Consider the following 230,686-nt stretch of genomic DNA (forward strand, 5'->3'; position numbering starts at 1 on the left):
TCTAAAACCTAAGCAGTAATCCGCCACCCCAGCCATAAAGGTTATTATAGTTGGCCTGTATGGAGAAGTTTTTGGACAAGATATAACTTACGCCAATAAGCCATTCAGTTTCTCCCTGGTATTCGCTAACGCCTTCGGTTTTGTTGATCCAACCAAAATCAGCCCGGTAATCATATTCTGCTTCAAGAAAAAGCCGTGGAAATAGTAGGAGTTCCCTATCTAGTCTAACCCTTGGCCTCAGTTGGTGATCAAGACTAAAATCCAGACTAAACATGTAGGGCATGAAATATCGCAGGCCAGCCAAAGCTACCGTATTAAATGGCTCAGAGGTACCTTCATTCTCGCTATTTACACCGGCATAGAGTCGTACCCAGTCATTCAGATAATAACTGTAATCGGCCTGTAACTCTACCTTGCCGCTGTAATCAGCTTCTGCCATTGCATTAAACTCATTTCGAATTGAGCTACTCGTTAAACGAATTTCATTAAAATTTGAGCCCAATCTGGCAGTCCCCCAGCTATAAAACCGGTCAGTTTCATGGATTAGATTTTTAACCGGGAAAGGCTTCATTCTATCATCTCTTTCAGTATCATAGCTAAAAACACGAGCCATACCGCCCATCATATGGTAGAGCACATGGCAATGAAAAAACCAGTCGCCATATTCTTCATTATAGAACTCAATGGTCACCTGTTTCATCGGAGGCACGTTTACCGTATGTTTTAAAGGAGAGTGGTCTCCCTGAGCATTGATAACCCTGAAATAATGACCGTGCAGGTGCATGGGGTGATGCATCATGGTCAGGTTATTCAGTGTAATTCTTGTCACTTCTCCACCTTTGATTTTGATCTTGTCCGCTTCTGATAAAGGCTTTCCATTGATACTCCAGATATACCGGTTCATGTTTCCGGTAAGATTGAGAAGCATTTCGTTAACCTTAATCCCAGGGTCAACCATGGTGCTGTCTTTGGCTGTAAGGAAGTCGTAGTTGAAATACGTTTTGCGTTGCTGATAGTCGAAAGATCCGCTATCCGTCTCCATTGACATTTCGTGATTCATCTCATGGCTTTTAGGGTTCATCGACATCTGAACTTTCATTCCATCATTCATCATCGCTTCCGGCTTCATGTTATCCTTCATTGACATACCGTATTTCTTTTTTAGAAATTCAGGTGTCTTCTTTAAAGGGTTTGAGATAATGGTGGGAGCACCCATTTTCATATCCATGGTACTCATTTGCTTCATCATCGCTATTTTATCCGGTCTGCTGATCACTTTTGCCGGTAGAAGATCGCCATGTCCCAGATGCATACTGGTATGTCCGGATCCATCCTGAGCCGTCGCTGTAATTTCCAAAGTACCTTCCTCCGGTACCGTCAGAATAATGTCGTATGTCTCTGCAATAGCAAAGAGAAAACGGTTTTTGTGAACCGGTTGAACGTCAACGCCATCGGAGGAAACAATCCTGGGATTTCCGCCACCAAAATCTACCCAGAAATAAGTTGAAGCAGAGGCATTGATCATCCTGAGCCGTACTTTTTCTCCAGGTGTGAGGTTTGGATGGCTATCAATTCTTTGACCATTGGTCAGAAAAGCGGGATAATAAATATCGGCGATATCAGCTCCTTCCATACGATCACGCCAAAATTTTAACTGTGCACCTAAAGCTCCGCGACCAATCACTCTATTCAGCGGAACAGCTGTTTTCTTTTTGACCTGATACCATTCATTGCCCCTTTTGAGGTTTTTCAAAACGTGTTCTGAACGTTCGCCGGTCCAATCAGAGAGTAAAAACACTATATCACGATCATAAACCAATGAGGGCTCCTTTTCTTTGATCACAATGGAACCATAAACGCCCTTTTGCTCCTGCAGCATGGTGTGCGAGTGATACCAATACGTACCCGACTGATTTAAAGGGATACGATATTCAAAGCTGCTATGAGGCTTTATAGGTGGAGTGGTGAGGTAAGGCACACCATCGTAGAAATTAGGAAGAATTAACCCATGCCAATGTACTGAGGTTTCTACATCCATTTTATTAAAGACAGTGATTACCGCCAAATCCCCTTCCGTAAATTCAAGTGTAGGGCCGGGTACGGAACCATTGACGGTCATACCGTGGCTGGTTACACCTGCCAAGGTGACTTTACCACTGGCTATGGTTAGTTCGTATCTTTTAACGGGACGCCCTTTTTCTAATCGGTCTTGACCATTGGTACCAACCTGAGCCAGAGAATTCCCGCTAAAAAGTAAGGTCAATCCGACGAGCAAAGTCAATTTTGACATACTTATTCTTCGAGTTTTTTGATCAAAGATTTCATTTCCTTTATTTCCTTAACCTGTGTTTCAATGATTCCATCCGCAAGTTCTCTTACTTCTGGGTCTTTTATATCTGCCCTTCCTGAGGTAAGAATGGCTATGGAATGATGTGGTATCATGGCTTTCATCCATTTGATATCGTTTATGGGCGTCTGAGTTCTGACCAAAAAAGTAGAAACTGCCATGACCAGCAGACTTCCCAACACTATCACCGTGTTTTTGACTTTATTGGTATACATCTGTCGCATAAATAAAAACATGACTAAAGCCATGCCCCCCATACCAATTAAGGTCATATATAAGCGTGTCCAGCTGAAATAGACATGATCCAACTCATAGGTATTAAAATACATGGTAAGGTACATGGAAATGGCTGAGCATAACAGCATCAGCAGAAATCTGCCGTAATTTGACTTTTTCATCTTCTTAATGTTTGGTTGACCGGTCTTTCACGTTTTGCCGGAAATAATTTGTGTTTTAAAAAGCTACGCATAAAAGCAATTATGGGTTTAGGAAGCCTGAGGGGCTACAGGATGTGATGCTTGGTAATGAAAGAGTTCCTTCGGCAGATGACCGTCCTTAATTTCGGAAAGACAAAGTGTATGGATTGACGGATGTAAGAAGTTCTTCCCGTTTGGTAATTGCCCGCTTGGCTGGAAGTGTGACCAGGCACTACCCCGTCAGCTGGACAGGCATGGCTCAGGAGCCCATTGGCAATCGTCGTTTGCCATACCATTTAGCAGCAACAAAACCCAAAATCTCCTATCTTTCAGAAAAGAAACTGACATGAAAAACATTTTTACCAAAGAAGTCACTGAGGAGGTAATCGGAAGAATTAAAAATCTGAACAATGAAACACAACCACTCTGGGGCAAGATGAGCGTTAGTCAAATGTTGGCTCATTGTTGTGTTACTTATGAAATGGCCTTTGAAGACAAGCATCCAAAGCCTAATTTTCTAATGCGATTGATGCTCAAAGCTTTCGTTAAACATACCGTTGTTGGTCCAAAACCGTACGCAAAGAATAGTCGTACTGCCCCTGCTTTTCTGATTACCGATCTCCGTGATTTTGAAACCGAAAAAGTCCGCCTGATCGCCTACCTGAAGAAAACTCAGGAACTTGGAGAAAGCCATTTTGATGGAAGAGAGAGTCTTTCTTTCGGCAAACTCAGTAGTAATCAATGGAACGCCATGTTCTACAAGCATCTTGATCATCATTTGACGCAGTTTGGGGTTTAGGGTTGGTTGATTGGGGTGGAAAATGAGGTCCTCATGCGGATGGCCGCCCCCTACGCTCGGACTGGCAGTGGGGTTGGCTTTGGTGCTAAAAAGAGGTCCTCGTGCGGATGGCCGCCCCCAACGCTCGGACTGACAGTGGAAAATGTCAGTCTGAGCGTCCGCAGGACTCTGTGAGGAGACGAGGACAGTCCCGCTTGCACCAATGTTAATCCAGTCCCTCTTGGCACAATTGCTCAAATTTTCTTTACTTTCAACTTAAATCTACCACTTACAACCATGCACAAAGAATACCACGTCTACATCTTACTTTGCTCAGATGGAACTTACTATACAGGTATGACGAGCTATTTGGAGCAACGAATGCAGCAACATCAGAAAGCTCATTTTCCTAAGGCTTACACCGCTCGCAGGCGACCTTTAGAACTTCAATTTCTGGCGACTTTTAGCTCAGTCTTTGATGCGATTGAATTTGAGAAGAAATTGAAAGGATGGTCCGGTCAAAAGAAAAAAGCTCTTATTGAGGGTGAAGAGGAAAAACTAAAGGAATTGGCCCGGTGTAGGAATTTGACACATTTTAAGTTTTTTGTCGGGGAGTGATTTGGTTGTAAGCGAGGTCCTTTTGAAGGTGGATTGGGTGCTAAAAAGAGGTCCTCGGCTACGCTCGGACTGACAATTGGCTTCGCTCGGACTGACAGTTAGTTACGCTCGGACTGACAGTGGGGAATCGGATAACTAGTTAAATGGTTGTAATTGTGCAGGGAAGAGATCCACGTGCGGATGGCCGCCCTCTACGCTCGGACTGGCAGTGGTTGGCTTTGGTGCTAAATGAGGTCCTCGAGCGGATGGCCGCCCCCTACGCTCGGACTGACATACACACTGTCAGTCCGAGCGAAGAGCCTGTCCTGAGCATCGTCGAAGGGAGGACAGTCTCACTCAGCACCAATCCTCTCTTCGACAGCACGAGGACAGTCTCACTTGGCACTTTGTCTACGCCGACTTGAAGTTTAACTGTGATGTAAATCCACCCTGTCCGTCGGGTATGCAGGCGGGCATCCTTCCAAAAACATTCTTTGTCACCCTCTTCAAACTTCCGACTTCAAACTCCTCACACTTCCATCTTCCCCCTCCATCCCCTATCTTGCGACAAATTCACAAAACACATGTATCTGGACACTAACGACATCCGACTTTTATACCTCTTAATGACAGGCACCAAGCGAACCAAAGAAATTTCCGACTTTCTGGAAGTCGATAAACGGAGCGTTCCGCGGCTACTGGATAAGCTTAGAAATTTGGGCTATAATATTGACAGCGAAAGACGGAAGGGCCATACCTTGCTGTGGGATCAACAGTACAGTCTTAAAAAATTCAATACCGAAGAATCACGCTTTCTTGCTGAGCTCGTTCAGATTTATGCCCCGGAGCACCCTCTGGCCAAAGGCGTCATGAGAAAACTGGATTACGACATCAGCACTGTGCCACTGGCTAAACATGTGCAGGAGGTGGTGAATAGTAAGAATTTTGAGAATCTCAAATGGGCCCTTAAACACCAGTGTCAGGTTATTTTAAAACCCTACCATTCCAATAACGAACTGAGCCCTCCTACTGACCGCACAGTCTTGCCCCTGCAGCTGTATCTTCGACATCGGCAGCTTTATGCTTATGAGCTGGAAAGTGGAAAATCAAAAACGTATAAGCTATCCCGTATAGGATTCGTGGAAGTCACTAATGAGAAGTTTAATGGAAGCCTGCCACCTTTAGAAAAACCCGACCCTTTTGGCTTTTATGCCACTACGGCCGATCATATTCATCTAAGCATGACCAAAGCCGCTGCTCAATTATTGGCTGAGGAATATCCGGAAGCAGAGGTTTACCTGAGCCCCGATGATGATTTGGGGATAAAATACAAAGGTCCTATGTGCAATCCTATGGGTATAGGCCGCTTTATTTTAGGGTTACCCGGCAAAATAAAAGTTCGAAGTAATCAAAAGCTGATGGATTTCCTTCATCAGCAGCAACTTGAAGACCTTCATAGCGACGAATAAAAACTTTCGCTTTTTTTTCTTTGGGGACAATTTGCGTCCCCTATCTCAAATAGTTTTGTTCTTAAGCTTTGTGAATTTCAGTACAAAGCAGGCCCGGGGAGCTGTCAATTGAGCCGGTAACCCGCAGCTGATTTGAAATGGGTCTGGCCTGAGCCGCACAGGGGAGTCTGTGCCGCTGGCCACCGCCGGATGGACGAAGAAAGAGGGCTCACTGCCGCTTAAATTCCACGATTTCAAAAACGAAATCGGCGAAATGAAAAACGAATTCCACGAATTGAAACGTGAAATCGTCGAAAACAAATTCAAATTCCCCGAATTTAAAAATGCACTAAGCGGTCAAATTGCCCTCTGAATCGCTCTGAAGGCCCTTAAAAACCCTTTTCTGATCGGGGCAGCCGGTCTGTGGGAATCCTGAAACCTGCATAACGGACGCAGTGTACTAATCACCCTAATGAGACAGAGGAAAAACAAATGCCACTGCCTCTCCGAAAAGCACATGAGGTGAAAATGAATCTATAACTCTTTAATTTTTACCAATTATGGCAAAAGCTAAAGTTACAATTCCGACGAACGTACAGGAATTACTCGAACTGGCCGATTTTATTCAGGCCAAACACAGCGAAGACGGCGAGAGCTCGGTCTTATCGGCGATGCCCGATAACACCATCGCTGACATGCAAACCAAGGCAGATACCTGCCTAAAGCACCATCTTCATGCTGAAGAGCTGAGAAGACAAATGGAGCTGGCCTACCGCGAACGCGATCTGCTGCTGGGCGTGCATCGTAAAAACCCGAAAAAACTGGGCGACTGGGGCTTTGTGGTCTCTGACCGTGCCGTGGCTAAAACCACCCGCACAGAACCCCTGGCTACTGTCAGCTAAACAGTAAGCCAAATTTATAAACCACCCCCAGTCCCTGCTCCTGCTTCGGAGGAGGTGGGTACGGGGTGGTTGTTTTTTGTTATGTGTTTGAGCTTTTGTGGTAAAAGGAGGTCCTGCCTTCGACTCCGCTCAAGGCAGGCTATCTTTCACTCGGACTGACAGTGAGTACGGGGTGGTTGTTTTTTTGTGTTGTGTTTGGCTTTTGTAGTAAAAAGAGGTCCTCGGCTCCGCTCGGACTGACATTGCGAGTGTCAGTCCGAGCGGAGACGAGGACAGTCACACTCGGCACAATTCCTCGTTCCCCAATGTCAGTCCGAGCGTAAACGAGGACAGTCACACTCGGCACAATTCCTCGTTCCCCAATGTCAGTCCGAGCGTAGACGAGGACAGTCCCCCTTTGCACCCAACTTCAACGGACAGTTCAATAGAAAAAAGTACAACAACAAATTAATCTAAGATGTAAATGCCAAACTGAAAATCAGGACTCCTCCAAAGAAAAATTATTACTTTCAAAATTATCTACAAAACTGAAATGTCTATAACAACGAAAATCAAAGAAGATAACGATTGGGCAAAAGATGCCAATCAGAATGAAATTCATATTTCATTTGCCGAAAGTGGACAGAAAGGCTATTTCTGTATTGGTTGCAATGCAGAGATGTCAGCTAAGAAAAGTAAGAATGAAGATCGTTACCGATCACACTTTGCACATGTAGCGACAAACGTTGAAATTGAGCGTAAATGCACTTTTAGTTCCGAAACACACAGGCATAAACTGGCTAAAGAGTTTCTTCAAGAGATGAAGAAAATTAAAGTTCCCCCAATAAAAGTCTTTAATGCGACAAAGGAGAATTACAAAGTACTGAGAGCCTCTCAATTTATCGAAGCTGCTTATGTCAGAAATGAATGCCCGGCTTTTGAAAATTCAAATGGTGAAATTGAACATCGGCACGTTTCGCCTGAGGAGAGATTTGATCTCTTCATAAAACCTGATGTAACTTTCTTTGATAAGCACGATAAGCCTATTCTCTTCATAGAATTAGTCGCCACCCACAAAATTGACAACCAGAAACTTTTTAAAATAAGAAGCCTCGGAATTGATACCGTTCAGGTATTGGTTCCTCGCGAGTCCGACATAGGAATTAGAAAAGCACTTCTCTCAACTTCAAACACCAAATGGGTTTTTAATAATGAGCAAGAATCTACAAAATATGACCACATACAGTCCGGAGTTAACTCAACAGTACTTAAAACTGATGAGTTTGAAAGAGACCTATCTCAAAGAAGCGAAACTTCAAAATGTAGGATATCGGAAATTAAAAACTTTATTCGACGAATTGGAAAAGAAGTGGGCTCAGAACAATTTAGAAACTCTGTCCAAAAAATTAGAGAACAAATACAGCGAGTTGAGGAAAATACAGAACGGGAAAGAAGAGAGATTGAAAAACGAATCGTCAAACTATCGGGAGAAATTTCAACGGAATTTAGAGACGAAGGAAGAAGAATTAACTCAGCTATTAGCGATGCAAGTATGGAATCGGGAAGAGTTGACCAATTGGTCGACGAAGCGAAAAAAGAATACTCAGATTTGGAAAGAAGATATCTTATCAAAAGAAACAAACTTGAAATTGAAGAAAGAAAACTGGGAGAAAGAAAAGATAACTATAAACCAGACTGCCAACCTGAGATTGAACGCATTGAAAACGAGCTTAGAGAATGTGGAGCGGAACAAAATACTTTGGAAGAATTGGAAAGAAGAATCAGCCGGGATAGAGAAGATAAGACAAGCTACTTTGAATCAGAACGCAGGCGACTTAAACGAGAAACAGAAGACACAGAAAAGTCTATTCAACGAATTTCGGAAGACCTCAGAGGACTACCAGATCAAATTGAAAAATCAGAAGTTCTACTTCGAGAAGATTTTGAAAGAAGACGAATTGAACTCGGAGAAAGATTTGAGGAACTTAGAGCAAGAACGATTGACGCAATTGAGAATGAAAATCCTGGAGAATTACCAGAACTTGTCAAGCACTTTGACAGCCTGCTTTCAGGAAGGAGAATACTCGATGATGAAGAAGATAGAAGCTCAGAATTTAAGCTACTTAGAAAAATTAAAGAATCAATTGAAAGAAAAAGTTACAAAAATTGGGTTTGACTGGGAAACTTACCTGAACCATATAATTGACAATAATCTTTAAATCAATATGCCAACAGATTTATCAAAATACCTTGTAGTCCGTGTTTCTTCCAGAGCACTTTTTAACTTTAAAAGATTATAAAATACCGATCAACTTTTAAATGGTGACAGTCAAAACATCCAAAACGATACATTTTCGAAAAAAAATTTGTTCACAACAACAAAAAACCCTGATTTTTCTTTTCTCCTTTAATGATATCTTAGATTTATTTTACCTCGCTTAATATGAGTGACTTCAAAGAAGTAATTGAAACCTTACGAAAATTTAGAGATGATAGAGATTGGAATCAGTTCCACAATCCAAAAGATTTAGCACTTGCCATAAATGTTGAAGCCAGTGAGTTACTTGAATTATTTCTTTGGAAAAATTGGGATGAAGCAAATAAGGATAAAGTAAAAGAAGAATTGGCTGACATATTTGCTTATGCATTTCTTCTTGCTGAAAAGTATGAATTTGATGTTAAAGAAATTGTATTCGAGAAAATTCAAATAAATACTGAAAAGTATCCAGTAGAAAAGGCCAAAGGAACAGCTAAAAAATACAATGAGTTATGACGGAACAGGTAATGATATATGAAGTAAAAAGTGCTGCTTCACCAAATGCAAAAGGGCTTTATAGTAATGATTCAAAATATTTTTACTGGAATGAAACTAAATTCAAAAAATTAAATTTTGGTGACTTCGTCTTTGTTGTTAACAGGACAGACCGTTGGGTTTTATTGAGCAAGCTTGACAAAATTGATATTCCTACATCTGAAAGAGAAGACAAAACAATATTCAGAGATTTAGGCAAAGATTTTACTGTTAATGGAAAGTGGAACAAATTTATCCGATTAGAAATCCTAAATAAATTATCAATTCCAAACGGCTGGATGTGGCAAAGTTTGGGCAGTAGTGAGACTACATATTTGAACGGTCCACGTATTGGTTTAAACAGTTCTGAAAATAGATTAAAGAACATTAGTCAACTAATGCAATTATCTGAAGACGAAACGATTTCTCAAATACTCGAAAATTGCAGACTTAATTTTAACGGAAGTACAATAAAGCCAACTCCAATCAAACCGATTCAAAAATCTAAAGAAACTAATCAGGATGAAATGAATATACTAACAGCCATAAAAACAAAACCTTTTATTCTTTTAGCAGGAATATCAGGAACTGGAAAATCAAGATTAGTTAGAACTCTTGCCTACAAAACTTGCAGTAAGGAAGAATTAAAAAAAGACCCTAAAAAACCTGGCAATTTTGAATTAATTCCTGTTAGACCTAATTGGCATGACTCTTCGGAATTGATGGGGTATGTTAGCAGAATCAATGGCGAAAAATATATCATTACGTCTTTTTTAAAATTCATAGCTAAAGCATGGAAGCATACAAATGTCCCATTTTTCCTTTGCCTTGATGAAATGAATCTGGCTCCTGTTGAGCAATACTTTGCAGAGTATTTGAGCATCATTGAAACAAGACAAGTAAAAGATGGGAAACTGATTACAGACTATATTATTTCTAAAGAAAGTTTTGAGAATCAAAATCTATATAATCAGTTATTAACCAATTTGGAACTTAGTGGAAACGAGTTCTCTGAAGGTATTAGTATTCCAAGCAATCTTGTTGTCATCGGAACTGTAAACATGGACGAAACAACACATTCGTTCAGCAGAAAAGTGCTTGATAGAGCTATGACTTTTGAAATGAACAATGTGGACCTAACTGCTGGCTTAGATTTTTCCACAAACGATTGGAGTTATCCTGAATCATATATTTCTAATGACGAAGTAATCGGAAAATATACTTCAGGTGCTGAAGTGTATTCACAGACTTTTAATCAGAAAGATGAAGTAATTGGTTTCCTTCAGAAAGTAAATAATGAACTTGATGGAACTCCCTTTAAAATTGCTTACCGAGTTAGAGATGAATTTTTGATTTATTGCTTCTATGCTAGTAAAAATCCAACGGCTAATTGGCTGACAAATGCTTTGGACGAAATGACAAGTATGAAGATTTTATCAAGAATCGAAGGAGATGAAACAAAAACAGGAAAGGTTCTTACTAATTTACAAAGAATAATAACATCCGACTTCAAAAAGTCAAATGCGAAGATCAAAGAAATGGAGTCACGACTTCAATCAAACGGTTACACCTCATTCTGGTCATAATGCAAATTTTAAGAGTAGACCATACAGACTTTACCTTGGTTATTGAATGCAATAACCTAGAATCTACTTTTAACAAAGCAAGTAAAAGGCAAACTCAAATTTTTAATGCTACCTCCTACTCAGTCAATGAAGGAGAATTATCAATTTATAATTTCGAATCTAGGCAACTTGAGAAACTAATAGATTGCAGAACCTATCCGTTAATCTTTGAGAACAAAGATTATTTTATTGGAATTACCTTCAAAGATAAAGCCGTAGTAAAATCACCTTACATTTATTCCAAACTCAAAGAAGTTGAAGAGAAATTTTTCTATCGTGAAGAACTTGGTTTTTTAGCGGGAACCATAAACTTCGGAAATGATCTTGGCAAAAGTCATCTGGAAATAAGATTTACAAATGACAATTTACTTCAAGAAATTAATCTTGAATTCGAAGTCTTCCCGACCAAACTCAACTACAGAAGCGATTATGAAAAAATTGTTTCAGACATAGAAAAAGAGTATCCCTACCTAGTTCTTGATTTCCTTAAAAAGACCTATAAATCATTTAAAACTGGTAACACACCAAACACAGACCTAATTTGGTGGCAAGTATTTGGCGGTCTTTATGCTGATTTCCTCCATTCATCAAAATTCATTTTAAACAAGCCGCATAGCCGAATAATTAGGCAAACCAAGTATTTAAAAGCTGACAGAATTCAAAAATGGACAAGTGCTTTAGAAGAAGAATATTCACAGTTCAAATCATTCCCAAATAAGAATTACCGGTCGGAGTATAAAACGTTAAGTTCAAACACTTCCGAAAACCGTTTTTTTAAACATGCAGTTTTTCAAACACTAAGGCGATATAAAAAGGTTAAATCATTTATAGAAAGACGTTTTTCAAATTCAATATCTGAGAACTTCAAATCTGAACTCTCCCAAATAGAAAAGCAACTTAAAATTATTTCAATAAATCCGTTCTTCAGAACTATAGACGATTTTCATGGCATAAAGCAAGAATCACTTGTTTTGCAAAAAGCTACAGGCTACAGCACTATCTATAAATCATGGATAATGCTGAACAGCGGACTGAAGTTTTTGGATGGTATTCAGAAAATAGAACTAAAAAATATCGCTGACTTATATCAAATTTGGTGCTTCCTAGAAATAAAGAATGTTTTACAAAATCTATTGGGTAAAGAAAATCCTGATGATGTTGATTTAGCAGAGATTCAAATTGATGATTTCGTTTTCAAAATTGAACGTGGTGTAAAGTCTAAAGTCTCTTTCTTCAATAAAGATGGAGAAAAAATCGACTTGTTTCATGACTTCTCGTATAATACTTCAGAATCGCAAAATGTCAAATCATTTACAGTAAATCAACGTCCCGATATTGTCCTAAGAATAACAAAGAATGATTTGAAGGAGAACTATGTTCTGACTTATTTGTATGATGCCAAATACCGACTTGCATCAGACGACAGAGAAGGCTCTCCTGATTTACCAACTGAAGACTCTATCAATCAAATGCACCGATATAGAGATGCTATATATTATGTAAACAAGGACAAAGTAAAACCTGAAAAAGAAGTAATTGGTGCTTATATACTTTTCCCTGGTTCAGGAGAGATTGAAACCATAAAAAAACTTGACTACTATAAATCAATTGAATCTGTAAATATTGGAGCATTTCCTTTAAGACCAAACGACTATTCAAACAGAGCTTTATTAGAAGACCATTTAAGAACAATAATTGGACTTGATACTGAGTCAATTTTGAATGATGTTTCACCACAAAAAGAAAGTGCCTACGAGTCTCCAAACCCATTTGTTTTAATCGGTTTTGTTCCGTCCGAAGATCACATGCTTTGTTTTACAAATAGCGAATCACCTTTTTACTATTCTGGAAAAAGTAAACCAACAAAATTTGGTTTTAAGAACTTGAAATACTTTGCTCCATATATCAAAGAAAAAGGAGTAAGAGAATATTACGAAATAGTTGATTATCAATTAATACCACGAAAAGATATTTTCAAATCCCCCCACCCATTATTTAAGAATGAGGAGGATGAACGACTTCTAATACGATTGGGTCAACGAGTTTTTATTGATAATGGAAAATACTTGAAGATTTCGGATGGAACTATCGGTCAAATTCCATACCGATATACCAATTTGTTGAACATTCGAACACCTCATAATGATAAAATTAAAGTGTTAAAAGTAAGCTAGGGCTGAATTTAATAAGCTTTGTTAAGTAGTAATATACCGACAAAGTTGAGATTTCGAATCCCAATTTGTTTACTTAAGTTTTAAAAAAATAAAGATATGATGGCTTTAAACCATCTGCTAAGATTCTACGTCAACTACCACGACAACGAAAAACCCTTGATTGATCTTATCAAACAAGAGAAATATAAGGAGGCTTTCCCATTATTTATCTCCTTTAAGAATAGCTACATGAGTGTTGGCCGAAACTTTAAAGGTGGAAATAATGAGAAAATCTGGGAGACATTGATAGCCTTTGAACCCAAGAATCAAGATGGCGTAGTTAAACTATCCGAAAAATTCTCTTCTGATGGGCTTCTGATCAAACAAAACGCTATTTCAGCCTGCTCTAAATTCATTTGGTTATTCGATCATGATGTCATCATTTTTGACAATAATGTTGCACAGGCTTTGAAGTATTATGGTACTGATTATAACGAGTACTGTGATAAATGGAACGCAAAATACAACGAATGCAGAGTAAGGATAACTGAAGGAATTGCCAAATTCAGATTGTCAGAACTTGATCCCATTTTCAATGAAGAATGGTTTGTAAAAAGGACTTATGACCAGATTTTGTGGAATGATAGAAAGGCTTTTGAAGGTATATGAATTATTTACTTTTTGGCTTTAATGAGTTCTTTTAAGTCTTGAATGGAATTTATGTTTGGATTTCGATGAAGCATGACATGGCAATTTGAGCACACCATAAGAAAATCATCGATTTTTGTATTTCTAATCCCCTCAAACTCACCCAAAGGAACAATATGATGAGCTTCAACGTATTGAACTTCAAAAGTCGTAACAAAAGAAAATCCACAAAGCTGGCAGTCCAGCGTAGGACATTTTTTTAGATACTTTTTCTTTGCCTGCTGAACAATTTTCTGATTTCGTTCAATTGTTTTGTGAGCTCTTAATTTTCTTCCTCCTTCTCTAATTGAGTATAATTCGTCAAAATCTTCATCTATAAAATCATTGTTTTTTTGTTGAAAGTCATTGCCTTGCCATGCTCCTATCCGTTCATCCAACAAAATAGAGTAGATATAAGATTGGCCATCAACTCCTTTGTAATACGAAGGCCTACCTAGATCACCCATATTCAAAGCTTTTTGAAAATTGTTATATCCTAATTGATGGGACTTCACAGTTTCGATTAGAACTATTCTATTGTTGACCGAGTAATAGAAAGGTACACCTGTTACAGTAATAAACCATTCTCCTTCAAACTTCAAAATTCGGTTCCAGATTTCTTCCACAGTTTCTATGACTTTGGTTTAAAATAATTAATCCTTAAAGGGGTCATTCCATTCTTAGGTCTAAACAACTGAACTAAGTCATTTCTTAATAATGGAGTAAAAGAACCTAGCTTTACCCCCCTAATTCTCCCTCCTTTCCTCGGCGGCATAAAAATCAAAGCGGTTATGTTCGGTGGGGGTGGCTAGTAGTACGGCCGGTTTTATTTTCCCTTTCACTGTTTCCTGGTAGGCATAAGACATCCAGGTTTGTTCATAAGGTCGCTCCCATTTGACATCCAGAAACAATTTGCGATTACCCTCTTTAGAAACCAGCTGCGGCCAGTTGCAGTAATACACTTCGCCGGTGGCATAGGCCAGTCCGTTCAGCGATTTTACGTTCTTAAAGTTTAGATCAGGAGCCTCGGTAGGGTCATCTGAGACCTTGGTCGGTTTTTCCTGAAATAATGCCGCTCTTACCTCCTGAGGCACATTATGCCAGCTCCACTGCAATTGATGGTCTCCATAAAACTCAGTAAAATTGAATTTTAGAAAATCAAAACCCTCTTTAAGCATGATCTCCAAAGATCGGTGGTATAAATCTTCTACCTTTCTTATGAAGCCATTTCTGCAGGTGGGCTGATCACCGGTATAAAAGAACATATCATCTTCAAAGAAAAAATAATAATCAAAGTCATTGGCCGCAGCATGCTCCGCTATCCATTGCCGGCCGCCACAGATGCCGATATTGTCTTTTTGTATATGTTCGATGCCAAATTGCTCGCAAATTTTTTCATAGGCCGGAGTGGTGGAGGCATCGGTAGAGTTATTCAGGAGTATCCGGTGTGGCTCGGTGATGAACCGCTCGTCATACTGTTTCATGGAGGCCAGGAGGGTTTCCAATTGACGTGGGCTGTTGTAGGTGAGCACATACAAAGCTACTTTATCATTGTTCGTGTTTTGAGGCCTGACTTTCAGTTCATTTAAAGGGATAGCCGTTTTGTTTTTGACATTTTCAAAAAAAGTAGCGAGGAGGCCATTTTCTTCAATGCCAAAGTATTGGTAACGCTGTGGGTATTTATACAGCAGAATGGTAAACAATGATTCTTCTGTGCCCATAAAGCCGTCCCGAAGGGTGCTTTCCAGCAGTTGGTAGTATTCGCCATTGAATTGGGGAATCTCGGCTACCGGTCCTCCAAAAAAGCCACCACGGCATACCTTATTTACCCGGGCACCGGCCAGCTCATTCAGCTTTGTATAGGTAAAGCCATGAATCTCATCGGCCGCGGCATAAGGAAAAGCAATGAAACTCAGTTTAGTCAAAAGACTTAGCCGGTCAACGACCAAATCATGGGTAAAATAACCCGGGTGTACGGTATTGGTGATGCCGGCATCTATCCAGTAGAGATGCGTGGAGTGAAAGCGATCAAGCAATTTAGCATCATGCAGCAAAAAGGGTTTTGACAGCACCAGTGGGTTATACATGGCTAAACGGGCCTGGGTAGATTCTGCCAGCCAAGCGGCCTGCGTGTACCAGCTTTGATCGGTTCTGATGGCCTGTATAGTATCATAGAACTCATTGATAAACCAGTCTTGAGTTCGTTCTATAAACTGCGTGTTGTGCTCTGATCTTACGTTAAAAACGAACTCCCGAAGATGTTGATCTCCAAAAACAATGAGGTTATTGGGGACATCTAACAGCTGTCTGAATTTTTCGAGATAGAAGTCATAGCTCCGGGACCAGCCTTCGCTGAGGGTGTCTCTCCTGATATCCCATAAGCCGGTCACCAGCGTGACTTTGCCGGCGTACAGTTCATGGTAGAGTTCAGCAGGTATTCCCACGATATCTTCGGCTTCAAGCCCGTAAACATATCCGACATCTTCCAATTGAAGGATGAGAGCTTCCTTCTCGAACTCATCAATAACAGACCACTCTACCCGAATGACTTTCGGCCGGTATTTTTTCAGGTCTATTTGTTTAAAAATACGATAGTCATACCCCTCAGCATCAATCTTTATAACATCAAAGCCTTTCAGGCTGTGCTTTTCCAACAAAGTTTTGAAGGTTATACAGGGTACGATCACATTTTGTCCGTAGTTCTCAACCACCTGCCGGTCCTGTTCACTTCCCAGTCCGTTTTTAGGCGGGTAAACAGCACTCATCCCGGAGAAAGCGGGATGCACCAGACCACGCCCAATGACGGAATGATCAATGGTCAGCATCTCAATTTCACCGTCGTATTCGGCAATGGCTGCATTTTCAAACAGGTGCCCCTCTTCAGAAAAGTTTTCGCGTAATTGTTCATAATGAACCCTGATGGGCTCAACGAATAAACCTTTGAAAGCATAGGATTTCAGATACCCCGCCATCTCGTCAAAGGTGATACCATCCATGGCTCCGATGTTCAGTACAAAAAGCTCTTCTCCTTTTCGGCCGAAATGGTGGAGGGCGTCATTGAAATAATCCGTTTTCGTAAGGTCTTTCATTTTGTGAAATAGTAGTCAGCAAGTACAAGGCGGTCCAGATGTGTTTGCTCAAATACAATAATGGCATCGGCGTAGCGACTCAGCAATGGTTTTCCGTTGATATTAAAAGAGGTGTTCAGCAGAACGCCAATACCGGAGTATTTTTCAAATTCGCCGAGCAACTGATAAAGCCAGGGATTTTGCTTTTGGGTGACGGTTTGCACCCTGGCGGTGTTATCCACATGCGTTATGGCTTGAAGACGTTCTCTCCATTCTTCTCTGACAGTTGGGCAAAAGCTCATCCAGCGGCTTTCACCGGAAAAATGGAAATACTTTTCGACGTCTTCAAGCCGGCACACCGGTGCAAAGGGCCTGAACCACTCTCGGTTTTTAACATTCGCATTCAGGACCTCTTTCATATCAGGGTGAGCCGGGTTACAGAGGATACTTCTGTTTCCGAGTGCTCTGGGGCCATGTTCTGAGGGCCCTCTCACCACGCCCACTATTTTGCCGTCTGAAAGATCTTTGGCCAGGGTTGTTAAATTGAGTTGATTTCCCCGTTTGTCTTCAACATAGGTCATCAGGGTGTTTTTATCCAATATTTCTATGCCGGCATAGGTGACATCCATGGCCTTTTCGGGTTTGATATGATTCAGGATCATCCCCGCAGCAATACCACAGTCATTGGGGTTTGGCGGAACAAAGACCGGGCGGTTCAGGGTTTCTTTCAGTCGGGTATTCAGCAGGATGTTCAAAGCACAGCCTCCAACTAGTATCAGCGGAAAATCAGGGTAATGGTCTAAAAAGGGTTGAACCATCTCTAAAAAGACATTTTCAAAGGCGATTTGAGAAGTTTTGGCAATATCCCATGCGACCTGCCCCACAAACCTGTTCTGTGGATCAAAAGTCAGATTTATCTTTTCGCCCAATTCTTCCAGCAATTTCCGGTAATTACTGCCGTCTGGTTTACAGCGGTAATAATGTTCAAAACGGGGCAGCCAATTTTCAATAAGCTTCCCGTAAGAACATAAACCCATAAGCTTGCCGGGGTAAACGAGGTTGCCAATGCTGAGAGCATGCTCTTTTTGAATGTCATTCAAATAGTCGCCGAAACTCATGTAAGGGAAACCCAGGTCCAGATCGAATTTCTCGAGCAAATCAATGCCGGAACGATCCCGAGCCAGGTAGATGTTAAAGTAACCGTCATTTCCCCCTCCGTCAAAAGAGACGATCAGGGCTTTTTCATAATCAGTTTGATAGAATCCGCAGGCCGCATGGCTAAGGTGATGTAAGCAGTTCACATATTTTTGGGCCGGGATGTACTCCTGATAATGAGTAAACTTGCCTTCATCATAGGCATCGGTATTTAAATAATAGCACGTTTCAAAAGCTAAAATGCCATGTTTCTCTTCTATATATTCGAGCAGATGCCTGATCAGAAAGGGGCGTGTGTAAGATGGCAGGTACTGAGTATATCCGGCATTTTTGATAGAGAGAAATCGCTCTATCTCTATCACCGTGATGAGATGACCGTCACTTTCCACTGCCACTGCAGCATTATGAGAACCGTAGAATGAGATATTAGCCATCGTATTATTATAAAGTACCCTCTATTCTATCGCACCAGCCTTTGGAAGCCGAATACGGCCACACCCGCCATTTGGCAGGTACCGGCCCTGTATATTTTCGCCAGATATTTAACCAGTCTTCACTGGTATTAAAAATAGTCTTCACTTCTTCCTTATCGGCATCTTTTCTGTACAGATCGGCTCCGCTTTCATCAAGGAAAGCAACAACCAGAAATTCATAATCCTGCTCTGGCAAAGCAGATTTATGAATATCAATGCAATGTTCAAAAATGGTAAAAAATGAATTATCATAATCCTCTACGCAGGGGTTTGGAGCCGGTTTACGATCAAGGGTGTGCCGCTGCACTCCCCGGTCTCTAAACCGAATACCGGCATACCGCTCATAATCAGAGAGGGTTCGTTGTGTTCCAAACCCGTACTTGCCGAAATCATTGGTGAAAGGTTCACCGTCAATACCCAGCAGCTGCTTTACCCTCTTATGCGTGTATTGATTAGCCACATGCCAGTTTTCCTTGTCATCCCAATGCTTGGTTCTTCCCTTTCGGGTATATTCATGCCAGGCCACCAGCCGATGCGGATGATACAGATCATACCCATGCGTATAAGCCCTTACGGCAATACTGATTTCTTCCCCGTGAAAATAGAAGGATGGGTCATGCTGAACTTCCTGGCTAAATGCCCCCAGTGTAAATGCAAAATGTGCCGAATAAAACCGGGCAGGGACCGGATGTGTTAGCGATTTGGAATCTTCAATAGTTGAAGGCAGGAAAAAGATAATCCCTTCGGGGGTGAAGCGGTCAAAATCCATTTTCCAGGGTTCCTGAATTCGTCCTTCAGGATCATTCTCAGGATCAAAAGAAGGAACATAGGCTGTTAACAGCGGTTTTGCGACCCCTTGTTCTCTCAAAGACTCTAACATGGTAATCAATAGCGTGTCCCATCCCTTCACAAACCTGTGATGCGAATCAAGCTGAAGTGTATACTTTTCACCCCGGTAGTGCTGCTGTACCCTATTTCTGGCCCAACATACACCCTGAGCCTCTTGAAAAGGAATTTTAAGGAACTGTATGTTCGTTTGGGAGAAATACTTGTCGGGTTTGTCCCAGGTATCTTCTTCTGAAGTTTGCCATGCGACGGTGATGTTCAGGTTTTGCGGCTTATCGGCCTTACCGAGTAAATCATCAAGGGTAGGCACAAGCTGCGGGTCTCTGTAACTGGCTATCTGGACAAAAATCGAATTCTTTTCAGTTTGTGGTTTGTTTGTAGGCATTCGGTCCGGATTAGGCTGTTTTCACTAAGACACTTTGGAAATCGAAAAATAGCTAAAATTTCAGGGACTTTTCAAAGTAGCTTTCTCAAGTCCATTGAATTTCAAAAAATAAGATTCAAAAGATCGGGCGGATGAGAAGACATGACATCTTTAAATTCCGAAATGGCCGTCGGTAGAAATAATTGTCTTAACTTTCCTGAGTCATATAGCTTCTACTCAAAACAGTATACATTCCGTGAAACACGACGACGAGAACAGTAAAAAAGGTTTAAACCGGCGATTGGCCTTAAGAGAGTTATTTTTAGGCTCTTCTATTGTCTTGGTAAATACACCGTTAGGCTTTTCAGCCTGGAGAAAGCAGGGCGGTCACTCTAAACTTCAATCGGAGACATTTACACCTGCGTTAACGCCTCCTTTTTCATTTGAAGAACCACCGTTTCCCTCTGTCACACCCTCGCAAACTCCTACGCCAACACCTACCTTGACGCCGTCAGCTTCTTCCGATCCTCCCCCATTTTCAGTAACGTCATCGCAAACGCCTACGCCCACACCGACGATTACGCCAAGTATGACACCGACGCCGACAATTACACCGAGTATGACCCCGTCTCTTACTCCATCACCTACCCCTACACTTTCGCCAACTTCCTCAAATACCCCGACCCCGACGCCGTCGTTAACACCGAGCAAGACGCCGGCACCAACACCGAGTTCATCGGTAACACCTACGGTGACACCGACCTTAACGCCAACACCATCGATAACGCCAAGCCATACTCCGACCCCAACACCTACTCCGATAAAGAATATCTGGATTGGACCGATTCATGGCGACTGGAACGGCAGTCCGGGATTCTGGAGCAAAAACTCCATTCCGGACGCAACAGATGAAGTGGTGATACCTGGCATTTCGAATCTGACCATCTTGACTGGAACAACGGCAGTATGTAAAAAAATTGATGTACAATACGGTGCAGTTTTTGATGTGCAGGCCGGAGCCATTTTGAGTGTCAAATTTCCTTAAATCAGACTCACCATCAAAGCATAGTTAACCTGTCAGACCTGGTTCTTCAATAATTGAAAAGGTGGCCTGAGAATTAAAATGAATAAAGTGAAAGGCAACGAAAAAATATTTGTATCAATCGCGGCTTATCTTGATCTGGATGTCAGAAACAGTATTTTGGATGGGATAAAAAAGGCGAAATATGCTGACAGGCTGGTGTTTGGCATCTGCTGGCAATATGAAGAAAAGATTAGCGTAACGGCCCATTATTTAGACGATCTCAAAGGAAAATGTGAGATCAGAATTCACAAATTCAATTACACGGAATCTCAGGGGCCTTCCTGGGCAAAGAAGAGGGCTGCAGAGATGTACACCAATGAAGAGTTCTTTCTGCAAACCGATGCTCATGTCCGGTTTGCACAAGACTGGGATAGCCTGCTCATTTCGGAGCTTACTGAATTAAAAACCAAATGCAGAAATCCACTGATTTCCTTCCTACCACCAACATTTACCAACGATGTTTTAGAATATACTGATCAGATAGATGTTATCAACTTTCCTGAAATTCTGGCGGTAACACCAGAGCATCTATTTGAATATCAGGAAAATAATGAGAAGAAAACGGGATTCCGGAATTTCCCCAGTCCAATACTTGAACCTGGTTTTATTTTCGGGGAAGGCAAATGGATGCGAGAGGATTTTCACCATGAATCCATTTATTACCTTGGAGAGGAAGTCTATCAAAGTGTAAAAGCCTATACCGAAGGCTATGACTTTTTCTTACCCAAGCAAATCGTTTCATGGCGAAGATCTTACTACCCTTCCAGAATAAAACATTATACCACACATCCCACCAGTGATCCAAAAGAAAAAATAAAAGAGAGTCTAATTTGCCTTCAGGATTTACTTCAACAAAAAGCAATTGAAATTAGTGAAAATGACCAAAGAAGTCTGGAAGATTATGAAGCGTACGCAGCTGTCCGATTCAATCTTGGCAAGTTGAATATAAATGCTGTTTAAGCAATAGTCTAACCTTTTTATCCGGGCTTTTGCTCCTCACTTTCTGCAAATTTTTGGAAGGCTTTTAAATATCCAAGCTGATTTTATTCGGGCCATACATGAATGGAAAGCAACTGGCTGTTAGGTGACAAATTTAATCTTTCCAAAAATTGATTTGCCTATGTTGACTACCTCTTTATTATTGATAATAATGAAAGGGGAGTTGGAGTAGTACTAAGCTAAGTTCTTGCCAGTTTTTGTACGAATGAGGTCCTCAACTACTCCGCCTGCCGGACGGGCGGGGCTCGGACTGACATTATGTTTGGCTTGGTGCTAAAAAGAGGTCCTCGTGCGGGTGGCCGCCCCCTACGCTCGGACTGACAATTGGATTGGCAATTGTCCTGAAAAGAGGTCCTCGTGCGGATGGCCGCCCCCTACGATCGGACTGACAGTAAGTACGCATGTCAGTCAGAGCGGCGACGAGGACTGTCTGGCTTGGCACGAGGTTTTCTTTTGGTGCAAGCCTATAGCTTCAACCCGCAGGGTTCTGTGAACGGGCTCAGCCTCCGGCAACATCTGTCCTCGGTCACCGGTCAAAAACCTCCAACTTCTGACTACAAACCCCCAACTCAAAAAAAGTCCTCAGTTCGTAGTAGCAGTTGGCAGTTTGTTGAGAGTAAACCTTTCTCCCTGTTCCTTTCTCCAAAATAACTCCAACTTCAAACTTCCCCCTAAAACTCCCGATGCTTCGCCTCATCGTAAAGACGTTCTTTGGAGAATTCTTTGAAATAAGCATAGGTTGTCTTCAGGCCTTCTGCCCTATCCACTTTTGGCTCCCACTTCAAAATTTCTTTAGCCCGGGTAATGTCTGGTTTCCGTTGTTTCGGGTCATCTTTTGGCAGGTCTTTATAGATTACTTTCTGGTCAGTTCCTGTTAACTTGATGATTTCTTCAGCGAAGTCTGCAATCGTGATTTCGTTCGGGTTACCGATGTTTACCGGCTGAGCGTAATCCGAGTGTAAAAGACGATAGATACCCTCAACAAGGTCATCAACATAACAGAATGAACGCGTTTGGCTACCATCACCGAAAATCGTCAGGTCTTCTCCACGAAGAGCCTGGCCAATGAAAGCGGGTAATACACGACCGTCGTTTAGTCGCATCCGTGGGCCATAGGTATTGAAAATACGAACGATACGCGTTTCAACGCCATGATAAGTATGGTAGGCCATAGTCATGGCTTCCTGGAAACGCTTGGCTTCATCATAAACTCCACGCGGCCCTACCGGGTTGACATTACCCCAATAGTCTTCCGTTTGCGGGTGCACCAGCGGATCACCATAAACTTCGGAAGTAGAGGCGATTAGCACTCTGGCTTTTTTGACTCTGGCAAGGCCCAGACAATTATGAATTCCCAAAGAGCCAACTTTCAGGGTCTGAATTGGAATTTTAAGATAGTCGATCGGGCTGGCCGGTGAGGCAAAGTGCAGGATATAATCCAATTCGCCGGGTACATGAATAAACTTAGAGACATCGTGGTGATAGAACTCAAAGTTCTCCAGCTTAAAAAGGTGTTCTATATTTCGGAGGTCTCCGGTGATCAGGTTATCCATGGCAATAACATGGTAACCTTCTTTGATAAATCTGTCGCAAAGGTGAGAACCAAGGAAACCGGCTCCACCAGTAATGAGTATTCTTTTCATTGATTAGGCTTTTATCGCTTTTCGTCCAATGGAATAATAGGTAAAACCTTTCTCTTCCATCTCGTCAAGAGCATAAAGGTTTCTTCCGTCAAAGATCACATTATTTTTCAGAGAAGACTTGATCTTATCAAAATCCGGTGTTCTGAAAGCAGGCCACTCGGTCATGATCATCAGGGCATCAGCACCTTCAAGGGCTTCGTACATGCTCTTGGCATATTTTACTTTGCGGCCTACTACACCTTTGACATTATCCATAGCTTCAGGGTCAAAAACAACCACCTTAGCTCCCGCTCTTCTCAATGATTTGATATTATATAAGGCCGGTGCTTCACGAATATCATCGGTATGTGGTTTAAAAGCCAATCCCCACAAAGCAATGGTTTTCCCTTTAAGATCGCCACCAAAGTATTCTTTGATCTGTGGCATCATCTTCGTCTTTTGCTTGTCGTTGACCTTCATCACCGACTTCAAAATCTTGAAGTCATAATCAAACTCACTGGCCGTTTTACCAAGAGCCTGAACGTCTTTCGGAAAACAGCTTCCACCGTAACCAATACCCGGAAATAGAAAACGTTTCCCGATGCGGCTATCCGTACCAATACCACGTCTTACGTTGTCAACGTCTGCACCTGCACGTTCACAAAGGTTTGCAATCTCGTTCATGAATGTAATTTTCATAGCCAGGAAAGAATTGGCGGCATATTTCGTCATTTCAGCGGAACGCTCGTCCATGAAGATTACCGGATTTCCCTGTCGAACCAGCGGAGCATACAATTTTTCCATAATTTTCATTGCTCTTTGTGACTGGGTTCCTACCACTACACGATCAGGTTTCATGAAGTCATCTACCGCTACCCCTTCTCTGAGGAATTCAGGGTTAGAAACCACATCAAAGTCAACCTTGGCGTTTTTCGCAATGGCAGCTGTCACTTTTTCGGCTGTTCCTACCGGTACGGTACTTTTATCAACGATTACGGCATAATCTTTAAGGATTTTACCTAAATCATCCGCCACACCGAGGATATATTTTAAGTCTGCAGAGCCGTCTTCACCGGGAGGAGTTGGCAAAGCCAAAAATATCACTTGTGCTCCTTCAATACCTTCTTCAAGAGAAGTGGTAAAGTTCAAACGACCTGCCTTTGTGTTTCTTTCAAACAAGACTTCAAGACCAGGTTCATAAATGGTGAGCTTGCCTTTCTTCAGGCTTTCCACCTTTTTCGGATCAATGTCTACACATGTCACCGTGTTTCCAGTTTCGGAGAAACAAGTCCCTGAGACCAGACCTACATATCCTGTTCCGACAACAGAAATTTTCATATTCTAAGATTTATGTGTTTCAAAAAGTTGAACAAATGTAAATGAAATCTGAACAATAACACTTGCCGCAAAGTAAAAAAGTCTACATTATTTTTATTCAATGCTGGACTTTTTAATCAAAATAACCCCCAAAGTCTGACATAGCTTAACAAAAAAGTAGACTTTAAATCTAAGACATCATTATACAGGAAAACCTAAATGCTCTGAATAACAGATTGTATTATTCTCATAAAACACCAAATGACAAGTTCAAAGGGCATTCTGAGACACTAATCGTTTGATCCTTCATTTAATATCAAAAGTCCTGAATTTGACCACTTTAACCGCTTAGCCTATTGGGTTCTAAGGTACTTTAGAAGCAAGAAATATGAATATTTGACGTTCATTTCTTGGCGGATAATACCAGATGAGGTAATTTCACCACCAAACTGAAAAAGTTCTTAGTAACCTATTTAAACAATTAATACATTGAATAGAAGAGACGCATTAAACAGAGTCGCTATTTTAATGGGTGGAGCTCTCTCCGCCCCTACGATGGCGGCCTTACTGGAAAGTTGTACTTCAAAAGAGTCGGCTTCGGCTCCTTTCTCCCTTTCAGCAGACTACCAGGAGATTGTCGCTCAGATTGCAGACATTATTATTCCGGCCACAGATACTCCCGGAGCTAAAGAAGTAGGCGTTGGGCCTTTCATCGAAATGATGATCAAAGACTGTTACTCTGATGCTCAGGGAGCTCACTTTAAGGAAGGTCTGAAGATGGTAGAAGACAAAGCCAAAGAAATGGGTGGCAGTTTTATGAGCCTGACCGGTGATCAGCAGATTGAAGTGGTGAAAGCCATGGAGGCTGAAGCCAAAACCGAAGAGCAAAAAGCGAAAGAAGCTCAGATTGACCCGGAAACAGGTAAAGTTAAAGAGGGTTCTGCCGCAGAGGAGCCGGTAACTCCGTTCTTTTTGATAATGAAAGAGCTGACACTGTTTGGCTACTTTACTTCTGAGGTAGGAATGAAAGAAGAACTGGATTATGTGCCAATTCCTGGTCGATATGAAGGCTGTATTCCATTAAAAGAAGGACAAAAAGCATATGCTTTAGGCTAAACTAACCAGAAAATACTGAAGACTTAAGAATAGAATGAATATACAAGGAAAAGCAAAAGAGCAGAATACTTTTGATGCCATCGTGGTGGGTTCCGGTGTTTCAGGTGGCTGGGCCGCTAAAGAATTGACCGAAAAAGGACTCAAAGTTTTAATGCTCGAAAGAGGAAATCATGTGGAACACGTTACGGGGTATCGTGACGCCATGAAAGAGAGCTGGGATTTCCCGCATAGAGGACGTATCGATAAACAAGCTGCTGAAGAATACTGGGCTGTAAAGCGTACAGGGTATGCGGCCAGTGAAGAGAACCGTTATCTTTTCGTAAAAGATACCGAGCATCCTTATAAGGAGAAAAGACGTTTCGACTGGATCAGAGGATACCATACCGGTGGTCGCTCATTGATGTGGGGTCGTCAGTCTTATCGCTGGAATCCCAAAGATTTCACCGCCAATCTGGAAGAAGGTGTTGGTACTGACTGGCCTATTCGTTATGATGACGTCGCTCCATGGTACGATTATGTAGAGCGTTTTGCCGGTATCAGTGGTAGCAGAGATGGCTACGATGTTTTGCCTGACGGGCAATTTCAACCAGCTATGGAACTCAACTGTGTTGAGCAGCATCTGAAAGAAGGAATTGAGAAAAACTTCCCGGGACGTCATCTAACCATCGGGCGTGTGGCTCACCTGACTGCACCTACCGACGAGCAGACTGCTCTTGGGCGTGCCAGTTGTCAATACCGGAATAAATGTATCAGAGGCTGTCCTTACGGTGCCTACTTCAGTACACAGTCAGCTACTTTGCCTGCAGCTCAGAGAACCGGTAATCTTACGCTGATCAATGATAAGATTGTTTTCCAGGTAATCATGGATGATGAAACCGGTAAGGCTACGGGTGTAAGGGCAATCGATCAGAATACAAAAGAAGAGGTAGAATACTTCTCAAAGATCATCTTCCTGAATGCTTCGGCACTTGCTTCAGCATGGATTATGATGCAGACCACCTCTGACCGTCATCCAAATGGCTTGGGTAACCAATCTGACCAATTAGGAAGAAATATCATGGACCATCACCTGGCTTCAGGTGCAGGTGGAATTGTGGAAGGTTTTACAGACAAATACTATTTTGGTAACCGACCAAACGGCGTTTACATTCCGAGGTTTACCAACTGGGGTTCTGACAAGAGAGACTTCACCAGAGGTTTTGGATATCAGGGAAGAGCTTCAAGATCAACGGGTGTTAATGTGGAAGCTACTTTCGGTGCAGATTTCAAAGAAGCAGCCAGCTTACCAGGCGTTTGGAATGTCGGTATCGGCGGTTTTGGTGAAACCTTGCCAGACCCGACTAACCGTATGACCCTTTCCGCCGATAAAGATAGCTGGGGGCTGCCGGTAATTGAGTTTGATGCCGCCTGGGGTGAAAACGAGCAGAAAATGCGTGTCGCCATGCGTGACGAAGCCGTTGCTATGCTTGAAGCTGCCGGTGTCAAAAATGTTTACGGATATAAGGATGAAGAAAAAGCCCCGGGTATCGGTATCCACGAAATGGGAACCGCCCGTATGGGAACTGACCCTTCAAACTCGGTATTGAACAAAAACAATCAGGTTTGGGGAGCAGAGAACGTTTTCGTTACTGACGGAGCGGCCTTTGCCTCATCTTCTTGTGTAAACCCTTCTTTAACCTACATGGCTTTAACAGCCAGAGCTGCTGATTTTGCAGTTTCAGAATTGAAGAAAGGTAATCTGTAATCAGCATAGTAAATGATGAATCAAAAAGCGGTTAGAGTCAAAATCTGACCGCTTTTATTTTAAACAACCCTTTTGAAAAAATGTATATCCAGGGAAAAGTAAAAGAACAAAATACCTTTGACGCACTGGTGGTGGGCTCAGGTGTTTCAGGTGGCTGGGCTGCCAAAGAATTGACCGAAAAAGGTCTGAAGGTTTTGCTCATTGAGCGTGGCCGGCACATTGAACATGTGACGGACTATGAAAACGCTTTGAAAAATCCCTGGGATTTTCCGCACCGTGGACGCCTTTCAAATCAAATGAAAAAAGACTATTGGGCCGGTAGCCGGGCAGGTTTTGCGAACGCAGAAGACATCCTCCCCCATTTTGTCAAAGACAGTGAATACCATTATGAAGAGAAAAGGAGTTTCGACTGGGTTCGTGGTTACCAAACCGGAGGCCGTTCGCTAACCTGGGGCAAACAAAGTTACCGCTGGAATGAAAAAGACTTTCTGGCCAACCTGGAAGATGGTCATGGGGTCGACTGGCCAATTCGTTATGCTGATCTGGCTCCCTGGTATTCGTACGTAGAGAAGTTTGCGGGGATTAGTGGTAGTCTGGAAGGACTGGACGTTTTGCCGGATGGTGAGTTTCAAACGGCTATGCCGCTCAATTGCGTGGAGAAGGATATCAAAGGCTCCATTGAAAAAGCTTTTCCTGGTCGTAAAATGATCATCGGCCGTGCCGCTCACCTTACGAATCCTACAGAGGAACAAATGGCTCTCGGAAGGGCTTCCTGTCAATATCGGAATATGTGTAAAAGGGGTTGCCCGTATGGAGCCTACTTCAGCTCACAAAGTGCGACCCTGCCTGCTGCCAGGAATACCGGTAACCTGACGCTTGTCAATGACAAGGTGGTTTATTCCACAATTTTTGACCCTGAAACGCAGAAAGTGCTGGGCGTCAAAGCGATTGATGAAACCACAGGCGATGAGCACGAGTATTATGGAAAAATCGTCTTCCTGAATGCTTCGGCCATGAATACGGCCTGGATCATGATGCAATCGACCTCTTCAAAACATGCCAACGGGCTGGGTAATGAAAGTGACCAGCTGGGCCGCAATATCATGGACCACCACCTGAACGTTTGGGCCAGAGGCGATGTGGAAGGCTACGAGGATGAATATTATTTCGGTCGCCGGCCAAATGGTATATATATTCCGCGTTTTGCGAATTATGGTGATGATAAAAGAACCGATTTCCTTCGCGGCTTTGGTTATCAGGGCAGTGCTTCACGAGCCATGGGACAACCGTCAGAGAGTAGTTTCGGAGCAGGTCTTAAAGAGGATGCCGGCAAACCAGGGCCATGGAGTTTTGGAATACGTGGATTTGGAGAAACCTTACCCGACCCCAACAACAGAATAACCTTAAGTGAGAACAAAGATAAGTGGGGTCTGCCATATATTGAGTTTGATACCGCCTGGGGACCAAATGAAATGGCCATGCGTAAAACAATCCTCAAAGAAGCCATGGATATGCTCGAAGCCGCTGGTCTGAAAAATGTAAGAGGTGGCGATGAGACACAGAAATCAATGGGTGTTGGAATTCATGAAATGGGAACTGCCCGGATGGGCCATGATTCCAAAACATCTGTTTTGAACAAATGGAATCAGGTTTGGGGAGCAGAGAATGTTTTTGTAACAGACGGTGCGGCCATGACTTCTTCTTCCTGTGTCAACCCATCGCTGACCTATATGGCTTTAACAGCCCGTGCGGCCAATTACGCGGTTGAAGAACTGAAAAAAGGCAATCTTGGGTGATGAATTCATTTGATGCCATTGTGGTGGGATCGGGAATTTCAGGTGGTTGGGCCGCCAAAGAATTAACCGAAAAGGGTTTGAATGTACTCATGCTTGAGCGTGGTAAAAACATTGAGCATGTGAAGGATTATCATACGGCCAATATGCATCCGTGGGAATTTGAGCACCATAATCTCAAGATCCCTTTGGAAGAAGCTAAAGATTATCCCGTACATATCCGCTCAGGAAATACCATCACGGAGGCATCAAAACACCATTTTGTCAAAGATACTGATCATCCATATCTGGAATCAAAACGCTTCGACTGGATTCGGAGCTTTCAATTAGGTGGAAAGTCCATCACCTGGGGCCGGGTAGCTTTACGCATGAGCGATCTTGATTTTGAAGCGAATGCCAAAGAGGGAATTGGAGTCGACTGGCCAATCCGATATAGAGACATCGAACCCTGGTATAATTATGTAGAGCGTTTTGCCGGGATATCCGGGAGTTATGAAGCTCTTCCCTATTTACCGGACAGTATCTTTCAAAAACCTTTTGATCTCACCTGTGTGGAGCAGCATATGCGAGAGAAGGTTTTGGAAAAATTTGGAGACCGATATGTGATACCGCCCCGTCAGGCCCATTTAACTGAACCCACTGAGGAACAAATGGCTCTGGGCCGGGCAAGTTGCCAGTCGAGAGCTATGTGCTGGCGTGGTTGCCCTTACGGGGCTTATTTTAGCACTCAAGCTGCCACATTGCCTGCTGCAAGACTAACCGAAAGACTGACGGTTAAAACAAATGCGATTGTTCATGAGGTGATTTATGATGATCAATTGCAAAAAGCAACGGGCGTACGGGTCATTGATCAACTAACCAAGGAAGAAACGGAGTTTTTTGCTCCAATTATTTTCCTCAATGCCTCAGCAATGGCCAGTACTTTCATTCTTTTAAATTCTAAATCCAAGCGTTTTCCGGAGGGTCTTGGGAATGACAGCGGCCAGCTTGGGCACAATTTAATGGATCACCATTTTGATGCCGGAGCACGTGCGGAAATGCCCGGCTTTGAAGACCAATATTATTACGGTCGACGACCGAACGGCTTTTACATTCCAAGATTCAGAAACGTAGACAGTGATAGACGGGATTACCTTCGTGGCTTTGGATATGAGGGTGAAAGTCGGAGAGTCCGGGGGGAGGAATCGCCGGAAACTATTGGAGCGGGGCTCAAAGAAGCCATCACTCGGCCGGGTCCATGGGAGGTCAATCTCACCGGTTTTGCCGAAACCCTACCCTATTATGAGAATAAGGTATGGATTGACGACAGCAAGAAAGATCAATGGGGTTTGCCGGTACTTCACTTTTCTGCCGAAATTGGCGAAAATGAACGTAAAATGCGAACTGATATGATGAATGACGCCGCCGAGATGCTGGAAGCTTCCGGGGCGAAAAACATTGAAACTTTTGATAACAAAAGAGGCTACGGTCGCTGCATTCATGAAATGGGTACTGCCAGAATGGGCCTTGACCCAAAAACCTCAGTGCTAAACGAGTGGAACCAGATTTACGGAGCTCAGAATGTTTTTGTGACCGACGGAGCATGCATGACATCCTCTTCCTGTGTTAACCCTTCGCTAACTTACATGGCCCTAACCGCCCGAGCGGCGGATTATGCAGTACATCAATTGAAGAAAGGAAGCCTCTGAAAGTAGTTGTAAAGAGTCCTTTGTATACTTCTCAAACAGCCATTTCTGTCTTGATTTGAAACGAAAGAAAGTCTTTCTTTTCTTGTAGTAATCTTAATTTTTCGTCTTCTCTTTCGGGGAATCTCTTTTCTTTAGAAAATAACCTCTTCCGAAAATCATTTCATAATCTATTTACTATAATATACTTATAAGAAAATAGCGACTTTTTTAAAGCTAAAAATGGCCTGCTCTTTTTTGAAAAAAAATGACTACATTTAGAAAACCCACTGAGTATAAGTAACCTCTGATCTAACTACTATAATGTCATGGAAAATTTCAACCGGTCAAGAACCGCTATGTTCGCTACGGGTAACACCACCCGTTTTTGTTTCTTTCTCAGAAAATTTTCAAACATACCCATTCCCCTCCTTCTTTTTCTTCTGATAAGCCAGACTCTGCAGGCACAAAACCCCTCGGCCGTTCAGAGAACCGAATCGGAGGAGATTCAGGCCGATTTTATTTTCGAAAAAAAAGGCCTGTTGATTCCAAGAATGAGTACCACAGACCGTTTGCTAATCTCATCACCCAGGGAAGGCCAACTGGTGTATGACCTTACCGCTCATCATTTTTACTTTTATAATGGAACCGAGTGGGTCGTGCAATCATCTGCATACAGTCAGGAGGAAGTCATCGGACTGATTGATTCTCTCAGTAGTGGCTATAATTCCGCCTTGATGAATGCTCAGAAATTTAATGAATCGATCCTGGCCTCGGGTATTTTCAATCTTCCTTCGGCAAATGCCGTCGCCGATGGCGAGCGAAAACCCATTCAGGGTAGTGTGTGGTCGCTTACCGGAAATAAGAACGCCCAAAGGCATGCCTCTCCACCAGTAATTGGTACCTCCGATTACACACCACTGGTTTTCATCACCAATAATGAAGAAAGGCTGCGAATCGACGAAAACGGAGCCTTGCACATGAGCGGAAGCCTGAATGTGGGTGAAGACGCCATCATTGGAAGAGATCTGGAAGTAAAAATGGATGTCTACCTCAACCAGGAGGGCGGCTCTACATCCATCTTTGGCTCTGCCACTCTTCATGATGATTTAACAGTAAAAAAGAACCTGACAGTAAATACTGAGGGTGGGATGACCCAAATCAAAGGGCCTTCTATTCTGGGCGGAGCTGCGGAAAACCCATCTATGTTTATGGGCCACGTTCAAATGAACAAAGATTTGGATGTCAATGGTAATACCCGGCTAAAAAATATTTTACAGGTGGATGGAGCTACTGACCTCAAGTCTGGTCTGGTGGTGGAAGGACCAGCCGATTTAAATTCAACACTTGAACTGGAAGGGTCTGCCCAACTAAATGGCCCCGTCACCATTGAAGGCAATACGCTTATTAACGACCGCCTGACTGTTTTCAAAGATGTACCAGATGGTCAGTTCGTTGCTACTTTTATCAATGGAAATAGTGGCGATGGAGACGGGATAAAAATCAAACTCGGAAAAAACCGAACGGTGTTCACACCTCCGGTCATTAACCTTCTGACCTCTGATCAGGTTCAAAAAATGAGGGATCTGATCGCCTGCACCACCGATCCGAATGTCAAAGTGAACTTGTTGAAAGATATTGTCATAGAAGGAACAATTGAGGACGTTCAGGTTTTGGCAGGTCTCACTGTAGGCGTAGGCAATTTTATCATTGACATGATAAATAAGACCTTTGATGGCTTCAATATCAATCCTTCAGTACCCCGGGTGGTAATTACGCCGGCTGTAGTGGTTGAAGGTGTGGAAATTACCCCTGAACTGGCTTTTGGGCCCGTTCCCATCCCTGCAATTGATCCAATCCCCACCCTTCCACATTTTGATCTTAACGATCTCAATTCTGTCATTGAGCCAGACATTCCTGCCATCAATATCGAAGATCCTGCCTTCTGGGGAATTCCGAATATTTGTACGGCCGATGTAGGAACTCCCCTGAACAATAGAAATGAGTTCATTCATTTTGCAGACGCTCAAAATCAAAAAATGGGCAGCATCCGGGCCGTTTCACTGACCGACTGGTCTGCCAATTATCTGGATCCTGTTTTTCTATTTTCTTTAAGAAATGCTCTGAAAAGTGCGACGGATAAAAAGCATGCGAAATACCACTTCAGCACACTTATTACCGGGGCACTGAAAGATTATGCGAAAATTGGTGTGGAATACAGCTCAGGAAATGGTGATTATGCCGAATGGCTCCAAAGAAAGAATCCCGGGGAGTTCATCAGCCCTGGCGATATCGTCGGAGTGATCGGAGGCGAAATCACAAAAGAACTTGAACACGCTGAGCAGGTGCTGGTTGTCTCTCACAACCCTATTGTTTTAGGAAATACTCCTCCGGAAGGTTTAGTAAATCTGGGCAATAATATCGCTTTCATGGGACAGGTTCCTGTCAAAATTACCGGACCTGTAAAAACCGGGGATTATATCGTGGCTGATCTGAAAATTCCCGGCTATGGATATGCCAAGGACATTGCAGAAATGACACCGGAAGATTTCAGAATCTGTGTTGGCCGATCTTGGGAAAACCGATCTGAAGACGGACCGAAACTAGTCAATACTGTCGTTGGAATTCACAATGGTGATTACTTCAAAATTCTGAAAAAATACGACGATAAATTCAGACAGAGTGAAGAGCGACTTGATCTGTTGGAGGCTAAAGTAGACGCCCTTTTGCAACAAAAGCCTCCGATCCGATGAATCTGAAGAGAAGAGTAATTAGGGGTTTCCTGATTTCTTGGTTCTGTTTTGGCTTCTCTGTTTGCCCTGCTCAGCAGAATGCTAAAGCCGGGCCGGAAGAGATGCTTCATTGGCTTTCAGAACTCTATGAGGCAGGGGTTTTTATGACCGAAGATTCGCTTCAGATCAATCAGGAGTCACTTGAATTGCTTCGAAATGAAGACTATAGAAACCTGATTTATCCGGAGATTTATAGCTGGGAGATTACCAAAAGGCTGATTGAGGCCAGGCGACTAAAACCAGCCTTTTGGTATATGATCAATTTATACCCTCAGAACGATCAGAATAAAGATCTCGTGGTGAAGGCCATGCTAACCTACGACTCTATTTTTCAAATGGACAAGGTATTGATCAGTACATTCTACACTTACTGTTACATGGATCCGGAAATTGGTCAGATTGTGGATGGAGACCCACGTATTGATGCCCCCCATATTTTAGAACAGAAGCTTCATTTTGTCAGAGAAATCATCTTCTACATGGAAGAATTTAAAAGGAATAATCAGCCTTCGGAATAATCATTTTTGACAAAGAATATTCGATTGAGAGAATACATTTAGTCGTTTCGTTTTAAAACTGTCAGATAATTATATCCCTCTGAGCAAGAACAACTTTCTTTAACCCTTTGGCAATCGGAAAATATCATTTGTTTGAAAACAATAAGCGTTTGAAGCACCAGAGCCAGACAGCTATGGAAAGTTAAACTTGCTCTTCTTCGTATCTTCCCTTTCTTATTGAAATAAAATGATGAAGAAAATAGCATTTCTCCTGTTATGCAGCCTTTCCCCTGTACTTCTGGTCGCCCAGCTTCAGGCTCCCAAAGACCTCAGAACTGAATATCTTACCGGAACTCCATTAATTGATATCGAACAACCTCGTCTGGGCTGGATCAATGAAGCTCAAGGAAATGAAAAAGGTCAAAAACAGACGGCCTATGAAATTCGGGTTTCAGAAACCCAAGAAAACTTGATGACAGGAAATGTCTGGTCAACCGGCAAAGTATTATCATCTCAAAATCAACGTGTTGAATACCGAGGAAAGACCTTAAAATCAACACAGCAATACTGGTGGCAGGTGAGAACATGGGACAAAAAAGATAAAGTCTCTGAATGGTCGGCACCAACCAGCTGGCGAATGGGTTTGCTCGAGCCAAACGAATGGAAAGCCGTCTGGATTGGTGCTCCCTGGCAGGGTGAAGATGCCATACCCAAACCACCTGGTGGCCCGCAGGAACGAACAAAGATTTTGCCACCACCGGCTCCCTATTTGAGAAAAGGTTTTGACGTCAACAAACCAATTCAATCTGCGGTGGTTTTTACCACCGGACTAGGCTATTTTGAATTTTATGTAAACGGAGAGCTTGTTAGTGACGATAAATTAGTGCCTAACCAAACCAATTATAGTAAAAGACCTGGTCTTGAAAAAAATTACATCGGCGTGCCGGATAAGTTTGAGGCCTATAAAGTTTTTTATCTGGCCTATGATCTAACGGATCATTTAAAAAGTGGGAAAAATGCCATTGGGGCCATTTTAGGCAATGGATTTTATAATGCTCCAAAATTTTGGACGCAATCCTACGGTTCTCCTCGTTTTATTGCTCAATTACAAATCACCTATGATGACGGTACGACGGAGACTATCATTTCTGATTCGAGTTGGAAAGCCGAAAAATCACCTATCCTTATGGATTTGGTCTATGATGGTGAGATTTATGACGCCCGAAAAGCCATTCCTGACTGGGCCTCTGCTGACTTTGATGACCGTCAATGGCAGAAAGTTATTGAGCGAAAAGCTCCTTTTGGTGAGCTCAGAGCCCACACGGCCGAGCCAGACAAAGTCACCAAAACTTATCAGCCCACGGCTATTGAAAAACTAGGCAATGGTCATTACAAAGTCCAATTTCCGGAAGAAATAAGCGGATGGGTAAGACTTAATAATGTGGAAGGGCCTGCTGGTCAAAAAGTGCACATTACCTTCAATGGCAATCTTTACTCCGGAGAAAACACCTATTATTTTGCCGGAAAAGGCAAAGAAAATTATGCCCCAAGGTTCAACTGGTTTGTATTTAGCGGAATTGAAATCACAGGTTGGCCAGGTGAGCTGAAACCTGAGATGCTAACAGCTGAAGCAGTCAACACGGATGTGAAGGAGAATGCCTTTTTTGAAACCTCCAACCCACTTTTTAATCAGATCAATGACATCTGGAAACGCTCTCAGATGGACAATATGCATGGGGGAATTGCCTCTGACTGTCCACACCGTGAGCGGTCAGGTTATACCGGTGACGGGCAGGTGGCCTGCCCTACCGTAATGCATAATTTCGATGCCCGGGCTTTTTACCAAAAATGGGTTTCAGACATGCGGGAAGCCCGTATTCCTGAAACGGGTTATGTACCTAATGGAGCACCATGGCAGCCCGGCTGTGGTGGTGGCGTAGCCTGGGGAGCAGCCATTAACATTATTCCATGGGAATATTACCTTCAATACGGAGACCATAGAATGCTAAGCGACAATTATGATGCGATGAAGGGTTACCTCGATTATATGGAGACGTGGATAACAAAGGAAGGAATCATGTATAGTCAGCGGGAAGGACAGGACGGAAAGCCTCTTAAATGGTGGAACCTGGGAGACTGGGCTGGTATTTGTACAGACTGCCTACCAGATGATGCTTTGGTGCATACCTTCTATTATTGGTATTCACTGGATATTACAGTAAAAGTAGCTTCCATTCTGGATCACCCAGAGGAAGCTCTAGAAATGAGAACAAGAGCCATTGAACTCAAAAATGCCTTTCATCGATATTTCTATGATGAAGAGACGATGTCTTATGGTGATTATGGGTCTAACATTTTCGCTTTAAAAATGGGCGTTCCGGCCGATCGATATTCAAAAGTAAAACAGGCTTTAATTGAGGAAATTGAGCGGAACAATGGGCACTTAAACACTGCCATTTTCGGTACGCGTTTCTTTTTTGAGGTTTTGGCAGAGAATGGCCTGAATCACCTGGCCTATGAAGCCATGAATAAGAGAACCGAGCCCGGCTTCGGTCATTGGATTGAACTTGGCGGTACCACTTCCCGGGAGCACTGGGACGAAAGCGGCAGTCATAACCATCCCATGTTTGGTGGTGGGCTCGTTTGGCTTTACCGAAATCTTGCTGGTTTAAACTTTGATGAATCAAAACCAGGCTATGAGCATTTAATTTTTAAACCTTTGCCTGCAGGTGATTTACAATATGCTCGCTATGAGACAGAGACCCCATTTGGTACTGCAGGAATTCACTGGGAGAAAGATGACAAAATTCTTAAAACAAAATTAACAATACCGGTGGGGAGTAACGCTACATTTTACCCGCCTGAAGGTGACTTTAATTCGATAAGTGTAGATGGACATAGAAGTGATCGATCTGAAGGGATTGAAATGAAAAATGGCACTTTTGAGTTGCAAAGTGGGGTTTACAACTTTTCTTTTAATCCATAGTTTATTGATATTTCTTTCCTGATGTAGAGACCAAAGGTTTGCTTCTTTTTGAGATTGAACTTATTATTGAAGTTTCTGACAAACCTTATAATCAAAAGAGTATGGCCAAATCTGATTTAAGCTCAATGACTCAGGAGGAACTTCACAAAAAAGAAAAAGGGCTCAAAATGCTTATTGCCTTTTTTATTCCGATCATCCTTCTCCTTTTTTTCTTTGTCTTAAAGGATTTCCTAGAAGGAAAAGAGATGGACTGGTCAATGCTTACCATTGCCATTTGTACTTTGGCAGGGCCTATCACAATTTACCCCCAATTTCAGGAAGTGCGGAAAGAGCTTTCATCAAAGAGAACGTAACAATGAATCTTGAAAAGGCATAAATTGGCTAAACGGCCACCCTCTTCCCTGACCTGGCAGCCTCATAAACGGCATCGATCACTCTAAGATCTTTCAAACCCTCCAAACCACAAATGTGATCAGGAAGTGTTTTTTTGTTTAACAGATATTTAGCCATTTCATCCATTTGAACCTGTTGCTGATTGGTTTGAGGAAAATCAAATTCATCGCTCCGGGTTCTTCCTTGGAAAGGACCATAGCTTATGGCCGGGCTTAACTCAAAGAAATTATTTTCAGCTGACGCAAAAAGCCGGTCGATTTGAAATGAAGAACTGGCAACGCATGAGGCTATCGTTCCATTAGCAAACTCCATACTCCAATGAATTGATTCTTCCACTTCTTTAAAAACATCAGGATACAACTTTTCGCCAAATCTAGCGGTTATAGCCACCGGCTCTAAACCAGTTACATAGCGAGCACCCTGAACGCAATAGACTCCAAGATTTTGAAGACAACCACCGCCGGAAAGCTCAGGATTCAAATGCCAGTCAGAAGGATCAATATTCGTAGAATTATAGCCCAAGCCCGCTTCAATATAGCGTACCTCACCATAAACTTTTTCTTGTCCCAGTTTCATCATGTGCTGATTGTACGGCTCAAAATGTAAACGATATCCCACGGCTAATTGAACTCCCGCTTTATGACATCCCTCTATCATTTCCTCGCATTCTGCAGCGGATATCGCCATTGGCTTTTCTACAATCACATGCTTCCCAGCCCGGGCTGCTCTAATGACATATTCTTTGTGCATACCATTGGGCAAAATCACGTATACAACGTCAATGTCTTTATTATCAGCTATCTGATCAAAAGTTTCATAATTATAAACGTTCTTCTCAGGGATGTTATATTTCTTTCGCCAAACCGGAATTTTAGATGGGGTTCCAGTCACAATGCCGTTAACTTTACAATATTTTGAGACCGCAATACCTTCGGCCATATAGTTGGCATAACGACCCAAACCCACAAGAGCCACGTTGAGTTTTTTATCTTCAAAAAAAGAGCTTGGTTTTATCAAAGGGACAGATATTACGCCGGTGGCCATTTTCTTTACAAAAGATCGTCTGTTTTCCATGTGCACTGCAATTTGATTCGGAAGATAAGAAAAGGAGTAGTACCATCTGTCCCTTATTTGATTAACGGCAAGTAATTTCGGAGTTTTCAAATTTCTCGATATTCCATAAACAGAGAATTACCCCTGCCAAGTCCTGCCCCAACCTACTCTCAGATCTGTTGAGTAGTCGAACCAATTGAATTCTTGATCTACTGGCCTTCAAGGAGACGGATTGGCCTACCTATTATTGTAGTCCAATATTATCAATTGAAAATGAATTTAAAACTTAGCATCGCGGCATTCTCGCTTGGCCTTATTTTCACGGGATGTACTTCAAATGCGGAAGAAGAGAAAATGGAAGTGGCTGAAAAAGCCTGGATTACACTTTTTGACGGTGCTTCTACCGATGCACTCCGAGGCTATGCCATTGATGAATTTCCTGTAGGTGTCTGGTACGTGGAAAACGGAACTCTTATTACAAACCCGGATACTTTAAACCGTGACCTGATAACCAAAGAACAGTTTGGCGACTTTGAACTGGAATATCAATGGGCCGTCGATACAGCAGCTAACTCGGGTGTGTTTATTCACGTCCAGGAAAAAGCTGCTATGGAAGCCGGAAACGGTAACAGCCCAAACTGGCTTGAAAACTGGGAGTTTCAGGTTCTTGATGATCTTCATTTCCCAGATACCGCTGTGGTCCGCTCAGCCGGCTCTTTATATGATCTGATTGTTCCGGAGAAGAAGGTTCTTAAACCAATTGGTGAATTTAATTCGGCCAAAATCATTCATAAAGATGGACATGTAGAACATTGGTTAAATGGAGCCAAGGTGGTACAATTCGAGATTGGAAGTGATGAGATGAATGAATTACTATCAAACAGTAAATTCTCTGAGAACAAAGCTTATGGAACAGATACTCTCGGTCATATCATGTTTCAGCATCATGGGCAAAAAGTATATTACAAAAACATAAGAGTTAGAGAAATTTAATTCCTCCACCCTTTTCACTCCTAAAGCCGTCATTCAAGTTTGTTTGACGGCTTTTTACTTATTATTCAAAGGTAAAATTATAGGCTAAAGAGACTATTGGTGCTCCGAAAACCGTCAATTTGTAAGGTTTAGTCACTAAGTCCTCTTTCCGGAAAAATACTGAATAGGCATTCTTACGACCATAGAGATTATACACGGTGAAGTTCCAGTTACCATTGAACCTTTTCTCTTTCATGCTGGGGCGATAAATATTCCATGAGAAATCAAGTCTGTGGTAATCCGGAATACGATCATTATTCCGAATCCCATAAAATGGAAAATTAGTCTCTGCAAATCGTATAAACCCTTGGGGAGTAGTAAATGGACGACCACTCGAGTACGTAAAATTGAAAGAGAAATCATGGTGATCTCCCTGATTGATGACGACTGTACCATTAAAGGTATGTGGCCTGTCATAATTGGCCGCGTACCAGTTACCAAAATTAACCTGCTGATTAAAAGAGGGCCCCTCATTCACTTGATTTAGGGAGCGGGAATAGGTATAATTGATCCAGCCGGCCAGCTCGCCTTTCTTCTTCTGAATCATCAGTTCTAATCCGTATGACTTATTAATACCCTGTAAAAGCTCCGTTTCTGGTGAAGACTGTAACAAAAAGCTAGCCCCGGGCTTGTAATCAATAATATTATCGGTATGACGGTAATAGGCTTCTGCTGAGAATTCATAAATCTGAGAACCGAAGTCCTGAAAATAACCTACAGTGTAAAGGCTACTCACCTGTGGTTTTATATAGATATCTGAGGTTTTCCAGCGGCTGGTGGGAATTGGCGTTGTAGTGTTAGAAATCACCTGCAAGTACTGCCGCAATAGATTATACCCAAACTTCAGAGAGGTTTTATTACTCAAGGCAACACGAAGCCCGATACGAGGCTCAAAACCTCCATATTGAGAAATGATCTCATTTTTGGCAAAAGAAACGGTGTCTACAAAGTTGATCTCATTTCTCTCCGTTCCTTCTTCAAAAAGTGGTCTTTTGGCCGGGCCAGTATTTCTGAAATCAGAATAACGGATACCGGCTGAAAGCGTCACTTTATCGTTAATTTCAAACTGGTCCTCAATGCCTATTCCTAATTCCAAACCATACTCCAAATCAGTTTCTACCGGATTGACCGAGGGACTGGTTCCAGGAATTAATTCGCCGGGATTTAATTGATATTGCGTAGCATCCGCCACAAACTCCAGGGTGTGTTTGCCGGCATAGTAATTCATATTGGCTTTCGCCTGTTTATATCGGATATTCTGAGCGATTTCCACGACATTTTCTGACTGAAACTCCGGTAATAGAATAGAAGGATCGTATTGAGAGGAAACCAGGGTCGTCTGCAGATTGAGTTTATCACTAAATGCAGTAAACCAGCTTCCGGTAAAGTTAAGCGTGGAGTAACGGTACTGACTGCTGGTGGCATTGATCTCCTGAATAGTACCTAAGGCCTCGGTTTGAAAGAAATCATAACTGTAATAAGCAGTTGCAGTTACCGTATTTTTGTCATTGATTTTGCCGAAGAGTTTCGCCGAGCTATCATAGAATTTTGCCTTTATGTCTTGCAACGATTTGGCAAAAATTGGGAAAGCCCAGTCGTTTAATGCCGCACGACCACTCACCATAACCCCTAAACGATCTTTAATGATGGGCACATCCATTTTGACTCGGTTAGAAACCATCGAAACTCCCCCTTTCAATTTGAATTTATTCAGATCGGGTTGAGCCAAAGTCACATCAAGTACCGCAGCGGCACGCCCACCATAGCGTGAGGGCACAGTTCCTTTGTAGAGGTCAAAATTTGAAACGGCCTCTGAAGGAAAAGCCGAGAACAGGCCAAACATATGAGTTGGGTTGAATATTGGCCCTCCATCAAGTAAAAGAAGGTTTTGATCTGTAGTACCACCACGAATGTTGACGCCATTTGAAGCCTCACCCACACTACTTACGCCTGGCAACATTTGTAATCCACGAAGGATATCAACTTCTCCCATGGCCGTGGGTATTTTTTCCAGCGTTTTTATGTTCAATGTAGAAACTCCGAGAAGTGGCCTTTTTAAATTATCAGATCGGTCAGTCTTGATGATCACCTCTTCCAACTGACTGGAGACCTTTTCCAACCGTATCACTCTTTCAGGCATGTCAGGCCCACCTTCAATGGAAAACCTTTTCGGTACATAACCAACATATCGAATGACAACAGCAATTCTTTGAGCCGGAACCAGAAAACTAAACCGACCGTCAAGGTCTGTTGAGCCGGCCATTTCTCCAAAATTCAAACTGACTGTAGCCCCGGGTAAAGGCTCATTATCAGCACTATCAAGCACAACCCCTTTAAAATTATACAGATTTTGAGCAATAGACTGAAGCGAAAAAACGAACAGAAGAGCAGTAAAAAAATATCTTTTCATGTGTTTAGTTTCTATTTATTTTCAACGGTCACATGCGACCCCTGCCAGCCGCAGGCAGGTTTGATGATTGAAATAATCATTCTCTTGTGTGATTAATGATTATTTCAATCATGTTGGTTTCATGATTTAATCGATCCAGTTGATAGGTTGAACAGAAGTGCGGTTTACGCTTTCATTACATGGGGCCAAAGGTGGCCGGGTAGTGTCTGCACCTGATGGCTCAGGATTAGATTCTCTTGCCTGGAAACCAACGGCTTTAACACCATTAATTACATCTGCCCTATCCAGAAAATAATGGACGGTATGAACTGAAGACACCACAAAATACCCTCCAACGCTCTCTGAGCGATTGGTCGAAGATGTCATATTGCCAATTAAAGCGGTTGAAGGTGTATCAGCCAGGCCACCACTATTTTGATTCTGATCAATCAAAAGCTTCAGGTATTTATAAGCTTTGTCATTGATTGCATGTTGTTTGATCTCAATAACAGCACCGTTTCTTGTGTAGAGTGGTACTTCAGCCACCTGCTTTCCTACCAGACTTCGGCCATCGATAAACGCGTCATTCATAGCATTAAGCGTGTTGGAGTAGATGATTTCCCAACAAGGCTTTTCACATTTATAATCATAGGTTACGTTATACCTGATCAATAACTGATCTGACACACAAACGCCTTCTGCCTCTCCGGGATTGCGGTAATATCGGCCTCCATAGCATTCTGTACAATAATTCTGTTTTTCGTACGATTTCCATGTCCAGTAATAGGCATCACCCTTACCTTCTGGCTCATCCATATCCAGATAAATTTTATGACCGGCTGCCGTGATATCCCGTACCCGTATACCATCAGAAACGAACTCCTGATACACCTTTTTTATCGGTGAGACCGTCTTTAGCACCTGAGCGTCTGATTGATAGCTATTTCCGTTTGAGAGGTCGAAGAATAATTGATATGATCGTCCGTTCTCAGCCTTGAAGCCCTCAGGGAAAGAATACGTTCCGGCGTCAAAATGACTTAAGTTTACCTTTTCAGAATCATCAACTAAAACCCAAACATTCGCATCTTTAATAGGCTCGAAAATACTTGAGGAGGAAGAGATACTGCTCGGTTTTGAGTTTCTAAGACTGACATAATTGCCAGTCTCCTGATCGGTAAGGTTACCATCTACCACAAGAATGGAATCTGTTAATCTGAAGGCCGTATCAAAAGGCTCGATACAAGAAAACATCCAGAGGAAAATAAACAGCCCGGGTAGAAGGCGGATTGATTTAATGCTTAACTTTTTCAGTGCAAAATGATTTAAGTGACGCAAATCACGGAAAATTATTATTTATACTTTAATTTTTGCCAATCTAAAAGTCAAATAAATCTACCGATTCGTAGAACTCGTAGATAGCCCAAACCCCAGCCTATGCAAATAGCCATCATTGGAAACGGAATCAGTGGAATTACAGCCGCCAGATACCTTAGAAAAGATTCAGATCATGAGATTACTGTTATTTCCTCCGAGACTGATTATTTCTTCTCGCGAACAGCCCTCATGTATATTTACATGGGTCATATGAACTATGAGCATACCAAGCCCTTTGAAGACTGGTTTTGGGAGAAAAACAAGATCAATTTACTCAACAGACATGTTGAAGAAGTTGATTTTGATCATAAGAACCTACGTTTTTCAAACGGAGAAACTTTTGCCTACGATAAACTCATTTTGGCCACGGGCTCTTCGCCGAATAAATTCGGCTGGCCGGGACAAGACCTTAGGCGGGTTCAGGGTCTTTATAGCTATCAGGATTTAGAGGCTCTTCAAAGTTACTCAGACGAAATAGAAACCGCAGTTATTGTAGGTGGGGGCCTAATTGGAATTGAACTCGCCGAAATGCTCAAATCAAAGGGTAAAGAGGTGATTTTCTTGGTACGGGAAGCCTCTTTTTGGAACATGGTGCTACCCAAAGAAGAATCCGAGATGATCAATCAACATATTCTTGAACACCATATTGACCTTAGGTTAGAAACCGAAATCGCTGAAATTCTGGATGATGGTCAGGGCAATGTCAAAGGGGTGAAACTCAAGGATGAAAGTATTATCGACTGTCAATTTGTAGGTCTTACAGTCGGTGTTCATCCTAATATTAGCTTTCTAAAAGACACAAAACTGGCTACGGAAAAGGGAATTTTAGTCAATGAGTTTCTCGAAACCAATATTCCTGATGTATACGCCTTAGGAGACTGTGTTCAGCATCAAAATCCGCCTCCTGGTAGAAGGCCGTTGGAGCAGATCTGGTATACTGGCAAAATCATGGGCGAAACCATTGCAAAGACAATTCTTGGTGATAAAACTACCTATCAACCAGGTGTTTTCTATAACTCTGCTAAGTTTTTGGATATTGAATACCAAACCTACGGAGCCGTACCGGCCACGCCTGAAGAAGGAACAGAAGACTTTTATTGGCAAAGCCCGGTGGAGCATAAATTGGTAAGAATTCATTTCAAAAAAGACACCAAGGCTGTGACCGGCGTAAACACTTTTGGCATTCGGATGCGTCAGGGAATCTGGCAAAACTGGATTGAAAAAGAAACGTCTGTTGAAGAAGTTTTAATTAATCTTGGTAAAGCTAATTTTGACCCGGAATTCTTCAAAAAACATGAACAGGATATCATTGAAGCCTATAATGAGCAATATGGGGCTTCACTAAAACTTAAAAATAAAAAGACTGGCCTGATGGCTATTTTTCAATAAGCAAAGACATGAAAAACACAGGCATATTTCTAATTCTAACGGCATTGGTGCTTTGGATAGCCCTCCTCTTCGGTAATACCTATAAACTGACTCCTGAAATTCTTTTAGAAACCGCTTCACAAGAACATGCCGATTTACTACGGCCAAAACTTGAAGACCTTTTTGACCAGGAACACTCAAATGTTTTCTCCTTCTCATCATCCATCAAAAATGCAATAACGGAGGTCAATAAGGAACTGGATGCTGAAGGGAAATCTGACCAGAAAATTTATGACACCTATGAGTTAAGTCTTACCAAGGCTGCGGGTGATGGTCTGGTTTCGAATAACAAAGGTTTACTTTTCGGCTTAGTTTTTTCTTTGCTTGTACTGGGTGCATTGATGTTCATTCTACCTGATTTAAACCTTTTGCCCGGCATTAAAAATGACGGTATTTTCCACCACCCCGGTACTTCGGTAAAATGGCTCGGTATTATTCTCGGTGCCTTATTGATTATCTTTTACATCCTGTTGTATTTCTTCCCGCATTTTATTGCGAACTGGATCATCGTTTTAGATCCTCTGAGCAATTTTATGAATGGCAATAAGGCCAGCCAATGGTTTTTATATGGCTTCCTGTATACGATTGCAGTGCTGGTGATGGGGATCAGAATGTTGGTTAAATACCGCCATAGCAAGTATCAGATGATCAGAACGGGCTCAGTGATGTTCTTCCAGCTCATTTTTGCATTCATGATTCCTGAGATATTGACGAAGTTGAATATGCCTTCGGCGGATTTAAAGAATATGTGGCCGCTGGATTACTCGTTTTTCTTTGATTACCGTATCGACCAGAAAATAGAAGCCGGCACACTTGGGATTTTCATGTTTGTTTGGGGTATTATTTTATTCGCTGTAGGAGTGCCCGTACTGACCTATTTCTATGGCAAAAGATGGTATTGCAGCTGGGTTTGCGGCTGTGGTGGGCTTGCAGAAACACTGGGCGATCCCTTCCGTCAGCTTTCTAATAAAAGCCTTAAGGCCTGGAAAATAGAACGTTGGATGATTCATGCTGTACTTGTTTTTGCTGTCATTATGACCATTGGCGTAATTTATACCTATATGAGTGGTAACTCGGCAATTTTCGGAGTGATTGATACCGGAACATTAAGATATTACTATGGTTTTGCCATTGGCTCCATTTTCTCAGGGGTTGTGGGTACCGGCTTCTATCCTTTAATGGGAAATCGTGTTTGGTGTCGTTTTGGTTGTCCTTTGGCAGCCTATTTGGGTATTGTGCAACGCTTTAAAAGTCGCTTTAGAATAACAACCAACGGTGGCCAATGCATTAGCTGTGGCAACTGTTCTACTTACTGTGAACAAGGTATTGATGTCAGATGGTATGCTCAGCGTGGTCAGGATATCGTGCGTTCTTCTTGTGTGGGTTGTGGTGTTTGCTCAGCTGTTTGTCCTCGTGGGGTTCTGAATCTCGAGAATGGGCCTGAGGCAAGTCGAAACATTTGAGATTATAACTTTCTAAACAATAAGTCAATTCTTAATAAAATGTCAAGCCTGTTTAAAAGTTAGCAGAATAGGACATCAAAAGGCTATTTTGCTCACTTTCAATTTAACCAGGCCCTCATGACAACTAAAAGTTTCAGATTTCAACCCTTTAGGTTTAGTGTAACTTTTATCGTACTTACCCTAATTATCTTTCCCTCCTTTGGCCAGGAAAAGTATTTAAGATGGGTTGGAGATAGTGAGTTTAACGCTGAAACGGACGACCCCAATTTTTCACCTTGCGGGCCTGAAGCGAAAGTCCTGCAATACTTCAATACCAATGCCGGACCGCAATATGCTGGCGAAAAACCGGCCTTGATCCGGCATTTTAACTCTAACTACAAAGCTCCAGAAAATAATCATCAATCCGGTATGGTAAGAATTCGGTTTGTGGTGAATTGCGAAGGTAAGGCCGGTCGATTCCGACTTTTAGAGGCTGATGAAAATTATGCTCCTTTCTCTTTCGATTCATCCATTACAGATCAACTTTTGAGACTGACCCGAGAAATCAAGAATTGGCACATCCTGCCGTATGGTGAAACAACTACAGATTATTATTTCTATTTGATTTTTAAGATTAAAGACGGCCAAATCATTGAAATACTTCCGTGATGAGATACATTTTAACTTTCCTTTTCATAGCCTTTTCAATTGAGGTGTTGGCTCAGATAAACTGTGAAGCATACCGTCATGAAGGAGATTCCCTTAAATACAAGGCTTGTTTAAAGGCGGAGGAAATCAGGCCGTATTATCAATTTAGCCGGGAGGCCCAGGCCGGTTTGGATGCCGCATTGGCCATTGATTCTACTTTTGATTATGCTTATAAGGTTAAATCCATAGCTTACCTGAAAAGTGGGGATTTTATAGAATGGAAACGCCTTATGGATAAGGCAGTTGGTCTTGATCCAAAAGCCAATTTAGGATACAGAGGATGGTGCCGGTTTCAGTTTTTCAGAGATTATGAGGGAGCAATTAAAGATATTGAAAGACTTGACAGCCTCTTAGTCAGTGATATTGGCTATTCTCAAAACGGCACTTATCATCTGAAAGTAGCTTTGGGCTTGTGCAACAAAATGTTGGGTAATACTGACAAGGCTATAAGCCTTATTTCTGAACAGATCAAAAAGAATGAGGAGATCAATTTCCTGGGAGAATATGACTATTTACACCTTGGTGTACTCTACTTTCAAAAGAGTGAATATGAAAAAGCTTTAGCCGCTTTTCAATCTCAATCAAAAGAATCTGAACTTGCTGAAAATCAATATTATTTGGCTTTAACGTACAAAGCTCTGCAACAAACAGAGAATTTTAGAAAGGCCATTTTAAAGGCACAGGAGCTCTATATTGCTAAGCAAAGAATGTTTGACCCCTATTCTAACCCTTTGGATAAGATTTATCTTTCAGATATTGAAAAGGAACTCGACGTTTCTACCGCCCGAAATTCTCAATATATTCGGGAGTAGCCGGATCACCGGCAAAGAATTCTCCCTTTTTGCCTGCCGAAAGAGCCCAGCGGTCAATCCATGAAATACCGTAGCGACCGAAAGCTGTGACAGGTGTTTTATAAGCTTCATCTTTCAATGCTTCTTCCATCCGTACAAACTTATAGCCGTGTTTCTGGTAAACTGCGGCCAATTTTTCGATATAATCTGCATTGAGAAGGCTGGCGTGAATAAGTAAGATCTGGCTGATCTGGCGATTAAATAAAGCATCCGACTGCTTCTCGTAGTAGAGCAACTTTTCCTCCATATAGTTGATATAGTCCTCCCCTATTTTATCCGCCAGTTTATCATCTCCTTTTCTGCGACTAATATGATAGGCCCTGGCGAAAAGATAGTCTGCGTTATCAATGGTCACAGGAGCTACGATATAATTATGCCTGATCAGAAACTTATCCAGACTATCCGCTCTACTTTCTCGTTCGCCAACATGTAAAAAGGGGTGTCTGAAATACATCATTTCTTTACCGTGCTTTTTGAGAAGAGCTTTGGTCACCTTTTCACCGAGCAGAATTTCCTCTGCATATTCATAAAAAGGCGTATTATTGAAGTCCTTATGTTTAAGGGTGTGATTTCCAAGGTCCATTCCTGCCTCCAGCCACAATTCCAGACATTGTTTCTGAAAACCAATCATCTCCTCATCTTTATCCCAAAGCTTCCCCTCATTAACAAATCCAATAGCCGGTACACTTTTGACTTTCAGTCCATCCATCAGCTTTTGAGTAACCTCCAAATGAAATTCTGGGCTTGGATTTCCATAATTGACGACCGGAAGATCATCAATACTAAAACAAACGGTTTTAGATTGAGCCAGGGTCAATTGAGAAATCAGGAAAAAGAATAAAAACAGTCTTTTGTGCATTATTTATCTTTTGGCGGAGCCTCAAAATAGGCTTCAATTTCTTCTTCAGAAGGTTTATTTAATGGTCGTACCAAACGGAAACCCAAAAACGGAGCATCCGTAAGCCACCAGTCAGATTTTGGAATCTGAGGGTCCTGTTGCTTTAATCTTGGAGTAGATGGTATGCGTGAAGCAGAACGAAGTCGATCAGGGTCGTCATCCCAATGCCCACCTTTGATCGTATGCGGGTACAACTTGTCAGGCTTTATCCAAGGGTTTTTCTCACCATCTTCCAAGCGTTCAAAATAATCTTCAAGGTATTGGTCAGAAGTCCACTCAGCTACATTGCCGTACATATCATAAAGTCCCCAGGAATTCGGTTTCTTTTCACCTACATGAGCATATTGCCCATTTGAGTTTTGGTAAAACCAACCATACTCCTGCAGCTGACTTTCGTCATCGCCAAAATACCAGGTGGACTTAGAACCGGCTCTTGCGGCATATTCCCATTCGGCCTCAGTAGGCAAACGGTAAAAAGTGCCGGTTTTCTGATAAAGCCATTTGCAAAACATTCTGGCCGCATACTGCGTCACATTACAAACCGGATAACCACCAAGCTTTCCTTGTCCAAAAGACATCTCCACATAAGGCTTTGTTGGTCTGGAAACCGCATCTACGGCAAGGTCTTTATCAATCTCCAATTCCTTGTTTTGATAAACCAGGTACATATCCCAGGTGACTTCATGGGCTGACATCCAAAAGGCATCTAACTCAACCCTTTTTTGAGGCCCTTCATCGGCCTCACTGTATACCTCACCTTCAGGACTCCCCATCAAAAAGCTTCCTTCAGGAATACCCACCATATCGAAAGAGACCTTTGTATTTGGTATTTCTTCGGTATAGTTTTCAGGCTTTTCAGCTACCGAAATAAAAAGTAAAAGTAAGAACCCTAAAGACCAGAAAAGCTGCATATTACATTGGTTTGAAGATTAAATCGCGATAATCTTCCATAGATTCTCTGATCACCTGACCAGCATGTTTTTTGCCATATTCATAGGCAATTTCACATTTCTTTGGCTCGTCAGGCAAGTTTTTATAGGTAAGGAAATAGTGCTTTAAACGCTCCACCACATCGCGGGGCATATCAGCCAAATCCTGATATTCTCCATAAATATGGTCGCCTACTAAAACAGCAATTATTTTATCATCTGCTTCCAAGTTATCCACCAAACAGAAACCTCCGATAGGCCGGGCCTGAAGTAAAATATCGCCATGAGGAATGTTGTGGGAAGAAAGCACACAAATATCAAGTGGATCCCCATCCCCAATTTTCACCTTGTCTGCACCGTTTTTCAGAGCAAGGTCAGCCACTCTACGTCCACAATAGGTTTGAGGAACAAACCCGTAAAGTGAAGGAACGATGTTAGAATATTTCTGGGGACGATCAATTTTCAGATAGCCCGTGTCTTTGTCAATTTCATATTTAATAGTATCTGAAGGAACAATCTCGATAAACGTATTAACAAATTCAGGAGCCTGGTCTCCGATGGAGATGCCATGCCACGGGTGAGCTTTATAAACGGGTTTCATTAATTTATGATCAATTTAATTTCAATGGTCAACATGATCCATTGAAGAACTTGTTTGAAGTCATAAAGGTACAAAGCACAAAGGAATGCTAGTTGGAACCTGTGAAAAAATCAGGATAAAAAGCTGCCCAGGCAAAAGCATATCCCATAAAATGCGTAGGAATTACCAATTGCTCGCCTTTCCGATCACCAGAAACAGCCGTGCCGAAGAAATCCCAGGCATTGCCTTGCGTATCCTCAAAGAGCAAACCCTCCCCTGTTCCAATTAGTGACTTTCGAAAACGAATGACGTCACCTTTAGTGGTTTTAGCCATATAGGCCAACATATAGTTGTCTTTTTCAGATCCAAAAACAAGGACTTCCTCCCCGCCGATCTCACGCACCAATTGTGAGTTTAACTGCCCAAAGGTTTTAAATTGAACATAACCTACTTCCTCTCCCACTTTGATACCTAGTATACGCTCTTTCTTAGGAATGTCTGAAAGATTATTGGCCACGTCAAAAAGTAAATTATCATTATTGGTTTTATAGTCTCCGTAAGGATAAACATCATAATCCGGCTGAACCTCAAGACCTTCAACACTCAGGACTTTTGTACCGGGGTACCAGCTACGCCAATTTCCCCAAGTAGTTTCCACCAATTGATGAAAACCATTTTCCGCTGTCATTTTAGAGCCGTTTATTGATTTCAAAAGCATTTGAGACCATAAAGACCCAGAGCCGCGATCGTATAAGATCAAATTTGAATTATAGAGTAGCCCGGAAACCCCGAACGTGGTCTCTAAGCCGTCTAATGATCGATCATGTAGAAGACCGGAGCCGGTCAAAGGGCAATAGGAAATTGAGAAGGCGAAATCATCAATTTTGTCATTGATAATTTCATGGTAATCCAGAATTTTTTGCGGGTATGCAATGACTGTTTCATTGTATTTAAAGCCCAAAATGAGATCATCATCATTCATAAAACTGGCTTGCTGGGCAGAAATATGGATAGGTTCATCGATACTTTTGATGCCATCTTTCCCTACTCCGCCATCTTTAACCTCACTTACCGGAATTAGCCATTGGTCTGCTTCCTCAATGGAAGGCAGCGAGATGGAATTGTCTGGCGTGGTTTCTTCTTTTTTACAGGAAAAGGCTGAAAGCATCAAGCAGACAAGCCAAAGTGATTTCTTCATGAATGAATGGTTTTTTTTTCTATTAAAACCGAAACAAGGCCAGTTTTAGTCTTTGAATCAATGAACAATTTGTTCAGCAACTCAAATACAAGAAAAGTGCCCGAATGTAGAATCAGGAGATAGAATTTAAGGTAAACTGTTAATCCAGTTTCTGATCAATTGAAGACTTTCTTCATGAACTGTTTTTCTACCAAGCTCAGGCATCATAACCCCGGGGTCTGTAGATGCCATTCGATGAACTAGAATAGATTCGTCTGCCTTTCCCGGTATAATGTCAAAACTAAAATCGGCCGAAGCCCTTCCTGTAGCTACGGGAGCTTTCATAATCCCCAAACTAACCGGATCATCATTATGAATACTCAAAAACAGGCCCGAGGAATTCGCAGGACCTTCTGGGCGATGACAATGTGCACAATTGATATCGAGCCAGGCCCGGGCCCGATCATTCAAAGACGCACTTTGGTCCTGCCAGTTAACAATTTTTGGAACATCTGATAAATCCGGCATACCCGTAATTAAACCTAGATCGTCAAGATTTTTGAGTTGATTTCCGGAGTGATATAAAGAAGTGGCTGAAGCAACCAAATAGTCCGAAATCTCTAGATCACTATTCAATTGACGTGCTGAAGGACCAATGGGGGACATTTTTTCATTACGATTATGACAACCTTTGCATTGATTGACATTAGGCACAGCATAAGCATGCTTTTTCTTTTTCCCGTTAAGATCGATGTATTTTACCTCTGTGCTTTCACCGGCTACTTCCAAATAGGCTTCTGTTTGCTCTTCATTCCAGACATATGGAAAAGCTTGCCAACCATTTTCTTCATGAACCAAAACCCGTGTCTCTATGAGTCTTCTTCCCTTTTGAGGTTTTCGAAAATCAATTGGATAGTAAAAGGTTTTTATCAACGCAGAACCCACTGGAAAATCAAGCACCTCTTTATCGTCATATTTTGCTTTTTGACCCGCAGGCAAATAAACGAAACGCAACTTTTCAGCGTAATCGGTAAAAAGAGGAGTTTGCAATGAATAAGGGTAGACCTGACCCGCCGGAATTTGCTCCGCTAAAACTCCTTGAAAAAAACCATAGTCAGACAATTTCGCCTTTGGTGTTGCCTCTGGTAAGGTCCAAAAAAGCGAAAGAAAAAACCATAAAGAAGAAATTGATACTGTCATGCCCAAATTTATTGATTTGAACGGATAAAATAATATTTTTTTGAGAGCAGGCTTTGAAGTCAAAAAGTCAATAACTCTTATTTATATCTTTGCCGCCCAAATAGCAAAATATGATTTCAGTCGATAGCGTAGGCGTAGATTTTAGTGGAAGTACCCTTTTCAGTGATATCACTTTCAATATCAATGAAAAAGACCGCATTGCCCTTATGGGTAAAAACGGAGCCGGTAAGTCGACCCTGCTCAAAATTATCGCGGGAGTAGATAAACCAACCCGTGGGAAAATATCAGCACCAAATGATGCTGTCATTGCCTATTTGCCGCAGCATTTACTCACCGAAGATGACAGCTCCCTTTTTGAGGAAACAGCAAAAGCATTTTCTGGAATTCAGCAACTCAAAACTGAAATGGATGAGCTGAATAAACAGCTTGAAACCCGTACAGATTATGACTCAGATGAGTACATGGCCATCATTGAGAAGGTTTCTGAACTTGGCGAACGCTACTATTCTATTGAAGAAGTCAATTACGACGAGGAAATTGAGAAAACTCTTTTGGGCCTTGGCTTTCTGAGAGCAGACTTTGATCGACCTACCGGAGAATTTAGTGGGGGCTGGCGGATGCGAATAGAACTGGCCAAAATTCTACTGAAAAAGCCCGATCTAATTCTGCTCGATGAGCCTACAAATCACTTGGATATTGAATCGATTCAGTGGCTTGAAGATTTTCTGATCAACAGTGCCAAATCGGTAATTGTTATTTCACACGATAGAGCCTTTGTTGATAATATCACCAATCGAACTATCGAGGTCACAATGGGTCGAATCTATGACTATAAAGTCAATTACTCTCATTATCTGCAGCTTCGGAAAGAACGATTAGAACAGCAGCAAAAGCAGTTCAATGACCAGCAAAAAATGATAGCTGAAACTCAGGAATTCATTGAGCGATTCAAAGGAACCTACTCCAAAACGCTTCAGGTGCAATCGAGAGTGAAAATGCTTGAAAAACTGGAGATAGTAGAAGTGGATGAAATTGACACTTCTCATATAAACATCAAATTCCCTCCGGCACCTCGTTCTGGTAACTACCCTGTCATAGCTGATCACGTAACTAAATATTATGACGACTATCTGGTATTTAAAGATGCTCAGTTCTCCATCGAAAGAGGGCAGAAAATAGCTTTTGTAGGTAGAAACGGAGAAGGTAAATCTACCATGGTGAAAGCCATCATGGGTGAAATCGATTTCGAAGGCGAATTACGGGTTGGTCACAACTGCCAAATCGGATATTTTGCTCAGAATCAGGCTTCTTTGCTGGATGGAGAAATTTCGGTTTTTGATACAGTCGATCAGATTGCCGAGGGTGAAATCAGAACAAAAATTAAGGATTTGCTTGGAGCCTTTCTTTTCAGAGGCGATGATTTGAATAAGAAAGTTAAAATGCTTTCCGGAGGAGAAAGAACCCGCCTAGCCATGATTAAACTTCTGCTTCAGCCCGTCAATCTCTTAATTCTAGATGAGCCCACAAACCATCTGGACCTGCGAACCAAAGATATTCTGAAAGACGCTTTAAAAGCTTTCGAAGGCACCATTATACTCATTTCTCACGACAGGGATTTCCTGGATGGTCTGGCCGAAAAAGTCTTTGAATTTGGAAATAAACGTGTCAAAGAGCACTTTGAAGACATCAACGGTTTCCTCCGAAACAAGCGAATGGAGAATTTGAGGGAGATTGAGAGGAAGTGAGTTTTTTGACCGATGACCGATGACTGAGGACGGGTGACCGATGTTTTTCGGGTTGGAAGTTGGAGGTCTGAGGCTTGAGGTTTTGATCAGGGACGGACGACGTTAGTTTTAGGTAAGGAGAACATCCTTATTCTCAACCCACTGCAAACTGCAACTGTCAACCGGTTACTTTCCCTCCGGCTCAAGTTTTTAACAAATTAACCAGTCAACCAATAGACCAGTTCGCCAATTTCAATAACCGGCCCCTGATCTTGTCGAAGGGCAATTAAAAAATCCCCGTGTCCACTCCATCAAAAGTCTTCAGATTCTTTTCTTGCCAGTAGTCTCGGATGCCTTCGCGGCCTTTATTATCAGACCATTTCGCCAATACTTGGCGATCTTCCTTGAAATCCATCAGTGGCACTGCGAAACCGCAAGAGGTTTGAACACGCTCTATGTTTACCTTGAAAATTTGCCGGGCACCGTTATCCGGTGGAAACATTGAATTATACTGTTCGAACTCCTTATCTCTTTCATGAAAAACCACAGCCGTTCCATAGCAACGCAGAATCATGGGTTTGCCCTCAAAAGCACACCACATCAGCGTTATTCGGTTTAATTCACGAACATGAGTGGCTGTTTCATTTCCGCTACCGGTCAGATTTCTCCAAACGATGGTCTTATCATCCAATACTCTCAAAGCATCCATCCCTTTTGGAGAGACATTCACAAGACCGTCTTTCATGGCCGTGCCGGTAAAGAATATATGTTGACTGTGAATGAAATCTTTGATTTCTTCCGTGATATGCGGGAGCAGTTTTGCCATTTTTCAGATTCTTTTTTTATCAATCCACCATGCCAGGCCTGCGAAAAACAAGTATGAAGCCAAGGCAGATATAGTTAGGTTCAGGAGGTTTTCTTCCTGAGGTAATACGTAAAAGTTGATATAATTGGCGAGAATCAAAAATAAAACGAAACCAATGGATGCGTATTTACCAAGAGTGTTTACCGCAACTGTTCTTTTGTTGTAGTAAATCAGGCTAAGAATCAGTAAGCCGGCTTCCGTAAAGAAAGTTGCTTCTTTATTGTACCAAAGTCCAAAACCAAGCTTAGGCTCTCCCGAAATGATCGGAAGGTCCGGCGTATGTGCAATTAAGTCCGCAAACCAATGAGAAAGCACTCCCACGGCCATGACAAGTCCAATTTTTTTGGCATTTAAGTCTCCCTTCTTGAGGAATAGTACATAAAGAAAATAACAAAGAACAGCCCAAATAACCGACCCCAATAAACCATGGGTAAAAGGCACATGGGCTAAATCTAAATTATTGACTTCAGAAATACCAGATTGAAAATTCAATTCTTCGATACCTAACAAAGCAAATGGAAAAAAAAGGATATCAACGAACTGGGTGGCTATAAAAAGGGCTCCGAGCGACGCTCCTTTCTCTTTTCCTTTCAGGGCAAAAGCCGCTGCATAGTGACCTACAAACATAGTTTCTACCGTTTTGGATTAGTTTTTGAAAGTAACAGTCCTACTCCTAAAATCAAAAGCGTCGAAATAATAATCACGAAGTTTGGATGTAAGCCAAAAGTTACTTTCAGATCAGGGAATAACGAATTCAAGCTAGAATAAATGATAAAAATCAGTCCACCGGCCACCGCTAACTTTGCGGCCTTATTGGAAGTTTTACCTGAAAATAGACCTAAAAGAATTAGGCCGAGAATACCACCACTGAAAATAGAAGCTAATGCCCACCAAATATCCAAAGCACTATTGACACCCATAAACATTAATCCAACAACAATACTCAAAAGGGCCATGATGCCCGAGGAAAGTCTTAAAAACCGAAGAGCATTCTGATCAGAAACTTCACGACTTCTTATGTAAAAATCTTCGAGCAAAACGGTGGCAGAGCTATTTACGCTGGTAGAAACGGTGCTCATTCCGGCCGATAAAATAGCGGCAATCAACAAACCCTTGATGCCAGAAGGTAGCTCGTTGACAATATAAAAGGGTAAGATCTGATCGGCCTGAAGATCAGTAGGTAACAAAGCAGAGTTTTGCTGGTAATAAATCCATAAAGCAGTACCAATCATGAAAAACAAGAGAGAAACCGGGATATAGAGCAAAGCACCCATCCATACCGAGAGGCGGGCACCTTCATCCGTTTTGGCACCGATATATCGCTGAATATAACTTTGATCAGCACCGAAATTCTGAAGATTAATGAAAAAGCCATAGAGCAAAATCAACCAAAAAGAGCTGTCTGAAAAGCTGAATTGGAACTGTCCCAAACTCATTTTTCCCGAATCCAGACCCATTGACAGAAAACCTGAGAAGCCATCTTCAATTTGCGAAAGCAACAGCACAAAACACAAAAGAGCTCCCGAAATAAGAATAAAACCCTGAATGGCATCAGTGTACACCACAGCCTTGATTCCTCCAATTGAAGCATAAACCATAACCATAAGACCGGTTATCACAATTATTGCCGAAACAGACCAGCCTGTTAACGAGTGAACTGGGAGTGATAATAAATACAGGATTGCTCCCATTCTTGCCAGCTGAGTTAATAAATAGCAGAAAGCAGCATAAGTTCGAGCCCACCGGCCAAAACGTTCTTCAAGAAAAGTGTATGCTGACTCCCGGTTAATCTTTCGGTAAAAAGGCACAAAAAAGCGAACAGCAATGACTGCCGCAAGCGGAATACTCAGACTAAAAACAAAACTGCTCCAATCGCCGGCAAAAGCATTTCCAGGTAAGGCCAGGAAGCTTATACTACTGACATAAGTGGCAAAAACAGACATACCCAAAGCCCAGGCCGGAAACTGCCCATCTCCCCGGGTAAAGCTTCCTGCTGTTTTATTTTTACTATAAAAACTATAGCCAAAGGCCAAAACGGCCAGGAGATAAATTAGAATTACAGCGAAATCAAGTTGATCAGCCATTAGAAATTTTTAAGAATTTGAGCGATTTGTTCCAATTGCTCCTCAGAATAAGCCTTTAATGGATTTGACAAGTGGTTTTGACAAAGCCCTTTTATCGCCATAGCAGCTTTGAGACCTTTCAAATAAGCGTTTTCATCATTAGTAAAAGCATAAACCTGATCTGAGAATTTAAGTATCTTTTGCTGAACAGTATCCACTTTTACCTTATCGCCGGCCTGATGAGCATGATAAAGCTCAATATACCATTCCGGGAAGATATTTGAACCTCCATTAACACCGCCGTTTGCTCCATTTTTAAGTGCTTCACGTAAGATCTCCTCAGGTCCCATAAATATCTCAAAATCGTTACCTGTAAACTGCTCTGTTATATTCTGGAAATACTCAAGATCACCGGAACTGTCTTTAAGACCTACTATCCCCGGGTTTTCAGAAAGTCTTAAAACCGTTTCTTTTTCAATGCTGACTTTGGTCAAAGACGGAATATTATAGAGGTATAAGGGAAGCTTAATTTCAGAGACCAACCAGGTATAATAGTCAAAAACCTCCTCCTGATTCATTTTCAAATAATAAGGCGGAGTAGCTACCACGAAATCTGCTCCCTGCGTCTTTGCAACTTTTCCCTGTTCTACAGAATCCAGCGGAATGGTAGAGCTAATTCCAGTCAAGACGGGTACTCTTCCTTTTACAATTTCAATCAAACTTTTCCCCAGGTTAACCTTGAAATCATAAGAAAGCGAAGAAAACTCTCCCGTTGTCCCCGAAACAAAAACTCCGGCAATACCGGCTGAAATCATTCGCTCAGTTATATTTCCTAAGGAGATTTGATCCAAAGAACCGTCCGCATTGAGTGGAGTAATTACAGGTGAAATTATGCCTCTCATAAGTTCTCAGGAGTTAAAACCACGTATCTCACTTTTGACCGTTTGTATGTATAAGTAATATGAATTTTCCCGTCAGAAGACTGGATCACAGCCGGATAAGAGTACTCTCCAGGCTCAGTTTCAAGGTCTAAGACCTTTTCCCAGTTTTCGCCATCTTTTGAAATGGCCACTGACAAAGGTGTTCGCGGCCCACCCCATTTGCCCTCATAACGTTCAGTGGGGTTATAAACCAATAATTGCCGACCATCTGAAAGACTAACTGCATCCGTTCCTGAATTGGGATTTGGAATATTGGTAATTTCAATTTCTGACCAGCTATTTCCCTGATCATTTGACCAGAAACTCATCAATCGGTTTTCTTTACTTCGGCCAAGCATTTGTAGTCGCCCGTCCGGATAAGTCAGAATACTCGGTTGAATGGCATTCGTCTTTACTCCGTCATTCAATGGCTTCGAAATTGTCCATGTTTTACCAAGATCACTCGTTTCTTCAATGAAAACCTGCCAATGATCAACTTCATCAACTTCAAATTCCTTACTACTCGGACACAAAAGGCGACCGTCTGAAGTAAGAATAGGTTTATTTTTCACTGGCCCTAATATGTCTTCAGGCAAACGTCTTGCTTCAGACCAGGTTAGTCCGCCATCTGTACTCTCTTTCATTTCTCCCCACCAGTTTCTTGGATCAGGACCTACCTTATAAAAGAGCAAAAGAGGTCCTTCAGGCATTTGGAATAAAACCGGGTTCCAGGTAGGGTACCGTTTTGAAGCATGTTGAATTCCATTGGCAACAGAAGCAGGGGATGTCCATCCACTTTCAAGTTTACGACTAAAGTAGATTTCTACATCCTTGTGTTTCTCATGTGTGCCACCGAACCAAGCCGCTGCTATTCCATAAGGCGTTTCAACGACTGTAGAAGCATGACAGCTTTTGAAAGGGGCCTCATCATAAATAAAACCTTTTGAGACCAGTGGAGATTGACCATAAGAGCTAAGGCAAATCAGCAATAAAAAGACTGGAATAAACTTTACGGCTTTAGTTATCATTGAATTTTAGAGTTAGGGTAATCTAAGCTACTGAATTTTCGACATCAACAAAAAAACTAAACATACATTGAACCGGTAGAATATCAGTATCGAACAAGATAGAATCAAAACAGCCGACCAATTGGCCGGCTGTTTCCACTTTAAAAGGATAAATAACTTATTCTGCCGCATCCAATCTGGCTTTATCTATACTGAAGGTAGCCACTTTCCGGCCCTGATCAGTACCGACGGTCGCATCAAAACTCCAGTGAATACCTCCGTATACTCGGGAAATAGCCGCTTCTTCAGCCCACCCACGCAAAACGGCAGCTCTGTCGGGGAAAAAGTAGGCTAAAACCTCAGAACCCGCCGCCGAGAAAACGCTATGACCCGAGGTATAACTTGGGAAATTCGGTGTCCCCGCTATTGTCTCAAAGCCCTCAATCATCTGAATAGGTCTGGGGTAATGATAGTAGTATTTGGCATCCCAGCAGCTGATACCACCATCCATGATGGCCATATTCATATAAGCATATACCCTGGCTGTTCTAATGGGGTTCAGCTTCTCTTCTACGATTATTTCCTTGGCTATTCTGTTCCAGTGGCCTGGTGGCGTGTAGGTACCGAGGCCATCCTGCCAGAAATTGGCAATGCGACGGTAATTTTCGTTCATATTTTTTGCGTAGTTTTTGAGCAGGACCACGTCATCTTCATACGCTTTTGACCCAATAGCAGGCGGTGGAATAGGCCTAACACTCTCTACATTATCAATGCTCCACATTTTTACTTTGCCAAAAAGAGGGGTTAATCCGACTGGTCTCACCGGAATCTCCAGATTATCCCAGGCCCAGCCAAATCGCTCCAGTGCCGCATTTTTGATGGAATCTGAAACGGCTTTGGGTGCCTGGGCATTTTTCATGCCATCTCCTGAAGCTCTGGTCAGGGCAATGGCTGCCACTTCTTTTCCTATTTTAACCCCGGCATCAATATCACTTTGAACTGCTGAACCCGCCATGTAAATTGAATTCAGGTGTTCTGCCGCTTTTTGCTCTAAATATTCTTTTTCTAGAGGAAACATTGCTGTTAAAATAGCTTTTGAGGCTTCTGCCACCACAGCACCTTCTGATGGGTAAGATGGAAGCGTACTTTTGACATAGGCTGAGGCGATATCTTCATCCACAGAATATGGAGCCGGGCGGTTATATCTGTATTTATATTTCCAAGCCAATACCTGACCATCATATTGTGCTACAGATAAATAAGCCAGTGCTCTACAGGCGTATGGCGGATGTGCAAAAGGAAAGGCCGGGGGCCCTTCAGGACTTGCAGGGTTCGGCAGTGTGTACGTTCCGTCATCATTCGGGCCTGGTATGATATTGTACTTAGCTATCAACTCCAAAGCAATCTCGTTCCATCGGTTCGTAGGATTGCTTGTCCAGTACGTTACACTTTTACGTTCCTCGCCACTTGTACTTTTCTGTCGGTCTTTCAATTGCTGCAATTCTTGCAAATAGGAAGAAGAACCAACTCCAGCGGGTACTTCTATCTGAATTTGAGAATCCGTAATGCCAAGAACAGTGTTCCATTCTCCGGCATTTTCATCCAGATCATTGAATTCATAACTTCTATAGTTCAGTAATTCAGGCAGTTCCTTTTCGCAGGAATTCAAGGCTAAAAAGCCTAGTAATAATAAGATTGAATATAATCGTTTCATTATGATGTTTTTAACCCCCAATAAATCATTAATAGCTTCAGACTTTCAGCTAAAAAATTTTAGGGAAGATTCTTTTAAATTAATTTCACTTTTCTTTTTTCAGAAAACCGAATTGGTAAGTAAGACCAATACTCGTACTGTTTAGCTTCCCGCTATTTCTACCTGATAGAGTTCTAATATGATTTACCACGAAACCCAGTCCTTTCAGGTTCTTTGGATAGTATTGACCTAAGATTCCTGCAGAGGTTGTCTCTACTTTATTGGTTGGCTGAGCAGCATTATAAGCCCTGATATCATCCCCTGAGAGACTTTGAAATCTGTTAAGGTTAGCTTCAAGTTTTATCCTGTTTCCAAATAGCCAGGAGCCCAGAACTCCATTGACAGCAAATGCATTCGGAACATCCATCCATGGAGTATAAAAACTGCCTCCGTTATAATAATAATCACGTTCGGCCTCGGTATAACCTCTCCATAAATAAGCACCGGATATTCTCAGATATGGTCCTTTTTTGAATCCATATTGGGCGATAGCGGAATAATTAAATTGGGGAGTTCCCAGCCCAAGGCTGTAGGGCATGTAATCAGAGAGATAGTTGCTCATAGGAGTTGAAAAGCCGATTGACGCCAGGGCTGAAAAGTTTCCTACCTTACTCTCTTTCTGAATGAGCTCATATTTTGCAGCCAGGCTTAGATCCTGTAAACCCGATGCTCCGGCAAAACGCCCCCCGTTCGGATTTGATGAAGAAGTCTGCACATAGGGAGTCGCTATATAAAAATTTAACCGCGGTATTACTCCAACGGCTATCATTGGCATCACTGTATTTCTGCTTACCGTGGCGATTGTCTCATTTACTCGGAGTCCTGAGCCCTCCCAGTAATGGTCAAATTGAGCATCAGAATAATTGAGCAAAACGCAAGCCTCGCCAGAGTTCATTAAAATAGCGTCATCCGGGGTTTGGGCTTTTGCCAGTTTAAAGCTCAGTAATGTTATCGTCAGAAGTAATATGAGACGATATAATTGATTTTTATAGAACACCTCATGGCCATATACGTACGCCTGAGGGCTCAACGAAATAATGTTCATTGTCCTGTTTTTTGTATGATTATGAAATAAGAGAATGATCCTGGTTTAAGATCATTATAAAATTCAGACAGTCATTATGCATACTCAGCCATAAAGCAAGCTTTTGAGCAACTAAAGCTGATTTCATACATTACTTAAACTGTCTATCACACAAAATCTGGTGGTGGAGTGAGAACTCCTAAGAAGTGGGAAGTATAAATACTATTTTCAGGCCTATACTTCACCAACTCTGCTTTTAAAGCATAAGAATCTGAAAACAAAACCTGATGATAATCTTGCGAAAAATAAGTATTCTGAAGCAGTTTGGCTAACCATTGACCTTGATCTTGAGGAGCCTCCGAGGGTTCTGGCGACTGCTCAAAATGATCAGAAAGCATGGTAAAAATATCCCTTGCATTACTGTTTTCAATGGCCGTTACATAAAGCGTATCACTTTGATATGTTTTACTTACAAGAGTATAAAATTTATCCCCGTGCTGGAAAAGTCCTTCTGACTCTCGAGGCTGCTCCCAATCTGTAGCATATGGGAGAGCAATAGGTATTTTTAATGTAATTTCTGAGCTTTCGGACAGAGGGCCCGGTGATATGGTTGAAGTATCCAACCGACTCTCTAAGTGAAGCTGAAAAACCAAATACAGCGGTAGCAATGTACTGATGCACATTGTCAAAAGTCCCAACAAGCCTGCAGTTAGTTTTTTCAATTTCCTGAATTTCGCAAACTAAGAGGATCAAAGATAGGGAACTGATTAATCAATTGTTACAGTTTTGATCAAAATGATTTTCGCAAGGCTAAAAAGACCCTCGGACAAGTATATGTTCCAGTCAAAATCATAAATACTTCAAAATCAGAGACTTGGAGTAATTATCGAGCGGACAGTAGCCTTTTTGGTGATTTTCCAGCTGTTTTAGGCAGTTTCTTTTTTATACCCAGTACATTCAGAAGTGCGGCAGCAATTTGATTCTGATAGATCGGCTTTTCATTTTCCATTTCTCCGGCTTTGATGACCGCAGGTCCAATGCCAGCCAACCATATGTTCTTACTACCAGAAACCAGCAATCCATGTTCACTCCATTTTTTTGAATAGCCTCTCCCATGATCGGTGGTAATCAAAAAGGTGGTTTTGTCTTTATAGTTCGAATCAGACTGGCAATATACCCACAGGCTCTCAATGTACGTATCTATTCTGTTGGCAGCTTCCAGGTAATTTCCGTATTCGGCTCTGTGAGCTTTCTCATCCGTCGCATCAAAGGAAATGTAAACAACCTTACTTTCGTTTTTCTTCAACGATGCTAAAGCTGAAACATAGGTTAAACTATCATTGGTAAACAATCCTTTTCTTTCTTTTCTCTTATGTTCATCTTGCTGAGACGAATAGACCTTGATCTTAGAGCGTTTGGCGTTGATAATATACGGCATGGCATCCCACGTACTGTGAACACTCACCTTACCCTTATACTGTTCCTCACTATTAATGACTTCTAAAACATTCCTGTTCGGGTTCCATTTTTTTCGGTTAGAGTGAATTCGAAGATCCCTTTTACCCGTCAAAAGTTCATTATAGCCAGGATAAGAAAATCCAAAGCGGTTTTGAACCCTGACTATGCTTCCACAATCCTGATTACCGGCAATAAAGCCTTCGCTCGCAATAACACCCCACATGAAAGGCATAAGCTTTTCACGATATCTGAATTTTTCTGAACTTGCCTTTTCATTCTCGGGCTCAGTAAGAATCAATTCTTCAGAAGCCCCTCTGAAGAGCTCCTGCCACCTGAATCCATCTAAAGTGATAAGCACGAGATTTTCAGAATTTTGTGCCTGAACACCCATTGAAAGAAAAAATAGAAAAATAAGAGATAGGAAAGCTTTCACTAAATTTATTGGATAAAATGCAATTTGCTTAAAAGTCGGTAATCAGGGAGTCAACGGAGATAAAAATATAAGCCGGAAATTCTAACGCTCACACTCTACCATCTCCCTGCTCACATTCTCAAAGTTATTTTCAGCGTCCAGATTAGCGAAAGTGGCATTTGTATTGTCTTCGACGCATAAAACCCAATCTTTATTGTCTTCGTCAGTTATTCCATCCCATTGAATAAAGGGAACATCTTTTCCAAATCTCAGGACAAAGCGATACATTTTCCCGAACCTTCCCTGTGAAGTGGCTTTCTGAGACTTCCGCTCAAAAACATTTTCTCGAATAGAGATATTGGTAGGATACGGATAATACTCCTTATCATTAATTGGGTTCTCAGTCAAATAATAAGAGATAACCCCCACCCCCATCGACCGATTGTCTTTGATTACATTTTTGTAAACTTCTACATCCGAGGTGGCCAGAATCAAAACGCCCGTTCCGGGTGGAACTTTGCCGACAATATTCCCTTTAGGAGCAAAGTTTTTGTAATTATTGGCCTCAATCACATTCTCATAAACTTTAACATTACCTCCTTTTTTTTGAACCAAATCAGGTAAGTCAAATACCAGAATTCCGCCAGTATTTCCTGTGGCAATATTATCATAGACCTCGGCATTTTGAGAATTCTCAATCTCAATTCCAGCCACATTCTCTTTTGCAATGCTCTCTTTGACTACAATATTTTTAGATTGTCCCACATAAATACCGGCATCTGAAGCCCCGCGGGCTATACAGCCCTGAATGAAAACATCTTTGCACATTACCGGGTAGAGTCCATAAGCTCCGTTTGAGGCCTTTGGTTTTCCCTCCCAGGCTGTTTCAACTCGGATGAATTTGACGCCTTTCACGTTCATAGCTTTAACCGCATCCCCGGCAGCATTTAATACGGAAAGATCCTGAAGTGTGACATCCTTTAGATTACTGAGGCGAATACCCTCCGCTCCATCGGTTTGGTTGGCAAAATCCAAAACTGTTTTACCTATTCCCTTTCCTTTAATAGTTATATTTTTTTTCCCCTCAAGAGACAACGTCGTATTGATTTCAAACCGACCTTCATCAAGCTCTATAGTGCTGCCGTCTTCGGCGAGGATAAACTGTGTCTGAATAGCCTTCTGAATTTCTTTTTGAGCCTGAATAGCGAATGATATTAAGAAAAAACAAAGGCAAAAGGAAAGGTTTCTGAGTTTCATAAAAAGGGTCGTTTGAAAGCAATCTATCAATTTTCTGAACAAAAAAGTGCCCTGATTGCCTAAAAAATCTGAAATTGGGCAAATACCTTAACCTTTGATGAAGACACCACTATTATTATTCTTGATTTTTCTGGCCTCTATGGCCAATGCTCAGCAGAGCATCAGGGGAATCATTTCGGATGCTGTTACTCAGGAGCCATTAAGTGGTGCTACAGTCATTTTGGATGGAAAGATGGACGGGAACGGTGGCCTTACGGATGAAAATGGCTTGTTTGAGCTCAAAGATATCCCGCCAGGAAGGCACTTCATTAGAATTACTTTTTTAGGTTATGAACCTACCGAAACGGAGAGTTTTCTGCACCAAAGCTCAAAAGAAACCTATCTGCAAATCGAACTCAGCCCCGGAAGTATTCAAGGCTCGGAAGTGGTGGTTACAGCGAATAAGAATGCGTTTGAGCCTTTAAATGAGCTTTCTGCAGTAAGCACACGCTCTTTTACCTCAGAAGAAACCGAACGGATTCCAGCAGGGATAAATGACCCAGGAAGGGTGGTTCTCTCCTACCCCGGCGTCACCATTGGAGCTGATGATAATGAAAATCAGATCGTTGTCCGCGGTAATTCTCCAGTCGGTATTCTTTGGCGTCTTGAGGGAATTGACATTCCAAACCCTAACCATTTTGCCGTAATTGGTTCATCCGGAGGGGGAATCACCGTTTTTTCTGCCCAGTTACTGGCCAAATCTGATTTCAATACCGGTGGCTTTGCGGCAGAATATGGAAACGCCTTGAGCGGAGCCTTTGACATCCATTTCAGGCCCGGTAATTTTTATAAAAGAGAGCACCGGGTAAAAATTGGCCTTCTCGGCCTTGACTTCGCCACAGAAGGCCCAATTAAAAACGAAAGATCTTCATATTTAATCAATTACCGATATTCTACTCTCGGCTTACTCTCAGCCATGGGCTTTAATTTCGTTGGAGAAAGGGTAACCAATGAATTTCAGGATTTAAGCTTCAACCTCACTTTTAACTCAAAAAACCAGAAATCTGTCACTACATTTTTTGGCTTAGGTGGATTGAGTGAAGAAAACTATCAGCCTGTTGAAAACCCCGAAGAACGTGATCTGGGTATTGCAAATCATTCAGAAGATCGGGTCAGACCTGCAAATATGGCTGCAATTGGTTTAACCAATACATACCGAATAAATCGCAGAGGTTATTTAAAGACGGTAGTAGCCCTAATGGGTAGTGATATCAAGGTAATGAATGATACCCTGAGTCTGAGTAATGAACGCTATAGATATGAAACTCAACAATACATTGACAAAAGAGTGGCCACCTCTTTTACTTTAAATCAGAAACTCACCGAAAGCTTTCTTTTTAAAAGTGGCCTGATTTTGAACTATATCAGTTTTGATTTCCTCAAAGAAAAAACGGCACGAAATAATATCTCGGACATTAATGAATTACAAACTGAGGTCGCTGTTAGCGGAGCGGGGCAAACAAGTACTTTTCAGCATTATTCACAATTCAGCTTTCTCAAAAACAGATGGCGAATAAACGGCGGCTACCACTTATTAAGGCTGGGACTGAATGGCAAAGGATCTTTGGAGCCCAGGGCTTCTATCCAGTTTACCCCGGTGGCAAATCAAAAGCTTAGTTTGAGCTATGGAATCCATAGCCAGATACCGCCAATGATGAACTATTTTTATCAGGCAGAAGGAGGAGAACTTGTCAATAATGATCTGGATCTAATGAAGGCTCGCCATGTCGTTCTCGCTTATCATCTTTACACAAAAAACCGAATGCGTTTTTCGCTCGAGGCTTATCATCAGCGATTGAGAAACATACCGACATCACCAGATGAGGACTCGAATTACTGGATGTTAAACTCCGGAGGTAATTACCCGGAATTTGCAGTAATAAGCGAGGGAAAAGGAGAAAATAAGGGAGTTGACCTCGCTTTAGAGAAAACCTTTAGTAATAGCTATTATTTTCTGTTAAACGCGTCCGTTTTTGATGCCAAATATACCATGCCTGATGGCCGAACCTTTAATTCAAGGTTTAATTCAAGATATAGCAGCACACTCACTTTGGGAAAGGAATTTTATTTCAAAAAAGGCCGTATTCTCCAGATTGGAGGCCGTTATTTGTATAAGGGAGGTTTCAGGTACACTCCACCAATCATTTCTGAAACCATAGAGAAAGGCTACTATGTCAACGATCTGGAGCGAACTTATTCAGGTCAAGTGCCCCCTTATCAGCGAATGGATGGCCGTATTTCTTACAGTTATAACGGTTCAAAGGTTTCGGGGAAAATAAACCTTGATATTCAAAATGTATTGAACAGGCAAAACCCAAGCAGCATTGGCTTTAATTTTAATACACAGCAAACCTATTTACTTTATCGAGGTGCCGGGTTTACCCCTGTATTGAGTTTTCAGTGGGATTTCTAATCTTTTAAATTCTTAGGAAACCTGAGTTTGCTGACGCCTTCCAATCGACCAATTACAAAGTATATTCAACCATTTACACTGATATAAAGGCCAGGCAAACAATTTAATGGTTTCATGCTCTCTTATTCTTTTCTTTTGGCGAATGCTCTCCGTTCAAGGAGTACTTTGTTGGCAAAAGCCATAAAATAAAACAATTTTCATTTCTGACCTTTTGTCTTAAAATGGAGCCTGAAAACTATCTGATTGTCATGAAAAAGAGCTTTAAACTACTTGCATCTGCTATTGTATTAAGTGTAATTGCCTGTAATAAATCGAACGACCCGAACCCACAAGCTAATGCTTTGAATATAGAATATCAGAGTGATGCAATTGTATTGGAGGAAGGATCTAACCCTGTAATTGCTATTGACACGGCCTCGCAGGTTTACACTTTTCAGGGAGATGCATTTAGCAAAGAACCTGAAGCCGGAGAAACTATTCTGGTTCCGGGTGAATACATGAGAAAGGTCGTCTCTGTGAGTAAATCCGGTGGAAACTATGAAATAAAAACAGCGGATGCTGCACTAACGGATGTCATAAAAGATGGTGAACTCAACTGGGAAATAACTCCTGAGTGGGATCAAGCCAGTGCCATCGTCATCGACGGACAATATGAAGTACCAATTGCTAATCTGAGAAGAAGAGGACCTATTGAGGTCCAATACAGCTCTGGCGGAATAGATCACCTCATTCAAATAGAACCACAGCTAGAAGGCGATAAAATCAATGCATGCAAATTCACCTTTAAAATGGCCAAGAAAGTGGGGGGATCAGCCACAGCTGCATTCACCGCTGAAGGCACCGTAAAACTACCAACCCAACAGACTCAAATAGGAATCTCAAGCGGTGAGTTGAAAACTTTCAAATCTGAGAATAAAGGCATCACTGCTGACCTTAAACTATCTTTGAGTGCAGCTGGTACCAAATCTGGTTCCCATAGCCTGAAACTTCCCGGTGTAGCTTTAAAAATTCCGATTCGGTTTATTCCTACTCCTTCAGGCCCTGTACCCCTACCAATCCCTGTTTCTATTGATATCGGTATTCAGTTTGTTACGCAGTTAACCATGCCTGATGTTAATTCTTCAGCTACAGCCAGTAGTAACATTGCTTTATCGGCAGACGCCGGATTTGAGTATAAGGGCTCTTCGGTGAGTACATCCGGTAGTATTGGTAATGACAAATTTACGGATGGCACTTTTGATTCGGGGGCTTTTATTGGTTCACCGGTAGATATTCAATTTGGTGTTGCGTTTCCGAGAGTCGGCCTAAACATTGCCGGTCAAGAGGTCGCCTACATTCACACCGGTTTTACCACAGGAAGCAGCTTACAGTGGGGGCCGGTTTGTAAAAAAGGATATGTAAAAATGGTAGTGGAAGGTGGATATGAACTAAAAGTTCTCGGTCAGACTCTGGCAGCTCAAAAAGAGACTTTCGCTGAAAGAAACAAAGAAGTTAAACAGGATGGCTGTCCTTAATATTCATTTGCAATGAGTAATTGAAAAACTGATTGAATTGAATTCAATTTAACCGGTTAACTCTCTGAATAATAGTTTTGGCCGGTACATTTTCAATAGGAACCGATTTTGAATAAAGAATAAAAACTTGGTTATTGAGTTGATTTCCTTGTGTGAATATTCCCAAAAAAATGTCGAAAGCTTTTGTTTTTTACATGGCTTTTGGTCTTAATTCGCACAGATATTTAACAAGGTGTTTTAAGAAAATTTCAAAATGACTCCAAACTCAAGCAAACCTCGGGTAATTAAAGATTTTGACAAGCTGGAAAACCATATTCAGGAACAGATAAAACTGTCTTATCCCTACGGTTTCTCTGACCACCTGATCAGATTTACCAATAAAGATGGCCTTTACGTTTCTGCGTTACCGTTTGAAACAGATGAAAAATATTATCTGGTTAGAATGACTGTTGAGAGAGCCGAAGAGATCATTGAAGATGATGATGATTTTGATGATGATGGTAATCTTAGAGATGATGTAAAAGAAGAATACTCTGACAAATACAGCGATCTCGACTATATCAACACCGACAGCGACGAGGAAGAAGAAGACTCTTATTCAAAAGATAAGCCTGTAGAAGAGGAAGATGATGACGAGGATTAATTCTGGCTTGGTAATTGTTTCTCTTAACATAAGAATAACACTGACGCAGCGTTCTTAGCAAACCAACAGACTGTTGGGAGCGTTGTATCTTTTGAATTGAACAAACCAACAATAATGAAGAAAACACTTGTACTTTCCTTACTGCTTTCGTTTTTCGCTTTCGGAAGCTTCGCCCAGCAGGGAATTTCTTTTGAACATGATGCCAATTGGGCCTCTGTGGTAGCCAAGGCTAAAAAAGAAAACAAACTTATTTTTATGGACGCCTATACCTCTTGGTGCGGCCCTTGTAAAATGTTACAGGCCAAAGTTTTCCCTGATAAGGAACTTGGTAAATATTTCAATCAGACATTTGTCAGTGCCAAATTTGATATGGAAAAAGGTGAAGGTCCTACGCTCGCTCAGAAGTTCGGTGTCAGAGCCTATCCAACACTTTATTTCATTGACCCTAACACGCAGAAAGTGGTTCATCAGGTTTTGGGATATCGTTCGGTAGACCAGCTCCTGGCAATTGGCAAAGTAGCTCAGACCAAAAAAGATGAGTCTTCATCGAGATAAAAGGTGTTGAGTAATAAAGTATTGAAAAAAAGCAGTCCATAGTGACTGCTTTTTTGTTGTTAAACCCGACCTCCAAACCTTTCTTTCCTCAACAAATACCTGCTTTTTTTGAAAAAAATCCCTTACTTCCGTAACCAACCCTTATCTCGTGCAAAAAGAACAAAGACCCTTTTACTCACATAGCCTCGGAAGAACCCTTCAATTGCATATTCATGGACATTGGGGCTATCCTATACTCGTGTTTCCACCAGCCGGCACTGATGGCCGTCAAATAGAAAATTTAGGTCTGACTCATTCAGTCTCTGATAAAATAGAACATGGTGAGATTAAAATCTACGCCATTGATAGCATTGATTTGGATAGTTTCTTTTCAACTGAGCTTTCTTCAAACAGTAAAATCTTTAATTATCAGCTGTACGCCCGTTTTTTAAAAGAAGAACTTGTACCGCTTCTTCAACGGGAGTGTAATGTTCACCGTGTTGGACTTGCCGGAATAGACTTTGGAGCGTATCATGCTCTGAATTTTGCTTTCAAATATCCCGATCTTACAAATTTTGTTATCTCGATGAGCGGGATGTTCGATATTCGACGCTTTCTTGATGACTACTTTGATGACAATGTCTATTTCAATAGTCCCTACGATTTTATTCCCGGTGCTGAGAGCTGGATTTTTAATCATCTGAAAATTGTACTAGGCACCTCAGATAGTGATAAAAACAGGGATGAAAGTCTTAAAATGTCAAAGCTTTTGGGTCAAAAACAAATTGATCACTGGTATGATGAAAAAAAGCAAATAGAGGCAGATTCAACTTTATGGAATACGGCTTTTCCTGAGTATCTTGAAGCGTTTTTATACTAGCTATTGCCTGAAAAATGGCTTTAAACCCTCTGAAATAAGACATGAAAAAAATCGGGATTCTTTTTGGGATGGAGAATACCTTCCCGTATGCTTTGATTGAACATATAAACGAACTTACCGGTAAAAAGGGGATCATTGCCGAGCCTGTACTAATAGGCAAGGTAAACCATTCAGATCCTACTGAATATGATGTTATTATTGACAGAATTTCGCATGAAGTACCTTTCTACAGAGCTTATCTAAAAAATGCGGCCTTGCATGGTACATCAGTTATTAATAATCCGTTCTGGTGGAGTGCAGATGAGAAATTTTTCAATAATTGTTTGGCCGCCAAACTAGGGATCCCTGTCCCTAAAACAGTTTTATTGCCCTCCAAAGAACGGCCTGACGACACATCAGAGACCACATTCAGAAACCTGAAATTTCCGATGGAGTGGGAAGAAATGTTTAGTCATATTGGTTTCCCGGCCTACATGAAACCACATGCGGGTGGTGGCTGGAGAAGTATTTACAGAGTGACTGGCATTGATGACCTTTGGGCAAAACATGAAAGCACCGGACAGCTGGTGATGATGCTTCAGGAAGAAATCGAGTTTACTGATTATTTCAGATGCTATTGCATAGATCAAAAGCATGTTCACATCATGCCCTACGAGCCAAGAAATCCAAGACATTTGAGATATGCTACCCAGCCAGCCAGCAGTGGACCATCATTAAAAAAACTACTAAAAAAAATAGAAGAATATACCCTCGCTATTAACAAGGCTTTAGGCTATGATTTTAATGCGGTGGAGTTTGCCGTAAAAGATGGAGTTCCGTACGCGATTGACCTATGTAACCCCTCTCCGGATGCTGACTCGTATTCAGTAGGATCAGAGAATTTCACCTGGGTGGTGGATCAAGTGGCAAAAATGGCTATTGAACGTGCAAAAAACGTTAAACCAGGTGTGAACAATTGTACCTGGGGTACTTTCCTTCAAAATTCCATCACCCCTTCAGATATTGCAAAAGTTGCTGGTAAAAAAGTCACTCCAAGAACCAAAACAGCGGCCTCAAAAAAGTAATATGAGCACCTTCACCCTCGGAATTGAAGAGGAATTTCAAATTATTGACCCTGTTACGCGGCAGTTAAAATCTCACATGTCGCAGTTGGTAGATGAAGGCAAAGTCATCCTTCAGGAACGTATCAAACAAGAGATGCATCAGGCTGTAGTGGAAACCGGAACAGGCATTTGCCGGAATATCCACGAAGCTCAGGAAGAAGTTCATTTTTTGAGGAATAAACTAATCGGTCTTGCTGCCGAAAAAGGTCTTGCAGTTGCTGCTGCAGGTACTCATCCTTTCTCAGACTGGGTGGATCAGCTCATCACACCTCATGAACATTATGATAATCTGATCAATGAAATGCGGGATGTAGCCCGTGGTAATCTCATTTTCGGCCTGCATGTGCATGTGGGTATAAATGACCGGAAGGATGCAATGAAAATCATGAATGAAGTAAGGTACTTTTTACCCCATATTCATGCTTTGAGCACAAACTCCCCTTTCTGGTGTGGCCGAAACACGGGTTTTAAATCATATCGGTCTAAAGTATTTGATAAATTTCCACGAACGGGAATTCCGGATCGCTTTTCGTCAATTGAAGAATATGACGAATATGTGGCCATTTTGATGAAAACTAACTGTATAGACAATCCAAAAAAAATCTGGTGGGATGTTAGAGTACATCCACACTACCCAACTATTGAATACCGCATTTGTGACATTCCAATGCGGGCTGAAGAGACTCTTTGCATAGCAGCTATTTGCCAGGCTCTTACGGCCAAACTATATAAACTGAGAAACGAAAAACCTCAATATAGTTCATACAGAAGGCTTTTGGTCGCTGAAAATAAGTGGCGGGCAGCCCGGGATGGAACTCAGGCCAGGCTGATAGACTTTATTAATGAGACTGAAAAGCCCTATGAAAAGTTGGTTACCGAACTACTAGATTTTATTGAGGATGTGGTAGATGAACTTGATTGTAGAAAAGAGGTCAACTATATTCATTGTATACTGAAAAATGGCACCGGGGCAGACCGACAGCTTCGAGTTTTTGAAGAAAAGAACGATCTCAATACCGTGGTAGACTATATGATTGAAGAAACAAAATTCGGTCTTTGAGGCTTTTTTTGTCAACTTTGTAGTACATCAATAAAACAGAATGAATCATCCATTTAGAATAGCCATTCTCGACTTTTATAATGATTACCCTAATGAAGGTATGCGATGTATTAAAACCCTCATTGAAAGATTCTTCCACACAGAAAATATTCAGGGATCTTATAAACTCTATGATGTCAGAGGAAAAGGGGAATTACCGACTTTGAGCGAATTTGATGCCTTTATTGGCACAGGTGGGCCCGGAAGCCCGATTTTTGAAGGGGAACAGTGGGAAGCCGATTACGGTGATTTTCTCGATGAAGTATTGGAGTGGAATAAAACGCAAGAACCCAAAAAACAAGGCTTGCTGATTTGCCATTCATATCAAATGATGGTGCAGCATTATCATTTGGCATTAGTTTGTTCCAGAAAGTCAACATCTTTTGGGGTTATGCCCGTTCATAAAACTGAAGAAGGGCTGAACGAGCCTCTATTTGAACATTTAGAAGACCCCTTCTGGGCGGTTGATTCTCGTGATTATCAGGTAATTCAGCCTCATGAAGAGGTCCTCAATGCTTTAGGTGCAAAAATTATCGCTCTTGAGAAAATAAGACCTCATGTTCCGCTGGAGCGGGCTATTATGGGTATTCGACTGTCAGATGAGATTGTAGGTTTACAGTTTCACCCTGAGGCTGATCCTGAAGGTATGAGACGCTATTTTATGAATGAAGACAAACGAATGGCTGTTATTACCGAACATGGTGAAGAAAAATTACAGATCATGCTGGAACAGCTGGAGGATGAAGACAAAATCAGAAAAACAGAATCTGTGATTATCCCGGACTTCTTGAAAATGGCTGCTCAACAAAATCTGGAAGCATGTTAAAAGAAGCCCGAAAGGCCTTTAATGAAAATTTTCAACAGGAGGCTCATGATAAACTTCTTTTTGAGATTGAAAATGAGTTTCCCGGTCAACTTGATTTCAGAGTTGCTGAAACACCGGTTTTTCTTGATCAGGGTTTCAAAACCAAGCTATTGATGGCCAGTAATTTGATAATTGATTTTATTAAAAGGCCTGACTTCAAAGAAATAACTGAAAAAGCTGTACCTGAAGCTTACAGGTTTAAAAACGAAGGTGAGCATTGTGAATTTCTTTGTGTTGATTTTGCTGTCTGTGAGAGTGATTCAGGAGAGTATGAGCCGCAATTAATTGAACTTCAAGGATTTCCGACACTATTTGCCTGGCAGCACTATCTTGCGGCTAAGTACCGAAAGCATCATAAAATAGACAAGAAACTCTCTCCTTTTTTCAACCGAATCAATGCCTTCAACTATTTAGAAGAGCTCTCAAAGGTTATTAAAGGCGAGTCTTCTGAAAATACCATTCTGCTCGAGGTTTACCCTGAAAAACAAAGGACAAGAATTGACTTTGAATTAAGCAAAGCTTATTTCGGTATTGAGGTCGTTTGTCTGAGTGAAATCTATACAAGAGACAGTAACCTTTTCTATCAAAAAGGTGGAACTGAAGTTAGAATTGATCGAATCTATAACCGTGTGATTTTCGATGAAGTAGAACGAAAGTATCCTGAATTAAAAGGGAAAATTACATTCTTGAAAAACGCTGAGGTTAAATGGATTGCGAACCCTTCATGGTTTTACAGAATCAGCAAATATTGTTTACCTTATTTGAAAGGCTCTTATCTCCCGGAGTCCTACTTCCTTTCTGATATAAAAAGGCCAGATGACCTGAAAAATTTTGTTCTTAAGCCAATTTTCTCTTTCGCTGGTGAAGGGGTAAATCTAAATCCTACAACTAAAGACCTTGAAGACATTTCAGATAGAGAAAATTATATTCTTCAAAGAAAAGTACAATACAGTCCTTTCATACCAGGCACTGATGGAGAGCACTCGAAAGGAGAAATCAGATTGATTTATATCTGGCCTGAAGGACTAAACCGGCCGAAACTAATCACTAGTCTTGCACGTCTAAGTAAAAGTAACATGCTTAATACGACTTCAGCGGATGGTGCTCAATGGACGGGCTCAAGCTCTGTATTTTCTGAATCTCACTAGACTATGGATCTAAGGCAAATCTTCCTAAATAATATAGCTCAAACCAGTGACAGCCCTCTGGCTCTTGAATTCGTGGATTCTGAGGGTATTTACCTGATTGACAAAAACGGCAAAAAGCATATCGACCTTATTTCAGGAATTGCGGTAAGCAATATGGGCCATTCTCACCCGGAGATTGTCAAAGCCATTCAGGTGCAGGCCGGAAAGTACCTTCATCAGATGGTTTATGGGGAATTTGTACAATCACCTCAGGTCAAACTAGCATCGGCTCTGATAGAAACATTAAAAGGCTTCCAGACAAGTTCAGGGCTCAGTCTTGACAACGTGTATTTCGTCAATTCAGGGACGGAAGCCGTCGAGGGAGCCTTAAAACTGGCAAAAAGATATACGGGTCGACCTGAAATTATTTCTTGTTTTAAAGCATATCACGGTAGCACCCATGGAGCTCTGTCTCTAGGAGATGAAGATTTTAAAAGAAATTTCAGGCCATTATTGCCAGAAATAAGGAAAATTGAGCGTGAGAATTTTGAGCATTTAGACCGGATCACCTCAAAAACTGCCGCTGTAATTATCGAAGTTATTGGTGGTGAGAGTGGCGTCAGAGTATCTACGAAAGAGTATCTGAAAGCTGTATCTGATAAGTGTAAGGACGTCGGGGCTTTGTTGATATTTGATGAAATACAAAGCGGAGCCGGACGGACAGGGAATTTCTGGGCCTTTGAAGACTATGGTGTAGTGCCTGATATTTTGCTTTCGGCAAAAGGACTCGGAGGTGGCATGCCAATCGGAGCTTTTATTGCTCCGCATGAGCTGATGAATGTTTTCAGAGATAATCCTATTCTTGGACATATAACTACTTTTGGCGGGCATCCGGCCAGCTGTGCAGCCGCTTTAGCAAGTCTTGAAGCCTGGAAAAAGGAAATAAGACCTGAAGAAATAAAAAGAAAGGGAGAGCTTTTTAAAGAACTTCTTTCAAAACACCCAAAAATCAAAGAAGTACGTGGCCAAGGTTTAATGCTGGCTGCTGAAATTGGAGATTTTGATTTTTTGCTTAAGGTAATTCAGAAAACCATCAAAAACGGAGTGATCGCGGACTGGTTCCTTTACTGCGATGATTCCATGCGTATTGCTCCGCCTTTGATTATCTCAGATTATGAAATCAGAAAAGCCTGTCAGGTTATCTTAAAAGCACTTGACTCGGTTAAGGAATAAAAAAGCCGTTTTCCTGACAGAAAACGGCTTTTTGGGGTTTCAATTCTATAATTACATAGCAGCCTCAAGCTTCTGAGTAAGAACATGCTTAGGAACCGCTCCAACGATTTTGTCAACCATTTCACCTTTCTTGAAAATCATCAAAGTAGGAATAGAACGGATTCCGAATTCCATTGGTGTGCTGCTGTTCGCATCCACGTCCATTTTACCAATTACGGCCTGCTCTTCGTATTCACCGGCGATTTCTTCGACGATTGGTCCGATCATTTTACAAGGACCACACCATTCAGCCCAAAAATCTACTAAAACTGGTTTATCTGAAGCGATTAATTCTTTGAAATTGCTATCAGTAACTTCGATTGCTTTACCTGCCATTTATTTAAGTCGTTTATTAAATTCAAAGGTTAAACATAACAGGGTACTTTCAAAGTTCCAATGGTTTCCACCCCACTAAAACTTTTGAGGTAAGAATTAGGCCCAAAATTGATATTTCACGAATAATCAAGATTCAATTTTTGATTTAAAAAGCACATCTGACCTAAATCATTGTTACTTCCTCAAGGATTGGCTAGATTTGGTTTAAACAAAGAAAACATCTCCATGTCCTCTGAAAAAAAAGCCATAAAGGCTCTGCTGAAAAGCTTCAAAAAGGTAAAGTCCATCAGCCTTATTGACAAGGTCAATAAAAAAGGGAAAACGATTAGTAAGTTTCTTTTCGCACTGGAAACTAAAGAAGGAAAGAAGTCTAAACTTGAAAAGTGGCTGAGAAAGCTTGAAGACATAGATAAAGACGATTTAAAGGAGAAGGATAAAAAGAAGAGTAAGGACAAAAAGAAGGTCAAACCGAAAAAGGTAAAAAACAAGGAAGAGTCCAAAGATAAAGAGCCAACCGACGAAAAACCTCAATCAAACAGTAACGCAGCAAAAACGACTGTAGAAAAGGTGGAACGGGAAAAAGAAAAGAAAGACAAAGGCATTATCCTTAAACCTCTTCCTGATTTAAAGGATAAAGTAAAAGCAGGAGAGGAAAAAGCTGAAAAAGCTAAACCAACCTCTAAAATCGCCCAAAAAACGAGAGCCCGAAAGCAGCCTGTTGATAATTTGAAAATTATAATTGGAATAGGCCCTGCCATTGAAAAATTCCTGAAAGAGGCTGAGATAGATACTTTTGAGAAACTTGCACAATCAAAAGTAGATGACCTGAAGAGTTTACTTGTAGAAAAAGGAGGAACCCGTTATAATGCCAATGATCCGTCGATGTGGCCGGCCCAGGCAGAATTAGCCGCCTCTGGAAAAAAAGAGGAATTGAAAGCTCTCCAATCAAAAATAAAGGAGGAGAACAAACTCAGCTAGAAAAAAGGCTCTGAATTTAATTCAGAGCCTTTTTTTTATGCATTAAGCGAAACTTACATTACCATCTCCACACAGCGACTGCAAATCTCTGAAAACGTTCTTGTTGATATCAATCTTGGTGTTACGACTAAAGAGTTGTAAGTCAAGCCGTTCGTCGGAATCGTATATATTAAAACGAAGCTCGAACTTACCGGGGTTATTATTGCTAACCTCCTGAATCTCGTAAATCATCTTTTCATTGATCTCTTTGAGCTCAAGTTTCAGGTTCACCTCTTTAAATCGCTTCTCCTTGACATCAGCCAATAGTTGCATTTCTATGGGTTTGAATTCAATATCGTTCCCGCTCCATCGTGTCTGTACTTTTCCCCGGATAAATAAAAACTGCCCCTCCATCAGATAATTACTAAAATTCACATGATCATTGCCGAAAAGAGCTATTTCCATTGAACCTTCATAATCTTCCATTTTGAAGATAGAAAAAGGCTTTCCACTTTTAGTTTGTCTCATCTGTACTGAGGTCAACATGCCACCGATGCTGAATTCGCGATCAATATGCTCGGGTTTCATCACTTCATTTAATGGCTTACAAAGACTCATTTCAATAGAGAATTGATCAAGCGGATGGCCGGAAATGTAAAAGCCGACAACATCTTTTTCGTATTTCAGTTTCTCAATATTCCCCCATGGCTCTACCTTTTCAGGCTGAGGAGCCGCCATGTCAGCTCCACCACTCACTCCACCACCAAAAAGTGAGGCCTGAGCGGACTCTTTTTCCTCCCGAATTTTATTTGCATACCGAATAAGCGTTTCAATAAAATTTGCTCCATTAGAGCCCTCAGCATAATACTGAGCTCTGTGAAAATCCTCAAAACAGTCAAACGCCCCTGCATAAACAAGAGATTCCAGAGTCTTTTTGTTGACCGTTCGAAGGTTAACCCTGGTCATAAAATCGTAGATATCTTTATAGGGTCCCCTTGCCTCCCTCTCTTCGATAATTGCGTCTACTGCGGCATCTCCCGTTCCTTTAATTCCTCCTAATCCAAATCTGATTTCACCATCCTTGTTTACACCAAATCGCTTTACCGATTCGTTGACATCAGGACCAAGCACAGGTAAACCGAGAGCCCGGCATTCTTCCATGAAGAAGGTAATCTTGTCAATATTACCGAGCTGCGATGTTAATACACCAGCCATGTACTCAGATGGGTAATGCGACTTCAAATAGGCCGTTTGATAAGCTACAAAGGCATAACAAGTGGAGTGGGATTTGTTAAATGCATATTGAGCGAAGGCCTCCCAATCTTTCCAGACTTTCTCTAGCACTTTCGCGTCGTGGCCATTCGACGTTCCGCCTTCCATGAATTTGGCTTTGAGTTTATTCAAAACCTCAATCTGCTTTTTACCCATGGCTTTTCTGAGCACATCGGCATCACCTTTGGTGAAATTGGCCAGCTTTTGCGAAAGCAACATCACTTGCTCCTGATAAACCGTTATACCATAGGTTTCGGCAAGGTATTCTTCCATCTCAGGCAAATCGTAAGTGATTTCCTGGAGACCGTGTTTCCGCTTAATAAAGTCAGGGATGTATGCCAATGGACCTGGCCGGTAGAGGGCGTTCATGGCAATGAGGTCGTCAAAGCGGTCAGGCTTTAACTCCTTCATGTACTTTTTCATGCCGTCAGATTCAAACTGAAAAACGGCGTTGGTCTCCCCTCTTTGAAACAGCTCAAAAGTCCCTGGATCGTCCAGAGGAATGTAATCTATACCCCCTTCAAGTAGCTCTAGTGTACGTTTCTGCTTATCCGTCGCATTCTCACGATCAATATTTTGTCCGTGATTTTCTTCAATCATTCTCAGGGCTTCCTTTAAAATCGTGAGATTTCGGAGACCCAGGAAGTCCATTTTAATAACACCGGCATCCTCAATAATTTTACCTTCATATTGAGTAACCAGAAGGTCAGCATCTTTAGCTGTACTTACCGGTACGATATCAGACAAATCATAGGGTGCAATGATAATACCAGCGGCATGAATTCCAGTGTTCCTTACCGTTCCTTCCAGTTTTTCAGCCTGATGGAGCACTTTCGCTTCCAGGCCTTTACCATGATAAAACTCCCGAACTTTTCTAACGTTTTCAATCTCTTCCGGGCTTAAGCCCAATTTATTGAGGTTTTTATCGCCACCGGTTTCGGGCATATGAATAAGCTTCTGAAAATTCATCCCATAGCCTGGCTTGTCAGGTATAAGCTTGGCTATGTAGTTTGCATCAGAAAGTGGCAGTTCCATTACACGAGCCACATCTTTGATGGATGATTTAGTAGCCATGGTACCATAGGTAATGATTTGGGCCACCTGATTCTTCCCGTATTTATCAACCACATAATCAATCACTTTTTGACGACCCTCGTCATCGAAATCTGTATCGATATCGGGCATTGACTTACGATCCGGGTTGAGAAAACGCTCAAAAAGCAAGTTGTACTTTATGGGATCAATATTCGTGATACCTATACAATAAGCCACTACTGAGCCGGCAGCAGACCCCCTACCCGGTCCTATCATTACGCCCAGATCTCGACCAGCCTGAATGAAATCCATCACAATGAGGAAATAGCCTGCAAAACCCATGGTTTTGATGGTAAAAAGCTCAAAATCTATCCTTTCTCTGACTTCTTCTGAAATTTCACCATATCGCTCTTTTGCCCCTTCATACGTCAGGTGTTTGAGAAATTCCCATTGGTTTTCCTTGTCATCTTTATGTACTTTAAACTCTTCAGGTATCGGGAAGTTCGGTAGCAAAATGTCTTGCTTGAGCTCCAGCGTCTCCACCTTACCAACGATATCATTTGTATTGTCAATGGCCTCAGGAATATCGCTGAACAGCTGCGACATCTCCTGTGTAGTCTTGAAATAAAACTGGTCATTAAAAAAAGCAAATCGACCGTTTTTTCCCTGCCCGCCCTCGTCATCATAGTCTTTCATTTTGGGCGTTGAGAGCTTCTCATTGGTGTTAACACACAATAGAATATCATGGGCTACCCAATCCTCCTGATCCACGTAATGCGAGTCATTAGAAGCAATTACTTTGACTCCATACTCTTTGGCCCATTTAAGCAAAACCGCGTTAACCTTGTTTTGGTCAGGAATGTCATGCCGCTGTATTTCTATATAGTAGTCGTCTCCAAAACGGTCAAGCCACCATTTGAACTCTTCCTCTCCTGCTTTTTCGCCATGTCTTAGAATTTCCTGAGGAACACGAGCACCGATGCAACAAGTCGTAGCAATCAAACCTTCTTTATATTGTTCAATCAGGTCTTTTGTAATCCTTGGATATTTCCCGTAAAGGCCGTCGATATAGCCGAGCGAACACAATTTAGTAAGGTTTTGATAGCCTTTTTTATCTTTTGCCAGAAGTAACTGGTGATATCGTTTATCCTTTTTGTCTTTGGTAAAACTCTTTATGGTATGATCTTCCACCACATAAAACTCACAACCTACTATGGGCTTGACACCGTATTTTGAAGCATTGGAGACAAAATCAAAAACACCGAACATGTTCCCGTGGTCTGTGATGGCCACGGCCGGCATGTTATCTTCTTTTGCCTTTTGGAAGAGCTTTTGAATGCTCGAGGCTCCGTCCAGAAGTGAAAATTGGGTATGGTTATGAAGGTGGGAAAACTGCATTTTCAGGGGTAAGAAGTATCACTCAAATTGTGTCACAAAAGTAGCCAATTTGACCTGCCCGAACCACTTGAAATCTGAACAAAATATCCACCATATTTCTCTTTGATCTTACCATTGGAAAATATCCAGAGAATAGCTACCTTTGCAGCCCAATTTACTTTTTTACATAAAAACTGTTTAAATCGATGCCAAAGCAAAAAACAAATTCTGGATCGAAGAAGCGTTTTAAAATTACTGGAACTGGAAAAATCAAGCGTAAGCATGCTTTCCATAGCCACATTTTAACGAAAAAGTCTAAGAAGCGTAAAAGCATCCTGGCTGGTTCAACTCTTGTTCATCCATCAGACGAAAAAAGAATTAAAGATCTTTTAGCTCTTTAATTTATTGGTTCAATTGTTTCACCCGACGAAAGGCTCAGAAAGAATCCGGTAGTGACCGGAACGCCCCAAGTCAAAAAACTAAATTATTATGCCACGTAGTGTCAATCATGTAGCGTCAAAAGCAAGACGCAAAAGAACGCTGAAACTAGCCAAAGGTTATTTCGGCAGAAGAAAAAACGTTTGGACGGTTGCTAAAAACGCCGTTGAAAAAGGTTTAGTTTACGCCTACCAGGGCCGTAAGCAAAAGAAAAGAAACTTCCGCAAATTGTGGATCGTTCGTATCAACGCAGGTGCAAGACAGCACGGTCTTTCTTACTCTGTGTTTATGAACAAACTATCTCAAGCCGGTATCGAGCTTAACAGAAAAGTTTTGGCTGACTTAGCGATGAATAATCCTGAGGCTTTCAAGGCTGTTGTAGACAAAGTTAAATAGGTGATCAGCAATGATCGAACAAATAAGGGGTTGCTCAGACGAGTAATCCCTTTTTTGTTTATTCGCTATTCAGATAACCATAGAATAAGAGATTGAATAAAAAAGAATTAAGCATCATTTAATTCGATATTTTTGTCCACCACTTGATTTGAGCTAATCTCAAATGACAATTTACGGAAGAAGCTTTTTAACAGTACGAATCTTAATAATGACGCAGTTTTCACTGATTTCCTTTCTATCGAAAGGTCAAATCGTGATAGACTTACCTGTCAACAATTCCGTTTTTCAACGAAATGCTTCAAATCAGGCTACTATCAATATTGCCGGAAACTATAGCAGTGGTGTGATTAGCTCGGTTCAGGCGAGATTGGTCAGTCCCGGAACGAACTCACCAATTTCGGGTTTTGACTGGTCAATTATTGATGTTGACCCATCTAAAGGACAGTTCTATGGTTCACTATCGAATGTTCCTGCAGGTTGGTATACTCTGGAAATCAGATCAGTAAAATCTGGAACTGTCATTCAATCTACAAGCGTTAACAGAGTTGGTGTTGGAGACGTATTTCTGGCTTTTGGACAATCCAATGCTCAAGGTTATCCTGGAATTTCAGGACTTCCTGTTTCATCGGAGAAAGTTATTTCACATAATTATATTGATTCCTGCTCTTTTGAAGTTCCGCATTTTCCGGTATTGGGGAAAACAACCTCATCCTCCAACATTGGACAGCACGGAATCACTTCGTGGTATTGGGGGAAATTAGGTGATAACTTGGTAAATAATAGCGGGACAGGTGCTACAGGTATTCCTGTAGCTTTTTTTAATGCCGCATCAGGTGGAGCCTCGGTTCAAAACTTTGTCGATAGCTTCTCGGGAGGAAGTACTATTAATCCTTTCACAGGACTTCAGTTTTGTAAAGGAATTAACCCTGACGACACAACAGGGGTCGGCACACCTTATATTACATTTTTAAAAACTATAAGATATTATAATTCGCTTTATGGAATTCGTGCTATTCTTTGGTTGCAAGGCGAGTCTGATACGCACCTGGGTACATCCCTTGCCAACTATCAAACAAGGTTATCTTCTATAATCGCCAGAACCCGGTCTGATTTCGGAGCGACTATTCCATGGGTAATTTCCCGTACATCCTGGTATCAAACAACAGGGTCAAGTAATGTCTTAAATGGCCAATCAAATCTATTGAATACAGGCAATCAAGTCTTTACAGGACCGGTCACCGATGACGTAAACAATACGAATCTCCCCTTCAGTGGTAGCAGAGATTCACCGAATGTTCATTTTCAGTCCGGAGGACTTTCAGAAATTGCAAATCGATGGTCTAATTCTTTAACATCGAATATTTACAACAACAGTACTCAATCATTTTATAATCTTTCGAATCCCGTAAATCCAAATACAGTTCCTGAGATGACTTACAGCGTGGCGGGAAATAATGTCACCGTTACTGCACCTGGCGGCTATGTTTCATATCGGTGGGTAACCACAAACAATTATGAAAGTACGGTTGTTTCCACATCACAGTCCCTGACCTCAAGCGGTAATAATACATACCGATGCTTTATGACTAAAGCTAATGGACAGATTGTAATGAGTCAAAAGGTGGATATTGGAAAGATTACGAATCAGCAAACAATTCCTTCAAGCTGCTCTGGGTCAGTATATCTTTCTGATTATACTCCTTACAGTTTACAAAATGATCCTTCTAACGGTCCCATTTCATTCGATCAGTCAAATGGAGGCCCTTCAGATGGAGATGGAACTCAATTAATGATCAATGGTTTAACCTATTCAAAAGGCCTAGGTGTTTATGGCAGTTCTGAAATCGTCTACAAGGTCACTCCCGGGCTTTACACAAACCTTAGAGCGTCAATAGGAGTAGATGATGATATCAGCACCGGAGGTTCAGTCATCTTTAAGGTTTATGGTGATAATAATTTATTGTACACCAGCAGCACATTAAGCTCCTCCAATAACGCGGTTGAAATCAATGTACCCCTATGTTCATACAGGACTATCAAGCTGGTAACAGAAAACTCCGGTGACGGATCAGTAAATGACATGGCTGACTGGGGTAATGTTAGGTTTACATGTGAATCAATCGGATCTCCCATTTCTTTATCAAACTTTAAGAAAGGTAGCAAATGTCTTGGTCTTGCCTGGTCTGCTCCTGCCTCAGGTAGTCCGGTTAGCTATGAAGTTTATCTTAATGGAAACCTTGTCACCACTTTAGGGTCAGGAACTCTTAGTTATATTTTTAGTGGTCTATCTCAAAGTACCACCTATACCATTGGCGTCAAAGCAGTGTCTTGTTCTGGTGCCAAATCGGCAACCGCGTCATTGTCAGTTCAAACGAATGGTATATTGATTTCTTACTCACCCAACTTCAATTTTATCTGTATCGGTGATAGTGTTACTCCTGTACTAGATAATCCCGGTGGTATTTTTACCATTACTTCAGGTTCTGAATATGTTAATCACTTTAATACAAGCACAGGGAAAATTGTTATCAACGGAAGTGGACCGGTCAATGTCAAATATATAATTGATCAGGGAACGGCCTGCTATGACAGTACAGGTACTACTATTTATGGCCAGGTGAAGCCATCGACACCGGTTATTTCTGCTAATATCAACCTGTTAAATACAAAAGATACCCTTGCGTTAACCTCCAACACAAATTGCTCACCCTATAATCTGGTTTGGTCAAATGACTCCACGAGCACATCTTTTAAGGTAAAACTGGCTGACACCACAAGCTTTTATGCCAGATGTAAAAACTCCTTTTGTTTCAGTAATAGCTCAAATATCATTCAGGCAAAGGTTATACCTGACTGCCCTAACACATTTACTTTAAGTAGTACAGTCTCAGACCTGAACTACGGTACCGAAAGCTTTGATTTTTTCGCCAAGAATACGATTTCCGCCGCTAACAAAGTATTCTCAGCCACCGGAGCAATTTTCAGAGCGGGTAAAAGCATTCAGCTGACTCCCGGCTTTGAGGCAAGGGCCGGTGCTGTCTTTTCGGCCACTATTCTGGGATGTCCATAGGCCATTGTCTGCCATTTATTTTCAGAAACTGACAAACTGTCACAATTATTCCAAGGTTTTGGCCTTGGCATATTCATTGATCATTTGCTAACAGATCATTTTTGAAAATAAAAACAACATACATAACATGGGAAAAATTATAGGAATTGACTTGGGAACCACCAACTCCTGTGTGGCTGTAATGGAGGGTAATGAGCCGGTAGTAATCGCCAACAGCGAGGGTGCCAGAACAACTCCTTCTATCGTGGCTTTTCTGGAGAATGGTGAGAAGAAAGTAGGTGCTCCGGCAAAACGCCAGGCTATTACAAACCCAAAAAATACAATCGCTTCAGTAAAGCGTTTTATGGGTAAAAAACACTCTGACTGTAGTTCAGAGCTAAAAACTATTGCCTACACTGTAGAAAAAGGTGCCAATGACACTCCACGTGTTAAAATTGGTGACAGACAATATACACCTCAGGAAATCTCAGCTTTCATTCTTCAAAAAATGAAGCAAACCGCTGAAGATTATCTGGGAACTGAAGTAACAGAAGCGGTTATTACCGTTCCTGCCTACTTTAACGATTCAGAGCGTCAGGCCACTAAAGAGGCTGGAACTATCGCCGGTCTTGATGTGAAAAGAATTATCAACGAGCCTACTGCTGCTGCTTTGGCCTATGGTCTTGACAAACAAGATAAAGATGCCACTGTGGCCGTATTTGACCTTGGTGGTGGTACATTTGACGTCTCTATTCTAGAGCTTGGTGACGGAGTTTTTGAAGTAAAATCAACTGATGGTGATACCCACCTTGGTGGTGATGATTTTGATCAGGTGATCATTGAGTGGTTGGCTGACGAGTTTAAGAAAGATGAGGGCGTTGACCTTCGCCACGATGCTATGGCTCTTCAACGTTTGAAGGAAGCTGCTGAGAAAGCGAAAATGGAGCTTTCAAGCTCTACGCAGGCCGAAATCAACCTTCCGTACATCTTCCCGGTAGATGGCGTGCCTAAGCACCTTGTTCGTAGCCTTTCGAGAGCGAAGTTTGAGCAGTTGGCTGATAGCCTGTTCACTCGAATGATGGAACCTTGTAAGCGTGCCATGAAAAATGCAGGCATCTCTAACAGCCAAATCAACGAGGTTATTCTGGTAGGTGGATCAACACGTATTCCAAGAGTACAGGAAGAAGTTGAGAAGTTCTTCGGTAAGAAACCATCAAAAAGCGTTAACCCGGATGAAGCTGTAGCAATTGGTGCTGCTATTCAGGGTGGTGTTTTGACTGGTGAAGTGAAGGATATTCTTCTTCTGGATGTTATTCCTCTTTCATTGGGTATTGAGACCATGGGTGGTGTATTCACCAAAATGATTGAGGCGAATACAACAATCCCGACAAATAAAGTGGAGACCTTCTCTACTGCGGCTGACAATCAACCTTCTGTGGAACTCCATGTTCTTCAAGGTGAGCGTCCGATGGCCAATCAGAACAAATCACTAGGTAGATTCCACCTGGATGGTATTCCGCCAGCTCCAAGAGGTGTACCTCAGATTGAAGTAACTTTCGATGTGGATGCTAACGGTATCCTGAATGTTACGGCCAAAGATAAAGGAACAGGAAAAGAGCAAAATATTCGCATTGAAGCATCCAGTGGACTTTCTGATGAAGAAATCCAAAGAATGCGTGACGAAGCCAAAGCCAATGAAGAGGCGGATAAACTTGCTAAAGAGAAAGTAGAGAAAGTAAATGCTGCAGACTCTATGATCTTCTCAACTGAGAAGCAATTGAAAGAGTATGGTGATAAACTTTCTGCTCCAAACAAAGAGGCCATTGAAGCTGCTCTTACCGAGCTAAAAGCCGCTCATGGTACTCAGGATTTAGCTGCTATTGATGCGGCTATGGAGAAAATCAACGCTGCATGGCAGGCTGCTTCTCAGGAGATATATGCTGCTCAGCAAGCCGCTGGTGGTGCTGACCCAATGGGTGGAGCCGCTGCAGGTGATGCTCAGGCAAATGCCGGTGCTCCTTCAGATGATGAAGGTGTTACCGACGTAAATTTTGAAGAAGTAAAATAAGTTTAAAACTTATTAGAAATAGAAGAGCCACTCCAAACAGGGGTGGCTCTTTGCTTTAGTCATTGTATCTTCACCGCTGCATAACCGCCATCTATGAAACTCAGCTACCTCATCGCTTTCTTATATCTTTTTGCATGTCAATACGCCAAGGCACAGTACCAGATCCACTCGCCGGACGGCAATTTGAAGCTAACAGTTCATTATGAATCTGACGGAAGTCTCACGTATGAAGTACATTCCTCAAAGACAGGCACAGAGCTTCAGCTTCTTAAAAAATCAAAGCTGGGTATCACCAGAAATGATTGTGATTTTTATGGTGGATTAAATGTGATCAGTGTTGATTCTACGCTTGAAAGTGAGAGCTACTCTTTGCAAAGCGGAAAGAAGAAGGAGCTATCCTTTGATTCAAAAACCATGACCATTCAAACCACTAAATGTGGGGTCAACTTTTGGGTCATTTTCAAAATACTTAATAACGGTGTAGCTTTCAGATACCATTTCCCTGATTCATCAGAAACTGAATATCAGATTGGAAGCGAATATTCAGAATTTGGATTGGCTAACACGAATGGAACGGTCTGGATGCAGGAAAACAGCAATAGCTATCCTGTTTACGAAGGTTTTTTCAATGAGGTTTATCCGGGTTCTTCTTCCTCACAAGCATCCGGATTTGTTTTCCCGGCCCTCATTTCAATTAATGATCATTGGCTTCTTTTAACCGAAACTGATCTGGATAGTAATTTCTACGCTTCTCATTTGTCTCAACATCCGACTGGTGGCTCCTATAAATTAAGCGGTCCCTACCCTTTTGATGGTGTTTCTCAGTTTGATCAGTTTGCTCATTTTAAAACTCCTATGAAAACACCCTGGCGGGTAGTTACGATTGGGAACGAGCTAAATGAGATTGTAGAAAGTAATCTCACCACTGATCTGGCTCAACCGTCGCTCATTTCTGATCAAAGTTATATTGAGACTGGAATTGCCACCTTTAGTTGGTGGTCCTCTTTTACGAGTTCAAGTTATATCGATTCGATGAGGCATTATGTAGATCTGGCTGCAGACCTCAATTGCCCCTTTTTCACAATAGATGCTGATTGGGATAAGATCAGTAATCTTGAAAGTGAACTTCCGCTGTTTGTGGATTATGCTACGTCAAAAGGTGTGAAGTTATGGACCTGGTATAATATGGGAGGGCCGCATAATGCCAGTAGTTATGCGAATAATATCACTCCACGAGACAGTATGCATATTGCCCAAACCCGTCGTGACCATCTTCAATGGATCAAAAATATGGGTATAGCCGGAATAAAGGTGGACTTTATGATGAGCGATAAACAGGGAATGATACAGTACTATTTAGACATATTAAAAGATGCCGCAGAGTTGGATCTGATGGTAAACTTTCATGGTGCCACAGCTCCAAGAGGCTGGCAAAGAACCTATCCGAACCTTATGACCGTGGAAGCTGTGGCTGGAGCTGAGGGTATCTTATTCAACACCAATTTCAGACAACGGTTGGCCAGTCATAATGTGACACTCGCGTTCACCCGAAACGTACTTGGGTCAATGGATTACACACCGGCTGTACTGGGTCATACTTATCATAATAATGGAGATAATATTGACCATAATTCCACTATTTCACATCAACTGGCTCTACTTACCTTATTTGAATCAGGAATGAGTCATTTTGCGGATCATTACTCCAGGTTTGAAAATTTGCCTGAAACGGCGAAGGAAATCATTCGTCAAACTCCCGGTGCATGGGATGATACAAAACTTCTCTCGGGATATCCAGATGAGGAAGTAGTGCTGGCACGTAAATACAAGCACAATTGGTTTATATCAGGCATAAATGGCGAAAATTTCGGCAAAACTGAAAGCATAGACCTCAGCTTTTTACCCCAGGGCCAATACCGTTTAAGAACAATTAAAGATGGATCATCAAAAGGATTGATAGTAACTGAAAATCAGATCTTTACTACTGGAGACAATCTAACTGTTGATATTCTGCCTTATGGGGGATTTACCTTGTTTTTTGAAGCTCTTTGTCTTGAAAATTTAACACTTCAGGATAAAGTAACGGAAAGTGCAAACGATCAATATCAGGCGGTAAATATTCAGTCTTTACAGGAGATTGAACAAAACTCCTCACTTAGTCTAAAGGCTGAAAACTCTATTCTTCTTGAACCCACCTTTTACTCAGAAGCTGGTTCAGTTTTCAAAGCGGAAATAGAAAATTGCGATAATTAAAAAACCGTTATCAGGCGGCATTTCGAGCATCAGCAAGTAGATAATTATTGAGAAAATTCAGGAGTGTCATCAAATCTTTCTCGTTGGTGATCATCCCAACGGATATCCTCACTGCCCCTCTCTTTCTTTTTAGCTGCTGTATTTTGGTCACATTATTGATTTCTATAGCATCAAGCAATTCTTTGACTTCAGGCCTTTTCAACTGATGATAACATTCGTCAGCACCGGGATTACAAAAACACCCGGTTCTCAGAGAAATATTGAACCTTAAAGCATCTTGTTCAATTTGTTCAAGATCAATTCTTTGTCCTAAAGAATCCAAAATATGAAAAGCGATCGTATTGCCACGAACCTCCATATCTGAGGGTCCAATGATTTTAATTAACGGACTTCCATTTTGATGTCTTATGTCACTCAAAGCCCCTGTAAACTGCCTGCTGTTTTTCTGAATTTGAAGCTGAATTCGGGGCATTCCGATAGATTCAAGGTATTCTAAACCGATCTTCAAAGCGGGAATCTGATTATAATTGATCGTACCGTCTTCAAATTTCTCATGGTTTTGATGCAAAGCATAGGTCTGATCATAGGTAGAAGCAACTTTGACTGTACCTCCGGCGAAATAATCTTTTTGCAGTTTACAGCAGGTTTCTTTTCTGACCAGCAAGCAGCCAATTCCGGTAGGATAACCAAACATTTTGTAGAAGCTAATGCATACAAAATCAGCTGGAACATCTTTGAGGTCTAAAAGATTTGATGGGGTAAAAGCAGCTGCATCCAGCAAAACATAAAATCCTTTTTCTTTGGCTTCTCTCACCATTTGAAGTGAATGCTTTACACCTGAATAATTACTTTGAGCCGGATAAGCTAAAAGCTTGGTGTCATAATGATCAACCTCCTCCAGAGCCTTTAAAAAATCACTTTTATCTATTTGCAGGTCTGGTGTCAGCTCCAGAAAATTGACCTTTGCCCCCTTCTTTTGAGCCTTTTCTTTGATACCCAAAACCGAGTTATGATTGTCTTTGCTGAGCACAAAAGCACTTTTTTCATCAAACGGAAAACACTCTCCTACAATTTTGAGGGCACCGCTGGCATTGGCTGTAAAAATGCAGTCGTACTCGTCAGTCGCATTGAAAAAAGACAAAACCTTCTCACGGGTTTCTTCAACCAAAGCTGTAGACAAAGAAGAAGTAGGGTTTATACTATGAGGATTCCCGAAAACGCTCTCACGTAATAACTTTTGATGCTTCTCAATTTGCGGAATGGCATAAAGACCACCACCCGTGTAGTCAAGATAGGTGTGAGCCTGTCGGTCTAATTGAGGAAAATCGCGTTTACGAATGATTTCAAAACTGACTCTGTGTCGTTGAGTTCGGAAAGTAAAAAAGTTTTCAAACATCATTTTTATGGCTATTTCTTCCCGAAAATGATATCAAACTCCGGCCTTTTCAAGTGAAATTGTGTGAATGGAGTAGTTTACTGTACGCATTGCAGTAATTCACGAATCATTCCAGCGTAATTTTACCTATGCTATCAAAGGACAAGATTATTCATTTGCAATCTTGCCTTGAGCTCTGCCATAGAGCCTTCATATTCCCAATAAATCCATCGGCCATAGCCGTAATCAGTGAGAATATACTTTTCGCTGATTGATTTGATGCGACCGACCTCGATCAATTTGGTAGAGAAAGAGCTGACCTTTACATCTTCAATAACCTCTTTATTCTCTTCATCAAAGCCATGTAGAATTTGATGACTTCCGACTGCTATTTCTATAAACATGAATTTTACTGTTGAATTTTGTGGTAAAAATGCATCATTTCCGTCGATCAGACTAAAGGAATGATGTTTTCCGGCATGAGAATAAAAAAAGTATCATGACAAATATCAAAGAAGCATACCCTACCCTATCGATTGCACTGGATGATCTTTATAAGCGAGGTTATACTACCGATTTTAATCTCTATCAGAAAAGTCATTCCACAAAGGCTTTCCGCGAATTGGAAAGTAATGAATTTGAAATTGTGGAACACCACCGTTTTGATGGAATGACAAATGTGGCCGACGAGTCCGTACTCTATGTGATTGAAACCAATAGCGGAATTAAAGGAACCTTAATTGATGCTTATGGAGTAGATGCCTCTCCTGAACTGGCACAAATTATTCGGGGGATGAATTTTGCCAGGCAGTAAATTTGAAAATTTTCAATTGGCACTTTGGGATGATTTTCTTTTAATTTCGGTTTATAAAAGAAAATCCGGAATTAATGAAAAAAGCGATCCTATTAACGTCAGCTCTGGTTTTCAGTTTCATTGCCTGTACTGAGAAGGAGGTGCCTTGTCAGGAAAAAACCTGGTACGCAGATATGGACGGTGATGGACTTGGAGATCCAAATAATACCTATCAAGGTTGTAGTGCCCCGACAGGGTATGTTGAAAACTCAGACGACGATGATGATAAAGGGAATCAATCGATTATTCCTGAGAATGGGTATTCTACCCCTGAAAGCTATGACAATCGTACATTGATATGGTCAGACGAATTTAGCGGAGACCAATTGGATGAAACATTTTGGAACTACGAACTCGGTAATAACGGAGGCTGGGGAAATAATGAGCTTCAAAACTATCAAAGAGGAAACACTGAAGTCAAAGATGGCTATTTAATCATTACCGCAAAAAGGGAAAATGGCTCTTACACCTCCTCCCGCCTTACTACAGAAGGCAAGTTTGATTTCAAATATGGAAGAGTGGATATCAGAGCAGCTTTACCGAGAAGTCAGGGAGTTTGGCCTGCACTCTGGATGCTAGGTGCCAACTTTAAACAAGTAGGCTGGCCTATGTGTGGCGAAATTGACATAATGGAACTCATCGGCGGAAGCGGAGACGGCCGCGATAATACTGTGCACGGCACTGTTCACTGGGACAACTTTGGGAGCTACGCCAATTATGGAGGCAGTTTCACAAAAAACTCGGGTCGATTTAACGGAGAGTTTCATGTGTTCTCTATTGAGTGGAATGAAAATGAAATTATATGGTATGTGGACGACCAACAATTTCACGTGATAGACACCACTCCTTCCGGGCTAGCTGAGTTTCAGGAAAATTTCTTTTTCATCTTTAACATTGCAGTAGGCGGAAACTGGCCGGGCGACCCTGACGGCAGTACCATTTTACCTCAATACATGATCGTGGATTATGTCAGGGTGTTTCAATAGGCTCTTAACTTATTGAATATTGCCCTCTAAAGCTTCCAGAAAAGCATATCTCAAAGCCACGTCTTTTAGATAGTCAAAACGGCCACTTGCACCACCATGGCCAAAATCCATATTGGTGTGTAAAAGCAATACGTTATTGTCAGTTTTCATGTCCCGCAGTTTGGCTACCCATTTGGCTGGTTCAAAATACTGCACCTGACTATCATGCAAACCGGTAGTCACCAGCATATTCGGATAGGCCTTCGCATCAATATTCTCGTAAGGTGAGTACGATTTCATGTAGAAATACGCCTCCTTTTCGTTCGGATTGCCCCACTCATCGTACTCGTTTGTGGTTAAAGGAATATTTTCATCCAGCATCGTATTGACGACATCCACAAATGGTACGTCTGCGATAATTCCCTTGTATTGCTCAGGAGCAATATTGGCTACCACACCCATCAAAAGTCCGCCGGCAGAGCCACCCTGAGCGTATAAATGTGCTGCACTTGTATAACCCTGGTCAATCAGAAATTTGCCACAATCCACAAAATCAGTGAAGGTGTTCATTTTCTTCATCAGCTTGCCATCCAGATACCACTGGCGACCCATCTCCTGCCCACCTCTGATATGGGCAATAGCAAATGCATAACCTCTATCAAGCAAACTCAATCGACTGCTGCTAAAAGTAGCGTCAATGCTGTATCCATAAGAACCATAGGCATATTCAAGCAGGGGAGATTTACCGTCTTTTTTGAATCCTTTTTTATAAACAATAGAGATGGGAATCATGACCCCATCTCTCGCAGGAGCCATCAGCCTCTCTGTCACGTAGTTGCTTTTGTCATAACCACCCAGCACTTCCTGCTGTTTCTTCAATGTTTTCTCCCGGCTTTTCATATCATAATCGTAAACCGATGGTGGTGTGATCATGGAGGTGTAGTTATACCTCAACTCCACAGTTTCGTAATCAGCGTTTTGACCAACAGAAACATCATAAGTGGCCTCTTCAAAAGCAATGCTATGCTCATCACCGGAGCTTAAATTCAACACAGAAAGCTGATTCAAGCCATTTTTTCTCTGTTCGGTTACCAAAAAGTTTTTGAAAGCATTTACACTCTCAATCAAAACATCCGGCTGGTGGGATTTAAATTCCTTCCAGTTCTCTACTCCCGTTTTGTCAAGCGGACACTCCATCAATTTGAAATTCTCGGATCCGTCGGCATTGGTTCTGATGATGAATCGGTCATCAAGGGCCACCACTTCATATAAAGTATCTTTAATGCGGGGTTGAAATGCCTTAAAATCATTCTGTGGGGTAGCCGCATCCAGATATCTTAACTCAGAGGAAAGCGTCCCTTGCGAATAAATCCATATCCACTTGCCATTCTTACTTTTGCCAACACCGATATAATTGGTCGGGTCTTCTTCACGGTAAACCAGCACATCTTTGGCGGAATCTATACCTAATTCATGACGGTAAATTCGCTCCGAAAGCAAAGTCACGGGATTCTTGGCGGTATAGTAAATGGTTTGATTATCGGCCGCCCAAACAGGGTCACCTTCGGTATTTTCAATTTTGTCCTTCAGAATTTCACCCGTACTCAGGTTTTTAAACTGGATGGTGTATTGCCTGCGGGAAACCTCATCCACACCAAAGGCAAGCATCTGATTATCAGGACTGATGGCAAGACCCGACACCGAATAGTACGGCTTCCCTTCAGCCATGGCGTCTACATCAAGGATCACCTCTTCCTCAGCCTCTAAACTCCCCTTTTTACGACAATATTTATAGTATTGCTCGCCCTCCTCTGTTCTAACGTAATAATAGTAGCCATTTTTCAGGTAAGGAACCGTCTCATCTTTTTGCTTGATACGCCCTTTCATTTCCTCAAAAAGCTCTCCCTGAAGCTTTTCCGTTCCAGCCATCATGGTTTTCAGGTAATCATTCTCCGCATTGAGGTATGAGATGACCTGTTGACTATCAGGCCCTTTTCCAAAGTAGTCGTACATCCAGTAATACGGATCATTGACAGACTCTCCATGGATGGTTCTGATGTGGTTTTTTTTCTCTGCAACAGGCGACAGGGCCTCAGGCCAGGTATAGGGCATTTATTTAGTTTTTGATGTACAGGCAATAATGCCCGCAAAAATAGCAAGGAAAGAGAGAAGGTTTTTCATGATTTGTAAACAATGGAGGTCAATTTGCAGAGCACTCAAGTTAATCATACACTGAGCTTAGATATTGATATCAAATTTGTCTACCTCTCAAGAGCCTGTTTAGATGACCTCTTGATCCAGATTTTTGACTATTCAAAAAGAAAGGCTGACACAAAACTTATCAAATAGGTTACTCAAGACTCCGGACAAATATTATCCTCAAAGCTATTTTTCCTGCAAGTTTTGATCAGCAAAAAAGATCATTGCATCTCTTAAAAATTCTGCAAAGAACGGTTGATTACTGCCATCGATGGTAGTGTATCTCTCATCTGAGACGTACATCTCTCCCAAACCTTTGTAGGCCTGCTGCTTATCCGCAGATCCGGAGGTACCCCAAAATGCACGAATGATAGCATAGTGCATTGCCACTAAATCCTGTACTTTGTGAGAAGAAACAGCTTCGTTTCTGAGTTCAAATAACTCCGCAGCATTCGCTTTTTGTCTTTCTTTCAAAGCCTCAAAATCTCTTTTCCCGAGTTCCATTAGGGCTTTTTCTGACCGTTCAATTTCTGTTTTTCCCCAATTTTCAATGGCCTGCTCCCGATATTCTTTTGGTAACCCTTCGTAAAGTTCTTCTGGTTTCATTGGTATTTTTTCGTTTAAATTTTTAATCGTTCTATCAATGGTTTTCACCAACACTTTTAGTCTCTTCTGACGTGTCTGCAATGCTTTTTTTTGTTCTGAAAGTGCCTCTATGTGATCAAAATTTGGGTCATCTAAGAGTCCTTTTATTTCCTTTAGCGAGAAATCAAGTTCACGGAAGAACAGTATTTGTTGTAAACGTAACAGTTCTCTTTCGCCGTAATAACGATATCGACTCTCTGAACGTGAGGCTGGTTTCAATAGACCAGTCTGATCATAAAGACGTAAGGTTCTTGCACTTACTCCTGCCAAATCCGTTATCTGCTTGATTGAATACTTCATGGTTTCTATAAATTCTTTTGCAAACATAAAGATTGACCTAAGGTCAGAGTCAAGTGATATTTTATAAAATTTCATAATGACAGTTTTGCTTCACCTATGAGAAGTTCAATGAAGGCCTGGGTATAACCTCTTTCACCTCCCAAAATCCCCCTTTTGCAGAAACTCTACCCTAAGAATGACAGTCAAATCTTTGATTTTGTCTAACTTCCGTCCAAACAAGAAAAACCCTAATGAATTCAACCAAAATGACGCTGGCGATTGCTTTCGCCTTATTCTGTGCGTTGCCCTTAGCAGCTCAGAAAACCAAAAAAGCCTTTAACGGCAAAAACTTCAAAGGCTGGGTAGTACCTCAACCCAATAATGACAACTGGACCATCGAAAATGGGATTTTGCATGTCAAAAGCTCAGAAGATCGCAAAGGAAAAATCCTGTGGACTGAGAAAGAATACACCGACTTCATTATTGAAGCAGAATACAAGAATGTCTCGGGCATTGTAGATACCGGCATTTTCCTTCGCTCCGAAACTGACCAGATCCAAATTGGCATCTCCGGCTCTTTGAAAAAAGATGTGACAGGTTCGCCTTATATTCCGGGTAAAGGATACCCGGTTTTCTCAACCATCGACGGCATTCTGAAAGAAAACGATTGGAATCATATCAAAGTCAAAGTAGTGGGTGATACCTACACCGTTTGGTTGAATGGCTCCGAAGTGATGACCTATACTTCGCCAGACATCCCTGAAAGCGGCCCGATAGGTTTGCAACTACACCCAGGCAATATCATGGCTGTAGATTATAAAAACATAAGAATCGCTGAATTATAAGACAATGCAAAAGTTAAAACTACTCTCCCTTGCGATCGGAATCGGCCTTTTTATCGGTTGTAATACGTCCGCAGAACAATCATCTACCGAAACAACAGAAATCCCTGAGGCAAAATATTCGCTGGCTCAATGGTCATTTAACCGTGATCTTTTTGCCGGAGATATGAGCACCATCGACTTTGTTTATGCTGCCGGCGAAATGGGTTTTGATGGGGTTGAATATGTCAATCAGTTTTTCATTGATAAAGCTGAAGATTTTGAATTTCTGGACTCACTTAATGCAGCCGCCGAAGAAGCTGGTGTTAAAAACCTGATGATTCAGCTGGATCGTACAGGTAACCTTTGTGCCTCAGATGAAGCTGAGCGAAATAAAGCGGTGGAAACAGCCATGAAATGGGTAGATGCTGCAAAATATCTTAATGCACCTGCAGTAAGAGTGAATGCTCATGGTGATGGCTCTGCTGAGGAAATGAAAACCCAATGCATGGATGGCATCGGCAAACTAGCAGAATACGCCAATACGCAGGGCGTTCAGGTGTTGATTGAAAATCATGGTGGCGTTTCCAGTCGCGGTGACTGGCTGGCCGATTTGGTGGGTAGTCTGTCCGACAAAGAAGTGGGTTCGCTAGCTGATTTTCATAACTGGTGTTACGAAACCGTGGATGGAGGACTCTGGGGTGAGTGTCGAAACGAATACGACTATTACAAAGGTTTTGCCGAGTTGATACCTTCGGCAAATGGTGTAAGTGTAAAGGCCATGCATTTTGATTCAACCGGCAATGAGCCCAACCTTAATTTCCCGAAGTTCTTCAAAATCATGAAGGATGGTGGATATGATGGATACCTCGGCGTAGAATATGAAGGAAACGACCTGCCCTCCCGAGAAGGAATCCTGAAAACCAAAGAACTGGCTGCCAAAACCTGGGAGGCTGTTTACAGTGCGAAATAACTTTTAGCATTAAGAGATTAAGGAGTTAAGAAGATTAAGGGATAAAACTTAATGTGCCTTAATGTTTAACCATAAACTATTTTCTAACATTAAGAAATGAAGGAGTTAAGAGTATTAAGCGATAAAACTTAATGACCCTTAATGCCTTAATGTTTAAACTTAAACTACTTTCGAACATTAAGAAATTAAGGAGTTAAGTGAATTAAGCACAATAAAACTTAATGTCCCTTAATGCCTTAATGTTTAATAAAACATCCATTAACGATTGAAATACCTATGAAAAGACTACTCATTTTTACACTGATTCTGATTTCACTGAATTCCTATGCTCAGACGAGTCAGGTTTTTGATGCTGAAACCGTGCATAGTGAAATCCTGAACATGGACAGAAAGTATGCCGTGTATCTGCCACCAAGTTACGAGACCTCGGCCCGCTCCTACCCGGTGCTATATCTACTGCATGGTGGTGGTGACGACCAAACAGGCTGGGTGCAGTTTGGCGAAGTCCAACGCATTGCTGACAAGGCTTTTGATGATATGATTGCTACGGAGATGATCATTATCATGCCGGATGCTGACACCGGAAAAAGAGGTTATTTCAACACGCCCGACAATACCTGGCGTTATGAAGATTTCTTCTTTGAAGAACTGGTGCCTTACGTAGAAAACAAGTACAGAATTAAATCTGAAAAGCGTTATCGTGCTGTGGCAGGCCTTTCTATGGGTGGGGGCGGCTCTTACTTTTATGCCATGCGTCACCCTGAGCTGTTCTCTTCTGCCTGTCCATTAAGTGCGTCGGTGAGAAATTACGATAAAGAAACACTCAAAAGCTGGCTTGACCGAACCAATACCACTTACACGGAAGCTCAGCTGAATACCTATCTGGAAAAACAAAGTTCTTTACGAATGCTCGAAAACGCTGATCTGGATGCAATTAAAAAAGTCAAATGGTATTTCAGCTGCGGCGATGATGATTTTCTCTACGAAGGCAACAGCTTAGTTCATATTGCCTTCCGTCAAAAAGAGATCGCCCACGAATTCAGAATTCAGGACGGAGCCCATAACTGGACCTACTGGAGAACCGAGCTACCCAATGTGCTGGAGTTTGTGAGTGATACGTTTCATCAGAAGTAAAGATCACTTCACTTTTTGACCGATTCCCACCCCTCTTTGAATTATTCCAATAATCCGAAGAGGGGTGTTTGTTTTTTGGGGCTTTCGTGCTTTTATTCAATCAGTTAAACCCTAAAATATGAAATCAATACTCCTCCTCTGCGGCCTGATCCTGACCGGCTTTTTATCAATTGCTCAGCATCCTGAACTTGAAAATATTGACCCGCATAAAATAGAAGGTCATATGCGTTTTTTGGCCGATGACCTGCTGAAAGGTCGGGCTGTGGGTTCTGAAGGTTTTGAAATCGCATCGGCTTACGTGCAGTCTCAGCTTATTTCCATCGGACTTCAGCCCGCGGCAGATGATGGCACTTTCATTCAACCCGTGCCTTTGAAAAGGGCAACTGTTTTACCCGAGAAAAGTTACCTCAGCATTGATCAAGAAAAGCTTAGCTGGGGTGATGAGTACATTCTCAGCCCCTATTTTGAAGCAAAAGTTACCGAGATAAACGCTCCGTTGGTCTTTGTTGGTTTTGGTGTTACTGCCCCTGAGTTTGATTATGATGACTATAAAGGAGTGGATGTCAAAGGCAAAATTGTGGTTTATATCAATGATGCCCCAGCTTCATTTCCATCCAATGAGAAGACCTATTATACCACTGGAACTGTAAAATATGAGACCGCCCTGAAAAACGGAGCCATAGGCGTAATTTCTTTTATGCACCCCGAGAATAACAGAAGACCTTGGGAAGGAACGGTTTCCAGAGCCAAAAACGGCCGTTTCTTATGGACTGATCCCTCAGGAAATAACCCCGCTTCTCACCCTGACCTAAAAGCTGTAGCCACATTCAATAGCGACAAACTTGAAAGCCTGTTCGGAGATCAGTACCCGAGTTTCAAATATAGCCTGGATGAATTAAGCAGCTCAAAACCAGCGTCTTTTGAAATGAATAAAACCGCTGAACTTCATATTGAAACGCAACATGAAAACGTCATGAGTAGTAATTTACTTGCCGAAATTGAAGGATCTGACCCCGATCTGAAAGACGAATATCTGGTCTATGCCGCTCATCTTGACCATCTGGGTATCGGACGGGCAGTCAATGGCGACTCTATCTATAACGGTGCACATGACAACGCCTCAGGGGTGGCTATCTTGCTCGAAATTGCCCGCACTTTTAAATCTCTGAATCCTGCTCCAAAAAGATCTGTTCTTTTTGCCATCGTTACTGCCGAAGAGTCCGGTTTGCTAGGTTCAGACTATCTGGCTCATTTTCCATCGAAGGGTAAAGAGCAAATGGTCGCCAATATCGCCATGGATATGCCATTTTTCTTTCATCCTATTCTGGACATTGTCCCCTACGGAGCCGCTCATTCCAGTCTTGGAGAAAACACTAAAAAAGCAACGGAGTACCTTGGACTTGGTATAAGCGACGACCCTTTCCCTGAGCAGGTTATCTTTATCAGGAGTGATCATTACAGCTTTATTAAAAAGGGGATTCCGGCCTTGTTTATCAAAAGTGGTTTTAAAACGGTACCATCAGATACCATAGACCGCAGTAAAAAAGATGTGGAATGGCGAAGAACCCATTACCACACCCCTCAGGATGATATGAATCAGCTCTTTGATTTTTCTGCTGCCGCAATGCACGTCAAAGTCAATTATTTAATAGGAAAGCAAGTGGTTAATGACAGCTCAAAACCGTCCTGGAATCTCGGCGATTTTTTCGGAAGTAAAATGGGTAAAAAGTAAATTATTAGTTTAAATTCGGTTCTAAAATAGACCGTTTAACAACTGTATTTCAAATATTTACAATATATCACTATATATTTAATAATATTTTTAGACTAACCTAAACTTAGTCCTTATCTTTGATGTTGTAAGATTGTAAAGAAGTATTCTGATCATGTACAACTATAATCCGTTTTGGGCTTTAACTATTTTTCTGGCCGTTGCCGTACTTGGTTTCTTTCTTTTCAGGCCTTCAAAAGGATGGTTTTGGGTCATCAACAAGGGAGCTAAAAAAGATAAAAAAGAGCTGATTGAAGATATTCTCAAACTGCTTTATCATAGTGAAAACGAGGATAAGCCGGTCAATGTCAATGATATAGCCCGAATACTCAATGATGATGAAAAAGAGGTGTTAGAATCGCTCAGTGAAATGGCTGAGGTAGACCTCATAAGTCTCTCCGGTAATCATGTAAAGTTAACCAAGGCCGGTAGCGACTATGCCTTGAGAATGGTAAGAGCTCACCGCCTTTGGGAGCGATTTCTGGCGGAAAAGACCGGATATGACGAGGCCGACTGGCACCATATTGCGGAGAAAAAAGAACACGAACTGTCGGCAGCCGAGACTGAACAGTTGGCAGCTAAACTGGGGAACCCGCAATTTGACCCGCATGGTGACCCTATTCCCACAAATACAGGAAAAGTGGCTCCCATTAATGGTGTCCTTTTATCTGAATTGGAAACAGACACCATCGCTCGCATCATTCATATCAAAGACAAACCGGATATCGTCTATAAGCAGATCGTGGCCGAAAATATTCACATCGGTTCGCATATCAGAGTGGTGGAAAAATCGCCGGAGCGAATTGTATTTCATGCTGAGGGCGAGGCTTTTGTCCTGGCTCCTATTGTGGCCGCTAATATCACGGTTTCTGTTTTGAAAAAAGATGTCCTGTTTGAAGAAAATATTGCCCGCCTGAGCATGCTTCAGGAGAACGAGACTGCAGAAATTATCGGAATTTCCCGTGAAATGAGGGGCGAAAGCAGACGCAGATTGCTCGACCTGGGTTTTGTCAAAGGGGCCGATGTGAAAATTGATTTACCAAATCCTCTGGGAGAACCCAAAGCTTTTCTAATTAAAGGAACCAGCATTGCACTGAGGGATAATCAGGCTTCAAAAATTTTGATAAAAAAGAGTTAAATCATGGAAGCAGCACCAAAATCAGCTTGCGAAACATGCCCGCAATATAACGCCGAAGGCTTAAAGAAATTAGGGGTTAACCTTAATGAGGCCGACTTCGTGGTCGCCTTGGCGGGAAACCCCAATACGGGAAAAAGTACCGTTTTCAATGCTCTCACAGGCTTGAAACAACATACCGGCAACTGGCCCGGAAAAACCGTTACCCGGGCAGAAGGAGCGTTTCAATACAACGATCAAAAATATAAACTGGTCGATTTACCAGGCACCTACTCTTTGCTTTCAACCTCTGAAGATGAGGAGGTTGCACGAAATTTTATTCTGTTTGGCAGGCCCTCAGTGACAATTATTGTTGCAGACGCCAGCCGATTAGAACGTAACCTCAATCTGGTGCTACAAGTACTGGAAATCACCGATAAGGCTGTGCTTTGCCTAAATCTGATGGATGAAGCCGAGCGAAACGATATTGAGGTGGATACCCGAACACTGGCAAGAGACCTGGGTATACCGGTAGTGGCCACCAGTGCCCGGTATTTGAGGGGTATTCCGGAGTTGATTCAGACGGTAAGCGATTTGGCCAATGGACGAATAGTATGTAAACCTCACCGCATCAAAAATATTCCACCAAATATCGAAAAGGCGGTCACCAAACTCAGCAATGAGATTCAGGCTGTTTACCCCGACATCCCAAACAGCAGATGGCTGGCTTTCAGACTATTAGAAGGTGATAATCACGTGATTGAATTACTGAGAAAAGGAGAATTTGTGAAATGAAAGAGACCAATGTAGAAAACCTGATAAGTCTCTCAAATGACCTGAGATGGCAGATTGGAGACGAATTTCATGATAATCTGGCGGAAGGAATTTACGCCGATGCTGCTGAGATTGTCAAAGGCTCAGTACGAAATAAGAAAGAAAAGGGTCATTTGCGTTTTGATGCCAAACTCGACCAAATCTTAACCAGCAAATACCTGGGCTTCCCGCTGATGTTTCTCATTCTGGCGGTAGTCTTATGGCTAACCATTGTGGGTGCTAATTATCCATCGGCTATGCTTGGTAGTCTTTTATTAGACACGGTTCACCCTTTTCTGAAAGATTTGGGAGTGACTGTCGGTCTGCCGGTTTGGCTCAATGGCTTTCTGATTGACGGTGTCTATCTGGCTGTGGCCTGGGTTATTGCCGTGATGTTGCCGCCTATGGCTATTTTCTTTCCTCTGTTTACACTTTTGGAGGATTTCGGTTATCTGCCCAGAGTGGCTTTTAACCTTGACAATCTTTTCAAAAGGGCCGGTGCTCATGGAAAACAGGCCCTCACCATGAGTATGGGTTTTGGCTGTAATGCCGCCGGAGTAGTGGCTACCCGTATTATCGATAGCCCTCGGGAGCGTCTGATTGCCATAATTACCAATAACTTTTCCCTTTGTAACGGTCGCTGGCCTACGCAAATATTGATTGCCACCATCTTCGTGGGAGCCGTTGTACCTAAAGCATGGTCTGGACTTGTTTCTTTAGCCGCCGTAATTGGCATCGCGGTTTTGGGTATGGGCTTTATGTTCTTTACCTCCTGGGCATTGTCAAAAACGGTACTGAAAGGTGAGGTTTCTACCTTTAGTCTAGAGCTTCCACCCTACCGCCCGCCTCGTTTCTGGAAAACTATTTATACCTCGCTGATAGACAGAACGTTGATCGTGTTGTGGAGAGCCATTGTTTTTGCGGCTCCGGCTGGTGCTGTGATCTGGCTCATTTCCAATGTTCATCTAGGTGACCTTTCCATAGCGGCATGGTCCATTGATTTTATGAACCCCTTCGGCTATTTGCTAGGGCTCAATGGTGTTATTCTACTGGCCTATATCGTGGCAATTCCAGCGAATGAAATTGTGATTCCTACCGTACTGATGCTAACTGTTTTGGTTACAGGTATTGGCGGAGGAGCAGGTGCCGGAGTCATGTTTGAACTGGACTCTGCCAACGCCACCGGTGATATTCTTAAAGCCGGTGGATGGACATTACTGACTGCAGTTAATCTTATGCTATTCAGCTTGTTGCACAACCCATGTAGTACCACTATTTATACCATTTACAAAGAAACCAAATCCCTCAAATGGACCGCTGTAGCGAGTATTTTACCGGTGATTATGGGTTTTGTGGTGACATTTTTGGTGGCTCAGGTTTGGAGGTTGCTTTCTTAAGTTTAAAGCTCTGGGGAGATTCTAAACCGGGTATTTTGTGAATATATTCAATAATTGTCCGGTTCTTTTTTGAATAGAATCAAATCATTAGGGCAAAATGCTGCTCATTTCTTTGTGCTCATTTAAAGTGCTTAGCTTAACCACCAGATACGACGTCGTGCCTGTAGACTTAATTAATTTAATCTAAACTGGCGGATTTGCAGGTCAGTTTCAATTTGGCAACTAGAGGCAAGTGTCATCATCCTTTGTCAGTGATTTGTATTTAACGGTTGTGCCTGTTCAATCGCATCAAATATCCTTCGAAATTGTAGGTATATTTTCTTTCCGTCAGATTCACCTCGCAAAATGCAGTATATCTTTAGAATGTTACTGCCATTGAATTTTGCAACATGTGTTGAATAGAATTCGATTAGAGAATATAAACCCACCTTTCCGAGTTGAAATTTTTGACCAATTAGGTGTTTGTTAACTCGTTTGAATTCAGCATACAACTCTTCTCTTATGTTCGAATGAATAAAATTCATTTGATCAAGTTGATCAATGGAGGTATCTATAACCGAGTAGGGAAAGTAGAAAATATTCAAATGAGCGACCAAGTCTGCACTTTGCTTGACATATTTTTTTTTAAATTCAGTTTTATCAATTTCACCCTGATCATATTTCTCCTGAAGTTCCTTGATTATTGAAATCAAACCATTTTCCCTAGTGGTTCTGAAAATTCGATCGATACGCCTTTCGAAGACTTGCTCATTTAAGAATGAAAATTCTTCCGATTTAGGTTGAGTAGGTGAGTTAAGAATTTTTTTAATATCGAATTTCAAATCGATAAGTGACTTGAAAATTTCTCCCGTTAATGCATCTTGATGGAATTGTTCATTTATTTCTTGCCCCTTATATTCGCTGCTTATGATTATTGCACAGCATAGAACGTTAAATAGTTCAAGATACCCGATGAGGTAATTGCCGATAGATTGTATCACTATTAGGTGTGATATTTCTTCGTCACCAAAAGTTCTGACCTCCTGATTAAAATTTAAGAAGAAGACATTATTTAAACTCTGATCAAGATCATGTACCCTTTTATAAAGTTCGGAGTAGCTAGTTATATCCTGAGCCTTCAGTGCTAAGAACTCCAGAATTATCTTGTTTACTAGCAATTTAATTTCCTGAGTTATTTGGAAATCTATTTCTAGTTGTAAAGGAGGATCGCTAATTAAAGGAGTTACTTCCAAATGGACTGGGATCTTCGTTTTGGTTATGACCTTTGAAGCATGTTTCTTAATTGTCTTTAGGACTTCCTTCGGATCACCACTAACCAATAGCTCGATTTTACCATCCGGATGTTCATTCAATTGGAAATTTGTTTTTACTTGTTTTGTATTTCCCTTTTGATCTTTAAGATACTTGTTGCCTTCTGGATCTTCAAAATGTAGTTTTCGGGCATTTTTTGCATCAAATATGTGTAAATGAACCTTAAAGAGTTCTGCCGCGGAAGGGTCAATTGTTTTACCGAATCGTTTACTGTTGCAGGAATAGCAAATTATCTCATTTGATGATAATCTGCCATTGAGCGATTCAGGAATGATATGTTCTTTTGAATTATCAAGAGGCTTATTACAGAAGATACATATGTTTGTCAAATTCTTACTTCTTTCAGTGAAAAAATCGCAAGCTTGCGGCTTAACGGCATGCCCTTTTCTTGGCTGTTTTGTGTAATTACATTAACCCCATTCCATGAGCAATATAGCCCATTATTCTGAATCAAATAGTAAAAGGATGAAGCTGAATGAAGCTGAATTTAATGAGCCCACCAACTAAACGAATAATCATACTTTTCAGAATAGAAGCTTTTTCATAACCGTAATTTATAAAAACAAAAAAGGCACAACAACTCTCAGATCATTGTGCCTCTATTCTTGTATTGAGCTTCTCCTACCCCATATGCGAAACCGTAAACCCTTCCTTATTCACGTTCACCTCCATCAGTTTTCCTCTGAAACCTACCCGGAAAGAGTAAGCATCCCAGCCGGCAGGTAGTTTGGGGTCAAAGGTGACTTCGCCGTTTTTGACACGCATGCCACCAAAACCTTTTACTACGGCCATCCAGGTACCAGCCATGGAGGTGATGTGCAGACCGTCTTCGGTATCGTTATTATAGTCGTCAATATCCAAACGGGCGGTACGCACATACATTTCGTAGGCTTTTTCCAGTCGGTCCAGCTTACAAGCCAAAATGGTGTGCACACAAGGCGATAGTGAACTTTCGTGCACAGTCATCGGCTCATAAAAGTCAAAATTGCGTTCAAGCTGCTCTATAGAGAAATCATCTTCATGGAAGTACATGCCTTGTAAAACATCAGCTTGTTTGATAAAACAGCTTCTCAGAATGCGGTCCCAGCTCCACTTTTGGTTGATCGGGCGGTGTTCAGTGATTTCATCAACCTCCATCAGTTCTTTATCCAGGAAGCCATCCTGCTGCAAGAACACCTCACGCATTTCATCATACGGCAGATAAATTTCCTCGATGATATGCTCCCATTTGTCTTCTTCTAAATCAGCGTTGAAGTTCAGCTGAGCGGCAATTTCTTTCCATCTTTCCGGTGATTGCGAACGCACATGTTCAATGGACTCCAACGTATATTTCAGCGTCCACTGAGCCATATAATTGGTGTACCAGTTGTTATTGACGTTGTTTTCGTACTCATTTGGGCCGGTCACGCCCAGCATCACATATTTACATTTGGCCTCCGACCAATTCACCCGCTGAGCCCAGAAACGGGAGATTCCGATCAACACATCCAGTCCGTATTCAGCCAGATAACTTTTGTCGCCGGTGTAATTGATATAATCATAAATGGCGTAGGCAATTGCCCCGTTTCGGTGAATTTCCTCAAAAGTGATTTCCCACTCATTATGGCATTCTTCCCCATTCATGGTCACCATCGGATACAAGGCTGCACCATCTTTAAACCCTAATAATTGAGCATTTTCAATGGCCTTTTGAAGGTGATTATGTCTGTAAACCAAAAGGTTACGGGCTACTTTTTGTTCGGCTGTGGCCAAATAGAACGGCAAACAATAAGCCTCTGTATCCCAGTAGGTTACACCACCGTATTTCTCACCCGTAAAACCTTTTGGTCCGATATTCAATCGGGCATCTTCACCGGTATACGTTTGCTGCAAATGGAAAATATTGAAGCGAATGCCCTGCTGGGCAGCAATATCACCTTTGATCTCAATATCGTTTCTCTCCCACTTTTTCTCCCATGCCATAGCATGATCACCATGCATCACCTCAAAACCCAAATGATAGATTTTGTTCAGGTAGTCTTTTGCCAGATCTAAATGCTTTTCTGGCTCATGGTTTTCTGAAGATAGATTAACCGCAAACTTTTGAATAATAGTCTGCTGATCAGTAATTAAGGGCAGCTCATAGGTAAAACCTACGTATTTCTCTTTCTTTACAGGCAAAGAAACCGGGTGCAGCTCTTTCTTTCCCTGAAAAAACTTCATTCGCATACCGGTGGTCACGGTAAATTGTGGTACAGTTTCCCACAGCGACTTTTTGGTTTTCATGGTCAGGTAAGCCTCGGAGCCTTTCAGGTTCTTGTCCACTTCCTCCCAGAACTTCTCCCCGTGGTTTGAGTCACGGTTACTTACATCACCATCCAGGTATGGGGTTATCTTTGCCTCTCCTTTAAAATTCAGGGGCTTTATGGCATAATTGATAACTCCGGCCTCATCATGAGCCATACTACAAAAACGCTCTGAGACGATTTCCAACTCATTCCCGTTTTCCATCTTAACATGGCAAATACGGCGAAGCGTACCGTTTTTCATGTTCAGAATACGCTGAAAACTTATAATCTCACATTTCGCTAAATCCAGCTCCACGCCGTTAATCTCAACGTCAATTCCTACCCAGTTGGTGGCATTGATCACCTTGGCGAAGTAATTCGGGTAACCGTTTTTCCACCAACCCACACGGGTTTTGTCAGGATACCAAACCCCGGCGATATAATTGCCCTGAAGGGTATGTCCACTGTATTTTTCCTCAAAATTGCCTCGCTGACCCATACGCCCATTGCCAAGGCTCATCAGCGACTCTGTAATTTCATTATGTTCGGGGTGAAATCCTTCTTCTATGATACACCACTCGTCATGTTTTATATAATCTTTCATTTGTAATCCAGTTTGTTTGATTGGTCATGATACTGACCTTAATGACGGAATAACGAATTCATTTCCGTCTCAAATATTGATAGATTCTAATCTTAAAGATATGGTTGTTAACTCTTTTAATAATCAAGTTAAGTCTTGATTTAGCTCAATTTTTGGTCTATTAAATCCTGAAGGTCAACGCCTTCAAAAGAAGTGAGAATTAAATCGGCATTGGGTAGGTTTTCAGTTGTGCCAATACCAATGGCTTTCATTCCGGCAGCATGAGCCGCTTCAATACCCGCAAAAGCATCTTCTACGACCACACACTCCTCATTTTTTAATTCCAGAGCCTCTGCACCTTTGATAAACACTTCAGGATCAGGCTTTGACTTTGAAACAGAATTGCCATCCACAACAGCATCAAAAAACGAAGCCAGTCCTATTCTATCTAATATTCTGGGAGCATTTTTACTGGCAGAGCCCAGTGCCATTTTCAGACCGTTTTCTTTAATTTGGGCAATCAAATCTGTAATGCCGGGCAAAATATTTTCCTCGGTCATTTGATCAATCATCTCCACATACCAGTCGTTTTTCAAGGTTGCCAACTCTAAAATCCTTTCTTCAGGCAATTCCATTTTACCATATTCCAAAATTCTGGCGATGGAATCCATCCGGCTGATTCCTTTCAGCGTTTCATTGAATTCTTCATCAATATCGAAACCCAGCTGGTTGGCCATTTTTTTCCAGGCGGCGTAATGGTAAACTGCTGTATCAACAATGACCCCGTCAAGGTCAAATAAAAATCCTTTAATCATGTAGTTTTAATAGTAAAGCCTCGTAGGCATTTAATTCAATAATTGATAAATCTGTCAGCTCCTCCCCTGTCATCAGATAAGTCGCTTTCTTCCTACCTTTTAAAACTTCTTCAAATCTTTTGGTTGAGAAGCTTTTTGAGCTGTTAACCGTATTCGTAGCCACCATGATCGTTTCATCACCAGCAGTTCTGAAATACACATAGACACCATCATCAAAAGGCATAAACTGGATAAAATCACCTTCGCCAATGGCCTTTTCGGTAGTTCTGATGGAGATCAATTTTTTGACAAAATCAAAGGTCTCATTCTCAATTTCTGTTCTGCCCTCTTTCTGAAACTTATTGACTTCATCATCAGGCCATCCGCCGGGAAAATCCTTTCTAACTTCCGCATCCGTAGGATTTTTAAAGTTTTTGGTCAGAATTTCTGTGCCATAATAAATCTCAGGAATACCTCTCAAGGTCATCAGCCAGGTTAAACCCAACTTAAATTTACGATAATCTTCACCCACCACAGAGAAAAAACGATGCTCGTCATGATTATCAAGATAGGTTACTAATTTTTCTGGGTTTTGGTACAAATAATCCTGTACCAGTGTCTCATAAAGCCTGTTGGCTCCTTCATGCCAGCCGTATCCTTCGCTGAGTGCTTTCAGCATATTCGAATGCACCTGATAATCGACCGTTGATTCCAAATTACAGGCAAAATCAAGCTCCATATTGTTTTTGACAAAGGCCGCTACGTTAGGTACCGGATTCGCCAGAGACTCGCCGAAAAGAAACAAGTCAGGATACTCAGCTTTCAAAGCAGCGTTACAGGCATTCATGAAGGCCATGTCGTTATACATGTACGTATCAATGCGGTAGGCATCAATTCCAAAATTCTGAACGGTCCAGAGGGCGTGTTGAATCAAATAATTGGCCACCAAAGGGTTCCGTTGATTCAAATCAGGCAAAAAAGGCATAAACCAGCCATCAGTCATTCTAAGACGGTCATATTGGGATGCATTTGGATCAAGAGCCGGCTGTTCCTTGTAACTGGTATTGGTGTATTCGTCCCATTGATTCAGCCACGATTTCATAGGCAAATCTTTGACCGTATAATGGTTGATTCCAACATGATTATAGACGGCATCCTGAATTACCTTAAATCCCTTTTCATGAGCCTTTTGAATAAATTCAGCATATTTCTTATTTCCGCCAAGACGACGATCAATGGCATAATGATCGGTAAAACCATAGCCATGATAGGCTGAACGCATATTCCCACCTTCATTGGTTTGCGGCTGGTCATTCTCTATCACCGGGTTTAACCAAAGTGCGGTTACACCCAATTCTTTGAGATAGTCTAAATGGTTAATTATTCCTTGTAAATCGCCTCCATGACGTAGCCAGGGATTATTTCGGTCAGATTCCGGATCTGCCATATCGGCAAATTTATCGTTAGAAAGGTCACCGTTTGAAAAGCGATCAGGCAGGATCAAATAAATAACATCTTTTTGAGAAAGACTTTGAATATCTACGTTTTGCTTTTGACGCAATTCATAAGTTCTGGCAATAGATTGTTCCCCATTTTGAAACTCAAACCTAAGTTTACCCGCTTTCGCCTTTGCTTTAATCTCAAGATCAATGAAGATGTAATTTGGATTTTCAACCCGGGTAATTCCGGTGAGCTTGACCCCATTGTACTTGTTCAACTTCACCTCAGCAGTCCCAATACTTTCGCCATGCACCATGAGCTGTAGTTTAGGGTTTTGCATACCTACCCACCAGCTTGTAGGGTCTACTCTCTCAATATCAATAGATTGTGCGGTTGACTTTATAGAAATAAGGAAGAAAAGCAGTAAAACCGCTTTTATTAATAAAGGTCTGGAAGTCATTAATTTAAAGTATTTTCTATGCAAAGAAAACGCTTAATACCTCATTCTCATAATCAAAAGCTATCTTTGGCTTGCAAAATTTTGGCCTAAAACATGAGAAGAATCTGTTTGCTGATAGGTTTTATTTTTAATTCAATTTTAAGTTTGAAAGCACAGAATATGTCTGAGAAAAAGAATGATAAGTTGGTAGTATATCAGGTTTTTACACGCGTTTTCAGTAACGAGAACCTGACCAATAAAACCTACGGCAGTTTAGAAGAGAATGGAACCGGGAAATTCAATGATATCAACAAAAAGGCTCTTAAAAGTCTCAAAGGTTTAGGGGTAAGTCATGTTTGGTACACCGGGGTTATTGAGCACGCCACCATGACAGACTATTCTGAATTTGGAATAAAGCCGGATAATCCGCTTGTGGTTAAAGGAAAAGCTGGTTCCCCGTATGCGGTAAAAGATTACTATGATGTTGATCCCGATCTGGCCGTTGATGTTAAAAACCGGATGGCCGAATTTGAGGCTTTGGTAGCAAGATCACACCAGGAAGATCTCAAAGTGTTGATCGATTTCATCCCCAACCATGTGGCCCGAGAGTATCATTCAGATGTAAAACCAAAAGGAGTGACAGATTTTGGTGAAGATGACGACCAAAGAAAGCCCTTTGATATCCACAATAACTTCTACTATCTGCCAGGACAAAGTTTTAAAGTACCGGCAGATGTGGTTTCTCCGGTCGAAGTCAAGCAACCATACCTTGAAAAGCCTGCCAAAGCAACGGGAAATGACGTTTTCTCGGCCGAGCCAGGCATCAATGATTGGTTTGAAACCATTAAACTAAATTTCGGTGTTGATTATCAAAACGGTCGTGCAAAACAATTTTACCCCATTCCGGACACCTGGAATAAAATGAGAGATATTCTGCTGTTTTGGGCTGCCAAAGGAGTGGATGGTTTCCGTTGTGATATGGCCGAAATGGTACCTGTGGAGTTCTGGGCATGGGTAACTGAGGAGGTCAAAAGGCAGTTTCCGGATATTATTTTTATTGCTGAAATCTATAATCCAAACGCCTATCACGAATACATTTTCAAGGGTGGCTTTGATTACCTGTATGATAAAGTCGGTCTTTATGACGCGTTGAGAAGATTGATAGAAGGCCATGGCAATGCCAATGATATCACGGGCGTATGGCAAAATGAGTCCGGTGAATTTGCCAATCATATGCTACGCTTTTTGGAAAACCATGATGAGCAAAGGATCGCTTCAGACGAGTTTGCGGGTGAAGCAGAAAAGGCACTACCGGCAATGGCCTTATCAGCGTTTCTGCATGATGGGCCAATAATGATTTACTATGGACAGGAGCTTGGCGTAAAACCTAAAGGAGCCGAAGGTTTTCAGGGTGACGATGGTCGTACTACCATATTTGACTATTGGGGAGTACCTGAAATGGCTGCCTGGAATAATGGTGGCAAATGGAATACTTCGAAATTAAGCCCTGAACAAAAGAATTTACGAAAAGCTTACCAGGAGATTATCAAATTTGCTCTCAAAAATGAGGCAGTAACAGAAGGAAAATTCTTTGACCTTCAATACGCCAATAATAATGGTCAAAGCCTTAATTATAATGATAGCAAGCTTTACTCCTTCTTGAGATACACTGAAAACCAAAAGTTACTCTTTGTTTTCAATTTTGATCAAAATGTATCTTATGAGTTTGAGCTGCACATTCCCGAATTAGCAGCAGGTATGATGGGCTTGAATAAAGACAAATTGACGCTAAAGGGTAAGAATTTCAAAGCCACAGGCAATGTTTCAGAGCCTTTTGATTTAAAAATTCACCCGAATTCATATTTGATTTTTGAGTTGAAATAGTTCAGCAGAAACATTAAGACATGAAGGAATTAAGGTCAGTAAGGCCTTATCGACCTTAACTTCTTAATGTTTAAATAATTACGACTTTTCTTCTATCATTGTGCTGAAAAGAATTTACACAAATATGACGAAAAGAGAAGTCACGCAGCTTTCTTATGAAATTGTTGGCCTAGCTATTAAGGTGCATAAAGTATTGGGGCCGGGCTTACTTGAAAGTGTCTATGAAAAATGCCTGAAGCATGAACTCATTCAAAATGGCTATTTTGTTCAGAGTCAACTATCTGTTCCTGTTAATTATGAAGGTTTAGAAATTGAGGCTGATTTAAGGTTAGACCTTCTGGTTAATGATATTATTGTGGTGGAAGTAAAAGCTGTCGAAAACTTGAATCCTGTCTACGAAGCTCAGGTTCTGACCTACATGAAATTGCTTCAAAAGCCACAGGGATTATTAATCAATTTCTTCTCGGAAAACATAACCAAGACTATGAAGCCTTTCGTCAATGAGATTTTCAAAGCATTGCCAGAAGAAGCATAGAAGTAAATGAGACCTTCATAAAAACATTAAAGCATGAAGGATTTAAGATTATTAAGTTCAAAACTTAATGCCCCTTAATTTCTTAATGTTTAAACATTTATCAATTGAAAAGAACTGAAGATCAACAATGTCATTTCTGGTTTGTCTACTTATTCAATCTGAAATATTTAACTTGACCACAAATACTTTGATCTTAACCTTAACCAATGAAGAAAAAACCAAACCTAAGCCTTGGGCAGATATGGAGCATGTCCATGGGCTTTCTGGGCATTCAAATGGGCTTTGCCCTACAGAACGGTAACGCCAGCCGTATTCTTCTCAATTTCGGAGCTAACGTGGAAGAACTATCCTGGTTTTGGATCGTAGCTCCTTTGACCGGACTCATTGTCCAACCAATTGTCGGGCATTTCTCTGATAATACCTGGACGAAACTTGGAAGAAGAAGGCCCTTCTTTTTGGCCGGAGCCCTAGTGGCTTCTATCGGCCTTCTACTCATGCCGAATGCCGACATTTTTATCAATTACCTCCCTGCCCTGTGGGTAGGTGCCGGTTTCCTGATGATCATGGATGCTTCTTTTAACGTTTCAATGGAACCCTTCAGGGCTTTAGTAGCTGACAAACTTAACTCTGAACAGCGTACCCAGGGATATGCCATTCAAACGGTGATTATCGGTGTTGGAGCCGTCATTGGCTCCTGGTTGCCCTATGCCCTTTCCAATTGGTTCGGAATCAATGGAAACTCAGCAGGAGGAGTAGCGTATAATGTTATTTGGTCGTTTGTGGTTGGAGCTATCGTCCTATTAATCACTATTTTATGGACAGTAGCAAAGACACCGGAATATAGCCCGGAAGAAATGGCACAATTCCAAGAAGACGAGCCAGAGCAGGAAGAAAACAGTTCTTTTGCTAATATCATTTCTGATATCCGCTCAATGCCGAAAACAATGAAGCAACTGGGTCTTGTCCAGTTTTTCTCCTGGTTCGGTCTTTTTTCCATGTGGGTTTTTGCCACGCCGGCCATTGCTCAGCATACTTACGGCCTGCCTATTGATGATAGAAACTCCCCTTTATTTAATGAAGCGGCCGACTGGGTTTCCGTACTTTTTGGAGTATATAATTTAATATCAGCAATTTACGCCTTTGCCCTTCCTAAAATTGCATCGCAATTCGGCCGAAAGAAAACGCATGCTTTCTCACTGGTTGTTGGTGCCATAGGACTTATTTCTATCTATTTTATTAAAGATCCCAACTGGCTAATTCTGTCTATGATCGGCGTTGGAGTAGCCTGGGCAAGCATTTTAGCCATGCCATATGCAATATTAGGAGGAGCCATTCCACCGAAAAAAATGGGGATTTACATGGGAATTTTCAATTTCTTTATCACCATTCCACAAATCATTAATGCTTTGATTGGAGGACCAATTGTTAAAGGGTTCTTTGATAATCAGGCCGTGTATAGTCTCATTTTAGGAGGGGTTTGTTTTCTATTAGCTGCCCTCTCTGTAAGCTTTGTTGAGGACAAAGATGAGGTAGTTGCTGCCGCCTAATCGAAACAATCTTTTGAATTCACCGGCTGTTCCCGAATGGGGACAGCTTTTTTTTTATCTAAACAGAACAGATTTGAAAATTTAGACAATATCGGAATAATTAAATCTGATTGGCGAATATTGATCCTATTTTGCTTAAACTTTTCAGAATTTTTATTGTATTATTCCAATATTTCAAATTTGAACTATTTTACTTAAAATACTGTATATTAAATACTTAAATATTTTAACAGAGAAATCATTTGGCATTTTTATTGCACTGGCATACAATAAAGCAGTATCTTTGTATCGTTAATGACACATTAAAAAAGTGCAACACACAACAAAAGACATTGCAGTTTAAACTGCCGAACCGTATAGTAACGTATATGCGGGGGTAAGATTAACCATCGTTTAATTTAATATGAGAATAGGACGTATCAGCGTTTTTATGATCAGTATTAGTTCTTTAATTTTTTGTACAAATGTTAACGCAGCTTCTTTCGAGAAATACGCACCCAAGTTGCTATTTTTTGAGGGAACAGGTTTCGGCATTCACAAGCCGATCTGGGGCGAGAAAGATTTCACAAAATCTGAGGCCCTAAGAATTCACCGTCAGCATTACTGGGATCGTTTCCATGGTGATTTATTCAAAAGTCAGGAGGTTGCTGAAGTTTTGATTGACCATCTCATCAATGCCGGTCCGGGTAGAAACGGAGCCAACATTAAGGCTTTCGAAGCTATCATAGGAGTAGAGCAAGACGGTGTACTAAGCGAAGACGACGTTAAACGGGCAAACAGCTTCTATTTTGCAGAGCAAATCGTGAATCCTTATGTGAAGTATCGCGTACTCTATTATAAGACCAGAAGCGGTGTTGCGGAAAATCCGGGATGGCTTACCAGAGCAAAATCATTTTTAATGCATAATGCTTACGGAACCATCGTTTTAACGGACGTCAGCTTACCAGATTCGATAGAAAGAAAATTTCGACATGTAAGACTGTAGAACAGTCAAAACCTTTTAAAAAGCCCGTCTCTCGTAGGAGTGATGGGCTTTTTGCGTTTTCGGGTGTAATTTTCTGAACATTAAGGCATGAAGAAGCATTATGCTAATGCTTCGAAATCTTAATTCTCTTGAAACCTTAATTTCATCATGTTAATATCAAACTGTGAAACGCAAAAAAGCCGCCCATTGCTGAGCGGCTTTTCCGTATCATAAAGACTTTGAGAATTACTTCTCTCTCACGCTTACCGCAATTCTACGGTTTTGTGTTCTGCCTTCTTCTGTATCATTTGAAGCAATTGGATGCTCTTCACCATACCCTTCAGCTTCCAGACGGTCTTCTGAAACACCAAGACCAATCAAGGCAGATTTTACTGCTGAAGCTCTGTCAGACGACAGCTTTAGGTTTGCCGCAGCGTCACCTGTGTTGTCAGTGTAACCTCCGATTTTGATTTTAACATTAGGGAACGCTCTCATAATCTCAGCGATATGAGCAACTTCACCCATGGTATTGGCATCGATTTTTGCACTTCCTGTTTCAAAGTTTAGCTCATTGAAATTAAACCAGTTGTCTTTCCCGGCTTCCATTTCCTCGTCTTCGATAAACATTATCATAGCTTCCTCAATGCCACCTTTCTCAAAATCAAGTGTTCTGCCGGCACCGAACATTGAAGTTCTGTTTACAGGAATTTCTTTGAACGTAGCAAGGCCCTCTTTTTCGACCACTGGCTTATCCACAGCAATATGCGGAGCGATTACCAAAGAAACAATGGACATCAATTTGATCAGGATGTTCATTGACGGACCAGACGTATCTTTGAAAGGATCCCCCACTGTGTCACCAGTTACTGCGGCTTTGTGAGGCTCAGAACCCTTATATTCCATTTTACCGTTAATCTCTACACCAGCCTCAAAAGACTTCTTGGCGTTATCCCAGGCACCACCCGCGTTATTCTGGAAAATACCCATCAAAACACCTGAAACTGTAACACCAGCTAGAAGACCACCCAAGACTTCTGGTCCAAACATAAAGCCTACCAATACCGGAACGATAATGGCGATCAAACCAGGAAGCATCATTTCTTTAATTGAAGCCTGGGTAGAGATAGCTACACATTTGTCGTATTCAGGTTTTGTTTTACCTTCCATAATCCCCGGAATCTCTCTGAACTGACGTCTAACTTCTTCCACCATTTTCATGGCAGCTCTACCAACAGCAGCAATAGCCAATGAAGAGAAAATGAAAGGAATCATTCCACCCACAAAAAGACCGGCAAGAACGTCCGCTTTGTAAATGTCTATCGATGAGATACCAGAGATACCAACGAAAGCAGCAAACAAAGCAAGAGCCGTCAAAGCAGCAGAAGCAATGGCAAAACCTTTACCTGTAGCGGCGGTAGTATTTCCCACGGCATCAAGAATATCAGTACGCTCACGTACCTCCTTCGGAAGCTCACTCATCTCAGCGATACCACCTGCGTTATCGGCAATAGGACCAAACGCATCAATCGCTAACTGCATGGCCGTAGTCGCCATCATACCGGCAGCAGCAATCGCCACACCGTATAAGCCTGCGAAAGTATATGAAAGATAAATACCTGCGGCAAGTACCAGAATCGGAATAACCGTTGATTCCATACCTACTGACAGACCACCAATAATGTTGGTCGCATGACCGGTAGAAGATTGCTGAACAATCGTATCAACAGGCTTTTTGCCCATTGCAGTGTAGTACTCAGTAATCCAGGACATGATAGCACCAACCACCAGACCAAGAATGATGGCGTAGAAAACATCCATGCTGGTGAAAGCTACTCCTCTGATCTCCATATTGTATGGAAGAATGTAGTTAACAATTGGAAAAGAAGCGATAGCTGTCAATACAATTGAACCCCAGTTACCAATGTTTAGAGCTTTTTGAACATCTCCCTGGTCATTTTTAACCGTCACAAAGAAGGTACTGATGGCAGAGAATACTAGTCCCGCACCAGCAATGATCATCGGTAATAAAATTGGAGCCCATCCTCCAAAATTATCATCTGAAGCGATCTCACGACCTAATACCATGGTGGCAAGGATAGTCGCTACATATGACCCGAAAAGGTCAGCACCCATACCGGCTACGTCACCCACATTATCACCTACGTTATCAGCGATAGTCGCCGGGTTACGAGGATCATCTTCAGGTATACCCGCTTCTACTTTACCTACCAGGTCAGCTCCTACGTCAGCCGCTTTGGTATAAATACCACCACCAACACGAGCGAAAAGAGCAATTGACTCAGCACCAAGAGAAAAACCTGCTAAAACTTCAAGAGCTTTCTCCATACCATGCACGTCTCCCTCTCCGCTTACAAAAGTGAAATAGAACCAAATGAAAAGTAAGCTAAGGAAAAGTACTGCAAGACCTGCAACACCAAGACCCATTACAGATCCACCGGTGAAAGATACTTTCAACGCTTCTTTCAAGCTTGTTCTTGCCGCTTGGGTCGTTCTCACGTTTGCTTTAGTGGCAATATTCATCCCCACATATCCGGCAAAGGCTGAAACCACAGCACCAATAACAAAGGCAACCCCTATGAGCCAGTGTGAATTTTCTACCAATGTGCCAGACCAGGCCAAAAGAAGTGCTACCACCACACCGAAAATTCCCAGAACACGCCACTCGGCTTTAAGAAAGGCCAAAGCACCGTCGGCGATGGCATTTGCAATGTCTTGCATTGTTTCGTTACCTGCATCTTGCTTGCTCACCCAGCTTGCTTTCACGATCATGAAAATCAAACCGATGGCACCCAGAGCTGGAACTAAATAAAATAGTGAATCCATACAATTAGGTTTATGAAAGGTTTTGTGTTATTAATTGGTTCTTAAAAAGTTCCGCAAATTTAGGGTTTCAGGCACAGAAAACAAACCCACAAAAAGAAGAGGAGAATTAGTTGGCACAGTCGCCGATTTCCGCACTAAAAATCGCCGTGTTTGATGCTTCAAAACCGGGCTGAAGAAGAATAGACGAAGGGGCTACATATTTGGTTTTTACTCCAGCTTCCAATAATTGAGAGGATTCAATTTTCTGACCATAGAAATCCTGAACCAGATTGACAGGTACAATTCCACCCAGAGTTAAATTCGTATTATTCTCAATGAAGTCAAATGGTATATTACTCAATGGAGCACAATCCCAACTCTGATTGCAAGTGGCTGTTAAAGCCAACGGCGTATTCTGGCCTTCGAGAATAAAACCTGTTCCACTTTCTCCATTACTCCAGGATATAGTACCATTACAACCCATCCCAAAAACTACAAAACTATTGGATTCACAAAGGCTTACCGGAGAAGTCATTGGGCCTTCATCAGAAACCTGATAAGAAAAAGACTGACCGGATGAATTGATACCAAAGAGCGTATAAATATTATTGTCTACAGAATAATCGAGACTCTGTGCATTCATAATCTCAACGGCCTGAGCAATCGTGATATCAAGTGTTTCCAGCGAATAAGCGAAAATCTCAGGAATAGGCCGTACTCTGACTTTAGTTTTCACCGGTTCGCTTGGACACATACCATCGCATTGTGCACGAGCCCAGTAAGTGGTTTCTCCAACCTGATTATTGACCACGCTTAGCGTTTGACCGTTGTGAATTGCCGCGGTAGATTCAGGACTTTCGTACCATTTTACGGCTGTAGGTAATAAAGGTTCATTTGTTTTCACAATCACCTCAAAACCGGATACACAAAGAGGGTCGATCAAGTAATTATCGTTTGCAATTAATGTCCATGTTCCTTGTGCAATTCTGTTCTGTAGCTGCCCTAAATCTCCAGCGGCCTTAAAATTACCCGAGACCGGATCTGATCCATCAGTTACAGGAGCACCATTTGTCGTAAAAACTGTGGTAACTACCCCGGAAGTAACTGTTCCGAAGGCATAGGTTCCTTCATTGAGCAATGGAATTGAAATACCTTCAGGCGAAAGGATGGAGAAGGAAACTTCATCATTCCAAGGCCGGGAACCTAAGTCCGGGCTTCCACAATAATTTACATCTCCCCCATCTAATTTCTGCCAGGTTATTGAAATACTGACAGAATCTATTAAACCACCCATGCCACTTACTTCAACTGTAGGGTAAGGATTACTTTTAGCATAGCCATCAAAACCCACTACAGGGCCATTATAAGTAAAAGTTTGTGGTCCGTAGGCATCACGACCAGCAGGTGTGGCGACTAATTCAGTATTCACCAGATCACAATAACTGACATCTAAAGCCGTCAACTCCGGTATTGGAGTTAAAGTCTTGTTGTAAATCAATTGAATGGGGTCAGAATTGATAGAACAAGTCCCCAATGTCCTTTTTAAAATCCAGGAACCTTCGTCTTTCCCAAAATAAGCGGAATTGGTACTTTTCAATTGTTCATCAACAAACCACTCGAAAGTCTCAGCTCCAATGGGATTAATACTCAACAACACCGAATCACCCTCGCAGAAAAAATTGATCGGCGAAAACACCGGTTCCTCTGCAAAAAGGTCAACATCTTTACAACTGACAGCCTTGAGAAGATTTATTCTACCTGAACCTAACTGGCCTAGATAATTTGGGTTTTGAGCATCAATATTATCAGCTGTTTTCTTCAAAATGTACTCAACACTATCTGGTGAAAGGCTCGGGAAACAAGAAAGCAGATACCCCGCACAAGAAGCCACAAGCGGAGTAGCCATTGAGGTACCACTAAAGGATGCGTAGTTATTTGTAGGTACTGTACTGAGAATAAACCGACCCGGTGCAGAAATGTCCACCCCTGTGCCATAGCTTGAGAAATAACTTCTTTGGTCGGTAGAATCAAGAGCAGCCACAGAAATTACATGATTATAGGAAGCTGGATATTGGGGCTCATCAGAGTCTTCGTTTCCTGCCGCTGCTATCACAAGGATACCGTTATTGTAGGCGTCGTCAATCACATCCTGCTCCAATTGAGAAAAGCCCGGACCTCCCCAAGACAAACTTATAATATTCGCATTATTGGCTGTAGCCCAGGCAATACCGTCAAAACCATTATAAATAAAGTTAGGGTCTGAACTATTTGGCGTAGCTTTTATGGGCATCACCTTTACTTTATTATTACCCGCTGATGCAATTCCGGTTACATTATTATTGACAGCCGAAACGATTCCGGCAACATGCGTTCCGTGCGAGAAGGAATTATTTGGTGGGTTGGGGTCATTATCATTATCAGCAACGTCTCTGCCTGCTACCATATTGAGAGCAAGGTCAGGGTGTGTAACCTGAATGGCATTATCGACCACGGCCACAACCACATCAGCCTGCCCCGGGTTTACATCCCAGGCCTCGCTTGCCTTAATTTTTTTCAGGTGCCAGAGATCATTATATAGGGTGTCATTTGGCACGGCGATGATCTTTCTGATTCTAACCCTTTCGGCGTATTCAATATCCGGATCTGCCTTTAATTCCTTAACTACTTTGTCAATGTCTTTCCCGTTCTCAAGCTTCAAACGATAAACATTTTGTAGTCCCACATTTTTCGAGCTGTAAAACGGTTGCTTAGCCTCTTTGACCTTGTTTTGGGCAACTTCCACTTTGCGTTGCAATCCCGGTATTTCCCGGTTTAAATTTACTGCGGGTGAGTTCTTTTTCTCTCCTTTTTTACCCTTTTGGACTTTAAGCTTTACATAAATTTCTCCTTCGACAAATTCATCGTTAATTTGCTGTGCCCAAAGCATAGAACTGCCGGGCATTAAACCTAACAGAACAACTATTAAAAAGCTATTCGCTATCAATCGCATAGGCGACAAAGTTATGAAACCGACATGTTATAAAAAATCGTTTCTTTTTAAGCGGAAATGATTTTGAATAACATTAATGGTCGCATGTGACGATTGAGAAAAACAGTAAACTTAACACATGAAAAAAGTCACCCTGAGCACTTTATTTTTTCTTTGCTGGACAGCCTCCTTTTCTCAATACAAACCTCACGGAACCGGGGACCTTTTGCAAGGTCTTGAAAAGCTCAAAGTTGTGGGTTCTGCAATGTACATTGCCGCCCACCCTGACGACGAGAACACCCTGATGATTACATGGCTGGCTAATGAAAAGAAAGTCCGAACTGCCTACATCGCCATGACAAGAGGTGATGGCGGTCAAAATCTTCTGGGAACAGAAAAAAATGAATTTGCCGGGTTACTTCGTACCAATGAACTTTTAGGAGCAAGAAGTATCGATGGAGGTGAACAATATTTTACCCGGGCTAATGACTTCGGGTATTGTAAATCGACGGAAGAAGCTTTAGCCACATGGAATGAGGAAAAGGTATTCTCTGATTTGGTTTACCGTATCAGAAAATTCAAACCCGACGTGATGATCACACGTTTTCCGCCGGATGAGAGAGCTGGCCATGGACATCACTCCGCATCTTCCTTACTGGCTGAAAAAGCATTTGATGCTGCCGCGGATCCTACGATTTTCCCTGAGCAAGTGGCTGAAACCGGCACCTGGCAAGCCAAAAGACTGGTTTGGAATTTTTACAACCGAGGCTTTACCAATACTCCCCCTGATGATGACAGCGAGTTTATAACTGTTGATATCGGAGGATACAACCCTTACTTGGGTGCCTCTTACGGGGAAATCGGTTCATCAGCCAGAAGTATGCATAAAAGCCAGGGGTTTGGAGCCCGTCTTTTCAGAGGGGAACGAATGGAAGTATTAAGACATACCAAAGGCGAACCGGCTAAAGAAGGGCTTTTTGACGGAATTAATACCACCTGGAGCAGAATCAAAGGTGGGGAAATTGTTGAGACCTATATCAACGATATCATCCGTGAATTTGACGCCACTATGCCCGAAAACTCTGTTTTAGCCCTTTTGCAATTGAGAAAATTCCTCGAAAGCCTACCTTCCGAGACTTTGGTTGAAAACAAGAAAAAAGAATTGGATGAGCTTATTCCTGACTTTGCTGGTATACACGTTGAGGTGATAGCCGATGATTTTGCTTACACCCCGGGAGATAGCCTTAAAGCCTCTGTTGAGATAACAAATCGGGGTACATTGAGTGCCTCGGTTAAAGAAGTAAACCTAGAAAATCCTTCTTTCCGCTTAAATGAAAAAGCTGAATTGGAAACTAATAAAAGTGTCAGCCTGCCGGTGGCCGTTTTATTGCCGACAGATTTTGATATTACTCAACCATACTGGCTCAAAGAAAAACACCCACTGGGATATTATACTCTCAGCGATGAGTCTTTGAGAAACCTACCTCATTCGCCTGATCCGGTAGTGGCCAAGGTGACATTTGACATTGAGGGACAAACCTTTACACAGCATTTTGATATCAAATACAAATATGTTGAGCCTAGTTTCGGAGAAATATACCGTCCGCTGGAAATAAGGCCTGAAATCACAGTAACATCTAACCTGAATTCCCTGGTTTTCAGCAGCATGACCCCTCAGGAGATTCTTGTAACAGCAAAAGCCGGTTCTGACAAGGTAAATGGTCGTGTTAGTCTAAAAGTACCCGAAGGCTGGACCTATTTCCCTAATTTTCAAAATGTTAGTCTTGAGAAAAAGTACGATGAGCAAATCCTGAGTTTTAATATTGTTCCTTCAAAAGAGGGTTCTAAAGGTATTATCACGATTGAAGCTGAAGTTGATGGAAAAACTTATGACAGATCATTGCATTCTATCCAATATCAACATGTTCCTGAAATAACTACTTTCCCAATGGCCGATATTTCCGCTTTGAAACTTGACCTCAAAAAGAAAGGCAAAAAAGTAGGTTATATCATGGGAGCTGGCGACGAAGTACCTACGGCTTTGGAGCAGATGGGCTATCAGGTGACTCTGCTTTCTGAAGATGATCTTAATAAATCGTTAAAAGGTTTCGATGCCATCTTGATAGGTGTTAGAGCCTACAACACGAAAGATTGGCTCCATTTCTATCACGATAAGCTCATGAAGTTTATTGAGGAAGGCGGAAATCTTATTTGTCAGTATCAGACCAGAGGTCGCTGGGCTGATTGGCAAAACAGCATTGCTCCTTACCCGCTTGAAATAGGACGCGACAGAGTTAGCCAGGAAGATGCAGAAGTACGATTTATTGACCCTGCGAGCCCAATTCTGAACAAACCTAACAAAATCACCAGTGAGGATTTTGAAGGATGGGTTCAGGAACGCGGGCTATATTTCGCTGAAAAATGGGGAGAACAGTTTAAGCCTGTTTTTGGCATGAATGACACAGGCGAAGATGAAAAACTGGGAAGCTTACTTTATGCTCCGTACGGCAAAGGAAATTACATTTTCACTGGTCTTTCTTTCTTTAGAGAATTACCAGCCGGTGTACCGGGAGCCTACAGACTAATGGCAAATTTGATTTCATTATAGAAAAATGAACTGGGCCAAATCCATTTCGGGGTATGAGATAGCTTTTGTGCTTGTTTTTCTCATCCTATATATTTGGTACCTCTGGAATGTACAGCGGGCGACAACATCGATTGGTAGGGCCTCAAGGCTCCGCTTTCTTAAGCTATTTTTAAGAGTCACTTATTTCGGCCTTTTTATAACCGCTCTGCTTGGACCAAGTTTTGGGAACGTGGAAACTGAGACTAAAAGCACGGCCAAAGACATTATTTTGGCGATTGACCTTTCAAAATCAATGGATGCCACGGATGTAAGCCCTAGCAGGTTGGATATGGTTAAACTCGGGCTGAATCAATTCATTGACGGACTTTCAGGTAACCGTTTTGGCTTGTTGGTTTTTAGTTCCGAAGCATACTGGCTGGTGCCTTTGACCTATGATCATGGTCTTGTTAAAGATTATATCAATAATCTCAGACCGGGTATTATGCCCGATCAGGGTACGAATTTGACGGCTGCACTAGAAAAAATAAGCCAGAAATTTGAAAGCAATAAAGACGAAGACCGATCAAAAGTGGCCATTCTGATCACAGATGGGGAAGACTTTGGTTATGTTAATTCGTCGCTGAAAGATAGTTTGAAGAAATACCAGGGAAATATCTTCTATCTCGGTGTAGGTACCGAAACGGGGGGATTATTAACCCGGAATGGTGAAATAATTACGGACGAAAGCGGGGTACAGGCACTTTCAAAGCTAAACAAGTCGAATCTACAAGAAATGGCAGCCTCTGTAACACAGGTTTTCTTTTTGGACAATGAGAGCAAGCCTTTCCCTGAAATTTCGCAACGTATCAGCAGTATTGGTCAACAGGTTATTGACGTGAGAAAAATTCTTGTTTTGAATAACAAATACACCAACTTCCTGCTAATCGCCTTAGTTTTGGCAGCTCTGGATGCTTTGGTTAAAATAAAACAATTCGAAATCTGATTGCTTCCCTTTATTCTCTATATCATCCGCTTTTTTATTGCAATGCAATGGCCGGCAGACCAGAGTGAAAAGTCCAACTGGAATGCTGCCATATTGGAATTGATAGAGCAGAATGACTGTAAAACAGCCATAGAAAGGTTTAAGTCAGACAGTACCATTCGGATTTTTCCTGAAACACGATTGAAAATCAGCCACTGCCTTTTAGAAGAAAACGAAAATGAGCTTTTTGAGCAGCAAATAACAAGACTAAAAAGATTTCAAAACCCTCAAATAGTTTCTCTGGCTATGAATCAGGAAAGTCTCTATCTAGCAAAAGAAGGAGACACACTCAAAGCAATAAACACGCTCAAAAGGGCTATTGAGATTGAAAACAATAATACCTTTGCAAAACATAATTTTGAGTTTCTCTCAAAAGTGTATAAGAATTCGCAGTCTTCTCCACCTCCATCGGGTTCCAGTCCTCAAAACAGACCGGAAAACACCGGAGGTACAATTGATAACCAAAAGCAAGGAGACAACGAACTTCAAAATTCAAACCCTCCGGAGATTGATCTGGCTCAGGCCATGCAGTTGCTTGACGCTATGAGAGCTGGTGAATTTGAAAATATTTTGCAGCTGAAGGCCGCAAAAACAGATAGTGTAGATTACGGAAAATGGTAAATAAATGAACGTACTAAAAGATTCAGAATTTGTTTTTAAAGGCCAGCAGGGCCATTATAAAGGTAAAGTAAGAGATGTTTTTGATTTCGGTGAGGAACTACTCATGATCGCGTCTGACCGCATATCTGCTTTCGATGTTATTTTGCCCGAGGCCATTCCTTGTAAAGGGCAGGTTTTAAATCAAATAGCAGAAAAATTTCTAAAGGCTACTGAAGATATTGTTCCTAACTGGCTACTGGCAGTGCCGGATCCAAACGCTTCCTATGGTCATAAATGTGAGACTTTCCCGGTGGAAATGGTGGTGAGAGGTTATTTAGCCGGTCATGCGTGGAGAACCTATCGCGATGGTGGTCGGGAGCTTTGCGGTGTCAGTTTACCAGAAGGTTTAAAAGAAAATGATAAACTGCCTCAGCCTATCATCACTCCAACGACCAAAGCTAAAGAAGGCCATGATGAAGATATCTCAAGAGAAGAAATTATCGCAAAAGGACTTGTGGAAAGGGGAAAATACGAAGAACTGGAGCGACTTACGCTGGCTCTTTTTCAAAGAGGAACTGAAATAGCGGCTAAACAAGGGTTGATTCTGGTAGACACTAAATACGAATTCGGGGAGAAGGATAGACAAATTATGTTAATCGATGAAATTCATACGCCCGATTCCTCAAGATACTTCTACCAAGATGTTTACGCTGAAAATCAGCAGAAAAATTTACCTCAGAAGCAATTGTCAAAAGAATTTGTAAGAGAATGGCTTATTGAGAATGGATTTCAGGGAAAAGACGGTCAAAAAGTACCGGAAATGACTCCTGAAAAATGTGAAGAAATTAGTCAGAGATATATTGAGCTCTATGAAAAAGTAACCGGAGAGGCCTTTGTTCCGGCAAATAATACGGATATTTACGCCAGAATAAAGGAAAACGTTGATCGTTTTCTGGAAAGGAAATCATAACAGGAAATGAATTATCTGAAAAGCGAACGCCTGAACAGGCTGTCATACGCTATACGAGGACCGATCTTTGACAAAGCTCAACAACTCGAAGCTCAAGGTCATAAAATCATCAATCTCAACATTGGTAATCCGGCTCCTTTCGGCTTTGATGTACCCGATGAAATCATGGAAGACATGATTCTCAATCTTAGAAATGCACAAGGTTATTGCCATCATTTGGGAATTTTTTCGGCTCGCAAAGCCATAATGCATTACACACAACAAGTAGGTATTAAGGATGTCAGAATTGAAGATATCTTTATCGGTAATGGCGTCAGCGAGTTGATCGTCATGACCATGCAGGCTCTTCTGAACCCGGGCGATGAAATCCTTATTCCTTCTCCAGATTATCCTTTGTGGACGACAGCAGTTGGTCTTTCAGGTGGAACACCGGTTCATTATATCTGTGACGAAGAGTCTGACTGGAATCCGGATGTAAATGATATTGCCAGGAAGATCACCTCAAGAACAAAGGGAATTGTACTAATCAATCCAAACAATCCAACAGGGGCTGTTTATGAGAAAGATGTTCTGGAACAAATTGTTAAGCTCGCAGCTGACAATAACCTGATGGTCTTCTCAGATGAAATTTATGACAAAATTTTATATGATGGGCACAAGCATACACCTACGGCTTCTTTAAGGGAAGATGTCTTTTTTATGACTTTTGGAGGACTCTCAAAAAACTATCGTGCAACAGGTTTCAGAGGGGGCTGGGTGATTGCCAGCGGAGCCAAAGAAAAGGCTAAAAGTTACCTTGAAGGACTAAACCTTCTGGCCAGCATGCGTTTGTGTGCCAATGTACCTACCCAGTACGCTATTCAAACGGCTCTTGGTGGTTACCAGAGTATTGATGATTTAGTTGGTGAAGAAGGTCGGTTAAGAAAACAGCGTGATCTTGTGCATTACAAATTGACCGATATTCCAGGGATTACATGCGTCAAGCCAAAAGGCTCCATGTATGTATTCCCGAAAATTGATTTAAAGAAATTCAATATTGAAAGTGATGAGCAATTCACTTTAGATTTACTCACCGAACATCACGTTCTGGTAGTACCGGGTTCCGGTTTCAATACTTTCGACAAATCTCACTTCCGTGTTGTATTCCTTCCAAATGCCGATACACTCAATAAGGCGATAGGAGAAATTGAAAATATGCTGGAGGAACGCAGACTTCCTGTTCCAGCTTTGGTTTAAGAAATGGATATAGCCCTGCTTGTCATATCAATCATTTGCCTGATTATAGGACTGGCAGGCTCTGTTTTACCTCTACCCGGCCCTCCATTGAGCTTTGCCGGAATTATCGCCCTGCACTACTCTAAATATGCTGATTTCAGCCAAGACCTTCTTTTCGGCCTTGGAGCGGCTACCGTTATCATTACCCTCCTTGATTATTATGTTCCTATCTGGGGCACCAAGAAATTCGGTGGTACCAAAGCCGGCATGCGAGGCTCCACGGCCGGTTTAATCATCGGTATGTTCTTCGGTCCCTTCGGCATCTTTATCGGGGCATTTCTGGGTGCTTTGTTGGGCGAATACCTCATGGGCGATAAGCAAAATGCCTTAAAGGCCGCCATCGGTAGCTTTGCAGGCTTTGCGGCGGGAATTGCCATGAAGCTGGTGCTTTGCGGGGTGATGATTTTTTATGCGGTGGACGCTATTTGGTAAGAGACTACCCGCACCTCTTGACTTAGTACATTTGAGGTACAAATTGTAGTACTCTTTTATACAAATCATTATCAAATTTGCTCTTACAAAGGCCTGGATTTAACCTTTAGCTATGAATACAAAAGAGAAAATAGTTTCTAAAAGCCTCTTTCTATTTAATAAATTCGGTTTCATCAACGTACGTTTGCAGCATATCGCTGACGAGTCTGAGATGAGTGTGGGTAACCTGGCCTATCACTTTAAAAATAAAGATGCCATTATGGAGCATCTGTTATCTCAGATCCAAAAAAAGCAAAATGAACTACTGGCAGAGCTTCGAATAGTCCCGATATTTGAAAACATCAACGAACATCTTAAAAGTACATATACGATTCAGAGAGAATACTCCTTCTTTTACACCGACACCTTGGAGATTCTTCGTTCATACCCCTTGCTCAAGCCCATATACAGGAACCATGCTTTTTGGTTTAGGGAACAGATCAGATTAATGATTACTTTCAACGTCGCCAGAGGAGCATTTAAAACGCTATCCCATGATATGGATGCAAAAATGCTATCAGATAGCTACTGGAAACAGCTTGAATTAAGTTTTTATAAGGCCCGTCTTCTTGGCCTTATGGATTATAGTGAAGCAGATTTTGTTAAAGAAGCCTGGTTTGTTCTAATTCCACATTTTACAGATGTTGGCGAAAAAGAATATTTCCAATTGCTCCGGAAAGGTAATTTAAATTGGTGACTACTTGATGTTTAGAAATATTTTTCTAATTTTTGTTTCTTAAATTATGAACAAAACTTCTTGTGCGGCCTTCTTTTCATATCGATCCTAAGTTGTACGACGAACTCCTCGAAAGTCTGAATGAAATGCACTTTACTGAAAGCAGAGGTAACATCACAGATTTTAATATTTACTTTGACGACTTGTGGCTTTCTGATACTGCTGTTGTCGAAAATTTAAGTCTGGTACAAGGGATGTGGGATATCCAGTTGCTTTTTGCTTTGTCAAATAATCCGCTTCGATTTATTAAAAGATCAATTGTAAGCTCCCCAGATAAAAAACGAGCGACACTCACGGCCAGCCTTATGAGACGACTGGCGGCCAAAGATCAAAGGGGAACCCTTTGCATCAGAATTGAAGATTTGAACCTGTCTGAAAACTAGTTTTACATGCAGAAAACCAAAGACAAAATTATTCTGGCCTCGCTCAAACTTTTCAATGAGCACGGCTTAGCCAATGTAAGGCTGCAACAAATCGCAGATCATATCGGAATCAGTGTTGGTAATTTAGCCTATCATTTTAAAACTAAGGAGCAGATTGTTTTAACAGTCTATGAAGAGATGTTTTCAAAATATGAGCACATTCTTCAAAATTACCTTAAGAATCCTCATTTGCTTGATTTTGACCTTCAGGTTTCACAATTCTTTGAGTTTTTTAATGATTACAGATTTTACATCGCTGATTTATTTACTAACGAACACCCTTTTCCTGAAGTACAGGAGAAATGGCAGGTACTAATTAATAAGCTGTGTATTCAGATCCGTAAACGTTTAGATTTTCATGTTAAAAAAGGTGATCTGATTGCGGCAGAACCGAAGGTCTACGATAATCTTTCACAAACGCTGCTCATGCAAATCTTGTTTTGGATACCTCAGCAGGAAATCATGAAGAAGGTAGTTACCGCTTCCCGATATAAGGAAACCCTTTGGAATAATATTCAGCCTTATCTTACTACACAAGGAAAAGGCGAATTCTCTAAAATCAGCTTTCCTGAGATCTACGATTAATCAGAAGCAGGTCTATCTGAAAATATTTAGAATATTTTTTCTAATTTTTTTTAGAAAATAATTTCTAATCAACCATATTGGGTTATATTTGTTCTAAGAAGAATACAATCATAACTCTTAAACCCAGATTCAGATGGCAAATGTCCTATGGTTACAAGGTGGTGCCTGTAGTGGAAACACCATGTCATTCCTAAATGCTGAGGAGCCCACAGTGGTCGACTTGGTTACAGATTTCGGTGTTAACATTCTATGGCACCCTTCGATTGGTCTTGAAATAGGCCATCAGGTCTCAGACTTACTTCATGATATCGTCTCAGGAAAAGTCACCTGTGATATTCTTGTTTATGAAGGGAGTATCATAGAGGGACCGAATGGAACAGGAACAATGAACTATTTCGCCGAGAGACCAATGAAAGACTGGATAAAAGAGCTTTCAGCAGTTTGTGGTTATGTGGTGGCTATTGGTGATTGTGCTACCTGGGGCGGTATTCCTGCTGTAGAGCCTAACCCTTCGGAGTCTACCGGAATGCAGTTCCTGAAAAAGAAAAAAGGCGGTTTTTTAGGAGCTGATTATGTTTCAAAAGGAGGCCTGCCGGTCATAAATATTCCTGGATGCCCGGCACACCCTGATTGGATTACTCAAATTCTTGTTGCCATTGCCACAGGTAGAATCGGTGATGTTAAAATTGATGAATACCACAGACCCAGCACATTCTTTACTGACTTCGTTCAAACAGGTTGTACGAATGTTGTGAACTTTGCAAATAAGATTGACGGTGGCTTTGGTAAACGGGGAAATGGCTGTTTATTCTATGAAGTAGGTTGCAGAGGGCCTATGACCAGAGCGAGCTGTAACAGAATTCTCTGGAACAGACAGAGCAGTAAAACAAGAGCTAATCACCCTTGTTTAGGTTGTACTGAACCTGGTTTCCCTCATCATGACCTTCAAAAGGGAAGCGTGTTTAAAACACTAAAATATCTCGGTTTCTTACCTCAGGATGTACCTGCCGGACAATCAAAGCTTGGTTATTATCTGAGGGCTGGTTTTGAAAAAACCATGCATACGGCCGAGGTAGCTTTGGGTGTTGAAAAATCTCACTCTGATAGTTCTATTTAATCATACTTAACCTAATCTCAGGGTTCTGCCCTGAAAGACATCTTAATAAAATGGCAATTTCAAAAGAATTAAATATATCTCCGGTCGGTCGTGTGGAAGGTGACCTTGACGTCAAAGTTTACATGGAAGACGGTGTAGTGACCCGTGCTCATACTCAGGCAGCCATGTTTCGCGGTTTTGAAAGAATTATGGCCGGTAAAGATCCTCAATCAGGCCTGATTGTGACTCCCCGTATTTGTGGAATTTGTGGTGGTTCACACTTATACAGTGCGTCTTCGGCTTTAGATACGGCCTGGGGTACCACGCTAACACCCAACGCCCTTCTCTTAAGAGCCTTGGGACAGGCCACAGAAACTATTCAGAGTATTCCAAGATGGTTTTATGCCATTTTTGCGACTGATTTGGCCAACAAAAAGTTTGCGAACAAACCCTTGTACTCAGAGGTAGTGAAAAGATGGGCGGCTTATGTCGGCACCTCATTTCAGTCAGGTGTGACAGCCTCGGCTCTGCCTGTTCAGGTATATGCCTTATTTGGTGGTCAATGGCCACATTCCAGTTATATGGTGCCTGGTGGGGTTATGTGTGCTCCTACACTTAAGGACATTACCAGAGCTCACTCCATTATGAATCAATTCAGAAAGGACTGGCTTGAGACTACTTTTCTGGGATGTAGCATTGAAAGATACCTGGAAATAAAGTCCTGGGATCAATTAATGGCCTGGGTCGAAGAAAATGAAAGTCATAGAAATTCTGACCTGGGACTCTTTTTAAGAGCCGGACAGGAGTTTGGCTTACATAAGTTCGGACAGGGAGTTGGTAAATTCCTGGCCTACGGAACATACATACACAAAGATTTATGGAATAAGCCAAAAATTGAAACCCGAAATCATGCCGTAATTTCTCCGTCTGGTTTCTGGGATGGAAGTTTCCATGAGTTTAATCACATGAACATTCAGGAGCATGTGAAACACTCCTGGTACGATGATGTACCGGCCGCACACCCATGGGATGAACCATTACCAAGCCCTCTTCCCTCTCAGAATTTGATTGATACCAACTTTAACGAAAAATATAGTTGGTCTAAAGCTCCAAGATACGCCAACAGCCCGGCAGAAGTAGGTCCATTAGCCAGAGTTATCATGGCGGGGAATCCGGCTAATGCCGCCCACCAATATCAGGACCCTCTTTTCCTTGACGTTATGGATAAGTTTGGTCCAAGCGTGTTTACCCGCAGTTTGGCTCGATTACATGAAGCTGCCAGATTGTATGTGAATATCAATGACTGGCTAAGCCAGATTGATCTTAATGGTGAGTTTTATATCAAACCTGAAGAGAGAGATGGCAAAGGCTTCGGCTGTACGGAGGCAGCTCGCGGAGCTCTTGCTCACTGGATCGAAATTAAGAATGGTGTTATTGAAAACTATCAGGTTATGGCCCCTACCACCTGGAATGTAGGGCCAAACGATGAGGCCGGCAATCCGGGACCTATTGAGGCGGCTCTGGAAGGTACCGAAATTGAGGATCCGCATGATCCTGTAGAGGTAGGTTTGGTCGCTCGTTCTTTTGACTCCTGCCTGGTTTGTACCGTGCACGCCCATGACGGCAAAGACGGTAAAGAACTTACAAAGTTTAAACTTTAAGACTGAGCTTCTGTCGTGTTTAAAGGTTGAAAGGTTTTTGGTACATTACTGGAGCTTTTCAACCTTTTTAATTTTGACCAAAACATGAGTAAAACAGCAATAATGGGTTTTGGTAACCCCTGTAGAAGTGATGATGGTATAGGCTGCTATGTTATTGACCGGCTTACCCAGGAAATATCAGACGAACGGGTGACTTTTTTTGATATGGGTACCTCGGCCTTTGAAGTACTTTTCAATCTAAAAAACCACAATAAAATTATCATTGTAGATGCTGTAATAAACAGCGGTGAGAAACCCGGAACGATCTACAAATTACCAGCTTCTGAAATAAATGCTTCGATTCAGGATGACCCTATGGTTTTTCTCCACAGTTTAAAATGGGATCAGGCACTTTCCTATGCAAAAAAAATCCTACAAGATGCTTACCCTGAAGATATTGTGGTCTATCTCATCTCTGTAGACAATACACGTCTTGAAATTGAACTATCTGCGGAAGTCAAAGAGGCAGGCGAAAAAGTTATTAAACTAATTAAGGAGGAGTTATTGCAAACCATCGAATGATTCAGCTCAAATCAGGACATCTTATTTTTGATCATAAACTTATCAAAGACGTTTTCTCTGAAGAAGACCAGGTCAATCATGTCTATTATCCTGAAAGAAAAAGCTTTCTGATTGCCCCGGCATCAAAAACTTTCTTCAAGAAAATGCATGAAACCAAATGGTCAAATCTGAAACTAAAAAATCTCCAAGGTGACAAATCTCTGTTTATAAGAGATTTAATCATAGATCATGAGATCAATGACGAGGATCGCGGTCTGACCTATGATTTAAAAAAAACAGGTTTCATTGAAATAGAACTTTATTAAATGAAGAAAATATCAATTTCAGCTCCGGCACAATTGCACGAGCGTCTTAACTCATACATTAAGACTGAAGACCGACTTAACGAGGTCGTTGAACTAACAACCCTGCAGGGAAACCTCCTTATTGAGAATGAAAAAATTCTGGTACAACCTGTCTGGACAAATGACGTCCCCCCTTTTCTATTCAATCAGGATATTGATCTAGACCAAAACAATTTTCTCTCTCTTGTTTTTACAAGACTTCAAAACTTCAAAAAAGCCTATCAATATGCTCAGAATTCAGTCGGGCTTTTGAAACAGATTGATATTCTAAACAGGCTTCAGCATGGCATTGGCATCAATCCGGACGAAGTCGAAGGTCAAAAACCTGAATATATTGCATTCCATAATCATGCGGTTATATCACATTACGGCGAAACCCCTTTTTTCATCAATGCTTATCAGGTTATAAACCAGTATCAAAAAGCGATGGACGCGGCTCCAAATGAGCTTTTACGAGCTTTCACTGGAAAGTATTTAGCCGAATTTCTTCTTGACTCCGGCGAAAATGTAAAAGCTCATCATCTGGTCAAAGAGTTAAGAGAGATAGAGTTACCTGAGAATGCAGAAATGGAATTCCTTAACCTGGAATGTGGTATTCTACTCAATAAACTAACAGTACCATACGATGAAATTTTACTTAAGGAACTTGAAAACAAGCTCGCCCAAACCATACAATACTTTGAAAGCAGTGGTGACCAGATTCAGTTAGCCCTCAGGCTTGTTGATGCTTCTTATATCAGTAATATATCTGAAAACTTTAGTGAGTCTCTCGGTTATATCAATAAGGCCATTTCTACTTTTGAGAATGAAGACGTTCCTGAATTGACAGCAAATGCTCAATATCGAAAAGGGGTACTGCTTTACACCTGGGCTCAAAATGGTAATCCACAGTTTTATAAGCCGGCAATGGAAGCCTATCAGGAAGCCCTCAAGATTTTCACGGAAACCAGCACACCCGAGGTTTATAATGAAATACAACATCACCTTGGTGTAATATACTCTGAGATTCCGTCCGATGTTAAAAAAAAGAGTATTTGGGCTGCTGTATCAATTAGTTCATTTAATCAGTCCCTTAGCTTTTTTACTCCTCAAACACACCCGTACGAGTACGCCATGATCTGTAACAGCTACGGTAATGCTTTCACAAAATACCCTGAGGCTGTTCAATCTGATAATTTTAAAAAAGCTTTGGAATACTATCGGAAAGCTCTGGCTATCAGAACTGCCGAAGAATATCCTACTGAAAGGGCTCTCACTCTCATGAACTTTCTCGAAGCTTCCTGGTATGTCGGAAATGAAAACGAGGACGACGAGAGAATTTTATTTGAAGAAATGACCCATTACGCTAAAGAAATAAAACAATTGACCAGTGAAGAGAGACTTCTTGCTGACGCAGAAAGACATCTTTCAAAAATAGAAACTCTGGCCGAAAATATGTTTTAGAAAATTATTTCTAAAACGACGTTTTAAGTTTGTTCCGCTTGAAAATAGCCCTACTTTTAGGTTAACAGATTTAATTGAATGCACGAGATTTCGCTGGTCAGAAACATTTTCAATACTCTTGAAGCTGAATTTCCTGATGACTTCGACAGAATAAAAACAATTCACCTGAAAGCTGGTATTTTATCCAATGTGCAGCCTATTTTAATGCAAAATGCTTTTGAAGCTGTTTTGGAAGACCAGCCTAAGTACCGTCACACCTCTCTTGAAGTGAATGTGGTGCCTGTAAAGATTTACTGTGATGATTGCCATAAAGAGACGGAAGTAATTCAGTATAAGTTTGTTTGTTCCTGCGGAAAACCCAGTAGAAATGTCATTCAGGGTGACGAGTTATTGATTTCAAAAGTAGATTTTACAGAATAAAAAGATATGGGAGTTAAAGCAAAATCAAACCAGATGCCCACGGGCTCAGTACAGTGTGATAATACCACAATGCATTTGCTGAAGGCTAATGACTTTGTCGCCAAGGCTATTAAAGATAAATTAGGTAACACACTTGTCATTAATGTCTGCTCCTCACCGGGCAGTGGCAAAACAACGCTGATGCAGGAGACCGGCAAAATATTAAAAGATAAGCTGAAAATGGCTGTGCTGGTCGGGGACTGTGAAACAGAACGCGATGCTGTACGCATCAGAGAAGCCGGAATAGAAAGCCTTCAAATAGTAACCGGAGGTATGTGCCACATTGAGGCTCAAATGGTCTATCAGGCTCTGGATTATATTGATATTAAAGGTCTTGACCTATTATTCATTGAAAATGTAGGCAACCTGGTTTGTCCTGCAGCTTTTGACCTTGGTGAAGATTTTCGTGTCACATTACTGGCCTGTACCGAAGGCGATGATAAACCCAAAAAATACCCAAGAATGTTTTTGACAAGTGAGTTAATGCTTGTTTCTAAATCAGACATCCTCCAATATTTACCTTTCTCGGTAGAAGCTGTAACTCAGGACGCCCGAGACATTAACCCCGATATTGAAGTCATTACAATCTCCAGTCTGAACGGCGAAGGAATACAGGAATGGTGCGATTGGCTACTCGCTAAAGTTGAAGAGAAGAAAGCCGTGGCAGTGGCATAAATGATTTCTTATCCACCTGAAATATTGACCAAAAATTGTACCGCATATGAACTCAACATCAGCGGAATGGTACAGGGCGTGGGCTTCAGGCCTTTTGTCTACAAATTGGCCTATGAGTGGGGGCTAACTGGCTACGTGAAAAACACGACCGAAGGAGTCTGCATCTATTTACAAACAGATCCGATAACCATTGACACGTTTATTGAGCAAATCAGGTTTCATTTTGGTGAACATATTTTTATCAGAGAGTTGGCAGTCACTAAGGTGAAGAACTTAAACCTAAACGACTTTTCAATTCATCATGACCTGAAATTGGCCCCTGCAAAAGTTTCTATTACCCCTGACTTAGCCACCTGTGAAGACTGCCTGCAAGAGTTATTTGACTCACAAAACAGAAGAAGCAATTACGGATATAATTCCTGTACACTATGCGGTCCAAGATACTCCATTTTAAACAGCCTTCCTTTTGATAGAGAAAACACCATGATGGCCGATTTTGGTCTCTGCCCTTCTTGTCAACAGGAATATGAAAACAGTAGAGACCGACGATTTTTTGCTCAAACCATTTCTTGTTCTGAATGCGGGATTAGGCATCAATTATTTGATCAGCACGACCAGGAAATAAATCTAACACAATCTGAAATCATCGGTTTTGCGGCAAAGAGAATTTCTGAAGGCAAAATTCTTTGTATTAAAGCAATCGGTGGTTTTCATTTGGTAGCCGACGCCACCAACCATAAGGCTATAAAAGAGCTAAGAGAAAGAAAAAACAGGCCATCCAGGCCCTTTGCTGTGATGTTTCGCAATTCAAGCCAAGTGCGGGAATATACCGAAGCTAGCCTTGCCGAACTTGAGGAATTGCAATCAGAAAAAGCCCCTATAGTCATTGTGAAACAAAAAAGCGGCACCAATCTCGCGAATGCAGTTGGGCCGGGTATAAATTCAGTCGGGGCTTTTCTGGCGTATAATCCTTTCTATCATTTACTACTTGACCAGTTGGCTCATCCGGTGGTCGCCACCAGTGCAAACTTGAGTGGAGAGCCTATTATCTATAAAAACGACAAGGCACAAGAAGACCTTAGAGGCATATATGATTATTTAGTGACTAATAATCGTCCAATTTCTATACCTCAGGACGACTCTGTTATAAGATTAAGTCCAAGACACAATAAGAAAATCATTCTAAGAAGAAGCCGGGGCTTCAGATTAGATGAAACCAGCCTTAAATTGAAAAAACCGGTGCTCTGTATGGGCTCAGATCTGAAATCCACTTTTACGCTGCAGACTGGCCATCAAACCTTTATCTCTCAATATTTAGGTGACCTTGAGAGCTTTCAAAGCCAAGAGAATTTTAATTTGGTTCTGACTCAATTCAGGAAACTTTTTATTCGTGACGGGCAGATTAAAAGTGTCTTAACTGATGCCCATCCTTTGTTTTACAGTAGCAGTTTGGGTAAAAGAATTGCGGATGATGAGCACCTGTCAATTATTCCAATTCAACATCATATAGCTCATTTTGCTGCCGTTTTTGGAGAACATTCTTCGTCATCTAGCCAACGCTCATTAGGTGTTGTGTGGGATGGTACAGGATACGGTGATGATGGGCAAATCTGGGGAGGTGAGTTTTTTCTATCTGATGGATCAAGTCTGAAGAGGGTTGCCCATTTGGAATATTTCAGAGTCATCTCCGGCAACAGGATGTCAAAAGAAACCAGACTTTCAGCATTATCGCTTACGGAGAGTAATGAGTTAAAGCCAAAATTTACAGAAAGGGAATGGAACAACTACAGAAAACTGAAGGCCGCCTCTCAAACTTGTACTAGCTCAATGGGCCGTGTTTTTGATGCTATCGCATCAATAATTGGCCTTACAGACCACCAAACATTTGAAGGAGAAGCTGCCATGCTTCTGGAGCAAAAGGCCCAGTCCTATTTTGATGTCAATGGTTATGCACCTTTACCCTACTACACTTTTGAAAAAGATGAAAAAATCGACGTCTATTCCATGGTAGAATCAATTTTTAAGGATCTGAACCTGGATATAAATCCGGAAGAAATTGCCGCCAGATTTCATGAAACTTTGGTTAAAATCATTGAAAAAATGGCCCAAAAGTATCATTCAGATGATATTTACTTCAGCGGAGGAGTTTTCCAAAATGCTCTTCTTGTTGACCTCATCATTGAAAGGTTATCAGGTTCGTACTCCCTTTATTTTCACGAAAAACTTTCTCCGAATGACGAGAACATCTCATTTGGACAGTTATCATACTTTAAAAACTTCAACCCATGTGTTTAGCAATTCCCGGAAAAATCAAGTCAATAGAACTACAGTACGATGGTGTGGTAAGAATGGCCAAAGTGCTTTTTGGAGGTATCACTAAAGAGGCCAGTTTGGAAATGCTGCCTGACGCCGAAGTTGGTGATTATGTTCTGGTACATGTTGGTGTAGCCATCTCAAAAATTGATGAAGAGGAAGCTCAGAAATCATTCAAATACCTCGAAGAAATCGGTGAAATAGATGAACTGGTAGAACATAGTCAGATAGATCGGAACGGCGGCCGGTGTCCGCTTTAGAAAAACAAAAATCCGAAGATATGAAATTTTTAAGCGAATACAGGAATCCTGAAATTGTACATCAGTATATTGATGAACTTCATAAAATAACCACCAAGGAATGGACTATCATGGAAGTTTGCGGAGGCCAAACCCATAGTCTGGTAAAAAATGGTATTCTCAATATTCTACCTGACAAAATAAATATGGTTCATGGGCCGGGTTGTCCGGTTTGTGTAACCCCTCTGAATCTAATTGACAAAGCTGTACACCTTGCAGAAGACAAAGGAGTCATTCTGTGTTCCTACGGCGATATGATTAGGGTGCCCGGCTCTAAAAAAAGCCTGCTCGAGGCTAAAGCCACCGGGGCTGATATCCGAATCATGTATTCACCACTTGAAGCCATTAAAATAGCCCGCGAAAACCCAGATAAGGAAGTCGTCTTTTTTGCTGTTGGCTTTGAGACCACTGCTCCGGCGAATGCTTTATCAATCATTCATGCAGAAAGAGAGGGTCTAACGAACTATTCGGTTCTCGCTTCACATGTGCTGGTACCACCTGCTATTGAAGCAGTTATGAATGATTCAGATACCCAAATTCAGGGTTTTCTGGCTGCGGGTCATGTGTGTACTATAATGGGTACCGGAGAATATGAACCGCTGGCACAGAAGTATAATATTCCAATAGTAGTGACTGGTTTTGAGCCCGTAGATCTACTTCAGGGAATTCTTATGACCGTCCGTCAACTGGAGAATGGCGAAGCCCGTCTGGAAAACCAATATGCAAGGGTAGTAAGACCAGAAGGTAATCCGGCCGCCATTGAAATGCTGAATCGGGTTTTCCAAATGGAAGATCGCGAGTGGCGGGGGTTGGGAACTATACCCAATAGCGGCTGGAATATCAGAACTGAACTGGAAGCTTATAATGCTGATATTAAGTTCAATGTCAATATTTTAAAAGTACCCGAATGTGCTGATTGCATTGCCGGACAGGTTTTAAAAGGAATAAAAAAGCCTTTTGAGTGCAGTCAGTTTGGCACAAACTGCACACCCGAAAAACCTCTGGGAGCCCCAATGGTCTCCTCTGAGGGTGCCTGTGCTGCCTACTATCATTACTCAAACGCCGGAGACGAAGTAAACGCCTGAAAATAAATGATTGCACTAGACTGCCCAATGCCTAAACTGGATTTTGACGTCATTACGCTGGGACATGGCTCTGGCGGTGTATTGACCAATAAGCTTCTGAAAAGTGGCGTTTTTGATTTACTCAAAAATCCATTGCTGGACACCCACCACGACGGAGCTGTTTTTGAGCTTAATGGCAAAACCGCTTTCAGTACTGACAGCTACGTTATTTCTCCAATCTTTTTCCCGGGGGGAAACATTGGCGAGCTGGCCATTAACGGTACTGTGAACGATCTGGCTATGTGCGGAGCCCAACCCAAATATCTTTCACTAAGCTTTATTATTGAAGAAGGTTTAAAAATGACCGAATTCTGGGAGGTCCTGGTCAGTATTAAAAAAGCAGCCGATACAGCCGGAGTTCAGATTGTTACCGGTGATACTAAAGTGGTAGAGAAAGGAAAAGGTGACAAACTTTTCATCAATACCGCTGGTGTGGGTCAACTAATGTCAAAGGCCAACATTGATATGAACCAAGTCAAACCCGGAGACAAAGTTATTGTCTCTGACAGTATTGCAAATCACGGAATTGCTGTAATGTCAATCCGGGAAGGTTTGGAATTTGAGACCTCAATCTTAAGCGACACCAGACCTCTTAATGGTATCGTAGGGAAGCTCATAGAAGAGTTTGGCTATGACATCCATTTACTGAGAGATGCCACAAGGGGCGGAGTGGCCTCAGTCCTGAATGAAATTGCTCAGGATGCTCAGGTCGGCATTGAAATTCTTCAAAAACATACTCCTGTAGACCCCGAAGTGGAGGGAGCATGTGAAATGTTAGGGCTGGATCCGCTTTATGTTGCCAATGAAGGAGTATTTATGATTATAGCTGATGCACAGATAGCTGATGACATTGTACAAATGCTCCGCACTTTTGAGGGGTCAAAAAAGGCTACAATTCTTGGTGAGATTGTCGAAGGGCATAAGCGACAGGTTATATTGCAAAGTGCAATTGGCGGTAAAAGAGTATTAAATATGCTGGTGGGCGAGCAGCTTCCCCGCATCTGCTAATGATAGATTTAAACATAGATATTAATCTCAAAGACCTATACCCCAGGCCTTTAAATATGCCTGAGGTGCCTCCTACTTTTTATAAGTCACTAGCCGGAGCGGATCCTCTCGTAAGCCAATATCAGATTTTTAAGGGCTCCAAACATTCTCCTTTCCTGGCTCCGAGGGGAGTTCTTCTTGACAAAAACTTACTTGCAGTCTCCGATACAGGGCAAAACAGGGTTTTCATCTGGAAGAAAGTCCCTAAAGAGGAATTTGCCGAACCTGATATAGTTTTAGGTCAAACTAATAGTGATAGCACAGGTAGAAATTCAGGATTATCCGTTACAGCCTGCACATTGCATTATCCATCTGGAATTTGGTCAGATGGTGAAAAGCTCATTGTAGCAGATGCCTGGAATCACCGGGTACTGATTTGGCATAGATTTCCTGAAATAAATGGACAGCCCGCTGATGTAGTTCTGGGCCAGCCCGGCTTTGAAACCAATGAGCCTAATGTTCATGGAATCGGTAGCCTTCCATCATCTCAATCTCTAAACTGGCCCTACGGAGTTTTTGTAAAAGACAACCAGCTCTTCATCGCCGATACAGGTAACCGTAGAATTCTCTATTTTAAGAGCATTCCTGAGAATAATTATGCCAAGGCTGACGGAGTTATTGGCAAAAAAGACTTTGAAACCCGTGATTATGAAAATAATGAACCTATTTGGCCCTATTCTTTACACATTAACGATCAGGGTAATTTGTCCGTAGCGGATACCCAGTTTTATCGTAATCTGATCTGGAAAAAATGGGAAGACGCCTTTGAAAAGGAAGCAGACCTCATTATAGGACAAAATGGCTTTAATGATGCAGGTCAAAATCAGTTTCACCTCTTCCCTAAAGAAAACACCATGAACTGGACCTACACCAGTCATTTTTATAAAAATGGGATATTCATAGCCGACACAGGTAATAGCAGGCTACTGTGGTTTTCAAAACTTCCGGATAGAAATAATTCCCCGGCTGACAACCTTATAGGCCACGATAATTTTAATACCGGAAGTGAAAATCAAAATACTAAATATGGTACAGAGAGCCAGCTTTACTGGCCATTTTCAATCTCATCTTATAAGAATAAATTAGCTATTGCCGATACAGGTAATCATCGTGTGGTTCTGACAGAATTAACCATTTAACCTATGACTGATTTAACATTTATCGCATTTTCTACCGCTATGGTTGGTTTTTTACATGCCTTTGAGGCGGATCACATAGTGGCCGTGAGTAATCTGGTAACAAGGAGATCTTCGACAAAACTGGCCATTAAAGACGGAGCTTTCTGGGGGCTCGGGCACAGCAGCATTATTCTTATAGTCGGTCTTATATTCTTGTTAGGTAAATTCCTGTTGGATGAAACTCTATTTGGATATTTTGAGGTTATTGTGGGGCTTATGCTCATTATTTTAGGCATAATAAGACTCCGCAAAGTGATTATTGATAACAATTCACCAACGCATCATCATGACCATAAGGTAGCGTATGGTGTGGGAGCAGTTCATGGTTTGGCCGGCAGTGGTGCCGTCATCATCGCGGCACTTTCAGAGACTAAATCTCCAAATGAGGGCATTATCTATCTTATTCTTTTCGGTATTGGTTCTATTTTGGGAATGATGCTGGCAGCCGGTGTTTTCAGTCTGCCTTTTTCTACTTTCTTTTTAAAAAACAAGAACATCACAAAAGCTCTTAGCTTGCTCTCCGCCCTTTTATGCATTGGGCTGGGAAGCTTCATCATATACGAGAACCTTATATGAGCGAGTACAATGAGGCAGACTTTGTAGCATATGCCCTAAGTCAAATGGATCTGGAAGTCATCACCAGAAATGGAAAATATTTCAACCTTAAAAATGGCTTCGACATAGAGGTTGAGAAAAAAGATCTCTATAGATTATCAAAGGAAGGTTGGGTAATTTCACCTTTTGACGATATTGGTCAACTCATTGAATTCATCAAAAAAAATGAGGGACATGCAGAAGATTGAAGTCAACGTCATCGCTCTAACAGAGAGTGTATCAAAACCTCAACATTATGTTCTGATACTTCAAGAGCCCAAATCTAAGAAGCGTATTCCTATTATTATTGGGATTCATGAGGCTAAATCTATAGCCATGTTTATGGAGAAACTAACGCCCTCAAGACCACAAACTCATGATCTTTTTATCTCCTTTTTTGATAAACTTCAATCAAAACTAAAAGAGGTCTTCATACATACACTAGATGATCAAACCTATTATAGTAAGGTTTTCTTTCATGATACTTACAAGGCCCTCCATGAAATAGATGCAAGACCGTCAGATGCTATTGCAATAGCTATTCGATGCGACTGCCCTATTTTTATCAGTGAGCTGATTCTCGAAACAACGGGATACCTCATTGACGAAAAAGGTAGAGAGAAAAAAGGCTCTTACGCAGAATACTCTATGCGGGAGCTGGAAGAACTTCTTGAAAAAGTCATTTTGAAAGAAGATTACGAAAGTGCAATTAGAATTAGAGAGGCTATAGAACGCCGAAAAAAAGCTCAATGATACTGGGTTAATCTCATGAAACAATTCAATCCAGGGACTCCCTGAAAACAAAATTAGCTCCAATCATCGATCGGAGCCAATCCGGCTACTGAGTGAATCTATACTACTTATTTTTATAACCTAATACGGTCTATATCTTAATTCTTATCTGAAGTTTTCACCGATGAATGCGGTTTTGAAAAGAATTGAACTGCCTGCTTGAATTTGTGAAAGCACGTATAAACAAATCACAAGCAGGCATTGAATGACATTTTTTGGTTGTCGGGTTCAATTTAGGTTTATCAAAAAAGCACGTAAATCCAACGGAAATAACTTAATCAAAAGGAGGTTTCAAGCTGTTTTTCTCTCGATTTCCCTATGACATTTCAAACATAATTTATTGAATTTATACTTCCAAAGAAAAAGTCTATAAATTTTAAAATTTCCATCTTTTCAGTAATTTTTGAAACTTTAGTATCAAAAAGAAGGCTCTTTTACAAGCCTTCCGTAGAAATTCTTCTTATTTATTCCACTTCTTAAAGGTGTTGATCAGACCGTTCGTTGAAGCGTCATGACTTGTAACCTCTGTGTCATCCTGCAATTCCGGATAAATATTTTTGGCCAATTCCTTTCCTAGCTCCACACCCCATTGATCAAAACTGAAAATGTTCCAGATGACACCCTGAACAAAAATTTTATGCTCATACATTGCCAAAAGGCTTCCCAGAACTTTAGGCGTTAGCTTCTTCATAAGAATAGAGTTTGTAGGCTTGTTCCCTTCAAAAACCTTGAACGGCTTAAGGAAAGCTATTTCTTCGGCAGAAAGGCCTGAAGTTTTCAATTCAGCCTCTACCTGATCTTCATCTTTACCATTCATTAAGGCCTCTGTTTGAGCAAAATAGTTCGCCAGAAGCATTCTGTGTTGATCCCCTACCGGATTGTGAGTATTTGCTGGTGCAATAAAATCACAGGGAATTAACTTTGTTCCCTGATGGATCAATTGATAAAAAGCATGCTGACCATTCGTACCAGGTTCACCCCAAATGATTGGGCCCGTTTGATAACTGACTACCTGACCCGAGCGATCCACATATTTTCCGTTTGATTCCATATCACCCTGCTGGAAATAAGCCGCAAAACGGTGCATGTATTGGTCATACGGAAGAATGGCATGAGACTCAGCACCATAAAAATTATTGTACCATATGCCAAGCAAACCTAACACTACAGGAACATTTCTTCCCAAAGGAGTTGATTTGAAGTGAATATCCATGACATGAGCTCCCTCCAGCAATTGAACATAATTCTTATAACCAATACTACAGGCAATTGATAAACCGATAGCACTCCAGAGGCTGTAACGACCACCAACCCAGTCCCAGAACTCAAACATGTTTTTGGTATCTATCCCAAAAGCCGAAACGCCTTTTTCGTTTGTTGAAAGAGCAACGAAATGTTTTTTCACATCTCCTTCTTCTGCCCCACTCCTGAGAAACCACTCTTTTGCGGCACCGGCGTTCGCCATGGTCTCCTGGGTAGTAAAGGTTTTGGAGGCAATCATGAAAAGCGTAGTTTCAGGATTGACCTTCTTCAAAGTTTCCGCAATGTGCGTTCCGTCAACATTAGAGACGAAATGAACATTTAATCCCTTTTTGGCGTACGGTTTCAAAGCCTCAGTCACCATCACGGGGCCCAAATCTGAACCTCCAATACCAATATTGACAATATCCTTTATTTTATTTCCGGTATAACCCTTCCATTCACCCGAACGAACTGACTCTGAGAAACTTTCCATTTGAGCCAACACGCGATTTACATCTGGCATGACATCTTTGCCATCTACCATTACAGGTGTATTTGAACGATTTCTTAGAGCTGTATGAAGCACAGCACGTCCCTCGGTCTGATTGATTTCATCTCCGGCAAACATTTTCGCAATAGCATCTTCAAGCTCACATTCTTCCGCCAATTTGACCAAATAGGCCATGGTACGACCGTTGATTCGGTTCTTTGAATAGTCAAGAAGAATATCCTGAAAACGAATGGTAAACTTCTTAAAACGTTTAGGATCCTCCTCAAAAAGTTCCTTGATCGTCTTCTTTGAAATTGTTTTTTGATGCGACTTAAGTGTTAAGAAAGCCTTGGTTTGCGTAAAGTCAATAGACTGCAACATAGGGAGAGTAATACTGTTAAATGAAGAAACAAATGTGTCTTAAAAAGACTTACTGACGAAAAGTAATTCTTTCGAAATCAAAATCATCCTTGAGGAATACATTAAAATCTACGTTAGATTCTATACCCGGCACCTGACCAATTGTACTGTATTGCCAGAAATAAACCTTGTCTAAATCAAAACCGGCGGGTTCAGGCACGTTATACTGAGAAATCCAGAGTGGATGTTCTTGAAAATACTCTTTCACATAGGTATCGTAGATGTACCTATTAGTATAAATTATGGGTTTTACACCGTAATGTTTTTCAATTATGTCGAGCCAAAGACTCACATTTCTAACAATATTTCTTTTTGACGCCCCCCGACCCAATACTTCCCAATCCAGGACTGGCACAAAATCTCCCTTCTCTGGCTTCACTGTCAAAATGTAATTCAAAGCCTGTAATTTGGGGTCTGTTTCGGGTCTGAAAAAGTGATAGGCCCCCCTCTTAATTTCATTATCCTTCAGACCTTTCCAATTCGCTTCAAATCTTTTATCTATCAGGTCTGTACCTTCAGTAGCTTTCAGAAAACAGAACTTTACGGCCGTATGATGCTGATTATGAGAAGAGACTTTCTCCCAGTCGATATCACCATTATGATGCGAAAGATCAACCCCATGTGTTTGATATTGAAGTGGAATTCGAAGATTAGGCTTCTCGGATGAAGGTCTGAGCATACCATCAGTTACCGAAGAAGGGTATGTGGCGAGAAAGAAAGTCAAAACCAAGGCATAAAGACTGTCAGGCCTAAAAATGAAGTTGAGCGTACGGTCAACCCAGGTGGTATGATTCTTTCTTCTTCTCACTCAAAAAATTTGAACAAAAATAGGTTGAAAATACCGCTTATTCAAAGAAAAAGGGCTGCCATTTTCATGACAACCCTTACTTCTATTCCGTTGATAATTACTTGTTTGGCTGAGGTGTATATCTCAGATATGGCTTTACCTCTTTCACGCCTTTAGGAAATTTCTTAATCGCGTCTTCAGTACTGATCGTTGGTATTACAATAGCATCATCCCCATCTTTCCAGTCAGCTGGTGTGGCCACCGAGTGATTCGCAGTAAGCTGAAGACTATCAATTACCCGAAGCAACTCTGTAAAATTTCTACCGGTTGAAGCCGGGTAGGTGAGCATTAATTTGATAGTCTTGTCAGGTCCAATGATAAAAACCGAACGTACTGTTGCTTTGGCAGATGCATTTGGATGAATCATATCATATAATTCAGCGACTTTACGATCTTCATCAGCAATAATTGGGAAATTCATGGTAACACCATTCACTTCTTCAATATCCGGGATCCATTTATTGTGAGATTCAAGATCGTCAACTGAAACCGCAATGGTTTTTACTCCTCTTTTCTCAAACTCACCTTTTAAAAGAGCTGTTTTACCTAATTCGGTTGTACAAACAGGAGTAAAGTCTGCGGGGTGAGAAAAAAGCATTCCCCAAGAGTCTCCAAGCCACTCATGAAAATTAATTTTGCCCTGTGTTGTGTCTGCTGTAAAATCCGGTGCAATATCACCTAATCGTAATGACATAGTTTTGTTACTTTTTTTGGTTGAAAATAGTTTTCAAAATTACATTTTTTAAGGCAACTATACCTGTGATAATTCTCATATTTTCTAGGCCAGTTAACCCAATTCATTAATTTTGTTTCATGGAAGATGTGCTCCGTTTAGAAAACCTGAAATTCTCCTATGGGGTTCATAAAACCTTTACTTTTCCTGATTTGATTCTAAAACAAAACGAGCAACTTCTGATCCTCGGAAACAGTGGAATTGGCAAGAGTACATTACTTCATTTAATGGCTATGCTCCTCAGGCCTGAATCAGGCAAAATCCTTCTAAATGGGAAAGACACAGCAGGCCTTACACAGAAAGAAACCGGACACATCAGAGCTCAGGAGGTAGGCATTGTTTTTCAGCAGCATCATTTTGTAAAATCCCTAAATGTTCTAGAAAATTTAACGTTGGCAAACTACTTCTCAAACCAGTCTCAAAATCTGAAAAAGGCGAAAGATTTGTCGCGAAGCCTTGAAATTGATCACTTATTAAAGCAACCTATTTATGAACTCAGTGGTGGCGAAAAGCAAAGGGTAGGCATAGCCCGGGCCTTAATGAATGACCCCTCATTAGTCCTTGCTGATGAACCTACCGCAAGCTTGGATGATAAAAACTGTGAGGCCGTATACCACCTTTTAACTGAAAGCTGTAAACGAAACAAATCTGCACTAGTAATAGTAACGCATGACCAAAGGTTGAAAAGTTTAATTCCAAACCAACTGATCTTAAGCTGATGTTCCTCAAAATCGTTTTGAAAAAAATCTGGCACAAAAAACTAAGTAGTTTGCTGTGCATTGTGCTCATGGGGATCGGTGTGGCGATTATTTCTTTGGTCGCCAACCTTGGTAAACAGCTTGAAAAAAGCTTTTCTGAAAATATTTCTGGAATCGACATGGTGGTGGGAGCTAAAGGCTCACCTTTGCAATTGATACTTTCTTCCGTTTTTCATATTGATGCCCCTACAGGCAATATTTCTTTGGAAGAAGCCAATAGGATTGTTCGGTCAAATCCACAGGTCAAAAGCTTCATTCCCCTTTCTTTTGGTGATAACTTTAAAGGGTATCGGATCGTTGGGAGTACCCCTGCCCTACTTGAAAAATATCAGGCGGTATTTCAGCAAGGACAGATCTTTGAAGAACCTATGCAGGTGGTTTTAGGAGCCAAAGTGGCTGAAGATTTAGAGTTGAAACTGGACAATACTTTTCAAAGTGCTCACGGACTCGATGCCGAGGGTGAAACACATGAGCAGAAACCTTACAATGTTTCAGGCATACTTCAACCTACCGGCTCGGTAATCGACAAATTGATTCTTTGTGATCTTTCAAGTATCTGGAATATTCACATTCATGAAGATGAAGTGCATGAGGAAGATCGGGAAATCACGGCGGCTTTAGTGAATTTCAGGTCACCAATGGGTCTGATGACCATGCCCAGAATTATTAATGAGAACAGTACAATGCAGGCCGCCTTACCATCCATTGAGATGAATCGACTGCTTTCTCTTTTTGGCTCCGCCATTGATATTTCAAAATACCTGGCTTACCTCATAGTGGTCATTTCAGGTTTAAGTGTCTTTATTTCGTTGTACAATTCTTTGAAAGAAGAACAGGAGGAAAAAGCTCTGATGATGACTTTGGGAGCAAGCAGAACAACAGTTTTCGGACTACTTTTGACTGAAGGTCTGCTTCTGAGTGCCTTGGGTTATATATTGGGCCTGGTTATCTCAAGACTTGTGATGTGGCTTATCAACCAATTCTTTGCAAAGGAATATCTCATGAATTTGAACCTTTGGGAAATAAGCACCTATGAAATTTATCTGTTAGCGATGGCGTTAGTTATTGGAATTATCTCGGCTGGCTTGCCTTCTATAGGGGTTTACCGCATAAATTTGTCGGAAACGCTTGCAAAGCACTAAGTGAATCGCATTAAAAAATGATCAAATACACCAAAATCTTCTTTTTCATTTTATCCAGCTTGTTGACTTTGAGTGTCTGGGCTGTTGATGAGCCACTCACGATTAGCTGGAAAACCCTTGGCGATGTTAATTTCAATAAGAAATGGAATCCTTCCGAAGGAATGTTTATTCTGGAGCCCGAGTTTGGCAATTCTGTTAAACAATTGAATGGGAAAATGGTTAAGATTACCGGCTATATGATCCCCATTGATATTGAAACCAACTATTATGTACTCTCCGCTAACCCGTATGCTGCCTGCTTTTTTTGCGGCGGTGCGGGGCCTGAATCTGTCCTGAGTATAAAATTTAAAAAGGTTACCCGTCGTTTTGATACTGACGAGCGACTCACAATTTCAGGTAAATTAGTGCTTAACAAAGACAACCTGGACGAATTGAATTACATCTTAACCGAAGCTGAAGTACACTAACAATATGAAGAAAACACTGATCATAATGGCTGTTTTAACCGCCATTGCTTTCCAATCAAATGCACAGTACGACAAAAACGTGGCTATCGGCATCAGAATTGGCGAGCCACTAGGATTGAACATCCGGAAATACTTTCAATATGGCGACAAGGCCTTTGATGTGAATTTCGGGACATACGGTTTTCTATATGGAACTACCCGAAAATACCGTAAAGGCGAATATCAGAAATCGGGACTGATGTTTCAGGGGCTTTACAGCTGGCATTATGCCATTGGGAAAAATCAGGCACTGAAGGCCTATTATGGTTTCGGTGGACAGATCAATTACCGTGATTATGCTTCCGAAGGAAATATCATCGGCACCCGCCAGGACGGCGAAAAGCATGTATCGCTCGGCCCTGCCGGAAACGCTGGTGTGGAATATGATCTTCCGGGTAATGATGTTGGTATATTCCTCGATGGCGGAGTTTACACCGAGCTGATTCCTGATCTACTCTTCCTTCACCCGCAGATTAATGCAGGTATAAGGGTTAATTTGGTGAGAAGGTAGATTCCATCAATAGGTGTAAATAAAAAAGGAGCTTCGAGGCTCCTTTTTTATTAATCCCTTGCTTATCTATCAGCTCCGAGTCAATGCTCCCCTAACTCTCGCAAAGCATTCCAAGCCATTAAGCCCATGCCGATTTCAATAGCACCTTCGTCAATATCAAAAGTTGGAGTATGCACTCCTGAAATAATGCCTTTTTCTTCGTTTCGGATACCCAAACGGTAAAAACAACTATCGATCACCTGTGAGTAGAAGGCAAAGTCTTCTCCAGCCATCCAAAGATCCAAGTCCACCACATTTTCAGCCCCCATAAATTCCGTGGCGTATGAACGCATTTTACGGGTTAGATCAGGGTTATTCTCCAGATAAGGATAACCATGGCCAATGTACACTTCGCAACTCCCTCCCATGGATTCCGCCATAGTTTTGGCCATTTTTTCAATGAGTTCAAGTCCTTTTGCTCTCCACTCTTCATTCATATTACGGAAAGTACCATCAATTTTAACCTCATTCGGAATCACGTTTGTGGCTCCCAGACCGACTATTTTACCGAAAGTCAACACAGAAGGGTTCGTTGGCTTTCTGTTTCTACTAACAATTTGCTGCAAAGCCACGATGATATGTGAGGCAATCAGAATCGGATCAATGCATTGATCAGGAGCTGCTCCATGCCCACCTTTTCCCTTGACTGTCAGGTAAATTTCATCGGTACTGGCCATATACATACCTTCTCTGAAACCGATTTTACCTACCGGTAAATTTGGAGCCACATGTTGCCCGATCATCCCGAAGGGTCTCGGGTTTTCAAGCACACCTTCTTTTATCATGAGTGAGGCTCCCCCGGGTACTTTTTCTTCTCCGGGTTGAAAAACAAGTTTAACCGTTCCTTCAAAATCATCTTTTAATTGAGATAAAATACGAGCTGTACCCAATAAAGAGGTCGTATGCACATCATGACCACAAGCATGCATTACACCCTCATTTTTTGACTTATAAGGTACTTCGTTGGCTTCCAGAATAGGTAAAGCATCCATATCCGCACGGAGGCCAATCACTTTTTTATCCGGATTTTTTCCTTTGACCATAGCCACAACCCCGGTACCGGCCACGCCTTCCTGAGGCTCAAGACCCATCTCCCTGAGTTTTTGAGCTACAAAAGCAGAGGTTTTGTATTCTTCAAAAGATAACTCCGGGTTAGCGTGCAAATGTCTCCGAATGGCCACTGAATCTGCAGAAAAGTCTTTTGCCAGACCTTTAACCTTCTCTAATAAATCCATATGATTTCCTTGTTTCACTGCAAATCTAGGCCTTTTCTCTACTTTGTGGAATCTCTCCCCGCTTTCTTGGCGAAAAAAGGATGCTTTTGCTTTCTTTGCCGAAATTCTAAGGAAATTCTATGATTCTATTCGTGATGGGTGTTTGCGGAAGTGGCAAAAGCACCATTGGCCAGTCGCTTGCAAAAGAACTCAAATATCCGTTTTTTGATGGCGATGATTTTCATCCGCAGGCTAATATTGACAAAATGAGCAAAGGTCAGCCTCTAAACGATGATGACAGACAAGGCTGGCTTCAGGCTTTGAATCAAAAGGCTAAAGAGGTTAAAGAAGGTGTTTTTGCTTGCTCAGCCCTGAAAGAAAGCTATCGCCAAATTCTTTTTGAAGGAATTCCTTGGGGGCAATTGGTTTATTTAAACGGGAGTTTTGAGTTGATAGACACCAGAATGAAAGCCCGGAAAGATCACTTTATGCCACCAGGTTTGCTTACTTCTCAATTCCAAACTTTAGAAGAGCCAGAGTATGGTTTGAATATCTCAATTGATCAGGAACCGGAAAAAATCGTTGAAGAAATTATGGAAAATTTATCACCTGGAAATCAGGAATTCGGTTTGATTGGTTTGGGAGTTATGGGCAAAAGCCTGGCCCGAAATCTGGCAGGCAAAGGTTTTAAACTCGCCTTATACAATCGTTTTGTGAAAAACTCTGAAGAGCAAGTGGCCGAGAAATTCATTGAGGAGTTTGATGAACTAAACGACTGCAAAGGTTTTGAGGATTTAGGAGCATTTGTCAATAGCCTTTCAACTCCCCGAAAAATATTTTTAATGGTAAATGCCGGGAAAGTGACCGATTTGGTGATTGAGGAATTAAAACCATTGCTTGATAAGGGTGATATTATTATTGACGGTGGTAACTCCCATTTTGCTGATACTCAAAGAAGAATGGAGGATTTGAAAGCAAACGGACTTCATTTTATCGGAACTGGCGTATCAGGGGGTGAAGAAGGGGCTTTAAAAGGCCCTTCAATCATGCCGGGAGGAGACAAAGAAGCTTATCAAAAGATAGCCCCTTATCTGGAAGCCATTGCGGCCCGCGATGCTCAGGGAAATGGCTGCTGCACTTACATTGGTAAAGGAGGGTCAGGTCATTTTGTAAAGATGATACATAATGGTATTGAATACGCCGAAATGCAGCTTCTGGCCGAGGTTTATGCTCTTTTGAGGTATGTCAACGGCTTATCACCCGAACAGATTTCTGATGAGCTGCAATCCTGGGAAACTAACGGTTTGAGCAGCTATTTGCTGGAAATCACTCATAAACTATTACTCAAGAAAGAGGGCGAAGCGTACCTGGTTGATTTGATTTTAGATAAAGCGGGTAATAAAGGTACGGGAAGCTGGACAACAATCTCAATGGCTGAACTGGGCATACCAGCCACCATGATTTCTTCAGCTCTTTTTGCTCGATATATTTCATCTTTTAAACAAAAGAGAGAACGGTATCAAAAGCAATTTGATCTTTCAACAACTAAGCAAAGTCAGGTTTCAACAAATGATTTGAGAAATGCCTACCAACTCGCTCGATTGGTGAATCATCAGCAAGGTTTTGAACTCATTAATGAAGCCTCAAAACAGTATCAATGGGAACTCAATTTACCCGAGCTGGCCCGTATCTGGACTAACGGCTGCATCATTCGCTCAGAATTGATGGAAGAACTGATTGGTCGCTTAAAATCTGGAACAGACTTCTTATTAACCTTAGAAAAAGAAGAATTAGCGATTAAACTCGAAGCATTAAAAGCCATAACCATAGCCGGAATTCAAACCGGAGTGTCTTTGCCAACTCATTTATCAGCAATGGATTATCTCAATACCCAACTGTTTGATTACCCAACAGCAAACATCATTCAGGCTCAGCGTGATTTTTTTGGTGCTCACACCTATAAAAGAGTGGATGATCCTGAGGGGCCGTCGCACCATACGGTTTGGGAGTAGAATTGGGGAGGGTCAATTTCTTGTACTATCCTTCAAGTTTTCAACCAGCTCAGGGTATTTCTTCAAATTCCGGATATTAATAGAGCTTTTCATTGACTTTACCTTTTGCTCAATTCTGATTGTATGAGAATAATCAATCGCTTCGATTTTAAGAAAAAGTCGCCAGTCATTGGCTTGCTTAGAAAAATGTTGCCCTCTATAAAAGCCGTTGTTATGTTTTTCGATTCTATCCTTCAAAGAAAACTGGCAAGCCCCTGTGTAAAACTTCATAAGCATGTCAGACCAGAGAATATAACAGCAGATATCACGCATAATGTATGTAGATTGTATGCCTTAAATGAAAAAGGAGTTACAACTATCGTCGTAACTCCTTGATTTTCAGTGGGCCCACCTGGGCTCGAACCAGGGACCACCTGATTATGAGTCAGGTGCTCTAACCAACTGAGCTATAGGCCCTGCTTAAAAGCGAGTGCAAAGATAATTGGTTTGTACTTCTTATCAAATCAAGTTTTGAGAGGATTTTTTGAAACTTTTCCTATGGCTATTAATCATCTTCTAATTAATACTTTACTTATTTTTCCAAAGGATTAGATTTCAGTTCAAGGAATATAAACCTCCCCTTTGCTTAAAATTCTAGCTGTTCGAATGACTCCAGCCTTGAGTATTTTAGGTTGCTTATTATTCTCTTCAATCTGTAATTGAACAGTCATTGCTCCGGTAGGGTGTTCTAATTTGAAAAGAGACTCGTTTGAGGAAATCTCAGCTATTTCATTTGCTACCGTTCCTTGGTAGACACAGGCCGTGGCTACCGAGACAGCGGCCAAAACTCCAATCGCTTCATGAACCCGGTGCGGAATAAACATTCGGGTATTGACTATTCCACCATTCAGTGGCGAAGAAATGAGACACATTTTAGGGATGGTCTTGTTTGAAACATCCCCCAGGTTCATAATCCTTCCAGCTTGTAATCTGATTGATTCAATTTCAGTTTTCAAATTCTCATTTGTTTCCAGCTCTTCTACTGATTCGTTACCAGAAAGCTTAAAGTCGGAAGCTTTTAGCAAAACAACCGGCATTCCGTTATCTATGCACGTAACCTCCTTTCCATCAATTATATCTGTTAATTTCCTGGTAGGAAAAAGCGATCCACAGGATGAACCTTCAATATCCAGATAATTACAAATAACAGGAGCCGAAGTGCCCGGAACACCATCAACCGCGACGTCACCTTTTTCGGCAAGAATTCCACCCGGAGTTTGAGCAGTAATTTCGCAAATTGCCCCGGTATTCATCATTTTTACCCGAACCGTAGTCTTTTCCAAACCCGGTTCAATAAGACCTGTTTCCAGAGCAAAATGAGGCACAGCGGCCAAAATATTTCCACAAGTTTGATTGGTAGAAACCCTACCCTCACCTACCACCACTTGAACAAAAAGGTAATCCAGATCGGCCTTGGGAGATGTGGAAGGAGTAATGATTGCCACTTTACTGGTTAAACTGGTTGCTCCTCCAAGTCCGTCAATTTGACGGGAATCACCTTCGAGAGTCCCCTCCATCGCTAAAAGAAGAAACTTATTTCTCTTGTCCTCATCTGCGGGAAGATCAGAAGCATTGAAGTAAAGCCCTTTGGAACTTCCTCCCCTTATCTGCATATATGGAATTTTTCTAGCCATTTATTTGCGTGATCTGTTCACCGATAAATTTGATTGAGTCAAACTTGTTTAATAACCAAATTCTTTGTCCCAGCCATAAATTTGAAGAGAAGTCTCACCTTTAAGAATCCTGGCCCTTGTGTTTGCCTCTTTTTCTTCCCGTTTTTTTGAGAATTCAATAGCTTCTTCAACTCTTCCTTTGGGCACAATGACTATGCCATCGCGATCACCCACCACAATATCACCCGGCTCAATAATTACATCTCCAATTTTTATAGCTTCGTTTAGAACTCCTCGAGGGTCTTTTCCGGTGCCTTTGATACATAAACCTCTGCAGAAGACCGGGAAACCCAGATTTTCAATTTCATCGGCATCTCTGACACAGGCATTAATAACCAAACCAGCCATGCCTTGTTTCATGGCTCCTGTGGTTAGTAGATCACCCCAATAGCCGGCATCATAGGCACCTGAACACTCAGCCACAAGAACGGAGCCCCGCGGAGCATAAGCATACGCCCGGTGAAGATTCACATTGCTGTAGGCAGCACATTCAATAGGATAAGCCGGCCCGCAAATTCGCATAGAAGGATTTAACCCTTTGATTTCATACGGCAAAGCTCCTGTTTTCCCGAGGGCCTCATGAATGGTAGCCGTTCCAAACTTTGAAAGTGCCAGCAATTGTTCTTTTGTTGTCATCTTAAAAAATGCTATCGGTTATTCTTGGAACCATACTTTGAAATGCCTCGGCATATTGAACTTGTTTCTGCCCGGAAATTCGCCTTGCGTGATTTCCACGTCTGCTTCCCAATTCAGTATAATAATCCACCAGATACTTCTGAGCACCCATACAATTCATGGCCTCTTTTTTCTTTTCAAAAACAGAACTTACGTCAATAAATGTATCGGGTTTAAACTCACAAATTTCAGGCTGGTGAGGCTCAAACGAATACCATGCCGGAGGGTTAATATTTTTAAAAGCACTCGCCACACCTGCTCCACAAGAAAGCAAACGGGCTCTTTCGGTGGCCTGAAAAGCCAAAGGATGATCAGGATTGAAGGGGTCTTTTGCCGTGTGAGTCAAAATGACTGAAGGTTCAAAATTTCCTATAATTTTGACCAACTGAGCTATTCTTTCATCTGAAATGAGCATGGGATAATCTCCCCAGTCCAGAAATTCGATAGGCGTCCCCAAAAAATCAGCTGCTTTTTCTGCCTGAGCTTTCCTTATAATTTTCACACTTTCTTCACTCCGGTTTGGATCTTCCTTCCACAATTCGCCAGACTCTCCACGTTCACCGTAAGACAAACAAACCACAAGAGTCTCCGCTCCTTCCTCCACAGATTTGGCCAGAACTCCACCAGCTCTCCAAACAAAGTCTGCACTATGTGCTGAAATCACTAATAACTTCTTCATATCCATATCTTTAACTTCTAAGAGTTGTGATTAAAGTAATTCATCTGGCATCGGGGTACCTCGGGTATGAAAACTCTCCACTGTTTTAAGGCCCCAAGCCTGGCCTTTTGATCGTTCTTCTTTGTTCCAGACGATAGTTTCATAATCAGGATCAAGAATAAGCCTGGCCGTTGGATTCGCAATTTCAACCCGGTTTCCTCCCGGCTCATACAAATAAAGGAAAAAGGTCTGCTGAATAGCATGTTTGTGAGGACCTGTCTCTATAAAAATATCATTTTCCAAGGCAATATCGGCCGCAATCAAGACCTCTTCCCTACTGTTAACCGCGTATGTAACATGATGGAAACGACCATTTAAACCAGAGTGATCTTCTGTTACGGCTAAATCGTAAGTCTTGGAGTTCACTGATACCCAAACCCCTTTGGGCCCATCTTCAAATTGGATTGTTTCAGTCATTCTACCACCCAGAGTACCGAACTGGAAATCCCGAAAACCAGCCAAATCTTTAGCTAAAAGATTTAGATGATCCAAACGCCTTACATTCATCCCTTTGCCAGGAAATTTGCTGGCCGTATTCTTTAAAGCTGACTTCGTTTCTTCGGTGGCCCTGTACTTATTTGAATCAAAATACAATTCACATAAATGACCATCTGGGTAACGGAATTGATAAGCCTTCCCATAATCACACTCATGGTCTGTCCAGCCAATTCCAAGTCCCATTTTCTCAATAGCCTCTACCCTACTTTGAAGTGACTCGGCAGAACGTGTTCTCCATGCAAAATGCCCCATTCCGGTATGTTTATGAGCCGTCAGCTTGAGTGTATGATGCTCATAGTCGTCATAAGCTCTTAGCCATGCCGAGTCTCCCTCCAGCTTGGTGACATACATACCCAATAATTCAGTAAAAAACCGGATACTCTGGTCGAGTTTTGGTGTGTACAATTCTACATGGGCAATATGGGCCAGCTCCCAGGTCAGGTTTTTCATTTTTTCAAATAATCTTGATTGAGAATTATGATTATGATCACAAATTTGAGATTATGAGTCCAGATTCATTGGATACAATTCTTACTTTTGAAGATACTTTTTAAACATCATCTTTGAAAAAGTCGGGAATAGCTCATTATGACGGCCTGTACGGTGACAGTCAGGCCAGAAGTGATTCATCATATCTCTTTCTTGAAGAAATAGTTACAAGAAGCGAGGAATTTGACTGGTCCATAAAACCTCATATTCACAGCGAATTAGTACAAATATTCATCATTGAAGAAGGTTCTCTTATATTTCAGCACAGTAGCGAATGGACTAACCTGTCACATCCATGCATTATTCTCATCCCCCCTTCTCAACAGCATGCATTAACCTATAACCCTCCTGTTAATGGTCAGATATTGTCATTTTCACGAAACATATTCAATGATATTTTTAAAACATTTCTTGATCCACCTCAAAACATCGAAATAATAAGAGAATTTGAGAAACAGGATTTTAAAAGCCTTCTTGAAATTCTGGGGAGGATAAGAGAAGAACTTTTTGGGGATCACTATGGCCGTGAAATACTACTGCGGGCACAGCTCTCCCAATTTGTTATTGAAATACTCCGATTAAGAAAGACCGAAAATGTTCTCCAAAACGAGGCCAACATAGGTTTACAACATTTTTTACGCTTTCAAAAGCTTCTTGACCAATCAAATTATAATCGAAATCTAGCTGATTACGCTGATGAGTTATGTATAAGCCAAGTGCATCTCAATAGAATTTGTAAAGCTCATAGTGGTAAAAAGGCCATTGAAATTGTTCAGGCTAAAATGGTTGATCAAGCCTGCAAATATCTACGGCATACTTCCTACTCAGTTTCTGAAATTGCTTATAAGCTCGGTTTTGAATACCCCAATTATTTTGCTCGATTCTTCAGAAAACAAACCGGTGTTAACCCATCTGAATTTAGGATGACGAAAGAAAGCTGACAATTATTTGATTTTCGTAAGTTTCTATTTGTCCTGAGTTCTTCAAAGTTATTGAAACTCCGTTCCTTTGCAGTTAAATTTTAGATCATAACAGTAATGAAACTTCAACCTGCGATTTTCGTCACTCTTTTGCTTTTTGGATTTAATGGTTTTACTCAAACCGGTGAAAAGGAACCCCTAAAAGCCTCTGCCAACGTTCAGGTAACCAATAATGGAGTATCTCTTTTCCCAAACCTCTCTTTGGGTAAACCGGCGGCTATTATCAACGTATCACTTGCCAAAAAGGGGATTTCATTTGAACCCGAGCTTCGTTGGGGATTGAACGGTAAACCATGGTCATACATCTTTTGGATGAGATATCGGTATAATTCGGATAAATTCTCGCTACGACTTGGAGCCCACCCTTCGTATGTCTTTGGAGAACAGACTGTTGAGATCAACAATCAGGAAGTGAGCCGATTCATCACAACACGCTATGCAGCGGGGGAGATCTCTCCGGGTTACCGATTCAGCCCTAAAGTCAATGTGAATTTTCATTACCTCCACGCTATTGGACTTGATGATTATGGTGTCAAATCCAGTAATTTTTATGCTCTACAGCCACAATTCACGGGTCTGGGAGTGGGTAAAGACTTTTATTTCAATTTCTTCCCACAGATTTTCTACTTAGAACTGGGCGATAACGCCGGATCCTATGTATCCGAAACATTGACTTTCAATAAAAAAGATTTCCCTATCTATCTTTCACATATGATGACGTATAAGTTAAAGTCTGATATTGCCGGAGATGATTTTGTCTGGAGTTTAGGGCTTAATGTTAAATTCTAGTTCATGGAAAAGTCAGAATCGCTCGAGGAGTTTTACAAAAGAAGATTTGAATGGATACCTGAAAGCCTTAGTAAAGACATCGGTCATTTTAATGTATTTAAGCTTCCTCATGCCTCTGACAAGCCTGTACCTTACCGCCGACGTGACTTCTTCAAGATCACTTTTTGCATTGGTCAGAGCCGGGTTCATTACGCCGACCAAGTCTATAAAATTGAGAAGCAGGCTCTGGTATTTTCCAACCCATTTATTCCGTACAAATGGGAACATCTGGAAGCCGTAGAGGGTGGCTTTTACCTCGTTTTTAATCAGGATTTCTTTCTTAACTATGGAGATCTCATTAAATACGATGTGTTTCAGCCACACGGCACTCATATTTTTGAATTGAGTGATGAACAGGCCCAAATTGTCTCAGGAATTTATGAAGATATTCTGCTTGAAATTGAGTCCGATTATGTGCACAAATACGATGTCTTGAAGCATAAAGTATATGAGCTTTTGCATTTTGCCCTGAAAACAAACCCTTCGGCGAAAATTGAGGAGCAACCCATCAACGCCTCTCAACGCATTCTTTGGTTGTTTCAGGAGCTCTTAGAACGGCAGTTTCCAATTGAGGAAAATAACCTATCTGTGAAACTGCGTTCCCCATCAGACTTTGCTTTTAACCTCAACGTCCATGTGAACCACCTTAATAGGGCTGTGAAAGAAATAGTGGGCAAGACCACTTCTCAGCTTATTGCAGAACGTCTGCTGCAAGAAGCCAAAATCCTCCTCAAACAAAGTACCTGGAACATCTCTGAAATCGCCTTTGCCCTTGGCTATAACGAAGTAACCCATTTCAATAATTTCTTTAAGAAGCAGACGGGGCTGAGCCCTTCTAAATTTAGAGCTACTTGATATGAGTAAGTTGTGGTTTGAATTCTATTAATGCCCTGATACTAGAATCGGCTAAATTTGAAATATAGAAAATGAAAGTATGAAAAACAGAAAATTAGGCACACAGGGACTTGAGGTTTCAGAAGTAGGGCTTGGATGCATGGGTATGACCTTTGGTTATGCTCCGTTTCCGCCAAAAGAGGATTCTATAAAATTGCTGCAAAAAGCCGTTGAAGAAGGAGTTACTTTTTTTGACACGGCAGAGGTTTACGGACCATTTAATAATGAAGAATTATTGGGTGATGCCTTGAAGCCTTTCAAAGGTAAAGTAACTATTGCCACCAAGTTCGGCTTTAACATTATCGACGGAAAAATGCAGGGTGTAAACAGCCGACCCGAGAATATCCGAAAAGTGGCAGAAGCTTCATTAAGAAGGCTTCAGGTTGATGAAATAGATTTGTTTTATCAACATCGGGTAGATCCAAATGTGCCCATTAAAGAAGTGGCGGGTACCGTTAAAGACTTAATCAAAGAAGGTAAAGTAAAGTATTTTGGACTCTCTGAAGCAGGAGCAAATACCATTAGAAAAGCTCATGCCGAGCAACCGGTCTCTGCTCTTCAAAGCGAGTACTCCCTTTGGTTCAGAAGGCATGAAAATGAAATCATTCCCACCATCAGAGAGCTGAAGATTGGCTTGGTACCGTATAGTCCACTGGGAAAGGGCTTTTTAACCGGAACCATAGACGAAAGCAGAAAATTTGAACCCGGCGATATTCGGGGGATTACGCCTCGCTTTCAGGAAGAATCTATAAAAGCAAACAAAGCACTTTTGGCTGTGCTGGAGGAGTTTGCTGCAAAGAAAGGTGCCACAAAAGCTCAGATTGCACTCGCATGGGTACTTGCACAGCACCCGATGATTGTCCCTATACCTGGCACAACCAAAACTCATCGTTTAAAGGAAAACCTTGGAGCTGTCGAGGTACAGTTTACATCAGAGGAACTTCGGGAATTGACTACGGCTTCTGAGGAAATCAAAATCGTTGGAGAGCGTTACCCGGAAGCAGCGGAAAAGGCAACGGGGCTTTAAAACTATTCGAACCTAGAATCCAAATCAAGCATTTGATTGTCAACAATTTGAATTTGAGACGCCTCAGAATGTAAAGGATTGATGATGTAATTATGCTCTTGCGGAAAAATGACGCTCTGCACTTTGGCATAAAGCAATTCATTCTCTTCCAAAAAGTTGTCGCCGGTAGTTTTATTGTCGTCGCCGAGATAGGATAAAGGAGTTTCGGCCTGCTCAGGAAGTTCAAGGCTAAGTAAGTGATACTCGTTCATTCTAACCAATTCGATCGGCATGTGAACCAAAAGCTCCAGTAAAGCCAATGATCGGTGGCCGGCGGCGTAGAGCATATATTTCCCTTTTGAATTCCAACGCCCACCGTGCAGAAACGCTCCTCTCCCACTCAAATCATTGGCGTATACTTTTTGGCAAATACGATAAACTATCATGCGTAAACGCCATGTTCTATTCTACCCAGAATATCATAAAGAATATTTAAGCCGAAGCTGGTATCAAGGTATTCAACGGGCTTATTATAGGATAAAGCAGGAAGAGAGCTTTGAAGCCAAATGCCTAAAGCCTCCTGAGAACCTAAAACCTCAACAGCCTTTTTGGCAAAAGCTGTGAGCTCAAGCAAGCGTTCTGACTTTGATTTATCTAATAACTCATCATCACTTTTCCGTTGGATATTTCTGAAACTGCTATGCAAAAAAGTACTGATGGTCTCCTGATTTAAACCCATAAAATCAGCTAAAATCTTGATACTTGATTTCTCTACACCGTTTCGGCTGTATTCCATAAAAAGCTGGTTACCCTTTGCTTCAGGGTAGCTATTTAAAAGAAGAGCTTTAAATGGCTTGTCGTAAGTATAAGCTACAGCTGGTTCATTCAAAATATTGCTCATGAGATTCCTTTTTACAATTCAAATATACGACATTTTGTTTAAATACAATCCATAATGTCGTATATCTTTTTATTAAGTTCCAAAACGCTGGCAAACAATGAATAATTTGGCTACTTGCGGCAGTTTTCAAGTTGAAATCACAAATGCAGAATAATAATCAGGTATTGCAGGGTAAAAAATCTGTCTTAATTCTCATTCTCGGTGTCTTATCAGCCATCGGTCCTTTTTCCATTGATACCTATTTAGCAGGTTTCCCGAAAATAGCTTCTGATTTTAAGGTCAGCATTGATTACGTTTCTTACTCACTGTCTAGTTTCTTTATTGGTATCTCAGTTGGTCAAATGCTCTATGGTCCTTTACTGGATCGCTTCGGACGCAAAACGCCTTTATTGATCGGTTTGGTGGTGTATTTATTGGCTTCTTTGGGCTGTGCGGTAGCCCCTTCTATCGAAATTCTTATTGGTTTACGCTTTGTCCAGGCCGTTGGTGGCTGTGTAGGTATGGTGGCTCCAAGAGCCATTGTTCGTGACTTATTTCCTCTTCATGAAAGTGCAAAAGTCTTCTCACTACTCATTCTGATTTTAGGTGTTTCCCCAATAATAGCTCCAAGCGTAGGTAGTTTTATGATTTCAGCCCTAGGCTGGCATTCTGTTTTCTTTTTGCAGGCAGCCATGGGTTTAACACTTTTCCTGTCTGTATTTTTTGTTCTACAGGAAAGCAAAGGGCCCGATGAATCAGTCTCTCTCAAACCGAGACCAATTACCCGAACCTTCTGGAAGGTTTTTACCAATACCCAATTCTTTACCTATGCTTTCGCCGGCTCTTTAGTGGCAGCCGGCTTATATGCCTATGTATCAGGATCGCCGCTGGTATTCATGGAAATACATGGACTTACAGAGCAGCAATATGGCTGGCTTTTCGGCTTTCTGGCTTCCGGCCTGATTTTGAGTAGTCAACTCAATAATCTGGCCCTGAAATGGTTTACATCCGAACAAATTGTCAAAGTCTCTATTCCATTGCAGGTTTTCTTTGGAATAACACTGGTGGTTTTGAGCCTGTTTGACCTCCATAGTATATACAGTATCGTGGCCTTGCTGTTTCTATTTTTCTGCTGCCAGGGCTTCAGTTTCCCGAATTCTTCTGCTCTATCCCTGGTACCTTTTGCCAAAGAAGCCGGAAGTGCCTCAGCACTGATGGGTGCCCTTCAAATGGGTTTTGGCGCTCTTTCCTCTGCTTTGGTGGGAGTATTTGCCAACGGGACGGAATTGCCGATGACCGGCATTATTGCCTCCTTCTCGACTTTGGGCCTCTTGGTTTTTGTCATTGGCAGAAGGAAAATTAAAATGACATCTGGTTCATAAGACGTTCCTGAATTCTCAAATCTGAGTGAGTCGATAACCATTTTCAGGCTATCGACCATTGAAACACTGAAACTGTTGGTTTTTAACCATTTTTCAATTGAAAATAATCTCTTAACAAGTGGCTTCTTGTATTTCTTTAGAAAGAACAAGGCTTAGTTTTTTTTTGCAAATTTCACAGACTAGACGAATTGCTTATCTCAATTTGATGTTCTGTCCCCGTTAAGGATTTTATCCAATGAAAGACAAGTCAATCATTCCTTTATCTGTACTGGAATTGGCCACCGTGCCGGAAGGAGGTAATCATAAAACAGCCATTGAAAATACAGTCTCGGTAGCTCAACATACAGAAAGTTTGGGCTACAAGCGGATCTGGATGGCTGAGCATCATAACATGGAGTATATTGCCAGTTCTGCCACCTCAGTTTTAATTGGACATGTGGCAGGTCAAACTTCAAAAATAAGAGTAGGCTCAGGCGGAATCATGCTTCCTAATCACAGCCCCCTTGTTATTGCCGAGCAGTTTGGTACTCTTGAAACCCTTTACCCGGGCCGTATTGATCTTGGTCTGGGCAGAGCACCGGGATCAGATCAGGAAACGGCCTATGCTCTTCGACGGAAAAACATGAACGCGGCTCAGGATTTCCCAACAGATGTCAGGCAGCTACAGTCTTACTTTAGTGCGGAGAACAAAGACGCCAAAGTCAGGGCTTTCCCTGCGGAGGGACTTGAAGTTCCGCTCTATATTTTAGGTTCAAGTACGGATAGTGCATATCTGGCCGCAGGTTTAGGCCTTCCATATGCTTTTGCGGCACATTTTGCTCCTGCTCAACTTTATGAGGCTATTCGCATTTACAAAACACATTTTAAGCCTTCAGCAGTCCTGCAAAATCCTTATATGATCGCTTGTGTAAATGTGATAGGAGCTGAAAGTGATAAAGAAGCTAATGAATTACAGAACAGTTTGATACGATTGATTATCGGAATCATCACAAATACCCGGAAACCCATAGGACCACCCAGAGATTTGCCAGATGTTTATCAGGTTCCTGAGGTGCAGCATATGGTTAACAAAATGCTGGCCTGCACATTTACCGGAAGTGAAAACACTTTGAGAAAAAGCCTCTTTAATTTCATTCAGGAATCCTGCGTTGATGAACTCATGGTAGCTTCTCATATTTTTGATATGAAGAAGAAGTTGGCCTCGTTCTCTATTTTAAAAAATGCACTAACGATTGATTGAGTAAGTTAATCATGATCATATTATGATCAGAAAATACACCTCAATTCCTTCATAAAATCCGCAAAAGCCTATCTTGCAACTTTAAAAGACCCTACCTATAAACCCTATACCGCTCTACTGAAATGAAAAAAGTGGATATTCAACCGCTGCTGGATAATGCTGTTTTAAGTTCTTTCCATAAAAAAATACTGTTCTGGACTGCCTTTATCATCGTTTTTGACGGATACGACCTGGTGATCTATGGCTCTGTTTTGCCCGTTTTAATGAAAGAATGGGACCTCTCCCCTGTTACCGCTGGTTCTCTAGCCAGTTATGCCTTATTCGGGATGATGCTTGGAGCCTTTTTCTTCGGATCATTCGGTAACCGAATTGGTTCAAAAAAAGCAATTATCCTATGTATACTCATCTTTAGTGTTTTCACTTTTTTGTGTGGCTTCACTAATTCTGTAGAGATGTTTGGAGCTTTCCGATTTTTAGCTGGCCTTGGAATTGGAGGAGTTATGCCAAATGCTGTTTCGTTAATGGCAGAATACGCTCCAAAAAAGATTCGTAATACACTTATCACTACTATGTTTAGCGGTATTGCTATTGGTGGAATACTATCCGTTTTGGTTGGTATGTTTTTGATAGAAGGTTTCGGTTGGCAAGCCGTATTTTTCTTCGGAATTATTCCGGTGCTTTTATTGCCTTTTATGATCAGAGATATTCCTGAATCCATGCACTTTTTAAGCAAAAAAGGGCTTCAGGAAAGAATGAAGAGTATTTTATCCAAAATTGCCCCGAATCAATCTTTTGAAACAGATTCTGTTTTAGAAATTCATACGGCAGAAACTGAAAAGGCCAACCTGACCGAATTATTTAAAAACAACCGCTTGCTCAGCACACTAATGTTTTGGGTGGCTTTCTTTTGCTGTTTGCTTGTGATTTATGGCATAAATTCGTGGTTACCAAAACTTATCATGGCTAAACCGGAGTATCAGGATAATCTAAGTTTAAGCCTGACCTTCCTGTTGGTGTTCAATATTGGTGCGGTTGTGGGTGCCATTTTGGGCGGTAGACTCGGTGACAAATATGATATCAAAAAAGTAGTCATTGGTTTCTTCGTTCTGGCTGCTTTATCTATTGCTCTTTTGGGTTATACGTCCTCGGCCCTACTCTATATTTTGATGTTCATTGCAGGAGCTACTACCTCCGGTAATCAAATCGTCTTAAATACGCTTGTGGCTCAGTACTACCCGCATACCCTGAGAGCAACGGGCTTTGGCTGGGCTCTCGGAATTGGTAGATTGGGAGCTATTATTGGTCCATCTCTGGTTGGTTTTCTGGTGGCTCTTCAATTGCCTTTTGAGCAAAACTTTTTCGCCTTTGCGGTGGCTGCCGCCATTGCCGCTGTAGCGATTTTCTTTGTTAATTATAAAAAGGATTGAGCTTCTCCATTTAGCCTTAATCGTTAATTTTAAACCTCCATTTAACCCGCGGTCGATGAATCAGACAAATGAGGAAAGAATAAAAAACCTTCTTGAAAACTTCAACAAGGAAAGCTTACAACCATTATGGACCCTGGAGCATGATATCATGCCCTTTAAGCCAAAACCGCAATCTGTAGCATGGCTTTGGAAATGGGACAAACTCTATGAGCTAGCTGAAGAAGCCGGAGAAGTTATTACTCTGGACCGTGGTGGCGACCGCAGAGCTATTGCTTTGGCAAATCCGGGATTGGGCGGAATGCCATTTGCCACAGAAACGCTTTGGATGGCCGTCCAATGGTTGAATGGGCATGAAGTGGCTCCCGCTCACCGGCATACACCACAAGCCATTCGGTTTATTGTGGATGGTGCGGGCAGCTACAGTACCGTAGAAGGTGACCGCGTCTATCTGGAAAAAGGTGATCTGGTACTCAATCCTCCCCTACTTTGGCATGACCATGGAAGTGATTCTGACGAACGAGCCATATGGATAGATGGACTTGATATTCCTCTGACAAAGTACCTGAACGCCAACTTCTTTGAACCTATGGGAAAGGATGTTCAGGAAGTGGATACCGTTAAGAATTTCTCTGTTCTGAAATACGGAGCGGGAACGATGAAACCGGCCTGGGAACGGGAAAAACCAAAATATCCACCCATGAGTACGTTCAAATGGTCAAGGACCGAACAAGCTCTGAATGATCTTGCTTCCAGTGGCGACAGCAGTCCGTATGATGATATTGCTCTGGAATATGTCAATCCTCTGACGGGCGACCCGGTAATGAAAACCTTTAGTTGTTGGATTCAGATGATCCGTCCTGGCGTACATACGAAGGCTCATCGGGAGGTTTGCAGTACGGTCTATTTTGTTTTTGAAGGTAGTGGTTATTCCATCATTGACGGCGTAAAATTTGAATGGCAGAAAGGAGATTTATTCATAATCCCGAACTGGAAATGTCACGAACATGTGAATCCAACAGGAGAACGAGCCATACTTTTCAGTATAAATGACCGACCTACTATGGATTTGCTGGATAAATACCGGGAAGAAGCTTACACCGAAAATGAAGGACATCAAAAAGTCAATGCTACCTTTGACCCGTCAAAAAAATAAAGAACTCATTATTAAAGAATTACATCTATGAAACTTGCCAATATTCAAGTCAATGGCAAAGCTACTTTGGCCATTCAAAAGGATGGCTATCTGATTGACACTCAAAAGCTGGGAGGCCCTATCTTCGATTCCATCAAAAGCTATATCCTGGCCTCAGATGATGAAAAGGCTCAGTTGAAAAGCCTGGTTGAAGCCGTAAAACCTGAAGAGCAAGGTCCTTTTAACTATCTTCCAGCCGTGACATCTCCGGAGAAAATCATTTGTGTAGGTTTAAATTATAAGACTCATATTTTGGAGATGAAGCGGGAACTACCTGCCTATCCGGTTATTTTTGCAAAGTACCCCAATGTTCTTGCGGCTCATAATGAAACTATTCCACTTCCGGCAGTTTCAGATCAAATGGACTACGAAGCAGAGTTAGCTTTTGTGATCGGCAAAAGAGCCAAAAATGTAACACGAGAACAAGCGATGGATTATGTGGCAGGCTTCACGATTGCTAACGACCTAAGCGTTAGAGATTATCAACGTAGAACCATTCAGTTTTTGCAGGGTAAATCATTTGACAAATGCGGCCCAATGGGACCTGTCATGGTGACTAGAGATGAGTTCGGCTCCTATGAAAATGAGCGAATGACCTTGAAATTAAACGGTAAAACGATGCAGGATACTCCCCTATCAGACATGGTCTTCCCGGTTGAAGTGCTGATTGAACAAATCTCTGAAATTATGACCCTGGAGCCGGGTGATGTCATTTTAAGCGGAACGCCGGGTGGTGTGGGAGCAGGATTTAACCCACCTATTTATCTCAAAGATGGCGATGAAGTAGAAATAGAGGTAAGCAACCTTGGAGTATTAAAAAACAAATTCAAAAAAGCCTGATGCATATATATCCCGAAAACCACGATATAAAAGACACATATAAAATTTTAACCGCAGCTGTAACTCCCCGCCCAATTGGTTGGGTATCTTCTGTCAATGCTGCAGGCGAGCGAAATTTGGCCCCATTCTCCTTTTTCAATGTGGTTGGTTACGATCCTCCTCATGTGATTTTTTCACCGATTAGTCCCAATGGCAAGAAAAAAGACACTTTGGCCAATATTCTGGAAACCGGTGAATTTGTGGTCAATTTGGTCACAGAAGAACTGGCCGAAAAAATGAACAAAACCTCAGCCCCGCTGCCATCGGGTATGGACGAGTTTGAGTTTGCTGGCCTGACCCCTGAGGATTCTGTCATAGTGAAGGCTCCAAGAGTGAAAGAAAGCCCTATTCAGTTTGAGTGTGAAATGGTGCATCATTACTCTTTTGTAGATCGTCAAAATGGCTCTACCGTAATTTTTGGTCGTGTAAAACTGATACATGTTGCCGATGAAATTATGTTGCCTGATTTCAAGATCAATACAGAGCTTTACAAAACCATAGGAAAAATGGAAGGTGGAATGTACTGCCGTACAAGAGATCAGTTTTTCATCTCCAGGGAGTTCGACCCGAAAGAGTGGTTGAAGGACTAGACGCTCAATAGTCCTTGTCGTAATTGGTCATATAATTCTCTATATACCATTTGCCGCCTACTTTCTTCCATTGAGCGAAATAGGAACCTTCAAATGATTGACCGTTATATCCGGTCCAGGTACCTGTTTCTATAGCTATGGAATCAGTGATTTGCAGCGAAGTAGTTTTGTCCGAAATCAGACGAAAACCCGAATCATAAACGGATTGATAATAGCTCATTATATCCTCACGCCCCTGAATGGTCTTGGCATCCACCGGCATCAAGGTAGCCGTGTTGAGATAAATCTCTCCAATTTGTTTCATATCTCCTGAATTAAAAGCAGAGATCATGTCAAAATCGGTTTTTTCTGTTCCCGCCCCGTTTTGCTGATAGATTTTCGTTTTGTGGTAATCAGAGATCCCTAGAAAAAGAAGACCGGCAGAGCCGAAAAGGATAGAAATGGCAATAATAATTCTCATTTTTTTTGAAGTTAGCATTGATGATTTAATGAAATCTGAGAATCTGCCTTTCTTACCGACACTATCGGGCTGACTTTCGAATGAATAATCTTCTCCCAAAACCTCAAAAACTTGCTTTACCGTGTAAGCTCTTGGTGTTACTTCAGCTCCTTCAATTCGTTGAACAGTCCGTAAACTGAGGTTGCACTTTTCCGAAAGTTCTGTTTGAGTAAGACCCTGAGCTTGTCGTAAAGCTGAAATTTTCTGACCGAGTTCCGGCTGCTTCATTGGCTGATTTCGATTTCGCTGCAATCCTAACTGCTTAAAAAAATGAAATCAAATTTACTCAAAGTATTTCATATGCCAGAGGTCCGTATTTGATACGTCACTTTACGTCAAATCGTCTTTAAAGCCACGAATGGACTAATTTCATTGGTGCTTCATTTGTGTTTTGGTGACTTATAAAAACCTCAATTCTCCCCCCGCCACTCCAGCGGACTCATTCCCACTTTCTATTTAAAAGGACCGGTCAAATGCTGGGGATATTTGAAGCCATAGTTATAAATGATAGCTCAATCCCACATTCCAGTTAAAAATGGATGCGTTTATAGTTGATTTTAAAGCAATGTTTTGAATGGTATTCACCGAAATAGGAAATCCTTCACGGGATATTTGAAGATAACTGTAAAAGTAGCTTCCCTGCTGCGGTGTATCGCCTACTTTCAGATAATAGAATTTTGGAGACCAGTCGATCCGTTGTTTCCCAAAATTTATCAGGCTGTTAAATGTGCCCTGAATACTTCCCAGATTATAATTGGAAGCTCCAGCCAGTCCTTTAGTATACATATAGTACAGGCTTATTTGACTGTTTTGGTTGAGTTGATAAGCTGGTATGATTTCTCCAATAAGAAATCGTGTTGTACCAACCATGTATTGATCAATACCATTCAATTGAACCAATTGTTCCTTGAAAACTATGGATGAAAAGGCACCCAATTGCATGGTAAATTTGCCTTGGTCTATCAGTCTATACCTTGACCAGAGGATAAAATTCCAGGGCTTTTGGTCCTGAAGATTGTACCTGAATTGAGGAATAAAACTCAGCCGTTTCTTTTTCAAACTCAGGTCAACAAGCATGGAAGGCTTACCCAAAGAAAATGTAGGGATCAGGGAAATGCCGTTATTATTAATATTAACCCAGCCGCTGACAGACATTTTCTCAGTCTTCAAAGAATCATTTTGGGCGATCGCAGTTAATTGGATAGAAATCAGGAGTATGTGAAAAAAGATCCTTCGCATTACCTTATAAACGGCTTAACCACAGCCCAAACCGCCTCAAAATTCTCATGAAAACACACATGACCCGTATTGGGTATGATCGATAATTGGGCATTGGGTATCATTTGATAAGCTGAAATCACTGTCATTAGCGGAGCGTTTCTATCCAGCTCACCTGAGAGAACCAAAACCGGGCATTGAATGGCATTAAAGAGCTCTTTGCTTGCAGTCATTCCATTATAAAACTCTTGCATAGCATTCCAGAAATCTTCTAATCGCTCAGGCTCTGGCATGAGTTCATTTTGCTGTTTCCAATAGGCTTTGTCTGACAATAACATTTGGTGGTCAAAGTTGATGGACCTTAGACCAGGAATCTGCTCACCGGCACCAATAGCTATCATTTTGCTAATTTTTTCAGGGTATTTAGCGGCCAGTTTGTAAGCAGAATAGGCACCATCACTAAAACCCAACACCATCACTTTTTGCGAAGTTACGGCATTTATCACTGCGGCAATATCATCCGCTTTTTTGTCATAGGTGATCGGAAATTGACCCATTTCTGATTTTCCATGTCCGCGTGTTGAAATTGCGATAACCTGATGGTCTTTTCTGAGACTATCAATAAAGGGTGCCATTTCTATAGTTGAACCTAAAATACCACCATGAAGAATGACGATAGGACTGCCTTTTCCGTAAACTTCGTAATAGATGTTGGCATCGCCGGCTTGTGCATATTTGCCGGCTGAAGGGTTATTACCGTAAGGTATTTTATTGACTACACCTTCGGGTTGAAAGGCCCGGCGGAGGGGTGGCTGTGCTGAAATTCCATAATTCCATAGAACGCCAGAAATGGCCATTAGCATTACTTTAAAACGTAAAAACTTATTCATTACTTTTTTATAACTTTTAAATCTTTAAAATAGCCTTCGGTCCAGTTTCCTACCCAAAGACCAATACTTCCAGAATTATTATTTCCCCATTTTAAATCGTTGACAACTAATGATGGATAGGTCGAATCATTGACAAAAAATCTAGCTTTTACACCATCAACTTCTATCCGAATGGTAATCCATTCATTTAGTCCCATGTCTGCAAAGGATTCATATTTTTCCGGATCACTTTTCCGTAAATAATCAAACCTAAAGTCAGGAAATGCAAAATATTGAATACTATGATTACGTTGAATTTGATTTTCAGATCTCCCATTGACCGGACGAATGTAAATACTTTCAAATTTTGAATTATCGTCTTTAATTCTGAAGGCTAAGCCAATAAACCCTCTTGCCCAAACAGGTGCATCCTCATGTAATTGGCTCAAAACTTTCACTTCAATGCTGCCATCCTTAAAGTTGATATTTTTTATTTTTGCAAAGGAGGCAATATCTGTGTCCTTAAATAAAGTATCAAATGCTACTTTTACTACTTCTTCATTTTCGATTGAAGTAAAGGAAATGTTCACTTGGTTTGCCACCAAGTTTTTTTTATTAAGTTGGATTGTTTGTGCAGAAAGCTGTACTCCTAGTAATAGAAATAGCACATTGATACTATATTTTTTCATTTGTATAAACTTTGTAATTTGTATATATTCAGTATTTTTTGTTCAAATTCAAGCCGATCATAACAATGGGTAGAGGCTTTGTTTATCGCCCGGTTTGCGTCGAAATCTTTGTCATGGACATTTCATACCAAGAATTTTAAATGTTGTTCATTTGAACAGTAGTCTGTGTTTTCTTGTAGGCTCTCTTGACTACCTTCAAATCTTTAAAATGGCCGATGGTTCCAATATCCACATAAAGTCCCACATAGCCCTTTTTATTCTTCCCAAGCATTTTATCGACAACAAATGACGAATACTTCATGTCATTGATGAACATCTCGGCACTTTCGCCATTGATTTCCAATCGCATGGTAATCCACTCATTAAGAGCTGTAGGAGCTGAGCCTTCATACCGGAACGGAGCAATTTTTCGAAGGGTGTCAAATTTATAATCCGGGTATGCAAAATATTGTACCGAATGATTTCTGGATAGCTGATTTTGACTTCTTCCTACTTTTGGCCTCACATATATACCCTGAAGTTCTGAATCATCTTCTTTCACATGGAAAAAGAGACCAATAAACCCTGCAATGCCTGAATACGGAGCAGGGACTTTTAACTGACTGTACATTTTGACTTGAATTGTCCCGTTTTCAAAGTCATCAAGACCCACCAGTCGGGCATAATGTGGTTCATCTACCGAGGCCTCCACATTTGTAGAATCAAAAGGAATAGCCGTTAAATCCCGCTCAATTCTAAGGACTTTATCACCTTGAAATTTAATCACTTCGCCGGTAACATTATGAAGTTCAAACGTCTGCTTTTTAAGCTTTAATGTTTTAAACTGGGCAAAGCTCTGACCTGCTGACACCAAAAGTGTCAGAATCAATAGTATTTTTCTCATTAACAATGATTTTTAAAAGGCCACCGGAGATTCCGGTGGCCTTTTATGTTTTAGAATAACTTCTCTTGCGGAGGTGTTGCACCACCCAATCTGATATACACCGTGGTTTGTCCTCTGTGGTGTGTTTGGTGCTCAAACAGTTTGTTCAGTGCCTCACCACGAGTCATTTCAAAACGACCGAAAAGCGTGATCTTTTCCTCCAACTGAGCAGCGGATAATTTACCTGCATTGGCAATTACAAAATCATAACCAGCCATTACGAGTTTAATCACATTTTCTTTTGATTGGTCTTCTGCTTTCTCGTTGGCTCCCATGCCCATCGGGCTTTCAGCTCCGGTGGCTGCCGCTGTAAAACCGTAATTGGCATCTGTAAGGTGAAGTAACTGCTGAGCAAACGTACGCATCTCAGGGGTTGGTTTCAGATCATACTTATCGACTGGCATAGTTTCCAGATACTCCAAGGTATAGGCTTTGGCTCTTTCCCAATCTTTGGCGGTTTGAGAATAAACCATTTGAATACTAAAAACAGTGAGTGCAAATACAGTAAGAATTCTTTTCATTTTTGATATAAGTTATTTGTAATAAAAGCTTTAAACGATAAAGTTTGATTAAACTAAAGAAAGTGCTTCTTCAGTGTCCACTGTTTTTCCAAGTGGTCCAAATTCATGCAAATCACCAAAAACCTCAATGCGAATGGATTGTGATATATCTCCAACACCAACAGGTGAAAAACCGGTATCCTCAATTAGCATTTCAATTTCTCTTTTGATCTTTTCGTCATCTAAAGCATAAAAAAGAACTTGCTTGTCAGGAGTAGAATTAGCCTTATGTTCTAATGAGGCTGCACCTAAAGTTCCAAGGGCTTTAACCAGCCGAGCTCCCGAGGGTAGGGCATTCGCATTAATAACACCAGCTGATTCATTTTCAGGAATGATTTTATCAAAACCACCTTTATCATTTGGAGCAATTGGGTTAGATGGATCCACAATTATTTTCCCCTTTAAAGAGTCAGCATTTTGCTCAAAAAAGTCGCCAAACGCGGAAAACCAAATAGCTGGAATAATAATATCAGAGTTCTGAATGGCTTCTTCAATAGACAACGGTTTGGCCAGATTGCCTAATTCTTTGGCAAACCCTTTACTTTTATTTAAATCTCTGTCCGAGACCATCACTTCTCTTCCATTTTTTACAAGGTTTTGAGCAAGTACTTTACCAATGGTACCCAAACCCACAATGGATACTTTTAAGTCAGATTTATTTTTCATGATTTTGCATCGTTAAATTTTCAACTATGCAAAATTGGGCAGACTCCGTGACTACGACCCTTAAACTATCTTAAGAAATCAGGCCTTGCCGGTTTCTTCCAGCATGATATCTTTCCTGACTTTACTCAAAAACTCAGGTGTTATGCCGAGATAACTGGCAATTTGAGCATTAGACAGTCGGTCCTTAATTTTTGGGTATTGCTCCAGAAAACTGAGGTATCTGGTTTGGGCGGTGGAGCTGAAATTCTGAACCAGATGTCGCTGTAGCTCCACATATTTGTTCTCTACCATGACCTTAAAGACACGATTGAGCTTAGTAATATTCTCGTAGAGATGATAGAGGTCTTTTTGTTCAATTTGAATGACCGAGCTGCTTTCAAGTGCCTTAATATTTAGCGTAGAGGGTTTCTCAGAATAAAAGCTTCCAATGTCCGCTATCCATTCGTTTTCGGCCGCGAACGAGATATTATGTTCCTTCCCTTTTTCGTCTACGGCATACATTCTGAAACAGCCCGAGACCACAAAGGTGTACCCTCGGCAAATGTCCCCCTCCCTTAGAAGCATCTGTCCTTTTTTGATTGAAGCAGTGGTGCAATACTGTGCGATAAGATCAATTTCTTCCTCTGTGAAAGGAAGCAGATTCAGTAGGTATGATTTGAGTGCCTGCACCTTTCAAAGGTAGTTCAATCCTCAGTAATCTGACGGAGAATTTTTCAGTTTACATTTTAGAAGCAAGTGTAGAATATGCTAGTCATAAGAGCGAATACATTGTAGGGTTCATATTTTGCTTCAGCCGCTAACCGATCATCTAAATTGTATCAATAGATTTCCTGGCGTGATTTTTAATTTCCTGTTCGGCTCTTTCAGCATTTCCGTCTTCAATCGCTTGAATGATGGCTAAATGCTCTTCCAGCGTTTCCTGAGGTGGTCTCACCAGTCCGAAAACATAAGACTGTCGTAAGAACTGCCCCATGTTATTCATTCGTATCAGCATCTGATTCTCCGAAAGCTCTACCAGCGTATTATGAAACACTTCATCGGCCTTTCGATAGGCCTTTTCATTGATATTTTCTTGTTCCAAAAAAACTTGAAATATTTTCTTCAAATCTTTGGCAATGGACTTATGAGCTGTATTTTGTGCCAAGGTTCTGGCTGCAAGACCATCCAATACTTCTCTGCATAGAAAGGCGTCCAATAAGCTTTTTTTGCTTTGTTCTCTTACGTAGAAACCCCTTCTGGGTTTTGCCTCCACCAGCATCTCATCCTGTAACATTTGAAATGCCTTATGCAGCGGCATCCTGCTTAGGCCCAGTCGCTCAGCTAATTTCTCCTGAACCAGCTTTTCTCCGGGTTTCAGCTTTCCGGTAATAATCTCTTCACGCAGTACTTCGTACGCCTGAAGACTTAGATCTTTATAGGTTATTTTAGCTACCATAATTGAATACTGTATACAATATTACAAATAATAAACTAACTTTGAAAATACTTTTTGACCTGGCAATTGCCTTTACAAACGATCTCATTATGCTTTTTAAAACTTCAAAGTCTGCTCTGTATATAGTTTTCATTTTTCTTTTGAGTAACGCAGTTGAGCTCTTTGCACAGTCCTATCAAACGCCTGTCAATAAACCTATTGACATAAAACTTCAATCAAAGTCTAAGGTTGATAAACCCTTTGAAGTGAGTGTGGGTGCTTTATTCAGCGATTCGAAAGGAATTGTTAGAAAAATCGATGGCTTTTATAATGGTAATGGCGAATATGTCATTCGTTTTCGGTCGGCGGAGGCGGGTCAATTCTCCTACACAACGTATTCCAGCGATCCAAAAATGGCTGGCATTGAAGGCGTGGTAGAGGTTAAAAGTCAACAAGAGAATCCTTTAAAGGGACAGATAGTCATTGACAAAAACAATCCGCAAAAACTCGCCTATGAAAACGGAGACCCGTATTTCGCTTTGGCTTTTGAGTTAGATTGGCTTTTTTCTTTGGACTATAAAAACGAAGTGGGAAAACTCCCGAAATCAAATCAAATCCTTGAGTCGGTTAAAGAAAGCGGCTTTAATCAGGTGGTGATGAATGTCTATGCCTACAATGTGGGCTGGCCTACGCAAGGCGAGGTGCTGGCGGAATATTCTTTCAAAAAACCTAACTACAGCGTTTTTGAAGGCACTAATGAGAATCCGGATTTTGATAAGCTCAACATTGACTTCTTTAAGCATCTGGATAAGGTAATGGAACTACTTCAGGAGAAAGGCATCGTTTCTCATCTCATGATTTATGTCTGGAACAAAAAGGTCAATTGGCCCGATATGTATTCTGAAGCCGATAATCGATTTTTTGACTATGTCATCAAACGCTATCAGGCCTATCCGAATCTGATCTGGGACGTCTCCAAAGAAGCACTGGATTACGGTAGATGTGATATTCCGTATATTAATGAGCGAATAGCTAGAATTCGTAAAAATGATGCTTACAATCACCTGGTTACAGTTCACGACTACGAATATTGCTCCCGTGAACCGCAACGTGTTGATATTATTTCTATTCAAAACTGGCGTAGCGACCTCTACTCACAGAGCACGGAAGCCTACCATTTATATCCCGACAAACCGGTGATGAATATTGAGCATGGAGGCTATGAAGAAGGACCATTTACCAATTTTCCCGGAAATTATACCGATCCAAAAGTATGTCTGGAACGAAACTACCAATGCGTTTTTGCGGGCGTTTATTCAACCTACTACTGGCAAAACACTTCCTGGGATGTGGTGATCTACGATGCTCTCAATAACGAAAAGTACCCAAAGCCACGATTCGATTATTATAAACCACTACAATCTTTATTTACAGAGATTGACTTCAACTCTCTTCAGGCTTATAAGCCTAAACTAACCACCAATAGTCGTCTGGGAAATGACAATATGGCCACCAGCGGTTACGCCCTCACTGATGACAATGGTTTGTATTTATATTATGTTCCCAAAGAAAATTCCCAGCTAAACGTGGTGGTACCGAAAGAACAGCAAGGAAAATACAAAGCCCGATGGTTTAATATTTTCACCGGTGAGTTTACTGAAGAAGTGATTTCAGACTATCAGCTATTCAAATCATATCAATCACCCTGGAAAGGGGAATCGGCGGTGCTGATATTGGAGTCGAGGTAAAAGCTCAATTCACCCCCCGCCATTCCAGCGGGCTCATGCCCACCTTCTGCTTAAAAAGACGAGTGAAATGCTGGGGATATTTAAAACCCAGATCGTAGGCGATTTCATTGACTGCTTTGTCTTCAAAGATTTTTTCTTTGGCGATGTCAATAGTCTTGATTTGGATGTACTCTTTAGCTGATTTACCCGTTTCTTTTTTGATTAAATCTCCGAAATAATTGGCCGATAGATTCAACTGATCTGCAAAATAAGCTACTGAAGGCAAGCCCAAAAGCTGCGGCTTTTCCGACAGAAAATATTCATTCAGTAGTTCTTCAAAATTGGCCAGTAAACCATGATTCACTTTTTCGCGAGTGATAAACTGCCGGTCGTAATAGCGTTCGCAGTAATTTAAAAAAAGCTCCAGATTGCTTACAATCAACTTCTTGCTATGTTTATCTACCCCTTGTTTCAGCTCCCGTTCAATTTTAGAGAAGCAATCCAACACCACCTGTCGTTCGTCCTCCGAAATGTGTAAGGCTTCGTTTGATTTATAATTAAAGAAACTGCATTCCTGAAGAGTTTTCCCAAGGGCCGTTCCATGAACCAGATCAGGATGAAACACCAAAGCATAACCCATCGGCTGATAAGGCTCAGCAGGCATATCATAATCCGCCACCTGACCCGGAGCAAAGAAAACCAGAGTACCCGCCTGATAATCATAATTTTCTCTGCCGTAACGAATATCTCCACACTTCACATCCTTTAAGAAAATCCCGTACATATCGTATTGAAAGCGAACAGTTTCTGCTCCCTTCCAATCTCTCAAAGGTGCTGTAGACATGTCAATCATCGTAATGAGAGGGTGCAGCGTTTTCTGACCCAAATCAGCATTGTAATGATTGATATTTTCGATTTTATAAACGGTTTGCATAGTCAAGTCTTTCAACAAAAGTAGGCAATTGCAAAGGACAGAATCATACCGGAAAACAAGAATCAGTAAAAATGGTAGATGAATCCGTAATTCATCTACTGCATAGTTATCAATCAATTAGGACCTTTGAATTGCAAAATTTCTGTATTGAACTCATGCAAAAAGTCAAACTAAATAACGGTATAGAAATGCCCATTATGGGCTTCGGGGTTTTCCAGATTCCCGATTTAAAAGAGTGTGAACAAGTCGTAAGCGATGCCCTGGAAGTGGGTTATCGTTCCATTGACACCGCTGCATCTTATATGAATGAAGAGGCCGTAAGAAATGCCATCAAAAACAGTGGTATAGCTCGTGAAGACCTGTTTGTCACCACCAAACTTTGGATTCAGAAAAACGGCTACGAAGATACCCTGAAAGCCTTTGATGCTTCCATGAAAAAGCTACAATTGAATTACCTGGATTTATACCTGATTCATCAGCCTTACGGGGATGTGTATGGCGAATGGCGGGCGATGGAGAAGCTTTATAAAGAAGGCCGAATCAGAGCCATTGGAGTCAGCAATTTTCATCCGGATCGGCTAATGGATTTGATGGTCAATAATGAAATCAAACCAGCCGTAAATCAGGTAGAAACGCATCCCTTTCAACAGCAGACAGACAATCAGAAATTTATGGCTGAAAACAGCATACAGATTGAATCCTGGGCACCCTTTGCCGAAGGCAAAAACGATATTTTCAGCAATGAGTTGTTAGCTGGTATTGGAGATAAATACGGTAAATCAATCGCTCAAGTAATACTAAGATGGTTGACCCAACGAGGCGTGTTGGTGATTCCAAAATCGGCCAGAAAAGAACGGATGGTTGAGAATTTCAATAGTCTGGATTTTCAATTGAGCGAAGATGAAATGCAAAGCATCAGCACTTTGGATACAAAAACGAGCTGCTTTTTTGATCACCGAGATCCTTCAATGGTGAAGTGGCTGGGAGAAAGAGAGTTAAAGGACAAATAAATTTTTAGTAACAAACGATTTAATGAAATGAAAAAAATAGCGGTAACAATTATTTTATTGGCACTGTGCACGGTAGGTTCTTTTGCACAAAACTCAAAGTTAGAGGCAGAAGTTCTAAAACTTTCAATGGACAAATGGAATTGGATGGCAGAAAAGAACGTGGATCAGCTGAAAGAGCTTTTTGACGATAAAGCCAAATTTGTACACATGAGCGGCACCTGGAAAACGCCGGAAGAATTAGAAATTATTGAATCCGGAAGTATTTGGTACAAAGAAGCCAAGGTTAAAGACACTGCCATAGAGATTTCAGGTAAAACCGCTATTGTCTGGAATCGAATTACTCTGGTGGCTCATGTAAGAGGAAATGATGTTTCTACTGAGTTTACAGTAACAGAAGTTTATCAAAAACAAAAGAAAAACTGGAAAATGATGGCACTTACTTTTAGTAGTGTAAGAGACACCCATGAGATTAGAAAATAAATTTAAAAACCACTGAATAAGTCACCTACAAGAAAGTGACTGACATAGGACAAAAAATTACACGAATGAAAAGATTGTTTTTACTTTCCGGTTTCCTGTTTATCTGTTCATTAACGGCTTTTACTCAAAATACAAAGGAGCAGATCAAACAACTCTCTAAGGACAAATGGCAGTGGATGGCCGACAAAGATGTAGAAAAACTAGATGCTCTTTTTTATGAGCAGGCCATGTTTGTACACATGGGTGGCAGCTGGGGAAAAGAGCGTGAGTTAAACATTATCAAATCAGGTTTTATCCATTACAAAAAGGCCGATATTCATGAGGTTTTAGAACCGATCGAAATTGGCAAGACCGTTATTTTATTGAATCGAATCACTCTTTTGGCCGTTGTCGGTAGTAATGAAGTCAGTAACCCCTTTATGGTGACTGAGGTTTACGTAAAAGTAGATAATGACTGGAAAATGGGTTCCCATTCATTTTCTCGTCTGATGACTCCCGGAGGGAATTAATTATTGGTTCTATGAATCGCCAGTCTGTTATTTATTTATTTCTCATTTTTTTGACTGGGTTTTCTTGTACCAAGGCACAGAAAACAGATGATGGTCAAATACTGATTGTCTATCTGTCAAGAACTCAAAACACAAAGACTTTGGCTGAAATTATCCAGAAAAGAGTGGGTGGAGATTTGGTGGCTTTGGAATTGGTCAATCCATATCCTGAGAATTATCAAGAGATTGTCAGTCAGGTGAGTGATGAATTGGATAAAGGCTTTTTACCTCCGCTCAAAACCAAAATAGATATTGATAAATATGATATCGTTTTCATAGGTTTTCCTACCTGGGCTATGCAGTTACCGCCGCCGGTTCAGAGTTTTTTGAGTCAATATCCAATGGAGGGCAAAACGTTGATTCCTTTCAATACCAATGCCGGTTATGGACTTGGCAGTACCATTGATACCATAAAGAAACTATGCCCTAAAGCCACCATCATGAAGGAATTCAGCATGGTGGGTGGAAAAGAAAGAGATGGTATTTTTCTAACCATAGAGGGTAAGAAAAAGACAGAAACAGAGCTAAAAGTAGAAAAATGGTTTGATTCGATCGAAATATTAGTGGAATCGGAATAAAAACTGGGCTTAGGAAGCCAATTGTTTGATTTTCATAAGTCTGCGGCACCCGAAATTGTCTAAATTAGTATTTGTATAATTCAAAACCAGAATGAAGGAAAAAGCATTAGACAGACGATCATTTTTAAAAGTTGGCTCGCTTGTGGGAGGAGGACTATTGCTCAATTTCTCCTGGCTTTCGGCTAAAGCCGTAAAAAATGAGGTAACCGGTCAAAATGAGTTTCTGGAGTTCAATGCCTTTGTCAAAATTACCCCGGATAACGTCATTCAGATCATGTCACCAAATCCGGAGGGTGGGCAGAATGTGAAAACTTCCATGCCTATGATCGTGGCAGATGAACTGGATGCGGACTGGTCACAGGTGGTGGTTCAACAAGCTGATCTGGACACCAAACATTACACCCGTCAGTTTATCGGCGGTTCTCAAGCAATTCGTCAGGGTTGGACTGTATTACGAACTGCCGGTGCTACTGCGAGACAGATGTTAAAAGAAGCTGCTGCACAAAAATGGCAGGTTCCCGTTTCTGAGGTGACGACTGAAAAAGGTATGCTGATGCATTCCAAATCGGGTAAAAAAGCAACATACGGCGAAATGGCTACGGCTGCCTCCGCACTGCCTGTACTTCAAGATGTTAAACTGAAAGACAGGTCAGATTTTCATATCATCGGCACTCCTGTAAAAAATGTGGAGGGGAAGAATATTGTTACCGGAAAGCCCCTCTTTGGTATCGACACCATAAAGGAGGGAATGAAAATTGCGATGATCGTTCACCCGCCAGCCTTTGGTTTGAAATTGAAATCATACGATGTCGCTTCTGTCAAAAAACTCAAAGGCATTATTGATGTTTTTGATATCAAAGTTTTCAATGAAGATTATGAACGTACATTCTTTGATACCACCACGTTTAACGAAGTAGTGGCCATTGTGGGAGAAGATACCTGGTCGGTCATGAAAGCAAAAAAAGCGTTAAAAGTGAGCTGGGAGCCTTTTGAATCGCATTCGTATAATCGAAATATGTTCGGTCGGAAATCCTCGGTTACCGTTCCGGCAGGTCTGGAAAGTACAAGCGAAAGTATGGCTCAAATGACAGGGTTGGTCTCAAAACCAGCAAATGTTAAAAGACAAGATGGAGATGTAGAAAAGGCCTTTGAGAATGCCTCCAAAATAGTAGAAGCTAAGTACTCCGCTCCGTTTCTGGCTCATAACTGCATGGAGCCGATGAATTTCTTTGCGGATGTGCGGGAGGATAAAATCGAGATGATTGGTCCGCTTCAAAAACCTGAATTGACTGAGCAGGCTTTATCGGCCAGATTAGGTGTTCCTCTGGAAAAAATAGACTTCAAAATGACCCGACTTGGCGGAGGTTACGGTCGCCGCTCTTATGCCCACTGGGCCATTGAAGCTGCCTTAATTTCTCAAAAAGTAAAGGCTCCTGTTAAGTTGGTGTACTCCCGTGAAGATGATATGACGGCAGGGGTTTACCGCTCTACTTATTACGCCAAATATCAAGCTGCACTTGATTCCAATAATAATTTAATTGGATTCAAGGTGAACATGGGAGGAAACCCGGAATCACCTATCCATGAGAATCGTTTCCCCGCAGGAGCAGTATCCAATTATCTGGCTGAAGACTGGGAGATACCTTCCAATATAACCACGGGTTCTTTCCGTGCTCCACGTTCCAATTTTAATGCGGCGGCGGAGCAGTCTTTTTTGGACGAAGTCGCTGAAGCCGCAGGAAAAGACCCAATCGATTTCAGATTGGATCTTCTGGAAAAGGCGAAGTCAAATCCGGTTGGTCAAAGAAATGATTATGACGCCGATCGCTTTGCCGGGGTCTTAAAGTTACTCAAAGAGAAAACTAAAAGTTCGCAGCTAAAGTATCCGGGAGTATCTGCATATTTCTGTCATAATACCTACGCCGCCATGGTGGTGGATATGGAAATTCAGGACGGAAGTCCGGTGGTCAATAAGGTGATCTGTGCCATGGATTGCGGCCTCATCATAAACCCGGATGGTGCAAAAAACCTGGCCGAAGGAGGAATTGTCGATGCTTTGGGCAACGCCCTTTTTGGAAAATTGACTTTTAATAATGGTGCTACGGATCAACAAAATTTTGATCAATATCGCATGATCAGAATGAATGAGGCTCCGAAAGCCATTGAAGTATATTTTGTGGAGAATGACTTTGAACCAACAGGAATGGGTGAACCGACCTTCCCTCCTGTTTTTGCTGCGGTGGCAAACTCGCTATATCGTGCAACGGGTAAACGTTTTTATCATCAACCGTTTATGAGTCAGTTGAGTTAGAACTGACATTGTTTGAATTGAATAAGTATCTATTTGAATCCAGTAAGGAATTGTTTCTGAATTAAATAAAATTGCAAGCTTAAATCGAAAATAAAATGGCCAAGTACAATCTTAAAATTAATGGAAAGACCCGCGAGGTTGATGTAGATGCCGGTACTCCTATTCTCTGGGTACTGAGAGATCACCTGAACCTTGTAGGCACAAAATACGGATGTGGTATTGCTCAATGCGGAGCCTGCACCATTCACTTGAACGGCATTGCCATGCGTTCCTGCATGTTGCCGGTTTCTTCTGTAGGAAATCAGGAAATTACGACGATCGAAGGTCTGTCTGAAAATGCAGATCATCCAGTTCAGGAGGCTTGGCTGGAGCATGATGTGGCTCAGTGCGGTTATTGCCAGGGAGGTCAGATTATGACCGCTGCAGCTCTGTTGAAAAACAATCCGAATCCTAGCGATGAAGATATTGAAGCAACCATGAGCGGGAATATTTGCCGCTGCGGAACCTATTTGAGGATCAAAGAAGCGATTAAAACAGCGGCAGCGAAGTAAACCTAAACCTATAGAAATATGAAAACGAAAAAAAAATCATTAGACAGAAGATCCTTTCTGAAGTCAAGTGCTCTGGCCGGTGGAGGTTTAATGCTAACATTCAATTGGTTTACTCAGGCGAAAGCCGCTGAAGCTATGGGCGAGAGCCTTGCCGAAACCTGGCATGAACTGACCGGCTATATCAAAATCACCCCGGATAATGTCATCAAAATTCTGAACCCTAACCCTGAGTTTGGTCAGAACGTGATGACTTCCCTCCCGATGATGGTTGCAGAAGAATTGGAAGTTGATTTTGAAAAAGTAGTGGTGGAAATGGGCCCTCATGATAATGCAAAACTGGGTCCTCAGTTTACCGGAGGAAGTAACTCCGTACGTATGTATTACAATATCCTGAGACAAGCCGGTGCTACTGCACGTCAAATGCTGACTGAAGCTGCTGCTCAGACCTGGGGTGTTTCAGCTGATCAGGTTATCGCTTCAAACGGGATGCTGACTTCGGGCAATAGAAAAGCAACTTACGGTGAAATGGCTTCTAAAGCTGCTTCAATGACTGCTCCGAAAGATGTACAATTGAAATCTCCTTCTGAGTTTAAGGTGATACGTACGGCTCAGAAAAATGTGGAAGGGAAGAAAGTGGTGACCGGAAAACCGCTATTTGGTTTGGATTACCAGGCAGAAGGTATGAAAATCGCCATGATTCTTCATCCGCCGGCTTTTGGTATGACGCTCAAATCTTTTGATGCCTCGCAGGCTTTAAGAATGCCGGGTATTAAAGATGTCTTCAGCTTCAAGTTATTTGATGAAGATTTTGCCATGGCTGGTTTTGATGTTCGCACTTTCAATGAGCAGATTGCGATCGTAGGTGACAGCACCTGGCAGGTCATGAATGCCCGTAAGAAAATAAGAGCCGAATGGACTGAAAGAGGTGATGCACGGGAAACCCGAATGGGCAGAGGTGGCTCGCAAACAGTAACTATTCCCGGCAAGTTGGAAAGCACTAACTACCATTTTGATGAAATGGAAGAAGGCAGAAAGACGGCCAAAGTTCAGCGTAGAGACGGTGACCCGGAAACAGCCTTTAAGAATGCAGCAGTAGTTATTGAGAAAACGTATAACGCTCCTTTCCTTGCTCATAACTGTATGGAGCCGATGAACGGTTTCGCCGATGTCAGGGAAGATAGTGCGATTATAGCTGGTCCACATCAGGCTCCGGGCTGGATAGAGCCCACTCTGTCAAAGGTCCTCGGAATAGCCCCAGATAAAATAGAAATGATCAGCACAAGAATGGGCGGAGGCTTTGGCCGAAGAGCTTATGGCCAATATTACGTAGAGGCCGCTCTTATTTCAAAGCAAGCGAAAGTACCGGTGAAATTAGTCTATAGTCGTGAAGACGACATGAGCTATGGTATTTACAGACCAATGTATACCGCAACCTACCGTGCTGCTCTGGATGAAAACAAGAATCTGATTGCCTTCCATGTGAGTGGTGGTGGTATTCCTGAAAGCCCGATTCATGCCAATCGTTTCCCGGCAGGTGCTTTAGATAATTATCTGGCCGAAAGCTGGGAAGTTCCTTCCAATATCACCATCGGTGCTTTCCGGGCACCAAGGTCAAACTTCAATGCAGCAGCCGAGCAGTCGTTTTTGGACGAAGTGGCTGAGGCAATGGGTAAAGACCCGATTCAAATGCGTTTGGATTTACTGAAACGTGCAAAAGAGAATCCGGTTGGGTCAAATAATGACTATGACGCTGATCGTTATGCCGGAGTTCTGGAGCTTGTCCGTGAGAAATCTGGCTGGGGCAAACCGGAAAATAATGGAAAACGAAGAGGTGTAGCCGCCTACTTCTGTCATAATTCTTACGCTGCTCATGTGGTGGATATGATCGAAAGGGACGGAGAACCATATGTAGAACAAGTGACTTCTGCACTTGACTGCGGAATTGTCATCAACCCGGAAGGAGCCGCAAATATGGTTCAGGGTGCTGTTACCGACGGTATCGGTCAATCTTTCTATGGAACTATGACCTTCAATAACGGGGTGACAGATCATAAGAATTTTGACACCTACCGTATGATTCGTCATAATGAGTCTCCGAAGAAGATTGATGTTCACTTTGTCGAAAATGACATCGCTCCTACCGGCCTTGGTGAACCACCGTTCCCGCCGGTATTTGGTGCGGTAGCTAATGCTCTCTATAAAACTACAGGTAAAAGGTATTATAATCAGCCATTTATGAATGCTGAGCAGCCGGAGAGTATTTAAGAGATTGAATTTTCGAAAGTAATGAAAGGTCTGACCACAACGGTCGGACCTTTTATTTTTATTGGTTGTCTACTTTTTGTCCTTCAGATATTTTGAATAGGGCCGGAATTACCTGTAGGTTCGTTAAAAATGATTTCATGAAGTCATGCAACAAAAGAAGATTCGTGACGATTTACTTTCTATCGGTAAAACGAAGAAGGAACTTCTGAAAAAGGTAGATCATGGATTGATAGATTTGAAGAAGGAAATCATAGCTTCAGTAGAACAACTGATTGAAAACAATCAGACGGTAATCAAAAAAAATCAACATACTTTATCTAACTTCCTCTATGACCCAAAAACCGCTTTCGGGTTATTAATCCTTCTTATTTCCTGCCTAAATTCTTTTGCTCAGCAAAAGGTTATTATTGACTCTCTTACTCAGGTATTTAATCATTCAAAAAATCTTTCCGATAGGATTGAAACAGGTTTTGAGATCATTTCTTATTGCAATCAAAACAATGATGATTCCTACAAAACATTTATTGAGCACGTTCGGCAGCCATATCATGGTTCAATTAAATTTTAATTACAACCACCGGTTTCGACCGAAAAAACGGTGCCTGAACCTGCTTCAAAGCCCGGATGGAGTTCAATATATTTTGCCCTATAACTTACTCTCGCTGTTCCCAGAACTTTATTGTTTGCCTGAATTTGCCCATTTATTGCCGAAGCCGTTTTAAGGCTGATACCGCTGGAAATATCATCAATACCAGCTTGTAATTGTATTTGAGAAGCACATGGAGATATACCACTAACTACGATTTCAATGCCGGAAGAGACCCCACTCTCGCAGCCGTTTTCGGTACAGGTAGCTGTATATGTGGTACTTAATGCCGGCGAAACAACTAAACTGATACCTGTAGCCGCTCCCGGAAACCAAGTTACGGTACCCCTACAGCCTGCTGCTGTAAGCATGGAGCTTCCTCCATAACCTATTTGCAGTGAACTAGCCGAGATCGTAGGTATAGGAGATGAGGTAAGTATTACTTCTACAAAAGCATATAGGCTGGTACAGCCATTTACTGTTTGAGTAACCCTATAATTCGGACTGCTGATTAGCAGATCGGTAGCTTGTTTTACTATCTTATTCTCTGTCCAGGTCAGGTCAGAGCCGGTAGCTTGCAGATCAGCGATGGTGGCACCTGCACAGAAACTCTGCACAGCATCAGCTGTAGGTGCTGGTGGGTTGGGATTGACGATAATTTCTGCTGCAAATACCCTCGTACTTTTCAAGTTGGCATTTTCGCAGGCAACATAATAAATAGTAGTAGCCCCAACGCTTGTTTGATAAGAAGAACCTTCCTGAAGCGGAGAACCGTCCGTCGCTACATTATACCAAACCGGGCTGAATCCTGTCTCACATGTAGCTGAAAGTGTAAAGGGTTTGTAAGTACATACTGTAGTTTGACTCGCAGATATAGCCGTAGGGCTCTGTATTTCAACGGTAAATTCATACGGTCCTAAATCGGGAATACCATTATATGCTCTCTGACTACCAAGGATATCTGTGCTGGTGAGGGCGTTAGTGATTCCTGCATCGATGGCCGGAGAGCCAATTAACAGGCTAAAACCATCATCCATTGTCCAGAAAATACCATCTGTACCAGCCGGGTTTGTTACATCGGTAAATAGCGGATTTACACCTACTTGAATGGCTGTGCCAGAAAAGGCATTTTGAAGGATGGAATATGAAATGCTGGCAGAGCCTCCTGCGAAATTATAGTTATCGCTGCCTCCAAAATTGGCAATGTTGTTTCTGAAAATACTATTGGTAATAGTTGAAATAGAGGAGGTTGCATTGAAAACACCGCCACCATAAAACCCGGCAGCATTGCCATAAAAAGTACTATATGTAATGATAGGAAAGGCATAATTATTGGCGACTCCACCACCAAATTGGGTAGCGGTATTGTTGGCAAAAACGCAATTGACAATTTTTGGAAGAGGAGCGGCACCTCCACCCGTTCCGTCAGTACCAAAACCCCCACCAGCGTAACTGGCTGTGTTTTGGAGGAAGAAACTATTTTGTACAATGGGACTTGAACCCAAGGCATTGCCCATTCCTCCTCCTTGTCTGCCGGAGTTGAGTTGGAATAAACACTTATCAATGTTGGGAGAGGAACTTGCATTAGCTATCCCACCTCCACCAAAACCGGCGGCTGAATTTTGGATAAATTTAGAATTTGATATTGTTGGATTTGAGCCAAGGTTATACAAACCACCACCAGTGCTGTCTGCAACATTATTCATAAAGAGACAATTGCTGATGGTTTGCCCCCCTGCCTGATTGAAGAAACCTGCACCGTATTTGGCCTTGTTGTTTTTAAAGGTAATATTCCTGATTTGAGCTCCGGAGTAGGCTGAAATCAAACCGCCACCATAACTTTGTTTAATGTAAACAGAACCAAGCGTATCGCTACTACCGCCATTGGCATTCCCATCTTGTATGGTGAAGCCATCTAAAATGGCAGAACTACCCTCCAAAGCTACCATGACCACGTGATAAGAATTGTCTGAAGCGTCTCCTTGAGTGCCTTGCTCACCACTTAAAATACTCGGATTTAAGGCAATAGTGGCTGTGTCTCTTTGAGAAAAAGCAGTTTCTGTACCGGCAAATCCTCCCATAATAACCTTTCCAGAGGGAAGGTGGAAAGTTCGTTGCCGTGACACTGATACAGAAGTATTGCCATTTAGATTTTTGCTGGGTATATACGTGCCTCCTGCCACCCAAATGGTGTCAAAACATCCGTAATCGAGAGCCGATTGAAAGTCTGTAAAGGCGTTTGTCCAGTTGGTTCCGTCGTTATTACCACTGGCATCTGCGTCTACATATAGTTTACTTTTATAGGGAAAAGCCGATACGGCAACGACTGAAAGTCTTTGAGTGCTGCAACTGCCTATGGAAACCGTAACGGTATAGGTACCAGACATAGCTTCTGTCGCATTAGCAATTTTTGGGTTTTGCTCAGTAGAGCTAAAGTCATTTGGGCCAGACCACGCATACGATTCTCCACCAGAAACATATAACTTTAATGTATCTCCACCACAAAAGGAAGTTAACACAGGTGAACTTACTGAAGCGAAATCTGCCACATCCATAGTTATGGTATTGGAATATATAAGGCAAGCATCGCTGACAGTCACACTAACGATATCACCATCATTAAGCGTACTTGTGCTGTATGTCTGATTCGTTCCGCTTTGTTTTTCCACACCATTTACAGAGAAAATGGTATAAGGATTTGCATAAAAATTATCGCCGATAGTGGCCTGAAAGCTTACGGTAGTTCCCGGACAAATCTGACCATTAGCACTTGAGCTTAATGTTACTGTGGGGTTTTGAACAGTAACCTGCAAAGAATCATAAGATTCACAAAAACCGTTTGATATCGTGAAATAGTAGGTTCCGGTAAGTATTGGCTGTGCATTCGGGAAAGTAAAAGTGCTATCACCGTTGTAGTTGGCACTAAAATTATTCGGACCGCTCCAGATGTAAGACGTACCTCCATTTGCTGTGAAAGTAAACGTTTGTCCCTGGCAGACCGTAAAATTATCTGTTGCTGTACTAACTGGATAGTCATTTGCTATCACCTTGATAGTATTAGACATGGCATCGCAAATACCGTATGTGATGTAAACATTTACGGAGTCATTATTATTCAAAGTGCTAATAATCAGGGTGGATGAGGTACCATTTTGAACGCTCACCCCATTGACTAGAAAATTATAAATTACACCTGCACCCACATTTTGAGCTGACCCTGTGAAGGTAAGCTCCGTTCCATAACAAACGGGCCCACTGTAATCTGAGCTAATGGTAACGCTTACCGGTAGTGGAGAGTGATTGGTTTCATAAGCCCCTATGTCTGCCTGACTCTGTAAGATGCGAGTTTCAGAATTAAAATCAAGGCTTGTTGTAATGGCGTTGGTTCCTGTATTTATAGTTGGGCTGCATATTTCGGGAATCAGGCCATCGTCCGTAGTTTGCAGAATGTCGTCTGACCCGGCTATTTGGTCAATATCCTTAAACAAAAGGGGTAAGTTGAAGAAGGTATTTGTAAATTGAAAACCTGATAGTCCCCCGTTTTGAGGATACACTCCTTCTGATAGCTCATGTTGTAGCAGAGAGTTTTCAACGAATAATTTACTACCACTGTTATCAAACATAACATCTTCCGGATAGTTATTGGCATTGGTAGACTTGATATTTTGGTTGAAAATGGTGTTTATAATTCTCACAGAATCTGTCTGTTGAATTTCAATAGCACTACCCCCGTATGAAGAGATGTTTTTCACAAAAGTGTTGTTTTCGATGAGTGATTTATTGTCATCGCCATCTATAATTCTCACCCCTCCGGCATACCAGGAGGCTGTATTTTGATAGATCAGGCTATTTCGTAAGATTACGGCACCTTGGCTACTCATCATTCCTCCGGCAAACTGGGAAGTATTGTTTGAAACTACAGATCTATCCACGGTTATTTTGGAACCCGAAAGTGCCAGAATTCCGCCGCCATAAGTTGCGGATGAATTCGAGTCAATTACACAGTCAATAAAGGTAATATCTGAATGATTTGAGATATAAACTCCCCCCGCATTATTACTTGCAGAATTATTACTTATGGTGCAGTAAGCGATGGTTGTGGCGGATGAATCAATACTAATACCAGCACCATTGTTTAGATAAATTAGTCTGTTATTGACACTCCGTGCACCAGTTGCGTCTCCATATCCATTGGTAATTGTGAATCCATCCAAACGTCCATTGGTGTCATCATTGCTAATAACCACCACGCTATAAGCATTGTCAGAAGCATCATTGATTATTCCCAGGTCGCCACTTAAAATACTCGGATTCGCCCTTATAACTGCTTTGGTTCTTTGGCTTAAATCAGTCTCGGTTCCGGCAAAGCCACCATATAGTTTTTTGCCAGGTCTTAACTTAAAAGTAAAGGCTCTGTGATTTCCGCTTGAAAAGCCGTCAGTTGTCTTGCTTGGGTAATAGGTGCCGCCTGCCACCCAAATTTCTGAATAGCACTGCACATCAAGGGCTGATTGTAAATCTGTGAAAGCGTCTGTCCAGCTTGTACCGTTATTTGTACCAGAAGCTGTAGCGTTCACATAAATTCGTAAATTTTGTTTGACTTCTATGTCAATACTATCTGTTGCATTGCAACCATTAGTGCCCTGAACATTGATGAAATATCTGCCCGCCACCGGATTTTCAGATACCAAAAAAGAATCCAAGCTGCTAGCAGGGCCAGACCAGGAATAGAATGTAGCCAGGGCCGAATAAGCGGAAAGGTATAAGGTCTCATTTTCGCAAATAGGAGATGTGCCCGAAATCGAAATTTGTGGCTCACTTTTAATTTCAAATGACGGAACAAAGGTCGTATCAGAGATGCAATCGTTTGATTTACAAACCACACTGTATGACGAATAAACCCCGCTGTTTTTGACAACAATTGAGTCTAGCTGGGAATAATCTGACCATAAAGGGCTCCCTGTGCTGCAGTTAGCCTTTATGATAATAGAATCCGGGGCACAAGTAAGAGTAGCACTAAGCTCGACGGTTGGGTTTGCAGGAGTTTCTCCAAGTGAATATTCATTTACCCAGGAGGTGGTATCAGAGTGACAAAAACCATCATCACATACAGCTGTGGGGATATATACCCCCGGAGTTTTAATTACCAGTGTATCCGTGGTATTATTAAACCATAAAACATTTCCCCCCCCAAAACAGCCGGCACTAAAATAAAGACTATCAGGAGTGCAAAGGTCTTGAGTAGAATGAAGACCTAAGGAAGGAGCCGCCGGACTCTGTTTTATTTCAAAATTTATCTCATCAGATGAATTGATACACCCGTTCAGGTCACATTGAACAGAGTAGGTATAGCTGTCTGCATTTTTTAGTATTACAGAATTTTTTGTAGTCAAATCTGACCATACGATAGTACCTGATGAACAGGATGTACTTAATACAACGGAGTCAGGGGCACAGGCATAGGTACTTGTGGAAGAAATGATTAGAGGTTTGGCCGGCAATTCTTTAATTTCTACCGTCACATGTGATGAGGTGTCTGAAATACAGCCATTATCAGAACAAGTGGCATAAACATCATAGATGCCTGCATCAGTGAAAACTAAACTGTCCAAAACAGAATTATCTGACCAGATGGTATTCCCACTTAAACAGCTTGACTTTAGAACTACTGAATTAGGTTGACAAACTACGAGGTTCTGAATACCGGTTATAATGTTGGCATAAATGGTTTCATTAATGATAACATCAATAGTATCGCTGGATATTGAAAAAAAGTCACCACTTTGACATACAGCATAGACCTGATGTTCACCCTGGTTCATTATGGTAATACTGTCTAAGGTGGAGTTATCAGACCAAACTATATGGCCTTGATTACAACTACCATAGATGGTTATGGAGTCTGGAGCACATGTAATCAAAGTTGCCGGGGTTGTAAGTGTGGGGCTGGCAGGCGGGTCTACTATAGAAACAGCAATAGTGGCTGTACTCGTACAGGAAGTTCCTGTAATAGTCACCGTGTACGTGCCAGAATTCGTAGTAGAAAGACTATTAATGGATGGGTTTTGAATACTTGATGTGAATGCATTCGGACCAGTCCATGAATTGGTAGTACCTTTAGAACTGTACAGTTCCAGTGTGTCTGAAGTAGTTAATGGAGCGTTTGAACTAAGTCCAATTTCATAGGCTCCCATATCCATAAGGCTATTGAAAATACGGTTAAAGCCTACTATATCAGCAGGCTGTGAGTTCAAGCTATTGTTTGCACTGTCTACTGCCGGGCTACATAACTGAACGGCCAAACCATCATCTGAAGTACCCCAAATACCGTCCGCTCCCAAAGGGCTGGCAGTATTGACAAATAATGGATCCGACCCTGAATTTCCAGTCCCTGTCAGGCCACCTTCAACAATGGAATAGCTTACCGCTGCTGTGATTGCTCCGTTATTTGACCAAAGGATAGAATTATTGACAGTGGCTGTGCTTCCGGTTGAATAAAATGGGCCGCCGAAGGTGCTCTGATTATTATAAAAAGTACAATTTGTCATCGAGCAGCTGCCGTACTGACTGCCAAAAACACTACCTGTGTAGGCTATATTCTCTAAAAAAACAGTATTTGAAATAATGCCCCCTGTAGAATTTACACTCCAAATAGCTCCTCCATTGCCACCCTCATTCTGATAAAAAACGCTATTGGAAAGAACAAAACCAGAAGAATTGTATCTAAGTGAAATACCTGCTCCGTTCCCGCCCTCATTGTTTGAGAAGATACATTGATCTATCAGCGGATACCCATAAGAAATGTAAATACCTCCGTATCCGGTGGATTTATTTAAAGTAATACTACAATTTTTAATCTTCAAAGCCGATTTTGTGCAGTTTATGGCTGGCCCGTCATTGGTACTTAATGTTTCATTTTCAAGGGTAATGCTCACTCCATTGAATTGATTCTGCCCTTTTGTGATTGTGAATCCATCAAGTAAGGTGTTGGCATCATCAGAAACCGAGATAATTACATGATATACATTGTCACTCATATCATTTAGAGTGCCAATATCTCCACTTAAAATGGAAGCGTTTAATCGCATGACCTTATTTGTTCTTTGCCCCAGGCTGAATTCTGTGCCCGCAAAACTCCCGAATACTTTCACCTGATTTTTCATTGTAAAGGCAAAGTCACGGTTTGTACTTCCACCACTACTGCCTGTAGGATAGGCATTTGGCTTATAAGTTCCGCCTTTCACCCAGACGCTGTCACCAGGGGCTGAGGCATCGATCATGGCCTGCAAATCGCCCGAGGCATCTGCCCAGGAAGTGCCGGTTCCGGTGCTGTTTTCAGCGACATAACGGATTTTACCCTGACTGCAAAAACTTATGATGAGAAAACAGGAAAGTAATGCCAGTTTGATTTCCAGTAAGAAAGGTACCTTTTTCATTTTACTTTTTGGTTAGTTCGTTTTCCCGTTATACTCTTTTTGAAATGCCTTCAGACGCCTTCTGGGGATGCGAATACGGCGATCGTTTTTTAGAACGGCAATGCCGTTGTCCTTGAGGAAATTAACTTCAGAAACAAACTCCCAGCTGACCAGCAGGGAGCGGTTCATTCGGAAAAACTGCTGTTCATCAAGGTACTGAACATGAAATTTTAAAGTATAGCCTGATACTAACCTTCTTCCGTTTGACAGATGAAAAACGGAATAATTCTGATCAGCTTCTATGAAGAGAATCTTTGCTATACCTGCGATTTGTTGAAGGACTTTTGGAGTTTTCATGGCCATTTGAAGTTCTTATTGATTTGAACTTAAGCAAAGACCAATTAGACCTAAAAAAAAAGGGCTGAAAGCCACTGTACCTGGGCTAAAATCCGATCTGTAGGAGATGACTAGAGGACCTCTATCCGTTTCATCAGGTCTTCTGAAAAGGTTTTGGAAATGGGAATTGCCGTATCCAGAATAAAAACTTCTGTGGGTTCTACCCGAGTGAGATATTCCAGATTTACAGCATATGATTTATGTGTACGGAAGAAATTTTTTCGATTAATTTTTTCGATGAATTGACCTAATGAACTTCTGATTAATTCTTTTCGCTCTGCCATGTGAATTTCTACATAATTGCCTTCCGCTTTGAGCCAAAGAATATCGCTCAGGGGCAGTTTGGTATAGCGGTATTTGTCTTTGATAAATAAGGCGTCTTTAATCACCAAATTATCTGATTCTTCAGGTCTGTGATCCTCTTCTTCGGCTACTTTTTTTGAGATTTTAAATAAGGCCAGCTCAATGGCTGTAAAGAGCTGTTCCTGTTTGAATGGCTTCACAAGATAGTTGGTTGGGTTTACCTTTTTTGCCCTTTCTATGGTAGGCCCATCCGAGTAGGAGGTGGTGAAAATGAAAGGAATCTGGTATTTTTCATTGATAGTTTCTGCCAGATCGATGCCATCTTTTTTACCGCCCAAATTGACATCCAGCAAGATCAGATCGGGCGTTTCATCAGCAAGCCTAATTAGGGCTTCTCCGTAATCCATAGCAGTTTCCAGCACTTCATAGCCCATTTTACCAAGCATATTTTCCATATCTGCAGCTATGATACCCTCATCTTCTATTAGTAGAATTTTAATCATATACCTTGATTTTGATAAGCCCTTAAATCTTTGAAAGATACTATAAACTCGGCTCCTTTATCAGAAACTGACCTTAAATTGCCACGAAGCTGCTTACTTAAAATTTTGACCAGTTTAAGTCCCAGTGACTTGGTTTTGGAGGGCTCAAAATCATCGGGTAAACCCCTGCCATTATCTTTCACATGGAGTTCGTAATCGGTGTCATTCAGAGGTTTTATAGATATTTCAATGTTGCCTTTTTTGTTCTCACTAAAGGCGTATTTGTAGGCGTTAGAAACCAACTCATTGACAATCAACCCCAAAGGGATAGCTGTGTCAATGTCGAATTGTAGCTTTTCGGCCTGCACCTCAATAGAAATCTCTTGCTGTGGCCCGGCAAACATGTTTGAAAGGTAGCTTACCAGTTCCTTCAGATAGTTTTCAATATCCACCTGATTGATATGCTCACTTTGATAAAGATTTTGGTGGATCAGGCCCATGGCCTGTACCCGGCTTTGACCTTCTTTGATAGAACTTAGTACCCCCGGATCTTCAATACTGTCAGATTGGATGTTGAGTAGACTTGAGATAATCTGCAGGTTATTTTTGACCCGATGATGAATTTCGCGAAGCAAGGTTTCTTTCTCTGTGAGAGAGGTCTGAATTACCTTACTTTGTTTAGCGATTTCGGTGTTTTTGGCCTGTAATTCTGCCTCACTTTTTTTCTTGAGCCTGAAACGATTAAAATATAACAAACTTAATAAACCCAGTAATACTGCAGCCCCGATAGCTGAATTTCGCTGTGTTTTTGATAGGGTTTGATCCTTCTTCAAAATTTCAATTTCAGTGTCCTTCTTGAAGCTTTGAAACTCCTGCTCAATGCTTGAAATCGTTTTATTTCGCTCTGTTTCCAGGAATTTTTCCTGAATCCGCCAGTAATTTTCAAATGCTTCCAGAGCCAATTTTTCATTGCCGATAGCTTTATGGGCTTCATAAAGATTCTTGTATGCACCCGCCGATATTCCTTCCAGATCAGCCTCTTTACCTAAGTCAATGGCTTCTTCGGCATACTTGATAGCTTCAGTGTATTTTTTCTGTAGAATGCGGAGGTCGGCAAGCGAAATGAGTGTGTAAATGCTTGTTCTGGGAACTTGAATTTTTGGCAATAATTGAACGGCCTTTTCCACATAAAAGGACGAAGAATCTAGTTTTCCGATCTCTTTGTACACATCGCCAATGTTCGACAAATTCCGAATGGTGGCTTCTGTGAGGCCCTCATTTTGGTTCACTTTTAGAGCATCTTTAAGAAGAACAATACATTGGTCAAATTCCTTTTTTTGATAATAACCGATAGCCATATTATTGCTTAGTGCAGCTATGGAGCGAGGATGATTAAAAGCTATGGCCAGAGCCAGTCCTTCTTTGCAAAAGTTAATGCATTTATCATTTAAACCCATTTTGGCAAATAGGCTCGAGAGCCCTTTGTAAGGGCTAATCCACCTCAGTGTATCGTTAATGCTCTGAGCCAGCCTAATGGTCTCAGTATAAAGCTGCATAGCGGTGCTGTCTTCATCGATATTGGCGTAGTAAACCGCCAGCAGATTGGTGGCGTCAGTTTGATGTGGCTTGTCTTTTAGTTTTTGATATAGAACCCGGCTTTCGGTAAGGAAAAATTTCGTTTTGGCATTGTCTCCCCAGTTTCGGTAGTTATAGCCCAGTTCAAAATACGCCTTGGCCTTCATACTGTCTACTTTCATGAATTCTTTTCGGGCCAAGAGGGCTTCGCCAAAAGCCATAGTAAGCTCCTTATCGGAATTGGCCAGCTTACGCTGAATGTCAATATGATCCTGAAAAGTTACGGAATTTATTCTTTCAGAATTCAGGATATTTCGGAGGCTGTCTAGGTCTGGCTCCTGACCAAATAGACCACCACAAACACCAAGAAAAAAGGAGAGAAATAGATGGAATATCCTCATAATATAGTGGTTTAAAAGAACTCATTGGGTAATACGTAAGTAACGTTAAGCATAATTCTTTAAAGTATGTACCTTCTGGCACCTATGCCTTAAAAAAACAAGTTCATGAACCAGAGTTACACTTTTGATTACTGCCGTAATTCAAAAATAAAAGCCCGCATTTACGGCATCATACTTTTAGCTAAACACCGCCGGCTATACTCAGTTGTTTGAAAAAACTGAGGATTTTAACGTAGATAGTATAATTGAATTTAAGGCCTATAAAATGCACTATAGAAGGCTTCAGGACCTTTTTTTCATTTGTCTACTTTTTTTCCCGTCTAATTTCTTCCTTCATTTCTGACCTAACTAGATTCGTATTGTTACCAAGGCAATCTTTACCATGAACCTCCCCAGAATCTTAACGGAAAATCCACCGGAACATATCACCCATTTTCAGGCGTCTTCTAATTATACTTTTCTGTTATTAGGTGATGGCAAACACCTGATTTCCGGTTATACCTTACAGTTTCTGGAGGCATGGATTGATAATGATATGTTTATTCGAATTGACCGCTCCAATCTGGTAAGAGGAACTATCTCTTTAAAATAGCAAACTGGTAATTCAACCGTAAGAACTACCTCTTCAGAAACCACCACAGGTTACACCAATGACGATGAAAATATGGGCGATTATATGACCGCCGATGTGAAGAAAGACCCCCAATATGGCACGCCGGTATTTGACCTTATAGCCATAGCTACCTCCTGCCCGAATGAAATCAATACCCATAAACGAGATAAAGTAATTCTGAAATCTGATGACCACAATATTACTGGAATTCCAGCTGGTGGCAGTCAATTATTTCGTCTTAAATTAACCAATGAAAGCGAAAGCTCTGAAGAGCGTACTTATTATCTGCGGTATGTGCCAGGGCAGAGTACCTCGGGTGCCGTCGTGAATATTGAAGGTCTAGGTGCCGGACCGTTTGATGCTCTGTTGGCCAATAATTCTTCTCATGAGTTCGCTACTAGCATAGGTCTGTTTGACCCTAATGTGACTAATTTCGAGCTCTTTTTTGAAGCCTTTGAGGAGTGTACAGCGGGCAATCCTTCAGGTGCAGATTTTAAAACCAAAGTCAAAGCCGAATTTGACGATGTCATTAGCCCGATAATTCTTTCTGCTCCCAAAGATGGCATTGCTTTGAACAGTAGAAATCCTTATTTGGGTATAAACTTTATTATTTGTGTTGCCGGACTTTTTCCACCAAGAGATTAATGAAATTATTTTGTGTATTAAAATAGGTCTGACCGAGATGGTCAGACCTTTTGGTTTTATTAACCCAGTTTCATGTGAATAGTGGTTAAGAACTCAATATTGATTTACTCTGTACAAGTCTTTATCTCCGCCTTAAAGACTACCGAACTTACGGTTTCAAAACCCGGGTCAAGCGTGATTGAATGACCTGCCCTAAAGTTTACATTTGGTTTTGGACTTACAGATGTGCTACCCACTTTTTTGTCAGAGGTTATGGTTTGAACAGCCTTCACGGTTTCGGTGCCAGTGTCAATATTATTTGCCACTGCTACAGTATTCTCAACCACCGAAATGGTTTTCTGAGCTGAACCACCGCTACTACAATTGACCTGATAGGTTGTGGTTACTGAAGGTACCACCGTTATTGAAGTTCCTGTATTGCTGGTACTGCTATAACTCCAGGTAGCCGTACCTGTAGTACAACCACTCACCGTAAGCGTTACCGACTCGCCAGGACAAACCAAAGTATCTGATGGGGTGACGGTAAGATTAGCACCACTTATCACCGGAGATAGCGTCTGAATCTCAGCAAAAGTCATACATCCATCATAGATACGAGCTTCCTCTATTTTGGCATCAAGCCATGGTTTACCCGGAAGTCTGCCACCTGGGAATTGATGACGCAACCCGAAGAATATCTCGGTATTGGCACCTGTGTCAAAAGTCTCCATTGTGCCTTTGATATATTCACCGATAAGCACATTATCACGGTACATTCGTACAAAAGCCTGATTAGTGATACCCGCCTGATAAGTGATTACGATTCGAACCATCTGATTTGGAGTCGTTTCTGAAAACCCAGGTGTCAGGCTTTGCGTTCTTTTATAATAATTACTGGCCAACTGCCATTTGTTTAATCCACCCTCACTAAAGCCAATGCCATCAAACCGGTCAACATTCACTTTATCGATGGTTAGGGCCGAACCTCCGATGCTGCTATTATTGAGCTGATCAAGAGAAACCCATGCCACCAAGGTTTTATTGATCAGACTTGGTCCGGCAAAATTTGACGTGGTTGCATATTGTTGAATCCCGACATCCAACTTGCCATTTGAAACCGTAGCTCCGTTAAGAGTCAGATCAGGGAAGTTACCCGTTAAATCTGTCAGTTCATTTCCCGGCTCAAAGGTCCAGTGGGCTACCAGGGTAGGATCACAGTCAAGTCCTTCATCAATAATTCCGTTGCCGTTATTATCAATGCCATCCAGAATTTCCACATTGCTCGGTGCAGGCAAGATGTCAAAGGTTGCTAAAGCAGTCGCTGAAATAGCCGGTGTACAAGCATCGGATGAGACAGCGTAAGTCAATGAAACCGGCCCGCTGTAGGTACTGTTTGGCGTAAAAGTATAGGTACCGTTATTGTTATTGACAATGGTTCCATGAGAGGGATTATCCACTACCATACCTGTGATTTGCATGTTTATGCCATTGATTAAAATGTCATTGGCCAGTAACTCGGCGGAAGAAATTACTACGGAAGTATTGAACGGATAGGTACCTAGCGGATTGTCAAAGGCCTGAAGGAACAATTTAGCCTCATTGGTCACCAAAGTTACCTCCACAGTACACTGACTTTGATTTACGCCATCTGTTGCAAACACGTCAATGTTATAAGTTCCTGTGCCATTGAAATTGTTTTGACTCAAGCTTAAGACTGGATTTGCAACGCAATTGTCTGTAGCCGTTACGTTCAAAAGTTCAGCAGTCAAAACGACATTGTCACAGATATCCAATTCTACTTCAGTGGACACCGGACAGTCAAGTACAGGGGCAGTCACGTCATTAGCCGCTTCTACCACTATGTTTTTCAATGACGAAGTACACTGTACATAATTGACATCGCGAACATAAACGGAATATGTGCCTGGGGGCAGATTGGCAAAAACGGCCGTGGTATTACTGAAATCAAGGCTGTCAAGTGAGTAACGGATGTCTGACGTTCCACCTGAACAGGGGCTACATGAGGCAGTTACCGTGATACTACCGTCATTTTCACCGGTACAACTTTCAGCGGTCGGAGTTGCTATATCAATATCAACACCACAAGGAGGAATAATAACTTCCAGGTTTGTCGTGGCAGTTGCTTCACAACCGCTGGCATTCGTGTAAGTGTAGCTAATTACATGCACTCCTTCACCAGCCACAGATGGGTCAAAATCAAAGGTTCCGCCCTGGTCTGTTACTCCTGCACCAGAGTAAATACCATTGTTTTGCGTATATGGGGCAGTCGAAACACTTCCTGATGCCGCTCTTGATGGTAATGCTCCGTTATGATCTTCTTTGCTATTTCCCTGAAGATTTCTTGTTACAGTAACTCCCGGTTGAATATTCTGAGAGAACTGAATGTAGAGCCTTCTGTTGGAAGTCGTGCTTACAATAGAAATTATATTCGGTCCGCCGCTGATCGTTGCAGTCGAATTTGCCTGATTATAAGTCAACGGTGGGAAATCAGTGGTATTTCCGCCAGAAACACTCACACTAAAATCGGGCGAAGTCTGCCCGCTTACAAAGGAATTGAATCTTACATATCCAGTAGCAGTACCTCCTCCGGCTAGGGTGACGTTATTGATGTTAATATTGTCTAATGTAGCCCCGCCCGCTGCCGGACTACCGCCGCTAAGACCAGTTTGAATACCATCGTACAATGAAAACTGAGTAGGGTTAAGTGTAAGCGAAACCGTAGGAAGCGGATTAACCCGTACTAAATTTGTGTCATAAACTGTACATCCACTGCCATCAGTGACTAAAACCAGCCATATTTCACTATCCGCGATATCCGCTGTTTTGTATGTATTGGAAGAATTATAGAATGAGACAGAATTAATGGTTGTCGGACTACTACCCCCTTTTTGCTGTTTGAAAAATGCGTAACCCAGATTGCTACCCATTGGCGTAGCCGTAAACGTGATGGAATCGCCTTCACATACCGGGCCGTTGTTTGTCAAGGAGACCGTCTGCTCAATGAAACTTACCTCAACATCGCAGCTGCTTTGGTTGGTACCGTCTGTTGCATAAACTGTTACCGTACTTGTACCCACTCCACTAAAAATGGTTTGACTTAGACTGAAAATTGGATTGGCTATACAGTTATCTGTAGCTGTCACATCCAGCATTTCCGTGGTCAATACCGTTTCACCACAGAAATTAAGAGCAATTTCCTTGGTAGCCGGGCAACTCAAAACAGGAGCGACATGGTCTATTCCTGGGGCCACTATCACGTCTGTTTGGCTGGAAGTACATCCGGCATCGCCGCTGTCTCTCACTTTGATTGTATAGGTACCATCAGGTAAATCACTGAAAACTCCTGTAGTATTGCTTGTCGCAAAGTCATCAATAGAGTATTCAATACTTGTGCAGGTGGTACAGGTCGCCAAAACCGTAATGGTACCGTCATCTGCTCCGGGGCAGTTCACATCGGTGGGCGTTGCTGAAGTAACAGCCAGGTCACAGGTCACTGTACCTGAGATATCAAACGTATAGGGATTTTCTTCAGCATCATCATTGGCGATACTTACAGTTGCCGTTGCTGTTCCTGCCGATGTCGGATTAAAGGTGATTTCAAAAGTCAGACTTCCCGCAGGTGAAATACTGGCAGCCGCTGGCTGAGCAGAAACTGAAAAATCTGAAGACCCCGACAAGGTAACAATAGGATTGCCTGATAAGGCCAAATCTGCTGTTCCGTTGTTTTCAATGGTAAATGTTTTTACCACATTGGCGGCACTTACATCATGAGAACCGAAATCGGTGTCATCCGCAGCGTCTGGCGTATTATCTCCATTGATAATTTCAACTGTGTTGCCGAATACATCCATTTCCGGTACACAGAGCGTAATGTCAACCATGAAGCTGTCCACATCATAACAGGCGGTGGTGGCATTGGCCACCATGACATACACTTTTTGGTCACTGGTAATCACTAACGAAGCCAGCTGATTTGTAAGGTCTGTGGCACTTGTGGGCTTTTGGCCGTGGAATGTAGTTATGGTTTCCGGTACACTGTTGTCATCCGTAATGCTCAAATTACCCAGATCAAAAACATTTGAAGGACAGGTATTGACCTGAGTTGTAATATCTGCAATTGACGGCTTCATCTGTACATTGATGGTGATATTGGCTATGGCAGTGAAGTTTGGTGTACAAGCTATGCCGCCATATTCTACCACATAGCCATTAATTCTGTCAGCCTGGTTTGTATAGCTTAGCAGCGGAAAGTCATTCCATTGCCCACTGGTACGCATGTGCAGGTAGCTCTCATTGTTATTCCAATTGTTTGGCTCCCCACTTATCCAGTTTTGATAAACTCCTGGAATAGCCACCCCACCGACGTTTCCATCCCAAAATTTGAGACCGTTGCCATTGTCTTCCAACGCTTCCGGACCTGTTACCCATCTCCAATCTCCTGAGTTTACACCACCTATTTCCTGACCTCCAAGCCACCCTTCACCTTGTAGTTTACTATAGACAAAACCATTTTCTTCGGCTGAAGTAATTGTTGCCAGATAACCCGTTTGACCAAAAAGTGTTCTTGCCTCAGCAGCAGCTTTAGCGTCTGTCCAACTAATTCCATCTGCAGCAATAAATTCATAATAATGCCCGTTGGGCTCAAAATATAAATCTTCACCAGCCACCTTTGCCAGATAAGTCAAAGCCACATTCCCTATTACCCCATTGGCAGGAGTGAAGGTGAAGTTGCCGTTTCCATCGTTTGTTAAAGTACCATCGGCCGGGTTTGTCAATGTCACTTCCTGAACTTCCAGTGTTGAACTGTTTGAGGTATTGTCATTGGCCAAAAGCGATGCTGCTGTGAAGGTAAAGCTTCCATCTACACAGGCATTGATATTGTCATCTGTCAATGAAATGGTGAAGAAATTTGGGTTTTCTTCGATGGTTACACTAACCAAACAGGTACTTGTCAAAGAAGCTCCGTCAGTTGCAGTCACAGTTACATCATAAGAGCCTGCTGAGCTGAAAGAATATTGACTTAAAGTAATGGTTGGTGTGCCACAATTGTCTGTGGCCGTAATTCCAAGGCTATCTGCATTGATGGTTATTTCATTACAGAGGTCTAATGTGAAAGAGGCAGTGGCCGGGCAACCGACGAGTATCGGAGGAATATTGTCAACACCGGCAGCTACAGTTACGTTGCTTTGGGTAGCAATACAGCCCGCATCTCCGCTGTCCCGCACCTTTAAAGTATAGATGCCATCTGACAGGCCCGTGAATGAGCCTGTGGTATTTGCTGTAGTGGCGAAATCATCGATGGAATATTCAATGCTTGTGCAAGTGTTACAGGTTGCCACTACGTTTATTTCACCGTCATTTGCTCCGGGACAGGTTTCGTCGGTTGGAGTTGCCGAGGTAATGGTGATGTCACAGGCCAAAACAGCGGAGCCTGATACCGTAAAAGTGTAGGTCGTTTCATCACAATCGTTGTTAGAAATACTTACGATAGCCGAGTGATTACCAGCCGTGGTTGGCGTGTATTTTACTACAAAGGTCAGGTCAGAGCCACCACTTAGTATCGCGGATGAAGATGGCTGGGTAAGTATCGTAAACTCACTATCACCGCTAATAGTCACCTGATTATTTTGGGATAATTCAAGAGTATCTGTTCCCAGGTTCTGAATGGTGTATGTCATTTCTACAGGCGTTGCTGTATCTGTATTACCAAAGTCCGTAGCATCTGTGGTGTTCGGTGTTATATCTCCATTAACTATATCTGTGGAATTTCCCTGAACGTTGATTTCCGGGTATATTACAGTCACCACTTGGGTACAATTGGCTGTATTTCCAGATGCATCTGTTGAAGTCCAGGTAACTGTTGTAGAACCTAACGGGAATGAAGCAGGGGCATCATTCGTAGTGGTCACGGTTGAAAGGCAATTGTCTGTTACCGTAGGGTCAGGAAGTTCTACTTTGGCTTCACATACAGGAACTGGAGCACCAATGGAGCCAACAATAACATTTCTTAAACACCCAATAAACCTTCCTCCACCTGCATCTCCTGAAAAGATATTTTTATTATTTCCATTTACTAAGGCAGGTAGGTTCTCTGTTTGAATCAATACTCCATCCAATTTCAATTCGGCAACTCCGTTAGTATAGCTTAACTCGGCAGTGTACCATTGATTTAGATTCAAATCTACATTTGAATACAAAACATTATTATTGTTGTACAATATTCCGATACGGCCATCTGCTTTACGAATATGAATTCCCAACCATCTGTATGATTGCCCAAAAGTGAGCACTGCTCCACTATTCCTGAAAGAAGGTGCAAATTGTGATGCATTAAAATCAACCTTGACAGCGACATTATTAAAATCAATACCAGGAACCTGAGCACTCATTTCTTCATATACCTCACCATTGAGGCATAATTGGCCTCCACTTGGAATGGAAATAGTGCTGCCGGAATAGCTGGTTAGAGTTACTGGAGAATTATTGCCAGTCTGGTCAATTAAATCGTTGGCCAAAGGATAATTTGCAATTGCATTAATGCCTAGAGATGTACCTGACTCTACTGTAATATCCACGGGACAAGTAATCACAGGTGAAATCGTATCCAACACAATAACCGTACAGTTCACTGCATCCGTATTGCCATTGCCGTCATCGGCCGTAAGGACTAAGGTATTGGCACCAAGATTTGCACAAGTGAAGCTAACCAATGGGTTTGTCTCGGTAACAGTTCCACAATTATCTGTACTGCTACCATCACCCAGGCTATTTGCGGCCAATGTTGCTGTTCCTACAGCATCCAGATATAAGGTATCTTGAACAGCTGGACAAACGGCAACAGGTGCTGTGTTGTCAACTCCTGCAGCCACTACCACATTGCTTTGCGTGTCATTGCAGTTGGCATCACCGCTGTCTCTTACTTTTACTGTGTACGTTCCATCAGCTAAACCTGTGAATGTTCCAGATGTATTGGCTGCTGTAGCAAAGTCATCAATTGAATACTCGATACTAGTACAGGTGGTACAGGTAGCCACTACGGTTATCGTTCCATCATTTGCTCCGGGGCAAGTTTCTGCTGTTGGCGTGGCGGAGGTGATGGCTATGTCACAAACAATTATACCATTACCCGTAATATCAAAGGTATATGGATTTTCATCTGCATCGTCATTGGCAATGCTCACAGTAGCATTAGCTATACCTGCGGTGCTTGGGTCAAAGGTGATTTGGAAAGTTAAATTTCCAGCTGGCGAAATGCTGGTGCTACTTGGTTGAGTCGAAACTGTAAAGGCTCCGGACCCTGAGAGAGCAACGATAGGATTACCCGAAAGTGCCAAATCAGCCGACCCATTATTTTCAATGGTAAAAGTTTTTACCACCGAGCCGGAGGCTATATCCTGATCGCCGAAATCGGTGTCATCATTTACATCAGGAGTAGTATCGCCTTCGGCAATATCCTGCCCGTTTCCTTTTACATTGATTTCAGGGATACCTACCACGGTCATATTTAGTATAACTGAACTTGAACCTCCGCTATTGGTACCTGTGACGGTGTAGTCAGCCGCAACTGAAGGAGTAGTTGGAGTTCCGCTAATAGTTGCAGTGGAAGGTTCAAATGTTAGTCCGGACGGTAATGAAATTGAAAGAGCAAAGCCATTGGGGTCAGCAGGTTCTATTTTTCTGATTTTATGATTTAAGCGATCACTCACATAAATGTTCTGATCACTATCGATTGCAAGATCCCAAGGAGAATTGAATTGAGCTGTTGAACCGGGACCTTCAGAATACCCACTTGTGCTTCCTGCAATAGTAGTAACCACACCTGAAGGAGTGATTTTTCGAATTTTACTGTTATTTACATCGACCACATAAATATTTCCAGAGCCATCCACTTCAAGACCAGTCGGAACGTTAAACTTTGCAGAAGTACCGATACCGTCTGCATAACCATATGAACTTCCAGCTATGGTACTTACGGAACCTGCTGGTGAAATTTTTCGAATTCTGCTAGTACCAAACTCCGCTACATAAAGGTTGCCAGAGGCATCAATTGTCAATCCTCGCATATCACTAAACTTTGCAGCCGAACCAACCCCATCTGCATGTCCTTGAATACTTCCGACAAGTGTACTTACTTCACCAGATGGGCTGATTTTCCTAATTTTATAGTTGCCATTATCTATTACATAAACATTACCCATATTATCTGCAGCAACATCTTGAGGACCTGAAAACTGTGCCGCATTTCCTACTCCATCTGCAAATCCCTGCGTGCTTCCAGCCAATGTTGTCACGACACCAAAAGGTGTAATTTTTCTGATTTTATGATTTGAAGCATCAGCTACATATACATTTCCGATTGCATCGGTACCTATACCATTTGGATTATAGAATCGAGCTGATGAACCGGTTCCATCAGCGTAACCTGCTGAACCACCTGCAAAAGTGGTTCGTATACCATTCGGATCTATTTTATAAATGATGCTTACTCCATTCGCCTTGTAGGTATAATAAACATTATTGTCGCTATCAGCGGCCACTGCAAACGGGTCGGCGGCTGATCTGAAAGTACTTACTGTAGCTTCAGAAGAGGCCAATACTCCTGGCACAATACCTCCGGTATTAGAAATTGTAATCGGTGTAATCGGTGTTCCCACCGAAAAGGTAAACGGACTGCCCGTAGAACTTAAAGAAGGAGCAGCGGCCGTAACTGTAACAACAGCCACACAATTTGAAGGGTTTCCATTGACGTCTGTAACGGTTACGGTAACATTATTGGTACCAATATCTGCAGAAGTGAAAGCTGTTTTGCTGAGCGTACTGGTGGCAATGCCACAGGCATCTGAAGAAGAAGCCAAAACATCATTAACGGTCAAAGTTCCATTACCTCCAACATCCAATACCAAAGTAAATGGCTGGCAACTGATGGTGGGCGGTGTGTTATCTACCCCAGCTACAACTATCACATTACTTGCCGTAGCATTACATCCAGCATCTCCGCTGTCTCTCACTTTTACGGTATATGTACCATCAGCCAATCCTGTGAATGTTCCGGTGGTATTTGCGGCTGTTACAAAATCATCAGTGGAATATTCAATACTTGTGCAAGTGGTACAAGTTGCTACAACGCTTATCTGACCGTCATTGCCTCCCGGGCAGGTTTCAGCTGTTGGTGTGGCGGAAGTGATGGCGATGTCGCAAGACGGTATTACCTCTATTTCGTCTGTAGCAGAATTAATGCATCCATTCGCATTTTCGAATGTATATGTGATAGTATGAGTGCCCAAACCAGCAGTAGCAGGATCAAAAAAGAAAGATCCACCTCTGTCTGTCAGTCCAGAACCAGAATATACACCAGTGGTGGCATAATATTGGCCAAAAGTAAAACTTCCTGTTGCCACTCTTGAAGGTGCAGTGCCATTAAAGTCTTCTTTAGCAGTAGGATGTAGATGTCTTGTGCCCAGACTCTGACCTGAAATCATATTGAAGGTTACAGGTAGATATAATCTTCTGTTGGTCGCTGTATGAATGATCGTTATAATGTTTGGTCCACCTGTAAGAGTAGCTGTGGCGTTTGTCTGATCGTAGGTGATTGAAGGGAAATTTGTAGTGTTTCCACCAGATACACTCACGCTGAAATCAGATGAGGTGGTAGATGAGTTACCTTGAAAAACATCAAAATCTATGTGACCTGTGGCTACTCCACCATCTGCAAAAGAGACATTATCAATTAAGATATCATCAGTGGTACTTTGTATTACTCCTGTTGGGCTACCACCTGAAATACCGGTTTGTACCCCGGCGTCCATGTCTATTTGAGATAAAGTAGAAGAGAATGTCACTGTTGGTAATGCATTAACGGTACCACTCACAGCCACCGTTTGGTCAGTGGCACCAGAAGTGCTGCAAGTTATATTTCCACTTGGTGTTCCAGTTGCATTTGCTGCCATTCGCACGTAAATCGTGGTGCTGCTTACACTACCACCACTTTGGGTTAGGCTTACTGATGTCCCAAAACCTGTACCGCTGCTGGTGCTTATTTCAAAGCCGGTGGGTGCGGTTATTGTAACATTGGCTGAGAGATTGGTGCCACTGATGGTGAAACTTTGCTCAGTAGAGGCTGAGCCTGTACAAGTTGAAAAGGCATTTAATGTTCCTGTTACAACTAAATTTGGCAAGGTTGGGCAACCAGGAGAAAGCCCAGCATCATCAATAGTCCAGCCCTTGACATTTATTAGGTTAGCCCGAACATCTCCAGCATTGCAATAATTGGTACTGGAAGTAGAGAAATATTTGCCGGTTAAATTTTGAGAATTGAAGGCTGTTAATAAGGCATCATAATTTGCTACACTTAAAACGGTTAGGTCTATAAACTGACCAAAAGTCACACTAGGATTAAAAGTTAAACTGGCTAAATTTTGGTTAAAGGACCAACAATTAAAAAACATGGAGTTCATATTGGTCACAGCTGCAGTGTTAAAACTGCTTGGAAGGGCTTTGTTATAATTATTGCAGTCAATAAACATGCTTTCCATATTGGTGACCGTAGATGTGTTAAAGCCTTCAGGCAAGGCTTGGTTAAAACTACTACAGTACGCAAACATGTAACTCATATTGGTCACACTAGCGAGATTAGGTACATCGGTGGCAGTAAGTGCCATGTTCCAACATCCCGAAAATGCATCGGCCATACTAACCCATACCACATCTCCCCATTGCTTTATTTGAGTGAGACGTCCTGCATCGCCTGAGAAACCCATATTGATTCTTTGAAAATTGGTTGGGCTAATACTTAGATCTATAATGCCATTGGCAGGCAATCCTGTGATTGACAATGTTGTGCCACTAAAAGTACCTGAGCCTGTGGCACCACTTCCACCGACTTGTTGCCAAGTATAGTTCGCTGATCCCGAAGTTTGTACTCCAAAGCTTAGACCTGTGCTACTGCTTCCTGATAAGCTTAGGTCCCAACGGGTAATGAATGGATCATTCTGGGCCTGCAGGCTGCCTGCTGTAAAAAAAAAGTATGATAGAATAAGAATGGTGAATCGCAAAGAACAGATCTTGCTAATTAATGATCGGAATGCGTTCTTTGAAGCAATGCTGGAGGCTGACATAGTCGAACTTTTAAGGGTGTTAGTTTAGCGTACTCAAATAACCTGGCCGTGATTTCAGATTTGAAAAGCATCAAAAACTGAATTCACAACCGAACCTAAAAAGATCAGATAATGGCTTCAAAAATCTGGGATAGATGCCTGATTTCTGGGATAGAAAATAAAAATGAGAAATGCCTGCTGTCAATGAAGGGCCATCTCAAGGGCGGCTATCAAATCGCTATTTTTGAAAGGTTTGGTGAGGTAGGTGGTGGGAGAAACGGCATAAGCCCTACTCAGAAAACGCTTATTTTCATAAGCAGAGAGGTAAATAAAAGGAATATGAAAACGACGGTAAATTTCCTGACTCAGCTCTATACCATCCATTTCCTTCTCTCCCAGGTTAATATCCAGAATAGTCAGGTCAATTTTAATATTCGCGAGGGTTTCAAGAGCGTTCTTTGCATTCTTGGCTTCAACAACCTGGTAGCCGTTTTCGTCCAAAACTTTCCGGGTCAATCGCCTGTTCAGGTAGTCATCTTCCACCAACAATATTGTTTTCTCACTCATCTACCTGTCTTTATATCTTCTTTATCCGAGGCATAAAATTGAAACCTTGACCCCTTGATAATGAAATTAAATAGTCTACTTCAGGAGCACTCTGCTTCGTCGGCTAATTCTAAGATTAGTACCATTTATTAGTGATACCGCTGACTCATCTGACTTGACATTGGTAACATGTTTCATGTTAACGATATAAGACCGATGAATCCTTTTAAAGGATGGTAAATCCTCTAACATTTTTTCAAATACCTGTAAATTATAGGATGAGACTTCGCGTTCTCCATTTCTATAATGAATAATGGTGTAATTGCTTGAAGCTTCTAAATACAGCAAACTGGAGTTAACACTCATTAAATGTATATTCTGCTTCAGTTCTTTAACTCTACCCATAGTAATATACGTAATATGATTAGAAATTGATCCTTGTTCTATAGAGGATTTTCAAGAACCAAACTATTTCAATAGGATAAAACGCCAAAAAATATGGGATAAAAGCCGTTTTTCAGGGATAGAAAAGAGTGTTTGGCTCAACGGAAAGCCATAGTAGCCTAAGTTTAAAGTTCGTTCTGGTACTTCTTGGAAAGAGGCAAAGCCTGTTTGTTCACGAATACGCTCTGACTGTTAAACTTCTCTATTTTGGTTCTGTTTACAATAAAAGCCCTGTGCACCTGAATAAAGGAATCTGAGGGTAAGGTTTCAAGAATTCGGGAAATGGTAGAGCGGCACCTAAAGGTTTTTTCATTAGTATGTACCAAAAGATAATTGCCTTCAGATTCAATGTAATTTATGGCTTTGATATCAAGATCTACCTTAAAATCTCCGTCCTTCACAAGTAAAGTAACTTCTTCTTCTTTAAATGAACCATTAAGCATGGCGATCTCCACAGCTGCAATCAAATCGCTGTTTTTAAAGGGTTTAGTCAAATAAGAATAAGGAGACGTTCTTATGGCTTCACCGATAATTTTTGGATTATCATAAGCCGTAAGATAAATAAATGGCACCTGAGATGTGCTTTGAATGTGTTTTCCTAAACTTATTCCGTTTTGTTCATTTTCTCCCAGATTAATATCCAAAATAGCCAGATCGAAAGGGTTATTCCTTAACAGATCGATAGCGATTTCAGCATTTTTAGCCTCAAAAACTTCATAACCCATTTCATTCAGGGTTTTTCTGGTCAGTCTGCGGTTTAGAAAATCATCTTCTACAATCAAGATGCTTTTGGGGTTCATGTAGTGGTTATTTAAAAGTGATGGTCAGATCAAAGCCATGGGTTGTGCTAGTTTCAATTTCGGCATCAAGCTGGTCAATTAGTCCTTTAGTGATTTCTACACCAAGCCCTTTTGTCTTTACATTTTCAAAATCAAAACCTTTTCCATTATCCTGATAACGCAATTTATTCAATCCGTTTTCATGATCATAGGAAATCGTTATTTCAATATTCCCTTCTTTTTTATTTCGGAAAGCATGTTTCATACTGTTGCTCAATAGCTCAACAATAATCAGCCCGACCGGCATCGCTTTGGTCAGTGGTAGAGTAGCCACTTCACAAGTAATGGATAAGTCGATGTGCTTGTCGGTTTGCTGGTAAGACTCCAGAACCAACTCTGATAGCTCCGTCACATATCTTTTCAATTCCACATCGTCTACGCTTTCGTCTACATTGAGCTTTTTATGCAATAAAGCGATAGAGTGTATCCGATTTTGATTGTTTCTGATCAGGTCCTCCATGGAACTGTAACCCACCGACTCTTTTTGTATTTCCAACAAACTAATAACGTATTGCAAGTTGTTTTTTACCCGGTGCTGTAATTCAGAAAGCAAGATTTCCTTTTGCTCCACCGTCTTTTTCAGTTCACTCAGTTGTCGACTGATGATCTTATTCTGGCCATTGATCAACCGGTTTTTCCTAATATAAATAATAGTTGCTATCAGGATAACCACCAAAAGTGTAAGAACTAAAATCAACTGCAGACGTTGATTTCGGATGGTTTCCTGGTGTTTATCATTTTGAAATTCTTCTTCCAGTTTTCTAATCTCAGCGTTGCTTTCATTATCCTGTAAACGAACCAACTCGCTAATAGCTTTCTCCAAATTGGCATAGGCTGAGTCAAGTTGATTAAGCTCTTTAAATAAGAACGCCCTGCTTTCATAAATGAAATATTTTTCAGGGGCGGTAACATAATCATAATAGACTAAAGCGGTGTCTGTGTAAGCCAAACTTATGTCTAATTGATTAAGGTCATAAGACTGATCAGAAACATTAATATACGTAAAAAAGAGCCCTTCATAGTCTTGAATTCTCTTATAAACAGGAATCTGTTTTAAGAAATATCCGATGGCTTCCTCATCTTTATTTTGCCGGTGTAAAATAGTGCCTATCAGGAAGTAAGAATCTGCTTCATCTTTGTATCTCCCGTACTTAATTGCGTAAGGAATTGCCCTTTTTGCAAAATTTAAAGTTGAGTCTTCACTAGCCTTGAAACCTAGTTTTTCCAGACTCCTGATTTGTTCCTGATCCTGAGTTTTCTTTCTGGCTAATATACGATGAAGAGATGCCATCCTTACCAAAATGGTGCTGTAAAGCTCATTAATTTCATGGCTTTTACACAGAAGCTCTGCTAAATGAATGTATTCATAGGCATGCTCATAGTCTGTATTAATTTCATGAATTAACGATATATAAATAGCTGATTCACAATTCAATGCAAAGAAATTCTTCTTCTCAGACTGCGAAAAAACATCTAATAAGATCGATAATGATTTTTGATGCTGATTCCCTCCCTGAAGGGCAATAGCCTTTTGCAAACGAACTTTGAGAGATATTTCGAAATTATCAGCTTTTTCAAGAATAAGGAACAAACTGTCAGATAGTTTTTCTGCTTCCAGAAACTTATTATAAACCAGAAGACTATCTATTGTTTGAATTCGGGATTGAATGCCTTTCAAATCCTGAGCTCCTGCCGAAAAAAAGGCCGAAATAAGGAGAAGGATTAAAACATTCCGGAATTGCATACTACAATAGTAATCAAACTATCGATTCAAAAATAATCGATGGCCCGATTAAAGGTAAGAAGACTACTGAAAGTCTGTGCAGAGTTCAGCCAATTCGAAATTTAAAAGGTTTAAACCTCAATCTGCAATAACAAGAATCAAGGCTTACCTTTCTTGTTCAACGTGAATACGCCGGCACCGAAGACAATCGCTGCGAAACCTAGCATGATGTAACCTTGCTGTTGTCCCCCTTTGTTTGAAGCATCTATGTCCAGCCCGAATAGCTCGACATTCGCTGTACTGTCAGATAGTTTGCCGTATCCGGCAATTCCAATAAATAAACCGGCAAGAATTAGAAGAACACTTATAATTGATTTCGTTTTCATGGTAATTAAGATTTAAAATTTAAGAATGAATTTCGTCCGTATCTCTTCTGGTTTTCAACATGGAAGTACCCGATAAGAAAAAAATTAAACCTCCTATGGAAAGAGCCCAAGGGCTTATATTAACCAGGTTTGTCCCAAAAACACCAGGTAAACCTAGAACGAGACCGATAACACCCAATACCAGTAATGCGATAGCTGTTGTCTTAATCATAATTTGAGTTTTTTTGAGGTTGACTCAAAAAACTCTGTTCCTGCATCGCCCTTGTCTCAATTTCTTCTGATTGAGGCGTAAAGTCTACAATTCATCAAAACAAAAAACACCCGCCCCAAACAGGGCAGGCGTTTCTGATTCTAGCTATTACTTATTTAACCTCTATTGCATTTGCATTCCCTCCATAGCACCAGGATTGCTGTTTCTTCTGAACATCTTCATATCCATCTGACCAAATCTCAATGAGAAGTTCAATCTGATCATCTGAGGGTTATTCAGACGGTAGTAAGTTTGAGAAAATCCTTCTCCGAATGATACCTGAGTATTTCCACGCGTTCTAAAAATATCGTTAGCAGAAAGTGTTAATGAACCTGCATTGTCTTTGAAGAAGCTCTTCTTAACTGCGATATCTACACCGTAGAAAGGCTCAATATATCCCTGAGATGAACTCTGTGCAGATGATGGAGGTCCAAATCCACGACCCTGAGAAACCGGTACGTTGGTCTTACCTTGATAATCACCTGACAATTGAATCACCCAGCTATTTTTCAGGTTAAAGTTGTTGTTCAACTTACCGAAGGCTGTCAATAGTGGTTCTGACTGAATACTACTTTCTATATTCTCTGTATTAATTCTGGAGTTATAGAAGTTAGCGTTAGCTGTAAAATCCCACCAGTTCGTCACTTTATTGGTAAAGGTTAGTTCCACACCATAGTTATCACTTGAGTTCGCATTGATAAAAGTATTGATAAGGTCTAGTCTGCCACTTATCGGGTTTACTTCCTGACCCAAATACTGTGTAATCAGGTTATTTGTATGCTTGAAGTAAGCTGATGCAAGGAATGTACCTGTACCAATAGTTTTACTGTAAGACAACTCGGCAGAAGTGGTAAATTCAGGAACCAAATCAGCATTTCCACGAGTGATGTTCAAGCTGTCGCTATAGTCCACAAACGGAATCAACTGGAAGAAGTTCGGTCTGTTTACTCTACGGGTTACGCTCATCTGCAACTGATCCGTATCTGTCAAATCTTTGCTCAGGAATATTGACGGGAATAAGCTGATCGGGAAACTATTGCTGAACGACTCATTTGTATTCAATAACTCACCGGTATAGAAAGAGCTTTCTGCACGAAGACCTGTTTTATAGTTGAAGGCATTACCTACTTTGCCGCTAACAGAAACGTAGGCTGCATAAACGCTGTTATCGCTATCAAAATTGATTGAAGCTGAAGTAACATCCTGATAAACATCTGAACCTACCGGCTTAAGAGTGTTATCATTCAAATTACTCAAGGTATTCAACTGAGCTCTTATACCAGTTTCAAACTGACCGTCATTTTTCAATGGCTTCACATAATCCGTCTGGAAGGTCATAAATCTGTTTGCTCCCTCTCCTATTTGCTTTTGAATCTGAGTTCCGGTAATTAAACCTCCATCAGTCAGATAGTTCGTAGTGTAAATTCCATCGTTTCCGTTAGTACCACCAAAGTAATTGAAGTCCATCGTCAGCTGCTCACCCTCTGTGGCAAAGTTCTGTCTGAAACCTAGCTGCAAACCTTTCGGTCTGAATTGTCTTGAACTTTCTGATAAACGATTACTCACTGAAGAAACTCCATTAATCGTGTTGGTAATCATGATATCTTCATAAGGATTGAAGTTTCCACCTCCCATTACGCCTCCAATACTAAAAGAAGTTTTACTGGAAAGGTCATAATCAATAGCCAGGCGACCAAAACCCATCATGCCTTTGGTTTCACTGGTGATATCCTGATAACTCATAGCATCAATACCTCCGATAGAGCTGGTTCTTTGGCTATATCCTGTAGTATTTCGGTTCATCAGATTACCCATACCCATCAGTGATACATTGAACTTACCTTGTCTAAGATTCAGACTGGTCATGGTATTGGCACCCATATAATTATCGGCACCGATATTTACCATTCCATTAAATCCGCTTTTACGGTTTTTCTTCAAAACCAGGTTAAGAATACCCGCCATACTGCCAGAAGCATCATATTTGGCTGAAGGGTTAGTAATTACCTCCACTTTCTCAATGGCATCGGCCGGGATCTGCTCCAATGTCAAGGTCGTTGGTCTGCCATCAATAAATAGCGTAGGAGCCGCATTTCTCAACTTCACATTTCCATCAATATCAACCTGAAGCGAAGGAATGTTTCTCATCACATCAACAGCCGTTCCACCCGCAGTCACGATATTCTTTTCAACATTGAAAATCTTCTTGTCAATGTCCATTTCCATTAAAGCCTTAGCAGCCTTTACCGTAACGCCATCAAGCATCTGGCTATCTGTTTCTAAAGTCAGTTCACCCAGATCTTTATTAAAGCCGGCCATAATTTTCTGAATCACAGCCATATCAGGAGCTTGCCCTGGTTTCATTCCGCTGAACAAGGAAGGATCTGGTCGGTCAAACTGTACCGGTACTTCAAGTTCTTTGAAACCAACCGAGCTGATTTTTAATTTAATCGGGCTCATGATTGGCAGGCCTTCAAAAGAGAACTTACCATCCATATCGGTCGTTTGTGCTTTCACTACCACTTCTTTTGTGGAATTCGCTGTACTATCAAATTCTGATTTTAATACAATTACTGTGGCAAACTCAGCTGGCTGACCTTCAGGGTTCATTACTTTGCCGCTCACCTGCCCTCTGTTAGGGTCTTGTCTTGGGCCGCCACCAAAGCCGCCACCGGGAAATTGAGCCATCCCGTTCAGGGTGATAAGGCTCAGAAAAAATAAAACTAATCTGCTTTTCATATCTGTAATTTTCTAGAGGTTCGGAGATATTTCCGTTTGTTTCTGAGACAAAAGTAGATTGGACTTTAAGGCCTTGCAACAAAGTGTATATCGATGGGATAAAAGTGTATACCGATTTCATCCTTAACTGGAAAAAGGACTCGAAATCAATCACTTAACAGAACCAAAAACGTCTACAACTTTAGATCTTCGGCGTAGCTTTTACCGATAGGAAGCTCTGTTTCGCCAATAAAAAGAGACGACTTATTGAAGCTTGTCACCTGTGATTTATTAACCAGATAGGAGTTGTGTATTCTTTCAAAAGCAGCTACAGAAAGCCGGTTTTCCATTCCTTTCAAATTACTTCTGGTCAGAACTGGATGAACCCGGTTTTTTAAATGGATTTTGACGTAATCTTTTAATCCTTCAATGTAGAGGATTTCATTGTAGAGTAGTTTGACTTTTTTATATTCCACCGTAATGGTAATGGAGTCCTCGGAGCTGGTAGTACCTTGACCGGCCATTAAATCCATTTGATTTTTAACTTTTTCTATGGCTTGAGCCAACCGCTCTTTGCGAATGGGCTTCATTAGGTAATCTATGGCATTCAGTTCAAAACCCTCCAAAGCATATTGTTGGTAAGCCGTGGTAAATATAAAGAGAGGGGGCTTTTTCAGATTTCTCAACAGGTCAGTCCCTAGCATTTCGGGCATTTGAATATCAGAGAAAATGAGATCAACTTGATTATCATGAAGAAAGTCTAAAGCTGTATGCGGATTGGTAAACTTACCCAAAACCTCCACTTCCTTAAAATCGAGAAGATCATCCTCAAGAATTTCAAGAGCAAAGGGCTCGTCGTCAATCAATATGCACTTAATTCTCATTGACCTCCAATTGCATGGCTACTTTGAAATAGCCGTCTTTTTCTTCAATCTCTAATTGATGACGACCCGGATAGAGCAGATCAAGTCTTCTTTTTACATTTTGAATACCCACGCCCTCATTTTCAAGAGAGTTACCGGGATTGAGAATCTTATTCTTACAGGTGAATAAAATACCATTGGCAGTCTTCTCAATTTGCATTTTTATTTCCGGGGTATTTTTACCGTCCACACCATACTTGAAGGCATTCTCTACAAAATGGATAAAGAGCAAGGGTGCTATATGAAGTGTTTCAGCTGACGGATCAACCTGAAATTCTACCTGAGCATCTGCCTGAATGCGAAGCGACTGCAGATTGATATAATTTTTCAAATGCTCCACTTCTTTTTTGATACTCACTTTTTCAGTATCAACATCATAAATGATGTACCTCAATACCTCCGAAAGCTTCATGATTGATTCCTCAGAGTCTTCTGATTTTTTCCGTACCAGCCAGCGAATGTTATTCAGTGTATTGAAAAGAAAATGAGGACTGATTTGAAGTTTTAACATACTGAGCTCGGCCTCCACCTTCTGAAACTCAATTTTGCGACTTATTTCTCTTTCTCTCCTTTTCTCATTCAGAAGATGAAGAATATTACTAATAAGGATGGTTAAAGAGTAAAAAAGCAAAGGAAAGACAAAACGAAACGTGTTTCTCCAGTCCTCATTCTCTCCGGGCCCCTGGCGATCTTCAAGCGGTATTTGAGGAATTACTACGAAGCGAAAAACCCCGATATTATAATTGTAATATAAAACAAAACCCAGAAGGACAACCAAAGTATATAGCCACCAAAAACGCCTGTTCAACAGCTTCGGGGCTACCCAAAGGAGATTGCCATAAAAGATACCACAAAGAAAAAGAGTAAAAAGAACCGGAATGAAGAGGAACACCTTATTGGTGCTTAGAAGCTCTTCCGGTTTGAAAATGAAATTGAGAAAAGGCAGACTAAAAATAAACAGCCATGAAATGACATGAATGAGGATAGTTCTGCTGTTTTTGGTGTTCATCGGGTTGATTGGTCTCAAAATATCGCCCGCAATTTAAGAGACTCTTTAAGATTTCAGCACTGCTCCACCAATTTTCAGCATCAGCTCATGTCAATTCAGGCTGTTTCTACTCACTACCCCACTATGATAAGGCGGCATTACCCTCATATCTTCTGATGATACTCTTGGATAGGTCTGCAAGAAAAAGTCGGGAGAGCTCGACTGATGAGCCGGCTCTCTCTACAACTTCTTCGTTCTTGAATGAAACCACATTCACCTCAACACCCGCTCTTTTAATCAGTTTTATCAGATCAAAGCTGTCTTTGTGTTTGAAATTCATACCCAACCCTTCAGGAATATAAATTTCGTCAATCTGATTAACCTCCAGGTAAGTTTTCAAAACATGACTCCTCATCGATGTGAGAATGTCTGTTTTCATGGTTATAACCCGCGAATCATACTTGCTTCTGAAGAGATCGCAGGCTTTAAGATAGTCTTCATTCTGAAGTTCGTGGATTACCCTTTTCTTATTGTAGAACAAAAGGTCCATTATGGAATTCGGCGTGAAAATGCCATGGAGAAGAACAATTTGAAACTTCTCATCTTCATTCTCTTCAAAGATTTTCTTTAAAAGAAGAATCGGATTTACGCTGAAGTCGTTCGGAACCAATATTTTTTTCATCTGTAACTGTTGTTAATTGATTCAACAATATTCATCAGATGAAATTAGACGGACTTTAAACTGAGATTAAAAGACCGTTAGATAATTAACCGGAAAATTAGAATGGTATTAGAGTTTATAATTTCCTACCGGCAGGTTAATCTGTACTGTAGTTCCTTTATTGAGCTCAGATTTTATCTGTAGGGAGCCGTTATGAATTCTAACAATATTACGGCTTAAAGGTAGGCCAATACCGTAACCTTCATAGCTGGCGGCGTTGGATGCTCTGAAATATGGGTCGTAAATATATTGGAGCTCGTTTTCAGGAATACCAATACCTGAATCTTTAATCACGATATGGACTTCGTCTTCCGTGGCTCCCAAAGCAATGTAAACCTGATTATTATTTGAGTATTTACAGGCATTGATGACAATATTGGAGAGTGCAAGGTGCAGCAGCTCTTCATTACCTTTGATTTTAAGCTTTTCAGGGTTTTCAGGCAAAAGGCTGAAATCAATACTGATTTTGAAAGTGTGATTAAACTCCAATAGATTTTCCTGTACGTCAAGAATAAGCTGGTCAATCCTTACCTTTTCCAGACGCTGAGATTTGCCGTCAAAACCCGTTCTGGCCAAATAAAGTAGAGCTTTGGTTTTTTTATCCAGCTTCTCAGCCTCGTTGAGAATTTTGCTCAGCGACTTTTTGTATTGCTCCACTTCCCTTTCTTTTGAAAGAACCAAATCAGCTTCTCCAATGATGGAGGTCAAAGGCGTATTTAGTTCATGAGAGGCGTTACTAATAAAGTTTTTCTGAGTCTCAAAAGACGTCTCCAAACGATTCAGCATGTCATTAAAAGTGATTCTCAAGTCACTCAAAGGATCGTCAATAGCCGGAATCCCTAAACGGTGGTGAAGGTTTTCTGTCCCTATTTTCTTTACCTCCGTCACTACATTTTTGATAGGTCTGATCAACGATTTAGAAATGACGAAGGACAGGAAAACGATCAAAAGAATTCCAATAATCAAAGATGCCAACAAAAGATTCCTCAAGTAGGCAATGTGATGGGTATAGAAATAGTTTTCAGCCGAAACCACTACTACAAATCTCTTGTTCTGTTGGGTTTCATATAGAATCCCGGAATAAAAGGTATTTCCATTTCTGGCTTTTCCGGCTCCGTTACTAACTACCTCAGGCACCAGTTCTTTAGGAAGTGTATTAATAAGGCTATCGTTTTCAGCTGACTGGCCATCTACCGGTACAATGTACTCAATCTGATTCGGTAGAATTTCAAGGTACTCCTGCCCTACTTCTTTTATTGAATTGACATCATTGGGATCATCCAGTTTCACCTTAGCCATTACTGCCGCCCTGATCTCCAAACGTTTATAGAAGTCCGTTAAAGAAAACTGAGAGATAGAATAATAAATAAAACCACTCGACAGCACAGAATAGAGCACAAACGCCGTAATAAGAATGTATATAATTCTGTACCGTATATTCATTATTCCTGCTTTAAGACGTAACCCATACCTATCACGGTGTGTATTAACTTTTCAGAGCCGTGTTTATCTAATTTCTTTCGCAAATAATTGACGTAAACATCAACCACGTTAGTCCCCATATCAAAGTTGATTCCCCAGACTTCATCCAACAGTTCTGTTCTTGAGAGTACTTTTCTTGGGTTTTTAATGAACATCAGAATCAACCTGTACTCGGTAGAGGTCAGGGAAATCTCCTTTCCTCTCCTCGTGAGTGTCTTGCTGTCGTCGTTGAGTTCCAGATCAGCGAAAGTATACGTATTCTCTGTTTCGACGTTATTGTTGCCTTTATAGTCTGAACGCCTCAATAAGGTACGTATTCTAGCTTTCAGCTCAATCAGTTTGAAGGGCTTTGCCAGATAATCATCCGCTCCGCTATCAAGACCTAAAACCACATTTTCAGGACTTCCCAAGGCTGTTAGCATCAATACCGGGAGTTCTTTGAAGCCTTCCTCTCTTATTTTTTTACAGACTTCCAGACCGTTCATCTCTGGTAAAAGAATATCGAGTAATACCACATCAACCGTGTTTTTTTTGAGATGTTCTATCCCGATCAGCCCATTGATGGTATGCTCTACACGGTAACCCTCTTCTTCTAAGCCGGTTTTGATAAAATCAGCGACTCCCTTTTCGTCTTCTATGAGTAATATGGTATGCATAGAGCTGTTTAAATTGACTAAAAGTAAACCAATTTGAGAAAATTAAACTTCCAATGAGATTAGAATTGGATTAGAATACCTTTCTAGATAATAATTTCTCCTACGTGTCTTTTGATATTCGAAGCAATTTTCTCAATAGGCAGATCATCAGAATCTATCCCGAAAGGTTCTTCAATTGATTCAGCGATCAACTCTAAAGAAGCCAGCACGTAAAAGATAAAAGGTACTGCGGCGGCCACAAAATATCCTATGGAAAAGACATAGCCTACGGGTAGTGAAGCCACATAAACCACAATAAACTTTTTTAGAAAGGCACTGTAAGATCTCGGAATAGGCGTATTCTTTATTCGCTCACAAGCTCCGCAAACATCGGTAAACGTTCTGATTTCATGGTCGAGAATACGGTACTCCTCAGGGCTAATTTCACCGGCCTTAAACATGTCCTGTACATTTCTGAACATCATGGAAGCCACCTGATTAGGCCCGTGCTTTTGGGTGTCCATGCTAAGTTCAGGATGCTCCACCTCATCAAGCATGTAAGTGGTATAATCAGATCGGAGATGATGAAAAAGGGAAAGTGCATATAAAGGGATAGCTTCCTTAAAGAAAGACCTTCTTCGATGATCGTCCTCGGCTACCATGGCGTTGATTTTTATGGCAAAACTCCGACTTATGTTAACCAACGTGCCCCATTGCTTACGGGCCTCCCACCAGCGATCATAAGCTGTATTGGTTCTGAAAACGAGCAATAAAGAAAGTGCGAAACCTAGCAAACTGTGGACTACAGTAATGTTTCTTACCCAACTTTTTTCAGATAAATTGAGGTATTCCAGCTCGTAGTACGCCACAGCCAAGGATAAAATCGTAGCCAGTATCAAATATGGAAACAGTTTTCTGACGGTATCAGAGCGGTGTAAATAAAATACCGCCTTAAACCACTCCTTTGAATTGTAAATTTCCATAGCTCTTTCTGAATTTTGTCAAAGATGCATACTCCTTTGAATTCAAGCAAAAGAGACCTTACCAATTTATCTTAAAAGGTCTTTTCTTTCTGTTCAGATCAATTCAGGTAATATCATCCACATTCAGAGCATTGATCATCCCTTTGAAAATAAATCCATGAAATGGCAGAACAGAATACCAGTATAGCCTTCCCAGCAAACCAAGAGGACGGAAAGTTGCGTTTTGAATCAATTGCCCATCTTCCACTCTGAACTCAAGCCAGGCCTCGCCGGGTAGTTTCATTTCAGCCAACAACAGCAAACGGCCTTCCGTTTTGTTGGCATATAAAACCCGCCAGAAGTCGAGAGCGTCTCCGGCATAAATGGTAATGGGTGATGTTCTACCCCGCCTTAATCCCACTCCTCCGGCTGCTTTATCCATAAAACCACGGAGTTTCCAGAGCCAATTGCCATAATACCAGCCATTTTCACCACCTATAGCCCAGATTTTTTCTATACACTTTGCCCTGTTTTTAACCGGCACTTTTCGTTTATCGGTGTAGCATCCGAAAGTTGGTACATTTACAAATTCAGAAATATCACTTTCAAAACCACTGCTGGTGTAAGCGTCTTTCCAGCTGGAAACCACCGAGTTACTTTCAATTTTCCGGAAAGCTCTTTCCAAGGCTTTCTCATAACCCATAGGTTCAATATTAAGGATTTCATTGATACGATTATCACGACAAACCACCTCCACTTTCATACTATCCACCAAGGCTTTAGCGAGCATATATGACGTGGAAGTCACGAAATATAGCCAGTATGAAGACAGCCGGGGCGTCATAACGGGTACAGTGAGAATATACCTTTTCAATCGCCGCTGCCGTGCAAACCGGAGCAGCATTTCCTTATAGGTTAATATGTCCGGTCCACCGATATCAAAATTCTGGTCAAAGGTTTTTGACTCAAAAAGAGATTGAGATAAAAACTGAATCACATCATAAATGCCGATAGGCTGGCATCTCGTTTTAAGCCACTTCGGAGTAATCATGACAGGCAACTTCTCAACCAAATCCCGAATAATCTCGAATGAAGCACTACCAGAGCCGATAATAATACCTGCTCTAAGAGCCGTAAAATGGTAAGAACCTTTTGAGAGCTCCTCCTCCACATTTTTGCGTGATGATAAATGTTTTGAGAGGCTGTCCTCATTGACAATGCCCCCGAGATAAATTACATGTTTAACAGCCGTTTGGCTAAGCGTTTTTTGAAAATTCTCAGCCGACTTTTGTTCAAGATCGGTGTACTCATCTGATGAAGACATGGAATGAATGAGATAATATGCCCCGTCAATATCCTGCGGGATCGCTGAAAGCGTTTCTTCTTCCAGAAAATCAACCTCTACTACCTCAATACTTTTTAAAAGCGACTTTTGCGGATTAAAACGATCTTTATCCCGAACACAGCAAACCACTTGATGGCCCTGATCTACTAAAACGGGCAGAAGGCGTTTCCCGATATAACCGGTAGCACCTGTGAGAAGTATCTTCATGATGAAGTAATTCCTGCAAAGACAATTAGGTTCAGATTCCCATCAAAAAGGCTGGTAAGACATCCAATCGACTTCCAGCTCATAAGGCTCTTTCGGTTTTTCAATCGAATTTGGGTTGGTTTCTACCGACCAGTTATCGGTATGCCAGAAATTCATCCGGTATTTAGAAGGATGCTGCGGAATACCTGTTGTGGAGCCACCGTAATGCCATAAATCGAGTGTATCTGAGCTTGTGGGGTGAATCATCCACCACCGCATTTCGTCTGCTTTCCAGTCAAAACCATACGTATAGAAGCGTTTAGAGGCGTCGTAGTCGGGTATGGCTTCAATTTTTTCAGGTATATTTTGGCGACCGGTGAGATGGGTACGTTCGCCACCATAACCAACCTTTGAGATGGTTTCCAGAATTTCACCGTCGGCCAGGTTAATGATACGACCTATGCGTTGCAAATTGGGCGAAAACCCGGTCCAGGTTCCGATGTAAATAATCTTAGGGTCTGCAATGAGCCATTCATAATCAATTTCACTCAGACCCAGATCTTTATCACGCTGATAGGTAAAATAACCAACCACCGCTCCTACATTCGGCTGAATATCTTTTACATCAGGAACTTTCAAGCGAGCGGAGTATCGGCCAAAATGGGTTTCATCTTTTGAGATGATTTCAGGCCCTTTGCCAGCCCCGGCTTTTTCATTCGGGTCTATTTTGAAGGATAAAATCCGCGTTCCTTTCTCTGTGGAAGATTTCTTCCCCATTTTGTATTTGAATTTGGCTTTTGTGCCGGTAGAGCCATATCTGAAAAAAGAAGATTCGGGTTTATTAAAGTCTTCTTTAAAACCAGAATCATTTTTAAGAAACCAGGTCAAAAAAAGCAATCCACTAAGTGAAAATAATTTCAACATACAGGAAACTACAAATAGCTATGGATTATCGAAATGAGGAATAGACACAAGCTCTTTTTCCAGAGTCAATTGACTGATTTTTGCCCTGATGGAATTCAGTTGATCCTTTGTCAACTCTTTGTTTTTTGAGATGACATCATAGCCCTCCGGCGTAAATAATGTTTTTTCAAAATAGATCAATGCCCAGTTTTCTTTGCGATGGTTTTCAATGATTTCCCAACGGCTTCTCAATAGATGCAAAAGGCCTTTTCCACGCCATTCAAAACGTCTGTTGCACTCATCTAGTGAAGTATCAAAGCCAGTAATTGTCTTTTTCTTACCTTTTTTGATATACTGCACTCTATCCAAAAGTCGATCACTCTCAATGGTATAATTAAACCGGGGGGAGGTTTTATTTCCTTTCAGCCACATCGGAAAATTGGAATATTGAATATACCATTGACCTTCTAAATCCTTTAATTTTAGTGGATTCTGACACCCCTGCCCATTGGCGATAAAAACATTAAAAAGGATAATCAGAAGAAAACTATATGTTGCCTTAGGACCAATCACTAATTTGATGCTTGATTCTGACGAAGGGTGAGGCCGAGAAAAGTTCTTGGTTTAAACCCTTTCATCAATCCTTTTTCATCTGGTGCGGCAAAATAACTTTGTGTGTCAACTCCTTTGAGTTTCCAATCCAGAAAGGCGGTGATAAAGTGTTGATTGATGTTATTAATTCTTCGCTGATCCCAATTAGGCTCGGCATAGCGGTAATATTCATCAAAATGTAAGCCCGGTTGCATTGCCTCTGCGGGCGGCGGGTTTGGAGCTATATTATGACGGGCATTCGCATACGTCAACAAAAATCGCTCTGTAAAAACCGCCTCCTCATAAATAGCTTTAATTCCCTTTTCATATCCTGAGATATCGTCTTGATCTCCCGCAATAAAGAATGTGGGTACTTTTAGCCCTCTCAGGCTTTCGGCACTCCATACCATCCGTTCTTTTCCCCAGGGAGCCATAGCCACTACGGCCTTTAAACCTTCCGGTACTGGTTTGAACTCCGGATTATCCTCAACCAAAGGTGAGAGTAAATCAGAACCGCCTGAAAATTGTTTAAATCCTTGATTGAAAGCTTTGCTATAAGCACCTCCTGCCACATTCAAAACCCCATAACCACCCATAGAATAACCAATAATCGCCATGTTATCCGCATCTAAACTTCCTTTTAAAAAAGCAGCATCACCCTCTGATGACCTCATGCTTTCCAGCACAAAACGAATATCAGGCGAGCGGTTGATTAACGTACTGGTAAAGTTGGCGGCATCTCTGAAAGTTGATTCTTTGTGATCGATAGCTGCCACGATGTAGCCTTTAGAAGCAAGATTTTCTGTCAGATAAGTCATTAAATATCTGGAACCCACGTAGCCATGTGAAACTACCACAAGTGGATAGGACTCATTTGAAGATTTTATTCGGGCGTTTCTGGTGGCTCTTCCTTTAAAAGTGAAAGGAATTAACGGTCTCGTGGTATCACCGGCTGTACCCATGACTTCATTATAAGTGATAAGGTCTGTGTCGTTTGGATCTATTTCTGCAGGGTACCAGACTTCTACCGTCAAATCTCTGTCATATAGCGGAGCCTTTCCGTCTTTGGCATTCAGAATATCAGGCTGGTTTTTGTGAATAAACTGAAGCGTTCTCACTCCTACTTTATGCTGCCCTCTGACGGCCAATTCGGGGGCATCTGGCAGGGCGTCGCCATAAACAAACTCCTGAGCGTTTGCCACGCTGGCAAGCAGTATAATTAGAAAAGTAAATAGCTTGTTTAAGGTTTTCATAGGGTTTTAAAGTATTTGATTGGTAAGCCTTAAAACTAAAGAAAAAAGTATGGACTTGGCATATGATTTTCAATTGAAAGGGAACCAGGACCTTATTTTAACCGGCTTGCCGAAACCAGGAGCAATACCTAAGTTTACTACATGCTTAAAACGACTCTATTCCTACTACTGACTTGTTTGTCATTAACTGCACAGCAGAAGCCTAACATCATCTATATTCTGGCAGACGACCTTGGCTATGGAGAAATCGGCGTAAACGGTCAAAGGTCAATCGAGACACCGAATATTGACGCTCTGGCAGCCAATGGCATGAACTTTACTCAGCATTATGCCGGAGCTCCGGTATGTGCTCCTTCACGCTGTGTTTTACTTACCGGAAAACATTTAGGTAATGCCTATATCAGAGGTAATGACGAATGGGCAGAACGAGGTGAAGTCTGGAACCTGAAAGCCATGAATGAAAACCCGGCTTTGGAAGGTCAACGACCAATGCCTGACAGTATTCTGACAGTCGCCGAAATACTACAGGAAAATGGATACAAAACGGCTCTCGTTGGCAAATGGGGCCTGGGAGCACCTTTAACAGAAAGTACAGCCAATAAACAAGGCTTTGACTATTTCTTCGGCTACAATTGTCAAAGACAGGCCCATACACTTTTCCCTACGCACTTATGGGAAAACGAGGAAAGGTATTCTTTAAATAACAAGTTTGTAGATCTACACCAAAAATTACCGGAAGGTCTCGACCCTTACGACCCTGCTTCTTATTCCGATTATCAACTTACCGACTACGCACCGGAAATTATGCACCAAAAAGCTCTGGACTTCCTAAATTCAACGGATGACGAGCCCTTTTTTCTTTACTACGCTTCACCACTGCCTCATGTTCCGCTTCAAGCTCCTGATCGATGGGTTCTTTATTATCAGGAAAAATTTGGTTTAGAAGAACCTTACTCTGGCAATTACTACCCAAACCGCACGCCAAGAGCCACATATGCTGCAATGGTTTCTTATCTGGACGAACAAGTGGGTGACCTAGTATCAGCCCTAAATGCCAAAGGCCAATTAGAAAATACCCTGATCATTTTCAGCAGCGATAACGGCCCCAGCTATGCCGGTGGAGCTCAGCCAGAGTTTTTCAATTCAGCAGGTAGATTTCAGGAAAAATACGGACGTGGGAAAGGTTTTGTGTTCGAAGGGGGTATACGTGTCCCAATGATTGCCTCATGGCCGGGTCAAATTCGTGCGGGCAGTACCAGCGAGCACATCAGTAGCTTCTACGATTTTCTCCCGACTGTTTGCGAGCTCTTGAAAACATCCACTCCTGAAACTGATGGTATCAGCTTTTTACCGGAATTGCTGGGCGAAGAACAAAAAGTACATGAATATCTTTATTGGGAATTCCCGGAATATAAAGGTCAGCAAGCGATTCGAATGGGTGACTGGAAGGCTATTCGTCAAAATATTCAGGAAGGAAATCTAGAAATTGAGTTATATAATCTTAAAAAAGACCCTGAAGAGCTCTATAATCTGGCAAAAGAGGAACCTGAATTAGTGAGACAAATGGAAGAACTCTTTCGCCAAAACCATCATCAATCTGACCTCACCAAATTCAGGATGAAAGCTTTGGGTGACGATCTTTGATCTTTTTACCTAATTACACGATGCCCTTGCCTTTACGGGTTCACTAAATTTGTCATTTAAAACCTAACCTAAAAAGATCATGAAACTAAGGTTTACCTTTTTTGCAGTATTGCTATGTCAAATAGCAGCGGCACAGATCACATTTTCACCTGAAGAGGAAAAGATTGGGGTTAATAAAACGGCTGGCGTCAACACCTCGGGTAATAAGCCTTTTTGGCTTGGCACCGGCAATTATCCTCTTATCCATCTGGATTCCAGTCAAAATCATAAAGTGGGTATCGGGGTTGGTTATAAATCAGGGCCCGGAATCACTTCTCCCTATACTTTTTCTGAGCATGCCAAGCTACATATTCGTCATGAAGGTGGACCAGGGAGCAGCTCGCAAAGCCAAAAAGGCCCTCACTTGTTATTGGATGAAGCCACAGCCAATGGAGCGGCCTCCATCCGCTTCAGACAGTCCACCTTGGAAACCTCAGGGCCTGCAGGTGGGGAAACGCTAGTTCCCGGAAGCCGATACTGGGATTTGAGAGGTTTTGCCAATGGAGCTCTAATCTGGGACGACGAGTTCAGATTAATAAATTCCGCCGTAAGTAACGACTTGTTGAGGGTTGGTGGTAATGGCAAATTCACCTTCAGTGGAGATGGCATCACTACATTAGAGATCAAATCAAAAGCAGACAATCTGACTTCTGTAATATCCTTTGGATCAGTCGATTCACTCAATACAGGCAATATAAGACACTTCAATACAGAAGGCGTTACTCAATTTGAAACCAAAGGAAAAGTCGCTTTAGCTCTTGACAATGGTTTTGCCAAGATTGGAAGTGATCCGTTGGCTCCGAAAGTTAAAACGTGGTTGGGAACAGGCGAAATAGCTGATGCCTCTGGTAACCTGATCAATTTTACTGGCTTACCGGTAGATGCCACCAAAATTCTTGATATCTCTGTCATGCTTTCACGCTCAATAACTATTGAAGGTATCGGGACATTTGAACAGACATACAAACTTTACAATGTATCTATTCTTAATAACATCGTAACCGTTGGCCCAGCAGGCAATGACGAAATCGGCGAACAAGTAAGAGTTTTTGTGGTTTATATGGAGTAGTTAGCTAGTGATTTTCTTGAACCGATCAAATTACATTTCTAAATTTCCAAGGAATTTGAAAAACCTGACCTTTGAATGTTTTCTTTAAGAAAATCCGCACTGCTGCTTATACTTCTTTCTTTATTATTTAATTCCTGCGAAATATGGGAAGGTATTCCTGAAGAAGTCAGAGATTTTGCTCTTGAAGTAGAAGGTCATTATGAAGCCCGTCAGATCAAATTTTCTCAAGGCCTGGTTAGAGAACTTTTGCCAAGCGACAAAAATGAATATTTCCACTTTATCAATATGGATATCAATCGAATAGATACCAACTTTGTTGAAGTTCAGCTCTTCTTTGATGAGTTTTCTGGAAAGGAGAATTCAATAGATACTCTGGAAATCATTCGAAAAAGAAATATTGATGTTCTACAATTTTTCGGAAATCAGGACTATCAACTTGAACTGTATTTCCAATATTCCATGTCTACTATGGAACTGGCTTTCTATCACCCTTCCTATTTCTTTCCTTCAGATGTCGTCATAGCTGAAATGAATAAGAAATAACCTGATGAACATATGTTATAGTAAGCAGGGAACAAATGACTGTTTGAGTGAAATTTATAGTCAATATCAAACCCGCTTAAGCCTCTGGCAAAGGTCTGCTTTTTAACAGACTGTTCTCTACTCCGCTCGAACTGACAGTCGAAAACTCAAGGCGTTTTTTGGTAAAATGTCAGGTTGCAGAAGAAAAATACTCTCGAATTAATAAATACACATTTCACCTTTTATGATAAAATTGAAATGTTTCAAAGACCAATATAATATGCACAGTTCTTCTGTAATGGAATTATTCTGTAAGGGTACTTGCTGTAAAGTTTGTAAATTCTTAAAGCCGTCATCAAATAATTTCTAATTGCCCCAATTGTCATGGGCATGGAACAGGAGATGATGAAAATTGACCTGAATCATTAATGATTGTTTTGAAACAGTTTCCTCCCGCTGATTTCAT

General features: G+C 41.5%; 190 protein-coding genes and 1 tRNA gene (1 of these 191 cut by a window edge). 107 read left to right on the top strand and 84 right to left on the bottom strand.

Translation table 11 applies throughout. The features are described 5' to 3' along the window. Position 1: 1 nt before the first annotated feature. Positions 2-2,290, bottom strand: coding sequence for a multicopper oxidase domain-containing protein (locus tag AFM12_RS03370; RefSeq protein WP_055143900.1), 2,289 nt, complete (start codon positions 2,288-2,290; stop codon positions 2-4). 2 nt (positions 2,291-2,292) lie between these two features. After that, entirely contained in the window at positions 2,293-2,745 is a 453-nt protein-coding gene (locus tag AFM12_RS03375) for a DUF305 domain-containing protein (RefSeq protein WP_055143902.1), read from the bottom strand. A 364-nt stretch (positions 2,746-3,109) separates the two neighbouring features. Between AFM12_RS03375 and AFM12_RS03385 the strand changes: the two genes are divergently transcribed. The 9 genes from AFM12_RS03385 to AFM12_RS03430 all read left to right on the top strand — a co-directional run bounded on the left by AFM12_RS03385 (position 3,110) and on the right by AFM12_RS03430 (position 13,705). Then, positions 3,110-3,562 carry a DUF1569 domain-containing protein gene (locus AFM12_RS03385; RefSeq protein ID WP_055143906.1) on the top strand — a complete coding sequence of 151 codons (453 nt, stop codon included), beginning with the start codon at positions 3,110-3,112 and terminating at the stop codon, positions 3,560-3,562. A gap of 276 nt (positions 3,563-3,838) precedes the next feature. Beyond that, positions 3,839-4,159 (top strand): GIY-YIG nuclease family protein, encoded by a 321-nt coding sequence (locus tag AFM12_RS03390; RefSeq protein WP_055143908.1) that lies wholly within the window; start codon positions 3,839-3,841, stop codon positions 4,157-4,159. Between the two features lie 563 nt (positions 4,160-4,722). After that, positions 4,723-5,607, top strand: a complete 885-nt coding sequence (locus tag AFM12_RS03395; RefSeq protein WP_082391174.1) for a helix-turn-helix transcriptional regulator — start codon at positions 4,723-4,725, stop codon at positions 5,605-5,607. Positions 5,608-6,146: 539 nt separating this feature from the next. Continuing rightward, the gene (locus tag AFM12_RS03405) at positions 6,147-6,488 is read left to right on the top strand and encodes a hypothetical protein (protein ID WP_055143914.1); all 342 of its coding nucleotides are present in this window, start codon (positions 6,147-6,149) and stop codon (positions 6,486-6,488) included. A gap of 799 nt (positions 6,489-7,287) precedes the next feature. Then, complete coding sequence (locus AFM12_RS03410; RefSeq protein ID WP_131458164.1) at positions 7,288-8,643, top strand: hypothetical protein; 1,356 nt, start codon at positions 7,288-7,290, stop codon at positions 8,641-8,643. A 267-nt stretch (positions 8,644-8,910) separates the two neighbouring features. Continuing rightward, positions 8,911-9,240, top strand: a complete 330-nt coding sequence (locus tag AFM12_RS03415) for a nucleotide pyrophosphohydrolase (protein WP_055143918.1) — start codon at positions 8,911-8,913, stop codon at positions 9,238-9,240. After that, positions 9,237-10,844: an McrB family protein gene (locus tag AFM12_RS03420; RefSeq protein ID WP_055143920.1), complete on the top strand. Its 1,608-nt coding sequence runs from the start codon at positions 9,237-9,239 to the stop codon at positions 10,842-10,844. The genes AFM12_RS03415 and AFM12_RS03420 overlap by 4 nt, the downstream gene beginning before the upstream one ends. Next, entirely contained in the window at positions 10,844-13,057 is a 2,214-nt protein-coding gene (locus AFM12_RS03425; RefSeq protein ID WP_055143922.1) for a DUF2357 domain-containing protein, read from the top strand. Before AFM12_RS03420 ends, AFM12_RS03425 begins: the two co-directional genes overlap by 1 nt. Before the next feature lie 96 nt (positions 13,058-13,153). Further along, positions 13,154-13,705: a hypothetical protein gene (locus tag AFM12_RS03430; RefSeq protein WP_055143924.1), complete on the top strand. Its 552-nt coding sequence runs from the start codon at positions 13,154-13,156 to the stop codon at positions 13,703-13,705. 5 nt (positions 13,706-13,710) lie between these two features. On the opposite strand, the gene AFM12_RS03435 is transcribed toward AFM12_RS03430, so the two are convergent. From AFM12_RS03435 to AFM12_RS03455, 5 genes are all read right to left on the bottom strand, one after another. After that, entirely contained in the window at positions 13,711-14,325 is a 615-nt protein-coding gene (locus AFM12_RS03435) for an HNH endonuclease (protein WP_131458166.1), read from the bottom strand. Between the two features lie 144 nt (positions 14,326-14,469). Beyond that, positions 14,470-16,812, bottom strand: a complete 2,343-nt coding sequence (locus tag AFM12_RS03440; RefSeq protein ID WP_055143928.1) for a WlaTC/HtrL family glycosyltransferase — start codon at positions 16,810-16,812, stop codon at positions 14,470-14,472. Continuing rightward, positions 16,809-18,380 carry a carbamoyltransferase C-terminal domain-containing protein gene (locus AFM12_RS03445; protein ID WP_055143930.1) on the bottom strand — a complete coding sequence of 524 codons (1,572 nt, stop codon included), beginning with the start codon at positions 18,378-18,380 and terminating at the stop codon, positions 16,809-16,811. The genes AFM12_RS03440 and AFM12_RS03445 overlap by 4 nt, the downstream gene beginning before the upstream one ends. A gap of 7 nt (positions 18,381-18,387) precedes the next feature. Continuing rightward, positions 18,388-19,650 carry a GlcNAc-transferase family protein gene (locus AFM12_RS03450; protein WP_055143932.1) on the bottom strand — a complete coding sequence of 421 codons (1,263 nt, stop codon included), beginning with the start codon at positions 19,648-19,650 and terminating at the stop codon, positions 18,388-18,390. 378 nt (positions 19,651-20,028) lie between these two features. Then, positions 20,029-20,340: a hypothetical protein gene (locus tag AFM12_RS03455; protein ID WP_082391175.1), complete on the bottom strand. Its 312-nt coding sequence runs from the start codon at positions 20,338-20,340 to the stop codon at positions 20,029-20,031. Positions 20,341-20,380: 40 nt separating this feature from the next. Here AFM12_RS03455 and AFM12_RS19660 point away from each other — a divergent pair, with 40 nt between their 5' ends. Both AFM12_RS19660 and AFM12_RS03460 read left to right on the top strand, forming a co-directional pair. Next, on the top strand, positions 20,381-20,674 hold the full coding sequence (locus AFM12_RS19660; protein ID WP_131458167.1) for a hypothetical protein: 294 nt from the start codon (positions 20,381-20,383) through the stop codon (positions 20,672-20,674). Positions 20,675-20,752: 78 nt separating this feature from the next. After that, positions 20,753-21,673, top strand: a complete 921-nt coding sequence (locus AFM12_RS03460; RefSeq protein WP_055143936.1) for a GlcNAc-transferase family protein — start codon at positions 20,753-20,755, stop codon at positions 21,671-21,673. A 710-nt stretch (positions 21,674-22,383) separates the two neighbouring features. Here the strand turns inward: AFM12_RS03460 and AFM12_RS03465 are convergent. After that, positions 22,384-23,355, bottom strand: coding sequence for a UDP-glucuronic acid decarboxylase family protein (locus AFM12_RS03465; protein WP_055143938.1), 972 nt, complete (start codon positions 23,353-23,355; stop codon positions 22,384-22,386). 3 nt (positions 23,356-23,358) lie between these two features. Next, positions 23,359-24,672 carry a UDP-glucose dehydrogenase family protein gene (locus AFM12_RS03470; RefSeq protein WP_055143939.1) on the bottom strand — a complete coding sequence of 438 codons (1,314 nt, stop codon included), beginning with the start codon at positions 24,670-24,672 and terminating at the stop codon, positions 23,359-23,361. Positions 24,673-25,140: 468 nt separating this feature from the next. Here AFM12_RS03470 and AFM12_RS03475 point away from each other — a divergent pair, with 468 nt between their 5' ends. The 8 genes from AFM12_RS03475 to AFM12_RS03510 all read left to right on the top strand — a co-directional run bounded on the left by AFM12_RS03475 (position 25,141) and on the right by AFM12_RS03510 (position 37,596). Further along, a complete protein-coding gene (locus AFM12_RS03475) occupies positions 25,141-25,767 on the top strand; it encodes a gluconate 2-dehydrogenase subunit 3 family protein (RefSeq protein ID WP_055143941.1) in 627 nt (208 codons plus the stop codon). A gap of 34 nt (positions 25,768-25,801) precedes the next feature. Further along, a complete protein-coding gene (locus AFM12_RS03480) occupies positions 25,802-27,511 on the top strand; it encodes a GMC oxidoreductase (RefSeq protein ID WP_055143944.1) in 1,710 nt (569 codons plus the stop codon). 80 nt (positions 27,512-27,591) lie between these two features. Beyond that, positions 27,592-29,307, top strand: coding sequence for a GMC oxidoreductase (locus tag AFM12_RS03485; protein ID WP_055143946.1), 1,716 nt, complete (start codon positions 27,592-27,594; stop codon positions 29,305-29,307). After that, positions 29,307-30,992 carry a GMC oxidoreductase gene (locus AFM12_RS03490; RefSeq protein ID WP_055143948.1) on the top strand — a complete coding sequence of 562 codons (1,686 nt, stop codon included), beginning with the start codon at positions 29,307-29,309 and terminating at the stop codon, positions 30,990-30,992. The genes AFM12_RS03485 and AFM12_RS03490 overlap by 1 nt, the downstream gene beginning before the upstream one ends. Positions 30,993-31,297: 305 nt before the next feature. Then, positions 31,298-33,721, top strand: coding sequence for a phage tail-like protein (locus AFM12_RS03495; RefSeq protein WP_055143950.1), 2,424 nt, complete (start codon positions 31,298-31,300; stop codon positions 33,719-33,721). Beyond that, positions 33,718-34,278 (top strand): hypothetical protein, encoded by a 561-nt coding sequence (locus tag AFM12_RS03500; protein ID WP_055143952.1) that lies wholly within the window; start codon positions 33,718-33,720, stop codon positions 34,276-34,278. The genes AFM12_RS03495 and AFM12_RS03500 overlap by 4 nt, the downstream gene beginning before the upstream one ends. A gap of 226 nt (positions 34,279-34,504) precedes the next feature. Further along, positions 34,505-37,243, top strand: a complete 2,739-nt coding sequence (locus AFM12_RS03505; RefSeq protein WP_055143954.1) for a family 78 glycoside hydrolase catalytic domain — start codon at positions 34,505-34,507, stop codon at positions 37,241-37,243. A 101-nt stretch (positions 37,244-37,344) separates the two neighbouring features. Then, a complete protein-coding gene (locus AFM12_RS03510) occupies positions 37,345-37,596 on the top strand; it encodes a hypothetical protein (protein WP_157687277.1) in 252 nt (83 codons plus the stop codon). Between the two features lie 28 nt (positions 37,597-37,624). Here the strand turns inward: AFM12_RS03510 and AFM12_RS03515 are convergent, their stop codons facing one another. Beyond that, entirely contained in the window at positions 37,625-38,710 is a 1,086-nt protein-coding gene (locus AFM12_RS03515; protein ID WP_055143957.1) for a Gfo/Idh/MocA family protein, read from the bottom strand. 252 nt (positions 38,711-38,962) lie between these two features. Between AFM12_RS03515 and AFM12_RS03520 the strand changes: the two genes are divergently transcribed. Further along, entirely contained in the window at positions 38,963-39,682 is a 720-nt protein-coding gene (locus AFM12_RS03520) for a 3-keto-disaccharide hydrolase (protein WP_055143959.1), read from the top strand. A gap of 61 nt (positions 39,683-39,743) precedes the next feature. Here the strand turns inward: AFM12_RS03520 and AFM12_RS03525 are convergent, their stop codons facing one another. Continuing rightward, positions 39,744-42,131 carry a TonB-dependent receptor gene (locus tag AFM12_RS03525; RefSeq protein ID WP_055143961.1) on the bottom strand — a complete coding sequence of 796 codons (2,388 nt, stop codon included), beginning with the start codon at positions 42,129-42,131 and terminating at the stop codon, positions 39,744-39,746. Positions 42,132-42,257: 126 nt separating this feature from the next. Beyond that, positions 42,258-43,445 carry a DUF4249 family protein gene (locus tag AFM12_RS03530; RefSeq protein WP_131458169.1) on the bottom strand — a complete coding sequence of 396 codons (1,188 nt, stop codon included), beginning with the start codon at positions 43,443-43,445 and terminating at the stop codon, positions 42,258-42,260. A gap of 99 nt (positions 43,446-43,544) precedes the next feature. Here AFM12_RS03530 and AFM12_RS03535 point away from each other — a divergent pair, with 99 nt between their 5' ends. From AFM12_RS03535 to AFM12_RS03550, 4 genes are all read left to right on the top strand, one after another. Continuing rightward, on the top strand, positions 43,545-44,873 hold the full coding sequence (locus tag AFM12_RS03535) for an NAD(P)/FAD-dependent oxidoreductase (protein ID WP_055143965.1): 1,329 nt from the start codon (positions 43,545-43,547) through the stop codon (positions 44,871-44,873). 8 nt (positions 44,874-44,881) lie between these two features. Then, positions 44,882-46,375, top strand: a complete 1,494-nt coding sequence (locus AFM12_RS03540) for a 4Fe-4S binding protein (RefSeq protein ID WP_055143967.1) — start codon at positions 44,882-44,884, stop codon at positions 46,373-46,375. Positions 46,376-46,492: 117 nt separating this feature from the next. Next, a complete protein-coding gene (locus tag AFM12_RS03545) occupies positions 46,493-47,023 on the top strand; it encodes a hypothetical protein (RefSeq protein WP_055143969.1) in 531 nt (176 codons plus the stop codon). Next, the gene (locus AFM12_RS03550; RefSeq protein WP_055143971.1) at positions 47,023-47,874 is read left to right on the top strand and encodes a tetratricopeptide repeat protein; all 852 of its coding nucleotides are present in this window, start codon (positions 47,023-47,025) and stop codon (positions 47,872-47,874) included. Before AFM12_RS03545 ends, AFM12_RS03550 begins: the two co-directional genes overlap by 1 nt. Here AFM12_RS03550 and AFM12_RS03555 read toward each other — a convergent pair. The 5 genes from AFM12_RS03555 to AFM12_RS03575 all read right to left on the bottom strand — a co-directional run bounded on the left by AFM12_RS03555 (position 47,840) and on the right by AFM12_RS03575 (position 52,697). Next, positions 47,840-48,772 carry a polysaccharide deacetylase family protein gene (locus AFM12_RS03555; protein WP_055143973.1) on the bottom strand — a complete coding sequence of 311 codons (933 nt, stop codon included), beginning with the start codon at positions 48,770-48,772 and terminating at the stop codon, positions 47,840-47,842. The genes AFM12_RS03550 and AFM12_RS03555 overlap by 35 nt on opposite strands. Continuing rightward, positions 48,772-49,722 (bottom strand): formylglycine-generating enzyme family protein, encoded by a 951-nt coding sequence (locus tag AFM12_RS03560; protein ID WP_055143975.1) that lies wholly within the window; start codon positions 49,720-49,722, stop codon positions 48,772-48,774. The genes AFM12_RS03555 and AFM12_RS03560 overlap by 1 nt, the downstream gene beginning before the upstream one ends. A gap of 1 nt (position 49,723) precedes the next feature. Further along, positions 49,724-50,341, bottom strand: a complete 618-nt coding sequence (locus tag AFM12_RS03565; protein WP_055143977.1) for an inorganic pyrophosphatase — start codon at positions 50,339-50,341, stop codon at positions 49,724-49,726. Positions 50,342-50,429: 88 nt separating this feature from the next. After that, positions 50,430-51,518: a DUF3179 domain-containing protein gene (locus AFM12_RS03570; protein ID WP_082391176.1), complete on the bottom strand. Its 1,089-nt coding sequence runs from the start codon at positions 51,516-51,518 to the stop codon at positions 50,430-50,432. A gap of 126 nt (positions 51,519-51,644) precedes the next feature. After that, the gene (locus tag AFM12_RS03575; RefSeq protein ID WP_055145111.1) at positions 51,645-52,697 is read right to left on the bottom strand and encodes an SO2930 family diheme c-type cytochrome; all 1,053 of its coding nucleotides are present in this window, start codon (positions 52,695-52,697) and stop codon (positions 51,645-51,647) included. Positions 52,698-52,807: 110 nt separating this feature from the next. On the opposite strand from AFM12_RS03575, the gene AFM12_RS03580 reads away from it, so the two are divergent. Then, a complete protein-coding gene (locus AFM12_RS03580) occupies positions 52,808-54,442 on the top strand; it encodes an ABC-F family ATP-binding cassette domain-containing protein (RefSeq protein WP_055143981.1) in 1,635 nt (544 codons plus the stop codon). A gap of 265 nt (positions 54,443-54,707) precedes the next feature. Here the strand turns inward: AFM12_RS03580 and AFM12_RS03585 are convergent, their stop codons facing one another. From AFM12_RS03585 to AFM12_RS03630, 10 genes are all read right to left on the bottom strand, one after another. Continuing rightward, complete coding sequence (locus AFM12_RS03585; protein WP_055143983.1) at positions 54,708-55,247, bottom strand: pyridoxamine 5'-phosphate oxidase family protein; 540 nt, start codon at positions 55,245-55,247, stop codon at positions 54,708-54,710. A 3-nt stretch (positions 55,248-55,250) separates the two neighbouring features. After that, complete coding sequence (locus AFM12_RS03590) at positions 55,251-55,913, bottom strand: hypothetical protein (protein WP_055143984.1); 663 nt, start codon at positions 55,911-55,913, stop codon at positions 55,251-55,253. Positions 55,914-55,918: 5 nt separating this feature from the next. Beyond that, positions 55,919-57,370 carry a sodium:solute symporter family protein gene (locus AFM12_RS03595; protein WP_055143986.1) on the bottom strand — a complete coding sequence of 484 codons (1,452 nt, stop codon included), beginning with the start codon at positions 57,368-57,370 and terminating at the stop codon, positions 55,919-55,921. Next, positions 57,370-58,251, bottom strand: coding sequence for a dihydrodipicolinate synthase family protein (locus tag AFM12_RS03600; protein WP_055143988.1), 882 nt, complete (start codon positions 58,249-58,251; stop codon positions 57,370-57,372). The genes AFM12_RS03595 and AFM12_RS03600 overlap by 1 nt, the downstream gene beginning before the upstream one ends. After that, positions 58,248-59,297, bottom strand: coding sequence for a sialidase family protein (locus AFM12_RS03605; RefSeq protein ID WP_055143990.1), 1,050 nt, complete (start codon positions 59,295-59,297; stop codon positions 58,248-58,250). Before AFM12_RS03605 ends, AFM12_RS03600 begins: the two co-directional genes overlap by 4 nt. Before the next feature lie 157 nt (positions 59,298-59,454). Then, on the bottom strand, positions 59,455-60,990 hold the full coding sequence (locus AFM12_RS03610) for a vanadium-dependent haloperoxidase (RefSeq protein WP_055145114.1): 1,536 nt from the start codon (positions 60,988-60,990) through the stop codon (positions 59,455-59,457). An 85-nt stretch (positions 60,991-61,075) separates the two neighbouring features. Beyond that, positions 61,076-62,074, bottom strand: a complete 999-nt coding sequence (locus AFM12_RS03615) for a transporter (protein WP_055143992.1) — start codon at positions 62,072-62,074, stop codon at positions 61,076-61,078. A 146-nt stretch (positions 62,075-62,220) separates the two neighbouring features. Continuing rightward, complete coding sequence (locus AFM12_RS03620; RefSeq protein ID WP_131458171.1) at positions 62,221-62,775, bottom strand: hypothetical protein; 555 nt, start codon at positions 62,773-62,775, stop codon at positions 62,221-62,223. 161 nt (positions 62,776-62,936) lie between these two features. Next, positions 62,937-63,869 carry an alkaline phosphatase family protein gene (locus AFM12_RS03625; protein WP_157687279.1) on the bottom strand — a complete coding sequence of 311 codons (933 nt, stop codon included), beginning with the start codon at positions 63,867-63,869 and terminating at the stop codon, positions 62,937-62,939. A gap of 156 nt (positions 63,870-64,025) precedes the next feature. Beyond that, positions 64,026-65,180 (bottom strand): parallel beta-helix domain-containing protein, encoded by a 1,155-nt coding sequence (locus AFM12_RS03630; protein ID WP_055143999.1) that lies wholly within the window; start codon positions 65,178-65,180, stop codon positions 64,026-64,028. A 97-nt stretch (positions 65,181-65,277) separates the two neighbouring features. Between AFM12_RS03630 and AFM12_RS03635 the strand changes: the two genes are divergently transcribed. From AFM12_RS03635 to AFM12_RS03680, 10 genes are all read left to right on the top strand, one after another. Next, a complete protein-coding gene (locus AFM12_RS03635; RefSeq protein ID WP_082391177.1) occupies positions 65,278-67,632 on the top strand; it encodes a TonB-dependent receptor in 2,355 nt (784 codons plus the stop codon). A gap of 248 nt (positions 67,633-67,880) precedes the next feature. Continuing rightward, positions 67,881-69,146 (top strand): hypothetical protein, encoded by a 1,266-nt coding sequence (locus AFM12_RS03640; RefSeq protein WP_131458175.1) that lies wholly within the window; start codon positions 67,881-67,883, stop codon positions 69,144-69,146. Between the two features lie 253 nt (positions 69,147-69,399). Further along, entirely contained in the window at positions 69,400-69,789 is a 390-nt protein-coding gene (locus tag AFM12_RS03645) for a hypothetical protein (RefSeq protein WP_055144006.1), read from the top strand. A gap of 114 nt (positions 69,790-69,903) precedes the next feature. After that, the gene (locus AFM12_RS03650; protein ID WP_055144008.1) at positions 69,904-70,344 is read left to right on the top strand and encodes a thioredoxin family protein; all 441 of its coding nucleotides are present in this window, start codon (positions 69,904-69,906) and stop codon (positions 70,342-70,344) included. Positions 70,345-70,492: 148 nt separating this feature from the next. Beyond that, positions 70,493-71,203, top strand: a complete 711-nt coding sequence (locus AFM12_RS03655) for an alpha/beta hydrolase-fold protein (RefSeq protein ID WP_055144010.1) — start codon at positions 70,493-70,495, stop codon at positions 71,201-71,203. A 41-nt stretch (positions 71,204-71,244) separates the two neighbouring features. Beyond that, positions 71,245-72,267, top strand: a complete 1,023-nt coding sequence (locus AFM12_RS03660; protein WP_055144012.1) for an ATP-grasp domain-containing protein — start codon at positions 71,245-71,247, stop codon at positions 72,265-72,267. A 1-nt stretch (position 72,268) separates the two neighbouring features. Further along, positions 72,269-73,366, top strand: a complete 1,098-nt coding sequence (locus AFM12_RS03665; protein ID WP_055145117.1) for a carboxylate-amine ligase — start codon at positions 72,269-72,271, stop codon at positions 73,364-73,366. Between the two features lie 40 nt (positions 73,367-73,406). Next, positions 73,407-74,231 carry a type 1 glutamine amidotransferase gene (locus AFM12_RS03670; protein WP_055144014.1) on the top strand — a complete coding sequence of 275 codons (825 nt, stop codon included), beginning with the start codon at positions 73,407-73,409 and terminating at the stop codon, positions 74,229-74,231. Next, positions 74,225-75,418, top strand: a complete 1,194-nt coding sequence (locus tag AFM12_RS03675; RefSeq protein WP_055144016.1) for an ATP-grasp domain-containing protein — start codon at positions 74,225-74,227, stop codon at positions 75,416-75,418. The genes AFM12_RS03670 and AFM12_RS03675 overlap by 7 nt, the downstream gene beginning before the upstream one ends. Before the next feature lie 3 nt (positions 75,419-75,421). After that, complete coding sequence (locus AFM12_RS03680) at positions 75,422-76,630, top strand: aspartate aminotransferase family protein (protein WP_055144018.1); 1,209 nt, start codon at positions 75,422-75,424, stop codon at positions 76,628-76,630. Positions 76,631-76,681: 51 nt separating this feature from the next. Here the strand turns inward: AFM12_RS03680 and trxA are convergent, their stop codons facing one another. Then, positions 76,682-77,005 (bottom strand): thioredoxin, encoded by a 324-nt coding sequence (gene trxA, locus AFM12_RS03685; protein ID WP_055144020.1) that lies wholly within the window; start codon positions 77,003-77,005, stop codon positions 76,682-76,684. A 225-nt stretch (positions 77,006-77,230) separates the two neighbouring features. On the opposite strand from trxA, the gene AFM12_RS03690 reads away from it, so the two are divergent. Beyond that, the gene (locus AFM12_RS03690; protein WP_131458177.1) at positions 77,231-77,983 is read left to right on the top strand and encodes a hypothetical protein; all 753 of its coding nucleotides are present in this window, start codon (positions 77,231-77,233) and stop codon (positions 77,981-77,983) included. 42 nt (positions 77,984-78,025) lie between these two features. Here AFM12_RS03690 and dnaE read toward each other — a convergent pair whose 3' ends face one another. Beyond that, positions 78,026-81,667 carry a DNA polymerase III subunit alpha gene (gene dnaE / locus AFM12_RS03695; protein ID WP_055144024.1) on the bottom strand — a complete coding sequence of 1,214 codons (3,642 nt, stop codon included), beginning with the start codon at positions 81,665-81,667 and terminating at the stop codon, positions 78,026-78,028. Between the two features lie 185 nt (positions 81,668-81,852). Between dnaE and rpmI the strand changes: the two genes are divergently transcribed. The 5 genes from rpmI to AFM12_RS03720 all read left to right on the top strand — a co-directional run bounded on the left by rpmI (position 81,853) and on the right by AFM12_RS03720 (position 89,850). Further along, entirely contained in the window at positions 81,853-82,047 is a 195-nt protein-coding gene (gene rpmI, locus AFM12_RS19440; RefSeq protein ID WP_082391178.1) for a 50S ribosomal protein L35, read from the top strand. Positions 82,048-82,135: 88 nt separating this feature from the next. Then, positions 82,136-82,480 carry a 50S ribosomal protein L20 gene (gene rplT / locus AFM12_RS03705; RefSeq protein ID WP_055144028.1) on the top strand — a complete coding sequence of 115 codons (345 nt, stop codon included), beginning with the start codon at positions 82,136-82,138 and terminating at the stop codon, positions 82,478-82,480. A 208-nt stretch (positions 82,481-82,688) separates the two neighbouring features. After that, positions 82,689-85,550, top strand: coding sequence for an NPCBM/NEW2 domain-containing protein (locus tag AFM12_RS03710; RefSeq protein ID WP_055144030.1), 2,862 nt, complete (start codon positions 82,689-82,691; stop codon positions 85,548-85,550). A 127-nt stretch (positions 85,551-85,677) separates the two neighbouring features. Continuing rightward, positions 85,678-87,597, top strand: a complete 1,920-nt coding sequence (gene dnaK / locus AFM12_RS03715) for a molecular chaperone DnaK (protein ID WP_055144032.1) — start codon at positions 85,678-85,680, stop codon at positions 87,595-87,597. Between the two features lie 93 nt (positions 87,598-87,690). Next, positions 87,691-89,850 carry a glycoside hydrolase family 97 protein gene (locus AFM12_RS03720; RefSeq protein ID WP_055144034.1) on the top strand — a complete coding sequence of 720 codons (2,160 nt, stop codon included), beginning with the start codon at positions 87,691-87,693 and terminating at the stop codon, positions 89,848-89,850. A gap of 10 nt (positions 89,851-89,860) precedes the next feature. Here the strand turns inward: AFM12_RS03720 and AFM12_RS03725 are convergent, their stop codons facing one another. Then, complete coding sequence (locus tag AFM12_RS03725) at positions 89,861-91,249, bottom strand: aminotransferase class V-fold PLP-dependent enzyme (protein ID WP_082391180.1); 1,389 nt, start codon at positions 91,247-91,249, stop codon at positions 89,861-89,863. A gap of 131 nt (positions 91,250-91,380) precedes the next feature. Further along, on the bottom strand, positions 91,381-91,629 hold the full coding sequence (locus tag AFM12_RS03730; protein ID WP_055144037.1) for a hypothetical protein: 249 nt from the start codon (positions 91,627-91,629) through the stop codon (positions 91,381-91,383). 95 nt (positions 91,630-91,724) lie between these two features. Between AFM12_RS03730 and AFM12_RS03735 the strand changes: the two genes are divergently transcribed. Together AFM12_RS03735 and AFM12_RS03740 are read left to right on the top strand one after the other, a co-directional pair. Further along, complete coding sequence (locus AFM12_RS03735) at positions 91,725-92,039, top strand: hypothetical protein (protein ID WP_055144039.1); 315 nt, start codon at positions 91,725-91,727, stop codon at positions 92,037-92,039. Positions 92,040-92,113: 74 nt separating this feature from the next. Further along, positions 92,114-93,064 (top strand): glycoside hydrolase family 16 protein, encoded by a 951-nt coding sequence (locus AFM12_RS03740; protein ID WP_055144041.1) that lies wholly within the window; start codon positions 92,114-92,116, stop codon positions 93,062-93,064. Positions 93,065-93,073: 9 nt separating this feature from the next. On the opposite strand, the gene AFM12_RS03745 is transcribed toward AFM12_RS03740, so the two are convergent. Both AFM12_RS03745 and AFM12_RS03750 read right to left on the bottom strand, forming a co-directional pair. Then, positions 93,074-95,155, bottom strand: coding sequence for a S9 family peptidase (locus AFM12_RS03745; RefSeq protein WP_055144043.1), 2,082 nt, complete (start codon positions 95,153-95,155; stop codon positions 93,074-93,076). Positions 95,156-95,428: 273 nt separating this feature from the next. Then, a complete protein-coding gene (locus tag AFM12_RS03750; protein ID WP_229308452.1) occupies positions 95,429-96,262 on the bottom strand; it encodes a MerR family transcriptional regulator in 834 nt (277 codons plus the stop codon). 155 nt (positions 96,263-96,417) lie between these two features. Between AFM12_RS03750 and AFM12_RS03755 the strand changes: the two genes are divergently transcribed. From AFM12_RS03755 to AFM12_RS03785, 7 genes are all read left to right on the top strand, one after another. Beyond that, positions 96,418-97,011 carry a 3-keto-disaccharide hydrolase gene (locus AFM12_RS03755; protein ID WP_082391181.1) on the top strand — a complete coding sequence of 198 codons (594 nt, stop codon included), beginning with the start codon at positions 96,418-96,420 and terminating at the stop codon, positions 97,009-97,011. A 4-nt stretch (positions 97,012-97,015) separates the two neighbouring features. After that, the gene (locus AFM12_RS03760) at positions 97,016-97,960 is read left to right on the top strand and encodes a sugar phosphate isomerase/epimerase family protein (protein WP_082391182.1); all 945 of its coding nucleotides are present in this window, start codon (positions 97,016-97,018) and stop codon (positions 97,958-97,960) included. Positions 97,961-98,236: 276 nt separating this feature from the next. Beyond that, positions 98,237-99,094, top strand: a complete 858-nt coding sequence (locus AFM12_RS03765) for an alpha/beta hydrolase (RefSeq protein WP_055144045.1) — start codon at positions 98,237-98,239, stop codon at positions 99,092-99,094. 118 nt (positions 99,095-99,212) lie between these two features. Beyond that, the gene (locus AFM12_RS03770) at positions 99,213-100,826 is read left to right on the top strand and encodes a M28 family metallopeptidase (RefSeq protein ID WP_082391183.1); all 1,614 of its coding nucleotides are present in this window, start codon (positions 99,213-99,215) and stop codon (positions 100,824-100,826) included. Between the two features lie 154 nt (positions 100,827-100,980). Then, a complete protein-coding gene (locus AFM12_RS03775) occupies positions 100,981-102,003 on the top strand; it encodes a metal-dependent transcriptional regulator (RefSeq protein WP_055144047.1) in 1,023 nt (340 codons plus the stop codon). A gap of 3 nt (positions 102,004-102,006) precedes the next feature. Then, the gene (locus AFM12_RS19665) at positions 102,007-102,774 is read left to right on the top strand and encodes a FeoB small GTPase domain-containing protein (RefSeq protein WP_055144049.1); all 768 of its coding nucleotides are present in this window, start codon (positions 102,007-102,009) and stop codon (positions 102,772-102,774) included. Further along, a complete protein-coding gene (locus AFM12_RS03785) occupies positions 102,771-104,189 on the top strand; it encodes a nucleoside recognition domain-containing protein (RefSeq protein WP_055144051.1) in 1,419 nt (472 codons plus the stop codon). Before AFM12_RS19665 ends, AFM12_RS03785 begins: the two co-directional genes overlap by 4 nt. Positions 104,190-104,437: 248 nt before the next feature. Here AFM12_RS03785 and AFM12_RS03790 read toward each other — a convergent pair whose 3' ends face one another. From AFM12_RS03790 to AFM12_RS03805, 4 genes are all read right to left on the bottom strand, one after another. After that, positions 104,438-105,829, bottom strand: coding sequence for an HNH endonuclease (locus tag AFM12_RS03790; RefSeq protein WP_055144053.1), 1,392 nt, complete (start codon positions 105,827-105,829; stop codon positions 104,438-104,440). A 292-nt stretch (positions 105,830-106,121) separates the two neighbouring features. Next, on the bottom strand, positions 106,122-108,371 hold the full coding sequence (locus tag AFM12_RS03795) for a family 65 glycosyl hydrolase domain-containing protein (RefSeq protein WP_082391184.1): 2,250 nt from the start codon (positions 108,369-108,371) through the stop codon (positions 106,122-106,124). Between the two features lie 140 nt (positions 108,372-108,511). Beyond that, a complete protein-coding gene (pgmB, locus tag AFM12_RS03800; RefSeq protein WP_055144055.1) occupies positions 108,512-109,165 on the bottom strand; it encodes a beta-phosphoglucomutase in 654 nt (217 codons plus the stop codon). Beyond that, on the bottom strand, positions 109,158-111,044 hold the full coding sequence (locus AFM12_RS03805; protein ID WP_055144057.1) for an alpha-amylase family glycosyl hydrolase: 1,887 nt from the start codon (positions 111,042-111,044) through the stop codon (positions 109,158-109,160). The genes pgmB and AFM12_RS03805 overlap by 8 nt, the downstream gene beginning before the upstream one ends. 159 nt (positions 111,045-111,203) lie before the next feature. Between AFM12_RS03805 and AFM12_RS03810 the strand changes: the two genes are divergently transcribed. From AFM12_RS03810 to AFM12_RS03825, 4 genes are all read left to right on the top strand, one after another. After that, complete coding sequence (locus AFM12_RS03810; RefSeq protein ID WP_082391215.1) at positions 111,204-112,907, top strand: alpha-amylase family protein; 1,704 nt, start codon at positions 111,204-111,206, stop codon at positions 112,905-112,907. 124 nt (positions 112,908-113,031) lie between these two features. Then, entirely contained in the window at positions 113,032-113,442 is a 411-nt protein-coding gene (locus AFM12_RS03815) for a GxxExxY protein (protein ID WP_055144061.1), read from the top strand. Between the two features lie 206 nt (positions 113,443-113,648). Continuing rightward, positions 113,649-114,989, top strand: a complete 1,341-nt coding sequence (locus AFM12_RS03820) for an MFS transporter (RefSeq protein WP_055144063.1) — start codon at positions 113,649-113,651, stop codon at positions 114,987-114,989. A 403-nt stretch (positions 114,990-115,392) separates the two neighbouring features. Further along, positions 115,393-115,974, top strand: a complete 582-nt coding sequence (locus tag AFM12_RS03825; protein WP_055144065.1) for a glycosyl hydrolase 108 family protein — start codon at positions 115,393-115,395, stop codon at positions 115,972-115,974. A 225-nt stretch (positions 115,975-116,199) separates the two neighbouring features. Here AFM12_RS03825 and AFM12_RS03830 read toward each other — a convergent pair whose 3' ends face one another. Together AFM12_RS03830 and AFM12_RS03835 are read right to left on the bottom strand one after the other, a co-directional pair. After that, on the bottom strand, positions 116,200-118,797 hold the full coding sequence (locus tag AFM12_RS03830; protein ID WP_055144067.1) for a sodium-translocating pyrophosphatase: 2,598 nt from the start codon (positions 118,795-118,797) through the stop codon (positions 116,200-116,202). Between the two features lie 106 nt (positions 118,798-118,903). Further along, on the bottom strand, positions 118,904-121,765 hold the full coding sequence (locus AFM12_RS03835; RefSeq protein WP_082391185.1) for a S8 family serine peptidase: 2,862 nt from the start codon (positions 121,763-121,765) through the stop codon (positions 118,904-118,906). A gap of 118 nt (positions 121,766-121,883) precedes the next feature. On the opposite strand from AFM12_RS03835, the gene AFM12_RS03840 reads away from it, so the two are divergent. The 24 genes from AFM12_RS03840 to AFM12_RS03955 all read left to right on the top strand — a co-directional run bounded on the left by AFM12_RS03840 (position 121,884) and on the right by AFM12_RS03955 (position 143,958). After that, a complete protein-coding gene (locus AFM12_RS03840) occupies positions 121,884-124,352 on the top strand; it encodes a PIG-L family deacetylase (protein ID WP_055144071.1) in 2,469 nt (822 codons plus the stop codon). Between the two features lie 4 nt (positions 124,353-124,356). Next, a complete protein-coding gene (locus AFM12_RS03845; protein WP_055144073.1) occupies positions 124,357-125,313 on the top strand; it encodes a vWA domain-containing protein in 957 nt (318 codons plus the stop codon). Continuing rightward, positions 125,314-125,973, top strand: a complete 660-nt coding sequence (locus tag AFM12_RS03850) for a hypothetical protein (RefSeq protein WP_055144075.1) — start codon at positions 125,314-125,316, stop codon at positions 125,971-125,973. Between the two features lie 4 nt (positions 125,974-125,977). Continuing rightward, positions 125,978-126,922: a phosphoribosylaminoimidazolesuccinocarboxamide synthase gene (locus tag AFM12_RS03855; protein ID WP_055144077.1), complete on the top strand. Its 945-nt coding sequence runs from the start codon at positions 125,978-125,980 to the stop codon at positions 126,920-126,922. 6 nt (positions 126,923-126,928) lie between these two features. Continuing rightward, positions 126,929-128,158: a pyridoxal phosphate-dependent aminotransferase gene (locus AFM12_RS03860; protein ID WP_055144079.1), complete on the top strand. Its 1,230-nt coding sequence runs from the start codon at positions 126,929-126,931 to the stop codon at positions 128,156-128,158. A 3-nt stretch (positions 128,159-128,161) separates the two neighbouring features. After that, complete coding sequence (locus tag AFM12_RS03865) at positions 128,162-128,629, top strand: DUF456 domain-containing protein (RefSeq protein WP_055144081.1); 468 nt, start codon at positions 128,162-128,164, stop codon at positions 128,627-128,629. A 112-nt stretch (positions 128,630-128,741) separates the two neighbouring features. Beyond that, complete coding sequence (locus tag AFM12_RS03870; protein WP_055144083.1) at positions 128,742-129,365, top strand: TetR/AcrR family transcriptional regulator; 624 nt, start codon at positions 128,742-128,744, stop codon at positions 129,363-129,365. 62 nt (positions 129,366-129,427) lie between these two features. Then, the gene (locus AFM12_RS03875) at positions 129,428-129,787 is read left to right on the top strand and encodes a hypothetical protein (protein ID WP_055144085.1); all 360 of its coding nucleotides are present in this window, start codon (positions 129,428-129,430) and stop codon (positions 129,785-129,787) included. A 6-nt stretch (positions 129,788-129,793) separates the two neighbouring features. Next, positions 129,794-130,411, top strand: coding sequence for a TetR/AcrR family transcriptional regulator (locus AFM12_RS03880; protein ID WP_055144087.1), 618 nt, complete (start codon positions 129,794-129,796; stop codon positions 130,409-130,411). A gap of 133 nt (positions 130,412-130,544) precedes the next feature. Continuing rightward, entirely contained in the window at positions 130,545-131,528 is a 984-nt protein-coding gene (locus tag AFM12_RS03885; RefSeq protein ID WP_055144089.1) for an NADH-quinone oxidoreductase subunit B family protein, read from the top strand. A 50-nt stretch (positions 131,529-131,578) separates the two neighbouring features. Continuing rightward, the gene (locus AFM12_RS03890; RefSeq protein ID WP_055144091.1) at positions 131,579-133,168 is read left to right on the top strand and encodes a nickel-dependent hydrogenase large subunit; all 1,590 of its coding nucleotides are present in this window, start codon (positions 131,579-131,581) and stop codon (positions 133,166-133,168) included. 84 nt (positions 133,169-133,252) lie between these two features. Next, positions 133,253-133,729, top strand: a complete 477-nt coding sequence (locus AFM12_RS03895) for a hydrogenase maturation protease (RefSeq protein ID WP_055144093.1) — start codon at positions 133,253-133,255, stop codon at positions 133,727-133,729. Continuing rightward, positions 133,726-134,034 carry a hypothetical protein gene (locus AFM12_RS03900; protein WP_055144095.1) on the top strand — a complete coding sequence of 103 codons (309 nt, stop codon included), beginning with the start codon at positions 133,726-133,728 and terminating at the stop codon, positions 134,032-134,034. The genes AFM12_RS03895 and AFM12_RS03900 overlap by 4 nt, the downstream gene beginning before the upstream one ends. Continuing rightward, a complete protein-coding gene (locus AFM12_RS03905; protein WP_229308453.1) occupies positions 134,035-135,516 on the top strand; it encodes a hypothetical protein in 1,482 nt (493 codons plus the stop codon). It abuts the gene before it with no gap. A 78-nt stretch (positions 135,517-135,594) separates the two neighbouring features. After that, complete coding sequence (locus AFM12_RS03910; RefSeq protein WP_055144097.1) at positions 135,595-135,936, top strand: hydrogenase maturation nickel metallochaperone HypA/HybF; 342 nt, start codon at positions 135,595-135,597, stop codon at positions 135,934-135,936. Positions 135,937-135,942: 6 nt separating this feature from the next. Continuing rightward, positions 135,943-136,650: a hydrogenase nickel incorporation protein HypB gene (gene hypB, locus AFM12_RS03915; RefSeq protein WP_055144100.1), complete on the top strand. Its 708-nt coding sequence runs from the start codon at positions 135,943-135,945 to the stop codon at positions 136,648-136,650. 24 nt (positions 136,651-136,674) lie between these two features. Next, a complete protein-coding gene (hypF, locus tag AFM12_RS03920) occupies positions 136,675-138,945 on the top strand; it encodes a carbamoyltransferase HypF (RefSeq protein WP_157687282.1) in 2,271 nt (756 codons plus the stop codon). Further along, positions 138,936-139,223 carry a HypC/HybG/HupF family hydrogenase formation chaperone gene (locus AFM12_RS03925; RefSeq protein WP_055144104.1) on the top strand — a complete coding sequence of 96 codons (288 nt, stop codon included), beginning with the start codon at positions 138,936-138,938 and terminating at the stop codon, positions 139,221-139,223. Before hypF ends, AFM12_RS03925 begins: the two co-directional genes overlap by 10 nt. Before the next feature lie 20 nt (positions 139,224-139,243). Then, positions 139,244-140,347: a hydrogenase formation protein HypD gene (gene hypD, locus AFM12_RS03930; RefSeq protein ID WP_055144106.1), complete on the top strand. Its 1,104-nt coding sequence runs from the start codon at positions 139,244-139,246 to the stop codon at positions 140,345-140,347. Between the two features lie 6 nt (positions 140,348-140,353). Further along, complete coding sequence (gene hypE / locus AFM12_RS03935) at positions 140,354-141,394, top strand: hydrogenase expression/formation protein HypE (protein ID WP_229308454.1); 1,041 nt, start codon at positions 140,354-140,356, stop codon at positions 141,392-141,394. Further along, the gene (locus tag AFM12_RS03940; protein WP_229308455.1) at positions 141,394-142,572 is read left to right on the top strand and encodes an NHL repeat-containing protein; all 1,179 of its coding nucleotides are present in this window, start codon (positions 141,394-141,396) and stop codon (positions 142,570-142,572) included. Before hypE ends, AFM12_RS03940 begins: the two co-directional genes overlap by 1 nt. A gap of 3 nt (positions 142,573-142,575) precedes the next feature. Next, positions 142,576-143,187: an urease accessory protein gene (locus AFM12_RS03945; RefSeq protein WP_055144110.1), complete on the top strand. Its 612-nt coding sequence runs from the start codon at positions 142,576-142,578 to the stop codon at positions 143,185-143,187. Next, positions 143,184-143,414 (top strand): hypothetical protein, encoded by a 231-nt coding sequence (locus AFM12_RS03950; RefSeq protein ID WP_055144112.1) that lies wholly within the window; start codon positions 143,184-143,186, stop codon positions 143,412-143,414. The genes AFM12_RS03945 and AFM12_RS03950 overlap by 4 nt, the downstream gene beginning before the upstream one ends. Next, positions 143,401-143,958 carry a bifunctional nuclease family protein gene (locus tag AFM12_RS03955; RefSeq protein ID WP_055144114.1) on the top strand — a complete coding sequence of 186 codons (558 nt, stop codon included), beginning with the start codon at positions 143,401-143,403 and terminating at the stop codon, positions 143,956-143,958. Before AFM12_RS03950 ends, AFM12_RS03955 begins: the two co-directional genes overlap by 14 nt. A 499-nt stretch (positions 143,959-144,457) precedes the next feature. Here the strand turns inward: AFM12_RS03955 and pgi are convergent, their stop codons facing one another. The 3 genes from pgi to AFM12_RS03970 form a co-directional block, all read right to left on the bottom strand. Then, positions 144,458-146,110, bottom strand: a complete 1,653-nt coding sequence (pgi, locus tag AFM12_RS03960) for a glucose-6-phosphate isomerase (protein WP_055144116.1) — start codon at positions 146,108-146,110, stop codon at positions 144,458-144,460. A 49-nt stretch (positions 146,111-146,159) separates the two neighbouring features. Continuing rightward, entirely contained in the window at positions 146,160-146,957 is a 798-nt protein-coding gene (locus AFM12_RS03965) for a glycoside hydrolase family 25 protein (protein WP_055144118.1), read from the bottom strand. A gap of 97 nt (positions 146,958-147,054) precedes the next feature. Further along, positions 147,055-147,690: a peroxiredoxin gene (locus tag AFM12_RS03970; RefSeq protein ID WP_055144120.1), complete on the bottom strand. Its 636-nt coding sequence runs from the start codon at positions 147,688-147,690 to the stop codon at positions 147,055-147,057. A gap of 119 nt (positions 147,691-147,809) precedes the next feature. Here AFM12_RS03970 and AFM12_RS03975 point away from each other — a divergent pair, with 119 nt between their 5' ends. Genes AFM12_RS03975 through AFM12_RS03990 form a run of 4 tightly spaced genes read left to right on the top strand, consistent with a single transcriptional unit; the run spans position 147,810 to position 150,646 of the window. Beyond that, positions 147,810-148,448: an ABC transporter ATP-binding protein gene (locus AFM12_RS03975; RefSeq protein ID WP_082391186.1), complete on the top strand. Its 639-nt coding sequence runs from the start codon at positions 147,810-147,812 to the stop codon at positions 148,446-148,448. Further along, a complete protein-coding gene (locus AFM12_RS03980) occupies positions 148,448-149,629 on the top strand; it encodes an ABC transporter permease (protein ID WP_055144122.1) in 1,182 nt (393 codons plus the stop codon). The genes AFM12_RS03975 and AFM12_RS03980 overlap by 1 nt, the downstream gene beginning before the upstream one ends. Before the next feature lie 17 nt (positions 149,630-149,646). Further along, complete coding sequence (locus AFM12_RS03985) at positions 149,647-150,096, top strand: DUF3299 domain-containing protein (protein WP_055144124.1); 450 nt, start codon at positions 149,647-149,649, stop codon at positions 150,094-150,096. A gap of 4 nt (positions 150,097-150,100) precedes the next feature. Continuing rightward, complete coding sequence (locus tag AFM12_RS03990) at positions 150,101-150,646, top strand: hypothetical protein (RefSeq protein ID WP_055144126.1); 546 nt, start codon at positions 150,101-150,103, stop codon at positions 150,644-150,646. Positions 150,647-150,726: 80 nt separating this feature from the next. On the opposite strand, the gene AFM12_RS03995 is transcribed toward AFM12_RS03990, so the two are convergent. Further along, on the bottom strand, positions 150,727-151,920 hold the full coding sequence (locus AFM12_RS03995) for a M20 metallopeptidase family protein (protein ID WP_055144128.1): 1,194 nt from the start codon (positions 151,918-151,920) through the stop codon (positions 150,727-150,729). Positions 151,921-152,039: 119 nt separating this feature from the next. Between AFM12_RS03995 and gnd the strand changes: the two genes are divergently transcribed. Continuing rightward, a complete protein-coding gene (gene gnd, locus AFM12_RS04000) occupies positions 152,040-153,911 on the top strand; it encodes an NADP-dependent phosphogluconate dehydrogenase (RefSeq protein ID WP_229308456.1) in 1,872 nt (623 codons plus the stop codon). A 12-nt stretch (positions 153,912-153,923) separates the two neighbouring features. Here gnd and AFM12_RS04005 read toward each other — a convergent pair whose 3' ends face one another. The 6 genes from AFM12_RS04005 to AFM12_RS04030 form a co-directional block, all read right to left on the bottom strand. Next, positions 153,924-154,223, bottom strand: a complete 300-nt coding sequence (locus AFM12_RS04005; protein WP_055144130.1) for a GIY-YIG nuclease family protein — start codon at positions 154,221-154,223, stop codon at positions 153,924-153,926. A 70-nt stretch (positions 154,224-154,293) separates the two neighbouring features. After that, positions 154,294-154,367, bottom strand: a tRNA-Ile gene (locus AFM12_RS04010). Positions 154,368-154,510: 143 nt separating this feature from the next. Next, complete coding sequence (locus tag AFM12_RS04015; protein WP_055144133.1) at positions 154,511-155,584, bottom strand: 4-oxalomesaconate tautomerase; 1,074 nt, start codon at positions 155,582-155,584, stop codon at positions 154,511-154,513. A 48-nt stretch (positions 155,585-155,632) separates the two neighbouring features. Next, on the bottom strand, positions 155,633-156,259 hold the full coding sequence (locus tag AFM12_RS04020) for an RraA family protein (RefSeq protein ID WP_055144135.1): 627 nt from the start codon (positions 156,257-156,259) through the stop codon (positions 155,633-155,635). Between the two features lies 1 nt (position 156,260). After that, on the bottom strand, positions 156,261-156,977 hold the full coding sequence (locus tag AFM12_RS04025) for a PIG-L deacetylase family protein (RefSeq protein WP_055145138.1): 717 nt from the start codon (positions 156,975-156,977) through the stop codon (positions 156,261-156,263). 30 nt (positions 156,978-157,007) lie between these two features. Then, positions 157,008-157,964 (bottom strand): VOC family protein, encoded by a 957-nt coding sequence (locus AFM12_RS04030; RefSeq protein ID WP_055144137.1) that lies wholly within the window; start codon positions 157,962-157,964, stop codon positions 157,008-157,010. A gap of 113 nt (positions 157,965-158,077) precedes the next feature. Between AFM12_RS04030 and AFM12_RS04035 the strand changes: the two genes are divergently transcribed. From AFM12_RS04035 to AFM12_RS04050, 4 genes are all read left to right on the top strand, one after another. Next, a complete protein-coding gene (locus AFM12_RS04035) occupies positions 158,078-158,944 on the top strand; it encodes a helix-turn-helix domain-containing protein (protein ID WP_055144139.1) in 867 nt (288 codons plus the stop codon). Between the two features lie 96 nt (positions 158,945-159,040). Beyond that, the gene (locus tag AFM12_RS04040) at positions 159,041-159,772 is read left to right on the top strand and encodes a hypothetical protein (protein WP_055144141.1); all 732 of its coding nucleotides are present in this window, start codon (positions 159,041-159,043) and stop codon (positions 159,770-159,772) included. A gap of 3 nt (positions 159,773-159,775) precedes the next feature. After that, entirely contained in the window at positions 159,776-160,666 is an 891-nt protein-coding gene (locus AFM12_RS04045) for a helix-turn-helix domain-containing protein (RefSeq protein ID WP_055144143.1), read from the top strand. 79 nt (positions 160,667-160,745) lie between these two features. After that, entirely contained in the window at positions 160,746-161,732 is a 987-nt protein-coding gene (locus AFM12_RS04050) for an aldo/keto reductase (RefSeq protein ID WP_055144145.1), read from the top strand. A gap of 2 nt (positions 161,733-161,734) precedes the next feature. Here the strand turns inward: AFM12_RS04050 and AFM12_RS04055 are convergent, their stop codons facing one another. Both AFM12_RS04055 and AFM12_RS04060 read right to left on the bottom strand, forming a co-directional pair. Further along, on the bottom strand, positions 161,735-162,157 hold the full coding sequence (locus AFM12_RS04055; RefSeq protein ID WP_055144147.1) for an RES family NAD+ phosphorylase: 423 nt from the start codon (positions 162,155-162,157) through the stop codon (positions 161,735-161,737). After that, positions 162,154-162,612 carry an Xre family toxin-antitoxin system antitoxin gene (locus tag AFM12_RS04060; protein WP_055144148.1) on the bottom strand — a complete coding sequence of 153 codons (459 nt, stop codon included), beginning with the start codon at positions 162,610-162,612 and terminating at the stop codon, positions 162,154-162,156. The genes AFM12_RS04055 and AFM12_RS04060 overlap by 4 nt, the downstream gene beginning before the upstream one ends. A gap of 143 nt (positions 162,613-162,755) precedes the next feature. On the opposite strand from AFM12_RS04060, the gene AFM12_RS04065 reads away from it, so the two are divergent. From AFM12_RS04065 to AFM12_RS04090, 6 genes are all read left to right on the top strand, one after another. Continuing rightward, positions 162,756-163,973, top strand: a complete 1,218-nt coding sequence (locus AFM12_RS04065) for a multidrug effflux MFS transporter (protein WP_055144150.1) — start codon at positions 162,756-162,758, stop codon at positions 163,971-163,973. Between the two features lie 235 nt (positions 163,974-164,208). After that, the gene (locus AFM12_RS04070; protein WP_055144152.1) at positions 164,209-165,213 is read left to right on the top strand and encodes an LLM class flavin-dependent oxidoreductase; all 1,005 of its coding nucleotides are present in this window, start codon (positions 164,209-164,211) and stop codon (positions 165,211-165,213) included. 122 nt (positions 165,214-165,335) lie between these two features. Further along, positions 165,336-166,640: an MFS transporter gene (locus tag AFM12_RS04075; protein ID WP_055144154.1), complete on the top strand. Its 1,305-nt coding sequence runs from the start codon at positions 165,336-165,338 to the stop codon at positions 166,638-166,640. Positions 166,641-166,695: 55 nt separating this feature from the next. Next, the gene (locus AFM12_RS04080) at positions 166,696-167,793 is read left to right on the top strand and encodes a cupin domain-containing protein (RefSeq protein WP_055144156.1); all 1,098 of its coding nucleotides are present in this window, start codon (positions 166,696-166,698) and stop codon (positions 167,791-167,793) included. A gap of 27 nt (positions 167,794-167,820) precedes the next feature. Next, on the top strand, positions 167,821-168,672 hold the full coding sequence (locus AFM12_RS04085; RefSeq protein ID WP_055144158.1) for a fumarylacetoacetate hydrolase family protein: 852 nt from the start codon (positions 167,821-167,823) through the stop codon (positions 168,670-168,672). Then, the gene (locus tag AFM12_RS04090) at positions 168,672-169,301 is read left to right on the top strand and encodes a flavin reductase family protein (protein WP_055144160.1); all 630 of its coding nucleotides are present in this window, start codon (positions 168,672-168,674) and stop codon (positions 169,299-169,301) included. The genes AFM12_RS04085 and AFM12_RS04090 overlap by 1 nt, the downstream gene beginning before the upstream one ends. A gap of 4 nt (positions 169,302-169,305) precedes the next feature. Here the strand turns inward: AFM12_RS04090 and AFM12_RS04095 are convergent, their stop codons facing one another. From AFM12_RS04095 to AFM12_RS04135, 9 genes are all read right to left on the bottom strand, one after another. Next, on the bottom strand, positions 169,306-170,028 hold the full coding sequence (locus AFM12_RS04095; protein WP_131458179.1) for a DUF4440 domain-containing protein: 723 nt from the start codon (positions 170,026-170,028) through the stop codon (positions 169,306-169,308). Between the two features lie 270 nt (positions 170,029-170,298). Next, positions 170,299-171,039 carry a hypothetical protein gene (locus AFM12_RS04100; RefSeq protein ID WP_131458181.1) on the bottom strand — a complete coding sequence of 247 codons (741 nt, stop codon included), beginning with the start codon at positions 171,037-171,039 and terminating at the stop codon, positions 170,299-170,301. Next, on the bottom strand, positions 171,039-171,908 hold the full coding sequence (locus AFM12_RS04105; RefSeq protein WP_055144167.1) for an alpha/beta fold hydrolase: 870 nt from the start codon (positions 171,906-171,908) through the stop codon (positions 171,039-171,041). Before AFM12_RS04105 ends, AFM12_RS04100 begins: the two co-directional genes overlap by 1 nt. Next, positions 171,908-172,576 (bottom strand): hypothetical protein, encoded by a 669-nt coding sequence (locus AFM12_RS04110; protein ID WP_055144169.1) that lies wholly within the window; start codon positions 172,574-172,576, stop codon positions 171,908-171,910. Before AFM12_RS04110 ends, AFM12_RS04105 begins: the two co-directional genes overlap by 1 nt. Positions 172,577-172,712: 136 nt before the next feature. Further along, positions 172,713-173,459, bottom strand: a complete 747-nt coding sequence (locus AFM12_RS04115; RefSeq protein ID WP_055144171.1) for a LamG domain-containing protein — start codon at positions 173,457-173,459, stop codon at positions 172,713-172,715. Between the two features lie 50 nt (positions 173,460-173,509). Further along, on the bottom strand, positions 173,510-174,019 hold the full coding sequence (locus AFM12_RS04120; RefSeq protein ID WP_055144173.1) for a DinB family protein: 510 nt from the start codon (positions 174,017-174,019) through the stop codon (positions 173,510-173,512). A 48-nt stretch (positions 174,020-174,067) separates the two neighbouring features. Beyond that, a complete protein-coding gene (locus tag AFM12_RS04125; protein WP_055144175.1) occupies positions 174,068-174,724 on the bottom strand; it encodes an NADPH-dependent F420 reductase in 657 nt (218 codons plus the stop codon). Between the two features lie 78 nt (positions 174,725-174,802). Then, a complete protein-coding gene (locus AFM12_RS04130; RefSeq protein WP_055144177.1) occupies positions 174,803-175,393 on the bottom strand; it encodes a Crp/Fnr family transcriptional regulator in 591 nt (196 codons plus the stop codon). Positions 175,394-175,532: 139 nt separating this feature from the next. Further along, positions 175,533-176,159, bottom strand: a complete 627-nt coding sequence (locus AFM12_RS04135; RefSeq protein WP_055144178.1) for a GntR family transcriptional regulator — start codon at positions 176,157-176,159, stop codon at positions 175,533-175,535. A gap of 41 nt (positions 176,160-176,200) precedes the next feature. Between AFM12_RS04135 and AFM12_RS04140 the strand changes: the two genes are divergently transcribed. Further along, on the top strand, positions 176,201-177,886 hold the full coding sequence (locus tag AFM12_RS04140; protein ID WP_157687284.1) for a DUF5060 domain-containing protein: 1,686 nt from the start codon (positions 176,201-176,203) through the stop codon (positions 177,884-177,886). 4 nt (positions 177,887-177,890) lie between these two features. On the opposite strand, the gene AFM12_RS04145 is transcribed toward AFM12_RS04140, so the two are convergent. Continuing rightward, complete coding sequence (locus tag AFM12_RS04145) at positions 177,891-178,799, bottom strand: helix-turn-helix domain-containing protein (protein ID WP_055144180.1); 909 nt, start codon at positions 178,797-178,799, stop codon at positions 177,891-177,893. 155 nt (positions 178,800-178,954) lie between these two features. On the opposite strand from AFM12_RS04145, the gene AFM12_RS04150 reads away from it, so the two are divergent. The 8 genes from AFM12_RS04150 to AFM12_RS04185 all read left to right on the top strand — a co-directional run bounded on the left by AFM12_RS04150 (position 178,955) and on the right by AFM12_RS04185 (position 187,110). After that, a complete protein-coding gene (locus AFM12_RS04150) occupies positions 178,955-179,809 on the top strand; it encodes an aldo/keto reductase (protein ID WP_055144182.1) in 855 nt (284 codons plus the stop codon). 27 nt (positions 179,810-179,836) lie between these two features. After that, on the top strand, positions 179,837-180,289 hold the full coding sequence (locus AFM12_RS04155; RefSeq protein ID WP_055144184.1) for a nuclear transport factor 2 family protein: 453 nt from the start codon (positions 179,837-179,839) through the stop codon (positions 180,287-180,289). A 65-nt stretch (positions 180,290-180,354) separates the two neighbouring features. Then, a complete protein-coding gene (locus tag AFM12_RS04160) occupies positions 180,355-180,798 on the top strand; it encodes a nuclear transport factor 2 family protein (protein WP_055144186.1) in 444 nt (147 codons plus the stop codon). A 50-nt stretch (positions 180,799-180,848) separates the two neighbouring features. Then, positions 180,849-181,415, top strand: coding sequence for a flavodoxin (locus tag AFM12_RS04165; protein ID WP_374754264.1), 567 nt, complete (start codon positions 180,849-180,851; stop codon positions 181,413-181,415). A 91-nt stretch (positions 181,416-181,506) separates the two neighbouring features. Further along, positions 181,507-183,726, top strand: coding sequence for a xanthine dehydrogenase family protein molybdopterin-binding subunit (locus AFM12_RS04170; protein WP_055144190.1), 2,220 nt, complete (start codon positions 181,507-181,509; stop codon positions 183,724-183,726). Between the two features lie 95 nt (positions 183,727-183,821). Then, complete coding sequence (locus AFM12_RS04175; protein ID WP_055144192.1) at positions 183,822-184,277, top strand: (2Fe-2S)-binding protein; 456 nt, start codon at positions 183,822-183,824, stop codon at positions 184,275-184,277. Positions 184,278-184,295: 18 nt separating this feature from the next. Then, the gene (locus AFM12_RS04180; protein ID WP_055144194.1) at positions 184,296-186,542 is read left to right on the top strand and encodes a xanthine dehydrogenase family protein molybdopterin-binding subunit; all 2,247 of its coding nucleotides are present in this window, start codon (positions 184,296-184,298) and stop codon (positions 186,540-186,542) included. A gap of 145 nt (positions 186,543-186,687) precedes the next feature. Continuing rightward, complete coding sequence (locus tag AFM12_RS04185) at positions 186,688-187,110, top strand: hypothetical protein (RefSeq protein ID WP_055144196.1); 423 nt, start codon at positions 186,688-186,690, stop codon at positions 187,108-187,110. Here AFM12_RS04185 and AFM12_RS04190 read toward each other — a convergent pair. From AFM12_RS04190 to AFM12_RS04205, 4 genes are all read right to left on the bottom strand, one after another. Beyond that, positions 187,107-194,564, bottom strand: coding sequence for a choice-of-anchor Q domain-containing protein (locus AFM12_RS04190; RefSeq protein ID WP_055144197.1), 7,458 nt, complete (start codon positions 194,562-194,564; stop codon positions 187,107-187,109). The genes AFM12_RS04185 and AFM12_RS04190 overlap by 4 nt on opposite strands. A gap of 12 nt (positions 194,565-194,576) precedes the next feature. Then, entirely contained in the window at positions 194,577-194,900 is a 324-nt protein-coding gene (locus AFM12_RS04195) for a LytTR family DNA-binding domain-containing protein (protein ID WP_157687286.1), read from the bottom strand. A 110-nt stretch (positions 194,901-195,010) separates the two neighbouring features. Continuing rightward, the gene (locus AFM12_RS04200) at positions 195,011-195,745 is read right to left on the bottom strand and encodes a LytR/AlgR family response regulator transcription factor (RefSeq protein ID WP_055144200.1); all 735 of its coding nucleotides are present in this window, start codon (positions 195,743-195,745) and stop codon (positions 195,011-195,013) included. Continuing rightward, a complete protein-coding gene (locus AFM12_RS04205; RefSeq protein WP_055144202.1) occupies positions 195,742-197,700 on the bottom strand; it encodes a tetratricopeptide repeat-containing sensor histidine kinase in 1,959 nt (652 codons plus the stop codon). The genes AFM12_RS04200 and AFM12_RS04205 overlap by 4 nt, the downstream gene beginning before the upstream one ends. Before the next feature lie 382 nt (positions 197,701-198,082). On the opposite strand from AFM12_RS04205, the gene AFM12_RS04210 reads away from it, so the two are divergent. Together AFM12_RS04210 and AFM12_RS04215 are read left to right on the top strand one after the other, a co-directional pair. Further along, complete coding sequence (locus tag AFM12_RS04210) at positions 198,083-198,292, top strand: LytTR family transcriptional regulator DNA-binding domain-containing protein (RefSeq protein WP_055144204.1); 210 nt, start codon at positions 198,083-198,085, stop codon at positions 198,290-198,292. A gap of 72 nt (positions 198,293-198,364) precedes the next feature. Next, a complete protein-coding gene (locus AFM12_RS04215) occupies positions 198,365-198,958 on the top strand; it encodes a hypothetical protein (RefSeq protein ID WP_055144206.1) in 594 nt (197 codons plus the stop codon). Between the two features lie 104 nt (positions 198,959-199,062). On the opposite strand, the gene AFM12_RS04220 is transcribed toward AFM12_RS04215, so the two are convergent. From AFM12_RS04220 to AFM12_RS04300, 18 genes are all read right to left on the bottom strand, one after another. Continuing rightward, the gene (locus AFM12_RS04220) at positions 199,063-210,072 is read right to left on the bottom strand and encodes a choice-of-anchor D domain-containing protein (protein ID WP_055144207.1); all 11,010 of its coding nucleotides are present in this window, start codon (positions 210,070-210,072) and stop codon (positions 199,063-199,065) included. A gap of 180 nt (positions 210,073-210,252) precedes the next feature. After that, positions 210,253-210,618 carry a response regulator gene (locus AFM12_RS04225; RefSeq protein ID WP_055144209.1) on the bottom strand — a complete coding sequence of 122 codons (366 nt, stop codon included), beginning with the start codon at positions 210,616-210,618 and terminating at the stop codon, positions 210,253-210,255. A 75-nt stretch (positions 210,619-210,693) separates the two neighbouring features. Then, positions 210,694-211,002, bottom strand: a complete 309-nt coding sequence (locus AFM12_RS20035; protein ID WP_082391188.1) for a LytR/AlgR family response regulator transcription factor — start codon at positions 211,000-211,002, stop codon at positions 210,694-210,696. Positions 211,003-211,166: 164 nt separating this feature from the next. Then, on the bottom strand, positions 211,167-211,841 hold the full coding sequence (locus AFM12_RS04230; protein WP_055144211.1) for a LytR/AlgR family response regulator transcription factor: 675 nt from the start codon (positions 211,839-211,841) through the stop codon (positions 211,167-211,169). A 7-nt stretch (positions 211,842-211,848) separates the two neighbouring features. Then, entirely contained in the window at positions 211,849-213,624 is a 1,776-nt protein-coding gene (locus AFM12_RS04235) for a sensor histidine kinase (RefSeq protein ID WP_055144213.1), read from the bottom strand. A 137-nt stretch (positions 213,625-213,761) separates the two neighbouring features. After that, positions 213,762-213,989 (bottom strand): hypothetical protein, encoded by a 228-nt coding sequence (locus AFM12_RS04240; protein ID WP_055144215.1) that lies wholly within the window; start codon positions 213,987-213,989, stop codon positions 213,762-213,764. 19 nt (positions 213,990-214,008) lie between these two features. Further along, the gene (locus tag AFM12_RS04245) at positions 214,009-214,200 is read right to left on the bottom strand and encodes a hypothetical protein (RefSeq protein ID WP_055144217.1); all 192 of its coding nucleotides are present in this window, start codon (positions 214,198-214,200) and stop codon (positions 214,009-214,011) included. 162 nt (positions 214,201-214,362) lie between these two features. Then, the gene (locus AFM12_RS04250) at positions 214,363-216,978 is read right to left on the bottom strand and encodes a TonB-dependent receptor domain-containing protein (RefSeq protein ID WP_082391189.1); all 2,616 of its coding nucleotides are present in this window, start codon (positions 216,976-216,978) and stop codon (positions 214,363-214,365) included. A gap of 173 nt (positions 216,979-217,151) precedes the next feature. Further along, positions 217,152-217,841 carry a LytR/AlgR family response regulator transcription factor gene (locus AFM12_RS04255; RefSeq protein ID WP_055144221.1) on the bottom strand — a complete coding sequence of 230 codons (690 nt, stop codon included), beginning with the start codon at positions 217,839-217,841 and terminating at the stop codon, positions 217,152-217,154. Further along, positions 217,831-218,889, bottom strand: coding sequence for a sensor histidine kinase (locus AFM12_RS04260; protein WP_055144223.1), 1,059 nt, complete (start codon positions 218,887-218,889; stop codon positions 217,831-217,833). The genes AFM12_RS04255 and AFM12_RS04260 overlap by 11 nt, the downstream gene beginning before the upstream one ends. A 121-nt stretch (positions 218,890-219,010) precedes the next feature. Next, positions 219,011-219,550 (bottom strand): hypothetical protein, encoded by a 540-nt coding sequence (locus AFM12_RS04265; RefSeq protein WP_055144225.1) that lies wholly within the window; start codon positions 219,548-219,550, stop codon positions 219,011-219,013. A gap of 108 nt (positions 219,551-219,658) precedes the next feature. Next, positions 219,659-221,032: a sensor histidine kinase gene (locus tag AFM12_RS04270; protein ID WP_055144227.1), complete on the bottom strand. Its 1,374-nt coding sequence runs from the start codon at positions 221,030-221,032 to the stop codon at positions 219,659-219,661. After that, positions 221,032-221,727 carry a response regulator transcription factor gene (locus AFM12_RS04275; RefSeq protein WP_055144229.1) on the bottom strand — a complete coding sequence of 232 codons (696 nt, stop codon included), beginning with the start codon at positions 221,725-221,727 and terminating at the stop codon, positions 221,032-221,034. Before AFM12_RS04275 ends, AFM12_RS04270 begins: the two co-directional genes overlap by 1 nt. A gap of 83 nt (positions 221,728-221,810) precedes the next feature. Beyond that, on the bottom strand, positions 221,811-222,689 hold the full coding sequence (locus tag AFM12_RS04280) for a bestrophin family protein (RefSeq protein WP_055144231.1): 879 nt from the start codon (positions 222,687-222,689) through the stop codon (positions 221,811-221,813). A gap of 103 nt (positions 222,690-222,792) precedes the next feature. Then, on the bottom strand, positions 222,793-224,220 hold the full coding sequence (locus AFM12_RS04285) for an SDR family oxidoreductase (protein ID WP_055144233.1): 1,428 nt from the start codon (positions 224,218-224,220) through the stop codon (positions 222,793-222,795). Between the two features lie 42 nt (positions 224,221-224,262). Further along, positions 224,263-225,123 (bottom strand): glycoside hydrolase family 16 protein, encoded by an 861-nt coding sequence (locus AFM12_RS04290; protein WP_055144235.1) that lies wholly within the window; start codon positions 225,121-225,123, stop codon positions 224,263-224,265. 18 nt (positions 225,124-225,141) lie between these two features. Next, on the bottom strand, positions 225,142-225,675 hold the full coding sequence (locus AFM12_RS04295; protein ID WP_229308458.1) for a hypothetical protein: 534 nt from the start codon (positions 225,673-225,675) through the stop codon (positions 225,142-225,144). Then, positions 225,675-226,946, bottom strand: a complete 1,272-nt coding sequence (locus tag AFM12_RS04300) for an alpha/beta hydrolase family protein (RefSeq protein WP_055144237.1) — start codon at positions 226,944-226,946, stop codon at positions 225,675-225,677. Before AFM12_RS04300 ends, AFM12_RS04295 begins: the two co-directional genes overlap by 1 nt. Positions 226,947-227,087: 141 nt before the next feature. On the opposite strand from AFM12_RS04300, the gene AFM12_RS04305 reads away from it, so the two are divergent. The 3 genes from AFM12_RS04305 (at position 227,088) to AFM12_RS04315 (ending at position 230,241) form a co-directional block, all read left to right on the top strand. After that, complete coding sequence (locus AFM12_RS04305) at positions 227,088-228,590, top strand: arylsulfatase (RefSeq protein WP_055144239.1); 1,503 nt, start codon at positions 227,088-227,090, stop codon at positions 228,588-228,590. Between the two features lie 79 nt (positions 228,591-228,669). Further along, positions 228,670-229,698 carry a hypothetical protein gene (locus tag AFM12_RS04310; protein ID WP_055144241.1) on the top strand — a complete coding sequence of 343 codons (1,029 nt, stop codon included), beginning with the start codon at positions 228,670-228,672 and terminating at the stop codon, positions 229,696-229,698. A gap of 75 nt (positions 229,699-229,773) precedes the next feature. Beyond that, positions 229,774-230,241 (top strand): hypothetical protein, encoded by a 468-nt coding sequence (locus AFM12_RS04315; protein ID WP_055144243.1) that lies wholly within the window; start codon positions 229,774-229,776, stop codon positions 230,239-230,241. 361 nt (positions 230,242-230,602) lie between these two features. Here AFM12_RS04315 and AFM12_RS04320 read toward each other — a convergent pair whose 3' ends face one another. Continuing rightward, positions 230,603-230,686: the 3' end of a hypothetical protein gene (locus AFM12_RS04320; protein WP_055144246.1), read on the bottom strand. Its footprint extends 624 nt past the window's final position; only the last 84 of its 708 coding nucleotides appear in the window; its start codon lies beyond the right edge, outside the window — the gene reads right to left on this strand; the stop codon is at positions 230,603-230,605.

The organism is Jiulongibacter sediminis, assembly GCF_001306455.1.
Classification (GTDB): domain Bacteria; phylum Bacteroidota; class Bacteroidia; order Cytophagales; family Spirosomataceae; genus Jiulongibacter; species Jiulongibacter sediminis.

Coding starts and splice junctions, on each gene's coding strand:
- AFM12_RS03370 (WP_055143900.1), bottom strand. CDS start 2,290: ATGTCAAAATTGACTTTGCTCGTCGGATTGACCTTACTTTTTAGCGGG.
- AFM12_RS03375 (WP_055143902.1), bottom strand. CDS start 2,745: ATGAAAAAGTCAAATTACGGCAGATTTCTGCTGATGCTGTTATGCTCA.
- AFM12_RS03385 (WP_055143906.1), top strand. CDS start 3,110: ATGAAAAACATTTTTACCAAAGAAGTCACTGAGGAGGTAATCGGAAGA.
- AFM12_RS03390 (WP_055143908.1), top strand. CDS start 3,839: ATGCACAAAGAATACCACGTCTACATCTTACTTTGCTCAGATGGAACT.
- AFM12_RS03395 (WP_082391174.1), top strand. CDS start 4,723: ATGTATCTGGACACTAACGACATCCGACTTTTATACCTCTTAATGACA.
- AFM12_RS03405 (WP_055143914.1), top strand. CDS start 6,147: ATGGCAAAAGCTAAAGTTACAATTCCGACGAACGTACAGGAATTACTC.
- AFM12_RS03410 (WP_131458164.1), top strand. CDS start 7,288: ATGAAGAAAATTAAAGTTCCCCCAATAAAAGTCTTTAATGCGACAAAG.
- AFM12_RS03415 (WP_055143918.1), top strand. CDS start 8,911: ATGAGTGACTTCAAAGAAGTAATTGAAACCTTACGAAAATTTAGAGAT.
- AFM12_RS03420 (WP_055143920.1), top strand. CDS start 9,237: ATGACGGAACAGGTAATGATATATGAAGTAAAAAGTGCTGCTTCACCA.
- AFM12_RS03425 (WP_055143922.1), top strand. CDS start 10,844: ATGCAAATTTTAAGAGTAGACCATACAGACTTTACCTTGGTTATTGAA.
- AFM12_RS03430 (WP_055143924.1), top strand. CDS start 13,154: ATGATGGCTTTAAACCATCTGCTAAGATTCTACGTCAACTACCACGAC.
- AFM12_RS03440 (WP_055143928.1), bottom strand. CDS start 16,812: ATGAAAGACCTTACGAAAACGGATTATTTCAATGACGCCCTCCACCAT.
- AFM12_RS03445 (WP_055143930.1), bottom strand. CDS start 18,380: ATGGCTAATATCTCATTCTACGGTTCTCATAATGCTGCAGTGGCAGTG.
- AFM12_RS03450 (WP_055143932.1), bottom strand. CDS start 19,650: ATGCCTACAAACAAACCACAAACTGAAAAGAATTCGATTTTTGTCCAG.
- AFM12_RS03460 (WP_055143936.1), top strand. CDS start 20,753: ATGAATAAAGTGAAAGGCAACGAAAAAATATTTGTATCAATCGCGGCT.
- AFM12_RS03465 (WP_055143938.1), bottom strand. CDS start 23,355: ATGAAAAGAATACTCATTACTGGTGGAGCCGGTTTCCTTGGTTCTCAC.
- AFM12_RS03470 (WP_055143939.1), bottom strand. CDS start 24,672: ATGAAAATTTCTGTTGTCGGAACAGGATATGTAGGTCTGGTCTCAGGG.
- AFM12_RS03480 (WP_055143944.1), top strand. CDS start 25,802: ATGAATATACAAGGAAAAGCAAAAGAGCAGAATACTTTTGATGCCATC.
- AFM12_RS03485 (WP_055143946.1), top strand. CDS start 27,592: ATGTATATCCAGGGAAAAGTAAAAGAACAAAATACCTTTGACGCACTG.
- AFM12_RS03490 (WP_055143948.1), top strand. CDS start 29,307: ATGAATTCATTTGATGCCATTGTGGTGGGATCGGGAATTTCAGGTGGT.
- AFM12_RS03495 (WP_055143950.1), top strand. CDS start 31,298: ATGGAAAATTTCAACCGGTCAAGAACCGCTATGTTCGCTACGGGTAAC.
- AFM12_RS03500 (WP_055143952.1), top strand. CDS start 33,718: ATGAATCTGAAGAGAAGAGTAATTAGGGGTTTCCTGATTTCTTGGTTC.
- AFM12_RS03505 (WP_055143954.1), top strand. CDS start 34,505: ATGATGAAGAAAATAGCATTTCTCCTGTTATGCAGCCTTTCCCCTGTA.
- AFM12_RS03510 (WP_157687277.1), top strand. CDS start 37,345: ATGGCCAAATCTGATTTAAGCTCAATGACTCAGGAGGAACTTCACAAA.
- AFM12_RS03515 (WP_055143957.1), bottom strand. CDS start 38,710: ATGGAAAACAGACGATCTTTTGTAAAGAAAATGGCCACCGGCGTAATA.
- AFM12_RS03520 (WP_055143959.1), top strand. CDS start 38,963: ATGAATTTAAAACTTAGCATCGCGGCATTCTCGCTTGGCCTTATTTTC.
- AFM12_RS03525 (WP_055143961.1), bottom strand. CDS start 42,131: ATGAAAAGATATTTTTTTACTGCTCTTCTGTTCGTTTTTTCGCTTCAG.
- AFM12_RS03535 (WP_055143965.1), top strand. CDS start 43,545: ATGCAAATAGCCATCATTGGAAACGGAATCAGTGGAATTACAGCCGCC.
- AFM12_RS03540 (WP_055143967.1), top strand. CDS start 44,882: ATGAAAAACACAGGCATATTTCTAATTCTAACGGCATTGGTGCTTTGG.
- AFM12_RS03545 (WP_055143969.1), top strand. CDS start 46,493: ATGACAACTAAAAGTTTCAGATTTCAACCCTTTAGGTTTAGTGTAACT.
- AFM12_RS03550 (WP_055143971.1), top strand. CDS start 47,023: ATGAGATACATTTTAACTTTCCTTTTCATAGCCTTTTCAATTGAGGTG.
- AFM12_RS03555 (WP_055143973.1), bottom strand. CDS start 48,772: ATGCACAAAAGACTGTTTTTATTCTTTTTCCTGATTTCTCAATTGACC.
- AFM12_RS03560 (WP_055143975.1), bottom strand. CDS start 49,722: ATGCAGCTTTTCTGGTCTTTAGGGTTCTTACTTTTACTTTTTATTTCG.
- AFM12_RS03565 (WP_055143977.1), bottom strand. CDS start 50,341: ATGAAACCCGTTTATAAAGCTCACCCGTGGCATGGCATCTCCATCGGA.
- AFM12_RS03570 (WP_082391176.1), bottom strand. CDS start 51,518: ATGAAGAAATCACTTTGGCTTGTCTGCTTGATGCTTTCAGCCTTTTCC.
- AFM12_RS03575 (WP_055145111.1), bottom strand. CDS start 52,697: ATGACAGTATCAATTTCTTCTTTATGGTTTTTTCTTTCGCTTTTTTGG.
- AFM12_RS03580 (WP_055143981.1), top strand. CDS start 52,808: ATGATTTCAGTCGATAGCGTAGGCGTAGATTTTAGTGGAAGTACCCTT.
- AFM12_RS03585 (WP_055143983.1), bottom strand. CDS start 55,247: ATGGCAAAACTGCTCCCGCATATCACGGAAGAAATCAAAGATTTCATT.
- AFM12_RS03590 (WP_055143984.1), bottom strand. CDS start 55,913: ATGTTTGTAGGTCACTATGCAGCGGCTTTTGCCCTGAAAGGAAAAGAG.
- AFM12_RS03595 (WP_055143986.1), bottom strand. CDS start 57,370: ATGGCTGATCAACTTGATTTCGCTGTAATTCTAATTTATCTCCTGGCC.
- AFM12_RS03600 (WP_055143988.1), bottom strand. CDS start 58,251: ATGAGAGGCATAATTTCACCTGTAATTACTCCACTCAATGCGGACGGT.
- AFM12_RS03605 (WP_055143990.1), bottom strand. CDS start 59,297: ATGATAACTAAAGCCGTAAAGTTTATTCCAGTCTTTTTATTGCTGATT.
- AFM12_RS03610 (WP_055145114.1), bottom strand. CDS start 60,990: ATGAAACGATTATATTCAATCTTATTATTACTAGGCTTTTTAGCCTTG.
- AFM12_RS03615 (WP_055143992.1), bottom strand. CDS start 62,074: ATGAACATTATTTCGTTGAGCCCTCAGGCGTACGTATATGGCCATGAG.
- AFM12_RS03630 (WP_055143999.1), bottom strand. CDS start 65,180: ATGAAACTCAGAAACCTTTCCTTTTGCCTTTGTTTTTTCTTAATATCA.
- AFM12_RS03635 (WP_082391177.1), top strand. CDS start 65,278: ATGAAGACACCACTATTATTATTCTTGATTTTTCTGGCCTCTATGGCC.
- AFM12_RS03640 (WP_131458175.1), top strand. CDS start 67,881: ATGAAAAAGAGCTTTAAACTACTTGCATCTGCTATTGTATTAAGTGTA.
- AFM12_RS03645 (WP_055144006.1), top strand. CDS start 69,400: ATGACTCCAAACTCAAGCAAACCTCGGGTAATTAAAGATTTTGACAAG.
- AFM12_RS03650 (WP_055144008.1), top strand. CDS start 69,904: ATGAAGAAAACACTTGTACTTTCCTTACTGCTTTCGTTTTTCGCTTTC.
- AFM12_RS03660 (WP_055144012.1), top strand. CDS start 71,245: ATGAAAAAAATCGGGATTCTTTTTGGGATGGAGAATACCTTCCCGTAT.
- AFM12_RS03665 (WP_055145117.1), top strand. CDS start 72,269: ATGAGCACCTTCACCCTCGGAATTGAAGAGGAATTTCAAATTATTGAC.
- AFM12_RS03670 (WP_055144014.1), top strand. CDS start 73,407: ATGAATCATCCATTTAGAATAGCCATTCTCGACTTTTATAATGATTAC.
- AFM12_RS03675 (WP_055144016.1), top strand. CDS start 74,225: ATGTTAAAAGAAGCCCGAAAGGCCTTTAATGAAAATTTTCAACAGGAG.
- AFM12_RS03680 (WP_055144018.1), top strand. CDS start 75,422: ATGGATCTAAGGCAAATCTTCCTAAATAATATAGCTCAAACCAGTGAC.
- trxA (WP_055144020.1), bottom strand. CDS start 77,005: ATGGCAGGTAAAGCAATCGAAGTTACTGATAGCAATTTCAAAGAATTA.
- AFM12_RS03690 (WP_131458177.1), top strand. CDS start 77,231: ATGTCCTCTGAAAAAAAAGCCATAAAGGCTCTGCTGAAAAGCTTCAAA.
- dnaE (WP_055144024.1), bottom strand. CDS start 81,667: ATGCAGTTTTCCCACCTTCATAACCATACCCAATTTTCACTTCTGGAC.
- rpmI (WP_082391178.1), top strand. CDS start 81,853: ATGCCAAAGCAAAAAACAAATTCTGGATCGAAGAAGCGTTTTAAAATT.
- rplT (WP_055144028.1), top strand. CDS start 82,136: ATGCCACGTAGTGTCAATCATGTAGCGTCAAAAGCAAGACGCAAAAGA.
- AFM12_RS03710 (WP_055144030.1), top strand. CDS start 82,689: ATGACGCAGTTTTCACTGATTTCCTTTCTATCGAAAGGTCAAATCGTG.
- dnaK (WP_055144032.1), top strand. CDS start 85,678: ATGGGAAAAATTATAGGAATTGACTTGGGAACCACCAACTCCTGTGTG.
- AFM12_RS03720 (WP_055144034.1), top strand. CDS start 87,691: ATGAAACTCAGCTACCTCATCGCTTTCTTATATCTTTTTGCATGTCAA.
- AFM12_RS03725 (WP_082391180.1), bottom strand. CDS start 91,249: ATGATGTTTGAAAACTTTTTTACTTTCCGAACTCAACGACACAGAGTC.
- AFM12_RS03730 (WP_055144037.1), bottom strand. CDS start 91,629: ATGTTTATAGAAATAGCAGTCGGAAGTCATCAAATTCTACATGGCTTT.
- AFM12_RS03735 (WP_055144039.1), top strand. CDS start 91,725: ATGACAAATATCAAAGAAGCATACCCTACCCTATCGATTGCACTGGAT.
- AFM12_RS03740 (WP_055144041.1), top strand. CDS start 92,114: ATGAAAAAAGCGATCCTATTAACGTCAGCTCTGGTTTTCAGTTTCATT.
- AFM12_RS03745 (WP_055144043.1), bottom strand. CDS start 95,155: ATGCCCTATACCTGGCCTGAGGCCCTGTCGCCTGTTGCAGAGAAAAAA.
- AFM12_RS03750 (WP_229308452.1), bottom strand. CDS start 96,262: ATGAAATTTTATAAAATATCACTTGACTCTGACCTTAGGTCAATCTTT.
- AFM12_RS03755 (WP_082391181.1), top strand. CDS start 96,418: ATGAATTCAACCAAAATGACGCTGGCGATTGCTTTCGCCTTATTCTGT.
- AFM12_RS03760 (WP_082391182.1), top strand. CDS start 97,016: ATGCAAAAGTTAAAACTACTCTCCCTTGCGATCGGAATCGGCCTTTTT.
- AFM12_RS03765 (WP_055144045.1), top strand. CDS start 98,237: ATGAAAAGACTACTCATTTTTACACTGATTCTGATTTCACTGAATTCC.
- AFM12_RS03770 (WP_082391183.1), top strand. CDS start 99,213: ATGAAATCAATACTCCTCCTCTGCGGCCTGATCCTGACCGGCTTTTTA.
- AFM12_RS03775 (WP_055144047.1), top strand. CDS start 100,981: ATGTACAACTATAATCCGTTTTGGGCTTTAACTATTTTTCTGGCCGTT.
- AFM12_RS19665 (WP_055144049.1), top strand. CDS start 102,007: ATGGAAGCAGCACCAAAATCAGCTTGCGAAACATGCCCGCAATATAAC.
- AFM12_RS03785 (WP_055144051.1), top strand. CDS start 102,771: ATGAAAGAGACCAATGTAGAAAACCTGATAAGTCTCTCAAATGACCTG.
- AFM12_RS03795 (WP_082391184.1), bottom strand. CDS start 108,371: ATGAAAGATTATATAAAACATGACGAGTGGTGTATCATAGAAGAAGGA.
- pgmB (WP_055144055.1), bottom strand. CDS start 109,165: ATGATTAAAGGATTTTTATTTGACCTTGACGGGGTCATTGTTGATACA.
- AFM12_RS03805 (WP_055144057.1), bottom strand. CDS start 111,044: ATGACTTCCAGACCTTTATTAATAAAAGCGGTTTTACTGCTTTTCTTC.
- AFM12_RS03810 (WP_082391215.1), top strand. CDS start 111,204: ATGTCTGAGAAAAAGAATGATAAGTTGGTAGTATATCAGGTTTTTACA.
- AFM12_RS03815 (WP_055144061.1), top strand. CDS start 113,032: ATGACGAAAAGAGAAGTCACGCAGCTTTCTTATGAAATTGTTGGCCTA.
- AFM12_RS03820 (WP_055144063.1), top strand. CDS start 113,649: ATGAAGAAAAAACCAAACCTAAGCCTTGGGCAGATATGGAGCATGTCC.
- AFM12_RS03825 (WP_055144065.1), top strand. CDS start 115,393: ATGAGAATAGGACGTATCAGCGTTTTTATGATCAGTATTAGTTCTTTA.
- AFM12_RS03830 (WP_055144067.1), bottom strand. CDS start 118,797: ATGGATTCACTATTTTATTTAGTTCCAGCTCTGGGTGCCATCGGTTTG.
- AFM12_RS03835 (WP_082391185.1), bottom strand. CDS start 121,765: ATGCGATTGATAGCGAATAGCTTTTTAATAGTTGTTCTGTTAGGTTTA.
- AFM12_RS03840 (WP_055144071.1), top strand. CDS start 121,884: ATGAAAAAAGTCACCCTGAGCACTTTATTTTTTCTTTGCTGGACAGCC.
- AFM12_RS03845 (WP_055144073.1), top strand. CDS start 124,357: ATGAACTGGGCCAAATCCATTTCGGGGTATGAGATAGCTTTTGTGCTT.
- AFM12_RS03855 (WP_055144077.1), top strand. CDS start 125,978: ATGAACGTACTAAAAGATTCAGAATTTGTTTTTAAAGGCCAGCAGGGC.
- AFM12_RS03860 (WP_055144079.1), top strand. CDS start 126,929: ATGAATTATCTGAAAAGCGAACGCCTGAACAGGCTGTCATACGCTATA.
- AFM12_RS03865 (WP_055144081.1), top strand. CDS start 128,162: ATGGATATAGCCCTGCTTGTCATATCAATCATTTGCCTGATTATAGGA.
- AFM12_RS03870 (WP_055144083.1), top strand. CDS start 128,742: ATGAATACAAAAGAGAAAATAGTTTCTAAAAGCCTCTTTCTATTTAAT.
- AFM12_RS03880 (WP_055144087.1), top strand. CDS start 129,794: ATGCAGAAAACCAAAGACAAAATTATTCTGGCCTCGCTCAAACTTTTC.
- AFM12_RS03885 (WP_055144089.1), top strand. CDS start 130,545: ATGGCAAATGTCCTATGGTTACAAGGTGGTGCCTGTAGTGGAAACACC.
- AFM12_RS03890 (WP_055144091.1), top strand. CDS start 131,579: ATGGCAATTTCAAAAGAATTAAATATATCTCCGGTCGGTCGTGTGGAA.
- AFM12_RS03895 (WP_055144093.1), top strand. CDS start 133,253: ATGAGTAAAACAGCAATAATGGGTTTTGGTAACCCCTGTAGAAGTGAT.
- AFM12_RS03900 (WP_055144095.1), top strand. CDS start 133,726: ATGATTCAGCTCAAATCAGGACATCTTATTTTTGATCATAAACTTATC.
- AFM12_RS03905 (WP_229308453.1), top strand. CDS start 134,035: ATGAAGAAAATATCAATTTCAGCTCCGGCACAATTGCACGAGCGTCTT.
- AFM12_RS03910 (WP_055144097.1), top strand. CDS start 135,595: ATGCACGAGATTTCGCTGGTCAGAAACATTTTCAATACTCTTGAAGCT.
- hypB (WP_055144100.1), top strand. CDS start 135,943: ATGGGAGTTAAAGCAAAATCAAACCAGATGCCCACGGGCTCAGTACAG.
- AFM12_RS03925 (WP_055144104.1), top strand. CDS start 138,936: ATGTGTTTAGCAATTCCCGGAAAAATCAAGTCAATAGAACTACAGTAC.
- hypD (WP_055144106.1), top strand. CDS start 139,244: ATGAAATTTTTAAGCGAATACAGGAATCCTGAAATTGTACATCAGTAT.
- hypE (WP_229308454.1), top strand. CDS start 140,354: ATGATTGCACTAGACTGCCCAATGCCTAAACTGGATTTTGACGTCATT.
- AFM12_RS03940 (WP_229308455.1), top strand. CDS start 141,394: ATGATAGATTTAAACATAGATATTAATCTCAAAGACCTATACCCCAGG.
- AFM12_RS03945 (WP_055144110.1), top strand. CDS start 142,576: ATGACTGATTTAACATTTATCGCATTTTCTACCGCTATGGTTGGTTTT.
- AFM12_RS03950 (WP_055144112.1), top strand. CDS start 143,184: ATGAGCGAGTACAATGAGGCAGACTTTGTAGCATATGCCCTAAGTCAA.
- AFM12_RS03955 (WP_055144114.1), top strand. CDS start 143,401: ATGCAGAAGATTGAAGTCAACGTCATCGCTCTAACAGAGAGTGTATCA.
- pgi (WP_055144116.1), bottom strand. CDS start 146,110: ATGTTGCAGTCTATTGACTTTACGCAAACCAAGGCTTTCTTAACACTT.
- AFM12_RS03970 (WP_055144120.1), bottom strand. CDS start 147,690: ATGTCATTACGATTAGGTGATATTGCACCGGATTTTACAGCAGACACA.
- AFM12_RS03975 (WP_082391186.1), top strand. CDS start 147,810: ATGGAAGATGTGCTCCGTTTAGAAAACCTGAAATTCTCCTATGGGGTT.
- AFM12_RS03980 (WP_055144122.1), top strand. CDS start 148,448: ATGTTCCTCAAAATCGTTTTGAAAAAAATCTGGCACAAAAAACTAAGT.
- AFM12_RS03985 (WP_055144124.1), top strand. CDS start 149,647: ATGATCAAATACACCAAAATCTTCTTTTTCATTTTATCCAGCTTGTTG.
- AFM12_RS03990 (WP_055144126.1), top strand. CDS start 150,101: ATGAAGAAAACACTGATCATAATGGCTGTTTTAACCGCCATTGCTTTC.
- AFM12_RS03995 (WP_055144128.1), bottom strand. CDS start 151,920: ATGGATTTATTAGAGAAGGTTAAAGGTCTGGCAAAAGACTTTTCTGCA.
- gnd (WP_229308456.1), top strand. CDS start 152,040: ATGATTCTATTCGTGATGGGTGTTTGCGGAAGTGGCAAAAGCACCATT.
- AFM12_RS04005 (WP_055144130.1), bottom strand. CDS start 154,223: ATGCGTGATATCTGCTGTTATATTCTCTGGTCTGACATGCTTATGAAG.
- AFM12_RS04015 (WP_055144133.1), bottom strand. CDS start 155,584: ATGGCTAGAAAAATTCCATATATGCAGATAAGGGGAGGAAGTTCCAAA.
- AFM12_RS04020 (WP_055144135.1), bottom strand. CDS start 156,259: ATGACAACAAAAGAACAATTGCTGGCACTTTCAAAGTTTGGAACGGCT.
- AFM12_RS04025 (WP_055145138.1), bottom strand. CDS start 156,977: ATGAAGAAGTTATTAGTGATTTCAGCACATAGTGCAGACTTTGTTTGG.
- AFM12_RS04030 (WP_055144137.1), bottom strand. CDS start 157,964: ATGAAAAACCTGACCTGGGAGCTGGCCCATATTGCCCATGTAGAATTG.
- AFM12_RS04040 (WP_055144141.1), top strand. CDS start 159,041: ATGAAACTTCAACCTGCGATTTTCGTCACTCTTTTGCTTTTTGGATTT.
- AFM12_RS04045 (WP_055144143.1), top strand. CDS start 159,776: ATGGAAAAGTCAGAATCGCTCGAGGAGTTTTACAAAAGAAGATTTGAA.
- AFM12_RS04050 (WP_055144145.1), top strand. CDS start 160,746: ATGAAAAACAGAAAATTAGGCACACAGGGACTTGAGGTTTCAGAAGTA.
- AFM12_RS04055 (WP_055144147.1), bottom strand. CDS start 162,157: ATGATAGTTTATCGTATTTGCCAAAAAGTATACGCCAATGATTTGAGT.
- AFM12_RS04060 (WP_055144148.1), bottom strand. CDS start 162,612: ATGAGCAATATTTTGAATGAACCAGCTGTAGCTTATACTTACGACAAG.
- AFM12_RS04065 (WP_055144150.1), top strand. CDS start 162,756: ATGCAGAATAATAATCAGGTATTGCAGGGTAAAAAATCTGTCTTAATT.
- AFM12_RS04070 (WP_055144152.1), top strand. CDS start 164,209: ATGAAAGACAAGTCAATCATTCCTTTATCTGTACTGGAATTGGCCACC.
- AFM12_RS04075 (WP_055144154.1), top strand. CDS start 165,336: ATGAAAAAAGTGGATATTCAACCGCTGCTGGATAATGCTGTTTTAAGT.
- AFM12_RS04080 (WP_055144156.1), top strand. CDS start 166,696: ATGAATCAGACAAATGAGGAAAGAATAAAAAACCTTCTTGAAAACTTC.
- AFM12_RS04085 (WP_055144158.1), top strand. CDS start 167,821: ATGAAACTTGCCAATATTCAAGTCAATGGCAAAGCTACTTTGGCCATT.
- AFM12_RS04090 (WP_055144160.1), top strand. CDS start 168,672: ATGCATATATATCCCGAAAACCACGATATAAAAGACACATATAAAATT.
- AFM12_RS04095 (WP_131458179.1), bottom strand. CDS start 170,028: ATGAAGCAGCCGGAACTCGGTCAGAAAATTTCAGCTTTACGACAAGCT.
- AFM12_RS04100 (WP_131458181.1), bottom strand. CDS start 171,039: ATGCGAAGGATCTTTTTTCACATACTCCTGATTTCTATCCAATTAACT.
- AFM12_RS04105 (WP_055144167.1), bottom strand. CDS start 171,908: ATGAATAAGTTTTTACGTTTTAAAGTAATGCTAATGGCCATTTCTGGC.
- AFM12_RS04110 (WP_055144169.1), bottom strand. CDS start 172,576: ATGAAAAAATATAGTATCAATGTGCTATTTCTATTACTAGGAGTACAG.
- AFM12_RS04115 (WP_055144171.1), bottom strand. CDS start 173,459: ATGAGAAAAATACTATTGATTCTGACACTTTTGGTGTCAGCAGGTCAG.
- AFM12_RS04120 (WP_055144173.1), bottom strand. CDS start 174,019: ATGAAAAGAATTCTTACTGTATTTGCACTCACTGTTTTTAGTATTCAA.
- AFM12_RS04125 (WP_055144175.1), bottom strand. CDS start 174,724: ATGAAAAATAAATCTGACTTAAAAGTATCCATTGTGGGTTTGGGTACC.
- AFM12_RS04135 (WP_055144178.1), bottom strand. CDS start 176,159: ATGGTAGCTAAAATAACCTATAAAGATCTAAGTCTTCAGGCGTACGAA.
- AFM12_RS04145 (WP_055144180.1), bottom strand. CDS start 178,799: ATGCAAACCGTTTATAAAATCGAAAATATCAATCATTACAATGCTGAT.
- AFM12_RS04150 (WP_055144182.1), top strand. CDS start 178,955: ATGCAAAAAGTCAAACTAAATAACGGTATAGAAATGCCCATTATGGGC.
- AFM12_RS04155 (WP_055144184.1), top strand. CDS start 179,837: ATGAAAAAAATAGCGGTAACAATTATTTTATTGGCACTGTGCACGGTA.
- AFM12_RS04160 (WP_055144186.1), top strand. CDS start 180,355: ATGAAAAGATTGTTTTTACTTTCCGGTTTCCTGTTTATCTGTTCATTA.
- AFM12_RS04170 (WP_055144190.1), top strand. CDS start 181,507: ATGAAGGAAAAAGCATTAGACAGACGATCATTTTTAAAAGTTGGCTCG.
- AFM12_RS04175 (WP_055144192.1), top strand. CDS start 183,822: ATGGCCAAGTACAATCTTAAAATTAATGGAAAGACCCGCGAGGTTGAT.
- AFM12_RS04180 (WP_055144194.1), top strand. CDS start 184,296: ATGAAAACGAAAAAAAAATCATTAGACAGAAGATCCTTTCTGAAGTCA.
- AFM12_RS04185 (WP_055144196.1), top strand. CDS start 186,688: ATGCAACAAAAGAAGATTCGTGACGATTTACTTTCTATCGGTAAAACG.
- AFM12_RS04190 (WP_055144197.1), bottom strand. CDS start 194,564: ATGAAAAAGGTACCTTTCTTACTGGAAATCAAACTGGCATTACTTTCC.
- AFM12_RS04195 (WP_157687286.1), bottom strand. CDS start 194,900: ATGAAAACTCCAAAAGTCCTTCAACAAATCGCAGGTATAGCAAAGATT.
- AFM12_RS04200 (WP_055144200.1), bottom strand. CDS start 195,745: ATGATTAAAATTCTACTAATAGAAGATGAGGGTATCATAGCTGCAGAT.
- AFM12_RS04205 (WP_055144202.1), bottom strand. CDS start 197,700: ATGAGGATATTCCATCTATTTCTCTCCTTTTTTCTTGGTGTTTGTGGT.
- AFM12_RS04210 (WP_055144204.1), top strand. CDS start 198,083: ATGAACCTCCCCAGAATCTTAACGGAAAATCCACCGGAACATATCACC.
- AFM12_RS04215 (WP_055144206.1), top strand. CDS start 198,365: ATGGGCGATTATATGACCGCCGATGTGAAGAAAGACCCCCAATATGGC.
- AFM12_RS04220 (WP_055144207.1), bottom strand. CDS start 210,072: ATGTCAGCCTCCAGCATTGCTTCAAAGAACGCATTCCGATCATTAATT.
- AFM12_RS04225 (WP_055144209.1), bottom strand. CDS start 210,618: ATGAGTGAGAAAACAATATTGTTGGTGGAAGATGACTACCTGAACAGG.
- AFM12_RS20035 (WP_082391188.1), bottom strand. CDS start 211,002: ATGGGTAGAGTTAAAGAACTGAAGCAGAATATACATTTAATGAGTGTT.
- AFM12_RS04230 (WP_055144211.1), bottom strand. CDS start 211,841: ATGAACCCCAAAAGCATCTTGATTGTAGAAGATGATTTTCTAAACCGC.
- AFM12_RS04235 (WP_055144213.1), bottom strand. CDS start 213,624: ATGCAATTCCGGAATGTTTTAATCCTTCTCCTTATTTCGGCCTTTTTT.
- AFM12_RS04240 (WP_055144215.1), bottom strand. CDS start 213,989: ATGAAAACGAAATCAATTATAAGTGTTCTTCTAATTCTTGCCGGTTTA.
- AFM12_RS04245 (WP_055144217.1), bottom strand. CDS start 214,200: ATGATTAAGACAACAGCTATCGCATTACTGGTATTGGGTGTTATCGGT.
- AFM12_RS04250 (WP_082391189.1), bottom strand. CDS start 216,978: ATGAAAAGCAGATTAGTTTTATTTTTTCTGAGCCTTATCACCCTGAAC.
- AFM12_RS04255 (WP_055144221.1), bottom strand. CDS start 217,841: ATGAGAATTAAGTGCATATTGATTGACGACGAGCCCTTTGCTCTTGAA.
- AFM12_RS04260 (WP_055144223.1), bottom strand. CDS start 218,889: ATGAACACCAAAAACAGCAGAACTATCCTCATTCATGTCATTTCATGG.
- AFM12_RS04265 (WP_055144225.1), bottom strand. CDS start 219,550: ATGAAAAAAATATTGGTTCCGAACGACTTCAGCGTAAATCCGATTCTT.
- AFM12_RS04270 (WP_055144227.1), bottom strand. CDS start 221,032: ATGAATATACGGTACAGAATTATATACATTCTTATTACGGCGTTTGTG.
- AFM12_RS04275 (WP_055144229.1), bottom strand. CDS start 221,727: ATGCATACCATATTACTCATAGAAGACGAAAAGGGAGTCGCTGATTTT.
- AFM12_RS04280 (WP_055144231.1), bottom strand. CDS start 222,689: ATGGAAATTTACAATTCAAAGGAGTGGTTTAAGGCGGTATTTTATTTA.
- AFM12_RS04285 (WP_055144233.1), bottom strand. CDS start 224,220: ATGAAGATACTTCTCACAGGTGCTACCGGTTATATCGGGAAACGCCTT.
- AFM12_RS04290 (WP_055144235.1), bottom strand. CDS start 225,123: ATGTTGAAATTATTTTCACTTAGTGGATTGCTTTTTTTGACCTGGTTT.
- AFM12_RS04300 (WP_055144237.1), bottom strand. CDS start 226,946: ATGAAAACCTTAAACAAGCTATTTACTTTTCTAATTATACTGCTTGCC.
- AFM12_RS04305 (WP_055144239.1), top strand. CDS start 227,088: ATGCTTAAAACGACTCTATTCCTACTACTGACTTGTTTGTCATTAACT.
- AFM12_RS04310 (WP_055144241.1), top strand. CDS start 228,670: ATGAAACTAAGGTTTACCTTTTTTGCAGTATTGCTATGTCAAATAGCA.
- AFM12_RS04315 (WP_055144243.1), top strand. CDS start 229,774: ATGTTTTCTTTAAGAAAATCCGCACTGCTGCTTATACTTCTTTCTTTA.